Raw genomic sequence first — 230,686 nt, forward strand, 5'->3', positions numbered from 1 at the left:
TCCAAGCCCAGCGCCTTCGATTTTTTTCTAAGCCACTCGACCTCGACCTGCAGCTTGCCAATTTGTTGATATAGATGGTCTTCCCGAGCTTCCAGCTTTTTCGGGTCGGGTTGGCTACTGCCGCGTTCGAAGGCTTCCACCAGTCGCTCCTGGGCGATTTTCTTCCAGGTGTTGATCTGAGAGGCATGTACGCCGCACTGCGAAGATAATTGAGCGACTGTCTTGTCGCCTCGGATAGCCTCCATTGCGACCTTGGCCTTGAACTCACTACTGAACCGTTTTCTCGCCACGTTACTACTCCTGCTTGGTCGTGGCATTCTACCTATGCCCGTGGTCTAAATCATGGGGTCCACTATACTATTCGCTTCAAGAATCAACTAGACTGCCGATAGCACCAATACAATAAAAACTCGCCAGTGGAGCTCGGCTTATGAAAATCACGGTTGTCATGAAAACAGCGTTGGGCTTTGGCCTGATGCTGCTGCTCATCATTGGCATCTCCCTGACAGCACTGACCAACCAGGCATCCATTGCCAGCCTGTTTCGCATCACCACCGATGAAGTGGTGCCCCAGGTTGAGAATGCCTTCGAACTGGTGATCAGCATTCAAAACGCCAACAAAGCCGTTTCGCAGCATGCGGCTGTCGAATCCGAGGAGGCGCTGGCTCGGTATGAAACTGACTTTGATTCAGCATTGGTGGAAGTCGATCGCCTTTATCAGCAACTGAACGAACGACTGAACAATGCACCCGAATTGCAGGCACAGCTGGCGGCGGCTTATGACAACGTCAATGAAGCCATGGCACTGGCGACAGAGCACCTGAGTACGCGGCGCACGGTCCTCGATAGCCGGGCCGGCTTTTTATCAGAGTTTCAAACTCAGAATTCACGTTGGCTTACCTTCACCAATGACATGAAAATTGTCGACCGGGTGCTGGAGAATCTGGCCATGGAAACGGATTCAGTCTCCCGACAGGTCGGGGCTGATGCAACCTATGTACTGGATCGTATAGCTCTGATCCGTTCAGGGGTGGGCGGTATCACCGGGCTGTCAACGGCCGAGCAGGTTGACAATGTGCAGGCCGGTCTGCAACGGGAAATTGAACGTGCGGATACCCGAATGGAACGACTGGAAAGCAACAATGAAATTCTGTTCCGCTACCTCTCGACCTATATGGGCCTGCTCAGGACGGCGGTAACGGGTGAAACCGGCACCTTGCCACTGTATCGCTCCTCCCTGGCCGCCAACGAACTCAGTACCCTGCAGCTCGGCCAATTGGCCGACAGCATCAACCGCAGTGTTGATGCCTTGACCGCTCTGTCAGTCGATTTGTCCAACCGGCGGGTGGCGCTGGCCAACGAAGTGACGTCTGCCAACCACCAGGCTGCATTGACCGTTTGGGCGGTGCTGGGCGCGTCCATCCTGGTGGCCTTGTTGGTTATGACATCCTTGATCCGCAGCATTCGGACCCCCCTCAAACGCATCACGCAGGTGCTACACGCCGTCGCCACGGGTGACCTGACCCAGAAAATGACAATCACCTCTCAGGATGAGTTCGGACAGATTTCAGCCGGCATTAATGAACTGGTGGAGCAAACTCAGGCGGTCATTCGCGACATTACCCACGCTTCGGGGGAAGTTGATTCGGTGACTCAACAAGTCACAGAAACCACCCGCTCCAGTTCGACCAAACTGCTGCGCCAAAAAGATCAGTCAGCCTCCATCGCAACCGCAGTCACTGAGATGACCGCAGCGGCCAGCCATATTTCAGACAATGCCAACGACACCTTGCTTAAAGTGGAAGCGGTTAATGAATCCGCTTCTGAAGGTCAGGCGAATATGAACGCCAGCCGCGAGGTGATCAGTAACTTGCTGGAAGAAATACACTCGACCAGCGACGTTGTATCGGAACTGCAACAGGAGTCGAGCAACATCGGCAAGATTCTTGAGGTCATTCAGAACATTGCCGAGCAAACCAATCTACTGGCGTTGAATGCTGCGATTGAGGCAGCACGCGCCGGCGAACAAGGGCGGGGCTTCGCGGTTGTCGCCGATGAAGTGCGCAGCCTGGCCAGTAAGACCCAGCAATCAACGGAAGAAATCTACCAGATGATCGACCGATTGCAGCAGCGAGCCAACCAGGCTGTAACCCGAATGGGTACGAACCGGGAAAAGGCGGAATCTCTGGTCACCCAGGCAGACAATACCGACAAGTCGATTCAGACCATTCTCGACAGCCTGGGCAGCATCACCGACATGAGCCGGATGATTGCGGAGGGAACATCGGAGCAACAAAAAGCGGCAGAGTCGGTCTCGGAGACCATTCAGGAAATTGCCGAATTGTCCGACGCGATCTACTCCAACGCGCGGCGCAACGTATCAAACTTCGAACAGTTGAATACGTTAGTACAGCAACAGAAAACATCAGTGAGCCGCTTCAAATACGACTGAGGTAAGGTTGTAGCTTGTGGCGGGAATCTGTGTTGACTACCGGGTATACCCGGCAGTCAACACTCGCTACAGGATCAATTTTTTTGACCCATTATTAAGCCAAATAAATACTACTTTTCTACAAAAGCCCGCTCAATAACATACTCGCCAATGTGTCCGGCACGGGTCTCGTTGAAGCCCATCTCGTCCAGAATGGCGGTGGTGTCTTTCAGCATGGCCGGGCTGCCGCAGAGCATGAAGCGGTCGTCTTCTTTGTTCGGTGCTGGCAGGCCCAGATCAGAAAACAGCTTGCCGCTTGTCATCAGATCGGTCAGCCGACCCTGGTTGCGGAAGGGTTCGCGGGTGACCGTTGGGTAGTAGAGCAATTTTTCCTGAATCACGTCACCGAAATATTCGTGCTCGCGCAATTCCGATTCGATCATGTCGCGATAAGCCAGTTCAGACACATGACGCACGCCGTGGGTCAGAATAACCCGGTCGAACTGTTCGTATATTTCAGGGTCTTTGATGATGCTCAGGAACGGAGCCAGGCCGGTACCGGTCGACAACAGCCACAAGTTTTTGCCGGGCAGCAGGTGGTCTGCAACCAAAGTTCCGGTTGGCTTGCGCCCCACATAAATCTGGTCGCCGGGTTTGATGTTCTGCAGTTGAGAGGTCAGCGGGCCGTCGGGCACCTTAATGCTGAAAAACTCGAGTTCTTCTTCATAGTTGGCGCTGGCAATTGAATAGGCGCGCAGCAACGGTCGACCCGTCTCCTGCTCCAGGCCAATCATGGTGAAATAGCCATTTTTAAAGCGAAAGGCCGGGTCACGACTGGTCTTGAAACTGAATAGAGTGTCATTCCAGTGCTGGACGCTGGTAACGGTCTCTATATTCAAATTAGACATATCAACCTCATAAAAAAGAATAATAAGTTATATAAGATAACTATACCGACACTCTCTTTATCGGCAAAATGACTATTATCAATATATATAATCGGTTTTACAAATATGAAATTCACGCTTCGGCAATTGCAGGTCTTTCTGGCAACCGCCCACTTTGAAAACATCAGCCGGGCTGCCAACAGCTTGAACATGTCCCAATCGGCGGCTTCCGGGTCTCTGAAAGAACTCGAGACCCTCTATTCGGTCCGCTTGTTCGAGCGCGCCGGTAAGCGCCTGAAGTTGAATGAACTGGGCCGCCAGCTTTGGCCACGGGCCGAAGCGCTGCTTGCTCAAGCGGTGGAAATGGACGAAGCGCTTAACCATCATCAGGATCTGGGCTTGCTCAAGGTCGGAGCAACGCTGACGATTGGCAACTACCTCGCGGTGGGCCTGATGGCACAGTTCAAAGCGCGCCAGGCTTCTGCACGGGTACAACTCAAGGTTGCCAACACTCAGGCCATTGTTGATCAGGTGCTGAACTTTGAACTTGATCTGGGCATGATCGAGGGCGAAATCAACCACCCGGACCTGGATATACAACGCTGGCGCAGCGATACCCTTGTAGCTTTTTGCGCGCCCGATCACCCGCTCGCCAGGTTGAAAACTCTGGACGATGAGCACCTGAAAACAGCCCAATGGATAGTTCGCGAATCCGGGTCAGGTACTCGTCAAACCCTGGAGCGCGGCATGCATGGGCTCTGGTCGAATCTGAATATCGAACTGGAGCTGGAGCACACCGAAGCGATCAAGCGAGCAGTTGAAGCCGGGCTGGGCATCAGCTGTCTGTCACAGGTGTCTCTGCAAGAAGCCTTCAGACGCGGCACACTGGTGCCATTGTCCATTCCAGACCGGGATTTCAGCCGTGACTTTTACCTGGTATTGCATCGGCAAAAGTATCGCAGTCCCGGTATTCAGGCCTGGCTTGAACTGTGTCAGGCAGAGGGCTGAGTAATTTACGGTTATAGACGCTCAAGGCACATGGCCGTGCCTTCTCCGCCGCCAATACACAGCGCTGCGATGCCCTTCTTGCGATCCAGACGGATCATGTTGTGCAGCAGCGTCACCAGAATGCGGGCGCCAGAGCAGCCCAGCGGGTGGCCCAACGCACAAGCGCCACCCGTCACGTTAGTGATCTCGGGACTCAGCCCGACTTCCTGCATGCCCAGCATGGTCACCATGGCAAAGGCTTCGTTGATTTCGGCCACTTCAATGTCATCGGCCGTCCAGCCCGCCTGTTCCAGCGCTTTGTTCATGGCACCAATGGGCGCGCAGGTAAAGGTGCTGGGTGCCTGAGCGTGGCTGGCGTAGCTGCGGATAACAGCCAGTGGCTTCAGCCCCAGTGCTTCGGCCTTGCTGCGGCTCATCAGTGTCAGCGCAGCGGCGCCGTCACTGATTGAGCTTGAGTTGGCGGCTGTAATGGTGCCGTCTTTGGCAAAGGCAGGACGCAGTTGCGGAATTTTGTCCGGTCGAGCCTGCCCCGGTTGCTCGTCGTGCTCTACCAGGGTGTCACCCTTGCGCGAACTGACGGTAACCGGCGCAATTTCCGCTTTGAAATAGCCTTGTTCAATGGCTGTTTGGGCTCTGCTCAGGCTGCGCAACGCAAACTCATCCATCGCCTCACGGCTGATCTTGAATTCATCGGCGGTGGTCTGGGCATGAACGCCCATGGCATTGCTGTCGTAGGCGTCTTCCAGGCCATCCAGGAACATGTGGTCGTACACCTTCTGATGGCCCATGCGATAGCCTGAGCGTGCCTTGTCCATCAAATAAGGCGCATTGGTCATCGATTCCATGCCCCCGGCAATGGCGATGTCGATCTGGCCGGTGCGAATCTGGTCGGCCGCCATCATCACCGTTTTCATGCCCGAGCCACAGACTTTGTTCACCGTCGTTGCCGGTACTGACTCCGGCAGACCCCCACCGAGCGCGGCCTGACGCGCCGGTGCCTGGCCCAGACCAGCGGGCAGCACACAGCCCATTAGCACTTCCTGAACCTGATCCGGTGTAATGCCGGTTTCACTGAGGTTGGCGGCGATCACAGACGCCCCCAACTGAGTCGCTGTAAGACCGCTCAGCGCACCCTGGAAGCCACCTATTGGGGTGCGTTTGGCGGCGACGATGACGATATCGGTAGTCATGATGAGCATTCTCCTGTGACAATTATGTTCATTATTTCAGTGCGGAGTTTGAATAAGCTGTATCGACATGAGTTCGTACCAGCCACTGGGTGACCCTATCCGGGGTCGGCGTAAACCCATCCATGGGGCCTAGACCGCAGCATCCTTGCTGCGGACTCCCCCGGATAGGCCCACCCAGCGACCGGTACTCGACTCGCAGCTAACTATGAAACTTGAGTCTATTCCCGGGCGAGGACAGTGGATGGGTCAGATCCGCATCCCCCCATCCACTTCCAGAATGCGACCCGAATAGTAATCGTTCGTTAGAATAAATGTGACCGCCCGGGCGATATTGTCCGGTTGCCCCACCCGCTTCAGGGGTACAGCCTGCTTGACACGTTCCAGTGCTTCCGGCTTCATGCTGCCTGTCATTTCAGTCTCAATAAAGCCCGGTGCAATGCCCGCTACCCGTATGCCGTAGCGCGCCAGTTCCTTTGCCCAGGTGACGGTCATCGCCGAAACACCGGCCTTGGCCGCACTGTAATTGGTTTGCCCCATGTTGCCAGCCTGGGAAATCGAGCTGATGTTGATGATGACGCCTTCGGTTTGTTCAGCCACCATCCAGGAAGCCGCTTCCCGTCCACATAAGAAGACACCGGTAAGGTTGACGTCGATCACTGACTGCCACTGAGCCAGGCTCATCGTCTGAACTTCGCCATCCTTCACTTTAACCAGCAAGCCATCGCGCAAAATGCCGGCGTTATTCACCAGGCCATCCAATTGCGACTCGTCCTGTTTCAATTGCGCGAACAGCGACTGTACCGAGGCTTCATCCGCGACATTGCAGGTGTAACCGCGGGCAGAATAGCCCTGGGCTCTCAACTCGGCAGCGGCCTGCTCAACCAACGGCTGGTCTATGTCAATCAGCGCTACCCGGGCGCCCGCCTGCACCAGCGAAGTCGCCATTTCCAGGCCAAGACCGCGGCCACCACCGGTGATGGCCAGGTGTTTACCAGCCAGAGTTTGAGGTGTCGTCATCATTACATCCTGTGAGTTGTTATTGGAAAATCATGCTAATTTTTAGTTTCGGAGTTTGCGGAAGGCTTTGTCGCCAATAATTCGCACCGGCTACCAGGTAGACCCATCGGGGGTCGGCGTGAACCCATCCATGGGGCCTGGACCGCAGCATCCTTGCTGCGGACCACCCCCGATGGGTCTACCTGGTAGCCAGTGCTAAACCAGCTCCAGCGAACTCCAAAATTTAAACGTCTAAACGTTATCAGGTGCTAGGAGTCTGTCGGACTTAGGGTGATCGAAGCGAGGGAGTGGGACAGCAGCCGATTCATCCTAAGTCCGACAGCCTCCCAGGGCTGCGTCGACCGAAATCAGTGGCGCCCCCGCGACTGGCCGGTAGAAGCGGTCGATCAGGCTCATCGGCACAGAAATAATGCCTGGATACAGCCAGGCTGGCGATTTGTCTTTGTCCACCAACAAGGCGCGTACCCCTTCAAGAAATTCACGCTCTGCAACGGCGTGGGCACCGACCATCAGGTCTTCGTTCAACGCCTCAACCCGGCTGGCACGGCGCAAGCGACGAAAATGGTGCCAGGTCAGCGCCACACTGAGCGAAGAGCCCGACTGCCACTGTTGTTTGGCCTGCCGAAAAGGTTCAAATGTCGACACGTCTATATGGGCCATCCAGTCGCTCAGGTTCGGGGCGGGTAAGGCATCCAACGCCGAATACCAGTCGTCACGACGCTCGGCTACCTCGTCACTGAGCGCAGGAATGACCCAGTCAGATGGGGCACCACCGGCGGCCAACCAGTCTTTCAGTTGCCTGGCTCCATTCTCGTCCAGGCAAGCGTCGGCGTAGCCCAGGGCCAGTACATCCTTCGCGGTTAAATGAATACCCGAACACCCTATCAGCGTGCCCGCACGCCAGTCAGGCTGTTGCAGAAAGTGGGCTGCACCGACATCGGGGAACAGGCCAATCTGCAATTCCGGCATGGCAAAACGGGCATCGGCATCGATCAGTTTCAAATCGCCACCGGCAAAGAGACCCCAACCGCCCCCCATCACCACACCGCGACCCCACATCACAATAGGCTTGGGGCTGTGCTCGATCTTGGCGTCCAACTGATACTCCGCCGAGAAATATCGAATGGCTTCAGCCCGTTGAACGTCTGCCGGTTGATCGACGGCCGCCTGATACAGCGCTTTGACGTCACCACCGGCACAAAATGCCCTGGCTTGGGTGCTCTGTAACCAGATGCTGCTAACCGATTCGTCGGCAAAGGCATCGGTCAAAGCTGTATCCAGGGCCTCAATCAACCCCAGATCCAGCGCATTCAGCGCCTTCGGCCGGTGCAGGCAGATGACCCGCAGCGCTCCAAGTTGTTCAGTTTGCAGCGGTACATTGAGCGTCTCGTTCATGGGGCTACCTTAGCAATGGGCGCGTTGAAACCGCCATCCTGCATTGGTACGAAGCGCTTCTCAAGCGTCATTGCAGTCTTCTCCATGCAAAGGCGTCCGAACGGACCGATTACACGTAATCTGTTACCCCTTGGCATTGATCGCACCCTCAGGGGTTGGAAAATCAGAGTTGGCTGGTCAATACTGTGACCTGTCTATAGCACTGTGACTGGCACGCTGATGCCACAGCGATCACCCAAAATTGACCCAAGAGACATTGAAAAAGGAATCACCCATGAAATACCTCACCTGGTTGGGGCTTGCGATTGCAAGCCTGCTTGGAACGGCTCAGGCCTGTGAACTGGATAGAAACGTGCGTCTGGCTGGAATGAGCTGGATGTCGAACCTGATGATGGTCGAGATTGAAAAAGCCATTCTGGAAGACGGCTACGACTGCGAGGTTGTGGTTGAATTTGGCGACACGGTTCCAATGATCGCCGCTGTCGTGCGCGGCGACGTCGATCTATACAATGAACTGTGGATTGATTCTGCCCCACAAAACTGGATCAGTGCCAATGAAGCAGGTGAGGTTGTATCCCTGGGTGACATTTACTCCGGCGGTGTCGAAAGCTGGTGGATCCCCCGTTACGTCGCTGAACAAAACCCCGGCCTGACTTCTGTTTATGACCTGCCAGACTACAAAGATTTGTTCGAAGACCGCGAAGAGCCCGGCATGGGCCGAATCTATAACTGCCCTGAAGGCTGGGTGTGCGGTGCAATCAACAACAACCTGTTGCAAGCTTTTGGCCTGGAAGACGATTACATCATGTTTTCACCCGGCAGCGGCGCTGCTCTGGACGCTGCCATCGCCTCTTCATACGCCCGTGAGCAGCCATTCGTGACCTACTACTGGTCACCCACTGCTGTGCTTGGCAAATACGACATGGTTGAACTGGAAATGCCGGCGTATGACCCCGAAGGCCACCAATGCAACATGGACCCCGAATGCGAATCTCCGGTAGCCAGCGCTTTTCCAAAAGCCAGCATTCAAAAGACCATTCCAACCGCTCTGCAACAAAATGCGCCTGAAATGGCTGCGTTTTTTGCTGAAATCAACATCCCGACAGACGAGGTCAATACGTTGCTGGCCTGGGCCGATGAGCAAGACGCTGAACCCGACCAGGTGGCAGAGTATTTCCTCGCGAACTACGAATCACTCTGGACACAATGGGTATCGGCAGAGGTAGCCGACAAGGTCAAAGCAGCTCGCCAGTAGCACCGTTTTGAGAGGCCGATCAACGTCGGCCTCTCAGGTCATTCCTGCCCGCAGTAACCAAAGGACGCGTTTGTGGCTTTCCCCGAGATTCTTAATGCACGAGCCCTGCGCCAGGGCATTGATGGTTTCGTCAATCAACTGGTGATTGACTATGCCGATACCCTGGAACGGCTCAGCCAGCCCTTGTTGAATTTCCTGGTATTTGTCGAGCAACTCTTGCGCAACTCTCCGTGGTATCTGGTGATCGCGTTTTTGGCCATTATCGCCTGGTTTGGGAGCAAACGCTGGACTCTGATGGTCGGTGTGGTGCTGCTGATGCTGTTCATCGGCGTCATCGGCCAGTGGGACCGGGGCATGCAAACGCTGGCGCTGATGATTGTCTCACTGGTCATGTGTCTGATCGTCGGCATCCCGGTTGGAGTGCTGATGTCACTGTCAGAACGGTTTCGCAAAGTAGCCTTGCCGGTTCTCGATGTCATGCAAACCATGCCAAGTTTCGTTTACCTGATTCCCGTCGTCATGTTATTTGGCCTTGGCAAGGTACCTGCCCTGATTGCGACCATCGTTTACGCAGTGCCACCGCTGATTCGACTGACGGATCTGGGGATTCGTCTGGTTGATCATTCAGTTATGGAGGCAGCTACCGCCTTTGGCGCTACACGGCGTCAGAAGTTGATGGGCGTTCAATTGCCTCTGGCAATGCCCAATATCATGGCGGGCATTAACCAGACAACCATGATGGCGTTATCGATGGTGGTGGTCGCTTCAATGATTGGGGCCCGGGGCTTGGGTCAGGAAGTCCTTGCGGGGATTAACCGGCTGGAAGTCGGTCGTGGGTTGCTGGCCGGCTTGGCCATTGTTGCACTGGCCATTCTGTTCGACCGTGTGACTCAGGCGTATGGCCAACGCCTGCAATACCCGAAACAGGGAGACAAATAATGGCCAAAATCGAAATATCGGGTATCTATAAAATATTTGGCCCCAACCCCAAGCGTCATCTTCAAGCTGTGACAAAGGGGTTGTCAAAAGACAGTTTGTTGGCCGATACCGGCCATACCCTGGGCTTGCAAGACGTGAATCTCTCGATTGAGGAAGGAGAGCTGTTTGTCATCATGGGGTTATCCGGGTCGGGCAAGTCGACGCTGATCCGGCACATCAACCGATTGATTGACCCAACCTCCGGCAGCATTCGGATAGACGGCGAAAACGTATTGAACTTGCGCCAGAACGAACTCATTCAGTTACGTCGACATAAAATGTCGATGGTGTTTCAACGCTTTGCCCTCTTCCCGCACAAAACCGTTCTCGATAACGTCGCTTATGGCCTGACCGTTCAGGGCATAGATAAAAAAAACGCCCGGGTCATTGCCGCCGACTGGCTAGAGCAAGTCGGGCTGCAGGGCTTTGGCGATCAACACCCGCATGAATTATCAGGTGGGATGCAGCAGCGAGTGGGTCTTGCCCGGGCGCTGGCAACCAACCCCGATATTCTGCTTATGGATGAAGCCTTCTCGGCACTGGACCCACTGATCAGAAAGGAAATGCAGGATCTGCTGATGAAGCTTCAGCAGCAATTGCACAAGACCATTGTTTTTATCACCCACGATCTGGACGAAGCACTGAGGCTGGGGAATCGCATCGCCATTCTCAAAGATGGCGCACTGGTGCAACAGGGTGACCCCCAGGATATCCTGCTTGCTCCGCAAGACGACTACGTCGCCGACTTCGTAAAAGACGTCAATCGCGGCAAGGTCTTGAACGCACATCACGTTTTAGCCAAACCGGTATCAACGCTAACCACCCAGACCTCTGTCACCAAGGCCAGGGAGTGGATCATGCGTCATGGCTTTGATTATGCCACCGTTCTGGAAGGCCCTTACCTGAAAGGCATCGTGACTCTCAACGCTTTGCAATCTGCAACAGAAGACACAATTCGGGAACGGGTATCGCCCGTGAGCAGCGTGTTGGAGTCGGCGGATCTGGAAAGCCTGATGCCCCGAATGATTCGTGACACAGCGCCCATAGCAGTCACCACCGACAACGGGGAATTTGTCGGATGGGTGTCGCGCACCAAAGTGATTCGTCTGATCAGCCCGGCTCAACCGATCGGCCAGCAAGACCCGGTAGGCGAGCTGACCGAATGAGAGAGGTTACTCGTCCAACCATTTGTACATGACAAAAGAGTCAATGTAGCCATGCTCCGGGTGTTTGAAAGCCCGGGGCAACACGCCCACCTTTCGAAACCCCAGTTTCTCCCACAGGGTAACGGCCACCCGGTTGGTTGAGACCACTGAATTGAATTGCATGGCCTTGTAGCCCAGTTCAAGCGCCCGCTGCTGGGAGTGCTCACACATCATTCTGGCCAGGCCCTGGCCACGCGCTGACAGGCTGACCATATAGCCGCAATTGCATACATGAGCGCCCGGCCCGGTAGCGTTCGCTTTGAGATAATAGATCGCCTTGATCTTGCCTTCCTGTTCGACCACCCAGGATTCATGAGGCAACTCAAGCCAATCGCGCAAGCCTTGCTCCAATGTCATGCCCGGGTCCAGTGAATAGGTTTCACGGCGCTGTAGAATCTTCGAGAACACCGGCCAAAATGCCCTGAAATCGGCTTCATGCATGGGTCTGAGTACGCTCAAGGCCAGGCCTCCTAGTGTCTAAAACGACAATTAACTGGATTGGGAATCAAGCTGTGTCCGCCACAGGCTCGCATACACACCATCTGCCGCTAAGAGCTTCGCATGGGTACCACGTTCCACGACCTGGCCACCCTGCATCACTACGATCACATCGGCGTCGATGACGGTCGACAGGCGATGAGCAATGACGATGCTGGTGCGGTTGCGCGATACCTCATTCATGGCGGTCAGAATTGCCTGCTCGGCGTGGGAATCAAGCGCCGATGTGGCTTCGTCAAACACAAGAATCGGCGGGTCCTTCAACAATACACGGGCGATGGCGATGCGTTGTTTTTCGCCACCGGAGACTTTCAGCCCCCGTTCTCCAACCTGGGTATGTTCACGTTCCGGCAGACTGTTGATGAAATCCTCCAGATGGGCCATGCGAATGGCCCGCCAGACGGCCTCATCCGACGCATCCGGCTTACCATAACGCACGTTGTTGAGCAGCGAATCGTTGAACAGCACGGTATCCTGAGGCACCACGCCGATGGCCTGACGCAAACTGTGTTGTGTGACGGTTCGAATTGACTGGCCATCAATACGAATATCACCGGCCAGCGGGTCGTAAAAGCGAAACAGCAGACGCCCGACAGTAGACTTGCCTGCACCGCTGCTTCCCACCAACGCCACTTTCTGGCCAGCCTCAATCTGCAGACTGAAATCATGCAAAATGGTACGCCCGGCATGGTAACCAAAAGCGAGCTGGTCAAACTCAATACGGCCTTCCGGTACGGTCAACTCAGGGGCATCGGCCAGGTCAACGATGGCCGCTGGTCGCCTTAGCAAACCAAACAGCTTTTCAATATCAGTCAGGGCACGGCGTATTTCACGATACACAAATCCCAGGAAATTCAGGGGAATGAACAATTGAATCACATACGCATTCACCATCACCAGATCACCCAGAGTGATGGCTCCACTGACGACATCCCGGGCGGCCAACCACATCATCAGGGTCAATGAAGCAGACACAATCAATGCCTGACCGGTATTGAGCATCAGGAGCGACATCCGGTTTTTCAGGCGGGCGCCTTCCCATTGCTCCAGATTACGATCGTAGTGTTCCGCTTCCCAGGCTTCATTGCCAAAGTATTTGACCGTTTCATAGTTCAACAAGGAGTCGATAGCGCGAGTGTTAGTCTGGCTGTCGAGGGTATTGGCCTCACGCACAAAACGGTTCCGCCACTCCGTGATTACCACGGTGAACAACACGAAGATCACAACGGCAAACAGCGTAATCAGCGCAAACCAGACATTGAAATTGATGATCAGAATGGCAGCGACCATCGACAGTTCCAACACCGTCGGTACGATATTGAACACCAGAAAGCGCAGCAGGAAATGAATGCTGCTGGTGCCGCGCTCAATATCGCGGCTCAAACCGCCGGTTTGTCGGCTCAGATGGTAGTCGAGCTCCAACTGATGCAAATGCTCGAATACTTCCAGAGACGCCAGGCGCATGGCGCGCTCGGTCACCCGTGAAAAAATCGCATCACGAAACTCACCAAACGCCACCGACGTGAACCGAAAGAAACCGTAGGCAAGCAAGAAAGATAAAGGAACGGCAACGACTTGCGCCTGTTGCGAGTCCAACCCATCAACAATGTGCTTCAAGGCCCATGGCATGGCGACGGCCACCCCTTTGGCGGCCACCAAAAACACCAGAGCGATGCCAACGCGCCCCCGATAGGCCCACAAATAGGGCCAGAGTGAACGGGCGATGAACCCCAGGTCGAGATCAGATACAGATTTGGCCGGCGTTTCCGGGGACGCCTTGTGGGCTTTACTGCGCGCCATTGCTAGCGCTCCCTGTGGTTACCGACGCGTGCAGAGAGTACCAGCCCAACTGGTACAGCAGTTGGGTCCAATCACGGTTAAGACCGGCACGAATGCACAGCCGGTTCCCAGAGACGGGATGAGACAGGGTCACCTCCATTGCGCGCAAGGCCAGTGATTTAATGGCCAGATGCTGTTGCGCCCAATGGTTATGATGCCGGTCGCCGTAGCGTGTATCACCCAGTATGGGGTGACGCACGGATTTCAGGTGGCGCCGTATTTGATGCTTGCGACCGGTTTGCGGTCGACATTCCAGCAGACTTACTCTGGCTTTTGGGTAACGGCTAACCGCCTGCCCCACTTCTGCGACCGCCAGTCGCTGAAACTGCGTCTGTGCCGGTTGTGCCGCTTTGTTTTGCTGCGTTTTACGGTCAGAGATGGCATCCGGCTCTTCGAGCAAAGCCCGATCACAGCCAAAGGCATCCGCCGTAAACCCACGAGCCAGTGCCCAGTAGGTTTTTTTGACTGAGCGACGGGCAAATTGCTCTGCCAGATGACGGGCTACCGCGGTTGATTTGCCTATCAGTACCACGCCCGAGGTGGGCCGGTCGAGCCGGTGAACCGTGTGAACCGGCCCTCCGTCCAGATACGTTTTCGCCCGCCCGGCCAGGGTATCGGTGACAGAGCGGTCGATCCAACTTGGGTGCATCAGCAACCCGGCGGGTTTATCGATGGCCAGCAACCAGTCATCTTCATAAAGAACGCACAGCGGATCAGCCATCTACATCATCGTCTTCAACCAGTTCGGTGGTCACCGTCTCACCGCAGACACGGCACTGGCCCTCAATGAACAAGCGCCCGTTCAGGGTAAACTCAACCGGATCCGACATGCCCAAATCCACTTGCTGGCAACGGTTACACCAGGTGTTTTCGAGGAAGGCATTCTGCTCTTCAGCATCCCGGTCGTGAAAATTACGGAGCTGACGTTCATCACTCATCGATCAAACAGCCTTTCTTTACAACAAAGACGCCAGTATAGGGGATGCCTTGCCCGGTGTCCTGTGCCTCAGGCACTGTGACCGCTATACTGCGCGCATTTACTGATAACGGAAACGAACCCGATGCATTTACCGGTTTATATTGCCTTTGAAGTGACTGACGAAGACCAGGGTTACCCCTTTTCGGTTGCCTGGAGCCTGAACAACGGCCAGTACAAAAGCGTCCTGCTCAAGCCTGAAGACGACTGGCTTATCGACTGGGATAGCGGTCAGAATGCCGCCGGTGCCCCGCCCCTTCAGGATCTGCTGGATCGTGGCGAAACCGTACTGGATGTCCTGAAAGAATGGGCTGAAGACCTGAACGATGGCGAAGTTTATTGCGAAGACCCGGCACTGGCCGAATATTGCCTGGATATGATGTATGACGCCTACAACAAGGAAGTCGCCGCTGAGATTGTTCCGGTCAATGAACTGTTCACCGACATCGATCCGATGGACCTGGATGATCAGCGCCGCTGGATCATGGAGACTGAAGGTTTGATGGCGATCCAGGCTGAGGACTCAGTGCGCACCTTCATTCATCTGTATGCCCAGATCCACGGCGTTGAGCCAGATCCAGAGCCCGAAGACGACGATGTACAGGATGCCACCGACACGTCGCCACACCCGGACAATGACCATGAACAACACTGACAACTGAATTCAGAGGCCGAGTTCAGACTTCACAAAAGGAATGGTCAGCCGGCGTTGCTGGGCCAGGGAACTGTGGTCCAGTTGCTCAAAGGCATCAACCAGGGCGGTCATGGAGCGTGCAGCCCGGTTAATCAGAAAAGCGGCGACATCCGGCTCCATGGTCAGACCTCGCCGCCTGGCCTTCCAGATCAGCCAGTCGGTCTTCTGTTCGTCGGTCAGTGGCTGAATATGAAAAGTCAGACCCCAGCTTAATCGGGAGGCCAGGTCGGGCAAGCTTATTACCGGACTCAAGGGGCTCGTTTTACTGGTGACCAGCAACACACGACCGCTGTCGCGCATCCGATTGAACAAATGAAACAACGCCTCTTCCCAGTCGGGCAGACCGGCGATGCTGTCGATGTCGTCCAGGGCCAGCACGGCCAGCTGGTCCAGCCCCTCAAGCGCTTCGGGACCGTATTGCACACAGTCGGCCAGGGGCAGGTAAAGGCTTTCAAGCCCCTGTGATTGAAGGTCATGAACACAAGCTTGAAGCAGATGGGTAAGGCCCGACCCGCTCGCGCCCCACAGATAAATCAGGGTTTCATCCAACCGCGCCAGCGCATGGCGTAAAGCACCCAGTGTCTGAGCGTTATCACCGGGCAAGTAGTCTTCAAAAACGGCGTCTTCGCGAAAGGTCACGCCCAAAGGCAGTTGTTGAATCGCCACTTAGGATCTCCAGGCTAGCGGCAAGACGCTGAGTCTCGCTGGCTCAATGACTTCAGTCAGGGTGGGCTGACGCAATACCGAACGTCTCATTGCCAGCGATACACCAGCTCATTGTCGAGCTGGGTTTCCAGTGTGAGCTCCTCCACTGGCAGAATGCGACGATCCAGTGCCAGAACGTCACGCAACTGATTGCGATCGCCGCTGATTTCAAGATCAAATTGCACGGCATCTGCCTCCACCTGTCGTAAGGTAATCCGGCTGACTACGTTTAACGACTCCAGATATCGCTCAACTGCAGCCAGGGTCGATAATTCGCGTACATTGGTTACTCTTAGCGCCAGTTGACCGGCCATTGTCGGATCTCTCAGCACCGCATACTGGTCGGCAACCCGATTCGACAATTCATCGGCCAGAGTCTGCATCAGTTCCGTTTCAGTCTCTGCAACCACCTGTAATCGCTCCCGGCTGTCGCGCATCAGAAACACCACATCCGCCTGGTAACCACCGCTTTGTCGTGCTAATCGGCCGACTGCTATCGCATCGCTTGGGTAACGGTCGGATGCAACTTCGATATCGCCGGTGAACAGGCCATACACATCGGTAAAAGAGACATTCAAAGTGTCGGTCAGATCCATAATGGGCAGCAATACCGGCAACCCACGCTGCTCGAGCCGGTTGTTCAGTGCCAGGGCCAGGTCGTGGTTGTCACCGTCAGTCAGAATTCGGTCGCGTCCCTGCAGGCGGTCAGCCAGCCAAAGCAACACCTCTGGCCGGCGCGTGCCCCAGACCGGCAAACGCTGGTTCACCAACCACTGTTCGATGGATTGCTGGTCGAACTGCATCACCATACGTTTGGTCGGAACCGACTCTCCAAGCACATTGGTCAATAAGGTGTCGCTCGCCTGAAACCGAAAGGTCGACAGGTAATCCGACGCATTGCGCAGCAAGGGTTCTGTTCGCCCCTGGCTCGCAATGTCCGCCTCACCGGTTGCCCGAATCAATACCCTTATCAGTGCCTCACGTACCGCCTCAGTCTGATCCTGATTGGATGCATTCTGGGCAAGAATGGCCGAATCGGCATAGACATCCACCGTTCTGGCTGCCCAGGCAGGCAACGCCAGTAACAACAGACAGGCAAGTGAGACAGTTCGAAAAAGCATAAGTCCGGCTTCTATTAGGTGATGATGGTCTATTGTGACAGAGCCCGCGGTGAAAATCAGGTCGTGTCATCGATATTGTTACGCAAAGCAACGGTCATTTCCTGACCGAACAGACAAGCTGATTCCCGATACAGCTCCTGCTACAATCCGCGCGCCCAAGAGGGCTGTGGCCAGAATCGTGTCAATTGCGATAAGACGGTAATGGCCAGACCCTTCTTTATATTCGAATTGCCGCTATGGAGCCAGAGATGTCAGACGCGCCCAAACCCCTGAGTTACAAAGATGCCGGTGTTGATATCAACGCTGGCAATGAATTGGTGGAACGCATCAAAGACACGGTCAAACGCACCCGGCGCCCCGAAGTCATGGGTGGCCTGGGCGGGTTTGGTGCCCTGTGTCGCATTCCCAGTCACTATAAAAAACCCGTGCTGGTATCCGGCACTGACGGTGTTGGCACCAAATTGAAGCTGGCCATGGAGCTGGGACGCCATGACACAATCGGCATCGATCTGGTCGCCATGTGCGTGAATGACCTGATCGTCTGTGGCGCCGAACCCCTGTTTTTCCTCGACTACTACGCCACCGGAAAGTTATCGGTCGATATTGCCTCCCGGGTCGTTCAGGGCATTGGCGAAGGATGCCAGCAGGCGAACTGCTCACTGGTCGGTGGCGAAACCGCTGAAATGCCCGGGATGTACCAGGGTGAAGACTACGATCTGGCTGGTTTTTGCACGGGCGTGGTCGAAGAAGACAAGATTATCGATGGCACCCGGGTGCGTGTTGGCGACAGTGTGATCGGTCTGCCCTCCTCCGGCCCTCATTCCAATGGTTACTCCCTGATTCGCAAAGTCATCGAAGTATCCGGAGCCGATCTGCAACAACCCATGGGCGACACCACTCTGGCTGATGCCTTGATGGCTCCCACTCGTATTTACGTAAAAGCCGTGCTGCGCTTGCTGGCCAACCAGACTGTTCACGCCATTTCCCACATTACCGGCGGCGGTTTCTATGAAAACCTGCCAAGAGTCGTGCCCGCTTCACTGGCCATTCGCCTGAATGCTCACAGCTGGACCCAGCCACCGGTCTTTGACTGGCTGAAAACAGCCGGCAACATCGATTCCCATGAGATGTACCGCACGTTCAACTGTGGTATTGGTCTGGTCCTCGTTGTACCGGCCGGTGAGCAGGAAGATATTCTCAGTCAGTTGAAAGCCAGCGGTGAAAGCCCGGTAGTCATGGGTCAGGTTGAGCAGCGCACCGGAGACGCTGTTATTATCGACGGAGTCTAGTCGTGATTCGCATCGTTGTTCTGATCAGTGGTGGCGGTTCCAACCTGCAATCGCTGCTCGACCAGTGTCAGGCCGGAATTCTGGATGCCCAAATCGGGGCGGTTATCTCAAACCGCCCCGATGCCTTTGGCCTGTCAAGAGCGCGTCAGGCCGGTGTAAAGGCCCTGACCCTGGATCACACCGATTTTACAGAGCGCGCGGCATTCGACCGCGCCCTGGCGGAACTGGTCGACGCCCAGCAGCCCGACCTGATCGTACTGGCGGGTTTCATGCGCATTCTCACCGACGATTTTGTGAAGCAGTTTGCCGGTAAGATGATAAACATCCACCCCTCCCTGCTACCGCTTTACCCGGGCTTGAACACTCATCAGCGAGCCCTGGATGCCGGCGATTCGAAGGCCGGTGCAACGGTTCATTTTGTCACCGCTGAACTCGATGGCGGCCCGGCCATTGCCCGTGTTGAGGTCGATATTACCGACCAGGACAATGCCGAGTCACTGGCCCGAAAAGTACTGACCCAGGAACACAAACTGTACCCGGCGGTCGTAGACTGGTTTGTAAAGGGGCGCCTGAGCCTGAACAACAACCAGGCACTTCTGGACGACAGCCCTCTTCCCAAAGGCGGGTGTGTGCTGGATACTGCTGCGCTATGAATCGATTGATCACCAGCCTGCTCATGTGCACCTTATCCCTGACGACCTTCGCCGAGGGGATGCAGCCGTTCACAGCCGAAATGGAAGCCATTCGTCATGGCGCCATAGACATCAAAGCCCGGGGCACCCTGCAATTGCGGGAAACAGCACCCGATCAATGGCACTACCGACTCAGCACTGACGGACGCACGCTATCCCTGCGTGAAGAAAGCTGGCTAACCGTTGTGGACGATCAGATTCGGCCAATGCGGTACGAATTTGAAAGCAAGGTACTCTGGATCAAAACCACCAAGTCACTGCGTTTCGACCACGACAGCAGGCGCGTGACCGGACGCGTTGAAAAAGATCGCATCGACGAGCGATTCTCTGCCCCCATTTACGATGCCATTGGTTACCAACTGGCGTTGCAGCAGGCTCTGGCCCGCGGCGAGGAATCCATTACGTTGAATGTTCTGCGTCACAAGCGACCGGATGACATGTCATTCCGGGTCATTGGCGAAGAAATGCTGCAATTGCCCCAGGGCTCCATCTATACCTGGATCATCGAGCAAACCGAACCGGTCAGCAGAGACGAGCGCAAGCTTATCTGGATCGCCCCCGGGCTGGGTTACACGCCGATGCGCTTCGGGCGTTATGAAGACGGTGATCTGAAAGAAGAAATACGCGTGCTGTCCCTGGAGTTGGATGGTCAACGGGTTGATTTCAGCCAGTAATCAGGCAATGCTGGCTGTACTGGGCCTACGTTGCATTTAGCGCCCGGCACCGTCACAACTCACAGGTCGGCACAGGGAGCTTACTATTCATGAAAGTCGCCGTATTCAGCAGTAAACCGTACGACATCCGTTTCTTTACCCAGGCCACGCAGTCTCAACATCAATTCACCTTTTTCGAACCCCACCTGAACGCTCAAACGGCGGCACTCAGCCAGGGCCACGATGCGGTCTGCTGCTTCGTCAACGACACCGTAGACCGACCTACACTGGAACAACTGCACAAACATGGAATCTCGCTGATTGCACTGCGTTGCGCCGGATTCAACAACGTAGACCTGGCGGCCGCTGCGGAGCTGGGAATTACCATCGCCAGAGTGCCAGAGTACTCTCCTTTTGCAGTAGCAGAGCACGCCGTAGCCCTGATTCTGGGTCTTAACCGGAATTCTCATCGAGCCTACAACCGGGTTCGCGAAAACGACTATAGCCTGCACGGCTTACTCGGCTTCGACGTGCATGGCAAAACAGTCGGCGTGATTGGTACCGGAAAAATCGGTCAGGCCTTCATTCGCATCATGCGTGGCTTTGGCTGTCGGGTTATTTGTTACGACCCCTACCCCGCGGATGCAGCCGTCGCCGCTGGCGCTGAATATGTTGAGCTGGATGAGCTCTGGGCACACAGTGATATCATTTCCCTGCATTGCCCGCTGGTTGCCTCCACCCGACATATCATCAACAAAGACACCCTGGCCAAAATGAAACACGGCGTTATGCTTATCAATACCAGCCGGGGTGCACTGATCAACACCAGCGATGTCATCACCTCACTGAAAACCGGCGCAGTGGGTTATCTGGGGCTGGATGTCTACGAGGAAGAAGCCGATCTCTTTTTCGAGGACAACTCCGACGACATCCTGCGCGACGATGTCTTTGCGCGCCTGCTCACCTTTAGAAATGTCCTGATTACCGGCCACCAGGCCTTCTTTACCCGGGAAGCCCTGGAAGCAATTACAGCGGTCACACTGGCTAACTTGAGTGCTTTTGAGCGCTCCGACTACGAAGCCCTTCATCAGGTGCTCCCACCCACCTAGGGAGCCTCTGAACAACTCCCCAGGGCTCTGCGCGAGCTAAAACGTTCTGGCACAAGTGGGCGGCACTCCGACGTACTTCGCAGCGCAATGGCCGTAGCCCTTGTCAAGAAGTACAACGCCGGGCCAGGACGTTTTAGCCGCGCCCGCGGGTGGTGCGGCATTCCGACTTTCCGAGGAACGCTGCCACGGCGTTGGACTCATTTGAAAGGTCTAGACATTCCTGCATGAGTCCGTCGGGATGCCGCACCACTGCGGCAACGTCCCTCGGATAAGCCAGAGCCCCGGGGGAGTTATTCAGAGGCTCCCTAGCCAAACGCTATTTGTGCCCTCTCCTGATTTACAGGCATAAAAAAACCCGCCAACCGGCGGGTTTTTTCTAACCAGTCAGACTCAAGCCAGTTTGGCTTTAGCCTGTTCAGTCAGTGCGGCGAAGGCAACCTTATCGTTAACCGCCAGATCCGCCAGGATCTTACGGTCGATTTCGATGGTTGCTTTCTTCAACCCATTGATGAACTTGCTGTACGACAGACCGTTCACCCGAGCTTCGGCATTGATACGAGCGATCCACAATGCGCGGAACTGACGCTTACGCTGACGACGGTCACGGTAAGCATACTGACCTGCTTTGATGACCGCTTGCTTGGCAACCCGGAACACTCGTGAGCGAGCACCGTAATAGCCTTTAGCCTGGTCCAATACCTTTTTGTGACGACGACGAGCCACTACACCACGTTTAACACGTGCCATATTTCTTTCCTCCTAATCCTGTATTTCAACCTGCTGCTTTTCAACCAATTGCTATTCAACCAGCTGTAACAGCAAGGTCAGACCTTAAACGTAGGGCAGCATGCGCTTGATCAGCGCTACGTCGGACTCAGCAATAAGCTGGGTGCCGCGCAGATGACGCTTACGCTTGGTGCTCTTCTTGGTCAGGATGTGGCTGCGGAAAGACTGCTTGTGCTTAAAGCCGTTTGCCGTCTTCTTGAAGCGCTTTGCAGCGCCAGAATTGCTCTTGATCTTAGGCATTTTCAATCTCCCGATCTACTTCCTATAACCGTGTCGCATCCCTTGTGATGTCTGGTAAACCCGACATCGGGAGCTAACGGTTGCCATGTCGCCCGGTGATGAACCTCACCCCGAGCCCCTTCTTAAGGTTTTAAAATGACTCCTGCCTTTTTAAAACACGATAGGCAAAAAATGTGATTTTTGTCTATCTCACAAAATCTAAGACTTAACAGTCTATGACTTTGCCGAAACATCCATATTTCGGTGGTTGGCAGCTGAAACAGACTACAGCCTTTTTCAAAATACCATAAAAACGACGGCACTAGGCCGTCGCAGCGCGCAGGATACCAGACCCTGCCGGAATAACCAGCGACAGAGCTGATTATTCCTCAAAACGTCTTATTTCTTCTTGATCGGAGCCATCACCATGGTCAGCTGACGGCCTTCCATTTTAGGTCGCTGCTCAACAGTCGCCAGATACTCGAGATCCGTCGCGACACGGGCCAGCAGTTCCATGCCCAGCTCCTGGTGAGCCATTTCACGGCCCCGGAAGCGCAAGGTCACCTTGGTTTTGTCACCGTGCTCAAGAAAACGAGTCAGATTACGCAGCTTGACATTATAGTCACCGATGTCGGTGTTCGGCCGGAATTTGACTTCCTTGACTTGCACCTGAACCTGGTTTTTCTTGGCAACCGCCTTGGCTTTCTTCTCTTCGTAGAGTTTTTTGCCCAGGTCCATGATCTTACAGACCACAGGATCACCGTTCGAAATTTGCACCAGTTCCAAGCCTTCCTGCTCTGCTTTCTGCAGGGCTTCTTGCAAGGGAACCACTCCAATTTGCTCACCGCCGGAACCGATCAGACGAACTTCGTCCGCCTTAATCTGGTCATTCACGACATGACGGTTAGCCGCCGCTTTTGCACCTTTCGCGTTGCGTTTTATAGTTCACTCTCCATTTCTACCAGACGGCCTTTTCGGGCGCTATCCGCGCTGAGTATCTCGATGAAAGCGTCAATAGACATGACACCAAGATCTTTGCCCTCTCGGGTGCGGACCGCTACGGCCTCGTTTTCGACTTCCTTATCACCAATGACCAGTAAATAAGGAACTCGCTGAATTGTATGCTCGCGGATTTTAAAGCCGATCTTCTCATTTCTCAAGTCGGCATTGGCTCTAAACCCTTCTGAAATCAAGCGATTTTGCACTTTTTGCACGAAATCGGCCTGCGCATCGGTGATGTTGCACACCATGGCCTGAACCGGTGCCAGCCAGGGTGGCATCGCCCCGGCATGCTGCTCGATCAGAATACCAATGAATCGCTCGAAGCTGCCGAGCGTTGCCCGGTGCAACATGACCGGCGTCTGTCGGTCACCATGCTCGTCCACATACTGGGCTTCAAGACGCCCCGGCATCGAGAAATCTACCTGTATGGTACCACACTGCCACATCCGACCGAGACTGTCTTTCAGGGTGAACTCGACTTTCGGTCCATAAAAGGCGCCCTCACCGGGCAACAGCGACCAGGGTTTGCCGTACGCATCCAGCGCAGAGGCCAGTGCCTGTTCGGCTCGATCCCAGTCTTCATCATTGCCGACCCGTTTTTCAGGGCGGGTCGATAGTTTGAGAATGACCTCGTCGAACCCAAAGTCGTAATAGACCTCGTTGAGCATTTCAATGAACTGTGCCACTTCAGACTGAATCTGGGATTCAGCGCAGAAGATGTGACCATCGTCCTGGGTAAACCCGCGCACCCGCATAATGCCATGCAAGGCCCCCGATGCCTCGTTCCGGTGGCAACTGCCGAACTCGGCCAGTCGCAGTGGCAAATCACGGTAGCTCTTCAACCCCTGGTTAAAGACCTGAATGTGGCAGGGGCAGTTCATTGGCTTGACGGCGTTGTCCCGAGCTTCACTGTGAGTGGTGAACATGTCGTCCCCGAACTTGTCCCAGTGACCGGACTTCTCCCACAGCGATCGATCGACGATCTGCGGCGTACGAATTTCCTGGTACCCGTGCTCACGTTGTTTCTGGCGCATGTACTGCTCAATGACCTGATACAGCGTCCAGCCATTGGCGTGCCAGAACACCATGCCAGGGGCTTCTTCCTGCAAATGAAACAGATCGAGCTTTTTGCCAATCTTGCGATGATCTCGCTTGGCGGCTTCTTCGAGAAAATGCAGATGCGCTTTGAGTTGTTTTTTATCAGCCCAGGCGGTGCCGTAAATGCGTTGCAACTGGGCGTTTTTGCTATCACCGCGCCAATAGGCGCCGGACACGCGCATCAGTTTGAAATGGTGGCAGAATTTCATGTTCGGCACGTGCGGACCCCGGCACATGTCAACGTATTCTTCATGGTGGTACAAACCCGGGTGGTCATTCCGGGCAACGTTCTGCTCCAGAATCTCCAGTTTGTAGGGCTCCTTACGCGCCGTGAACGCATCCACCGCTTCCTGCCAGGTTACCTTGTGCCGCACCACCGGATAATTGGTTTTGGCCAGTTCCAGCATGCGTTTTTCCAGTGCGACCAGATCTTCCTCTGTCAGCCGGTGCTCCATTTCAATGTCATAGTAAAAGCCATTTTCAATGGTAGGGCCAATCGCCATCCGGGCATCCGGCCACAGTTGCTTGACAGCATGACCCAGCAAATGAGCACAGGAGTGACGAATGATTTCCAGACCGTCTTCGTCTTTAGGCGTAATGATTTCGACAGCGGCGTCTTTGCTGACCACATCAACCAGGTCCACGCGGGTACCATCGATGCGACCGGCAACGGCATTTTTAGCCAGGCCAGGGCCAATGTCTTCGGCAATTTGAAGAATACTGACAGGGTGTTCAAACGAACGCTCGGAACCGTCCGGAAGGGTAATAACGGGCATTGCGGTGCTCCTTCAGTGGTGACCCCTACCATGGGCCACGTGTTGGATGTCTACCTCACCCTCGGGGTGAGCAGGACACATACGATTAGTCAGGCTGTTAGCAGACATCACACCCGAACCTACCCCTACCAAGGGACCGTATTCGAGCGGGCGGCACGCGCCGCCAGCCAACCAACAGAACGTGGCATTCTATCGGAAAGCGAACGCCGGTCATACCTCTGACACGCCCGGAACCAAGGCTATTCACTGATTCTGACCAGGGCGTTTACCGAACATTGACCGGCCAGTGCACATTTGCTTCACGATTCATGCGTAAAATTCGGGTCAATTACTCTATAGGGACTGTCAGGATGTGGAAGAAAGCCGTGGTCGTCGTGGCCCTGTTAGCGATCGGTTTTACCGGCTATCGCTGGATGAACGCCCCTGTTGAATCGGCGGCCAGCGAGCAGCGCCGTGGCAATGCAGCCATGTCGATGCGCGCAGGCATCACCGGTTCACGCTGGGGGCGCGACGGTGTCGACAGTTCGGCCATTCAAGTCGAGGCGCTAGAGGTATCCAGAACGTTAAACACACCCCAGATTCCGCTATTGGGGACCGTTCAGGCGAAACGACTGGAGATCATTACAGCACCCCAGGCAGGACGTATCACCGAAATACTGATTCGCTCCGGTGATTCGGTCACCGCAGGTGAGCCTCTGCTGCGCATGGAAGCCCGGGCGGTGGACTGGGCACTTCGTCAGCAGCAAGCCACCATTGACCAGCAACAGGCAAGCATTCGCATCGCGGACCGTCAGCATGAGCGTAACCAGGAAGCACTGGCCATTGCCCAACGGGATCTTGCCCGGGAACAGTCACTTCTGGAGCAGGGCTTTTCCAATGATACCAACGTTGCAGCCGCCCGCCAGACCTGGCGCAGCGCCCAACTGACGGTGGCCAACTACGACGATGAAGCCGCACAGCGGCAATCCCAACTGGAGCAGGCATTCATTGAACTGGAACAGGTACAAGACCAACAACTGGACCTGTCGCCCACGGCGCCATTCAGTGCCGACGTCGCATCGATAGACACCGCTGCTCAGGTACAAGTCGAGGCCGGTGAAACCCTGATCAGCCTGATCGACCGCGACTCGCTTTACGTCCGTACCCAAGTGCCCTTGCGCGTTTACCGGAACATTGCCGGAACCGAGATCGACGCAACCGCCTGGCTGAATAACACGCCTTACCCGCTGACACTGGACAATCTGGCGGCGACGTCCAACACCGGGTCGGTCAACCTCACTTTGAACCTGCCCCGCGACATTCCGGTATTGATCAACGAAACGCTGGAAGTCAGTCTGAAGCTGCCTCCAATAGAGAGCTTCGCCATACCGCAAAATGCCGTCTACTACGGCGACCAGATTTATCAGATTACTGAGGGTAGCCTTCAGGTGCTGCCGATTCGCATTCTTGGCTATCAACAACGTGACGGTGAACAGTGGGCGTTGATCGACAGCAACGAATTGGCCTCAGAAGCCACCATCCTGACGACCCGTTTGTCACAGCCGACCAATGGCACGCCCGTCACCATTGTTGAGCCCGGCACACCCTCGATACTCAGCCGCGGGGACTCCGGACAATGAACGGTTTCTACGCAAAACTTCTGGACCATCGCCTGGCTGCAAACCTGCTGATGATGGTTGTTATTGGAGCGGGTATCTGGGGGTTACAACAGGTCCGTTCGCAACTGTTTCCCGATACCGAACTGCCCTTGGTGCGCGCCAGCATTGCCTGGCCGAATGCGGATGCCGAGGCGGTTCGAACCGGGATCGTTGAACCGCTCGACCGTGCCATTCAGGATTCACGGCATTTTGATTTCGTGCGCTCGACAGCGCGCGAGGGCGGGATGAGTTTGTTTGCCCGTGTCTCCGACAGTTACAGTGCCAGTGAAGGCCTGACCGCACTGGAAGAAGCCATTGACGGCCTCGACTTGCCCGACGGTGCTGAAGTCGATGATGTTGAAGCCATCGAGATTACCGAGCCGGTTGCCAGTGTTCTGATTTATGGTGACGTGCAACGCAGTGAACTGACCGCTCTGGGCTATGAAGCTCGCCAGTCGTTGCTGAACCGGGGCATGGCAGTGGTAGATCTCGATGGCGTACCTGGCCGGGAGCGGCTGATCACCATTGATCTGGCCGCGCTCAACTCACTGGGCATTACGCTGGATACCCTGGCAAGCCGGCTAAGTACTCAGTTTGCTGTCGCTACCGCAGGGTCGGTGACCGTTGGCGACAACACCACAGCGCTGGTAACGGATGCCCCCGACTGGACCGTTTCGGCCTTGCAAGACGCCATTGTGGCCCAGAGTCCTGATGGTGGCGTGGTCAGGCTGTCACAAGTTGCCACCGTGGCCGAGCGTTTCGATACGGCCAATATTCTGCGCTATCAGGGGTTGCCCGCCATCAAGCTCGACATCGAGCGGGCTGCCGGAGAAGACACTCTGGAAAATGCCGACATTCTGGACCAGTGGATGGCCGACTTTGCCCTGGAGCTGCCTTACGGTGTCGGCTTTCACGCCTATAACGAAATCTGGCGTGTGGTGGAAGCCCAGTTGAACCTGGTACTGACCAATGGCATTGGCGGCATGCTTCTGGTCATACTGGTGTTGTTCATTTTTCTACGCACCCGCCTGGCGATCTGGGTGGCGGCCGGGATTCCCATTTCCTTCATGGGCACTCTGGCGTTCATGGGGTACACCGACACCACCATCAACACCATCAGTCTGTTTGGTTTCATCATCGCCATCGGCATCATCGTCGACGACGCCATTGTCGTGGCTGAAGATACGGCCGCCCTGGAATCCGAAGGGCTCGCCCCCCGAGAAGCGGCCAAGACAGCGGCATTAAGGATGATGCCCGCGGTTGTGGCATCCAGCCTGACCACCATCGCGGCTTTCCTGCCACTGATGCTGATTGGCGGCAGCTTTGGCAACTTCCTGATCGACATTCCCATTGTCGTCACAGCGGCCATTGTGGCGTCACTGATTGAGTGCTTCATCATTCTGCCGGGGCACCTGGGTCACCACAAACGCATGCGTCCGCCCAGCCGCTGGCGAGCGGGGTTTGACAAGCGCTTCGGGCAATTCCGCGATGGACCGTTTCGCTCCCTGGTGGCTCTGTCGATCCAAAATGGCGCTGTCTTTATTGCGGCACTGGTGATGATCAGCCTGATCGCACTGGGCGCTGTGACCAGTGGCAAAATTGCGTTTGAAGCCTCACCCTCGCTGGATCAGCCAACGATGAGTGTGTCACTGGACCTGCTCAATGGTACCAGCCTCACCCAGGCGGAGCAGGCTCTGGATGATCTGGAAGCCGTCGTACAGTCGATCAACGAAGACGTCGGTGGCGGCCTGATTGACACCCTGGTTCATGAATACAATCAACTGGATGAGCCCACCCGTGCAGAACTGAACATTTCACTCACCAGCGATACCGACCGGGCTTTGTCCAACGCCGAAATACTGCAACGCGTTCAGCAAAACTACGAATTGCCCAATGTAGTACGCAGCTTTTCGACCGGCCGGTCATTCCGCGGCCCCGGTGGCGGCGGAGACCTGTCGATTCGTCTTGAAGGCAACAATATTGACCAGCTCAAGGAAGCCTCGCTACTGCTGCAAGCACAATTGCAAACACTGTCAGATCTGAGCGATGTGACGGACGACTTGCCGTTCGACGCCCAACAGTATCAACTGACCCGTACACGCGCCGCAGAAGCCGCCGCGATCGAAATCAGCGATGTGGCTCGACAGGTGTCCTCTCAATTGTCAGGATTAAACCTCTACAACGTTGAAACCGGGTTTGAACAAATTCCGGTCCGGTTGCAACTGGAAGACCGGCAACGTGAAAGCGAGAGCTGGTTGCAATCACTCCCGATTCAATTGAGTGATGGAACCACCTTGCCTCTGGGTAGCCTGGTCGACTTTTCCTATCAAAAGGGGCTTGATCGAATCAGTGCGCGCAACGGCGTTTTATCGGTCACCGTTTCCGGCAGCTACAGTGGCGACCAGCTATCCGATCTCTATGCGGTACTGGAATCAGACATTTTACCGATCGTCACCTCACAATTCCCGGTCGACTATGCGATTGAAGGCCAAGCCGAGGAACTGGACGCCTTTTTCAGCGACACCCTGGTGTCGGTACTGATTTCCATCCTTCTGATCTACTTTATTCTGGCCTGGGTGTTTGAATCCTGGTTATGGCCTTTCGCTGTGCTGATCACAGTGCCCTTCGGTCTCATCGGGGCGGTGGCCGGTCACTGGATCATGGACATGCCTTTATCAACGATTTCCATATTCGGGCTGATCGGCCTCTCCGGTATCGTCATCAACGATTCGATCATTCTGGTGGCTGTTTTTCGCCGTTTGCACGCCCAGGGGCAATCCTTGTACGAGGCAACGCTGGCAGCAGCGACGTCGCGTTTGCGCCCGGTCATACTCACATCCATCACCACCATGGCCGGCCTGTCACCGCTGCTGTTTGAGACCAGTATTGATGCCGCCCTGCTCAAACCCATCGCCGTAGGCCTGGTATTTGGACTGGGGTTTGGCACCCTGTTGATTCTGCTCATGGTGCCGGTATTGCTCTACAAAATCGGCCAACTGACCGACTGGGCAAGTCGCCGCATTGACCCGACAGGAGCCCGCTCCGCTGAGGTGTGACCGAAGCCTTAGCAGGCTGTTGAAATTCGTAGAATTTCCGCGGCCTGCTACTGGAACATGTGGTCCGGCAATTCGGACGTTCCGGCAAAATCAATGACTGTTAAGTCATTGATTTTGTGAGAGAAGCAAAAATCGCAATTTTGGGATCTCATGTTTTGAAAAAGGCAGGAAGCCTTTTTCAACAACCTGTTAGCGGTCCAGCTCAGCCTGCGCTAACTGACCGGTCTGCACCTGCCACTGTGACCAGTAGGCGCCCTGGCCAGTCAGCAGGCTGCTGTGGGTGCCCTGCTCAACAATACGCCCATGTTCGAGCACCACGATCTGGTCGGCATGCACAATGGTCGACAGCCGGTGCGCAATCATAATGACCGTTCGGTCCTCAGCGATGTGGGCCAGAGATCGTTGAATGGCGGCTTCAGTTTCGTTGTCGACAGCGCTGGTGGCTTCATCCAGCACCAGCACTGCCGGATCTTTCAACAAGGCCCGGGCCAGGGACAACCGCTGACGCTGACCACCGGATAACTTAACGCCGCGCTCACCCACCTGGGTCTTGAACCCTTCAGGCAACCGGTCAATGAACTCCAGCGCTTCAGCCGTTCTCGCAGCGGCTTGAATCTCGTCAACGCTGGCGTCTGGCCGAGCGTAGGCAATGTTCTCGGCAATGGTACCATCGAACAAAAATACATCCTGACTGACCAGGCCAATATGCGTACGCAAATCGCGCAAAGACAAACGGTCGATGGCAATGCCATCCAGTTCGATCTGTCCCTGCTGCGGCTCGTAAAACCGCAGCAGGAGTTTCATCAGCGTCGATTTACCGGACCCAGTCGCCCCTACCAGCGCCAGCGTTTTACCCGCCGGCACCTCAATGCTGACATCATGCACGCCAGCGCCGCTCTGGCCGTACTCAAACGATACTTGTTTGAATTGAACCCGACCCGCAACCGGCCCTGAAAACAATTGATCACCGTCGTCCGGCACGGTAACCGGGGTGTGAATCAGGACCAGAATGCGTCGGGTACTGGCCATGGCGCGTTCAAACAGGTCAATGGTTTGTGCCAGCTCGGTCAGTGGCCACAACAAGCGCTGGGTCAGAAATACCAGTACGCCGTAGGCACCTACGCCGAGCACGCCATTCAACACCTGAAATCCACCGACGACAAAGGTAAACAAAAAGCCGGTCAAAATGGCCATCCGGATAACCGGAATAAAGGCCGAACTGATCGCGATCGCTCGGCGGTTCGCCTCGGCATAAGCATCGCTGTCGGCCCGGATCTGTCGCGCTTCCCGCTCTTCGGCAGTAAAGGATTTGATCGTTGCCATTCCGCCTATGTTGTTGCTCAAACGGGTAGCCAGAACGCCCACCCGCTCACGCACATCGGCATACAGTGGCATGGCTCTTTTCTGAAAATAGAACGCCCCCCAGATAATCAGCGGAATGGGCGTAAATGCCAGAAAGGCAATCAACGGTGACAAGACGAAAAAAACGGCGCCGACCGCGACCACGGTCACCAGCACCTGAATGATGTCGTTGGCGCCCCCATCCAGAAACCGCTCCAACTGGTTTACGTCGTCGTTCAGTATTGAGATCAACTGACCGCTGCTGCGCGATTCAAAAAAGCTCATGTCCTGTTTTTGAATATGTTCGTAGGCATCCTGGCGAATATCAGCCTGCAGGTGTTGCGCCAGATTACGCCACAGAATCATATACAAGTACTCAAACAGAGACTCCCCCGCCCAGATGACAAAGGTCAGCACCGCCAATGCGATGATTTGCGACTGCGGCGTCTCCAGCCCGAGCTGGGCAACAAAACTCGCCTCCTGATTGACCACCACATCAATGGCAATGCCGATCAGAATTTCCGGGGCAATATCGAACAGTTTATTCAATGCAGAACACACCGTTGCCGCTATGATGCGACGGCGATAGCCTCGAGCGTATTTCAACAATCGAAGCAGTGATTGAAAGCTGGTTGCAGGGGCAATAAATGACATGTCTTTCCTTATAGTCAAGCACTCGCCTGCTGAATGCGGGCAATGGAATCTTTCTCTTCAATGGGCCAGTGCAGCCAGGCGGCTATGAGACCCAACACAATACCGGCAATCCAGATACCGTCGTAACTCTGATAGTTCTTGTACAACCACCCACCCAGCCAGACACCGCTGAAGCTGCCAACCTGGTGGCTGAAGAAAACAACACCATACAGAAACGTCATGTAACGAGTGCCGAACAGAACAGCAACGAGACCCGAAGTCGGTGGGACGGTCGCGAGCCACAAAAAGCCCATGATGGCACTGAACACCAGAATGGTCACCAGCGACACGGGAACCAGCAAAAACGCAGCGATGGCAACCACGCGCCCCAGATAAATAGCCGCTAAAATGGTTCGCTTCGGACGCAGGCTGCTCTGCACGCCAGCAATGTAAGCACCAAAAACGTTGCATAAACCAATCAGACTGATACTCCAAGCACCCACTTTGGCTTCGAAGCCGAGATCGACAACATAACCCGGCATGTGCACGGTAATAAAAGCAACATGAAAACCGCAGACAAAAAAACCCAGCACCAAGAGGGTGTATGAGCGCACTTTCAATGCCCGCTTCAAAATGGTCCAGAGGGACGCATCGATTTTTGGACTTGAGGTGTCATTGGCACCCCCGTATGGAGCCAGCGGCAAGGCAAGCACGGCCATAATAAAAGCCGAGGCACTGAGCCATTGCAAGGCGCGAAACCAACCGGCCAGATCGACAAGTTCCTGCATCAGCGGTACGACCAGAAACTGGCCAAAACTACCAGCCGCCGTACCAACGCCCAGCGCCCAACCGCGACGGTCTTCGGGTACGGCCCGGGCAAGCGCTGGTAACACGATGCCAAATGCGGTGCCTGCTACGCCAGCGCCAACCAATAACCCGGCCGTGGACACCATGGCCAGTTCAGTCGTCGAGTAGGACATTCCCCACATGCCGGCGGCGTAACACACCACGCCTGCCAGCAGCACCTTGAGATTGCCAAAGCGGTCCGCCAGACCGCCGGCAAAGATAGCCATTACACCCCAGGCGAGGTTTTGCACCGCCAGTGCCAGTGACAACACATCCCGACCCCAGCCCCGGGCTTCTGAAATGGGCTGCATAAACAGACCAAACCCGGCCCGATACCCGAACGACAACATCAACAGCAAACACGCGCTGATCAACACCGGCAATACCGGCATCAAACGACCCTTCATGACACGCCTCCGACAGGCATCAAACCGGTAGATCAAAGTAAAACAAGCTCGAAACAATACTCCGACCGGTAAAGGAGAACAACGTTCAGAACGCTTTGTTCCAACCTGCTACAACGCCCTATCAGGCTTGCTCCGGCCAGCAACCACGGACCTTCAATCGCCCGATGCGGGCTGGGCATCGTATTGATGAGGGGTTTCTTAATCGTTATAGTCAAAAACCCGTAATCGCCTGCACCTTCAGGGGTGACCGGAATCGATATCTCCCCCCGAACCGGAGTGAAGCATGACCGACCGCCGCCGCATGATTCTTATCTGTTTGTGCTTCATCGCCTTCATTTCACTGGGTTTGCCAGACGGTCTGCTCGGCGTAGCCTGGCCTGGCATCCGTGCCGACTTTAATCAGCCCCTGGACGCTGTAGGCTGGCTGCTGGTGGCAACCACCACCGGTTACATGATCAGCAGCTTTTTCAGCGGTGCAGTCAGCCGGTTTTTCGGCATCGGTCTACTGCTGGCCTTCAGTTGCATTGCAACCGGCGTCGCCTTGCTCGGGTTCACTCTGGTTCCAGTTTGGTTGGGTTTCGTGGTTCTGGGTACTCTGGTCGGTTTGGGCGCCGGAGCCATTGACGCAGGCCTGAACACCTATGTCGCTGAACACTACAGTGAACGATTGATGCAGTGGCTGCATGCCAGTTTTGGCATTGGTATTACGCTCGGCCCGCTCATTATGACATTGATGCTGAATCTGACCGGACAATGGTCGCCCGGTTATTGGCTGGTAGGTTGCGCCCAAGTCTTTCTGGGGTTGTGCTTTTTCGTTTCCGCCCGGTTATGGGAGGCACCGGTGTCGGCGAATGCCGAGCCCACCCTGACAGACGATGCCGGCAAAGTCGCCCAAACCCACCCCGGCCCGCCAACCAACGCTCAACCGGGCAAGGCACCAGCCAGCTTTGTGTCCTCTCTGACAACCCCGGCGGTCTGGTTGAGCATGGGGCTATTCTTTGCCTATACCGGCCTGGAACTGACACTGGGTTTGTGGGGGTATTCGTTATTAACCGAATCGCGCGAGGTGGAGGCTTCCGCGGCCGGCCTGTGGATCGCCATTTATTGGGGCATGTTTACTCTGGGCCGCATGGTCGCCGGGGTATTTGCCAATCGCATGGGCAATCACCGCCTGGTTACTGGCAGCCTGATACTGGCGCTGGCCGGTACCGTATTGTTGGCCTGGAACCCGATTGCCTGGGTCGGGCTGATCGCCATAGGCCTGGTCGGTTTCGCCTTCGCGCCGATCTTTCCCGGGCTGGTGTCTGGCACCCGACTGCGAGTGGGTGAGGCACACCTGGCGAACACTATGGGCATGCAGATTGCCGCTGCGGGTATCGGTGCCGCCTGTTTGCCTGCCCTGGCCGGTGTTCTGGCCGAACAGACGTCACTGGAAATTGTACCGGGTTTTCTGATTGTGTTTATTGCTGTGCTCGGCGTGCTATACGGAGCTTCCCGGCGCCTCGGGAATCGCCAGATCGGCATCGACCCGGTTGATCACTGACGTCTTGTTGCCCGAGAGCTTGATCACCGGCGTCTGCAGCATGAGCGTGTTGGGAACGGTCATCAGATCGCCCTTATCGTGCCGGATCATGACATGAAATGAAGAGATCTCTTCAATGACTCCGGTCAGATCATAATCCGCATTGAGAATCCGCACCCGATCACCGATCCGGTAAGGAAATTGGAAAAAGATGATCATGCTCGCCGTCAGATTGCTGAGAATCGACCATTGCGCAAACAGCGCGATACCAATGACTGCGAACAACGACGACAGAAACACCGTCAATTCGCCGTATTCAATGCCAAAGGTCAGCCCCAGGGCAATCAGGTAACTGACGGCGTGAACGCTTCGCAACAACTTTCTCACCAGCGCCTTACGCTGGACCGGAACATCTTTTGAATTGACCCAGCGACGAATAAAGTAATTAAGAGCCTTATGAGTGATAAAAAAGGCCACTAAAAGCGCCAGAAATACTATGTATTGCCAGGACACGTGCGCAGACTCCTGCCCATATTTGAGTGTTTACGCCCTTCAGACTCGATATCGGGTGCCCCGGGCGCGTGAATTGCTTACACTTTACCGTAAATCACCCAAACATCGAGAGTTCCGATTTTGAGTCAGCAACCACAGCGCAGCGGATTCTTCAGCAATCTGCTGTTCAACATCATTGTCCCAGTCGTTATCCTCAGCAAATTCAGCGGACCTGATCGACTGGGGCCGGCCTGGAGCATTGTTGTTGCTCTGGCCTTCCCCATTGGCTATGGCCTCTGGGAAATGCGCCAGACAGGTAAGTTGAACGCAATGTCGGTTATCGGTGTGATCAGTGTCTTTCTGACCGGCGGCATCAGTCTGCTGCAACTGGACCCGAAGTACATCGCCATTAAAGAGGCGGCTATCCCCGGCCTGCTGGGCCTGGCCGTACTCATTAGCCAGAAAACCCGCTGGCCACTGGTGCGCACCCTGATATTCAATGCCCAGTTGATCGCCATCGACCGGGTCAACCAGGCACTGGATCAGCGCGGTACGCACCGCCAACTGGAGCAAAGCCTGTCGCTGGTGTCCTATATCGTCGCGGCGTCGTTCTTCCTGTCGTCCGTTCTTAACTATGTACTGGCCCGGGTCATTCTGGTGAGCCCGCCCGGAACCACTGCGTTCAGCGAAGAGCTGGGCAAGATGACCGCTCTGAGTTATCCGGTGATCGCACTGCCAAGCACCATCGTGCTGATGTCCGCCATCTTTTTTCTGCTATACCGGCTAAAGAAACTCACCGGACTGGACCTCGAATCCCTGATGGTGGATCAAAACGCAAGCAAAGACGGCAGCAAAGAAGCTCCGGAGACCAAATAACCAATAGCCCAGACGTAAAAAAGGCGGGGAAACCCCGCCTTGAACGTATCGATTGTGTGAGTGGCCCTACCGGATCCACGGTCAATCAGCAGAAGAACCTCCTGACTCACTATCCCCAGACTCACTATAGGTCGGTGGACAAACCCCCCGATACAGATCTATCAGTGCAAGGTCGCGCTGCCGACAACGCCGGCACGACCGTATTCCTGTGTCGCTTCCTGGACGGCACGGAATCGCTCAATTTCGAGGTCAGCCGGGCCACCATTCTGCAAGTGAAAATCGTACAGAGTGCTGATCAACGTTGATAACACGTCGTTGTTGTTCAACAACCCTTCTTCAATGCCTGAGGCCGACAGGATATCGGCAATAGGCTCCAGGTTAGCTTGCAATTCGCCCTCTTCATCACGACTTATTTCCAGGGCGCCGAAATCAAACGATTCAGAAACGATCAGCTCGAACTGTCTTACATCATTCATAGCCTTACCTCGCTCTTAAGAGCCTCGATCGGAAGCAGCGTGCAGAACCACCCGAGGCTCTCAGGGTGGCTGCGTGGATAGACCGATTGCGAACACAATCCCCTACACCATACAAGAAAGCGGCCCAGTCGCCAAATCACGGGCCTTTGGGCCGGAGCCCCATACGGTTAAACCGTCGTCACCCACTCGTGTGAGGCCAGATTCACAGTCTGTTCAGCTCGGCACCTCTACACTGGTCTTTCACTCGAAGGAGCTTTGTTATGATCCCGATCACAGCGTATCGACCTGGCTGGTTACTGGCAGGCTTGGTTTTATCAATGAGTGTTAACGCCTGGCACCCTGACACTGCCAGCCTGAACCCGCCATTGGCTGAATCGACGATCAAAACCCGACCGATTGTGACAGCCCATCGCATGCCCGATTCGCTTACCGGGCAGGTATTCCAGTGGCAATACAGCCTGCTTGAAAACGGATCGAGGGTGCAGCCAGACCATTCAGACGCCTACCAGCTCAGGTTTGGCAGCGAAGGTCGTATCAGCCTCAGAGCAGACTGCAATCACTATGCCGCCTCCGCCAGGCTGACCGACACCGTCTTTGCCATCGGTCCCATGATCGGTACGCGCGCGCTGTGCCCGAAAGGCAGCCTTGAGCGCCCTTTCATCAACTTTATCGAATCAGCCTCGCAATGGTCACTGGACGGGTCGCAGTTGACACTTCGTTTGCCACACGATGAAGGAACCATGATCCTGGCCGCCGCAGAAGATCATGAATAAAGTCGCAATGCCCACCTGACCCAGGGGGGGGCATGCGCAACGTTTCGGGACCGGTCGCGTAGCGAATGTGCACAACTCACTGCAGTCACGGAACGCTACGACCAAGCCACTGGCCAACGGTTTAAGAAGCTCAAACAAAAAAGGGCCCGAATGGGCCCTGTTATAAAAGCGGTTTAACACTGCGTTATTGGCGAACCAGATCCACCAGAACGGTCCCCAGGTTACCGGGGTTCAGGCCGTCTGTTCCCAGACTGAATGAGCCATAATAGCGCTCACCGGCAACGGACCCGGGCAAGTTAAAGCCAAGATCGACGGTGAATGGCTCTCCGCCTGGCACCGATACCGGTACGTCGACGTTGAGGTTACCCACATCGCCGGTCACCACAGCCGTGTGCAGTGTGAGCGCCTGGGGCTCGGCGTGTCCGGCCTCCCAGTTTTGAACCACGACCCACAGAGTACCGGCTGGCGGATTGGCGATGTTGACGTACTCCAGTGCCGACCCGGTTGCGGCGTAATCAATCAGACTGGCAAAGCCCGGGTCATCACCCGATCCGACGAACACATCCAGATCACCCGATTCCGAGTCAGAAACGTCCACGACAAAGCGTGTCGCATTCTCCGGAACCTCGACGGTAAAGAAAAAGGTGCCGTCGACACCGGGGTCAAAACCATCGAAAGGGTTATCGTTGCTCGGGTCAGAAACCAGAGCCGATTCCGTTATGGTCGAAGCCGCCAACCCGGTTATGCGCACTTCAGCCGCACTGATGTCTACGGCCTTAAGGCCATCGAGACTGACAACATCACTGGCCAGTGGCGCCGTAATGGTGATGGCCCCGGGCAAATTGCTCAGCGCCGGTTGAACCGCGACCGGGAAATGCACATCGGGCACACGCCGGGTCAGGGATTTGAGCTGCAATTGCGCAAACTGCCATTCACCCACCGGTGCGCCCGATGCATCCGCCTCAATGGTTAACACCTGGCTCTCACCCGGCGCCAGACGGAATCGCTGCGGCGCAACCGTCAGCCCAGTCTGGGGCTCTGCTCGCCAATGCGTCGACTGGTTCGAGACATTGGTCACGGTGCGCGTCCACTGACAGTTGACGACACACCGAGCCTGGCCAAGCCCCGTCAAGTTCAGGACCGCTGGCTCCCCCCCGACGAACGGATCGGCTGCCAGAAAGGCATCCTGCTGCTCGTCCAGAACCAATGCAGCCTGGGCCGCCCGGGGCAAATCAATTCGCCCACCGCCCATATCAAACGGATCAGCCTGGCGCGAGCCGTCTTCCTTGCGATGCTCTTTAACCGCCGTTGTCATCATCGCGGATTGAATTTGCATGGGTGACCAGTCAGGGTGCAAAGCCGTCAGCAAAGCACCGGCGCCGGCGATGTGCGGGCTCGACATTGAGGTCCCCTGAATCACAGTAAAGTCCTGATCGGCATCGCTATACCCCTCATGAAAGGCCGCAAAAATGGCCCGGCCCGGAGCGGTAATGTTGGGTTTAACCACACTGGGCACCGATGGGTTTACACCGCGTGAACTGAAGTAAGCCAGCACATCGGCGGTTGCCTCGTCATGAACCAATTCAGTACCCGTCAGGCGACCCTGATGACCGTGACCCGAGGCCAACCAGTCTCGCAATCTGGAGGCATCGGTGTAGGTAATGTGAGTGGCGGGCAACACATGTGCATCTGTTTCCAGATAGCCCGACCCATCCGGCGTGGTCGGTTCCCGGGTAAGTATCATGCCACCGCCACCGTTGGCGGCAACGTGCTCACCTTTAGCAGCCCGGCCAATATCACCTGCCTCGCAGAGCACAATCTCGCCGTTGAACCGCGCACTGAATTCGCCGGGCAGACACAACGGATTGGCAAAGTCTGACGCGTCTACAATCGGAGCCGGTCCATACCCGGAGGAAACGCTCTGCCCGATAATCTCTCCCGGCGGTGGCGCGAGCCCTCCGGACAGATCAACCAGCGAATTTTTATAAAACAGAGGATGAGCGCTGGCGGCGACTGATGTCACCCAGGGCGCATCCGCCGGGTTGCCCAGAGTGGCGAAGTCCGGACCTGAATTGCCAGCGGAGGTGGCGACAAAGATACCCGCATCCATCGCGGCCAGAAAAGCCAGTGAATCCGGATCGCCCCAGGGGTCGGATGCACCTCCGCCAATGGAATAGTTGATCACATCTACACCGTCGGCAATGGCCTGGTTGATGGCAAACAGGATGGCGCTCAGATAACACCCGGCTTCGGAGCACACGCTGTAAGCGATCACATTGGCCCGCGGTGCTACCCCGGCGATGTGTTTGCTCAGTTTGAAGCCTGCAGGCGTCGTGACAGTTGCGTTGTACACGAGGTTGCCGGCAGCCGTACCGGCGGTATGAGACCCGTGACCGTCTGTATCACGAGGGCTGCCCTCGTTGATCAGTTCATGCCCCCAGGCGCCAATCAACTTGTCGTTGCATGGAAAGCCGGGATCGTAAACATCGGAACCAGCATCACAAACCCCCAGATAAGTGTCATGGGGATTACGATGCCGGTAGCCGTCACTGTCTACCGCCGCAAAAGAATCACTGACCGGGTTAATCCCGGTATCAATAATACCCACAACAACGCCTTCACCCCGGGTTCCGGCCTGACCTGCCACACCTCTCCAGACTTCGGGGGCGCCGATCCAGGCGAAGCCACCTTCCCACAGGCAACCGGCGAGACCCAGAGTTGCGAGCACAGAAGCGGCCAGGCCATGACGTCGGTTCAGTCGCCCGGTCGCCAGCGCCCATACCAATGTGACCAGGGCCAGACTCAGGGCAGCGGCCAGAGACCACCACAGCCAGACCGTTGAATGCGTGTCGCTGGCAACTGGCAAGGCATAGCCGGAAGCGTCACTGGGCGATCGCGTCAACTGTCGCAACTCGTCTTTGTGGATACTGCGAATACCCGGTAAACCCGCCAACTGGCTAGCCTCGGTATTGGTCAGTTCAACCACCACCGCATTGACAGCCAGGTGAAACTGGTCGACAACGTCTACGGAACGGCCCAGGCGAGCAGAGATTTGCTGCAGTAACTTAGCCTGTTGGGACTCAAGATACTGCCCATATGCCCGGACCTCCGGGGTTCGAACATCCAGCGACGCTCTGCCCTCGGGGCTGGTCGACTGATAGCCGGCTATATCACCCCGGTAGCGAGCCACAGCGGCCGCATCGCCAGTAATGATGTATCGGTCAAAGGGCGTGGCCGCACGGCTGAACGGCTGGATACCGGGCGCCGCGGCCTGCTCTGAAGGACGAGCCTTCTCAAGCACATTTCGCTCACCGGTTAGGGTGCGTTCGGATACTTCAGATTCAGCCAGGGCAGTCGTCGCGACCAGAGACAGGCAAAGGCCTGCGATCAATGACGGCAGCGAAGCCCCAGACCATCTGCGGCGAAACCGCACGGTTAATTGAGACGGGGTCATGTCATTTCCTTGTTTGTCGAAGTTGAGAAACACGGAGCCCCTCCGGGTTCACCGCGTATCACAGGCCTGGAGACAACATGACCTAACAAGTGCCTGAACCACACCCCCGAAAGAGCAAGTCAGAGACTGCTTAGTGGGCCACCTTCCGACAAAACGCCTGCATCCTTGCCCGATTCACGCAACGATCCGTCACTGGATCGAAGACAGGCCGTAAAACGGAAGCTTCAGGCACGCTAGCAGCTTGCAGGGCGTTGAGGGAATATTAGTGGCGGAACTGAGACCGATTTAGCACTTTAAATCGGTCAACACTTTGTAAAGAGGAGATTACAGAAGGTCTAAAAGGTATTGATGACGCCTGCGAAACACAGGCGCCATCGCTCGTCATTCAAAACCGGCAGGACGTTCGCATGGGTTCAATGACATCGCTGAAGCCTGTCATGTCAAACTCAGCGGTGATGGCAGAGTAGTTATAGGGTGTGGTTCGAAACACCAGAGTTGCATTACCGGCCTTTACTTCAGCCTCGAGTTGATTGACGAGGTCGACTTTGGAAAATCCTGATTCAACACCGGAAAAAATGGTCCGCTCCCGAAAACGATCGGTCTGCCAGGTACCAGTGACCGACCCACCCTGGCCTATCCGGGTGGTAACCTCCGGCGAGGTACTGGGCAGAAACTCACCCCAGTTGAGGACCAGTTGATAATCACCCGGCCGGGTCGAATCGCAGGTAAGTTCCATCTCGATCGGGTTTCGACGACGGTTAAGCCCACGGTCCGATCGCAGAAAGACAGCGTGTTCGGTCTGACCGGTAATGGGGTCAGAAGTCGACTCATAGTCAAATTTCCCAATGTCTCTCGACACACTTTCTGCACTGGGCAGCGCCTGCTCCGCATCGTCGTAACATTGATAGCGCTGTGTCTGTTCCGCCACTGAGCGACACGCCTGAATGGCTTCTGTAATGGATTCAGCCTGGCTGACAGGAGCGGTCATCATGCCACCCGCAACCAGGCCAACAATGAGGGCAGATTTGCACGGATACGATACACCAACGGTCATGTCTGCGTGGTACTCCTGTTCATACGCATGATAGAACGGTTCATAAAACCGGACTTGGGCGGCCGTGCTCAGACCTGGCAACCACCGCCGCAACCCAAAGCCGGTCAACATGATTGCTTGCCATCATGCCCGACCGCTGTTGAAAGCGAAACCGTGCCTTAACCCGGCATCACATTAAACGCCTGCAAACCGCGCTGACGCTGACGCCCCTGACGATGCGACTCATTGAGACACGACTCGACAAATCCAAGGTGTGCCTGCGAGGCTCGCTGGGCCGACTCGGCATCCCCCTCAAGAATAGCCTCGAGTAGGCATTTGTGCTGTGCCAACAGTCGGTCAGCGGTGTCGCCCTGCCCGGCAATCTGAAACACACTCTCGGCAATCGAGGTCGCCAAAACCCGAAACAGCGCCTTCATACTATGCAGCAGCACGGTGTTATGGCTGGCTTCAGCGATGGCCAAATGAAAATCAGCATCGGCCCGGGCCTGCTCTTCAGCGTTGCCCGCCGCATGGCTTCGCTCCAACTCAATCACACAGGCCTGCAATCGTTGTCGGTCTGAGTGGGTCAGGCGCAGGGCAGCGTACCAGGCCGCCATACCTTCCAGTGCGTTCCGGTACTCAAGAATGTCGTACTGATAGTCCTTATCGTTACTGAGCAGGGCCAATAACGGATCACTGAATCCGTCGCCCAGGTGCTGACACACCCGATGCCCACCACCCTGACGAGTTTCCAGCCAGCCACGGGCTGCCAGTGTGGTCAGCGCCTGGCGCAAGGTCGGGCGGGATACGCCCAAACGAACCGCCAGTTCACGCTCAGGTGGTAACTGACTCCCTACCGGATACTGCCCCTCGGTAATGGCTTTCTCGACGACACGGGCGACCTGGTCCGACATTCGCTCTGCTTTCATGGCACACCTCCAGATACAACACCCGCCAGGGCAACAAGACCGATTGACAGCCATCGCGACTGCGCCTATTCTCAACGAAAACAATTGGTAAATTGGTATTACCAATTTATCTGGCATCGTACTCCATACCGGACCAGCGATGCAACCGTGCACGCTCATTTCAGTCGAGGTTCCCATGTCACAGCCTGTCATTCTCTACCCAAACAAGCCGGAAAAGGTGTACTTGTTTGGCACCTGCCTGGTCGACTTGTTCTACCCGGAAGCCGGGCTCGCCGGTGTCGACCTGCTGGAGCGGGAAGGCATTGAGGTTATTTACCCTCAGGATCAAACCTGCTGCGGGCAGCCCGCCTACACCTCGGGGCGCAGTGATGAAGCACGGGCGGTGGCAAAAACTCAACTGGATCTGTTTCCCGAAGACTGGCCGGTCGTCGTGCCCTCTGGCTCCTGTGCCGGCATGATGCGACATCAGTACCCCAAGTTGTTTGAGGGCACCGAAGACGCCGATCGCGCGCTCAAACTCGCCAGGCGGGTCTGGGATCTGGCGGACTTTCTGGTCAATGTGTGTCAGATCCAACTGACCGATACCGGAGAACCGACGACCATTGCCTTGCATACCTCCTGTTCATCGCGCCGCGAGATGGGCGTCGCAGACAGCGGTCCGGCCCTGCTTCGCCAATTGAACAATGTCACCCTGGTGGAGCCTGCAAAGGTCGCCGAATGTTGCGGTTTCGGGGGTTCCTTCGCTGTCCGGCACGCCGATATCTCAGGCGCCATGGCGACTGACAAAGTCGCCGCTTTGACACAAACCGGTTGCGACCGTTTTCTCAGCACCGACTGCGGATGCCTGATGAATCTTGCCGGCGTTGCCAAAAAACAAAAAATGGCCCTGCCCGGAGAGCACCTGCTGAGCTTTCTCTGGCACCGCTCCCAGCCAAACCGGGAGGCCTGATCGATGCCTCAGACCTTACAACAGAGCCACAACAGCGCCATCAACTTTCAACCCCAGGTAAAGTCTGCCCTGGCCAATACTCAGCTGCGCGGTAACTTCGACCGCGCCATGACCGGGCTAATGCACAAACGCACGATGGCCTTTGCCGACTGGGACCTGGAGGCTCTGCGCGACCTGGGCCAGGCCATTCGACAACAGTCGCTGCGACAACTTCCCGACTTGCTTGAGCAGTTGGAACGCCAGTGCCAGGCAAATGGCATCCAGGTGCATTGGGCACGCGATGGCGACGAAGCCTGTCAGGTGGTCACCGAGATCTGCCAGCAGCGCCAGGCTAAAACGGTGATCAAGGGTAAGTCGATGGTCACTGAAGAGATGGAGTTGAACGCTCATCTGGAACAACGCGGCTATACCGTGCTCGAATCGGATCTCGGTGAATACATTGTGCAAATGGCCAAAGAAACGCCGTCGCACATTATTATGCCGGCAATCCACAAGAACACCGCTGAAATTGCCGAACTGATGCACACCATGACCGGTGTCGAACAACGCGAAGACGCCCATTACCTGACCGACCAGGCCCGACAGCAACTGCGTGAAAAATTCATGCAAGCCGATGTAGGCATTTCAGGTGTGAATTTCGCCGTCGCTGACAGCGGTACCCTTTGCCTGGTCGAGAACGAGGGGAATGGTCGTCTGACCACCACCACACCGCCCTGTCACATCGCCGTAACCGGCATCGAGAAAGTTGTTCCCAGCCTGACCGATGTGGCTCCGTTGCTGAGCTTGCTCACCCGATCAGCCACCGGTCAGTCCATCACCACCTACGTCAACATGATCAGCCGCCCGCGCCAGCCAGATGAAAAAGACGGACCGGAAGCGGTGCATCTGGTCCTGGTCGACAATGGCCGCTCCGACATCTATCAGGATGAAGAACTGGCCGAGACCCTGCAGTGCATTCGCTGCGGCGCTTGCATGAACCATTGCCCGGTCTATACCCGCATTGGAGGCCATGCCTACGGTACAACCTACCCGGGCCCCATCGGTCAGGTATTGATGCCGCAACTGCTGGGGCTTGAGCAAACGCCGGACTTCGCCAGCGCCTCCTCCCTGTGCGGCTCTTGCGGTGAGGTGTGCCCGGTGCGGATTCCGCTACCCAGCCTGCTGCTGCGCCTGCGCCGCGAAGCCGTCGACGGAGACCGGACGCGAGCCTCCACGGTTCCCGGTCATGGTAGCAAGCGCTCAAACCTGGAATCGCTAATCTGGGCTGTCTGGCGACTGGTGCATCGCCGCCCCGGGCTGTATCGACTGACTACCCGACTGGCCAGCCAACTAAGGGCACTCAGCCCCAAACGACTCGGCGGCTGGACCCGCTATCGCAGCGCCCCGAAACTGGCAAAAACGACCCTGCACAGCGCCATGAATAACCGCTCAAAGAGGCAACAACCATGACTTCCTCTGCCCGTCAGACCATTTTAAGCCGCCTGCGTGAGCGCACGTCTCAACCGGCCAGTCAGCCGCCCGACTTCCGTGTCATGAACACGCGCCGCTGGTCGCTTGAAGACGGCATTGAGCGCTTCATCGCTCAACAAGCCTCGGTTCACGGCGACGTGCAACGAGTGCATGAGCCCGACCTGGCAACAGCGGTGTTATCGCGGTTACATCAGGCAGGCGCTCACCGGGTCCTGATTGCTCCCAGCCAAGGGCTGCGTGATGCCCTGGTAACCCGTGCACAAAACATCGACTTTCAGGGTTACGACCAGAAAGTGGAAGCTTGGCAAAGCGAGCTGTTTCACCAAACCGATGCCGCCATAACGAGCTGCCATGCAGGGCTCGCCGACACCGGATCCCTGGTAGTGATCCCCAGCCCCGAAGAGCCCAGGCTAATGACCCTGGCACCGCCGCTGCATATCGCCATTTTGCCGGTCAGCCGACTGTTCAGCAGCTGGTACCAACTGATCACAGAGGAGGACTGGACAGGCCCCATGCCAACCAATACCCTGCTGATCTCCGGGCCGTCCAAGACGGCGGACATCGAGCAAACACTGGTCTATGGGGCTCACGGCCCCAAAGCGTTAACGGTTTTCCTGGTCGATGGGATCTGACAAACGGCTAATCATGAAGGAGCATCGGCCGATACATTTCTAAATTGCTTTTGGCCAGACTGCTCAGGAACCCGATGTCTATGCGCAACAATCAACCAGTCACTGATCGTGAATATGTCCTGGCGGACGACCAACAACTGATCTCATCAACGGACCGAAAAGGCCGTATACAACATTGCAATCAGGCTTTCATTGATGCCAGCGGCTTTTCCCGCGAAGAACTGATCGGACAACCGCATAACCTGATCCGCCACCCAGATATGCCACCTGCTGCCTTCGACAACATGTGGACTTACCTTAAAACGGGCAGCCCCTGGATGGGTCTGGTCAAAAACCGCCGCAAAGACGGTGGGTTTTACTGGGTCAATGCGTATGTAACTCCCATCACCAAAGGTGGCGAAGTTGTCGGGTATGAGTCAGTGAGGGTCAAAGCCGAACGCGAAGACATCGACCGGGCCACGCGCATATATCAACGCATCAATGCAGGCAAATCCGGGATTGCACCACTGCGCCGACTGCGAGATGCAGCCTCAGCCCTGGGGCCCGCAACCATACTCGTCGCGATGTTGATGACTCTGGGGGCTTACAGTGGCCAATGGCTGGCCGCGCTGGCCGGTGCGAGCGCCGTTGTTGTAGCGACTTTCTACGGTCACCGGGTCCGGAAACAGTCTCTGGCAACCATTGCCGGGAAACTGGAAGGACGATTCAACGACACCCTGATCGCCAGCACCTATTCCGATGCCTCACTGACCCTGGCTCGGGTAGAGCTTGCTGCCAGCGTAACCAGTGCTCACCTGAACACGGTGCTGACCCGCATTGATGATGCTGCTCGCCAGGTGTTTCAGCAGTCGCAGAAGGCCCATGATCTGGCGGGCCAGTCCGAACACGCAATTGATGAGTTGCAAAGCGAAACAACCCAGATCGCGGCAGCCATTAACGAAATGACGGCCACCATCCACGAAGTTTCGGGCAATGTTCAGGTAACAGCCAATGAAGCCGATACCGCTCACGATTTGGCAGAGAAAGGCACCCGTACCGTTCAGCAAACGCGCGATGAAATCCAGCAACTGGCTGAGGCTGTGCAATCGATTGGCGCTACAGTCAGTGAAGTGGTCGCCCAGACCGATTCGATCTCCAAGGCGGCAGAACTGATTCAGAGCGTCACCGATCAAACTAACTTGCTGGCGCTGAACGCCGCGATTGAAGCGGCCCGGGCCGGAGAACACGGTCGGGGTTTTGCTGTCGTGGCGGATGAAGTGCGCTCGCTGGCCGTGCGCACGACGGAAACGACTCAGCAGATTCAGAACATAATCGACAACCTGAAATCAAAAACCGGCGAAGCCGAAGCTGCAGCCGAAGCGGGTAGAACCATTGCTGAACAAGGTGTCGCCAGAGTCGAAGAAGCTGACCAGGCCCTGCATGAGATCGCCAGTGCAGTCAGCCGTATTACCGAAATGACGCACCAAATGGCTACTTCCATAGAGGAACAAAGCCAGGTTTCCGAAGAAATCAACCAGCAACTGACCCGCATCAGCGGCCTGGCGGATCACAGCCTCGACCAGGCCCACAGCTCGGTTTCTGGCGCCCAGGCCATGAATGACTTGTCTAACGAGTTGCATGAGCTGGTTGAATTGTTTCGTCCGTGAACGTCAGTCGAAGACCCCGTTGTAGCTGACACCCCACACCAGAAACACCCGATTCAGCGCGCCCGTATCCCGCACCAGCGGACTGCGGGCAGCGTCGCCCTGGTACTGACTGACAGACGCAAGCCAAATAGTCGACCAGCGCTGCGTATGCTGATAGGACGCAATCAGGCTGAGACTCAGATCCTTCAACCCTGCCGCCGGCTGATAAGCACTTACACCGGTATCGGGTGTTGCCTGTACCCCGAAAAAAGTGCCCATGTGCGCCTCCGTTCCCCACTGACTGCCCAGTGCGCCAATCAGCGTTAATTGCGGTGTGACCGAACTGACCCAACCGACCGATGGCGCAAAGACACCGGTTTCGTGTCCGCCTGGAAACGTGGTGACCAGGTCAGCCGACAGGGTGAACACACCGGGCAATGGCACCCCAATAACCTGCCAGGGCACCCCTGAACCGATAGAGAGACCCACCTCTGCAGACGCCGGAATATCTGGCTGTTGTCGATAGGAGCCGGGTAACTCACGGCTTTCCCGACCGCCTGAATACCGCACCAGTGGTCCCAGGGTAAGAGCCCGCGAAGGCACCAGATCAGCAGCCAGACCGGGACCCCGGGTAGCTAACCGGTAGCCTTCATACTCGATTGAAAAACTGGGCGCTGGCAGAGCTCTCCAGCCCTGACCAAGCGACTGCTCGCTGGCGGTCACTCCAAGTCCCAGACTGAATTTATTGTCAGCCAGACCCTTGCCGGTGACGCCTGTACACACCAAAACACACAACACCTTTGCGACCAAGCGCATTAAAAACCGCTTCCTTTTCACACCATTGAGAGGTCCGGACTGACCTCACCAGGTGAAAGACGCTGCGTCCTACCTGGCTATCGTCCGGTCAGATACTTCAGGTTCAATAACCTACCCCACCCGCCTTGACGGGCCGGTTTACTACCAATACGCAATTACGCGGGTTTTGTACCAGTATGTCTAAGATATCCTGACCGGTGATCAAATCGGCTATTGGGTTTCGTGCGCACTGGCCGATAACGTATCATGCTAATGGTTCCCGGACACTCGGGCACAATGACGGTTCTGAGAGGTTTTTATGAGCAGTAAGGCAAAACACGCCCAAAAGTTACTCCTGTTTACACTGACGGGCCGTCAGACCTTTGCCATAGGCACCCTGAAAGTGCGGGAAATCATTCCGACCGCCAAGCTTACCAAAATGCCTCAGGACCACCCTTCCGTATTGGGGGTCACAACCATTCGAGGTAAAACCATCCCGGTGATCGACATGGCCTACGCCGTTGGCTACCAGCCTCTGTCTGCCGAAGAAATTGCCTCTGCATCCATCATCATTACCGATTGTCAGCGTCGTGAAGTTGGTTTTCTGGTACGAAAAATTGAACGCATTGTCGACACCAACTGGCGAGACATTAAAACGCCCCCGTCCATGTTGGGTAAAAATGCCTTTTTAACAGGCCTGTTGATGGACGAAAAACAGACCATTCAGTTACTCGATGTCGAACTGCTGCTGTCAATCGTCTACCCGGCTCCGGCCGACAAAAAATTTACCGTACTGACCGACGTTCAGCGTGAAAAGCTCAAACCGCTGAACATTTTACTGGTAGACGACTCTCACGTGGCAAGGCGACAATTGTCCGATGCCCTCGATAACCTGAACATCAGCTACCAGGTCACCAATAATGGCATGGAAGCGCTGGAAATACTCAAAACTGAAGCAGGCAAAGGCCACCCGATTGACCTGCTGGTCAGCGACATCGAAATGCCCGGCCTCGACGGCTACGAACTCGCGTTCAACATTCGCGACAACGCTGACCTCGCCGGTGCCTACATTATTTTGCATACCTCCCTGAACAGCGAAATGAGCGTCAGCTATGCCACTCAGGTTGGCGCCAACGAGGCTCTGACAAAATTCGATGCCGAAGAGCTGGTGATGGCCATGCTCAGAGGCGCTGAATCGGTTCAAACCGCCTAATTCTCACACCGACAGTTGGCAAGAGCAGACATTTCCACCATACTGTATATATAAACAGTATATTGAGAGGTCGCTATGTCGGTACAAGTGCTCGGTCGCTGCGAAACAGGCCCGCAATTGAACCTGCCACTGTTTGTGGAAGGCCAGTCAGTCGACGACGAAGAAGGACTGGATCACGATATTCCCGGTATTGACCTGGCCAGCCTGTGCATTCGCAACCCGCAGACCAGCATACTGGTAGCCGTGCACAGCATGGCCATGGCTGAAGCAGGCATTATTGCTGGCGACACCCTGATCGTCGACCGCAGCGCCCAGGCGAGCCAGGGCGACATCATCCTGGCAGGTTACAACGGTGAGCTTATGGTGCGGGAGCTGCAACTGACCCCAAGCCCAAGATTACTGCCGCGCCACCCAGACTTTGACACCCTCGTGGTTCCCGAAAACGAGACCCTGAGCCTAATTGGTAAGGTCAGCCACATTATTCGGTCGTTATAACCCGGCGACCCGGCAACAACAATTGTAAGCAGGTGCGATATCGACTAATATTTCCTCAGCGACAGATACTGCCTGTTAGCCACTTATCTGAACTGTTGAACCCTGTACAACTGATTAATAGCCAACATTCCTGTTCGATAGATATCTGATGAGCCCGATACTGCACTGCCAATGAATGACAGCGAATGCCTTCACAAGAGGGTTCGCTGTTAAAAGATGTTTGTGATCCCGCACATCTAAAAAACTATTGCGTCACATGGCAGTATCTTTAAACGCCCTAATGCAGTATTGATCCAATTTGGCATTGATAACGGATATAGTCGGCCAGTGGTTATATGTAAACCCGGATACCATACGCAAAGCCCACGTAAGTTGAATAAGCATATACTGATGCAGTAAAAAATCAGGATCCGCCAATCCGTTTTGCCTATGCAAGGCGATCGAACCGGGTCCCGAAAGGTGTTAAAGGCGCCACTGCAGATGCATAAGTCAGTGCATTTGGGCCCCGGGATACGAAATTAACCAGCAGGCCTGTTAACGCGAAATGAGCTGTAAATCAGAAGAAGACCCACTGGGGCTGCCCAACTGGAAGCCCCAATAAACTATGACTCTTGATAATAACCGTGAACACTGGAAGCTTATGACACAAACACACTCTGCTGTTCGCATCGACGCCTTAAACATTGATGCTGAAATCCAGAAATACGAATCTGAACTGCAAAACCTGATTCGTTTAAAAGAAAGCGCATTAAAAAAAGAAGCTGGCTTTAACGCCTACATGGAATACCTGGCGACGCTGGAGCGCGAATATGGCATTACCGAAGAGGATTTATTTTCGCGGCGCAGCGTAAAAATTGGCGACTGGATTACCAAAACGCTGGTTCGTCAGAAACAATCGGCTTTGCTAAAACGACTGGCTGGTTTTTTTGAAGAATACGCCAGAAAACAGCCGAAAAAAGTTGTTGGCAAGGGCCGTCCGCAGCCAGCAAAGGCGCTGGAACCCGGTGTTTACCGCCACCCGATGAGCCTTGAAACCGTCGAAAAGAAAACCCGGGCACCCAAACAGCTAAACGCCTGGATACTCGAGCACGGTCTGGAAAAAGTTCAAAGCTGGCGCGTGAGTGAATAAATCGCCAGCCTGGCCCACCTGCCCCGGGGTCGCCTTCCTGACAAACAGGATGATCCGGGGCAAATGCTCATTCTCAGTGGATTTGAGCTAACCTCTTGATATCGATCAAAAAAATTCTAGTCTGTTATTGATAGCCTACCCCTTTTGGCAGTTGCAGGGAGCGCTAACAGGCCACCAACACTGCACACTCAAGAGGCACTGGAATGACGTCGACAGACAGCGATATTGTTTTCCAAAGTTATGGACGCGTTTGCAACAAAGACAGTTTCTTCGTCGATTTTTACGACCACTTCATGAGCAGTTCTGACGCTATTCGTGCGCAATTTGTCGACACCGACATGAAACAACAGCGCCATTTGCTCAGAAACGGCATCATGCAACTGGTGCTGCATTCTCGCGGCATGCCAGACACCAAACTCAAAGCCCTGGGCAAAAGTCATGACCGCTCTGGCTATAACATTAAGCCGGAATGGTATGGCCTCTGGCTGAACGCTCTGATGCGCACACTGAAGAAACACGACCCCCAGTTTTCAGACGAACTGGAAGCCAGTTGGCGCAACGCCATTGAACCCGGCGTCCGCCTGATCAGTGACGCTTACTAATCTGAAGGTACACGGCTCCCATACCCGGTAACTGGTTGAATCCGTTATCTTTTTACCAAAAAAGGCTTGCACTGAACCCCGGTACAGGTATCATACGCCTCGTTCTTCAGGACTATAGCTCAGTTGGTTAGAGCGCACCCCTGATAAGGGTGAGGTCGGCAGTTCAAATCTGCGCCTACAGTTTTGACTATGTGTTCTATAGGACTGTAGCTCAGTTGGTTAGAGCGCTACCTTGACATGGTAGAGGTCCCCAGTTCGAATCTGGGTAGTCCTACCAAATTACAAAACAAAAGAAGCTGCCTTTAGGTGGCTTTTTTTGTTTTGGGACCGGGGCAACCCCGGTCCGAACGGTAAGTTCGACCCGAAAGGCGAGCCCATCCGGGCAGTCCTACCAGATTACATAACGAAAGAAGCCGCCATTGAGCGGCTTCTTTCGTTATGTCAGACGGGAAACCGGCTGCGAACAGTAACGTCGACCTAAAGGGTTCAGTCCCCTCGCGCCCGGCGCACACTGACGGACTCGCCGCCAATTCCCCAGTTATCGGTCTCCACCTCATCAATCACAACCACTGTCGTCGCCGGATTTTTACCCAGCACATCCCGCAGCAGTTCAGTAGCGCCCTGAATGAGTGCCGCTTTCTGCTCAGCCGTCGCACCTTCGCGGGTAATCTTGATGTTTACATAGGGCATTGCGCTTCCTCGGTCAGTCGGTCAGGTATAGCCATTGCTCAATCTGCGTATTGACCGCTGCCTCATGAGACAGGGGTGCCATGTGCCCGCCAGGGGTCTTAACCACTCTCACCCCGGGCAACCAGTGCTGCAGTTGCTGAATCAGGGCACGGGCGCTGGCACGGGTTTGCTCGCCGTGAAGCAATGTCAGCCGACCGGCCAACGGCGACAGGGCGTCAGCAGTGAAGGTTGGGTGCATCAGCGCCTGAAAATCGAGATCAACTTTCTTCACCTGGTGAGTAAAAAGCTGCTGAAGTCGCTCTGGCATCACATCAAATGCGCCAGGGCCGTTCCAATATTCGATGAACCGACGCGCCTGTGACGTTGGATCCGAGGCTGTGGAGGTGTCGTCAAACACATGCAACACCGACTCAAGATCCTGCAAGCCAGCATCACCGGCGTCCAGGATGGAGAAGCACACTGGCTCAAACAGCACCAGCCGCTCTATTCGTTCCGGGTACTTTTGAGCAAAGGCCAGAGCGACTGCAGCACCATAGGAGTGACCAACCAAGCGCAGGGGTCCCCGAATCTGCTCTTGCTCAAGCACTGATTCCAACAAGGCCACTTCCTGCCAAAGCGTAAATGACGACGCACTGTCCAGTGCCGGTAACGGCGTCTCTCCGTAACCGGTCAAGTCCATGGCCAGGCAATGTGCCTGCCCTCGCAGGCGGCGAATCAGATCACGCCACTGCCCTGATGAACTCAGCGAACTGTGTAACATCACCACGGTGGGGCCCTGCCCCACACTCAGAAAACCTGGCACCATGTGAACCCTTGCCCTAGTCAGACTGATTTCAAATGCTCTTTGGCATCCATCATTTCATCGCGCAACGCCGCTGCCTTCTCAAACGCCATGTCCTTGGCAGCACGGTGCATGTCGTCTTCCAGTCGCACGATGACTTTCGACAGTTCAGCCGCCGTCATGGTGGTGTAATCGCGTGCTTCGGCGTCAATGCGCTCCACTTTTTTGCGGTTACGCGCAATCTTGCCTTTGCGACCCGGCGCCACAGCCCCTTCCAGAATATCCTGCACGTCTTTTACCAGCGCCTGAGGGGTAATGCCTTCGGCCAGGTTGTGGGCAATTTGCTTTTCGCGACGACGATCGGTCTCATCAATGGCGCGCTCCATCGAACCGGTCATTCTGTCAGCATACAGAATGGCCTTACCGTTCAGGTTACGGGCAGCCCGGCCAATGGTTTGTATCAGGGAACGCTCACTGCGCAAAAAGCCTTCTTTATCGGCATCCAGAATGGCGACCAGTGAGACTTCAGGCATATCGAGGCCTTCACGCAAAAGGTTAATACCAACCAGAACATCGAACTCGCCCAGTCGCAAATCCCGAATAATTTCCACACGCTCAACGGTGTCGATATCCGAATGCAGATACCTGACCTTAACGCCGTTCTCATTCAGGTAATCGGTCAGGTCTTCAGCCATGCGTTTGGTCAGTGTGGTCACAAGGACTCGTTCGCCCACCGCTACTCGAAGGTGGATTTCATGCAACAAATCATCAACCTGAGTTGTCGCCGGGCGAATCTCGATAACCGGGTCAACCAGTCCGGTGGGTCGAACCAGTTGCTCCACGACCTGCTGAGTATGCGCTTCTTCATACTTGCCAGGGGTCGCTGATACAAAAATGCCCTGGGGTGCCAGTCGTTCCCACTCTTCAAACCGCATCGGCCGGTTATCCAGCGCGGAAGGCAAACGGAAACCATACTCGACCAGCGTCTCCTTGCGCGAACGGTCACCTTTGTACATGGCCCCCAACTGAGGCAACGTCGCGTGAGACTCGTCGATAAACATCAGCGCATCGTCGGGCAGGTACTCATAAAGGGTCGGCGGCGGATCGCCCGGATTTCGACCCGACAAATACCGTGAGTAGTTTTCAATACCGTTGCAGTAACCCAGCTCACGCATCATTTCCAGATCATACTTGGTGCGTTGCTCCAAGCGCTGGGCTTCGACCAGACGGTGGTTCTCTTCAAGCACGCCGAGCCGTTCTTTCAATTCAACATCAATTTTATCGACCGCCGCCAATATGGTTTCGCGGGGTGTCACATAGTGCGTTTTCGGGTACACCGTAAAACGGGTCAGTTTTTGCAAAACTTCACCGGTCAGTGGGTCAAATAAGCTCAGATTTTCCACTTCGTCATCGAACAATTCGATGCGCAATGCCTCCAGCTCCGATTCAGCCGGGAACACATCAATGATATCACCCCTTACCCGGTAGGTGCCGCGACCAAACTCCACGTCATTCCGGCTGTATTGCAATTCGGCCAGTCGGCGCAAAACCTGTCGCTGGTCGACCGCGTCACCGCGTTTCAGGTGCAGAATCATTTTCAGATAGGATTCGGGCGAACCGAGGCCATAGATCGCGGATACGGTGGCGACAATGAGGACATCCCGACGTTCCAGCAAGGCCTTGGTGGCAGAGAGCCGCATCTGTTCAATGTGCTCGTTCACCGACGCGTCTTTATCGATAAAGGTATCGGACGACGGCACATAAGCTTCAGGCTGATAATAGTCGTAATAGGAGACAAAATACTCGACGGCGTTGTCCGGAAAGAACTCCCGAAATTCAGAATACAACTGGGCCGCCAGCGTCTTATTGTGCGCCAGTACAATGGTTGGTCGCTGCACCGACTCAATAACCTTGGCCATGGTATACGTCTTACCAGAACCGGTTACCCCTAGCAGCGTTTGAGCAGTCAGGCCGGCATTCAAACCGGTTACCAACTGATCAATGGCTTTGGGCTGATCCCCCGCTGGTTGATACCTGGAATGAACTTTAAACGGTTTCATGGGCTTCACTGGGCTGGGAGTGCGTAGGGTTATTGTACTGCAGCAGGCCGGGCAAAACCGGCCTGCTCGGAGTCTGAACTGACTACAATACGGCGACTATGGCGTCACAAACGGCATCGATATTTGCCTTGGACATGCCCGCTACGTTGATACGGCCACTGCCGACCATGTAAATGCCGTACTGTTCGCGCAGCCGGGTTACCTGCTCGCCGGTGAGCCCCGAGAACGAAAACATGCCATTCTGGCGCTGAATGAAGCTGAAGTCCCGTTTGGCCCCTTTTGCAGTTAGCGTCGACACCAGAGCGTCACGAAGTTCGTGAATGTGATCGCGCATGTCAGCCACTTCCTGAATCCATTGCGCACGCAAGGTGTCGTCCTTGAGAATGGCAGCAACTACCTTGGCACCGTGTGCCGGCGGATTCGAATAATTGCCACGAATGATGGATTTCACCTGGCTGAAAGCGCTGTCGGCGGTCTCACTGGATTGGGCAACCAGCGTCATGGCTCCAACTCGCTCATTGTACAGGCCGAAGTTCTTCGAAAAGGAGTTGGCCACTATCAATTCTGGTATCTGATCGACGAAGGCGCGCAAACCGGCGGCATCTTCGTCCATTCCCTGGCCAAAGCCCTGATAGGCAAAGTCAAACAAGACAACAAACCCTTTGCGCTTGGCCTGCTCTGCCAGTTGTTGCCATTGCTCAGTGGTCGGATCAATCCCGGTTGGGTTGTGGCAGCAGCCATGATAAAGCACGGCGTCACCGGCAGAAACCTGCTCCAGGTCAGCGAGCATGCCCTCGAAATCAAGACCCTGTGCTGCGGCATCGTAATACCGGTACTGGCTGATGCCGAGACCGGCGCTTTCAAAAATGTTGCCGTGGTTGGCCCAGGTCGGATTGGACACATGTATGTGTTTAACGCCCAGCTGACGCTTCATGAATTCAGCAGCGGTTCGCAACGCACCGGTACCGCCTGGCGACTGAGCGGTGCGGGCGCGCTTTTTGCTGATGACCGGGCTATCGGCTCCAAACAACAGTGCCTGAACCTGTCGACCGTACTCGACGTCGCCTGATATGGCCAGGTAGCTCTTGGTCGTCTCTGATTGAACCAGTTCCGCTTCCGCTTTTTTAACGGTATTCAGAATCGGGGTCTGTCCTGCGTCATTCATGAACACCCCGACGCCCAGATTAACCTTGTGGGATCGGTCATCGGCGGCAAACGCATCGTTTAAACCGAGAATGGGGTCGGCCGGGGCTGCTTGAACTCGTTCGAACATGACGGTCAGGATCCTTTTGTTGGTTGGGTCGTGAGAGTTTGGCTCAGCTCTAGCAGGTTGTTGAAAAAGGCTTCCTGCCTTTTTCAAAACACGAGCACCAAAAATTGTGATTTTTGCTTCTCTCTCAAAATCAATGACTTAACAGTCATCAATTTTGCCGGAACGTCCATGTTCCGGTAGCAGGCCGCCGAAATTCTGCGAATTTCAACAACCTGCCAGGAGGCTGTCGGATTATAACGCGGTGCCCTGACCCCAGCCACGAAAAACCGGAGCTCTGTCTACAGTAACGAAAACACCTGCGTCTCTTTAGTAATTGGGCAGTCGAACCGCATTTCAACCGCTTTCAGTTTAAGGTTCTCATGACTTTCGTTATTTTTGCCATAACGGGGGTCACCCATAACGGGATGACCAATGCTGTCGAGGTGACGGCGAATCTGATGTTTGTTCCGCGTTTTTGGCCAGACATCCAGTACAGACCGGTTCGGATGGGCTTCGTAACGCTGTTTTCGGAACTGAGTCAGCGCTGGCTTACCATCCAGTGGGGATTCAACCTCCCCCGCTTCAGGTGCATCGCCAACCACTTCAACGCGAAATTGCTGACGCAGAGCATCGGGAGTATTGAAACACTCTGTCAGCAGGGCAGCGGCTTTGCGGCTGTGAGCGACAATGACCAGCCCCGAGGCAGCGCTGTCCAGTCGCTGCACCACAAAGACTTCCCGGCGTGGTTTGAAATAAAGCTCAACCAGACGAACCAGCGATGCGTGATCCCCCCAGTCCGTACCTTCTATCAGCAAGCCAGGCCCTTTGTCCCAGACGCTGTAATGGGTCAGATCGCGGACCAGCCTGGGCAACGGCGGGCGCAACGACAGCAGGTCTTCATCGTAAAACACCTCCAGCCGATCTCCGATCTTCAGATCGGTCATCGCCCGGCGCAACCGCTGCCGGTGGTCTTTGGCATCCACGTGCCAGACCGCGCCCTTGTTCATCATGTCTTTAAGGCGAGACTTCGACAGCTCAATGTTATCGACCAGAAAATCGATGGCGATCAGCGAATCGGTCGCCTCCACCTCGAGTACTACATCAATGCGCATAACAGGTTCCCGTTTCAGGCCGGACCGGCCTGAGTAATAGCTTGTGTTTCAACGTTCACACCCAACTGAGTGCCAGACACCGGGTCGCAGCGCGAACCCGGATTCCGGAACGTGAACTCAGGATCAAAAGCTGGGTAACTGCAGATCATCCAGCGCGTCTTCAGCGCGGCGGCGGGCTTCCTCTTCAGCGCGACGACGCTCCGCATCGGCCGCGTTACTTAAGCGATCTCGCTGGTTTTGCAAATCCTGCTCAAGTGCCGCCAACCGATCCATCACCTGCTGCTGAAAGGCGTCGGCCTGCTCCCTAACGGCATCGCCCTGCGCCTCTATTTCATCAAAGCGTGCTTGAATCGGTGCTGTCAGAGTGTCGACCTCAGCATCCAGTCTTGCTCTGGTAGCATCCAGCCAGCGGTTGTACTCTGCCTGTAACGCTGCTGAGAGCGCAGAGCGGATCTGGTTGTCCAGATCAGACGTCAGTTGCAGCTCGGGGGCACTGATGTTCCCGGTCACTCTGATACCGATATCGAATGCCGCAATTCCCTCAAGCGCATTACCGAGCGTTGTCGCAATCTGACCCTCTCCCCGGGCTTCAAATACCGAACCACTGAAATTCAATTCGATCAGCCCATCGACCTGGTCTCCGGTAACTGTTACCTCGCCTCCCAGGTCCACCGAGCCCGGCGCCCAATCGACGTCAACGCCACCCAGCTCCAGTGAGCGGGAAGAAAAAGCCAGATCACGCCCAATCAGATTAAAACGATCGACGGTTGTCGACTCTCGACGATCCAGCACGGCGTCAATGCGCATGGCCTCATCGCCAGCCTCTCCCCGCATCAGTTGCAATCGCGACGGTTCGCCGGTCAGCCGTTGCTGGCCTGTGATCTGGCTCAGGGTCAGTGACCAGGGCCAATCGTCTGCCACAAAGCTGATCAACCCCTGGCGCAACAGGAAGTTAGGGGTTGGGTTGGGTGTGTCGAAGCGGACATAACGGCCATCCAGCCGGGCTGGTCCTGCATCCTCTTGCTCGCCACCCGCCGGCGCCAGTCGACGCAGCCAGGGCGCCGCCTGGGTATAGTATTTACGGGCCTGGTCATAGCGGTCGAAAATGGCATCACCGAGCAATAGCCGACCAGCCTGAACCGCAGAGGCCTGGTTCAGGGGGTAAGCTTCGCGCAAGGCAGCCCAGTCTTTAGCGGGTGCAGCCAGTGCGGTGTCCAATGCGTCCCGGCTGTCGCCAACGGCCGAGTTGGCCGCCTGTCGAGCCGCGGCTACCGCCAGTTGGTCCTGTACGGCCTGGCGCTGCAATGAATCCAGATCTGTTCGAGCTGCGCGTATCGCGTCCAGAGAATTCAGAGACCGGCCACGCAGCGCTTCGATACGCGCATCGTATTGTTCAATCGAGGCATCATCGGGCAAATTGTTCAGGGCGTTGCCAACCTCGGAACGGGCGCTCTCAAACGTTGTTCTCGCCTGGTCAGTCGCCTGGCGGGTCTGAGTCAGGGCCTGATCGACCGCGTCAGCCGGTTCGGGCAATGCAGCGCGAACAGACTCTGCCCTGGTGGCGGCCGCTTCACGGGCTCTGTCCGCCACGCCGGATTCACTGGCGTCAACCGGGACAATACGACCCGGCTCACTGCGTTCGGTACCGCTGCTAAGGCCGGAGACGGTCAGATCGTCAATACTGATCTTGCCCAGAAACAATTTGGGCAGATCCATAGCAAGCCGGGCCGTATCGAGTTCAAACAGGTTTCGTTCCGGGCGCTCCTTGTCGGTTACCTGGACGCCGCGAACATCGAAACCCAGCGGGCTGAGTGTCAGATCCACTGAGGCCACATTCACTTCTGCCCCGTGAACCCGGGTACCACCAGCCTCCAGGCCCGCTTTAACCCAGTTATCCAGAAACAGGAGGCCAATGACAAGGATCAATGTCAGTACCACCGCGAAAGCGATCAGGCCGCTCCATCGAAATAGCTTCATCTGTGGCGCTCCTTAGCTCACTCGTTCGTACAGGGAATAGACTTTGCTGGCTTTAACGACTTGGACCAGTTTCAGACGATTGGCCCAGGGCATGAGCCGGGCACGATACTGAACAACGCCATAGCGCATGATCAGCACCACCGGCACAAATAGCAGTAATGAGACCCCAAAGCTTGCCAGCGTAATGGTGTGATTGAATTTAATGATCTGCCAGACATCACTCTGATACAAAGCCGTCCAGGTACTGGTCAGACTGGCCTGAGTCAGCCAGGCGTAACCCCAGGCATCAAAGACCGGATCCAGCAAGTAGGCAAAACCAGTGAAGACGGCCCAAAAGACGAGAAAGGTACCAAAATGCACCCGCATAATGCAGGCCAGAAGAATGATCAGTAAATTGTGGACCGACCACAGTGGCGTGAGCCCAATGATCAGGGCCAGACCCACGGCAAAAGACAGTTGCCAGGGGCCTGCGTCCGAATTCAGTGCTTTAAAAAATTTCAGAAATTGTGTCAGCATGGTGTCCCTCACGCATGAAAGTCTGGGTGCCAGTGTATAGCCGGGAGGGTGTTGAATACAGCTGTCCGGCTCTATCGGGTTCTGAAATTAACCGGCTTGGTCCGCCGGATGATCCAGGCGATGCTTAAGCTTAAGCAACTTGTCGATCAGTCGGCTTGCAGCCACCATACCAAAACTGGCCGTCACCATCACTGAGGCTCCAAAGCCCGTAGCGCAGTCCAGACGTCGGCTGCCGTCGTCGCCCGGCTTGGTGGCACATACGTCGCCGTTCGCCTGAGGGTAAAGCAACTGCTGAGTCGAATAGACACAGTCTACGCCAAATTTTCGTTTTGGATTGCGACTGAATCCATATTCCCGACGCAACAACTGACGGGTGCGGGCCGCCAGGGGGTCTTGTTCCGTGCGCGACAAATCAGTTGCCTGTATCTGCAACGGGTCAGTCTGACCTCCGGCGCCTCCCGTAGTAACCAGTGGGATTTTCTGGCGCTGGCAGTAGTTGATCAGAGCCGCTTTGACACGCACGCTGTCGATGGCGTCGAGCACGGCATCGGGCCTGGGCGTCAGGTGGGAGACGAGGTTATCCGGTGTCAGAAAGTCATGACGGGTCGCCACCTCGCAATCGGGGTTAATGTCACGCAGACGCTGAGCCAGCACATCCACTTTCATTTGGCCCAGAGTGCTGGCCATGGCATGAGACTGACGGTTGGTATTGGACACACAGACGTCATCCAGATCAATCAGCGTGATGCGTCCAATCGCCGTGCGCACCAGCGCCTCTGCCGCCCAACTGCCCACCCCACCGACACCGACGACAATCACATGCTGTTGCCCGAGCCACTGCGTCTGGTCAATGCCATATAACCGCTCAGTGCCTCCAAATCGTTCCGACGCCATAACGTTCTTCACCCTCACTGCTAATAATAGGAGCGGCTCTATATTGCCCGGTCCGCCGCCCCACCATGGGTACAGGCGCGGAGTATAACAAGACTGTCGGCCAGCCGCGCGCCTGCACCGGCCGACTTGCCAGCCGCTGGAACATCGGGCAGCATTCCGGCCTCAGAGCAGCGTATTTTTGAACGCCCATCCAGACAATCACCAGGATCCCCGTCCCGACATGCCGTTTACCTTCGACACCATTGACCGAAGCGATACCCACGCCATCAAACACGAGCTGTATCGCAACTCGCCGGTTTTACCGATGTGGGTGGCCGATATGGATCTGGCCTCCCCTCCTTGCGTTCAGGAGGCCCTGGCCAGCCGAGCCGCCCACCCGGTTTACGGGTACAGCCACCCATGGCCGAGCCTGAACAACGCCGTCGTTAGCTGGTGCCAACAGCAGTACCAGTGGGCCATCGACCCCAGCTGGGTCGTCTGGTTGCCCGGTGTGGTGCCCAGTTTCAATCTGGTCATCGACGCTTTTGCCCGCGGTGGCCGGGTCCTGGTGCAGGAACCTAACTACCCGCCGCTGCGCAAGGCCGCTGAATTGCGCGGTGCTACTGCGGTAAAACTGCCGGTAACGACAGCCCCCCGTGCCGGCTGGGACTGGTCGGTGCTGGAGCGTGAACTGGCCCATCCGGACTGCCACCTGATGATCCTGTGCAATCCGATGAATCCACAGGGTTTGGTGCTGAGCACCACCGAACTGGAACGTTTGGCCGCTGTATGCCGGGAGCACCGCGTTTTGCTCTGTTCGGACGAGATTCATTGTGACCTGATCCTGGAACCGGGGTTGAGCCACCGCCCCGCCAGCTCACTGCCGGACATCGCAGAGCACAGCGTGACCCTGATGGCTGCAAGCAAGACCTTTAATGTGGCGGGACTTGGCTGTTCGTTTGCTGTAATACCCAATGGTGACCTGCGTCAGCAGCTTCAAAGGTCAGGTCAGGACCTGATGCCCCACCCAAATTTCATGGGCATGCTGGCGACTGAAGCAGCCTTCAGCGAAGGTTACGACTGGCATGTGGCGCTGCTTGCTCATTTGAAGAACAACCGGGACCGGGTTGCATCGGTTATCAGTGAGTTGTCGGGATTGCACTATACACCCGCCCCGGCCACCTTTCTCGCCTGGATCGAAAGTGACCTGGCACCTGCAGAGGCAATGAACCATTTTACCAAAGCCGGTATTATGCCCAGTGATGGCAAAGACTTTGGTGATCCGCGCAGTGTGCGGCTCAATTTCGGAACCGGTCGGGAAACCCTCGATCAGGCGTTGCATCAGTTGCAGACTTACTGGCGCCAAAACAGGCCCAGCTCGTCCTGATGAACCCGGGCCAGCAACGGAGCAGGACTGACCGTCGCCTCAACCCCCGGGTAACGCTGCCAGCGACCCCGACTGCCGCGAAAATAAAGCCGCCAGCTCGCCTCCCGCCAATGCAACAAGGCCATGGGCAGCAATACGGTTTCACGAGTCAGAGGGTGCGGTTGTCGCTCCTGAATCAACAAGGCCTGCTTCTGAAAGCGCCCCTGAAACCGGCCAGCGGCGTTAGCATCGGCCAGAAACCCATCCAGAGCAACCTGGGCCTGTCGGTGAACAAATTCAGGCAGTGCATCACTGACGACTAACGAGGATTCCACATAATGTCCTTTCAACACGACGATTTGCTGGCACTGGCGAGAACCGAAATGCCTTTCGGTAAATATAGCGGAAAACCACTGATTCGCTTGCCTGAAGAGTACCTGCTCTGGTTTCAGAACAAAGGATTCCCTGCGGGAAAATTAGGCGAGTTGATGGCCCTGGCATTGCTGATCCGTTCGGAAGGACTTGAATCGCTCATTGAACCGCTGATGCCAGGCAAACACCCATGACCGAATCCCTGACCTGGTCGGGCGGTACCATTCCGGTGACGCGATCAAAACGCAAGACCGTTGCGTTGCATGTACGCGACGGTGCGCCCGAACTGCGTGCGCCCTGGCACCTTAACGAGACCGATCTAAAACGTTTTTTAAAGGACCGTGAGACCTGGCTAACCAAGGCGCTGGACAGTCAGGCTGAAAAACAATCCCAAAAGCCTGACTTCAGCCAGCAAGAACACTGCCCACTGATGGACGAACACTTAACACTGACGTTGCAATTGAGCGCACGGTCGCATTGGCACCGTGTTCAGAACCGCTTGATACTGGGCGCTCCGGTACTGGACAAACCCCACGTTCATCACGTTCTGGCAGACTTCTATAAAACTCAGGCGCAGTACACGTTGTTCAACAAAACCCGGGACCGGGTAAAAACCGAAGGCTGGGAGCATCGCCTGACCGATGTGCGCCTGCGACGCACCAAAACCAAGTGGGGGCACTGCACTGCTACAGGCCGAATACAATACAACTGGCTGATCATGCTGGCACCCGAACGCATTGTCGATTATCTGGTTGCCCATGAAACGGCCCATTTACTGCACCCACACCATCGGTCACCCTTCTGGGCTGAAGTTGAACGACTTCACCCCAGCTGGCAAGCCGACCGGCTCTGGCTGCATGAGCATGGTCACCGACTCTGGCTGTGACTGCGCGATCATAGCCTCTGGCAAATAGCCATCGTCGGCTGCTACAACCGATAGCGACGAATCAGCTCACTCAGTTGCTGCGCCATTTCATCGATGCGTTGAATGCCAGCGACCAGTTGCTGGGTCTCTGACGCATTCGCTTCCGACAAATCGCTGATGCGAACTACGTTGGTGTTCATGTCTTCGGCAACCTTGCTTTGTTCTTCTGAGGTCGTGGCAATCAATTCATTCATCGATGAAATGGCCGAGACCGAATCCAGAATATGCTGCAAGCCTTCGCCGATGGTGACAATGGTTTCACCATTGCTGCGCACCACCTCGACGCTGTCGCGAGCGGCACTGGCTGCCGCCTCGCTGCGCGATTGCAGCGACCGGATGACACTCTCGATCTCCTGGGTGGACTGCGACGTCTTAACCGAGAGGTTGCGAACTTCATCAGCAACAACGGCGAAACCCCGCCCCTGATCCCCCGCTCGCGCTGCCTCAATGGCAGCATTCAACGCCAACAAATTCGTCTGTTCCGCTATGTCATTGATGGTTTTGACGACTGTGCTGATCGCATCCGACTGATCCTTCAGCTCCAGAATATTGTCTGACAAGGTGCTCATTTGCCCCTGCATCGCCTTGGCCGACCCGATGGCCTGTTCAATGTCCTGGCGCGAATGGCCGGCGTGTTGGTTGGCATCCTGGGCGCGATGCGACGTTTCTTCTGCGTTCTGCGCCACTTCGCGAATCGTCGCTGACATTTCGGTCATGGCCGTGGCAACCTGCTGGGTTTCATCCGACTGCGCCTGAGACCGTTCTGCATAATTGCGACTGGCGGCATTGAACTCACCCGACATATTGTGCAACTCGGTGACCAACTGCGCGACTTCACCAAGAGTGTCGGTCAGGCTTTGGGCGAGATGATTGAAATGCTGGGCAAGCTCACCGAATTCGTCTTTACCGTCGGCCTGAGCCCGAACACTGAGATCGCCGTTCGCCACAGCCGAAAACGAGGTCAACAGGTTAGCCATGCCCCGACGCAATACCCCACCGAGAGACCAGGCTACCCCCAGGAACACCAGCAGAGAAACCGCTGCTACCGCCGCTATGACATTAAGGACGGTGGCCTGCACCGATTGAATCTGGCCATCGACGCTGTTGATAATATGCTCGATCACCGCATCGGCATTGGGCTTGAACGAATCCCAGGCTTCTATGGCCCCGGTCAGTTCCGGCGTGATATCCGCACCGGCCGGGTGCGCCACGACCAAGGTCCGTAACCGCTCCAACCGATTGACGATTTCGTTGATCGGCCCGACAACCCGGGGATCTTCCTGAAAAGGCCCCTGTGTCGTCGCCGCAGCCAGTCGTTGAGCCGTATCCCGCGCCTGGGCTTCGTAGCGACTAACCGCTGACTGGTCGCCGCTGTAAACCGCCACCTGCAGCTCTTTGGCAGCCACACGCATGTCGTTATATACCTGTATGGCGGGAATCAGACTGGCGGAATAATAGTTGGCAAGACCGGCCACCACCCGAGACCCGATAAAGCCCGCCAACGCTACAACACAGAGTAGGATGAACAGACCTGAGAGCGAGAACCGGATGCGGGATTGAATCGTCATGAGCGACTTCCTGTTTTACAAATAAGGGGGCTGATGCACACCATTGGCCATCATCCCATGGTAATCGGCTAGTGGTTGAAGGACTTTAATCAGGGTAGAAGCTCAGGTCGCGCAGTTCAATGAATTGACTGACCAGAGGTCCGCTTGAAACAACGGATGCGCAGACAGGTCGTTGAGTGCAGACGCCGGGAGTGGGCTATATGCGTGACGGGGCTGCTGGCAAGACCAGACGAAAACGGGCACCCCCCAGGTGGCCGTCTTCGATGCGCAAGTTAACGCCATAACTGCCCAGAATATCAGTCACCATACTCAAACCGATACCCTGACCCGGCTGAAGGGTATCCAGTCGCTGGCCACGATTGAGCACGGCATTGCGACGCTCCAGGGAGATCCCCGGACCGTCATCGTCAATGTCGACCACCCAACACTCGGGAAACTCGGGCAGGCGGGTTACCGACACTGTGATGACTGATCGGGCGTACTTGAAGCCGTTTTCCAACAGGTTACCGAACACCTCCAGAACGTCATTAACGTCCATTGCCAGGGTCCATTCCTGGTCCGGCTCAGGCAAATCCAACACCTTATCTTCATGGTGAAACGCTTTGCCCAGGGCACGGCCCAGGCGATCCAGGCTCTGATTCAGCGAACTGCGCTGGCCCAAAACCGGGCCTTGCCGGGTCTCGGCGACTGCCCGTTGCAGCTGGTAGCGAACGATCTGATCCATGCGATGAACCTGTTCATGCAACTCTTTGCCGTCGGCAGGCTCCAGCGTCCGAATGACGGCCAGGGGGGTCTTAAGGCTGTGCGCCAGGTCGGCCATCGCCGTGCGGTAACGCTCGCGCTGACTTTGCTCAGCATCCAGCAAGCGGTTCAGATTGTCTGTCAGCGGTTGCAGTTCTTTCGGGTATCGCCCCTGCAAGCGCCCCTGCTCGCCCGTATGGATCCTCTGGAGGTTCTGCGCCAACTGATGCAAGGGCCTTAAACCCCAGCGCGCAACCAGCCAAAGCGCCAGCAGCAAAGCCAGCGTGACCGCGGCCAGCCCACCCCACAATTGCTGCCGAAAGGTCTGAATAATCTGATTCAACGGCGCTGCCGTCTCCAGCACCCAGAATTCATAGCGCTGTTCGCGACCGTCTGCTGCCTCCCAGAGCACCGCATAACGCTCGTATATATAGTCGCCGCGAAACCCGAAGTCCTCCTGGCCAATACCGATGTTAGCTTGCGCCGTGATCCAGTCCGCCTGATCAAACCACTGGCTCGACAAGCTCTGCCAGACTAACTGGCGCCGTTCATCCAACACCAGTGCCACCAGACCGGACTCCGGGGAGTTGTAGCGCTCTTCGGCGAGGTAAGCCGGAAGCCAGAGCCCCTCGGTCTGAAATTCAGACTCGGCCAGCAAAGTGAGGATGCGCAGAAACAGGCGTTCGGACTGGCCAGACACCTGACTGCGCTCAAACGCCCGATCCAGCGCAATGCCAGTTACACCCAAAAACAGCAACAGAACAAGGCTCGCCGACACCAGCAAACGGCGGCGCAGTGAAAAAGCAGGACGATATTTAGTGGAACCCGAAGAGAACACTGTCATCAGTCGATTATTCAGCCACCGCATCTGCGTTGAATCTATAGCCCATGCCGCGTTGGGTGGTAATGGGGTTGCGCTCGTTGTCGGGATCCAGTTTTTTGCGCAAGCGACGAATGAACACCTCGATGACGTTGCTGTCCCGATCAAAATCCTGCTCATACAGGTGGTTGGTCAGTTCGGTTTTGGAGACCACTTTCTGGCGATGCATCATCAGGTATTCGAGCGTGTTGTATTCGTAGCTGGTCAGTTCAACATCCCGCCCGTCAACACGCACCCGACGAGAGGCGGTGTCCAACTCGTAAGGGCCTACGGTCAATGTGGCGGTCGCCATGCCCACACTGCGCCGAAGCAATGCCTTGACCCGAGCAAGCAATTCGGCAAACACAAAGGGTTTGGCCAGGTAGTCATCAGCACCGGCTTCCAGTCCTGCCACCTTATCCTGCCAGTGACCACGCGCGGTCAAAATCAAAACCGGATACTGCTTATCAGCGGCCCGGAGTTGTCGAATCAGCTCAATGCCATCCAGCCCGGGCAGACCGAGGTCGATAATGGCAACATCGTAGTCGTGTTCCAATGCCTGAAACAGGCCGTCATTGCCATCGGCCGAGGTGTCGACCGCAAACCCTTCTTTTTTGAATCCGCCGTGCAGATGCTCGCGCAGACCGGCTTCATCTTCAACGATTAAGAGTTTCATTCACTTCCTCCAGCACAACCGGATTGGTCGGCATGCCCGATGTGCGATTCAAATCAACGGTTCTGACCCGGCCCCCGTCGAGCAGCAAGCGCAGCCGATAAGCCCAATCGTTACCGGCACTGACCCGGTCTACTTTGACCACGCGGCCGTCAAACAGGCATTCAGCGGCTTGAACCACCTGTCGCTCAGTCGTCAGTGGCAGGGCGGCGCCGGTACAGGGGTGAGCATTACTCTCAGCACGGACTGAACCCGAAACAATCAGCATCATTAGAATTCCGGTGCCGATTCCCAGGCGCCTGAGGCGCGCCGCAGCATAGCTTGACATGAAAGTGCCTCTTCAATTAACGGGGCGTCACCTCCACAGCAAGCTCAACATAGCGTCCGGGGTGACGGTCCATAAAGGTCATGAATTCGCGCCCATTGTAACGGTAGCGAACCTCATAGCCTACCAGATCACTGCGCCGGTGACGGTATTCAACTTCACACTCGCGCTCGGTTCGATACTGGACAGTGGTCTCTCCGCGCCCGCCCAGCTCATGCCCAATCGCACCGCCGATGATACCCCCGGCGATGGCCCCGAATACCTGGGATTCCCGCGAATTGCCACTGTGTGAGCCTACGGTGGCACCAACTGCACCGCCGATTATTGTCGCCGCCGGGTTACCACTGCGGTGACTGCGACTGACTTCAACATCGCGCGTCCGGCAAATTTCATAGCGGTGATCGCTATTACCCCTGCTCTGCTCCCGGTAGTAGTAGGTTTCATAGACCGGCTCAACCTGAACCACACGGCCTTCAGCGAAGAACTGCTGTCGATCACCGCGATACCGGTCACCATCGTGATCAGCCACTGCCATTGCTGACACTGCCAGGCCAATCACCAGGGCCAGACCCATTGATTTATTCATACTGTGGCTCCTTTATGCGTTGCCAACGTTGCTACCATGACCTCAGCTTACCGCCTCTGGCTGAACCATGCCTGAATTCATTGTTCCAATGTTGCCGTCACTGAATAACAGAGCTCAAATAAGGCGCCACCTTATTGACTGTAAGGCTCCCTTACACTCACGCCAGACGCTGTAAGGGCTGGCGCTGAGTGTCCACAAAATCTGTGGATATCTTTGTGAACAACCCTAATTGAACCGCCCCTAGCCGCCGTGACTCAGGGCCCTCGTCAGTTTGATCGTTTTTTGATCAATCAAATTATTCCTTTATTTTTCAATAAGTTAGAGAGTTATCTTAACGAGTTACACGCAAAATTAGTGTGTTGTATCAGAATTCGAAGAGTACCGGAGCACTTTTTCACGATTGGGGATATATTGCCTAAACCCTTTTTGAAAAGTCATCAAGATGCACTGACTTCTTATGTTGTGTCTTTTTGTAAATAGTCATCCAAATGTCGTTTAACTGTGCAGGGTTCTACTCGATTGCCCGCCCATTCGAGGCTAATTGACAGACAAAAAAAAGCCGACCCCGGGGGTCGGCTGATGTCAATCCTGGTGATTACTCGCTGGCTTCCCGCCATTGGGCAACTTCTTCAATGCCAAAGGCTTCAATCCACTCATCCAGTGTCTTCGGATTCCGGCGCTTTTTCTCAATTCGCTCCCCGGTATTGGGGTGCACGTACACGCCAATGTCCAGCTTGGGACCTGTCGACTTGGCTGACTTGGCTGCTTTGCGCGAGCCCTTTGAACCACTTTGCTTGGCGAAGTAGCTTTGCAGCTCGTCATAGAAGGCAGGTTTGTCAGCTTTCTTGCCATGTGCCTTGAGCCAATCGACGATGGCTTTGGCGCGGGCATCAAACAGGTCGTATTCAGAAATGCCGTACTCATCAAAGAGGTTGCGCACTTGCTCGTGGTAAAGGTCATAACCCTCCTGGCGCTTGGCCTGGGTTTCCTTCAACTGACGCAGCTCTTCAATTTTCTCTTCGTGTTCTTTGATCTTCAGATCCAGATCCTGGTCAAACATGCCGTACTCCTGTTCACTCGCCTGACTGACGAGGTTTCATATGGGGGAAGAGAATAACGTCCTTGATCGACGGAGAGTCGGTGAAATACATCACCAAGCGGTCGATGCCGATGCCCTCGCCTGCCGTTGGCGGCAGACCATACTCCAGGGCGTTAATGTAGTCTTCGTCGTAAAACATAGCCTCTAGGTCACCGGCGTCTTTCTCGGCCACCTGAGCTTTAAAGCGCTCGGCCTGATCAATCGGGTCATTAAGCTCCGAGAAGCCATTAGCTATCTCGCGTCCCCCGATAAAGAACTCAAACCGGTCGGTCACATCGGGGTTGTCATCGTTACGACGCGCCAGCGGTGAGATTTCCGCCGGGTAAGCGGTGATGAATACGGGATTACGCAGTTTTTCTTCGACCGTTTCTTCAAAAATCTCAGTCTGAATGCGCCCCAGGCCCCAGTTGTCTTTCACCTGAATGCCCAAACCGGCGGCCACAGCGGCAGCGGCTGCGCGGGAATCAATATCAGCCCCCGAAAGAGACGGATTGTGGTTCAAAATGGCGTCGAACATGGTTACCCGCTCAAACGGCTGGCCCAAATCGAAGGTTTCGCCCTGATAGACCAGTTCTGTCGTGCCGAGCACATCCTGCGCCAGGGTGCGCAACATGTCTTCGGTCAGGTCCATCAACTGGTGATAGTCGGCATAAGCCTGGTACCACTCCAGCATGGTAAATTCCGGATTGTGGCGGGTTGAAACGCCTTCATTGCGGAAGTTACGGTTGATTTCGAACACTTTTTCGAACCCGCCCACGACCAGGCGCTTCAGGTAGAGTTCCGGCGCGACACGCAGGTACATGTCGATGTCCATGGCGTTATGGTGAGTGGTGAATGGCCGCGCGGTTGCACCGCCGGGAATCACCTGCAACATGGGCGTTTCCACTTCCATAAAGTCCCGATCAGACAGGTAGCGGCGAATGCCATTGATGATGCCGGCGCGAATCTGAAAAGTCCGGCGGGTTTCATCGCTGGTGATCAGGTCGACGTAGCGCTGACGGTACTTCATTTCCTGATCGGACAAGCCGTGAAATTTGTCGGGCAAGGGCCGCAATGACTTGGTCAGCAACACCAGGTCATCAACGCTGGTGACTTCGACATACAGTTCGCCCTTGCCTGATTTGGACAGGGTGCCACGCACACCGACGATGTCACCAATATCCAGCAACTGCCAGTCGGTACTTTCTTTTTGCAGGGCTTTACCCAAATAAAACTGAATACGACCGCTGACGTCCCGCAAACCGACAAAGGGGCCGCCACGGCGCATCACCCGACCGGCAACACTGACGTCGACTTTCAGGTCGACAATGGCTTCCTTTTCGAGTTCGCCATACTGTGCCTGGAGTTCACCGGCCATCTGGTTGCGTTTGAAATCGTTCGGAAAGGCCTGTGGCCGGCTCTCAGCCAGGGTCGCAAGCTTTTGCTTGCGCTCGGTGATGATGTGGTTTTCATCCGGCTCGATGTGCTTGTCGGTCATATGCGGTTAATCCAGTGTTACTCCGCCCATGACAAGGGCGGCAGGTGAATAGTGGTCCGGTGAGGGGCTGAGTTGAACCAGCCATTGCCCTCCGGATTAGAGGCCTTTTTTCAGCGACGCTTCAATAAAAAGGTCGAGCCCGCCGTCCAGAACGGCCTGCGTATTGTGAGTCTCGATGCCGGTTCGAAGGTCTTTAATGCGGGAGTCATCCAGCACGTAGGAGCGAATCTGGCTGCCCCAGCCTATATCGGACTTGGAGTCTTCCACCGCCTGTGCGGCTTCGTTCCGCTTTTTCATTTCGAACTCGTACAATTTGGCCTTCAACATTTTCATGGCCTGGTCTTTGTTCTTGTGCTGGGAACGGTCATTCTGACACTGGGTGACAATACCGGTTGGGTTGTGGGTAATCCGCACTGCCGACTCTGTCCGGTTGACGTGCTGACCACCGGCGCCCGAGGCGCGATAAACGTCGATTCGCAGATCCGCCGGGTTGATGTCAATCTCGATATCGTCGTCGACTTCGGGTGACACAAATACCGAGGTAAATGAGGTATGACGCCGGTTCCCGGAATCAAACGGCGATTTACGCACCAGACGGTGAACGCCAGTCTCGGTCCGCAGCCAGCCAAACGCGTATTCACCCTCAAATCGAACGGTCGCGGATTTAATACCGGCTACATCCCCGGCTGAGGCTTCCATCAATTCGGTTTTAAAGCCTTTTTCCTCACCCCAGCGCAGATACATGCGCAGCAGCATTTCGGCCCAGTCCTGTGCTTCGGTGCCACCGGAACCAGCCTGAATGTCCACATACGCATTGGTCGGGTCCATTTCGCCGCTGAACATTCGGCGAAATTCGAGTTTGACCAGCTGGGCTTCCAGGCTATCAAGATCAGCGATGACTTCGTTGACGGTGTCTTCGTCTTCTTCGGCGGCAGCCATCTCGAGCAGGTCACTGGCATCAACCACACCGTCGATCAGGTTGGTCAGCGTATTGACCACGGTTTCCAGGGCGCTTCGCTCCTGGCCCAGTGCCTGAGCGCGTTGCGGGTCGTTCCAGACGTTAGGCTCGGCCAGCTCGCGCTCGACTTCAGCCAGTTGTTCTATCTTCTGATCGAAGTCAAAGATACCCCCTAAGCACGTCGGTGCGCGCTTTGAGGTCTTTTATCTGTTCTTTAATCGGATTAATTTCCACGTACCGCTCCTGTTCCTGTTCTGATAGTACAAACCCATGAAATTTAGCGGGGCGCGCATTTTAACGAAATTGATTTGTCGGGGGTAGTGATATCCGAATAACCTTTTAAAAAACAATGTGTAAGCGTCTATCGGGAGTTACTGTGGCTTTGTTTAGGCCGTTAGGTATGCCTTGATGCCAGGAGTGCGCGCCGGCCGCAGGGTTGGCCTGTGAGGGGTCGGCGTAAACCCGTCCACGGGGCCTAGACCGCAGGATATGAATCCCTTCCATAGGATTCACCCTTCGGGCTCGCTTCGCTCATGCTAAAACGCTCCCGACGTTTTAGTCCATGCTGCGAACTACCCCTCACAGGCCAACCCTGCAACCGGCACTCAGAATTTTGCAAAACTGAATATTAAAATAACCAACAGAGTATTCATTGCTTAGCTAAATAATGACTTTTTAACCTAAATCGTCTCAAGCGGTTTAATGGCATCAAATATAAGCTGCACGGTTTCCCGACCCCTGAACCGATTACAGGATAACTGATAAATACCGGTCAATGCCCTGTGGTGAGTCGGCCAAATGTCGATATCGATATTAAAGGCAATGGCTTCGATACTCTGCCCTTCCCGATCGGATACAGTCAGTTTCAAATGCCGTTCACCGACGATCTTTTGCTGCTCAATCCAGAATTCGCCCTGAAAAACCGGCGCCGGGAAGCCCTGACCGAAAGGTCCGGCCTGCTCCAGGGCCAGAGCTGTGCCCAGATCCCGCTCTTTTGCAGTGAGCTCGCCGTCGGTCATAACCACCGGTTGCAGCGCCTCGGGTTCGCAGAGTGTCTGTACGGCTTGCTCGAACCAGTGTTGTAGCCGGTCTTCATTGCCCTCGGCCAGGGTTAAACCGGCTGCCATGGCGTGGCCGCCAAAGGTGATCAGCAGATCGGGGTCCTGTTTGGCGATCCAGTCGAGGGCGTCACGCAGATGGAAGCCGGGAATGGATCGGGCGGAGCCTTTCAGACGTCCGTTGTCGGAACCGGCCAGGGCGATGACCGGACGGTGAGTCTGTTCCTTAATGCGTGAGGCCAGAATGCCGATCACGCCTTCGTGCCAGTCGGCCTGGTACAGGACATGGCCGAAACGGGGTGGCAGGTCGCTAATCTGGTCAAGCGTCTTTTGTGCCTCTACCACCATGGAGCGCTCTATAGCACGCCGCTCCCGGTTCAGGTCTTCCAGTTGCGCGGCCAGTTGGCGCGCTTCGCCCGGGTTGTCAGTCAGCAGGCAACGCACGCCAATGGCCATGTCATCAAGGCGGCCGGCGGCGTTTAGGCGTGGCCCGATAACGAAACCAAAATCGGACGCCTGGGCCAGTTGCCATTCACGCCCGGCGACCTCGAACAGAGCCTGAATGCCGGGCCGGGACTGGCCGGCACGAATTCGACCCAGGCCCTGGTTGACCAGGCGGCGGTTGTTGGCGTCGAGCGGTACGACATCGGCGACGGTGGCCAGTGCGACCAGATCCAGCCATTGTGCGAGATTGGGAGGCTTGACGGATTGTTGCTCGAACCAGCCACCGTCTCGCAATCTCGCCCGCAGTGCGATCATCAGATAAAAAGCGACGGTACAGCCACAGGCCGCTTTGCTGGCGAAGTCACACCCGGGTTGATTGGGGTTCACAATGGCCTCGGCCGGAGGCAGGTCTGCGCCTGGCAAATGGTGATCGGTGATCAGAACGGCGACCCCGGCAGCCTGGGCCGCGGCAACGCCGTCGAGACTGGCGATGCCGTTGTCGACGGTGATGATCAGGTCGGGTGACAGGGTGAGCGCCTGGTCGACAATGGCGGCTGACAAGCCATAGCCGTATTCGAAACGATTGGGCAGCAGGTAGTCGACGCTGGCACCGAGGCTTTGCAGCACTTGCACGACCAATGCTGTGCTGGTCGCACCATCGACATCGTAGTCGCCGATCACCAGAATGCGCTGGTGCTGTTCCAGCGCCTTGCACACCACGTCAACCGCCGTATCGATACCTTTCATCGACTGCCAGGGCAACAGGTTCTGCAATGATGAATCCAGTTCTTCAGGCGAACGCACACCGCGCGCCCGATATATCCGGTCAAGCAGTGGCAGTGTGGCTAAAGAAGCCCCGTCAGGCACGGGGCGGGACTGGAGGATGGGAAACTGAGCGGCCACGCCGCTCAAACACCCTCGCCAAAGACGGCGTTGGCGACATAGGCCTGGACGCGCCCCAGTTCATTTGGCAAAACGTCGTAGCGCTCTGGCTGGTCGAACAGATCGGTCAGGTGATGCGGCAACTCTGGGGACGTAAGCCCAGCCTGTTTGACGGCATCGGCGAATTTCACCGGGTGGGCGGTGCCCAGGGTGATCATCGGGTCGGTGGCGCTGCGACGAGTTTCCCGGGCGGCCTTTACGCCGATGGCCGTGTGCGGGTCGAGCAGATAACCGGTTTCTTCGAACACCTGCTTGATGGTGCTGATGGTCACCGAGTCGTCGACCCCATAGCTGTCGAATACCTCACGGGCCCTGGCCAGGCGAGCTTCGTCCAGGGTAACCGTTTCGGTGTTCATCCGGCTCATCAGGTCAGCCAGTACCACTCCGTCCCGGTCGTAGAGGTCGAACAGCAGGCGTTCAAAATTACTCGACACCACGATGTCCATCGACGGCGACAGGGTGTGCGCCAGCGGGTGCTTTTCGTAGACGTTGTTGCTCATCACCCGGTGCAGAATGTCATTCTGGTTGGTGGCGACGATCAACTGGCTGATGGGCAGGCCCATTTTACGCGCCAGGTAACCGGCGAAAATGTCACCGAAATTGCCGGTAGGTACCGAGAACGCCATGGACCGGTCTGGCCCACCCAGGTTCAGTGACGCATAAAAATAGTAAACGATCTGCGCCATGATGCGCGCCCAGTTGATCGAGTTCACCGCCACCAGGCGACGCTCGCCTCGCAGAAATGACTGGTCGCCAAAGCTGGCTTTGACCATGCTCTGGCAATCGTCAAAATTGCCTTCAACGGCCAGGTTATAGATGTTATCACCGGTGATGGTGGTCATCTGACGGCGCTGGACATCGGAGACCCGGTTGTGCGGGTGCAGGATAAAAATATCGATGTTGCTACACCGCTTGCAGCCTTCAATGGCCGCAGAGCCGGTATCACCCGAGGTCGCACCCATGATGACGACTTTTTCACCGCGTTTTTCCAGCACGTGGTCGAGCATGCGGCCAAGCAATTGCAGCGCAAAATCCTTGAACGCCAGGGTCGGCCCCTGAAACAATTCCAGCACGTATTCGTTGTGATCAATCTGAGTCAGCGGCGCAATAGCCTTGTGACCGAAGACGCTGTAGGTGTCTTTCAGCATGGCTGCCAGTTCATCGTCGGCGATGGCGCCGTCGACGAAGGGCTTTATAATGTGAAAGGCCAGTTCATGATAGGGCAACCCGCGCCACTGGCGGATCTCCTCCAGCGAATACTCGGGCAAGGTTTCCGGCACATAAAGGCCTCCGTCTGAAGCCAGACCGGTTAACAAAACATCTTCAAAACCCAGGGTTGGGGCCTGGCCCCGCGTGCTGATGTATTTCACGAATCACGTCTCGTCAGAAAAGGGTTCAGCCGGGCACCAGCCCGGCAGTGTTGCAACTCAAGTTTCACAGTTCGCAACCAACTTAGTGTCAGGTGCCGGGTATACCTATCCGGGGTAGTCTGCAGCAAGGATGCTGCAGTCTAGGCCCCATGGATGGGTTTACGCCGGCCCCGGATAGGTATACCCGGTGCCTGACACGGACTCATGGCTCTAGTGGACGACCGAACTCCAAAACTTGGGCAGTAAAACCTATTTAGCCATCCAGTTGTTCAACACGAATGCGCACGATTGGCTTGGTGACCGACTCCAGTGCCTGCATGGCACTGATCGCATCGTCCATCCGGTGTTCACGCACCGGATGGGTCAGTAGAATAAGCGGCACGACATCCGACTCATCTTCCGGCTCTTTCTGGATGATGGCTTCGATGTTGATGCCCTTCTCGCTCATGATGCGCGCGATGTTGGCCATTTGGCCAATCTCATCCTTCACGGTAATCCGCAAATAGTAGGCGGTGACGATTTCACTGACCGGCAACACCGGCATGTTTTCGGTTTCCGAACTGTAACCGAGGTGCGGGACGTTACCGGCGTTATCAATTTCGCGGGCGATGTCGACGATATCAGCAATCACCGACGAGGCGGTCGCTTCGGAGCCCGCCCCCGGGCCATAATACATGGTCGGGCCGACCGCATCGCCTTCCACCAGAACCGCGTTCAATACACCGTTTACATTCGCCAGCAGCCGCTTGGACGGCACCAGTGTCGGATGCACCCGTAATTCAACGCCTTCATTGGTTTTACGGGTAAAACCCAGGTGCTTGATGCGATACCCCAGCTCTTCAGCGTACTTGACGTCCTCCCGGGTGATCTTACTGATACCTTCGGTGTATACCTTGTCGAATTGCAGCGGTATACCAAAGGCGATAGACGCCAGAATAGTCAATTTGTGCGCTGCATCAATGCCTTCGACATCGAAGGTCGGGTCGGCTTCGGCATAGCCCAGTGCCTGGGCTTCTTTCAGTACATCTTCAAAGAGGCGGCCCTTTTCCTGCATTTCGGTCAGGATATAATTGCCGGTGCCGTTGATGATGCCGGCCAACCATTTGATGTCGTTGGCAACCAGGCCTTCGCGGATGCCCTTGATGATCGGAATGCCACCGGCAACGGCCGCCTCATAGGTAACAACTACACCCTGAGCTTCAGCGGCCTTGAAAATCTCGTTGCCATGAATGGCGATCATTGATTTGTTGGCGGTCACGACGTGTTTGCCATGCTTGATGGCTTCGAGCACCAGCTCTTTGGCCACATCGTTACCGCCGATCAGTTCGACCAGGATGTGAATATCCGGGTCACGGGCGACGTCGAAGATGTCGCGCGATACCTTGACGCTGCCCAGATGACAGGCCGGGTTATCCCGACGAGCGCCAACGTGGGTAATTCGCACGGGCTTTCCGGCACGGCGCGCAATGTCGTCCAAATTGCGCTGCATGACGTTGAAAGTACCACTGCCTACGGTGCCAAGACCGCATAAACCCACATTGACTGATTTCAAAACTGACCTCATTAACTGACTGGAATCCAACATCGGCCGGGCATATGCCAGCCGGACGGTAGGGAGCTCAGAACATACTGAGCGCGCCGCTGGGTGTCAACGCGAAACCCGCACCAAAGGCGGACTTTGCCCCCTGCAACCGTGATATTTTCGCAACAAGCTGTTTCACGCGCCCCGGCGCTCAATAAGGCGCCATAAAAAAAGGCAGCCGAAGCTGCCTTTTTACCATCATCACAGGGCACTGAATGCCCGGCGCATTAGCGCTTGTGATCGATTTTTTCCTTGATGCGTGCAGATTTACCAGAACGCTCACGCAAGTAGTACAGCTTGGCCTGACGCACGTCACCACGACGCTTGACTTCCACGCTATCCACAACCGGAGAGTAGGACTGGAAAGTCCGCTCAACACCGACGCCGCTGGAGATTTTACGAACCGTGAAAGCCGAGTTCAGGCCGCGGTTACGCTTGCCAATCACTACGCCTTCAAAGGCCTGCAAACGCTCACGCTCGCCTTCTTTAACTTTAACCTGCACAACCACGGTATCACCCGGGCCAAATGCAGGGATTTCTTTACTCATCTGTTCAGCTTCAAGTTGCTGAATAATCAAATTTTTATTGCTCATCAAATCGCTCCTGATCCATTGCGCGAGTTCTGCTCATTGAGATACTCGTCCAAAAGCGCCTGCTGTTCTGCGGTCATTTCCCGGTCAGCCAACAGGTCTGATCTACGTTGCCAAGTGCGCCCCAGTGACTGCTTTAGCCGCCACCGACGAATGTTATCGTGGTGACCACTGAGCAGTACCTCCGGCACACTCATTCCATCCAGTACTTCAGGTCGTGTGTAATGTGGACAGTCCAGCAATCCATCGGTGAATGAATCTTCAACCGCTGATGCCTCATGCCCCAGCACGCCGGGAACCTGACGACCAATGGCATCAATAAACGCCATGGCGGCCAACTCACCACCGCTGAGCACAAAGTCACCCAACGACCATTCTTCATCCACTTCGGTCTCGATCACACGTTCGTCGATGCCTTCATATCGGCCGCAAACGAATATCATGTGCCGATACCGCGTCAAGCTTTGAACACCAGCCTGATCCAGTCGTCGGCCCTGAGGCGACAAAAAGATCACTCTGGCCTGGTTGCCGCTGGCGGCTTTCGCCGCATGAATCGCATCCCGCAAAGGCTGCACCTTCATCAACATACCAGGCCCGCCCCCGAAGGGTCGGTCGTCTACGGTACGGTGCCTGTCGTGGGTATAATCGCGCGGATTCCAGAACCCGACTTCAATCAACCCTTGTTTGGCCGCCCGCCCGATCACGCCCTGATCCAGAAAGGATTCGAACATGTCCGGAAACAGACTCACCACACCGAACCATTGCTTGTGCTCAGGTGTCCCGGCTTCTACAGCCGTGTCACCCGTCGACGGTATTGTCAAAACTCCGGATCCCAATCAACTCGTATCTGACCCGCTTCAAGGTCCACGTCTTTGATATATACATCCGGTACGTACGGAATCAGGCGTTGCTGACGGTCGATACTGTCGGCACTGCCGCTGACCACCAACACATCGTTGCTGGCCCCCGCACTCATCATATGATCCACCTTACCCAGTACGACACCCTGCTCATTCACAACGCGCAAGCCTTCCAGTTGATACCAGTAGAACTCGTCGTCAGGTAGCGTCGGCAGTTGATCACTTGTTACCCCGATATCGGCGCCGCAGAACTGCTTGGCCTGGTCACGGTCATCACACCCTTCAAAGTGTGCCACCATGCCCTTGCCGTGACTGCGCCCCTTATCGACGGTAATCGGTGTCCAGCGACCGTTCATATTGAGCAACCAATGACCGTAATCCAGTATCCGGTCCATCGGTTCGGTATAAGAGTAGATTTTCACCCAGCCCTGAATACCGTAAACCGAAGAAACCCGGCCCAGTACGATCATGTCTTCCGGTTTTTCCGGCGTCATACATCAACCCTTGACTGGACGGATCAGCCTTGGGCTTTCCGGTACTCTTTAAGCAGCTGGGCGACACGGTCAGAAGTCTGCGCACCCTTGCTGGCCCAGTATTCGACGCGATCCAGAGAAACGCGCAAGCGCTCTTCCTGACCACGGGCGACAGGGTTAAAGAAACCAACACGCTCGATGAAACGCCCGTCACGGGCATTACGGCTGTCGGCTACGGAAATATGATAAAACGGGCGCTTCTTAGAACCGCCACGTGAGAGTCTAATGACTACCATCGCGTCCTCCTGTCTGGGCAAGCTTTGAAATCACCTGCCGTTTTGGATCTTCAGAGGGGTTACCCCTGATCATGAACCGGGTTCGACTCAGCCGAAATCCCTGCTCACTAACCCAAAGTTATACCGAAAACCGGGCCCACCCCGGTTTTCAAGGCCGCGAAAGTATACGTATTGAGCGCTGTAAATCAAGTCGCATGGGGTATGTCGGGCGCGAATGCTTAAGTTTCGGAGTTCGGGTTGGCTGGGTGGCCTGGGCCCGCACCGGGTACCGGGGTAGCCCTTGTGGGGTCGGCGTGAACCCGTCCATGGGGCCTAGACCGCAACATCCTTGTTGCGGACTTCCCCACAAGGGCTACCCCGGCACCCGCTGCTCGGTTCTCCGGCGAACTCCGAAACCTAAGCTAATATAACTCCCCTATCAGCCGAAGGGGCCGCGTCCGCCGCCGCCCGGGAAACCACCCGGTGGGAGACCACCGCCGCCGGGCATGCCGCCCATGCCACGCATCATTTTCGCCATGCCGCCTTTCTTGCCGACTTTTTTCATCATCTTGGACATCTGTTTGTGCTGTTTCAGCAGCCGGTTGATGTCCTGAATCTGGGTGCCGGAGCCCATGGCGATACGGCGCTTGCGTGAGCCGTTGATCTTATCCGGGAAGTGCCGTTCAGACGGGGTCATCGAATCGATTATGGCACCCATTTGTTTGAAGTTTTTCTCGGCTCCCTGCATCTGGCTTGCAGCCTGACCCATCTGCCCCATACCCGGCAGCTTGTCGACCATGCCCATCAGGCCGCCCATGCTGTCCATCTGACGCAGTTGGTCGCGAAAGTCAGCCAGGTCAAAGCCCTTGCCTTTCTTTAGCTTGGCCGCCAGTTGCTCGGCCTTGCCCTTGTCGACCTTGCGCTCGACCTCTTCAATCAGCGACAGCACATCGCCCATATCCAGAATGCGCGAGGCCACCCGGTCCGGGTGAAAGGCTTCCAGGGCATCGGTCTTCTCGCCCATGCCCATGAACTTGATCGGTTTTCCGGTAATGTGCCTTACCGAAAGCGCCGCACCGCCACGGGCGTCGCCATCAGCCTTGGATAGCACGACACCGGTCAGCGGCAAAGCTTCATTGAAGGCCTTGGCGGTATTGGCGGCATCCTGACCGGTCATGGCATCGACCACAAACAGCGTTTCAATCGGGTTGATGGCCTTATGCAGTGCCTGAATCTCGGCCATCATGGCTTCATCGACCGCCAGTCGGCCTGCGGTATCGACCAGAACCACATCTACATACTGTTTGCGCGCCGCTGCAATGGCCGCTTCGGCGATGGCGACCGGTTTTTGCGAGACATCACTCGGGAAAAATACGGCACCGACTTCACTGGCCAGCGTTTCCAGCTGCTTGATCGCCGCGGGGCGGTAGACGTCGGCGGAAACGACCATGACTTTTTTCTTATCGCGCTCAATCAGGTAACGCGCCAGCTTGGCAACCGTGGTGGTTTTACCGGCACCCTGCAGGCCAGCCATCAGGATGACCGCCGGCGGCTGGGTGCTCAGATCCAGTGGCTCGCCCTGCTCGCCCATGACCTGAACCAGCTCGGACTGGACGATTTTGAGAAACTGCTGGCCCGGATTCAGCGCATTACTGACTTCCTGACCGACAGCACGATCACGCACCCGATCAATGAATGCCTTGACGACTGGCAGGGCAACGTCGGCTTCCAGCAAGGCCATGCGCACTTCGCGCAACGTGGCCTTGATGTTGTCCTCCGTCAGCTTGGACTGACCGGAGATCTGTTTCAGCGTCTGGGACAGACGTTCGGACAGGCTTTTAAACATCATGACTTCCGTGCAAGTGAGAATCGGGGCAGTATAACAGTGCGACGCTCTGGTCTCTATGATGGCATTGCAACCACCCGGAGTTCACGGCCTGGTTGGGAATCGCTATCATTTATGCGACACTCAGCCACCCAACTCCGGTTGAACCCGACATTACCCAACTCAAGGAACCCGAATGCTGATCTGGCTTGCCGTCTTTGGATACATTGTCAGTGGCGCCATCGCCTTGCGCGGCCTGTACCGGGTTGAGCTACCAGCTCGTGCCTGGGTTTTCTGGCCGGCTGCACTGGCGGTTTTGGCCCATGTGTCGACGCTTGCTTCAGAAGTGATTGTTCTGGGGGCCCTGCAAATCAGCCTGACCAATGCGGCCTCGGTCATTACTTTCTTTATTGTGACGGTGCTGTTGATCAGTGGCTGGTCCAAACCCCTGCACAGCTTTTTTGCCTTTGTTTTACCTGCTGCCGCCCTGATTATGGTGGTGGTCGCACTGACACCCCAGGAGTATGCACCGCGGCTCTACCAGCCCGGCGTCGTCTTGCACGTCTTTTTATCAATGCTGGCCTACAGCGTGATCACCATTGCAACGCTGATCGCCCTGCTGCTGGGCGTCCAGAACCGGCAATTGCATGAGCACCACTTGAGTGGCCGACTCAACCGTTTCCTCCCGCCTTTGCAGACCATGGAACGCCTGCTGTTTGAATGGCTGATGATCGGTTTCATTTTGCTAACTGCCGCCATGATCTCTGGCGGACTGTTTGTCGATAATTTGCTGACGCAGGATCTCGTGCACAAAACGGTGCTGACCTTTGTTGCCTGGTTATTCTTTGCGGTGTTGCTGTTTGGTCACTTTTACCTCGGCTGGCGCGGTGCGCTGGCCAGCAGACTAACAGTGTTTGGTTTCATCTTTCTGATGCTTGCATTCTTTGGTTCCAAATTCGTACTGGAATACCTGCTTCACCGTTATGGATAAGGCAGAATGTGCGCTAATTCCGGTTATTCCTTGACACTGAACCCCTCCCACCGCTAAAAAGCACACTCAATTGGTTATTTAGGCTCTCCCACCTTGAACGATCTGCCCATAGGCCTGCTGTTTCTTTTGCTAGGCCTGCTGCTGCTATTCTCTGCTTTTTTTTCCAGTTCAGAGACCAGTATGCTGTCTCTAAACCGCTATCGCCTCAAACACCTTGCCAATGAAGGCCATCGCGGCGCTTCTCAGGCACGTCGTCTTCTCGATACGCCCGACCGGCTGATCAGCGCGATTCTCATTGGCAACAATCTGGTCAATATTGCGGCCGCCTCGCTGGCGACCCTCATTGCCATGCGGCTGATGCCCGGCCACCCGGACCTGGCGCTCGGCGTCTCTACGGTGACGCTGACACTGGTTGTGCTGATTTTTTCAGAAGTAACGCCAAAAACACTGGCACAGCGTCACCCGGAGAAGATTGCGTTTCCCGCCTCCTATGTCTTGCGCCCTCTGATTGTGGTACTCAAACCCGCTATCTGGCTGATCAACCTCATCGTTAAATCCCTTTTCTGGCTGATGCGCGTTGGACACTCACACACCGGCCAGGAAGCGTTGTCGGCAGAAGAACTGAAAACCATTGTGAACGAGTCCGGTGACAGTCTGCCAGCGCAACGCCAGAATATGCTACTGGGCATTCTGGAGCTGGAAAACGTCAGCGTAAACGACATCATGGTGCCCCGGAACGAAGTCTCCGGCATCGATATGGAAAACGACATTGACACCATTGCCGACCAGATACGCCGCACAGAATACACCCGGTTTCCGCTCTACAAGGGTGATCTGGACAAGGTGATCGGTATTATGCACATTCGCGATGCCGCCGAATTCCTGTACGCCGATGAGCCGAGCAAGGTCATGCTGACGAAAGCCGCCAAAGACCCCTATTTCGTGCCGGAGAACACCCCACTGCATACTCAGTTGCTGAATTTTCAGGCGCAGCAACTGCGCATGGGGCTCGTGGTTGACGAATACGGCGATATTCAGGGCCTGGTTACACTGGAAGACCTGCTGGAAGAGATCGTCGGCGAGTTCACCACGGATTTTGCCAACAGCAGCAAGGAGATCCACCCCCAGCGGGATGGCTCCTATGTCATTGACGGTACGGCCAACATCCGTGAGATCAACCGGGCTTTGGGCTGGGAGTTGCCAATTGATGGTCCCAAAACCCTCAATGGCCTGATTCTGGAGCACATTGAAGACATTCCCGATGCCAACCTCAGCATCAAGATCGACCGCTACCTGATTGAGATTCTCCAGATCCGGGACAACGCCGTCATCGCCGCCCGCACCCGCGAACTGCCAGCCAAACGGAAATGATGCTGTATCCGGCTGGCGCTGGTTGTATTTAACCAACTAACCGCTCCCTTTCCCGTCCCACGGGTGAGGGTTCTACTCTGGCTACACCGCACTCAAGTCGAAACCACGGCACTAACGGCTGCGCCGCCCCCTCTCTCTAACTCTCTCCCCCGGTGGTGGAGAGAGAACTGTTGTATCCGGCGGCGCGAGCGACTTGCACAGCTGGATTCGACAATTCAACACGCCTAATTTAAAACCAGCTATCCTTTTCCTGCGTATCAGTTGTTCAGTTATTAACCACTAGGGAGAGTGCCATGCGTGTTTTGCATTGGTTACTGATCTTCGGTCTTGGCCTGGCCACCAGCGTGATGGCCGAACAGACCCCACCCGAGCAATTCCAGCCGCTGATCACCCAGCAGCTGGGTGCCTTGCAGAACGGCGATGCCGATACCGCCTACGGCTTTGCCGATGCGGGCATCAAGCGCCAGTTTGGTTCTCCCAATCGCTTTTACCAGATGGTACAACAAGGCTACCGACCCCTGATCGATTTCACGGTCATGCGCTTTGAAGAAGCCCGTGATGGTGGCGATGCGTGGATACAGCCGATTTGGCTGCGCGACAGAGAAGGTGACGAGTACATGGTCTACTACGCCATGCGTTTGAACAGTGAGGATGAATGGCGCATTGCCGGCGTGCAAATGACGCCTTATCAGAGCGATGCGTTTTAGCGACAAGCGCTGACCCTGCCCTCTGATTTCAGGTAAACTGCGCGTCCTTAACGCAGAGGGCGCAGTGCATCCATGGCTTTGAACATTCGCATTATTCTGATCCAGACCTGGCATCCCGGCAATATAGGGGCTGTTGCCCGCGCCATGAAGAACATGGGGTTGGCCGATCTGGTTCTGGTTAACCCGGTCGATTTTCCGTGCGACGAGGCCTACAACCGGGCCGGTCAGGCGACCGATGTGCTGGATCGCGCCCGAATAGTCCCGTCTCTCGCTGAAGCGATAAGCGATTGCGTGCTGGTGGTTGGCACCAGCGCCCGCGACCGCAGCATCCGACTGCCCGCCTACTCTGCGGAGCAATGCGCTGAGAAAGCCGTCACCTTGCAGCAACAAGCCCCCGTAGCCATTGTATTTGGACGCGAACGTATGGGTTTGCATAACGATGATATTCAGCAATGCCACGCCCAACTGAATATTGATGCCAACCCGGATTACCCGGTGCTCAATCTAAGCCAGGCAGTTCAGTTGGTATGCTACGAAGTGTTCAAGGCAAGCCAGCGACACGACAATCTGCCACCGGTCGAAGATGAGTATCCACTCAACGATGACCTTAACCGGTTTTACGATCATCTTGCGCACACTCTGGATGACATTGGCTTTACCAATAACAAAGCCCCTGGCCAGGCACTCGACCACCTCAAAGCTCTGTATCGGCGAGCGCGACCTACCGCTAAAGAGTTACGGCTATTGCGTGGAGTACTAAGCAAGGCTCAGGAAGCGGCGGAGAGAGGCTGAACACGCCCTACTACGGGGGATGATCGGTGCGTGTTTTCAATCATTGATATACGGGCCGGTTCTGCGGCCCGTATATTGGACAATCAGTCGCCCTTGATGACACCACGACGAATCTGATCTTCTTCTATTGATTCGAACAACGCTTTGAAATTGCCCTCGCCAAAGCCTTCGTTGCCTTTGCGCTGAATAATCTCAAAAAACACCGGCCCGATCACGGTATTGGTGAATATCTGCAATAGAATGCCGGAATCTTCCGGGGCACCGTCAATAAGAATACGCAGATCCCGTAATTGGTCGACGGGCTCCTGATGGCCTTTCACCCGCTCATCAATTTTGTCGTAGTAGGTATCCGGGGTCGACATGAACTTCATGCCGCGCTCGCGCATGGTACTGACGGTTTTATAGATGTCCGATGTTGCCAGCGCGATGTGCTGAATACCTTCACCCTTGTATTCTCGCAGGTATTCTTCAATCTGAGACTTGTCATCGCTCGATTCATTGATCGGGATGCGAATCTTGCCGCAAGGAGACGTCATGGCCTTCGAAACCAGGCCGGTCAACTTACCTTCAATGTCGAAATACCGAATTTCACGAAAGTTACCGATGCGTTCGTAAAAGCTGGCCCAAACGCCCATATTGCCGCGTTGAACGTTGTGTGTCAGATGATCGACAAATTCCAGGCCAACGCTGTTCTCGGCTACCGTCTTTTCCCAGCCCGGATAAAACTCGAAATCAATGTCGTAAATCGAAGAGCCGTCATAGCGATCGACAAAATAAAGAGTGCTCTCGCCAATACCAAATACGCCCGGAATATTAAGTTCCATCGGGCCAATTTTGCCGGTGAAAGGTTTGGCCCCGGCGGCAACTGCGTGGTCCATTGCCTGGGCGGCATTCTTGACCCGCCAGGCCATGCCATTCACGCTGGCGCCATGTTGGTGGGCAAAATTCTCAGCGTGAGAGTTGGGTTCCGCATTCACCACAAAATTAATATCGCCCTGACGATAGAGCCAGACATTCTTGTTCTTGTGCTTGGCCACTTCGGCAAAGCCCAGGCCAAGAAACAGGTCTTTCAGATTCTGAATGCCCTGAGCATCAGGTGCGGTGTACTCGACGAATTCAAAACCATCGGTGGCCAGCGGATTGGCGGTGCCTTGTACCTGCATATCGGTCATGGTGCGTATCTCCAGTTAACACAATGTCTATTTTTATTGTCAGCGTTACTCCGCCCGGGTGACGGACAGTGCACGCTGTTTTAGTCTGGAGAAACTGTGAACCGGCACGGGTCAGAACACCAGTGAGTGCTATCAGGTTGGCTGCCAGGCTGTGTCAGCCTATTCCGTAAAGCCTGGAGGACATTGTTTACAGAAACCAATAACTCTTTTTGTATCAGTAACTTACAGGACTCCCATAACACAATAGAGCCCTGGAACTGGACGCTTTCCGATACAGAGCGGCAACCGGCTAGCCGGTTGCCGCTCTGTGAAAGAGCTTATCGCTTGGCGTGTTTGCCGATGCCGTATTCTCGAAGCTTGTTGGCAATGGCTGTGTGCGACACACCGAGCTTTTTGCCCAGTTGCCGACTGCTTGGGTAGGCCGGGTAAAGTCGCCTCAACAGGTCGGACTCGAAACGTTTCATCGCCTCATCAAGGGACCCGTCAAAATTCTCTTCCGCGTAACCCCAGCCGCTGGTGAAGCTCGGCAATTGCAGGTGCTCCGGCTCGAGTATGTCTCCCTCGGCCAGCGAGACCGCGCGCAACAGGGCGTTCTCCATCTGACGGACATTGCCCGGCCAGGGATACTGTTGCAACGCATTCTGACAGGCTCTCGACAGCTTGATCCGCCGCCGCTGGGGCTCTGCGAAACGGGCGATAAAGCGCTCAGCCATAGGCAGTACATCGGATTTGCGATCCCGCAGGGGCGGTATGTGCAGCGTCAGCACATTGAGTCGATAGTAGAGATCTTCGCGAAACTCTCCTTTATGGCCCATGTTCAGCAAATCTTTCTGAGTGGAACAGATGATGCGCACATCGGCCCGGTACTCTTTCTCATCACCCACTCGCCGATAGGTCCCGTCCTGGAGCAAACGAAGAAATTTGCTTTGCAATACCTTCGACATATCGCCAATTTCATCAAGAAAGACAGTGCCCCCTTCAGACAGCTCTAAAATGCCCTTTTTAGCCTGGGTCGCGCCTTCAAATGCGCCTGCGGCATAACCAAACAGCTCGCTTTCAGCGACGTTGTCCGGCAAGGCGGCGCAATTGAGCACCAGAAAGGGTTTGTCTTTGCGCAAGCTGTGCTGATGGCAGGATTTGGCCAGCAGCTCCTTACCGGTACCGGTCTCACCGGTAATCAGCAAGGGCGCATCCAGACCGGACATGCGTTTGGCCTGTCTGATCACGCGCTTCATTGACTGGCTTTCGGCGATCAGCATTTCAAACTCACCGGTTTGCTGGTGATAGGCCGTCATCTGGCGGCCTAACCGTTCAGGAGATTTGAACGTGATAACGCCACCGGCAAAGAGGGTTTCACCACTGTCAGGACCTTCACCGGGCAACCAGATCGGGTAAATATCGGCCAGAAAGGTACGCCCTTTTAGCTGCATGTGGGTCGATTCTGTGGTTGGCTTTTTACCGCCCAGCCACTTATTGACATTAAATCCCTTTACCCAGTTTTTGAGCAACTTGCTGACCACATCGGCATCCGGCAGTTGCAGGATATCCAGCGCTGCCTCGTTGGCAATCACCACATAGCCTTTGCTGTCGATTGAAATCACCGGTTCCGGCAAGGTTTTTAGCAGGGTTCGTAACTCCTGCTGTTCCCGCTCGGTTGGCATGTAAGGAATCATCGAGACGTCATGAATGCCGGGAATCAGACGGATCTCAGGCATCAGATGCTGAAACTCGTCGAATTCAACGGTGGGAAAGTTGAGATATATCTCGCCGGTGGGGTCAATCTCGATACCGCGCAAATCGATCTGGTGGTTCACCAGAATATCCAGCACCTCGGCACAAATACCAAGACGTTCTTCGCATTCAATTTTCAGCCGCATGCTGCTCTCCGTTATCTACCGTCTGTACGGTGATCTTGCCGGAGGCCTAAATTGCCGCAGAAGCCATTACTTGTCAACTGTTCTTTACAGGTGAGCGCTGACCCACCGGGGGCACTAAAGCGCCCCCCCCCTGTCACAGCGTTACTAACCCGTTAGCAGTGAATCGGTTTTCGCCGCACAAATGAAGTCGTTCCGGTGCAGTCCGCCAATTTTGTGAGTCCACCAGGTAACGGTGGTTTTACCCCATTCGGTGACGATCTCGGGGTGATGCCCCTCTCGCTCTGCCAGCTCCCCTACCTGGTTGGTAAAATCCAGTGCATCGCGAAACGTCTTGAACTTGAAGCTGCGTTGCAATTGCAGCGTGCTTTCCCGGGTGACGGGTTGCCAGTCGGGGATGGCTTTGATCAGGTCCGCCAGTTCATCGTCTGAAACCCGGGGCGCACCAGCCCGGCAGGCTTCACAGTGTTCTGCTGCAAGCGTCATGCTGTCTCCTTCTTAAAATATGAGTCACTCATCTGTTGAAATGAACGCAATCCGAACGGTGTCTGCTGGTTGCGCCACTGCATTGCTTGCCTGATATAGCGACACCAAAGCGGTCACCCCCCGCCTGGAGTAAACAGCGTGGGTGAAATTGCACCCGGCCTACGGTGGCACAACCGGAGACCGACGCTCAACGCAGGCGCTTTGATGGCCTGAACTCCAGAGTGTGAGTTCTTAAGTTGCCTGCTGAAACCACGGTTACACTGCCTGCTTTTGCTCAAAGCGCGGGGCAAACAAACCCAGACGCTTCGCTTCCTGAACGGCGCCCATGATATCGAGCCGGGCAATGTCATAAAGCTGATCCACCGACTCCAGGCAATAGTAAACCGGCTGCATAATGTCGATGCGATAGGGTGTCCGCAATACCGAAACCAGATCAAAAGGAAGGCGTTCAGGCACGTCACTGCTGAAGGCATAGTCGGTCTCACCCGGAGACGAGAGAATACCTCCCCCATAAATGGCACGCTCTTGCGCCGTCTGCAACAACCCGAATTCCACCGTAAACCAATACATTCTGGCCAGGAAGACCCGGTCTTCTTTTGAGGCGTTCAGCCCCAGTTCGCCATACAACTGGGTAAAGTCGGCAAAGGCCTGATGAGTCAGCATGGGGCAGTGGCCAAATATTTCGTGAAAAATGTCCGGCTCCTGAAGGTAATTCAGTTCCTGTTCGGAACGAATAAACGTCGCCACCGGAAATTGCCGGCTGGCAAGCAACCGAAAAAACTCGGAAAAGTCGATCAACGCTGGAACCGGGGCTGTCTTCCAACCGGTAGCACTGGACAGCACGGCGTCAATTTCCGCCAACTGCGGTACCCGGTCCTCAGGCAGGTTCAGATGTTCCAGACCATCCAGATAAGCCTTACAGGCCTTGCCCGGAATCGCCTTATACTGACGTTGGACCAATGTTTCCCAGATACGATGCTCATCCGGTTGCCAGGCCACATGCCCCTGAGCATCGGGCTGGTGAGCCACATAGCGACTTGCCTTTGCCATTGCATTCACCCTTGTCTTTTTTGTGTTCGGGATCGGAAATAACGTTGGCCTACTGTGCCATTCGTTATCTCGACGACAATGTTTGAGGCGTCTTTTGTACCTCCGAACCGAGGGAGTCAACAATGGGAAGCGCAATGTCCGAGGCCTGGAAATGTGTCAACACAGGTGGACGAACAGCCCGCAAAGCCAGCGCTGGCAAGGGGCTGTTCGTGCGGGAGGGCTGCCCGATAGGTGTCTGTCAGGCCGCCTGAATCATCGGCGGAGACGTGAATTGGACATCCCGCCATAGCTGGGCGACAAGATCGTTTACGGATCGGGCCGGATACAGCTGCAACCAGTCGACGATGGCTTCTGCCACGTTCGGGTAGTTCACCAACTGCCGTTCTCCGGTTGCCAGGAAATAGGCTATGGCCGAGGCGCTCAGCTCCGGCATCACCTGCCCGAGACCCAGCTGCTCCAGCGCCGCGGCGTTGGAAGACTGCTCCATCTGTCCGTGCAGGGGTTTAACGAGAATTCGCTTGCCCAGCGCCAGGGCCTCACTGGTCAGTTCAAAACCCGCGTTACAGACGACTGAACCACTTTGATGCAACGACACTTTAAAGCCATCCCGACTGAATCCGCGAACCGTTACATTGCCGTATTGTCCTGGCTCGATATCACTGCAATGCATGACAAAGCGGTTCCGCTTCAAGGGCGCCAGCAGATCGATGATGTGGCCGCTGTTTTCGAAAGGAAGGTAAATCAGCACTGAATCCAGCTCACCGGGTTCAGGCTGGCTCACCGGTTCGATGATGGGTGGCAAAATGTCTTTGCCAAAATGGTGCCAGTGAACACCCAGTCCCAGCGTCACCGGTGCGAACCAGCGCATGATGGCCTCGGAAACGACGGAGTGACCCGCCTTGGGGATGTCATGAGCAAAGGCGTATTGATGTCCGATACCCACGCAGGGAACGCCACGCCGGCGCGCCGCCCAGGCAACCACCGGTTCAAAATCAGTCAGCACCAGGTCGTACTGCTCAGGCGCCAGTGTTCGAATGTCTCGCCACAGCTCACTCATCGACGCATCGTTCATGGTGCGGCGCATGTCTACTTTGCCGTTATGCACCTGAAAGGTCAGACCCCGAAAACAGTGAAAGTCGCCGAAACGCTCCATATCAAACATCTTTTGCCGGTCGCGACCCGAGAATACCCAGTCGACGTCAATGCCTTTTGCTGACAGTGCGTCAGCCATCACCCGCGCCCGGGTAATGTGTCCGTTGCCGGTACCCTGAACACCGTATAAAACCTTCATCACAGCCACCCCTGCGTTGTGAATAATCCAAGCATGCCGTAGCCGACCAGACTTCCAAGACCGGCCCCTACCAGGGTGTCCGTCGGAAAATGCACACCCAGGAAAATGCGGGACCCAGCGACACCGATCGACCAAATCAGCAGAAACGGCAAGAGCACTGGCAATTGGCTGGCCACCAGAAAAGTAAACAGAAACGCACCGGACGTATGACCGGAGGGAAAACTGAACGTATCAGAAGGGATTATGAAGCTGGTGAACTCGGCCAGCGCCTGTTGCGGACGATTTCGCCGGCAGGTGTTTTTCAACACCCAGTAGACAGCCCGTTCGACAGCAAACGCCCAGAATGCCAGCGTCGCCAGAGCCAGCCCTGATGACGGTTGAACCAGCGCATGGCAGGTGAAGAACAGCAGGTACATCCAGCCGTCTGCGGTTCTGGATACGGCCCGGCTCAGCGCAGTCAGCTGTTCGCGTCGGGGACGAGCCATACACCAGTTAAACGTCCGGATATCGAGGTGTTGAATTGTCTGCAACCATTTCATAATAAACCTCCATCGTTCAGAGCCTTATTATTCAGGTTCAGATGTCAGCGATCTGACAGTTGCGTGAACCTTCAATGACATCGGGCCGACACCGGGGTCATTGAAGGTTGCCGGGCATAAGATCCACCATGCGCCTGGCCAGGTGGTTGAAAATTAGGCCGGTGGTAGATCGGATGCTTTGAAGGTCGAGGTTTCAAACGCCTCTTGCAATTGCTCAACCCGGTGTCGCAAGGCATGCCGACTATAAGCCCTGGGCGGTACAGCTCCCCAGACTGGGTTTGGCCAGGCAGGGTCATCCTGCTTGCGCATCACATGATGGATGTGCAATTGCGGCACGACATTGCCTAGTGCCGCTATATTCATTTTATCGCCGCCGTAGGTCGCCATCAGCCGTTCGGCGACAAATGAACTTTCCCAGATCAACTGTTCCTGATCGTCGACGTCCAATTGATACATTTCACTGATACCCTCTCGTTGAGGCACCAGAATCAGCCAGGGGTAGTTGGCATCTTTCATCAGCAGAATGCGGCTGACCATCAGCGAGCCCACTTCCACACAATCGTTTTGCAGTCGATAATCCAGTTCAAACATGATGTCCTCCTCCGACCGCGCATTCTACCTTATGCGATGCGGTAGCGGCTAACCTTGGAACCTGTTCTCCCATCCCTATAATAACCTCACGTTTTATGGAAGCCGACTATGCCAACATCAACATGGCACACCCGCTGGGCTGGTCATACCGAAGCTCAGTCCAACCCGTTCATGCAGACCTCCTTCTTATCCACTCTTGAGCAAACCGGCATTTGCGGTGAAGGTTCCGGCTGGCAACCCGAGCATCTGAGGCTTGAAGCGGGCAATCAGGCACTGTGGATGCCCCTGTACGCCAAAACACATTCCTGGGGCGAGTATGTATTTGACTGGTCCTGGGCGCATGCGTACGAACAACACGGCCTGACCTACTACCCGAAGCTGGTTTCGGCAATACCGTACACGCCCTCGGTAGGGCCCCGCACGTCAGAACCGCTGACCGCCGCGCAAGCGCAAACATTGGCAGGAGCCATTGAAGCCAGGGTGCTGGAACGAGGTTACAGCGGGGCCCATCTGCTGTTTCCCGACACCGGTACAGCCCAGTTGTGGCGTCAAACCGGATGGGCCGAACGCTGCGACGTGCAATTTCACTGGAAAAACCGGAATTACCGGGATTTCGACGATTTTCTGGACCGTTTCAGCTCTCGTAAACGCAAGAACACACGGAAGGAACGGCGATCAATCACTGAGCAGGGTCTGAACCTTCACTGTTACGAAGGCACCGGCATCAGCCTCGAGACGTTGCATCAGTTCTATGTTTTTTACCACGCCACTTATTTGAAACGAGGTCGTCAGGGCTACTTGAACCGGGCGTTCTTTGAACAACTGCTGGCGCGGCAGCCGGAAACACTGGTGTTGTTTATGGCCTATGACGGGGAAGAAGCCGTCGCCGGGGCGCTCTGTTTTCGCGATAACACCACCCTTTATGGTCGCTACTGGGGGTGCCTGGCTGAATACAACAACCTGCACTTTGAAACTTGCTACTACCAGGGCATCGATTATTGCATCCGGCACGGCCTGCAACGCTTTGACCCCGGCACCCAGGGCGAGCACAAAGTCGCACGCGGTTTCGAGCCCACCCTCACTCACTCTTTCCACTGGCTGGCTCACCCGGAGTTCAGAGACGCCGTACAACGCTTTTGTGACGAAGAGGCCACGATGGTGGCACACTACCGCCAACAAATGATCGAAGCCCTGCCTTTTAAATCCACTGCGGATGGAGAATCACCATGAAGTATCTGCACACCATGATTCGCGTTACCGACCTCGACGCCTCCCTGCACTTTTATTGCAATTTGCTCGGCCTAAAGGAAATTCGGCGCAAAGACGTGCCTACCGGTAAATTCACTCTGGTCTTTCTGGCTACAGAGCCCGGCGAACCGGAAGTTGAACTGACCTACAACTGGGAGTCGGATGAAGCGCTCGGGGGCGGCCGGAACTTTGGCCACCTGGCCTACCGGGTAGACGACATTTACGCCCTGTGCCAGCACCTGCAAGACAACGGCGTGGCGATTCTGCGCCCGCCCCGCGACGGCCACATGGCCTTTGTGCGCAGCCCGGACAATATCTCGGTAGAGTTATTGCAAAAAGGCGACGCCCTACCCAGCCAGGAACCCTGGGCATCAATGCCCAACCAGGGTGAGTGGTAGCTTGACGGCTACTCCTTGCAACTCTAGTTTCGGACTTCAAATCGGCTTTATACATTGAACCCGCGATGGATGGCCGGTGCCTGACACGGACTCCTGGCACCAAGGCAAAACTGAACTCCGAAACTTGAGCAGGTAACTATACCTTCACCACTACACCTTCAGGCCTATTGTCCCTACAATACGCGGCCAACATTCATTGTAATCCAGAGATCTCCGATGCGCGCAAGCAAGTACCTGATCGCCACCGTCAAGGAAACCCCGGCCGATGCCGTCGTTGTCAGTCATAAGCTGATGCTGCGGGCTGGCATGATTCGCAAGTTGGCTTCGGGCCTCTACACCTGGCTGCCGACTGGCTTGCGAGTTTTGCGCAAAGTCGAACGCATCGTACGTGAGGAAATGGACCGGTCAGGGGCTCAGGAGGTGCTGATGCCCTCTATCCAGCCAGCCGAACTGTGGCAGGAAAGCGGCCGCTTCGATGCCATGGACGGTCTGATGTTGCGCATGAAAGACCGCCACGAGCGGGACTTCGTCTTCGGGCCGACTCACGAAGAGGTCATCACGGACATAGCACGCAATGAGCTGACCAGCTACAAACAGTTGCCCGTGAATTTCTATCAGATCCAGACCAAGTTTCGCGATGAATTCCGGCCTCGCTTTGGCGTAATGCGAGCCCGCGAGTTCATCATGAAAGACGCTTACTCCTTTCACATCGAGCCGGAGTCGCTGCAGGCCGAATACGACAACATGTACGCCACGTATTGCCGGATTTTTGATCGCCTGGGTCTCGACTACCGCCCGGTCCTAGCCGACTCGGGCGCCATGGGCGGCGCGGCCTCGCATGAGTTTCAGGTGCTGGCTGATTCCGGCGAAGACTACATCGCTTTTTCAGACAGCAGTGACTTTGCCGCCAACATTGAAAAGGCCGAAGCTCTGATGCCCGCTGCCCCCAGAGCCGAAGCGACAGAAGCCTTGCGCAAGGTCGACACGCCCGACACCAAAACCATTGATCAGTTAGTGACGCAATTCAATCTGCCCATCGAAAAGACGATCAAGACACTGATCGTCGAGGCCGAAGAAGACATCGAAGGTGGCCTGATTGCCCTGCTGATTCGCGGGGATCATGAGCTGAACGAGATCAAGGCCGAGAACCTACCGGGTGTCAAATCCCCCCTGACCATGGGCACTGAAGAAGCCATCCGGGCGGCTGTCGGTGCTGGCCCGGGTTCCCTTGGCCCGGTCGGACTGCGCGTGCCGATGATCGTCGACCGTTGTGTCAGCGTCATGGCAGACTTTGGTGCTGGCGCCAATGAAGACGACAAGCACTGGTTTGGCATCAACTGGGAGCGCGATGTTGCACTGCCAACTGTCGCCGACTTGCGCAGCGTTGTCGAAGGCGACCCAAGCCCTGATGGCAAAGGCACCCTGCTGATCAAAAAAGGCATCGAAGTCGGGCACATTTTTCAGCTGGGAAACAAGTACGCCAAAGCCTTGAATGCGACAGTTCTGGACCAGAACGGTAAAGGCCAGATCATGAACATGGGCTGCTATGGCATCGGTGTCAGCCGCATCGTCGCAGCAGCCATTGAACAGAATCATGATGAAAACGGCATTATCTGGCCAAACGCTCTGGCACCGTTCCACGTGGGCATTGTGCCGCTCAATGCACACAAAAGCCCTGAAGTCATGGAAGTGGCCGAGCAACTCTATGCCGACTTGCAAGCTGCGGGGGTTGAGGTGTTACTGGATGACCGTGACAAGAAGACCAGCCCGGGCGTTAAGTTCGCCGACATGGAACTGATGGGCATTCCCCACCGCCTGGTTGTCAGTGACCGAGGCCTGGCCGAGGGTGAACTTGAATACAAAGCCCGGGGTGCTGACGAAAAAGTAGTCCTCAAAAAAGACGACGCCATCGCTCACATTCTGGCTAGCCTGGGTCGCTGAATTTTACAGGCGCACGACCGCCGACTAAGCTAAGGACACGGTGTCGCCAAACGCGACACTGGAACTCAGAAGCGCAACCGCCCAGCGGTTGCCCTTCCCGTTTGCCTGGAAGGAGTAGTCCATTATGAAACAGGAGTCCCTGACCGTTGCTGATTGCATGACCCCGGCCCGGGTCGCCATTCCAGCAACCGCGACCGTCACTGAGGCGGTTCAGATATTGTTGAAACACAAAATGCTTGGCGGTGCCGTGGTGGATGATCAGCACCACCTGGTCGGCTACTTGTCTGAACAGGATTGCCTGAAACACCTGATCACAGACAGCTACTTTCGGGAGAACACCACCCTGGTTTCAGACATCATGCGCCGCGATGTACTGACCATGTCGGGCGAAATGAGCATCATCGATCTGGCCCAAATCATGACCCAGGACAAACCCAAGAAATACCCGGTTACCGACCACCGCAGACTCATTGGTGAAATCACCCGAACGGATGTGCTCGCTGCTCTGCTGAGGCTCAGGGTCTGGAACAAACAAACCGCCTGACGGTGAACCCACACCACTGATTTACACCCTGGCGTCAGCCGAACTCGAATTTGGTGGGTTTTTCGTTAGAATACCCCCGTCGTTGTCGCCAAGTGTCCCAGTTCATGATTCCACGCCTGAAAGACGTATCACCAGTCCAGAGCCATTACCTTGCCTTTATCGATGCCTTGCGCAAAACAGGGTTCGAAGGCGAGCTTAACCCGGACTATGCCAATCGCACGGTGCTGGCGACCGACAACTCGATCTACCAGGTGCTGCCGCAGGCGGTTATATACCCGCGTCATCGTGGTGATTTGCAACGGCTGACCCGGCTGATCAGCCAGGATGACTGGCAATCGATCGTCATCAGCCCCCGCGGCGGCGGTACCGGCACCAACGGCCAATCTCTGACCGATGGCATTGTGGTGGACGTATCCCGCCACATGAATCGTATTGTTGAGATCAATGCCGAGGAAGGCTGGGTACGCGTCGAGGGTGGCGCGGTCAAAGACCAGCTCAACGCGGCGTTGCTGCCTCACGGTCTGTTTTTTGCGCCGGAACTGTCAACCAGCAACCGGGCTACCATCGGCGGTATGATCAATACCGATGCCAGTGGTCAGGGTTCAGTCATGTACGGCAAAACCCGCGATCATGTCCTTAATCTCAGCACCGTTTTGCTCGATGGATCCCTGCTGGAGACCGGCCCTGTCGATGCAGCCGGCCTGGACGATGCCAAGTCACAACCCGGGTTGATTGGCGAGATATTCCGGACCGTTGATGATATCCATCTGCGTCGGGCCCAGGATATTGACGCTCATTTCCCCAAGCTGAATCGCTGCCTGACCGGATATGACCTCGCTCACATTCGCGATGAACAGGGCCGGTTCAACCTGAACAATATCCTGTGCGGTTCTGAAGGTACGCTCGGTTTCATCGTCGAAGCGCGACTGAATGTTCTGCCAATTCCAAAAGTATCGGCCCTGGTTAACGTACGTTACGACAGCTTTGAAACGTCGCTGCGTGATGCCCAGACCCTGATGCAAGCCAGGCCCGCTTCCATTGAGACCGTCGACAGCCGCGTGCTGGAGCTGGCCAAGGGCGACATCATCTGGAATACCGTGGCCGAGTACTTTCCTTCGGCTGCGGGTGAAGTCGTTAGCGGCATCAACCTCGTAGAGTTCACCGCTGACGACAACGCCACCCTGGAAGCCGGTGTAAAACGCCTGACCGATTCGCTGGACGCACTGCAAGGGCAACCAGGCAAGTGCACCGGTTACTCGGTTGCCTGGGGCAACACCGCGGTCAATCAGATCTGGGGCATGCGCAAGAAATCCGTTGGTCTGCTGGGCAATGCACAGGGCGAAGTACGGCCGGTCCCCTTCGTTGAAGACACGGCGGTACCACCGGAAAATCTTGCCGACTTCATCATGGCGTTTCGCAAAGTACTGGACGACGAAGGCCTGACCTACGGCATGTTCGGCCACGTTGATGCCGGTGTTTTGCATGTGCGACCGGCACTGGACATGAAAGACCCGGAGCAGATCAAAACGGTAAGGCGAGTGACCGATGCGGTAGTCGAACTGGTCAAACAGTATGGCGGACTGCTTTGGGGCGAGCACGGTAAGGGCGTGCGGTCCGAGTTTTCGCCAGCATTTTTTGGCGATCTCTACCCGGAGTTGCAAGCCATCAAACGCGCATTCGACCCGAATAACCAGCTGAATCCGGGCAAGATCGCCACAACACAACCCGAACTTAAATTGCTGGCTATCGATGCAGTCACCACACGCGGCGACAAAGACCGGACCATACCGGTGGAGAGCTGGTCTTATCAGTCCGAAGCCATGTACTGCAATGGCAATGGCGCCTGCTATAACTACGACCCAAACGATGCCATGTGCCCTTCCTGGAAAGGAACCCGGGAGCGCAAACACTCACCCAAAGGCCGGGCATCACTGATTCGCGAATGGGCACGACTGCTTGGTGAACAGGGTCACAGCACCCGGTCACTGGCAACCGCAGAGCATCGCCGGATACCGCTGGTGCACTGGCTTCCTCGCGCCTGGAACACCTGGCGCCGGGAGCGCGGGGACTATGACTTCAGCCACGAAGTCTACGATTCGATGGCCGGTTGTCTTGCTTGTAAATCCTGCACCGGACAATGTCCGATCAAGGTCGACGTACCTGAGTTTCGGGCCAAATTCCTGCATTTATACTACGGGCGTTATCTACGTCCGCTGAAAGACTACTTCATTGGCACCCTTGAATTCGTCATTCCATGGCTGGCCAAACGTCCTTTCAAATGGGTCTACAATGGTCTGATGGCCGCCAAACCGGTGCAGTGGTTTCTGGAACACGTTGCGGGCATGGTCGACAGCCCGAAAATTCATCGCCATCAACTGGGCAGCCTGATGCATCAATTGGGCATCGACTGGGCTGATGCAGAGATCCTTCAGGGCTTGCCCGCCCGCGAGCGCGAGCGATCCGTAGTGATTGTTCAGGATGCGTTCTCCAGCTTTTTTGATACCGATACCGTCGCCGATATTCTGCGCTGCCTGCAGCAACTCGGATTTAAGGTCTGGGTAATGCCCTACCGGGCCAATGGCAAGCCACTGCATGTTCACGGTTTTCTTAAAACCTTTACCTGGGTCGCCAGGCGCCGCCAGAAAGACTTCGCTGCTCTGGCAAAAAGTGGGGTACCTTTGGTAGGTATCGACCCCTCAATGACACTCGCCTATCGCTCAGAATACGTGAAGTATCTGGACGGTGCCGTTACACCCGTCCTGCTATTGCAGGAATTTTTAGGCCAACGGCTCACACACATCGAATTGCAACAGGGCCGGTATGAACCAGGCGCCGTGAAACTACTGGGGCACTGCACCGAAAAAACCAACGCAGCTGCCAGTATGAAAGACTGGCAAGCCATCTTCACCGCCCTGGGCCTGACACTGGAACACGAAGCCGTAGGCTGCTGTGGTATGGCCGGCACCTATGGCCATGAGACGCGCAATAAAGGCACTTCTGCGACAATCTATGACCTCTCATGGCGACCCCTGCTCGACACCGGGTCTGAAGATGACCAGTGGGTTGCTACGGGTTACTCCTGCCGCAGCCAGGCCCAGCGTCAGCAAGGCATCAGTCTGAAGCACCCACTGCAGTATCTGGCTGGTCGGTTTACCGGATGATGGCTCCCGGTCTCCTACCGGGAACCGGGTAATCACGACCAACCGCCCGGCGCGCATGCCTGCATTGCCGAATAATCAATGGCAATCATGGATCGATTGCCTAAAATGCCATGACGTGAAATTCGCGACCGACGCGCTCTGCTGACACGTCAACCACCGACCTAAACCGGAACTGAACCAAAGGACACCACATGACATCCTGGAGCCCAGAATCCTGGCGCCAAAAGACCATTCGACAGTTGCCCAACTACCCGGATCAGGGTGCCCTGAACGCCGTTGAATCCGAACTTGCCCACCAGCCCCCGCTGGTATTTGCCGGTGAAGCCCGGGCACTCAAGAAGCAGCTGGCTAGTGTTGCCAACGGTGATGCCTTTCTGCTTCAAGGCGGGGATTGCGCCGAAAGCTTCAAAGAATTCAATTCCAACCAGATTCGCGACACCTTCAAAGTATTGCTGCAAATGGCGGTTGTGCTGACATTTGGTGGTCAAAGTCCGGTAGTGAAGATCGGCCGCATGGCTGGTCAGTTCGCCAAGCCACGCTCAGCCGATGATGAAACCATCGGCGGCGTCACACTACCCTCCTACCGGGGTGACATCATCAATGGCATCGGGTTCGATGAAAACAGCCGCATACCCGACCCGACAAGAATGCTGAAAGCCTACCATCAGTCGTCATCCACGCTGAATCTGTTGCGCGCATTCGCTCAGGGCGGGTTGGCCGACCTGCATCAGGTGCACCAGTGGAACCTGAGCTTTGTCGACAAAAGTCCCCAGGGTGAGCGCTACCAGCACCTGGCTGATATGATTGATGACACCCTGGCGTTCATGAGCGCTTGCGGCATTTCTCCGGAAAACACCCCACAGATTCGTGAGACTCAGTTTTTCACCTCACATGAAGCCTTATTGCTGCCCTACGAACAAGCGCTAACACGCCAGGACAGTCTCACCGGCGACTGGTATGACTGCTCTGCACACATGCTGTGGATCGGCGATCGCACCCGCCAACTCGACAGTGCCCACGTCGAATTCTGCCGTGGCATTCACAACCCGCTCGGATTAAAAGCCGGTCCCAGTACCGATCCGGAAGACCTTATCCGGCTGATCGATATTCTCAATCCGAACAATGAGCCCGGCCGGCTCAACCTGATCGTACGTATGGGTGCCGACAAGATTGCCGATCACTTTCCGGCTTTGTTGCAACGGGTGAAAGCGGAAGGTCGCAATGTGGTCTGGAGCAGCGACCCCATGCATGGCAACACCATAAAAACCGGCAACGGCTACAAAACACGCGCTGTTGATTCAATTCTGTCAGAGGTGAAAGATTTCTTTCAGATTCACCGGGCCGAAGGGACACACGCCGGTGGCGTTCACTTTGAAATGACCGGTCGCAACGTGACCGAATGCATCGGCGGTGCTTTTGAGATCACCGAGCATGATTTGGCGGAACGCTACCACAGCCATTGTGATCCCAGGTTGAATGCAGACCAGGCACTGGAACTGTCGTTTCTGATTGCTGATGCGGTGAAGCAGGCGAGAAGAGGCTGATCAGCAAAGACCAACCCTCACCCTTACCGGGGAACCAGTCTCTCACCGGGGTGATCCGGTAGTGTGACTAAAAAAAGCGGGCCAGGCCCGCTTTTTTAGTCACACCACCCGAATATGCCAGGGCTCGTAACGCACGCCATATTCATTGTCCGTGGTATAGCGAATCTTGACGAAACCCAGATCCTGAAGTCTCTTGAATTCATCGGTCTGAGCGAAGTCGGCGGTGAAGTTGCTCAGCCCACCGTTTATCCGGCCCACATCGAAGTCACCAATTGCGTGAAAAGAATGCCCCGGGGGCGCCAGCGAGCGTGAGGCTCGCGACAGGTTACCTTCAGACTGAACGGCTTTGGCCATAAACAAGTGGTATTGTTTAACCACGCCACGTACACCACTGGTCAGCAATAGAGTGTCGCCGACTTTTTCACGCACTTTGTCGTAAAAAGCTTCCGAATCGCCGCGCAAGAGATAATGGCCGCTGCCGGGAATCTTGGAGATGTCATTGTCGGCATAACTGTGGGTCAGGTCACTGATCACTCGCTCGCCGAAAAACCCCAGGCGTGACACATCATCGTAGAAAAGCTTTTCCAGATAATCCAACTCAGCGGTAGGGAAGTCACCGATGCGAGGCTGATAACGGGCATAGCGCAACATGTCGTCAAACGACAAAACGTTGAAATGACCGTGACCGACATAAGACTGAACCCGGTTGAGGCGCTCAAGCGCTGAAACCAGCGTCGTATATTCCGTCTCAGTCATATGAACATCGTCAGAAAAATCGTATTCAAAATGCTCGACTTTCTGGCGCACACGCTCTGCTTCGTCTTCAACTTCGGCAATGTAAACCGGAGCACCGACGGTTGCTGCCGTCTCGTCCAATATCGGCGTTTCCGATTGCGACGGTGTCATCTCAGCGAAGTCGGAGGACAGGGCGTCCACCAATGTTGAATCAGGGGTAACAGAGGCCAGCGTGTCAGATGCAGCGGGTACCTTTAGACCGCCAGCCTCATTGGGTGTCTCAAAACGTGGACCCATGGTTTGCATGGCTCTGGCGGGCTGGGCATAGCTCAACCCTTCCCGGTCAGGTGCTGCTGCGAAAGGTGTAGCGTTATATGACACCGCTTCATCAACCAAAGGAGCCCCTCGCAGGGCCTGCTCTACTGCAGCTTTTGCCTGCTCGGCCTCGGTTGGACCCCAAACCTTGGACGAACGCCGTATCATGTCAACGGAGGCGTAGCCTGTTCCAACTAACACTGCCGAAGCCGACAACGTCTGGTACAGGAATTGTCTTCGATTCACGCATGTACTCCAGAAAAATGATGTATCAGGCACACTAACCATGCTTGATGGCGGCCGACGATCTCTAATCTTTAGTATGAGACCCCGGTCACACCGCAGTATCTGATGCCTTTACTTTATTTGCAACGCACTGCTACCTATTGAAGTAATAAATTTAATACGGGGTTTAAAACACACCCTGAAGTGTCAAATATTTGTCTAAATCGGTGTCAATCGGCCTCCAGGGCCTGATGTTTTGCTTTGATAAAGTGACTGTGATGGAGGTATAAGAGGTCGGACAGTCGCCGGATCATATGGTCTTCATGCTTGTCGATCACCCCGTCAGCCAGCGCGGTGCGCCACAGATCGACCACCAGCGTCATTTTTTCATCGACGTTCAGTTGCTCATTCAGTAATTTGGTAAACTGGAAGAGGTCATGGCTGTCAGAATGGGTTTGCTGAGCCCGGGAAACCAGTTCCTGAACAACTTCACGAGGCTCTCCGGTGCGCTCGACCAAACGCTCGGTTATCGCTGCCTGTTCGCGGGCATCCAGATCGTGATCAGACATCATGATCTCTACCATTAACACTGTAATGGCCTCATCAACCGTAAGTTCGGCTATGGGCTCTTCAGGGGCATCAAACCAGGCCATGATTTTGGATAACATAGTGACCTCTTCCTCTTTTTTCACGTGTATGACAATACCCCACCAGGTACCGTCCCTGTTTTTAACTGGAGTCTAGCAAGCACATGAACCTGACCACACCAGCTTTACTGTTTCCGGCCATTTCCCTGCTGTTATTGGCCTACACAAACCGCTTTCTGGTAATCGCTCAACTGATCCGTTCACTCTACAAACAGAATGCAGAACATCCGGATCGTGATTTACGTGAACAAATCCTGCACCTGAAAGTTCGGATCGTCGCCATCCGGCGCATGCAGGTTTTGGGCATTATCGCCTTTATCTTCTGCGTACTGTCGATGTTGATGCTGTTCCTTCAGATGCCCAGCCCGGGCACTGTGCTATTTGCAGCCTCTTTGGTGTTGCTGGTTGCGTCTCTGGGTTTCAGCCTCTACGAAGTGCAAATCAGCGGCCAGGCGCTGCAATTGCAGCTCAAGGGTCTGCAGGATCCCTCCGCTACGACGCAGCCGGGTCCACCAGTAAATTCTCCATAATCGCCAAATACAGGTCCGTCAGGGTATCCAGATCGGCAATGGATACGCATTCATCGACTTTGTGGATGGTCGCATTAACCGGGCCTAGCTCAACGACCTGCGCACCGGTTGGCGCAATGAAACGTCCGTCTGAGGTACCACCGGCGGTTGACAGCTCGGTGGCAAACCCCTGTACTTGCTCAACGGCTGCTGTCGCGGCCTGGACCAGTGCTCCGCGATCAGTAAGAAATGGCTGCCCCTTCACTTCAAAACGCAAATCATAATCGAACGCTTGTTGGTCGAGCAGTGCGCGGGTGCGTTGCTGCAATTGCTCAACCGTCACTTCCGTACTGAATCGAAAACTGAACATAATCTCGGCGTCACCGGGAATGACATTGGTAGCACCGGTACCCGAGTTAATATTGGAAATCTGAAAGCTGGTAGCCGGGAAGTAATCATTACCCTGATCCCAGACTTCAGTACTCAGTGCGGCGATGGCCGGAGCCGCCAGGTGCACCGGGTTTTTGGCCAGATGCGGGTACGCCACATGACCCTGAACGCCCTTGATCGTCAAATACCCCAGCATGGAACCGCGTCGGCCGTTCTTGATGGTATCGCCCACTACAGCAGTACTGGACGGCTCGCCAACCACGGCCCAATCGATGTGATCTCCACGCTCAGTCAGGGTATCCACGACCCGGACGGTACCGTTATAGGCATCGCCCTCTTCATCCGAGGTAATCAGAAAAGCGAGTCTTCCCTGATGCTTCGGGTGCCGGTCCGCAAAACGCTCGGCAGCTACCACCATGGCCGCCAAACTGCCTTTCATATCAGCTGCGCCACGGCCATAGAGCATGCCATCCTCTTCGGTTGGCTCAAACGGGGGGAAGGTCCACTTCGATGCCTCTCCGGTGGGCACTACATCGGTATGGCCAGCAAACACCAACAACGGCTGCCCCTCACCATGCACCGACCAGAGGTTGTCAACATCCTCGAAACGCATCGACTCATTGCTGAAGCCAACCGCAGCCAGGCGCTCGGCCATCAGGGCCTGGCAGCCCTGATCTTCGGGAGTTACAGAGGCGCGTGAAATGAGTTCTTTAGCCAGAGTCAGCGTTGCAGAGGACATGGACGACCTTTTTACGAATAGAATGATGGCGCGTATGATACGGGTAAATGACGCGGGCGTTAACCAGGAGCACCTCCTTTCGCTATGACCCTACCGCCTTCCAGACGAACACAGTGGTATCATTGGCTTAAGGCACGAACGCCCGAGCCCGGAACAGCACTGAAACGCTTTACCACAGGCGGCTTTGTATTTTGTGCTGGTCTGATGGTAATTCTCTTGGCAGACGCCCTGCTTACACCTAGCTTGCAGCAGGAAATAACAACGCTGCTGGGGCTGTTGCTCGTGGCTCTGGGTTCCTTTGTTGCGCTGATGGGGTATCTGGCCATCAGCCTGTTACGAATACTGCTGTTTATATTGGAGCCTTCGCATGACCGAAGCGACCGACATTGAAATATACATTGCCAGCACATCCGCCGAGGCGCTGAAAACCTGGCTCGCAGACCACCTAGACGATATACAACCGGCCGGGCGACAACCTGGAATGCCGAAGAATGCCGTCGCGATGACCGGCTACTGGCACCGCCAGTCATTTTCCATTCTGGTGCTTGAACGGGTGGCCGATCGTTTCACCAGCCTATGGTTGAACAGCAGTGACTTACCCTGGTCCGATGATGCGGCCTGCGCCAGGGCGGCGAGTGAACACTTTAACCAGGAAACGCGCATTGCCGCCGGCGGCTGGACAGAATCCGACGATCCGGATGCCTGGGTACAGATCATGCCGGGTGGCGCAGAAGCGGCTATTAGCTGGAAAACCGGATAGGTTTGGAAAGCAGGCACAAAAAAAGCGGGTTGAACCCGCCTTTTTTGTCGAAACACCCGGGCCTAACGCTGGCGAACTACTGTGACATCTTCCGCCTGCAACCCTTTGGTGCTCTCAACCACACCGAATTTTACCCGCTGCCCCTCTTGCAGGGACCGGTGGCCACGTCCGCGAATGGATCGGAAGTGTACAAACACATCTTCCTGATTATCCCGGGTGATAAACCCAAACCCCTTACTCACGTTAAACCACTTGACGATACCTTCTTCGCGATTATCTTTCTCTGCCTGCCCCAGTAATGGTTGTGCCATGTACTGCGCCAGTGTAGCCAGTACAGATACGACAATCAGCACCGCAACAAAGGCAATCCATTCCGAGCCACTGACACGGGTATTGGTCAGTTCAGCCAGAGTCACTTCGGCTCCAACACCCGACAAAATCAGGGCAGCTGCCAAAATAACGGGAGCCGGAAGGGCTACCAGAAGCGCCACGCCGACGCGTATCAAAAACATTCTTGCATTCATAATTACCACTCAACTGTTCGAATTGTTGTCATTATTACGTTCAATCCCTGGATACGCTGTTATCATAAGCAGACGGTTAGTCTGAGAAACTCGCTCATACTCCCGTGTAGAGATAGAGGCCGTTCCTTCATATTTAGGTGCTCTGTGCGCAATTTGTTCCTATAAGCAAACATCACCAAATCAATGGCAATGGCTACTCAAGCAGGTCTCACTGCTAACCGCCGTGACTGAGCTTCCTGCTCCATACTCACGTTTAAAAACGCGTGATCTGTCACCTCAAAGCCCGTCATAATGCCAAAAACTACGCCAAAAACCAGCCCTGGACACTGAATATGAACCAGCAAGAGCGCCTGACAGACCTGGAAATACGCCTGACTCATCAGGACGATACCATCGATCAGTTAAATCACGTCATTGCGGATCAGCAACAACGGCTGGCCCGACTCGAACTCGCCCTACAGCGACTGGCGGCAGAGCAGCAGGATTTTAAAGAAGGTTTATCGCCCGACATTGTCGATCAGCCACCACCGCACTACTGAGCACCTGATAGCGGAGCACTCTGCGTTTTAGCCTGGGTTGAGGTAAACTAACCCCATATTTACGGTAAACAGGTGCCCCTATATGCGATCGTTGCTCGATATGATCAGCCGCTGCGTTCAAAGCGTCTTGTTTTTATGGGTCAGAACCGACAACAAACCAGCCAGGGTTGACCTGAACGTCCTCACCAAGAGCACCCCAGTGGTTTACGTACTGGAGCAACAATCCACCGCTGATGCCATGGTGCTGGATCACCAGTGTCGCAAGCTGGGGCTGCCCGATCTGTCCCGGCGCCTGACTTTACCCGGGTTGGAGGGCAACCGACCGCTCATCAGTATCCATGCACGCCGTTCCGTGTTGCGACGCCATCGCAGGGGCGTGGCTCCGCTGATTCAGCCCATGCTGAATTATCTGACGGAAAACCCTGAGGAAGATATTCTGCTGGTCCCGGTTGCACTTTTCTGGGGCCGCGGCGCCAGCAAGAGCAATAACCTGCTCAAAGTTCTGTTGAGCTCGAACTGGAATCTGGCTGGACGCCTTAGAAAGCTGTTCACGGTGTTAATCAACGGTCGCAATACCTATTTCGAGATCAATGAACCGGTATCACTGCGCCAACTGGTCAATGACGAGCCAAATACCGACGTTGCCAGCCGAAAGGTTGCCCGGGTTTTACGCGTTCATTTCCGGCGGGTACGCACCGCTGTAATCGGGCCAGACCTGTCACACAAACGAGTTTTGGTCAGTCACCTGTTGCATACGGCTCCGGTTCGAAAAGCCATTGAGCAACATGCGTCGGCCAAAGGCATCAGCCGGGAAAAAGCGGAACGCCTTGCCCATAAACACGCCAACACCATCGCTGCCGATGTGTCATACAATGTCATTCGGTTTCTCGATGTTATTCTGACCTGGCTGTGGAACAAAATATTCAACGGGGTTCTGGTCAACGGCCTGGATCCGGTGAAAAAGCTGGCTGAAGATCATGAGATTGTTTACGTGCCCTGTCACCGTAGCCATCTCGACTACCTGCTGCTGAGCTATACCCTGTATTATCAGGGGCTCAACGTCCCCCATATCGCTGCTGGCGAAAACCTCAACATGCCGGTGGTTGGCGCCCTGTTGCGCAGAGGCGGGGCGTTTTTCATCCGCCGGAAGTTTGGCGGCGATAAACTCTATACGGCGGTATTCAACGAATACATGCATTCCGTGTTTTCCCGTGGCTACCCGGTTGAGTATTTTGTCGAAGGTGGCCGTTCGCGCACGGGCCGGATGCGCTCCCCTGCCACGGGTACGCTGGCGATGACGGTGCGCAGCCATTTGCGGGATCACCGCCGGCCAATCGTTTTTATTCCGATTTACATCGGCTATGAAAAGGTTTTCGAGTCACGTTCCTATCTGGGTGAACTGCAAGGCCAGGAAAAGAAAAAAGAGAATCTGTTTGATCTGGTCAAATCTGTCCGTCGGCTAAAAAACTATGGACAGGTGTATCTCAACGTGGGGGAACCACTGCATCTGAACACTCTGCTTGCAACTCTTCAGCCTGGCTGGGATCAGCACGCCTACGGACCAGACGACCGGCCAAGCTGGATGGTCCCTTTTGTTGATGAACTGTCCCGCAGCGTGGTAACCCGCATTAACTCTGCGGCCGCATTGAACCCGATCAACCTCGTTGCGCTGACCTTACTGGCAACACCACGCCAGGCAATGGACGGGGAATTGCTGCAACAGCAATTGACCCTGCTGACTGAGCTGCAGCAACACCTGCCCTATGACACCCACATTACCTGGCCTGAGGGCGATGCCAAACAGTGGATCGACTACACAGAGCAAATGGGTATGTTACGGCGGATTCCGCAAAAGCTTGGCGATCTGTTTGGCCTCGACAGTCAAAACGCCGTGCTAATGTCTTACTACCGCAATAACGTGCAACACCTCTATGCCATTCCGGCTCTGGTAGCGGCTCTGCTGGGACAAGGCCAGGGCATCAGCCTGGATAAGCTCAGGGAACGCGTTGGGCTGATCTACCCCTACCTGCAAAGTGAACTTTTCCTTGCACCCAGTGTCGAAGAAGCACAGAAACAGGTGTCAGTCTGGATTGAATTCTTCCACCAGGCCGGCCTCATTCACCGGGAGGAAGATCGATGGTTCGCGTCCCTGATGGGAACGGCCAGCCGACTCAAACTCGAACTGCTGGCGGCCATTATGGTCCCTACTCTCGAGCGGTACTTACTGACACTGGCTGTGCTGATTCGCGCTGGCACTGGCCAGGCGACCAGCACTGAGGTGGAAAATCAGTCGCAACAAATGGCGCAACGACTGTCGGTACTGAACGGCCTCAATGCTCCGGAATTCTTTGACAAAGCTTTGTTTAAGAATTTCCTGCAGACGCTGAAGGCCCGGCAAGCTATAACCGTCAACGATCAGCATTGCCTTGAATTTGACGACCGTATTCTGAATATTGTGCTGGCATCAGACAGCGTCGTACCAGCCCAGGTACTGTATTCGATTATGCAAGTGACTGGCCTGCGTGAGAGCGAACCCGAACAACCGCAAGTGGACGAAGGGCCGACCCTGACTCCTTAACTCAAAAGCTGGCGCTCAAATAATGAAAATACAGCCAGTGGCCACGAGGAAAGTTCTCACGAAATCCTCGACTGGTAAGCCGTTGGTTTTCGTATGTTGAAAAAGGCAGCAAGCCATTTTTCTTACAACTTGCTGGTGTTATGAGCCTGAAATTCGCAGGGTAATTGGCTGGTCGTCAACCATAGCTCCAGTGCCATCCGGACTGTCGGGTAATCGTCACGAATTTCAGACTCATGACACTAGTCGTTGCTGATGGACTTTAACGGATAAATATCGAATCGGCTGCTTTTACCAGCCAATACAAGCCCTGGTTTCTGGCCATCCAGCGGGGGGGCAATACGCGGTCGCTTCACCACCACTCTGCGCTGCGCACAGGTCAGTGCTGGCGCCAGTAAAGCATCTGCGTCTTCGTCAGCCCCAACCAGAGCGTGAAACAACGCCATGTCTTTTTTTACCGCTGCTTTACTGCGGCGCTCCGGATACATTGGATCGAGATAGACTACGTCAGGAGACAAGGCGTGAGCCATATTCAGCAAGGTGCCATCGTGCATACTCATGCGATCAAACACCGGGTCACCACTGCTGCGGGCTCGCTCGAGCCCGTCAGTCAACAGCAAGCGCACAACGGGGTGTCGCTCCATCATGATCACGGTCGCCCCCAGGCTCGCCAGAACAAAAGCATCACGACCAAGCCCTGCTGTGGCGTCCAGCACCACCAGGTCTTTGCGCTGATGCAACCCCACTGCTTTGGCAATGGCCTGTGATCGCCCTCCCCCGAACTGCTGACGATGCCTTGCAGCGCCACCGATGAAATCAACACAGACAGGGTGCTGTTTGACCATGTCACCACTGGCCAACCCCAACGCCCCCCCGGTAATGGTTAAAAAAAGGCCGTCTGGGCGTTCAGAGACTTCCTGGGCATAAAGAGCAAGCCGGGCCTGAGTCTGTGATGCAATCAGATGCCCCGGCTGCGCCGAATCAAGGTAGAAGTCAATTCGATGGTTTATCGCATCCATAGTGGAATGTCCGTCGCCTCCGGGTTCGGATCACAGCGAAAAATAAACGAAGAACAAGAGCCCTCCGAGCGCGAACCGGTAGAGTACGAAGGGCAAAAAGCCAATGCGTTCGATCCACTTCAGAAACAGCGTAATGCACGCGTAAGCACTAATAAACGATACCAGAGTACCGCCTATCAGTTGATTCCAGTATACCAGGTCCGGTTGCTGGACAAGGCTGACCGTTTTCAGTACGCCTGCTGCAAAAATCAAGGGTATGGACAGCAAAAAACTGAACCGTGCGGCATCCTTTTTACCGTAACCCAACGCCATGGCTGCTGTCATGGTGATACCACTGCGCGACGTGCCTGGAATCAGTGCGATCGCCTGCGCCAAACCGATCAACAGCGTGTGTTTCCAATTCAGTTCTTTCAAGGTACGCGTTTCGGCTACGCCCGCATCCGACCACCAAAGAGCGGCCCCAAACACACTCGTGGTAATGGCAATGACCAGAATACTGCGCAAATGGGTTTCTATCTGATCCTGAAACAGATAGCCAAACACGACAGCGGGGATTGTTGCCAGAATGATCCACCAGGCCAGGGTCCGCTCAATGGCATCGTGCGGACGGCGCGCCAGATGCAGGCTCCAATGCACTAACATACGCCCTACGTCGGCGCGAAAGTACCAGAGCACTGCCAACAACGATCCGACATGCACAGCAACGTCGAATGCCAGGCCCTGATCAGGCCAACCCAACAGCTGCGAAGGCAAAATCAAATGAGCGGAGCTCGATATCGGCAAAAACTCGGTGATTCCCTGAATCAAAGCCAGAACAATGATTTGCAGCTCAGATAGCATCTATGCTTCCTTTACAGTAAAAAACCTCGTCCCCGGACAATGAAGACAAGCGACGATGTGAGAGCAACAGTCACCCTCCAACTTTTGGCTTATTATCCCATGTTACTTTGTCACGCAAATACACCGGCAGTGCCTGCTCAGGTGCCACCTTGACGCTCGCATCGCGGTGCAACAAAGCCAGCGCCAACTCGGCCCCCCAAATCGCTTTGGGTAACGTCAACTTGGGCGGCTGCAATGCCAAGGCTGCTGTCCAGGCATCGCTGAACCCATAATCAGTCTGCCAGCCACTTCCGGCAAAATAAGCACCCACACTGGCGTCACTGGTGGGCGGTACCGGTAATTGGTTCGGCGTTAACAGTGATTCATCACCCTGAAAAACAGGAAAACCCTGGTCGATCTGGAATCGCGCAACGTACAACTCGCGCATGCGTGCGTCCAGGGCTACCCATACTTGGCGGGCATCGGGGTTGGCATGACCAGCTTCCATAGCCAGTGTTTGCAGTGTACTGACCGGAATCACCCCGCAATCGGCGCCTAAAGCAATACCCTGAGCAATACCCGCAGCAATACGAATGCCCGTGAACGAGCCAGGTCCACGCCCGTAAACAACCGCATCCAGACTGGTTCGTGCCCAGCCCGACTCAGCAACCAACTGATCCAGCAATGGCAAGATTTGACGAGCGTGCTGCCTTGGCAAACTCTGATGGCATTGTAAGACACGGTCCCCGTCTTTTAACGCCAGTGAGCAGTAATCACCTGTGGTGTCGATGGCCAGTAATCGCGTCATAGGATCAAACCCTGAAAAGCCGGCAGTTTAGCACAGCGCTGACCCTGTTCAGAACACAAAAAAGCCACCGTACGGTGGCTTTTCAGGGCAATGCTTCAAATCAGACCGACAGCTCTACTCAGCTTGTCGCTGCAGCTTTCGCTTTTGGCGGACGACCCGGACCCGGCCGACGACCGCGCTTTTTAGGGCCTGGCTTTTGCTTCGTGGCTTCTTTTTTGGTCAACGACTTAACTTTTGCCTTTATTTTGCGTGCCGCTGCCTTGCTTTTGGCTTCCTCTTTCGCGCGGAAGACCTTCAGCTTCTTGGCATCTTTGCGAACACGCGCCTGACGCCACTTGGACTCAAATTTGGCGATTTCTTTCGCCAGATCTTCTTCCTGCTTGGTGGCCAGACCCATTTCAAACTCAGCGGCCTTCAATTCAACCTTGGCTTTCAGCTCTTCAGCCTGAGCTTCGATCTCAGCAACTTTATGGTCAAACTTGGCCACCTTAACCGCTTGCTTGAATTTTGCTACGGTCTCTTTAGCGGCTTTTTCCTGGGCTACAGCGGTATCCAGCGCACGCTTTGACGCCGCTGACTTGACCGTCGCAACTTTGGTTTTAGCGGTGGCTTTCTTAGCGGCTATGGTATCCAGTTTGGCTTGTGCTTTAACCAGATCGCCTTCAGCCTTATCCAGCTTTTTAGCGGCAGACACTACACCGGTATTAATGGCCGATGTTACGGCAGTTGCCGCCGCCCGAGGACGACCCGCCGCTTTTTTAGCTGCTGCTTTTTTTGCAGGTGCCTTTTTCGCGGTCGCTTTTTTAGCGGTGGTTTTCTTAGCAGGTGTTTTGCGGGTTACTGCTTTCTTGGCAGTGCGTTTTGCACCGGGCTTAGGGCCACGCTTGGCAGCAGTTTTCTTTTTGGCAACAGCCATGGGTATCTCCTTCTCAATTATTACGTCGATACGCGGAATGAACACTCATTCCAATAGAGTAATGCAATGTCACTAATTTAGTCAGATGGCTTTAAAGATGCAAACTATAATTTAACAAAAAGTGATATTAGCATCATCATTCGCTGTATAAATTTCCAAAAACTGAGCAATTCCTTTTTTAATAAGTCATAAAGCCAGTTTTTAGTAATTTTATTGAGTTGCAAATCCAGCCGCAAATGAAAACCCTGAGAGTGAATTAATCCTCTATTGCACACTCCCGTTCTGACAATAGCGCTGAATATTCACCAGGGTTAATCCAAACAGAGAAAAGACAACAATAAAGTCCTAACTGGTTTATAACCAGGTGACGTTACCTCCCTATTCTTATTGGTTTCTGATAATAAAATTTTCCGCCGGAATCGGGCAACCAGCTCCCTGACTATTCTTATCATAATGGCCCCATGGAAACCGGAGCAGATAGACTGCTTGGTTCTACCTCCATTTTCGCATAGCCTACTAGCCTATTTAGGCTATACAACCCCACCCTGCCTCCTTATAGCCCATTGAGTTACAAAGATACACAAAGCCTCTAACGAGATATTTCAGGGCCTTTACTGTAAGCATTCACTCACACAAAGTTATCGACATCTTGTACACACCCTCTCCCCAGGGTTATGCATTGCTGGCTGGCGAGCACCGGCGTAGCTTGACTGGCCGTTGATCCGAATCAGGAGGCTATCAATGACTGGTTACCATGCCGCGACCGGGGCGCCGGCCCCATCCCTCGTTTTCTTACGCAGGCATCAGGTTGCGGATATGATTGTCAGCCTTGCGTTCAACGAATGTGCCCAGCGACGCATGCCGGAGATGAAAGGGTTACTCATGGATGCGCTGCATGAGTTGCCGCCGGAGTGTTTTATCGCTGATGACTGGTCTGACATTCTAGTTCAGGTAATTCAGGGTCTATTGTCGGAGGAACCGACGCTGAATGCCCTATTGATGCCGACGGCCCTTAAGGCTGCCATTTTTCAGCTCAATCAGCGTTTGTGCAAGGTGCACCCGGGTCACTGACCTGCAAACGGCACCAGCCCATTCAGTCTCCAGATTTGACCCTGCGGATCCCATACCAGGTTTGCCGACCCGGGTATGGGCGACTCCTGACTGGCCTTGATTTGGTTTAATCGGTCATCGCCATCAAAAACAGGGGCCCACACCCATTCTTTGAGGTCATCCACTTGCCAACTAAAACTGATCCGGGCCTGTGTATCACCCCCGGTTTGTGGATCAAGGGTGATCTCCCCCAAACGAAGCAGTACAGCATCTCCATACCGGATTGTCGGCTGCAACTGTCCCGTAACCGGCAAGTACTGAACCCCTGCCGTATTTCGGGTTACCCAGCCCTGAGACGTCAGTTCCCGCTGCTCGGCGACGACCGCTTCGCGCTCCAACATACCTTCATCAACCAGTACATCCAACTGACGTCGAAATGCTTGTGATTCCGTATCCAGTATCACATAAGGCAGTTCAGGTACCCGGACAGTCAACGCCTGGCTATTCAGCACCGGCGGAATCAGTTCGGACGCCAGCAGTCGCAACTGTTGACTGGCGTGGCCCACCGTACCATAGCTGTACCCCACAACAGGCAGCAGGCCCAGTGCCAGAATAGAGGTAACGACTAATAGCCTTCTCAATCCAGTCATCCATCCGCCTCATTTTGATCCGAACTGTGGTCAGTCATTTGACTAACGCACGAATTATGTCGGTTCGTTGTTAAAAACCTTAAGTTTAGAACGCATTGATTCAACATACAGTCAGCGACATTTGAAGCAGACACTATACTTTAAGAACTGTTGATAGCAGCAGTATGGTGACTACTCCTATGGGGACTCAACCCCACATTCATGCGGACATCTTCCCCGGTGTCCGTTTTTTTTGGTTTCGAAATACCCGCCACGTTTTCTTGCTGCCGAATAACTGCCTGTCCCTTTCCCTGACTAGTTTGCTAAACTCTCCGTTTTTTAAGGACAGCTCTCCCATGCATCCTAGCTGGCAACTTCTTGAACGTCACCAGGCTCACTTTTCCGCGCTCAAAATGCTCTGGCTGGACGCGCCCGAAAGCCATGGTCTGATTAAATCGACTGACCAGGCCATCTGCCTTGATCGCAGTGCTTTCAATACACCCGGGCTCACCACCCTGTCGCCCGATGAACCCTGGCCGGACCAGACAGAGGGTATTATTCTGTTCTACCCGAAAGCCAAAGAACGTCTGGCCTGGTGGCTGCACCAGATCGCCAGTTTTGTGCAACGGAATCCAAACTGTCGACTGTGGGTGGTCGGCGAAAACAAGGGCGGAATCAAAAGCCTTCCCAAGCGGGTGCTTGACTGGGCAAGCACAGAAAAATGGGACAGCGCTCGCCATTGCGTCCTGCATCAGCTGCATCCAGCGCCAGATCACACCCTACCCCAAGCCCCGACCTGGACTGAGTTCGAGTATCAGGGTCGATTACTGCAAGCAGGTCCCGGTGTCTTTAGCCAAAATCGTCTCGACAAGGGAACGGCCTTACTTCTGGGAGTGCTACCGGCCCTGAAAGGCCACTGCCTCGACTTTGGCTGTGGCAGTGGCGTTATCGCCCAGACTCTCCTCAGTCAGTCGGATACTGTCACGGTTACAGCGCTGGATATCGATTGGCTGGCCGTACGTTCCTGCGAAAAAAACCTCGCCAGGGTTGCTACCGAAGATCGCTATCGGGTGATTTGGTCAGATGGCCTGGCCCAACTGGACCGTACCCGGTTCAACGCCATCATCACCAACCCACCCTTTCACACCGGCATACGCACTCATTACGAAGCCAGCGAACAGTTGTTCAGGGCCAGTGCTGACTGGCTGGTGTCCGGTGGAACACTGTGGTGGGTTGCGAACGAATTTCTGGACTACCAGTCTTGCTTGCCAGCGACCGTGGGTATGGTCGAAGAAATGGCCCACGGGCGCGGGTTCAAGGTGTACCGGGCAAAGCGCAAGTAGCCTTGCTATCCCGGTTCAGTGTTTAAACACTTCGCCTACGAACAAGTAGCCTTTGCTGCGCACCGTCTTGATACGACGGGGATGATCGGGATCATCCCCGACTTTCGGGCGAATACGTGATACCCGAACGTCAACAGATCGATCCTGACCGTCGTATTCGATACCCCGCAACCGATTGAAGATTTCTTCACGCGTTAAAATCTGGCCAGCGTGGCTGGACAACAACCACAACAAATCGAACTCCGCGCTGGTCAGGTCGATGGTTGAGCTGCCTAGCCAGGCTTCGCGCATGGTGTTGTCGATGATCAGGTCACCAAACTGAAGGCGTTCGGTCCTGGCTGGAATATCCACGGCCTTGGCACGATCAGAGCGCCGCATCAGCGCCTGGCAACGGGCCAGAATCAGTCGATGGGAGGTTGATTTTAACAGGTAGTCATCGGCACCCAGATCAAGCCCGAGCACCTGATCAAGTTCATCGGCGGTCTCATTCAGCAGTATGATACCGCCTTTGAATTCCTTGCGGCTAAGCTTGCACACGGTAAGGCCGCTATCACCATGCAAATCAACTTCTATCAGGACCACGCCGGGCTGTTCATCCCGTATACGGCGCAAGGCAACAGACGAATCGGATTCCACATCAACCTCGTATTCGTTACTCGCAAGGTAATCCCGTAGCTTGCGCGCATAGTCGAGATTGTCGTCAACAATTAACAAACGCTGTTTTTGCATGATTTTGGCCCGGTATCCTACAGCGCTGACTCCGTCAGGCTGATATTAAGTGCCAGCCTCGTCCGGTGCCATCAACTGCCTCCGGCGAGGACTCGGCATGTCACACCCCCTACTTTAGACTCTATTTTCAGTTTTGCAGCAAATTAAATGCACAGAGCGCGGTAAATTGGCTGTCGTCAGCGAGTTCCGAAGATTTTGTCACCGGCATCACCCAGCCCGGGGATAATGTAGCCCTGAGCATCCAGTCGGTCATCCACTGAAGCGACATACAGGTCGATATCGGGGTGTAACTTCAGTACGGTGTCGATGCCTTCGGGCGCGGCAACCAAAAACAGCCCCATGATGCGCTTGCAGCCCTTGGCTTTCAGCAGTTCAATAGTCGCGATCAAAGTGCCACCGGTCGCCAGCATCGGATCAACGATCAGAGCCGTCCGATCTTCGACATCTTCGATGACTTTGTCGAAATAAGGCACCGGTTCCAGTGTTTCTTCATCCCGGTAAAGGCCAACCACACTGACTTTGGCGTTTGGAATCAACTGCATGACGCCATCGAGCATTCCGAGCCCGGCACGCAGAATAGGCACCACAGTGATTTTCTTGCCTTTTATCCGCTGAACCTTTAAAGGTGCCCCGGTCCAGCTTTCAATTTCCACCGTCTCGGTCTCAAGTTCGCGCCCGGCTTCGTATGTCAGCAGGTTGCCAACCTCACCGGCCAGTTCACGAAAATGTTTGGTACTGATACCCGCCTCGCGCATTAACCCCAGTTTATGCTGGATCAGAGGGTGGGTGATTTCATGTATTGCCATATGGGAATCCTCAGTCGACAGACGCCGAAAACGGTTAAACCAAGCTACCAAAGCTGTATTGACAGTATGGCAGATCCAACCGAACCGGCACCTTTCCTTATTTACTCAATATCGGCCATAAAATCGAGCTCTGCCTGTTGGCGAATCACCTTGCGATGATTGGCCCAGAGTGTCCGTATTTTATCCTGGTTACACTTTTGCCGGTCCACCAACACCCGGGTGTTCAACTGCCCGACCCGATTCCCCTGGCCGAGCGGCACCTTGGAGAACACAAACTGATTGGAAATCATGTCCATAAAAGGGCCGGACTTACTGGTCGGCATGATGAACAATAATTGCAGCCCGAGCGACTCGGTCAGGTAACGGATCACCTCTTTGGAGCGCGTTTCATCCATTTTTGAGAAGGCCTCATCCACCAATACCATGCGCAGGTGCGAATCACCCTCATTAAAGCGAAAAGCCGATGTAATGGCCGCCGAACGAATGATATAGGCCGGGGTTTCCAACTGGCCGCCCGAACCGGTGCCGTACTGGCTTAACGCAATCGGCTGTTTGCCTTCGGGCTGTTTATAGATTTCGTAATTGCGATAATTGCGGTAATCAGACAGTCGCTCCAGTTCACGTAACGCTCGCTGCTCGTCGTCATCGAGCAACATCTCCATTAACTGGTCACGAACCTGGGCTGAACGCGCGCTCAGTTCGGTATCGAACAGGGTCTGCCCTTCGCCAAGAGAGGGGCTCTTAATCACTTCATCGAAGAAATGCCAGTACTCGCGGTATTCCGGCACCCAGTCCCAGTCGAACCAATACCGTTCGCGATCGGCGCCGAACCGGTGATGCTCAAGCTCGGCGTTCAAATCTTCCAGCACTCGTTTACCATCGTTAATCGACTGGTAAATGGCATGGCACAGGTTGGTCACAAAGGCATTGTTGAAGCTGTCTTTCAGGGCGCCCAGATTGTCGACCTTCTCGACCAGGATGTTATTTTTCAGACGGTTATGTACCTGGTCGACCTGGCGACGCAAAGACACAATGCCCTTGAAGAACTCAGCACTGTGCAGTTCGCTATAATTCAAATCGAGCGCAATGGCATCTTGCGGCTGGCAGTCCTGATTGTGATCCTTGAGCAATTGTTCCAGTTCATGGGCACGGGCATTAAGCTCACTTTCCAGTGACTTGCGCAGGTTTTCCTGAGTATCCGCATCGGCGGTTTCGGCGGCTGCATCGGCCTCTTCCAGTCTGGCGTCGACGTCAAATTCCGGCCACACACTGACCAGATCGCGAAGGTAGTTTTCCTTGCGTTCGCTATGCAGTTCAGTGGTCTCCTGCTGATCACTCAGAGCCTTGCACTGACGCGACAGAGTCTCTATGCGCTCGCCCAGGCTACCCTTACGCTCAATCAGCTCGCGAATGCGCGCATCCAATGCCTTCAGTTGTTCACTGACCTCGCGATATTCGTCTTCAAGCCCCTGGGCGTCACTCAGATCCAGCGAAGCCAGCGCCTGCTCGGCCATGCGCAATGCCCGCTGGGCTTCCAGCATGTCGCGCATCAGATCGGCATGGCTCAAATGCGCCAACTGATTCACCGCCTGATACAGCGCACTGACTTCTTCTACCTGCGACTGCCAGTCGTTGGCCTGTTGTGCCAGCGTCATCAGTTCATCTTTCTTGGCGGCCATGGCGCGTTCGCGTGCACCCTGACCAAAGACCAGATCGGAGACAGGCATATCGCAACGGTACATGGCATAGGCACCGCTACCGAGCCCCTGATGAGTCACGCCACGACGCGTCTTTTTCAATGCGTCGGCGTCTTCACACTGTTCAACAAGACCATAACTTGCGGTTAAATAGGCACGGGCGACCGAGTGGTCAAAATCCATCAAATGCACGATTGAGTTGGCTGGCAGGGTCACCCTGTCGGCATCCTGGCGGGCCTTGCTGCCTTGAATGACCCGGGCCCTATTGTCTTTGGGCAGGTTGCGTACAATTTGGATGGCCTCTGCCTCAAAGTTGGCTTCAACCAGAATTGCAAAGCGAGCACCACCGATATAGCCCTCCAGTGCCGACTGCCATTTTGGGTCGTGAATATCAACATGGTCACACAGTACCCGGGGGTCGGCTTCAGGCAACTCTCGACGAATCGCCTCCAGCGCGGTGCGCACATGGTAGGGGTAATTCAGTTGCTGACCTTCCAGGCTGTCAATATCCTGTTGCTTGCGAGAGATTGCCTGGCGAATCTGAGTCAATTTCTGTTCGCGCCTGTCCTGCACACGTTGCAGTTGGTCACGCAAACTGACCCCGGTACTTGACCAGCCATCACTGAACCAGGCTTCACGCCATTGGTTCATCAGGCTTTGCTGGGCGATCACATCATCAAGATGCTGTTCCAATGGTGACAGATCAATCCAGTCCCGATTCATCAGGCTGCGAAAATCGACCGGGCTGTCCGACTGCTGCATCACCGATTTGCTCAGTTGCCCGAGTTGTTTACCCGCCAGATCCGGAAGTTCAGTCGCCAGGCTGGTTTTTAACAGGCTTTGTTGTATCCGGGCACTGGCTTTGAGACTGCGTTGCAGTGCATCGTCCTGTTGCAGCAGCGGCGTGGCCAGTTGAGTCAGGGTTTTTTGGCACTGCTCGGCCTGGGTTTCAAATTTATCCTTGTCCTGCAAGGCACCCACGCCCCGGCGCTGTGCTTCCAGCGACACCAATTGCTCATGCGACTGGTCCCGGCGCTGTTCGGCAACGTCGAGGTCAGCTTGAACGGTATCGCGCTGCTGCAGCAGGTTCTGCTGCTCCTGCTTGGCGGTCAGGTAGCGTTTTTGATCGTTGACGAAGCGGGATTTGGCGGCAATGTAATCGGCCAGGTTGTAGTCGAGCCACTGGTCAATATAGCGATCGCTGTGCGCCCTTGATGTCGTCAGTCGATCAATGGTGTTTTTCAGCCGGTTGGCTTCGGCTTCCATTCCGCTGATGGTTTTCATCAGGTCCGATACGGTACGAATGGCTTCACCCAGGTCTTTCTGTTCAAGAATCTCCTGAGCCACGAACGCATTGATGCCTTTGACCGGTTTGTAGGCCATAAATCGTGAAAAGGCACGCGCCGCGTTCATCGCTTCACGCTCACTGACGGCATCGTTACGGCCACGAATGGCGGCGTAAAAACGACGCAAGTATTGCTTTTTGGTATCGTACTTTTCGATTGAAACCGTCTGCGCTTTTAGTCGGCCAACCAATGCGTCGAGTTTGACAACGCTGCGACCCGTATCGCCTTCGATCACAAAGTCAGACTGGCTGAGTTGTTCGCCAGGAGCGATCAGGTAACTGATGTCTCCCATTCTTGCGACCGGCTGAGTGCCCGCTTTATCGAGATAGGCACTGGCGCCAATCACAGCGGTGAAGGGTTCGGCGGGCTCGCCTTCGGTCGGGTGAAAGACCGCAGCCAGGTAGCCGACAGCCCCGTCCGGCCGCGCGTAGGAACCGTCATCGCAGCCCAGCACATAGGATGCCAGTGTACGCACCTGCTTACCGCGTCCACGTTGTGTGGCTTCATCCTGCCCCGGGTTAAAATGAAACAACGTATCGTGAGCGGCGGTCATGATCGTTTGCAGGGCGTCGGCCGCCGTGGTTTTACCGGAGCCATTGCCACCACTGAGCAGGTTGATTGGCCCGAAATCGAATTCCAGCAGCGGTATGTTGCCCCAGTTCACGTAGATGAATTTTTTCAGAAACATAATGAGTCCTGTACAAAAACAGAGTCAGTCCTGTGCAAACACAGAGGCCGTGGGGTCAGTGACGGTAATGTGATCGGTGTGTTGCTCATCGGCGTCGGAGCCCGTTGTTTCCGGGGTGTCGGACTGGGCGCCAACAGCAGCTTCGTTACCGGGCAGCTCAGTCCCTTCCAGCAAAGCGCTGAGGACATCATCAGAGACATAACTCATGATCATCGGTCGAATGCGCACCCAGAAATCACCACTGTCGAGGGCATCGTCCTGGCTGAGCTGAATCAGCCGCAACTGACGCAGGCGTTTGAACAGGTGCTTTCGTTCAGTCACGTTGTCGGGCAAAGAGCGTTTCAGCAGATTGCGCAGTGAAATGGTGATGTTCTCCAATGAAGCGAGCACACAACCATTGTCATCCACCTGCCCTTCACGCAATGCCCGGTCGTAGAGGCTGCGCAACACCAACACCAGGGCGACTTCCTGCTGGTTAAGACGCACGCGAAACCCCTGGTTAAAGGGCCCTTCACCGCTGTCGTCCAGCCCGGGCACTTCAGCACCCGGCGGAAACAGCCGGACAAAGTTAAAGCGGCGGTCGTGCTGAATCTGAATTCCGATCAGCTCCAGATAATCCTGAACCTGTGCTTCCAGTCTTAAGTAGCGATCGTACAACTGCTGTTCTATCTGGCTTTCATCGCGGCAAATCACACCGTAATCGAGCAGGCGAATCAGCAGTTCACTGTATTCCTGACGGCTGAAACCGACGGTTTCTAACCGATGATCGAGATCATCAAACATGGTCTGACTCCTGGTCGGGGACATCAGCCGAACGCTGGGGTTCGAGCCGGATGCTGAAATTATCCTGAGATTCAAAGTACTCTGACGCTACCGAGTCACCAGCCCACTCAACGATAAACCGGTAGTCGGAAGACAGCGAACTGGCCGCACCGACCTCAATGGCATGCGCCAGAGCCAGCAAGTCATCGGCGGTTTCGACCGGAAGATCAGCCGTGCTTACCGTCTCGCCCCGGCTTAGCTGGTTGATCAGGTATTGGCGTACCCGGTTATCATTGATCAGAAAGGCCTGGTCCAGAACCTGTTGCACATAGAGCTCTTTGCGCGCTTCAGTGTCGAAGTCGTCCTGGTTGTCCTCTGTTACGTCCATGGCGAAATGGCGCCGGGTTCGGGCGGCGTGCATGCGCACACTCACCGGATCAATGAAACCAACCCGGGTCACCGACATGGCAGCTCCGGCTCGCGCCAAACCGGCATCCTGATCGGTAGCGTCCAGTTGACTCAGACGCTGACACACCTTGACGACATCATTGTGCTGCTGGCTGGCCAGGTAGCTGATTTGGCGAATGATGATGTCGGCTCGCTTGGTGAAGCCCTGTAAGGCACGTCGCAGCGCCGGAACCATAATATCGCTGGCCGCCTTGAGCCGACTTTCAATATTGTCGAGTACCGACCACAGCAAGCTCTGCCCTTCCTGAATCTGATCAGGCAGTAATTCACGCAAGCGGCGCTCAGCGCGGGCTTTGAACGTGCGATCCCGGGCGCGAATCTGGCGAATGCAGTTGGCGATGTCGTCACGGTATTTCTCGACGTTATCGGCACTGAGACGTATGGACAGGTCGGGTTGAAAGCGTTTTTCCATGAAATCGAAGAAATCCTGGCTGACCCGCTGCACCATGACCTGACTTTCCATCTCCCGCACCAAAGCCCGCTTTCGCTCATCTAGTTCGGCGATAATATCGGTGAAATCGCTAATGATTCGCTCTGAGTACTCCCAGGCATCAAGCACGTCATAGACTTCGCCGCGTTCAAGAAAGGCTTGAAGGGCATTGCGCACATTGCGCGTATTGCGGTGTCGGGTTCGAATTTGATCCAGGTCACCGGCTACGAAGGGTTCGGTAAACTGGCGACCCCTGCGGCTAAAGTTAAAGGTGCTTTGCAAGGTGGCTTCATCTACTTGCTTTTCCAGCCAGCCATGCTCAACCAGTGTATTCAGTGACCAGACAGCCTGATCCCGGCTGGTTCGAAACCGCCCTTCCCGGTCGCTGTCTTCCGTCGCCATCTCAGGTGCCCGTACCAAAGCGCCTTGAAAGGTGTCGACAACGTCGTCCCGAGACAAGGCATGGCCATAATCGGCGCTTGAGCTGCTGTAGAGCCGCCGGTATAGCTCAGTCAGACATTCAACCAGCTGAGCCCGGTATTTACCGGTCATCGGTCGGAAAAACTGGTTGCGCTCATTCTCGAAAAACATAAGGAAATCAATGCGTTGAAGGTGGCCTCACCGGGGCAGTGAGGATACCTTAAATCATCCGGTTTCGACAGTCACAAACCCACCCGGACACAGGCAATGTCGGCCACCGGTTGAACCCCCGTTCTGTGGCACTATTATTATCCTGCGGTTTCGAATGAGATACAGCCTCGAGTTCGTGCCAGCGGCGGGGTCGGGCGGAGTGCCGCCCACTCAACCCTTCCATGGGGCCTAGGCGTCTCCTCCATGGGATTCACCCTTTTGGGCTCGCTTCGCTCATGCTAAAGCGCTCCCGGCGTTTTAGTCCATGCTGCAGTCTAGGTCGGATCCCCATACCCCGCTGCCAGCACTCGACACCAGGTTGCTTCTTATTATCACGGAAGCCAAAGAATCCAGTATTCATATCAGTGGCGTATTTATCGCGACCGATTAAGCTACCACCCGGAAACAAACTAAAGGACAACCGAACATGAGCACCCTGAATCTACCCACGACCGGAAACCCGGCCCCGGAGTTCAACACTGTTAACCAGAACGACGAGCCGGTAGCGCTCAGTGATTACCGCGGCAAAAAGGTGGTTTTGTATTTTTACCCCAAGGCGATGACGCCCGGCTGTACTACCCAGGCCTGCGGTCTGCGCGACAGCAAGGCAGAGCTGGAAAAACGCAACGCGGTCGCCCTGGGCATCAGCCCGGATGCGCCGAAGCGCCTGGTAAAGTTCATCGAAAAGGAATCCCTGAACTTCGATCTGCTCAGCGACGAAGACCACAGCATTGCCGACAAATACGGCGTCTGGGGTCTGAAAAAGTTCATGGGCCGGGAGTTCGATGGCATTCACAGAATCACTTTTATCATCGATGAAGAGGGCAAAATGGCCCATGTGATGGAGAAAGTGAAAACCAAAAGCCATCACGATGACGTATTGGCTGTACTCGATAGCCTGTAAGAACCGACCAGCCCCTGCGATCATCCAAGGCCGGCAGACTGTCGTATACTGACGGTCTGCCCTTGAAAGAGCTAAACCATGACTGACACCCTGCCCCAACTGTACCAAACACTGATCAATGACCTTGGCGAAGATGCATCCCGCGACGGTTTGCTCGACACGCCAGAACGGGCGGCCAAGGCCGTCCGGTTTCTGACCGGAGGCTACACTCTGGATCTCGAAACCGTGACCAATGGCGCCGTATTCAGCGCAGACACGGATGAAATGGTATTGGTGCAGGACATAGAATTCTATTCATTGTGCGAACACCATATGCTGCCTTTTTTTGGCAAAGCGCATATTGCCTACATACCTCAGGGCAAAGTGTTGGGGCTGAGCAAATTTGCACGCATTACTGACATGTTTGCCCGGCGCCTGCAAATTCAGGAGCAACTGACCAAGCAGATCGCCAACGCCGTGCTGGACGTCACCGGTGCGGCCGGAGTTGGCGTCGTTCTGGAGGCGCAACACCTGTGCATGATGATGCGGGGCGTTGAAAAGCAGCAATCTAAAACCACGACGTCGGTTATGTTGGGCAGCTTTCGCACGTCACAAAACACACGCAATGAATTCCTCACCTTACTGGGACGTCGATAATGATTCACGAAAACACCGAAGCCTGTATTCGCATCAAAGATCTTCGACTGCGTACCTATGTCGGCATTAAAGAAGAAGAAATCAAAAACAAACAGGACATCTTGCTGAACATAACCATTCGGTTCGATGCCAGCGATGCCATTCATTCCACAGAGATCGAAGACACCCTTAATTACCGGGTGATCACCAAACAGATCATTGCCTTTGTAGAAGACAACCAGTTCCTGCTACTTGAACGCATGACCCACGAAGTGCTGGCGCTGATTATGGAACACAGGGAAGTCCGTTTTGCCGAAGTTGAAATCGACAAGCCGCACGCATTGCGTTTTGCAGAATCGGTTTCAATTTCCCTTTCCGCTACCCGACAGGCGCAATAGATCGATTTGCATTCGATTTGCAAGACCCTGTGATCAATGGTTTGATAGCGCGTTTTTTGGGGGTATCCACCTCCGGACTCCCATTGATCAGAGGCCCGACAGGCATGGCGCATTACCTTATCATCAATACCGGTGGCACCATCGGGATGGCGGAAACCCCCTCGGGCCTGGCGCCCAAGGCGGGTTTGCTTAACGCCACCCTGAGCAGTGATGCTCGCCTGGCAACCTGGCAAGAGCACACCCTGAGCTGGCAGGAATGGCAACCGCTGATTGATTCTTCGGATATTCGCCCCGGCCACTGGTATGAGTTGCGCGATCAGATACTTGAAACACAGTGCGATGGTGTGCTGATCATTCACGGCACCGACACCCTCGCCTACAGCGCAGCGGCGCTGAGCTTCCTGCTTGCCGGCACCGGTAAAACCGTGGTTATTACCGGTGCCATGCGCCCTTTGATTCAGAGCAACAGCGACGGTTTTGCCAACCTGACGCTGGCACTTGACATCCTGAACCGTCAACAACCCGAGGTTTTTGTAGCCTTCAACGGACGCTGCCTGCCCGCCAGCCGGGTCAGTAAAGTCGACACCGCGGCCGACAGCGCCTTTATGACGCCCAACTGGTCCGACAGTCTGTGGTCACAATCACCCGGCACCAGCAAGACGGTTATCAATCGTCCCTGGCGGCCATCAGCCCTGGGTGTTCAAACACTGTTTCCGGGTATGCCGATGGATGGCCTGATGAGCATGGTCGACAGGAATTACCGCGCGCTGGTGCTGAACACCTATGGCAGTGGCAACGTAATGACCGATTCAGCACTGGAGCGCATTCTGGAAAAAGCCAGCGACCAGTCCATACCCGTGTTCGTGCGCAGTCAGTGCCTGTTCGGAGAGGTGCATCTGGGCCAGTATGCAGCCAGTGGCCTGCTCAGTAAGGTCGGCGCTGTCGCCTGCGGCAGCATGCCGCTTGAAGCCGTGTTGGCAAAATTGCAGATCCTTTGCTCACAGTACAACGTCGCCAGCGATGTGGTCGACGGCTTTACCCAACCCTGGGCTCGGGAATGGCAGTCGCTGTAACCTGATCGAGAGCCAGCGGGTGTCCGCCCTCGGCGGCGAGTTGTAAATAGTGATCGGCACGGTCCGGGTCGGCTGCAAAACCGGGTAAAGTACCCTCGCGGTAGCACTGGTGCATTTGCCAGGCCGCTTTGGGTCGCCGGGCACTGGCGATACGACTCAGATAGCGCGCTCCGTCGGCCCGATGGCCGATATCCGAACCACGGTGCAGCAAGAGAAAGCCATAGAGCTCCTGCGCATCGGTCAGCCCCTGGTCCGCATAATATCGGAAGCCGCGCATCAGCCGGCCGTGAACCCACCGATGCCGGGTCAACCAGCCCTGATGAAAAATCCGTTTCAGGCACCAGAAACCAATGTGATCACGTCGTTTGCTCATCTTTTTTGTCTCTATCCTGTTTGTCTACCTGAGGCCGTTGAATAATACCGTTGTCAGGGTCCAGCAGTAATGGCAATGATGATACCTACTGAATGGGGTCGTGCGCAGCGGGTTCAATTGACCGACGGCTGCGATATACTGCGTGCCCTCATTTTTCTGCGGAGCTTCTATGTCTCTTGGCACCTGGACACCTGCCGATTCTGCACCACAGCCACCGGCGCGCGACACCCTGATTCAAGCCGCATCGCTTGGACAAGCCGAAGCTGAGCTGTTCCCAACACAACCTCCGGACACCCTCGGTGAGTTGCAAAGCTGGATGAAGCAACCTCGATCACACTGGGAATCGATTCTGGTCCCCCTGGAAACCGAAACCCTGACCGCTCTCGTCCGTTTTTTTACACTGGCTGAGCAACACTGGGCGGGCTGGGACAGTGGCGACAAAAACCCGGCCATCTGGATCTGCAAAACACTCAAACCCAGAGGTGCTTTTCCCGATGCCGAGCTTACCCGCTGGGTCAAGGCTCACACCGACAACCGCTTCCTGCCTTACGGTAACCCGCTGGCATGAGACCGGCATTGCCCGTTGACGCCATTCGCGACGCGGCAGTGTCGCATTGGCAGGCGGGTGGCTGTCTGGTGCAGTCGCCACCCGGCTCGGGCAAAACAACCCGATTACCTCTCTGGTTACTGGAAGAAACCCATCAGGAAATACTGTTACTGCTGCCCAGGCGTTTGCCCGTCAAGCTGGCGGCGCAACAGCTGGCACGCCAACTGGGCGAAGCGGTCGGCCAGACAGTCGGTATCAGCCTGCGAGATAACACCCAACGCAGCGCCAATACACGACTGACGGTGACAACCTACGGCGCCTTTTTGCGTCGGCTGACCCGGGATCCTGAGCTGACCGGTGTCTGCACCGTTATTCTGGATGAATTTCATGAACGCCAGCTCGACCAGGACACCTGCCTGACCCTGCTGCACAGCTGCAAGTCCGTGTTCCGGCCCGACCTGAAACTGCTGATCATGTCTGCCACTCTGGCCATGGATACGCTGCACCAGCGGCTTGGTCTACCCAAAGTTGAATCAGACGGGCAACTGCACCCGTTAACAACACACTACCGACCAATGCGCCACAGCGACTGGCAAACGGCGCTGCTCGGCGTTGTCGAAGAAGCCCGCTACCAGTGCGATGACCATGTTCTCGTCTTCCTTCCCGGCCTGCGCGACATCGAGACGATCAATCAACGCTTACCGACAGGAACAGTCACCTTCATTGTCCACAGCCAGGTCAACAATGATGACCTGCTCGACCAGTTACGCACCAGCCCTGCTGGCGTGATACTCAGCACAAATCTGGCCGAAAGCAGTGTTACGTTGCCCCGCGTCCGTTGTGTGGTTGATCTGGGCCGAGAGCGCTATGCCCGGGTCGACCCACACACAGACCTGACCGAACTGGTTACCCGCCGTATCAGCAAATCCAGTGCTGATCAGCGAGCCGGACGCGCCGCCCGTGAAGGCCCCGGCCTGTGCTTCCGGCTCTGGTCCGAGACCGAGCACAATGCTCTGGCGCCTGATCAACCCGCTGAAATCACCCAGGCCGATCTAAAACCTCTGGTGTTGAACCTTGCCGACTGGGGATTGGACCCGGGAGAGGCCTTTTGGCTAACACCGCCCAACCCTGGTCGCTGGCGCGTCGCACTGGATCAACTTCAAGCCTGGCAGGCTGTCGATGCCAGCGGCACGCAATTGACCGATCACGGTCGCATACTGATGAGTATTGGCCTCACCCCGGCGCTGGCGCACCTGGTCAGCCTGGCAAAAAATCCGGCCATTATCAGCGACGCACTCTGGTTTGCCGCCCTGATGAGCCTGGAACAACCGCTGCCAGAGCCTGTGCGCGAGACCTTTTTAGCACGGGTTGCCCAAGGGGATGCGCGCCTGAAACAGGAGGCACGGCGTCTGGCCCGGTCTCTTGGAATGAACCTCGCCAAACAGGCAGAGCCTTTGCCCGATGAATTACTGATCAGGGCAATACCGCAACGTCTGGTTCGAGTAGACCCGGATGCCTACGCCCGGTTGGCGTCGGGTCGGCAAGTGCGTTGCAGCAACGAGTCACCAAAGCCCGGCTGGTATCTGTTACTGCACGGACAAGACCAGGGTGATAGCGTGTTAGCGCATGCACTGTGGCCACTGGATGAGGCGGCCGTACGGTCGGCGTTGCCGGAAACGGAATCCGTTCGCTACCGCCCGGAACTCGATCGTTTCGAAGCAGAGCGCCGTCTTGGTGCCTTCGTGCTGTCCACCCGGCCAACCCGGCCGAACGTCAGTCAGCGCTTGACCGCCTGGCAAAATAGCCTGGCCCGGACACCGGTCGAGCACTGGCCTGACAAGGCATCGCTCAAACCCTGGCTGGATCGCTACCTGCTGGTGCGTCAGCACCTGTCCGATGACTGGCCAGACCTACCGACTCCTGAAGCGCTGGTGTCATGGGCCGAACCCTATCTGGCGGCATTGACGAAGTTATCGGGCCTGGACACACGCGAGGTCCTCAACGCCTGGCTCGGCTACGACCGGGTTCAACAGTTAAGGCACCTGTGCCCGTCTCATTGGACAGCCCCCTCCGGTCGAAACATTCCACTGACTTACACGGCTGGAGCTAACCGGGCTAGTGCTGACCTGAAACTGCAGGAAGCGTTTGGGCTGACTGAATCACCCTCGCTGATTAACGGCAAACTGACCCTGACCCTCAATCTGCAGGCGCCCAATGGACGTACCCTGGCCAGTGTCATCGATTTGCCACACTTCTGGTCTAGCGTTTACCCTGAGATCCGCAAGGAAATGCGCGGCCGTTACAACAAACACCCCTGGCCAACCGACCCGATGGACGCGCCGGCAACACAGGCCACCAACCGCCAACTGGCCAAACAACGCTCACAATAACGAGGTTCCAACCACTCTATGGATTCATATTCGCGCATCAGGGAACTTCGTAACCTGCCCGCCAGAGGCCTGCAACGCTGGATCAATGCCACCCGCTACAGTTGGCAGGGGTTGCGCAGTGCGGTTAGACACGAGGAAGCCTTCCGCCAGGAAACCATCGCCCTGGTGATCGGCCTACCCGCCGCTCTGTGGATTGGATCTACCGTTTGGCAGGCGGCCATGCTGGTCGCGGCACTGCTACTGATCATGGTGGTTGAGATGATCAACAGTGCGCTGGAGGCCCTGGTTGACCGGGTCAGTACGGATTTTCACGAATTATCCGGGCGCACCAAGGATATGGGCTCCGCTGCGGTATTACTGACGATAGGCATTGCCGTCACTGTGTGGGGGGCTGCTATCTGGCAGAAATGGCTGGCTGGCTAAGTCAACCGACCCCTACTCTTGTCAGGGGCACCAGGGCCAGGATTTTCAAAAATCGCTAAATGCCTGGTATGGCCATATTTGAGCCGGCCGATCCTCCACACGCTCAATCAATCCGTAGTCGCCTTCAATACGGGCCATTATGGTCATGGCCAGTTCAAATTCAGCTTGCTCTCCGATGTCTTCGCCGGTAATCGCGAAACACAGTTTTCGGTTGGAGCGCATAAAACCTCTTACCGTAATCGATTCGGTGTTGAAACGCTGAACAAAACTCTTGATCGGTTCGCACTGGGCATCAGGTGCCTGATTGAGGGTCAGGTTCCAGACACGCTCCCAACAGCGGGCGGCGAGTCGAATTCTCGGTGGCAATGGTGGCAGCTCGGTCGAGCTGTACCGGGGTGCGTGCAGTCTGCTGACATTGGCATCAATTCTGGATTTTGCTTCGGTCATGTTCGCCCTGTCTGGTCAGTCGAATGGTACTGTAAAGCGACCGGCTGCCTCTTTATCCGATGAGAGCAACTGGCCTGCCTGGTACACCTCGTCTTTCCGTGACTTGCAACGCTGAATGCAGTGATCTTACCGGTCGTCTTCTCCCTGACTAAAAAGTAACCTATACACTTTCACAGCAAAGTCAATTCCCCTGCACCCAAACTGTGCTTCACAACGCAGTTAAAACGCGGGTTCTGCCGGTGGTCGTCAAAATATCGTCACCTTTCATGCCAATAACATTATTCGCAATAAAGCTGATGCATCAGACCGATAACCTGTTCCGCCTCATCACTGGCGATTCGGTAATACACCGTCTGCGCCTGTTTACGCACCTTAACGAGATGATCGCGGCGCAAGCGCGCCAGATGCTGCGACAGGGCCGACTGACTAAGGTCGATGCGCATATTCAGCTCAGAGACGGACTTTTCGCCGTCGAGGAGGTTGCACAGGATCAGCAATCGGCACTCGTTACTCAACGCTTTCAGCAGCAGTGACGCTTCGTGAACACTCCGCTCCATGTCATCGACAACCCGTTGCGTCCCGGTGGCCATTGAGTTGCACTCCTTAGTTATGTGAACGCAAATGATAAACGACTACCGACTGCTTTCTCTACCGGTAACTGTTCTTTTTTAAACGATGCCGGCGTCAAACGCGTCTGCCGCCACCTGATTCTTGGCAAGCATCTGCCATTGCATTACTCTGCCGACCACTACGATTGACAGGCAAGCCCATGACCGACACCCAAATACCGCGACCTGCAGGGCTGACACGCCTGATCGGCAGTCTTGTTTACGACTGGCTGGTACTGCTAGGGGTACTGATGTTGCTCGGCTTTATCGCCGTAGCGTTCAATAAGTTTCTGACCGGTGCCGATGCCATCGAGCCGGGTAATCCGCTCTTTGTACTCTGGAATCTGGTTATCATCTACTTCTATTTTGCCGGCTTCTGGGTCACCAAGACCCAAACGGTGGGTATGCGCGCCTGGCGCATCTATGTGGCATCGACCAACGACCGCCCACTGGGCTGGATGCACGCCACCTTGCGCATGCTCGCAGCCATACCAGCCTGGGGGCTGGCTGGTATGGGGGTATTTTGGCGCTATACGAACCGCGACCGCCTCGGGTGGCAAGACCAGGCAAGCTGGACCCAGATTTACTATCGTCCCAAGCGATGACCGATCAGCGTTCGTTTGCGCTGACACCCCGGTCAACAAGAAATACACCCTAACATCGCCCATACGCTGCCAAGTCACGGCGCCTTTGGCTATCATGGAAGCACGAACCGGATATACATCCCGGTCAAATTCGTTTGTTCACCGCTTAGATTGGAGCCATCATGCAATTTACCGTTTCATCCGCCGCCCTCGGGGCTGCCAACACCGATGCCCTGGTTATTTTCCATTTTGAAGATGCGGACAGCACTGCGCTGACTGCACTGACCGAAACACATCCCAAGTTGATTCAGTCTCTGCGCGACGGCAAGGTTCTGTCTGCCAAGACCGGTCAGGTCACACCGCTGCTGGGTCACAATGACCTGCCAGCCGGGCAGGTTTTCGTCATTGGTGCCGGCAAACAAGGTGAATTCCGCGAAAATCAGTTCATCAAAGTTATAAAAGCAGCCATCACCACGTTAAAAGGCACTCAGGCAAAAACGGCCAGCATTGCTCTGGACGATATTCAGGTCGCAGGCCGCAGCCTGCCCTGGACAGCCCAGAAAGCGACGGAAGTCATTCTCACCGGCCTTTACCAGTATGACACCACCAAATCCAAAAAAGCCGATGCCAGCAGTCTGACCGCGCTGACGTTTCTCAGCGCAGACGACGCGCTCGATGCACCGGTTCGGACCGGCAAGGCCCTCGCCCATGGCGTCAATGTCGCACGCGAGCTGGGCAATTTACCCGCAAACATCTGTAACCCCCAGTATCTGGCCGAACAAGCCCAGAATTTGGCAGATGCTTACGATGAAATCAGTGTCGAAATTCTCAGTCAAAAAGAAATGGAAGCGCTCGGCATGGGATCGTTTCTTGCCGTGACCCAGGGCAGCGCCAACCCGCCCTACGTACTGGTGATGAAATACCAGGGCGCCAGTGCCAGCGAAAAACCCCATGTGTTGGTTGGTAAAGGCCTCACCTTCGACACCGGTGGCATCTCGATCAAACCCGCCCAGGGCATGGAAGACATGAAGTTCGACATGCTTGGCGCGGCGTCGGTGTTCGGCACCATGAACACCATTGCCGAACTCAAACCCGAACTGAACGTTATTGGTGTTGTGGCTGCCGCTGAGAACATGTGCTCAGGCACAGCAACACGCCCCGGCGATGTCGTCAGCAGCATGTCGGGCAAAACCATTGAAATCATCAATACCGATGCCGAAGGTCGCCTGGTGCTCTGCGATGCCCTGACCTATGTCGAACGGTTCGATCCAGCCAGCGTTGTTGATATCGCGACGTTGACCGGAGCGATCGTTATCGGCCTGGGTCACCACCCACTGGCGGTCTATGCCAATGATGACACCCTGCAACAGGACCTGGTCAGCGCTGGCACAGCAGCCTGGGATCGCGGCTGGCCGATGCCGCTGTGGGACGACTATCGGGACGAGCTCGACAGCCCCTACGCCGACCTGCGCAACATCGGCCAGGGTCGCGCCGGCGGCTCTATTACAGCGGCGGTCTTTTTGTCCCAGTTCACCGAAAAATACAAGTGGGCCCACCTGGACATTGCCGGCGCCGGCTGGACCTCCGCTAAAGAAGGCGCCACCGGCCGCCCTGTAGGCCTGCTAACCCACTATTTGCTCAGCCAGTTGAGCCATTATTGACCTAAGGGTTACTCAAGAGGTGGCCCTGGCCCGCGTCGTCACCAGTGATGCCTCTGCGGGGTCGGCGTGAATCCGTCCATGGAGTCTAGACCGCAGCATCCCTGCTGCGGACTTCCCCGCAGAGGCATCACCGGCACCCGTCGCTCAGATTGTGCACAAGCCTAGACTCTGGACACCAACTCAAGGTTCGGAGTTCGCGAGACATACAGCGCCCGGTGGTAGAGATGTTCCTGCGGGGGTATCTGAGTCATGGATGCCGAAGTTAAGCCTAGGTGGCGGTCCGACGTCTCGGGGTATTCACGGCGCCCCCGCAGGAGCATCTCTGCCACCGGTCGCGGACTCAAGGTGACTGAGCCAACCCGAAACTTGAATTGACGCGAAGCAAACCAACGCCTGCCTCTCTCTTCCTGCTGCCCGCCGCTTTAGGTACCATGGCGTTTTAGCCGTAATGAACCCGACTCATGACTCAGGTAGACTTCCACATTGTTCCGGTATTGCAGGCTGCTGACCGCTACGCCTACGCTGTGCGCCTGGTCAACAAGGCACGCAGTCACAATCACCGGGTATTGTTGGCGGTGGACGATGAAGCCATGGCGCGTGTCGTCAGCGAAGCGCTGTGGTCGAGCCCGCCGGAAAGTTTTCTCGCTCATAGCCTGCTGGCAGGTAATGACGATGACGTACAAATCGGCTGGCATGCGGAACCCGGCCAGCATCATGATGTCCTGGTGAACCTGGCGACAGAGATACCTGAATATTTCTCCCGCTTCGAACGCGTTTTTGAAGTCGTCAGCCAGGACCCGGCTGTATTGAATGCCACCCGGACGCACTATAAATTTTACCAGGACCGGGGTTATCCGCTGAAGCGGCATGATCTTAGGGACCGGGTATAGATGGACCAGAAAGATCCCCAACAGAGTCTGCTGAAAGACCTGGAAGACATCCGCCAGAGTCTTGACCGGATTGTGCGCCCGGAATCACAGATTCCGCTGCTCGACGAGATTGTCGACAAACGCAGCCCGACCCACGTCAACCCGGACAACCCCTTTTTGTCGAGCCAGTCGCTGTCGGAACTGATCCGCATCCGCAATGAAGCTGAAGCCCGTGCGGCAGAGGAACTGGCATCCCTGGCGCCGCTCAGACCAATCACCGAGATTGTTCACAGTGAACAGCAACGGCAAGCCGTGGTGGAGCCCCCCAAACCGCCGCCGGCACCAGACCCGGAGCAAGTATTGGCGCAATTGGAAACCGTCTTCGATCACTGGATCGATGATACCGTGGCTAACTATCTGACGTTATTTGAACGCGACTTGCGAAACCGCTTGCAGCAGGACTTCCGGACACTGGTCAGTCAATGGTATGAAGACAATGACCTGCCCGTGCCCACCTCGTTCAAACGCGAAGACCCGGCAGATCCGTCCACACCAGACGATTAGTCTCGACTCCCTGTCCATGTATAATGGCAACTATCAAACTTCGGGGCTGGAGCCAGTATGGCACGCCCCGTTTATTTCACTGTCAGCCAAGCGAGTTAAGAGCCCTCATGGAGAAGACGTACCAGCCGCAAGCGATTGAAGGCAAGCATTACCAGCGTTGGGAAACCAACGAATGGTTTAAACCCTCGGGTCAGGGCGATTCCTACTGCATCATGATTCCGCCGCCTAACGTCACCGGGTCGCTGCACATGGGTCACGCCTTTCAGCAAACCATCATGGATGCGCTGACCCGCTACCATCGCATGAAAGGCTTCAATACGCTCTGGCAAACCGGCAGCGACCATGCCGGCATTGCCACCCAGATGGTGGTTGAACGGGAACTGGCGAGGGAAGGCAAAACGCGCCACGACCTGGGCCGCGAAACCTTTATCGACCGGGTCTGGCAGTGGAAAGAACAGTCTGGCGGCACCATCAGCTCGCAGATGCGTCGCCTCGGTGACTCCGTCGACTGGACGCGTGAACGGTTCACCATGGACGAAGGTCTCTCCAACGCCGTCCGTGAAGTTTTCGTGCGCTTGTACGACGACAAACTCATTTACCGTGGCAAACGGCTGGTCAACTGGGACCCGGTATTTCACACCGCCATTTCCGATCTGGAAGTTGAAAACAAGGAAGAACAGGGGTCACTCTGGCACTTCCGCTATCCCCTGGCCGATGGGGCTACCACAGCCGAGGGTCTGCCCTACATTGTCGTCGCCACCACACGCCCGGAGACCATTCTCGGCGATACCGCAGTCGCGGTTAACCCGGACGATGAACGCTACCACTCGCTGATCGGCAAAACAGTCGACTTGCCGCTGCTGGGTCGGCGCATTCCGATTGTTGCCGACGATTATGTCGACTCCGAATTCGGCAGTGGCTGCGTTAAAATCACACCCGCGCATGATTTCAATGACTACGAAGTCGGCAAACGCCACGGAGCAACGCTGGTCAATGTCCTCGACCAGGATGCCTGCATACTGCACGCGGCCGAGGCTTACACCTACGACGGCAAACCCATCGAGGAGTTCGACGGCGCACTGCCCCAGGGGTATGGCGGACTCGACCGGTTTGACGCCCGCAAGAAAATCATCGCCGACTTTGAGGCACTTGGTCTGCTCGATTCAATTAAGGATCACAGCCTGATGGTACCTCGCGGAGATCGCTCTGATGCCGTCATCGAACCCTGGCTGACCGACCAATGGTACGTCAGTGCCAAACCCCTGGCCGAGCCAGCCATAAAAGCCGTGGAAAACGGGGACATCGAGTTTGTACCCAAACAATGGGAAAACACCTATTTTTCCTGGATGCGGGACATTCAGGACTGGTGCATTTCGCGCCAGCTCTGGTGGGGACACCAGATTCCGGCCTGGTACGATAGCAACGGCGAGGTCTATGTGGGTCGAGATGAGGCCGAGGTGCGCAGCAAATACAACCTCGACGACAGCCTCGCGCTGACTCAGGACGAAGATGTCCTGGACACCTGGTTCAGCTCCGCTCTGTGGACATTTTCGACGCTGGGCTGGCCGGAACGCGAAGACCTGGTGAAAACCTTTCACCCGACCGATGTGCTGGTCACCGGTTTCGACATCATCTTTTTCTGGGTCGCCCGCATGATGATGATGACCCTGCACTTTATTAAAAATGACGATGGTACGCCTCAGGTCCCCTTTAAAAAGGTGTATGTCACCGGGCTGATTCGGGACGAAAACGGGCAGAAGATGTCCAAGTCCAAAGGCAACGTCATTGACCCCATCGACCTGATTGACGGCATTACTGTTGACGATCTGGTCGCCAAACGCACCAGCGGTCTGATGCAACCCAAGCTGGCTGCTAAAATCGAAAAGATGACGCGCAAGAGTTTCCCGGATGGCATGGCCTCATCCGGTACCGACGCCCTTCGTTTCACTCTGGCGTCGCTGGCCAGCCAGGGCCGGGACATCAATTTTGACGTCAAACGACTCGAAGGCTATCGAAATTTTTGCAACAAGATCTGGAACGCTGCGCGCTACGTGCTGATGAACACCGAAGGCCAGGATTGCGGTCAGAACGGTGGCGAGGTCGAACTGACCCTGGCAGACCGCTGGATCATCTCCCGCCTGCAAGGGCTTGAGCAGGATGTCGAGCGTCACTACGCCAACTACCGGTTCGACCTGATGAGCCAGGCGCTCTACGAGTTCATCTGGAACGAATACTGCGACTGGTATCTGGAACTGTCCAAGCCGGTACTGTGGGATGACAATGCCTCAGCCGAGATTCAGCGAGGCACCCGTCGCACCCTGGTTCGCGTACTGGAAGCCCTGCTGCGCCTGGCACACCCAATCATGCCGTTCATAACCGAGGAGATCTGGCTGTCGATCCGGGAGCTGGCGGCGCGAGAAGGCGACACCTTGATGCTGCAACCGTTCCCGCAGGCCGAATCGACCAAAATTGATCCGGCCGCCGAGGCGGATATCGAATGGCTCAAGGGCGTCATTGTCGGGGTTCGCAACATTCGCGGCGAAATGAACATCGCACCGGGCAAAGCACTGCCAGTGCTGTTCCAGAAAGGCAGTACCGAAGACCGGCGCCGCCTCAACGACAATGAGAATTTCCTGAAAACCCTGGCAAAGCTGGAGCAGATTACCTGGCTGCAAGAGGGTGATGAAGCGCCAGTCTCAGCCACGCAACTGGTCGGTCATTTAAAAGTTCTGGTGCCCATGGCCGGGCTGATTGATGTCGCGGCCGAGCAAGCTCGAGTGACCAAAGCGCTGGATAAGACCCGCAAGGAACTGGCCAAGGTCGAAGGCAAATTGAACAACGATAACTTCGTATCGAAAGCGCCCGATGAGGTGATCGCCAAAGAGCGTGAGAAAGCTCAGGGCTATGCTCACAGCGCCAGGGAACTGGAAGAGCAACTGGAGCAACTGGCGGCGCTGAAATAGCGCCTGGCTCAGTAACGCCGCTTGCGACCGGCAGGTTGTTTGGGGCGTTGCGGTGCCGGTTTTTCTGGCCGTGTGGGGGCTGATTTCTTTTTACTGGAAGGATCTGCCCTGTAGTCTTTGTTAACCGGAACCTTGGTTTTGGGTTTGTGACGTCGAATCATGGCGTAGTGAATCCAGCGAACAAACAGCAGAAAAACCAGGGCCCCGATCGCTATACCTCCCAACCAGAGCCACTGAATGTTTTCTGCCGATTCATTCATAAACAAAGCCATGCCCTGCACCCGATCACCCTGGTTAACACCACTCGACCAGACTGGCAAGGTGACTGGCATTGCCAGCATCAGTGCGGCAGCCGTTTTTACGGGGTTGAAATCAATCATTATTTCGCCTGTTTCAACAGGGTTTTAATTCGATGATGCATGGTATCTCTCAGATCCGCATCGGCATTGTGGGTCACACCCAAGTCTTTCAGAATGCCGTTATCCAGGCCGTAAATCCAGCCGTGCAGTGACACTTCCTGACCACGCTCCCAGGCGTTTTGCACGATGGTGGTTTCGGCCAGATTCAGCACCTGTGCCATCACGTTGACTTCGCATAACCGATTCAGCTTAGTGGTTTCATCAGGCAACGCATCGAAATAACGGCGGTATATTTTAAGCACGTCCTGAATGTGGCGCAGCCAGTTGTCGATCAATCCCAGTCTCTGATTACTCAATGCAGCGGCAACGCCACCGCACCCGTAGTGTCCTGTCACAATGATGTGCTTTACTTTCAGTACGTCAACAGCAAACTGAATAACCGACAAGCAGTTCAAGTCAGTATGAACCACCAGGTTAGCCACGTTGCGGTGCACAAATACTTCACCGGGCATTAGCCCCATGATCTCATTGGCTGGCACCCGGCTGTCAGCACACCCGATCCACAACAGTTCAGGCTTTTGCTGACGCGCCAGTTGCTTGAAAAAATCCGGCTGTTCAGCGGTTATTTGCTCTGCCCATTGTCGGTTACTTTCCAGCAAATGATCCAAATTCAAACCGTCACTCCCACATTTTTAGACGTTGTCAGTGCGCAACCCACTTGGTGTACGCTGGCTATCTTCACATTAATAAACCACAAGCCAAACAAGTAACGAGAGGATAGTCGCTTTAGCCGCAGCTGCGTAGCACTGTTGCCCGAATTAAACCAGCCAGTACCCAATGAGAAAAAATCGTGCCGCTTTTCCCAGCGTCAACCAGAAAGCCGAAGCGGCTAACGGCATGCGCAACCACCCCGCCGCGACCGGCAGTAAATCACCCACAACCGGCAACCAGGCCATGCCCAGCAATGGCGTACCCCAGCGTTGCAAGTATCGCTCCGTTGCCCGGGCGGGTTGCCACTTCGAAGCGACCACCCCTGTCTGGCGCGCCCAGCGGGCGAGCATCAGCATCAACCAGGCACCCAGCACATTACCCAAAGTAGCAACTAACCAATAAGCGAAAAAAAGATGACCGGATTGGCGCACCAGACCGATGAACAACAGCTCAGTACCCATTGGCCAAAGGGTTGCGGCGACAAAAGCAACCGCGAACAGAACTAAAAAAGACACCGTATTCAGCCGGGCCGGTCGATATCAAAGGTATCGCGAGTGGTGCTATAAGTGTTACCCGCCATTCGGCCAACAGCATCAAGCTTCTCGGTTCGAATTCGGCCCTGGTCATACAGTTCGTCCGCAACGTGAACCTGGATAATATCGCCCAGAACCAAACGCCCGGCCATGGGTTCGTCACCAAAACGCTGAAGGTCACGCAGGCGGCATTCAAAATGAATCTGTGCCTGGGCAATGCGGGGGGGCAGTACAGCAAGCGATGGCGTGGTCGACAACCCGGCAAAACCGACTTCGCTGTCACCACGAGCCAGCGGCGCAGAGGTTTTGTTCATCGCTTCAACAACGCGATGACTGACAATATTCAAGGTGAACTCCGGGCATTCCTGGAGATTCAGCACCGTGTCTTTCTCGCTGCCATCGGGTTTGCGCAACGGTGCAAACGCCACAATGGGCGGATTAACACTGACCAGCGTAAAAAAAGAAAAGGGAGCAAGATTCAGCACGCCCTGGTGGTTGCGAGTGCACACCCAGGCGATTGGTCTGGGCTGTATTGAGCCAACCATCAACTTATAAATGGCGGTTGCGTCGAGATCGGCAATGGCCAGTTCCATAGGGTCAATCCTTCAATGAAAGAACGTCAGCCCGAGCTGTCAGCCGGGCAATCGAAGTAAACACCACGCGGATCATATCGCCGGGTTTTGCGAACAGATGGACAAGTAGGCTTTAATCACTGAGTCCATGCCGCGCTCAATGCATTCCACGGTCAAAACGTGCCCTATCGACACTTCCAGAATGCCGGGAATGGTCAAAAAATCCGGCAGATTGGTCAGATCCAGGTCATGTCCGGCATTAACGCCCAGGCCAAGACTGCGCGCCAGGTCCGCCGCTTCGCGATAATTGGCCAGCACGGCCTTGGCTGACGCTGTTTCATAGGCACTGGCATAGCCTTCGGTATAGAGTTCAATGCGCTGTGCACTGGAGTTTGCTGCCCGTTGCACCTGATCTGTGTCCGGGTCGAGAAACACCGAGCTGCGCACGCCTGCCGCGTGTATGCGCGCCAGAACGGTGTCGAGAAATGCCGCGTGCTGGCTGAAGTCCCAACCGTGATCTGACGTCAGTTGACCGGGCTCGTCCGGCACCAGCGTACACTGATCGGGTTTGACGGTTTCCACCAATGCCAGAAAGTCTTCGGTCGGGTAGCCTTCAATATTTAATTCGACACCCGGATGTGAACGCAAGGCTGCTTTCAAATCGTACGCATCCTGCGCCGTCGCATGACGAGCGTCCGGGCGCGGGTGAATGGTAATACCCTGTACACCGAGCGCGATGAATTTTTCAGCGAAATCGACGACATTTGGAAAGTCGCGACCCCGGGAATTACGCAGCAAGGCTATTTTATTAAGGTTAACACTCAGTTGTGTCATTGAGGTTCCTGCATACTCTGGCGACCGATTCGAGCAAGTGTATCAAACTTTACCGCTATCAAACTGCCAGCAAAGCCCACTTTCTGTGGTTTCATGGGTAAAAGCAGACAAGGTTCGATCGAGAAAGACGGCACTGGCAAAGAGCGCGAACAGCGCATCGTTTTCAACCAGATGTTCCTGTACCAAAAATTCAGCCGGCGATGGTTTACAGGCTTCGCAATAGCGCCGCCAGAGCGCATCAAACTGCTCACAGATCGGAACGGGGAGATCAAACCACAGTGAGCCGTGTTTGAGCATCCAAACCCGGTGCACCCGTGGCTGCAAAAACAGCTGAGTCAGTGTTACCTGACGCGGCTTCATGCTTCCGCCGGCACCAGTATCCGGTAGTCACCGCTCAGTACCGCAACTGTATCGCCACTGGCATCCCGGGAAGACACCTCAACCAGTGCGCGCCAGTGCCCGCTGAGTCGCCGGTCCGGTGGCGCCGTAAACCGGGCCTGAACGTCGAGATCAGACAAGGCTGCCTTCGGGTAGCGTACCTGACCGTCTTTGATGGCGACCTGCTCAGGCAAACCCTGCAAACCCGCCCAACGCGCGGTGTGATACCAGCCGGCAATCACCAGCGCCGCATACTGGCTGCCGGCAAACAGCGTGCCTTTATCGTTGCGGTTACCCAACAAGGGGATGTGAAATCGGGTCACGGTGTCGTCGCTGCTGACCCATTCGATCCCCAATTTGGCCAGCGGCTCTATTTGGTCCAGTCGGATCATTTGCCAACCTCCGACCCGGCACCATCGAGCCAGCCGGGAAAAGCTTCCAGCGAGGTCAACGTTGCTGCCAATTGCCCGGCCCACTTTGGATCCGTTGGCAACAGGTCTGGTACATGCAGTACATTGCAGCCCGCTGCCAGGCCAGCCAGTACGCCATTAGCACTGTCTTCCACTACTAACGATCTGGCGGGAGCAACCTCCAGCCGGGTGCAGCCGGCCAGATACGGCTCCGGATGGGGCTTACCTCTGGTTACCTGATCACCCCCAAGCAACGACTCAAAGTACCCCCGCAAACCAGCACGTTCGAGTTTGGCCTCGGCCAGTGCAAGGCGCGTACTGGTGACCACCATTTGGCGTCGACCGGAACGAGCCACATGCTCCAGTGATTCGACCACGCCGGGCTTCAGCACCAGTTCCGTCTTTGCCCGTTCGGTGTAGCGATCTCCAGTCTGGTCGATCCAGTACTCGGCGCTGTCTGCGGAATCGACATAGCTCAGGAACCATTGAATCAACCCGGCCCGGTTCAAACCGATGGTTTCGAGATAACGCCGCTCAGCGTCCGGTACCGGCCCACCATTGGCCATGACTTCCGTAAAAACCGCTTGCACCAGCCGTTCTGAATCCAGCAAGACGCCGTCCATATCCCAGAGTACTGCGTCCAATTCAGGTAATGCCATCAGGTGTCTCCCAGACAGGCGGCCAGATCACTGGCCAGTCGCAGCATCATATCAGCATAAAGCCCGGCTCCGGGTTCAGACAACTGGCCCAGCGGGTCGATTGTCCCGAGTGTTGCCTTGTCCAGATCGTTAACCAGTGGCAGCAGCCAACGCTCGCTGTACTGAGGTTCGCGAAACAGGCAGACACGATCATACGGCGCGGCCAGATCACGCAAACGTGCAATGGTTCTCGGGCCGGGCGGAATGTCCGGATTCAATACCAGCGCGCCCAGGCCGTTCAGACTCTGATCCTGCTCAAAGTACTGAAAACCATCGTGGAAGAGGATATAAGGCGTTTCCCGACTGGTCTCAAGGTGCCTGTCTATTTGCTCGCCCAAGCCCGCCAGGCGCGTCCGGGTCTGGTCGGCATTGCGTTGATAACGGCTGCGGTTGTCTGGATCGTGCTCGACCAGCCGGGCCTCTACAAAATCGACAAAGACCCGTGCATTGTCGAGTGACAACCAGACGTGAGGGTCCAGATCACCGTGATCATGATCGTGTTCATCGCCGATCTCAGACTCAGAAAACAGCGTATCTCGCATCGGCAGCAGCGTCATACCACCGTCAAAATCATGCAGATCAAATGCCTGGGCATCGTCTCGCAGTCGTGGTAACAGTCTTGCCAGGGCGGTCTCTAGCTCGGGTCCAATCCAGAACAACAGGTCGGTTTCAACCACCGCTTTCAGTTGTCGGGGAGTCATCGCACTGGAATGGGGGGACTGACGGGTTTCGTACACCAGCTCGGGCTCTGCTACCCCCGCCATAACCTGGGCGACCAGGCTGTGTAATGGGGCAATCGACACCAGCACCCTGGGCGGCCCGGTTTCTGCCCCCACCGGACTCATGATTACCATCAGCACGGCCAATGGCCGGGCCCAACAGGCCAACTTTCTATACAACAACATACTCGACTCTTGTAATAGCGGATCTGGGAGAATGATCAATAGTTGGTATGATACACTGTAACTTCAAGTCTGTGTTGGTCCAGGCAGCACGACTACTTACTACCCGACGATCAGGAGCATGCCACCCGTGTCACGCACACACCCTCTCATTGAAGCCCGGCAACTGGGCGTTCGACTCGGTGGTGAAACCATTATTCGCAACGTCAATCTCAGTGTTTACGGCGGCCAGATTGTGACCCTGATCGGCCCCAACGGTGCCGGTAAGTCAACGCTGATCAAAACACTGTTAGGCGTGCACCGGATCAGTGAGGGTCAGTTAACCCTGGCCCCGTCACTGACCATCGGCTACATGCCGCAACGCATCAGCATCGACGACTCCCTGCCCTTGTCCGTTTACCGGTTGATGACTCTGACCCACCGGGCCAGTCGTACTGCCGTGACCGAGGCGCTGCAACTGACGGATGTTCCGCACCTGATTGATCGGCCGGTCCAGCAACTCAGTGGCGGTGAATTCCAACGGGTCATGCTGGCGCGAGCGCTGCTGAAACAGCCTGACCTGCTGGTTCTCGATGAACCGGTCCAGGGCGTTGATTTCAATGGCGAAGTCGACTTGTATCGGCTGATTCAACGCATTCGCGACGAGCGTGGCTGCGCCATACTGATGGTGTCACACGATCTGCACCTGGTCATGGCGGCAACCGATGAAGTTGTCTGCCTGAACGGCCACGTCTGCTGCACCGGCGCGCCTGAAACCATTACCCAACAGCCAGAGTTCACCCAGTTGTTCGGGCACAAACACGCGGATGCACTGGCCTTTTACAGCCACCACCACGACCACAATCACAGTCTCGCGGAACAGGGAGGGCATGTTCATGATTGAGATGCTTTGGCCCGCCCTGCTCGCAGGTACTGGAATCGCCTTGCTTGCAGGCCCGCTGGGCAGCTTTATGGTGTGGCGTCGTATGGCTTATTTTGGCGACACCATGGCACATTCCGGTTTGCTGGGCGTCACCCTGGCGGTGGTGTTGAATTTGAACCTGACCGTTGGCATCGCCCTGGTAACCACAGCTCTGGCTCTGCTGCTGTTTGGTTTGCAACGCCAGCGACGACTGCCATCAGATACCTTACTGGGCATTCTGTCACATGGCTCTCTGGCCATTGGCATGCTGGTTCTGGCTTTTTCAGAATCCGTCCGAATCGATTTGAGTGGCTTGCTGTTCGGGGATTTGTTGGCAGTAAACCGCGGCGATGTTCTCTGGGTAGCAGCCATTCTGGTCGTAGCGCTGCCGGTAATGCTGTTGATCTGGAGGCCTCTGCTGGCCATCACTGTGCATGAGGATCTGGCCCGGGCCGAGGGCATCGCCACCGAGCGAATTCGAATCGTCTATCTGATATTAATCGCGCTGGTGATAGCTGTCGCCATGAAAATCGTGGGCATCCTGCTGATTACCGCTCTGATGATCATTCCTGCTGCAGCGGCTCGATGGTTATCAAAAACCCCAGAGCAAATGGCCGTGGGCGCGTCACTGCTGGGGGTTCTGTGTGTCTGGGCCGGACTGGCAGGTTCCTGGTTCACCAACGCGCCGAGCGGCCCGGCTATTGTAGTTACCGCAGTTATCGCTTTTGCTGTTCTGCTGACGATCAGTCAATTCTGGCAACGGACGCGAGGCTAAATACCCATGCTGGCCAAAGATTCCAGAATGTTTCTGGCCATGGCCGCACTGCGCGGATGGTCGACGCTCAGATCTTCGATCAGTATCTCCATCGATTCACGCAGGCTGGGTTCTTCGGGATCCGGTTCGTCTGTGTTGTGAATGTGATACTCAACCCTGGCCAGCAGCTCCTGTTGCTGCGGGCTTATGTCACCTTCATCCATAGTCGCTCGTAATCGCTCAAGCAAGGCGCGCAAATGGTCTTTTGGCATGGTGGAACCCTTGTGTCGATGAATAATGTAAAACAAACATGGCCGGTCTGTCAGTTAGCAGTAACCTTGACACCAAACCATACCCTAACTATAGCAGAGCCAGTACACTCTGCGTTTGTAAACCGCACTTTCAGTGCTTGACATTACCCGGGCTGGAAGCTCAAAACTGACGTCAAAGCGACCAATAGGAGGGATGGATAATGCTGATCAAAGACGCTGCAGTAGCATCCGGCTTACCGGCCAAAACAATCCGATACTATGAAAGTCTGGGTTTGATCGAGTCCCGGCGGGCCGCAAACGGCTATCGCCAATACGGCAACCGGGACGTCGAGCGCATGCAGTTTCTGGCGCGCTCAAGAACACTGGGTTTCTCCCTGGAAGAATGCCGGTCTCTGCTTGATCTCTATGACGACCCGTCCCGGGCCAGTGCGTCTGTCAATGCACTGGCCAGCAGACACCTGGATGAACTCGACGATAAAATTCGTGAATTGACGGCCATGAAGCACACGCTGATTGGTCTGGTATCACGGTGTCCGGGTAACCAGTCTTCCGACTGCGCCATTCTGGAGTCTCTGGCCCACGGGCAAACGGAACAATAAACTGTTCACCATGCTTTGATTTGTGATCGGTTAGCGATAATCTAGGCCGTGTCTTGAAGCCTGAAGGAATTCTGAACATGCTGGATTGGATCGTTAATTTCTGGGTCGAAAACTCACCCTTTATACTCAACGTCGGTTACAACCTGCTGCTGGTCATCGCGGTCTTCATCGTTGCCAGTATCGTTTCCAACACTGTCAAGAAGTCGATCCGCAACAGCGGAAAACGCATCAAACGCATGGACCCGACTCTGCTTCCCCTGTTTGCCGGCATTGCCGGTTACTCAGTCTATATTGTCGCGGTAGTCATTGTGCTTGATATCTTTGGCGTCAATACCAATTCCATTGTCGCGCTGCTGGGTGCCGCTGGCCTGGCCATTGGCCTGGCGTTGAAAGACACCTTGAGCAACATCGCTTCCGGCATCATGATGCTGATTCTGCGGCCGTTCCGCGTGGGCGACTACATCACGTTCAGTGGAACCGGTGGCACCGTGGAAGAGATTAGCCTGTTCACAACCATCCTGAAAACACCGGATGGCCAGTACATCTCAGCACCCAACTCCAACGTTTGGAGCGCCACCATACAAAACTCGACCCGAAACGGGACACGCCGTATGGACGTTGTCGTTGGTGTTGCCTACGACGACGACCTCGATGCCGGTTTCCGGGCCCTGCAGACCATCGTGGAAGAAGAGTCCCGCTTTCTAAAAGACCCGGCGCCCCAGGTCATGGTTCAGTCACTGGGAGACAGTTCCGTGAATCTGCAAATTCGCGCCTGGGCTACGGTCGATGACTACTGGACGATCTGGTGGGAAATGCAGAAAAAAGTGAAAGTGGCGGTAGAAGCGGCAGGGCTTAGCATTCCGTTTCCACAGCGCGATGTTCATCACTACAACGTGGACAACATGCCGGTACAGGCAGAAGGTATTCCCAAACCGTAACTGGTGTTAAAAAGCCGGGCTTAGCCCGGTTTTTTTATTACCAGAAACGTAACCGGCGCAGTATCAGAAATTCAATAACAGCTACAACGCCCAAGCCTATGCAGGTATACCAGAATGCCATGCCGTCATCGACGCCCGGCATCCCGCCCACATTGATACCGAACAAACCCGTCAGGAACCCCAGCGGCAGAAAAATACCCGCAATGACCGATAACCAATAGGTGTTTCGATTCATACGCTCGGCCAATACCTGCTGCTGTTCGTCCCGCACCAGCTGAATTTGCTGCAACAGCATTTCAATGGTTTCCAGCATGCGCAGCGTCACATCGCGCTGGTTGGCCAGCAACATCAGATCCCGCTCTGACAACCATTCACCCGCCTCGCCTGACAGCCGGTCGAGGGCACCCATCTGTGGCCTGATAAACCGGTTAAGTCGTAGCAGGCGCTTGTGAAAATGCGTCAGGTCAGACAAATACTGCTGTGGATTCACACTGCTGTCGCGGCTTTCCAATGCTTCCAGCTCACGCTCTGAGGCCTCCAGCAACTCTCCGATACGATCATTCAGCGCCTCAATGAGCGTAACCAGCAACGCACTGACAGACGCAGGCCCCTGCCCTTGCTCAAGCCGTTCACGCACACTGGCAATGGCTTTGAATGGCCGTTTGCGCAGCGTAATCAAGCCATCTTTGTACCAGAGCATACGCAGACTCAACATATCGTCTGGCGCAGCGCCCGGTGTCAGGTTGACACCTCGTAAAATCAACAGAAAACCGTCACCTGAGGGCTCAAACCGGGGGCGGGTATCTTCAGCCAGCAGGGCCTGGCGCAGCCCGCGGCCGATCCCAAGATCCGCTAACCAGACAGGCAATCCGGCGGCGTCTCGCTGACAATGGACCCAGCGCTGACTGACATCGTCAGGCGCGTCGGTCTGCGACTCCGGAGGCTGCCGGTCAAACCGCCAATGATCGATTACAAAGGAGTGATCGGCACAGTTGTCATTGTCCATCATGGTGAGTCCCGCAAAACCCGTGCAATCGATGCCGGGGAGATGTCAGTTGCCAAAAATCGTGCCGGTGAACCGTATTCAATGCGTTGCCAGCTCAGTCTTCAGTGCGGTCAGTGCAGTGCATCACCTTGGGCGTCTGCATCCAGTTCAGGCTCATCAAGAAACAGGACATCGAGTGCCGTTGCGTGCTCAAGTACATTCAGCGTGCTTTGGGTCACAGCGCTGAGAAAGGCATTGAAATACGCCGGTGACAACTCGGCTGCGATCAGGATACCACTGATCACCAGTCGGGGAATTTCGTCATCGTGAAGGTTCAGCGTCACCTTTACCAGCGGGTGCTCAAAGTTCACCAGGTTAAGGCTGCCGTGCAGGGGCAATACCGCCGACGGCCGTATGGGCAATTCGGTTGAAATGATGATCATGCCTTCATCCAGAAAGACCCGACTTTCCAGAACACCCAATTGCTCTTCCAGGTCCGTCAGGTGAATGCCATCACAGTTCGGACACAGGTAGTGCCGGACAGACAGGTCTTTTAACCAATTCTCAAGATGATCTCGTGTGAAATCGGACATGCAAGGTCGCCTATCAGGGGTCATTCAAAAACGGATGGGCATTGTACGGCCATTTTGGTCTGGTCTCCACCAGGTTCACAGCAATGGCAAAGGGCCTTGTTGCTTGACTGCCCGAATCGCAAAGCTGCTGTCGATGGTGTTAACTGCCGGGGCTTTTTGTAAGCGCCGAACCCAGCGTTCGTAGCCTGGCAGATCGGAAGTGACGACCTGTAACAGGTAGTCGAAAGACCCCGATACAGTGTGGCAATCAATGACTTCAGGCATGTCCCGCAGCGTATCCTCAAACGCTTCGACCAGACTGTCCTGGTGCTGATTAAGCCGCACGTGAACGAAGATGGTAATGCCCAGGTTCAGACGCTGCCGATCAAGATGCGCGCGGTAACCGCTGATGTAACCCTCGTCTTCAAGACGACGCAAGCGCCGTGCGCAGGGTGATGCCGACAACCCAACTCGCTCGGCCAACTCGGCTGTGGTCAGGCGAGCATTACGCTGCACCGAATCCAGTAGCCTGCGATCAATTCGATCAAGCACTTTCACCTCCCGTTGACTTAAATCATCAGTATTTACAGGTATTTTAGCACAATGAACCAACATGACCGACCGAGACCCCGAAACTCACCCTAATCTGCTCCCTGGTTTGCGGCACACTGTGTGCCCATCGCCAGCCGACCCGCCTTTCCACGCCCATCGGAGCAATGACCATGAGCTACCCACTTACGCGCAACGCAACGGCCCCCAGGCGCCTGACCGACGTCCTGCCGCAACTGACCACGCCCAATGTGCGACTGACCGGCTACGCGGCAGCCCTGGCAACGGTGTTAATTTGGTCATGCTATTTTTTATCGCTTCGCTTTGGCGCCCTGTCACCGCTCGGCACCTTTGAGCTGACACTGTTTCGCTTTGCCGTACCGGGGCTGATTCTACTGCCCTGTTTCATTCATCGTCGACGCCAGATTCTGGCAGTTCACCCCCTGTGGCTGTCTGGCATCCTGGTCGGTGCCGGGCTGCCGTTTTTCCTGTTAAGTGCCCACGCCATGGGCCTGGCACCTGTGGTACAGGGCAGCACCCTGATTCCAGGCACCGCCCCTCTGTTCGTGACGGCACTGGCTGTTATGATTTTCAGACAACCACTGACCAGGTCGCGCCTGGCCGGCCTTGCCAGTGTGGTCGCCGGCATTCTGTGCATGCTGGCCGCGACCGGCATGGACATCGGTGGTGCTGTGTTCCAGGGGCAACTGATGTTTTTGCTGTGCAGTTTGTGTTGGGCATTGTTTACACTCAGCGTTCGCCAGAGTGGACTCGCCCCCCTGGAGACAGCGGCTGTGCTAACCGTACCCAGCGGGGTTTTATTGATACTTTACGGGCTAGCCAGCGGAAACGGCATTGATCTTGGCACGGTACCGGCCCGGGAATGGTTGCTGCAATTAGTGGTACAGGGCGTAGCCGTAGGGTTGGGAGCTGGTTTTCTGTATGGCTACGCGATTCGTGCGCTGGGTGCTGAGGTAACCTCGGCCATCGGGTCACTGACGCCAGTCTGCGCTACCCTTTTGGCGATGGTCTTTTTGCACGAAAGCGTCGAACTGATCACGCTGTTGGGGTTATCCTTGGTGACCTTGGGTGTGATTGCCGCCAGCGGACTGATCCGTTCTTGCAAACAGCCTGACCGAACCGCTCATGATATCCCTAATAAACCGGAGTGACAGAATGTTCGAACGTCTCGATGCCCCCAAACAAGATCCGATTCTGGGGTTAACCCTGGCCATTCAGGCCGATCAGCGCAGCGACAAAATTGACCTGGGCATCGGGGTTTACCGCAACGCCGATGGCGCAACACCGATTATGGCTGCCGTCAGGCAGGCTCAGCGTGAACAAGCTGAGAATCAGACCACCAAAAGCTATATAGGCCTGGCCGGGAACGAGACGTTCAACACCGCCCTGATTGACCTGCTGCTGGGTGGCACAGCGGCCCATAGCCGCGCCGCCGGGATTCAAACCCCGGGTGCCAGCGGCGCGCTGCGCATGTTGGCCGAACTGATCAAAAGCGCCCGCCCTGACGCGACGGTTTGGATCAGCAACCCCAGTTACGTCAATCACCAGCCCGTCATGGAAGCGGCTGGTCTGAAAGTCGCCAAGTACCCCTACTTTGATGTGGACACCAAACAAGTCGATGAAGAAGCCATGCTCGAAAAAGTTGCGACGCTGGGCGAGCAGGATGTTCTGTTGCTGCACGGCTGTTGCCATAATCCGACCGGGGCTGATATGTCCATGCACGCCTGGCAACGCATTGCAGACCTGGCTGAACAACGGGGTTTCCTGCCCTTTGTCGACATCGCCTACCAGGGGTTTGGTGAGGGCTTGATGGAAGATGCCGCTGGTTTGCGCTACCTTGCCGACCGCCTGCCAGAGCTGATCATCGCAACGTCCTGTTCAAAAAACTTCGGCCTCTACCGGGAGCGCACGGGTGCAGCTATTGTCGTCGGTCACACGCTCGAAGAAAGCGTTAAAGCCAAAGGTCGCATTCTGGAAATAGCGCGGGGCAGCTATACCATGCCACCGGATCATGGGGCAGCGCTGGTCGCAGCGATTCTCGGCCGCGACGATTTAAAAACCCTTTGGCTGGACGAACTGACGGCCATGAACAAACGCATCAATCACCTGCGGGCCGAACTGGTTCGCCAGTTCCGGGACAGCAGTGGCAGCGACCGTTTCGATTATTTTGGCCAGCATAAAGGGATGTTTTCGGTGACCGGATTACATGCAGAACACATTGACGCGTTGCGCGTCGATCACGGCATTTATATGGTGGGCGGCGGCCGCATGAACGTCGCCGGACTTGCTGAGCGGGATATACCCCGCCTTGTGGACTGTTTTCTCACCGTCGGTGCCTGATTTGAATCCCCTCTGTGCGGTGTACATCCACGCCGCACACGGGCATAGTCTGCAGGCAGTCTCCTCCTGGCAATAGCGGTACAGACCCAAAGGAAGCGACGCACCCGACCCGCAGCATTCAGATATGGCGCTTATGACCTCCACTCCGTTTTTAACACTCCTGAAACGCTGGTTTCTGCCGGCCATACTGGTCGCCTGTATTCCCTTGTTCTTCTATAGCGCAGGCATGGGGTTGGACTCTGAACTGGAGCGCAGCCTGCTCAACTTTGGCCACATCGTTTATTTTGCACTGGCGATCTTTGCATTGCGCAACAATCTGGACATGCGCACCTGGCCCCACTGGCTCGCCATCAGCATTGCCGTATTTCTGGTCAGCATTATTGTCGAGTACATTCAACACAACACCGGCCGAACCCGAAGCTGGGAGGACGTGGAACGCAACCTGATCGGTGCCTGGTTGACGATGTTTTGGCTGAACCCGCCCAACGCACAGATCTGGACCGGTCGACTCATCGCCACCGGACTCTTCGTCAGCCAACTGGTCATGGTCAGCCAGGTTAGTCTGACCGAATACCGGTTACAAAATACCCTGCCGATCCTGTCCGATTTTGAAAACGACCATGAAATCAACTGGTGGCAAGGCGATGTGTCTCAAACCGACGAGCGCGCCTGGCATGGCAACCAAAGCATGGTCGTGCGCCTGACTACCCAGACTTACTCGGGCGCCCGGATGACCCGGCTACCCAATGACTGGACTGGCTACACCAGCATTAACGTCGCGATTTATAACCCGAGCCTGTTACCAATGCCACTGACGTTGCGCATCAACGATAAAACGCATGAGCAATCCCTGCTGTATCAGGATCGTTTCAACAGTACCTTTATTATTGAATACGGCTGGAACCTGATTGAGTTCGCGCTAGAGGAGGTTAAAAATGCCCCTGCAGGCCGGGAGATGGATATGGCCAACATCAGCCACCTGGAACTCTTCGCCTTCGAGCTTGACCGCCCGCGCGAAATAACCCTCGATTATCTCCGGTTGAAGTGAGTTCGTTCATCATAGATGTGCTTTAGCATCTAAGACCCCTCGCTCGATATCAGGGCTCGCCGGTCCTGCCAGAATGCCTGGCACACCTGAATAAAATCCCGGGTGACCGGGCTCAATTCCCGATCCAACCGGTAAAACACCCCGACCTGACGCTCGATACTGGCGAAATCAAATTCCAGCAGTGGCCTGAAGTGCTGAATCTGGGGTAGCTGACGCGTTACTTCGGTACTGATGTAACCCACCGCCAGACCCTGATCGATCAGATTCAGGCGCACATTCAAACTGCTGATTTGCCAGATCATTTGAAAGCGATCGCGCAGTTTCTCCTGATAGGGACGCTGGTCCGGTTCGTCGAGTGACGACACCACCAGCGGAATGCGCTGCAGGTCGGCCAGCGTCAGTGATCCGCTGTGAATTGGCTTGCTGGGGTTAATCATCAGCAGGCGTTTTTCCCGGTACAGCGGTACGCGCTCAAAACGATCCATCCGGGTCTGAAACGGCCCCAATCCGAGTTCAACTTCCCCGCTGATCACCGACTGCACAATGGTCCGCGACGGCTGTTCAATAATACGCAGGCGAGCTTCGGGCCAGCGCCGGTTGAACACCGAGATCAGTTCAGCCCCGGCAAACCGGTTGTTGGTGCTATCGATGGCGACGGCCAGACGTTGATCCAGCCCGCGGGACAGTCGGTTCAGATCGCTGAACACCTGTTGCTCCTGCTGGCGCTGGTCGTCGGCATACCGGTAAAGCCGACGCCCTGCGGGGGTCAGCCGAACCGGTCGGTCACGTATCAGTAGGGGCACACCCAGCTTGGTCTCCAGCTGCTTTACCGACTGACTGACCGCTGACTGAGAGAGGTGCAAGTCAACTGCGGCCGATCGAAACCCACCGGTCCGCGCGACACTCAAAAAGATACGCAGTTCACTATTTTCGAAACGCACTATAAGCTCTACTTATCATAACTTAATAAAGTTTAATTAGATTAACCAAAAGTGGGCGCGTTTAATAGCGCCCTCACAGCGTATTGAAGGTGATTCCATGACTACCGACATCAATTCAGGGCTCGAAGGCGTTATCGTCGGCGCAACGCGCCTGTCCAATGTTGAAGGCGAAATCGGCCGTCTGACTTACCGGGGTGAGGCCATTGAAGAACTGGTCAAACAGCCGTTCGCAGGCGTCGCCTACTGGCTGATGACCGGTGAACACCCAAGCTCAGACCAGGTTCGTGCCCTGGATCTCTGGCTGGCAGCAGAGTCTGAACTCACCGCCACCGAGTTGCGGCTGCTTGAGCAGTTACCGCGCACCCTGCATCCGATGGCGGTGCTGCAAAGTGTGGCACCGGTTGCCAACCTGACGCCCAACCAGTCAGCCCCCGACTTCGTCACCGAGCAATGGCAGGATGGCCTGGTACTGGCAGCCCGCTTGAACGGCGTCGTCCGCGTCTGGCATAACCTCTGCACTCTGGGTCAGGTCCGGGTGTTGCCCGCCGGCCTCGGGTTTCTGGAAACCTTGCTGCATGGCATTCAGGGCCAGGCGCCTTCATCAGAGGCACTGGGCGCCATCAATGCCACCCAGATACTGCAACTGGACCACAGCTTTAACGCGGGCACCTTTGCCGGTCGTGTCATCGCCAGTACTCAGGGCAGTCTGCAAGCCAGCGTTGCCGGCAGCCTGGGTGCCCTCTCCGGAGCATTGCACGGCGGGGCCGATGAAGCCGCCGTGATCATGGCGCAAACCATAGGCTCGCCGGATCAGGCTGATGCCTGGGTGCGCGATGCGTTGGCGAACAAGGCCAAAATCATGGGTATGGGGCACCGGGAATACAAAGCACTGGACCCACGCGCAGCCATTCTCAAGCCCATGGCACGTCAGTTCTGCGAAGGGACTGAATGGGAAAACCTGATGGAAACGCTGGTGGCAGTAGAAGACACCTGCCAGTCAGTATTCAGTGAAAAGGGCAAGGAAATACACGCCAACCTGGAGTTTTACAAAGGCGCGGTCTACCTCGCGCTGGGCATCCCGGAGCAGTATTTCACGTCGTTCTTTGCCTGCAGCCGGGTCTTCGGTTGGGTCTCGCATTACCACGAGTTCCAGACCGACGCCCGACTGATTCGTCCGCGCGCGCTTTACATCGGCGCCTGATCGGTTGCCGGCTTCGGCCGGCCAAACCGGATCAAACGGGTAGTGATGGCGGTTCCGAACAGGGTGATCGCCATCCCCAGCCATACCGTCAGACTGATCGTCTCGCCAAGAAACACATACCCCCACCCCAGCGCACTGACCGGGACCAGAAAGGTTACCGTCGAAGTCGCCGTTGCGCCCGCACTTGAGAGCAACTGAAAATACACCAGAAAAGCGACCGCAGTGCTGAACAGCGCCAGCGCCAACGTATTCATCCAGGCCTGAGTCGACGGCATGGTTTCGGGCCAGAGCAGCATACCCGGTATCAGCAGGATCAGTGCAGACAAGGCGGTGCTGCCTCCGGCGACCACCTGAACCGGCAAATGAGACAAACGCTGCTTGGTAAAGTTGCCGGCAACGCCATAGCTCAGGGTGGCCAATAACGCCGCCAGTATTGACCAGCCATCGCCACCGACCGAAAAATCCAAACGGTTTCCCGACAGAACATAAACACCGACAAACGCGACCGCCAGACCCAGATACTGTTGCCGGGTCACGGCCGTGGCGAAAAACATCATGCCAATCAGGGCGGTAAACAAAGGCGTTGTAGCGTTAATCAGTGACGTGAAGCCCGCCTCCAGGCTGAGCGTCGCATAGGCCAGGAGAGAGAATGGCAACACATGATTCGTGACAGACAGAACCGCCAGAGGTGCCTTGTACTGCCAGAACAAATCGAGATGACGACGGACCATCAGCAGAGGCGACAACAACAGGGCTGCGACGCCCATTCGAACAAAAATAAGACTCACCGCACCAAACTCCGGCGCGGCGACCCGCATGAAAATAAATGACACACCCCACAGGGTCGACAACGCCAGCAGGCGCAGCACATCTAACGGCAACATCCGGTGAATTCCTGATTAAACTGAAGGCAACCCCGAGTCAGGGTCTGAAGTAAGCGTGACACCCTCGGCTGTTAACTCATAAAAGAAACAATCGCGGCGGTTGGTGTGGCACGCTGGCCCCTGCTGGTCGACCAGCAACAATAATGTATCGCCGTCACAGTCAAGCTTCATGCTAACCAGACGCTGGCGGTGACCGGAACTTTCGCCCTTGCGCCAATAGGTCTGGCGTGATCGCGACCAATAGCATACCTGCCCTTGCGCCAGTGTTTCTTCTATCGCGGCCCGGTTCATCCAGGCCATCATCAGCACTTCTCCGGTATCGTGCTGCTGGGCAATAGCCGGAACGAGTCCGTCCTCATTGGTTTTGAGTTGACTGAGCACGTCGTCGAGGTTCAACTGGGTACCCTGGGGAGCCTGCTCCCATTTCTTCAACATGGTCCTGCCTTTTTGGTCAGCGATGTAAGAGCAATCAGGTTGGCGCAGGTAGACACTCAATTCCCTGCGGTCACAGCCTAAAAAACCGCGCTCCAGTTTACCTGAATCCGGGAAGGATACACGCCGTATTCGTCCACAACCCGGGGCTCTGCGTTGCGCACATCAGGCCGCTTGGCCAGAGCATGCAGAAACGTCACATCAAGGGTGCTGTTATTGCCCAGGCTGCGACTGAGTGCCCCGGTCATCAGCACGCCATGATCGCTGAGATTAATGGCCTGACCCAGTGAGGCTTGCCACAGAGGCGACAGCGGTTTCGACGCTTGCAGGCTGATGTAATGACGACCCCAGGGCGACACCAAACCCGTTTGATGCCAGCCAGACGCCGCGATCTCAGCATAGTCGCCATCGGCGCCGGTACTGTTAAAGTGATATTCCGCGACGACATAAACGTCGTCCAGAATCTGCTGATCCACGCCGAGGGTCGCGCGAAAACCGGTGCCACCATCAGTGGTTTCCTGTGTGGCCAATACAGCCATTTCCTGCCACACCCCCCAGTCGCCGAGCGCCGTTTGGGCTCCCAGGCCAAGCACATGGTGGGTCTGATTAACGGTCAGTGCGGTCGCTTCCCAGGTAAAGCGACTGACCTGCGTATACCCACGAGCGAACAACACCGAATCGTCACCGAACACCCAACCCAGATCCAACTCGGTCACCGCCCCCATCGGTAACAACCATCGCAACGCATCCACCCCTGCCCGGTAGGCAGGCTCTTGCGCTTGCAAACCCGAAGGCAATATCACATCAACCGGCGAATAAACCCGGGCGAGTCCAAAACTGATCGGCTGACGTCCCAGAGTTATATCGCCCCGGCTGGGGTAGGCACGTACAAAGGCCCGATCCAGATTCTGGCTGACGCGCACCGGATCGTTATCGACGACAGTGGTATCAAGGTCACGCCAGCGGAAGTCAGCCAGATCAGTCTGCAATGCCTGCTGCAATGCCCCGTCTCCGTCGGCTTGCGCCAGCCGAACTTGCCCGGCCAGGCCGTAATGCACCCCCATTTCCAGCGAAGTCGTGGGGTACCAGGCCAGATTCAACCGCCCGCTGAACGTCTGATCCAAGGCCCAGGCCGGCGGTTGCATTGCGTCGTCCAGCCCACTGACTTGTGGGTAGGCCACCACCTCAGCACCGGCCGACAGATCCCACCAGACATCCCATTCTGCCTCTGCGAACCCCGCCAAACCCAATAACAAAACAGCGGCCAGCGCTGCTGAGACGCTGGGTCTGCCATGCGTCTCGCTGCGCACGCTATGATTCGCCACGTTCAGATTCAGAATCAATGCACCCGTCCTTCAGCCGGATCAATCGGCTGGCTCGCTCCATGATCATCGGATCATGGGTGGAGAAGACAAACGTCATGCCCTCATTGCGGTTAAGATCGTGCATCATGTCGAGCAAATCTGATCCGGTTTGCGAATCCAGGTTAGCCGTCGGTTCATCGGCCAGAATAATGTTGGGTCGACTGACCATGGCACGCGCAACGGCGACCCGCTGCTGCTGGCCACCTGATAACTGATTCGGGAAACGGCCTTCCCGGCCTGCCAGGCCTACCCGGTTAAGCATCGCATAGACCCGTTTGCGTCGCTCTGTCTCTGCGACCCCTTGCAACAGCATGATGTATTCGCAATTCTCGGCAGCCGTTAATACCGGAATCAGGTTGTAAGCCTGAAAAATAAATCCGATGTGGTCACGCCGAAAATCCGACAGTTCGCGCCCGGACATTTGCGTAATGTCCTTGTTCGCCAAGTGCACTTGCCCGAGGGTCGGGTTGTCCAACCCCCCCATCAATTGCAATAGCGTTGATTTGCCAGAACCGGAAGGCCCGACAATGGCAGTGAACTCACCCGACTCGATGCTAAGGCTCACCCGGTCAAGGGCTTTAACCAGAGTATCGCCTTCACCATAATGTTTGCTGACGTCCAGGGTTTCTATAACCGGCGACATCGTTGCTCTCCCTGTTATCGGCTTGTCGATATTCAATGACTCTCATCAACCCGATAATTGATAAACTTGAATCAACACCGCTACAGGCTTTTGTGAAGCGCCTTGGCGGGTACAATGCGCGCAGCATGAATGGCCGGGTAGATACAGGCCACCAGCGTCATGGCCAAGACCCACAGTGGCAACACACTGTATTGCATGATGCGATGTTGCGGTCGAATGATTTCTGCCAGCGCTACCCCGGATATTTCCATCGATCCGTAGTCGATCCCGACCGATGCAGACCAGGAAATCAGCAAGACACCCAACACCAGTCCGATACCAATGGCGCCCACTGCCAGAATAAAGCCTTCAGTCATGATCAGTCGAAACAACTGACGCCGGCGCGTTCCAATAGCCAGCAAAACGCCAAACTCATAGGTCCGCTCATAAATGGACATAAACAGTCCATTGATCACGCCCAGGCCTGCCAAAATGAACAGCACGACTCCGGCGATCAGAGTACTGCTATTGGTTAGCTGCAACATGGTCGACAGTTGCGGCATCAACTCGGTCCAACCCTGGGCAACCTGGCGTTCGTTGCTAAGGCGTTGCCACAAGCCAAGACCCGTGTTCGTGGCCAGGGAGGCGGTGCTCAGATTAAAAGCAATTTCATGGACGGCGTTGTCGAGGCCCATCATCGCCTGGGCCTCTGGCAGACGAATGAACACCAGGTTCTCATCCATGGCGCGGGCGTTCAGATGAAAAATCCCGCTGACCCGGAACAACTGCTGTTCAGCCGCCTCAGTCACCTGGTTGTTTACCGAGACCACGATGCGATCCCCCAGTTGTGCTTCCAGCAATTCGGCCAGACGATCCCCCATCAATATCTGGGTGACGGGCCCTGCAGCGGACAGGTAGTCACCGGCGATCATCGCATCGGCAATTTTCGATACGCTGGCTTCGGCCACCGGGTCGATGCCAACCACTTGCACCGCCCGGTTGCTGGCCGCACTGGAGACCATGCCAAAGGCCAGCGCTCGGGCCGCGAAGCCCGCGACCTCGGGCTCCCGAGCCAGTTGATCAAGCACCGTGTCCGGATCGTCTATCACCCGGCTTTCGTCCTGCCGGGCGAGAAAGTCCCGATGGTGAATCTGGGCATCGCCCGAGTAAAGTCGCGTCGCCGAACGCACCATGGTATCGGTCATGCCCTGAATCAGCGCGTCGGTAAACATCAGTGCAGTCAGACTTAGACTGATAATCATGGCGGTCAGCAGGGTGCGTCTGCGATTTCTCGCCAGGTTGCGCAATGCCAGTCGTTGGGTTAACCCCATATTACAGTGTCCTCATGGCGTCGACTGGCACTATTCGGGCGGCACGAATACCGGGCATCAGCGCAATCAGCAGAGCAGAAACCAGGATCACCAGCATCGGAAAGCCAAAAACATAGGCTGACATCTGACCCCGGTAATGAGAAAACACAATGCCAGAAATTTCCATAGGTTCAGCCAGCGCTATGCCCTGCACGGTAAACCAAAGGTTAATGGGTAACGCCAGTAACAGGCCGACCAAACACGCAATGATCGCCAGCATCAGGGTTTCCAGCACGATCAGGGAAAACAGTCGAGCCGGTGAGGTGCCAATCGCCTTTAACACACCAAATTCACCGGTGCGCTCCAGTACTGACATCAGTACCGTATTAAGCACACCGATGCACACCAGAAAGACAATGACATAAAGGGTGATCATGCCGCCCTCCTTGTCGGCAGTCATGGTCTCATGAAATTCCTTCGCCACGGTTTGCCAGGGGCTGACACTCAGTGCCGGGTCAGGCAGAACCGCTGCAATGCGCGACGCAAGCCGCTGTGCGACCCGGTAATCAGCACCCAGTATGACCAGCCGATGCACTTCGCCCGGTAGCACAAAAAAGGCTTGGGCAGCCGCCAGCGGCATCACCACCCAACGCTCTTCGGCATCGCCCGGCTGCCCCAGTATGCCTTGCACCCGGTAAAGGTCATTGGCCAGGGAGCCATCGGCCCCCTGAGAAACCAGAATCAGTTCGTCTCCCACGCCAAGCGACAATTGCCGCGCAACCTGAGCGCCTATCAACACTCTGACGTAGCCTTGCGCATCCGGTTCGCTGCCAAGGTAATGCCCGGCACTGACTTTGTCGGCCAGATACGATAGCGCCGCTTCCGGTTCGGGATCCACCCCTCTTACGTTCACTGGAAAACTGCGGGTCTCACCATAACCCAGCGCACTGCTTTCGATACGCGGTGCCATGGCCTCAACACCCGGTATGTCGGCTAAGGTATGCAGCAGGGTGTCGGTTAATCCGAAGGCCTTATAGAGGGTTGGCGTCTCGACGTAGCCTTCAACGGTAACCTGAACATGGCCGGTGGTGTCCCGGGTGTAGAAGTCGAGCACCTGGTCATAGCTGCCTTCAGTGACCGACAATTGTACCGACACGAGCAGATAACCGCCTGCCATACTGAGCACCGTCAGCACGGTTCGCCGCCGGTTACGCAAGATGTTCCGCAGAGCAAGCTTCAGCATCATCATGATGATGCCTCAGAACGGACGGCGCAGGTTATTCAGGGTAAAAAAGTCCTCGGTGAGGTCAACGCCAAAATCGAGTTCTTGATAAGTGACGGTGGTTTGGTGCCCGGTTTTGTTCATGGGTGTCAGCGTCATCGTCGCAGGTAAAGTAACGTCACCGTAATCGGTTATATCGCTGAATTCCATGATCCGCATCAAGGAACCGTCTTCATCATAGTAGCGCTGGCGAATCGGCAACAAATTGTCTTTGCCAATGATGATTTCCAGTGCACCCCAGACGGTCACCGTCTGTTCACGAGGGGTCAGGTCCAGTTGGTATTCGGTGTCCGTCTCGCTCAGGCGCACCTGATACTCTTCTACCAGAGACACATCACGCATCAGGTCGTCATTGGTGAAATCGGAACCCATCCAACTGCCCATCATCATCGACGGTGGCACTTTAACGACTTTGCGAATCTTCGGCAGGTAATTCCACATGTCATTATCGCGTTGCAAGGTGCTTACGCCCCGCTCCCGCTGCGGCTCCAATACTCGCACCAGCGCATAATCAAGCCCCAGCGACCAGGATTCCAACGACAAGGAGCGTTCAAATTCCGGGGTGACAATGCTCATGGTCATAACAGCCCGCGCAGAATCCTGCTGGTACAGGGTGTCTATGCGTTCAAGCAGCTCCAGAGCCCTGGGGTCGGTATCGGGTACTTCAGCCCAGCAACCGGCGGCAAGTAGCAACAACAACCAACGCGCATGGATCATACCGCTGTCGATCAGTGTCTTCAGATCCATTGTTCGCCTTCCTTATTTTCACACCCATGGGTCAGGCGGTATTGATTGGGCTCGCGCCGTTATCACCACTGCCTTCTTCATAAAACAGATTATTCCAGCGCATTAGCAACACCGTCATCTGTTGTGCCTGACGCGCCAGCGACTGCAATTCTTCTTCGCTGTTCGGCGCTCCGCGAAACAACTCAAGTTTGCGCATGTCACGACTGATGACATGGTTCGGCTGCTGCAAGCGGTAGACTTCGAGTTTCCAGCGGGTATTGGCGACGACCATTCGATAGAACAGAATTTTGGTGTGACGCCTTACCCGGGTGTAATCGCTCAATTCGCCAAAACCGGTTCCGTCAATGGCCACCAGCTTCACTTCACCGCCGCTGGGGTCGGCGACCAGGGTTGCCGTGCGATCAACATTGCAGATCATCGCCAGGGCCCCGAAAACATGCCCGGGGGTGATCACGCTCAAGGGCTCGCCGCTGGTGTTGTTGTCATCCGGGAACACCAGTAACTGGCCACGCAACAAAAAATAGAAGCTGGGGTCATGATCACCGTGGTGGATAACAACCTCGCCAGGATCAGCAGCCATCACGCGGGCATAGGTTGCCAAAAACTCGGCCTGTTTGGGATCGACTTCACGCAACTCCCGGAAAAAAGAAATGCCACCCAGCAAATCATCGAGTGATACTGCTGAAATGTCTTTGAGTGCCAGGATCTTCATTGTAGTTAACGTACCTTATTTGTGATCAATCATTCACCGCCTGAGCGGTAATTCGATACTGACTTCCATGCTAGACGCTCCAGACTCAACTGTGAATCCAATCTGCAAGCAATAGCCAGCTTTTGATGAAAAGGCACTATATCGTCACAGTTTTGACGACTCACCGTCCACAAGCGTTGCCCGCAGTGCCTCTGAACACGTCATTTACACCCCACAACTGCTGAGTGACTTCAAAACCTCCCCCAGTCTGGGCATTATGCGCACTGGTTTGTAACCCGTCGGACTCCTTTTGCAATGAAGCCTACCCGCCCTGCTTTACACCCACTGCTGCCACTCGTACTGGTATCTCTGGTATCCGGCACCCTTTTACCCCTGGCTCTGGCTCCCTTTGGTTTCTGGCCCGCTGCCTGGCTCAGTCTGATCGGCTATTTCTGGGTCACAGAGCGTGCCGGGACCGGCAAGCAGGCGTTCTGGCTGGGTTGGTGCTATGGGGCTGGCCTCTATGGGCTGGGTATTTCCTGGGTGTATGGCAGCATGCGAACCGTAGCCACTCCAATTCCACTATCGGTGCTGATGACCGCTGCTTTTTGTCTGGCGATTGCATTGCTGCCCGGGCTTCAGGCCTGGCTGTATCATCGGTATTTTAAACGGGCGCGCGGCAGCCGGTGGCTGGCGGCACCCTTGCTGTGGCTTGTGTTCGAATGGGTCAGAAGCTGGTTGTTTACCGGCATGCCCTGGTTGTATGCCGGATACGCCCTAACCGACACGCCGGCGGGTCAGTTGGCGGCCGTTGTGAGCGTTTACGGCCTCAGTACCGTAATCGCGTTTTCCGCCGCCGGGCTGGCCATGGGATTACCCGGCCAAGCCAACCAGGCGCAGCGCCGGACACCGGCACTCAGTGCCGGAGCTATCCTGCTGGCAATGGGTTCAGGCTGGTTGCTGCCAGCCGACCGCTGGAGTGACATTTCAGACAGTGCTTCTGTGGTTGCTATTCAAAGTAACGTCTCGCAAGCGCAAAAATGGCAAAGCAGCCAGGTTCGGCCCACCCTTGAGTTTTACAGTGAGCAAGCCCGGCGCCATGACACCGCAGACCTGATGATTTGGCCGGAAGCCGCGCTGACGGTCAGACCCGAGCGTATTCCAGCCTATCTTGAAGACCTGGATCGCGTGGGGAATGAGCGTCAGCAAGGCATCATCACTGGTATTGTAACCCGGGAGGACGATCGCTACTTCAACGCTCTGCTGGGTTTTGGGACTGCAGATGGTGAATACCGCAAACAGCACCTGGTTCCCTTTGGCGAGTACCTGCCGTTCGAACAGCAACTGCGCGGGCTGATCAATTTTTTCAATATCCCGATGTCGACCCTGACGCCCGCACCGGAACCGCAGTCACCCATGCCCTGGATGTATCGCGGTGAAGAGCGCCATCTGGCACCTGTCATTTGTTATGAAGCCGCTTACCCGGGGCTGACCATGGCCCTGGCCCGGGATTCAGATCTGATGATCATGGTCAGCAACGATGCCTGGTTCGGTGATTCTCTGGCCCCACATCAGCATTTACAGATCACCCGAATGCGGGCGATTGAAAACAGCCGGGCCATTGTGCGCTCGACGCAAAATGGCATCAGTGCCCTGATCGATGCGAACGGTGAGGTGCAGGCGCGCAGTCAGCAATTTGAAGTGGCCGCCGTATCCGGTAGCGTCAACCTTAGACAGGGCATGACGCCCTATCAGCGCTGGGGTGGACCCTACTGGGCGCTCCTACCTCTGCTGGGGTTGATTGCGCTGGGCTGGGCAAGCAGACGCCATCGTGGCTGATCAGCTTCGACCAGCAGCACCCTTGCCCGGTGTTCCCTTAACCGGGTGACGTCGAATACGAAAGAAACCATCCGAAGGTACCTGCAAGGCAGCCATCAGATCTGGCATCGCCTCTTCCAGCACGGTGTCCAGACCCCAGGGCGGGTTCAACACCATCAGTCCGCTGGCGGTCATGCCGTGTTCTCTGGAATCCGGAGCAATGCCCAGTTCAAACACCTGCATTTCCGCCAGCCCGGTCAATTGCCGCTCCAGCTTGCGCACACGCTCGCGCTGCACGACCGGAAACCAGACGGCGATGACGGCTGTCGACATCCGCTGCATCGCACGTTTGACGGCGGTGGCAACGTCATCGTATTCCGCCTTGACTTCATAGGAGGGGTCAATCAATACGAAGGCGCGACGCTCCGGTACTGGCAATTCGGATACCAGTCGTTCCAGCCCATTCTGGCGAGCCACTTTGACCGGTCTTTGCCGACTGAACAGGGCTTCCAGGGCTTCGTGATCCTTGCCGTGCAATTCAGTCAGTACCATCTTGTCTGCGGGTCGCAAGCACTGTCGGGCGATCCAGGGCGAACCCGGGTATAGATTTCCCGTCGCTGCCTCATTCGCCTGGGTAACCAGGCTCAGATACCGCTTAATCAGAGGGTGATGGCCGGGCTTTGCCTGCAGTCGAACAATGCCTTCGGTGGCCTCACCCGTCTTTTGCGCCTGAGGTGCTGTCAGCGAATACATGCCGGCTCCGGCATGGGTGTCAATGTACCTCAGGGGTGTTTCCTTACGCGTCAGGTAATCGAGGCACTGAATCAGCACCAGGTGCTTGAGCACATCGGCATGGTTGCCTGCATGAAAGGCGTGTCGGTAACTGAGCATGGTGTACGGCTTCGTCAAAACGGGTCGCGCAGTATAGGGGACAGGCAGCCAGGCTGTCATTTCGTGTTTAACGCACGAACGCCAGAACTGGCATCCGGACGAGTGCTGAAATACCGGCATATCGAGTAGCCAACTCATTGAAACAAGCATTAAAGAGCCGATCGTTTGTCACGCTGACGCTACACCCGGGCAGCGGCCCAGTTTTACAAATACCCGTCCCGAGCCCCTATTTACCCGGCTTTCCTTTTGATTTTACAGGCGTACAGGGTAGAATCGCCGGGATTTTTTATCTTAGCCCCTTGCAATCGGGTAAGGTTGCGGGGCATCAAAACGATAAGAAGTGACCGGCTACACCGTTACACTTCGGGCGTCCTCACTGACGCAACGATCAACAATAAAAAATCAAACATTGATCGAGTTGCCAATTCTCGAGCGTAATCACGACCAGCCAGACGAACCAGGTGCGACCAGGGTTAACGAATTTTTATGCCTGTTCATCTGTTATTGCATAATGGCTATCACTGACCGGAACCTTATCCCTCGGGCCGGCCATGTGTAATCGGAATTGGACAGCGCGATCACTTGATGCGACCAGTTGCCGCAGAGCGACGGTTGAAGACTGAATGTGGGAGGGTTAATGGGATCCATCATCGAAGTACAGGGTGTATCAAAAGCCTTCGGCGGCCTGCACGTCATTAATGACTGCTCCATCGCCGTGGAAGAAGGCTCGATCACTGGCCTGATTGGCCCCAACGGGGCCGGAAAATCTACCTTGTTCAACCTGATCGCGGGCGCGTTCCCGGTCGACAAGGGCACCATCACGCTGGCAGGTGAAAACATCACGAACCTGCCGTCCAACGTTTTGTTCGAAAAGGGCCTGCTGCGCACCTTTCAGATCGCTCAGGAATTCACGCACATGTCGGCGCTGGAAAACCTGATGATGGTGCCGCCCAACCAACCGGGTGAGAACATTTTCAACACCTGGTTCCAACCAGGAAAAGTCCGGGATTTTGAAACCGGGGTCCGCCAAAAAGCCATGGAGGTTATTGATTTCATCGGCCTCGACCATGTTAAAAACGAGCTTGCCGGTAACCTCTCCGGTGGCCAGAAGAAACTGCTTGAGCTCGGCCGAACCATGATGGTAGATGCCAAGGTGGTGCTGCTTGATGAAATTGCGGCGGGCGTTAACCGTACCCTGCTGCAAGATCTGATCGGTAACATTCAACGTCTGAACCGGGAATTGGGTTACACCTTTCTAGTCATCGAACACGACATGGATATGATTGCCGAGCTGTGCGACCCCGTTATTGTGCTGGCCCAGGGCAGCGTCATGGTCGAGGGCACCATCGAAGAAATTCGCAACAACCCGCAAGTCATTGAAGCCTATTTTGGCAGCGATCCGAACGAGGCTGGAGCGTAATATGGCACTGATTGAATGCAAAAACGTTCACGCCGGTTACGGCGGCATGAATATTTTAAATGGCGTAAACATGGCCATCGAATCGAGTGAGATCGGTGTCATTGTCGGCCCCAATGGCGCGGGCAAATCGACCACGCTGAAAGCCATATTCGGTTTGTTAACTGTCAGCGAAGGCAGCATAGAACTGCGTGGCGACGATATTTCCAATCTGGCACCGGACAAACTGGTGCACAAGGGTATGGGTTTTGTTCCCCAGGAGCACAACGTCTTTGTCAGCATGACGGTAGAAGAAAACCTGGAGATGGGCGCCTTTATTCGTCGTGACGATTTCAGCTACATGCTCGAACGCGTCTACAGCTTTTTCCCCGACCTTAAAGACAAGCGCAGACAACCGGCCGGTGAATTGTCGGGCGGTCAGCGCCAGATGGTGGCCATGGGTCGTGCCTTGATGGTTGAACCCAGTCTGTTATTGCTCGATGAACCAACGGCCGGCCTTTCTCCGCTGTATATGAACGAGATTTTCGAGCGGGTAATCGCCATTAATGAAAGCGGTGTTGGTGTGCTGATGGTTGAACAGAATGCCAAGCAGGCACTGCGCATTGCGCACAAGGGGTTCGTACTGGCGGCGGGCAAGAACCGCTTTACCGATACAGGCCAGAACCTGCTGAACGATCCGGAAGTAGCCAAAAGCTTCCTGGGTGGCTGACGGTTAATAGGAGTCCGTTGTGAACGAATTTATCTTCTTTTTTAACAGTGTCATTATTTCAGGCGCAGTGATCGGGTCTATTTATGCCATTGGCGCCATTGGGGTAACACTGGTGTTCGGTATCCTGCGCTTTGCTCACTTTGCACACGCCGACATGATGACTCTGGGTGCCTTTCTGGTGCTGATTCTCACGGCTTTATTCCCGGCCGTGGGGCCTGCAATCGGCTTGCCGACTGCCTTTGTGATGATGCCGGTGGCCATGGTCGCTACCGCCTTTATTGCCGTGGGTATCGACAAGATGTTCTATAAAAAGCTGCGGGAAAACAACGTCAAACCCGTCGTTATGGTGATGGCATCCGTCGGTGTTACGCTGATGCTGCAGGGGCTGATTCGCTTCTTCGCCGGAACCGGCACCCAGAGCTTGTACATCGATGATCGAAAAGCCATTTTTCGCATCGACCTGCCGTTTGAATCGGCTTCGCGCAACCTGGTGATTACCGAACCCCAGATACTGCTGTTCGTGTTTCTGGCATTCGCGGTCGTTTCCCTGCATCTGTTTCTCAACAAATCACGGCTCGGTAAAGCCATGCGGGCCATGTCAGATAACCCCGATCTGGCCAAGGTATCCGGCATTAACACCAACACCGTTGTTGGCGTGACCTGGATCATCGCCGGTGCGCTGGCCTGTGCAGCAGGCACCCTGCTGTCGCTCGATGTTACCTTGAAACCCGACCTTAGCTTTATGATCCTGCTGCCCATCTTCGCCGCTGCCATTGTTGGCGGTGTCGGACACCCCTACGGGGCGCTGGCCGGTGGGTTCGTTGTGGGTATGACTGAAACACTGGCGGTGTTCAACTGGACCTTTGTGTTGCGTCCGCTTGAAAAAGCGATACCGGCTTTGGATCTGCCGAACACACTGGCCTTTGTACCAACTGAGTACAAAATCACCATTCCGTTTTTCATCCTGTTGGCGATTCTCATCTGGCGTCCTACCGGCCTGTTTAAAGGGAAGATCATCTGATGCAACTGCCCAAGAAAGACATCATCCTGTTCAGCCTGCTGGCTGCTTTGATTTTGATCGTATTCGCTTCCCAGGGCTCTGCCTACAGCGTGCGGGTATTGGCAGAGGCCAGTTGCTACGCCATTCTCGCCCTTGGCCTCTCCATTCAGTGGGGTTATGCGGGGCTGTTCAATGCTGGCATCATGGGCTTCGTCGCCCTGGGTGGGTTCATCACCATGCTGTTCAGCTTCCCGACCAACGACGACTTCTGGAACACGGACCTGCCCGGTCAGTTGGGCGGTGTGGGTCTGAAAGCCATACTTTCAGTTGCCATCGTCTATGGCCTGACACAACTCAAACGCCTCGGCGTCAGCAAGAAGATTCGTTTGCCGGTCATCATTATAGCGTCAGCCATCCTGTACCTGTGGGTGGTTACGTCACTGGGACCGGTTGCCGAGGCCATAGAATCCGAAGCGGGTTTCATCGGCGGTCTCGGATTGCCGGTCTGGGTTGGTTGGCTGGTGGGTGGTGCCATCGCAGGTGGCATTGCCTATTTTATCGGTCATATTTGCCTGGGCTTGCGCAGCGACTATCTGGCCATCGCAACGCTGGGTATCGCTGAAATCATCAAGGCGTTCCTGAAAAATGCCGACTGGCTGACCCGGGGCACCCTAACAGTCTCGCCACTGCCCTGGCCGGTTCCCCAGGCTGGTGAGATTGGGTTTGTGGCCGCCCGGGCGAGCTACCTGTCGCTAACAGCTGTATTGATTGCGGTGATCTATTTCCTACTGTATCGCGCTTACAATGCCCCCTGGGGACGCACGATGCGTGCGATTCGTGACAACGAAAACTCCTCGGCCGCTATGGGCAAAGACATCAATCGACGTCGCCTTGAAGTCTTTATTCTGGGCTCGGTTCTGATGGGCATAGGCGGCGCGGCCCTGGTCACCTTTAACGGTATTTTTGACCCCAGTGGTTTCCTGCCGCTGAACCATACCTTTCTGGTCTGGGTGATGGTCATTCTGGGGGGAGCTGGTAACAACAAGGGCACTATTTTCGGGGCCGTATTTATCTACATCATCTGGACCATGTCGGAACCGGCGGCACTGTTCATGATCGATGTTGCACGGACTCTGGGTGATGCCTGGTTCGGCTGGCAAGCACCCGGTGACCTCGACAGTCGTGCGCTGCAGGCACGGGTGTTTGTCATCGGCCTGATCATCAGTCTGGTGCTGCGCTATGCGCCCAAAGGACTGTTCCCGGAAAAAGTAGCTCATCATGCCTGAGCATTAAATACCGGATCGTAGAAGGGAGCATTTCGCTCCCTTTTTTTATGCTCTGATATTCAGCACTGAAAGCGGTTGGCTGGTCAGTTCAGATAGAATGTTTTAACGTTAAGCCAACCATCTTCCCGGGTTCACCATGACTTTATCAAACTGGCCAAAAACCACAGGCGACGTTTCCTTCTGGTATCGGGATATCGGCGGTTTCCCGCCAGCCAGACCTGCACTCGATGGCGATACCACGGCCGATGTTTGCATCATTGGCGCTGGTTACACAGGTTTATGGACAGCGTATTATCTCAAAAAAGCCGCTCCGGAGTTGAGCATTGTCATACTCGAAGCCGAATTCGCCGGTTTTGGTGCCTCGGGACGCAACGGTGGCTGGTTAACCGGCGGCTTTGCCTGGGATCATGAACGCTATTTAAGCAGCGGTAATGAACAAAGTGTCCGGGCCATGGTGGATGCGATGGGAAATACCGTCGATGAAATTCTGGCTGTTGCTTCGGCCGAAGGCATCGACGCCGATATTCACCGCACCAGCGAACTGCTGATCGCGACCAACCCCGCGCAGCAACAACGGATGAAGGCTGAAATAAATCACCGCCGGCACTGGGGCGAAGCTGACCGGATTCGATCATTGACGGCTGATGAACTGGCAGCCCGGCTCTCCATACCCGGAGCAATGGGCGCCATGGAAATCGGCAATGTCGCTCGCATTCAGCCAGCCAAACTGGTTCAGGGTCTGGCCAGGGCCGTTGAACAGTTGGGCGTACGAATCGCAGAACAAACCCGGGTTCACGCTCTGTTACCCGGCACAGCGAAAACCGATAAGGGAACCGTAACGGCACCGATCATTCTCAGGGCGACTGAAGGCTTTACCGCAACGCTGCCCGGTTCCAAACGCGACTGGTTGCCACTCAATTCAGCTCAGATCGTGACCGAACCCCTGCCCTCGGAAATCTGGGAGCAAATTGGCTGGAACGGCCGGGAAATTGTCGGTGATTTTGCCAATGCTTACTGTTATTGCCAGCGCACCCGCGAGGGCCGAATTGCTGTGGGTGGTCGTGGCCTCCCCTACCGGCTGGGCAACAGAATTGACCACAGGGGGACGCCCGACGCAGACACCATTCGCCACCTGATTCGCATCCTTAACAAACACTTTCCAGTCGCGCGTAATGCCCGCATCGATCATGCCTGGTGCGGTGTTCTGGCCGTTCCCCGCGACTGGTGCGCCACTGTCGGTCTCGACCCGAAAACCGGCATTGGCTGGGCCGGTGGCTATGTGGGCGTGGGAGTGTCTACATCCAACCTGGCCGGACGGACACTGTGCGACTTAACACTGGGGCGGGACACCGCCCTCACTCAGTTGCCCTGGGTAGGACGCCGCGTCCGGCGCTGGGAACCGGAACCTTTGCGCTGGCTTGGCGTCAGAGGCATGTATTCGCTGTTCAATGCGGCCGACCGGCGCGAAGCCAGGGGTGGAGCCGCGCCGTCAAGACTGGCACGACTGGGCCATTGGCTGACCGGGCATTAAGCCATCGACGGACGGCGTTGACGACCGGGATAAACCAGCCGCTCAATACTCAGAGCATCATCCAGTTCAGCCTGCTCCATCAACCCTTCGGCCATCACCAGATCCCTAACGCTGTGCCCTGTCGCCAGGGCCAGGCTCGCCAGTCGGGTGGCATTGTCGTAGCCGATGTAGGGGTTAAGCGCAGTGATGACACCTATCGATGCATTCACCTGGGCCAGACAATGCTCGCGGTTGGCGGTTATGCCTTCGATGCACAGGGTGCGCAGCATATCCATGGCACGGCGCAGCAGACGCATGGAATCAAACAGTTTATAGGCGATCAGCGGTTCCATGGCGTTCAACTGCAACTGCCCGCTTTCGGCGGCCATTGTAATGGCCAAATCGTTGCCAATCACCTGATAGGCAACCTGATTCACCGCTTCCGGAATGACCGGATTGACTTTGCCCGGCATGATGGATGAACCCGGCTGGCGCGCAGGCAAGTTGATTTCACCCAGTCCGGCCCGCGGCCCACTCGACAACAGCCGCAAGTCGTTACACATTTTCGACAGCTTGATGGCCAGGCGCTTGGTCATGCCGGAAAACAACACGAAGGCCCCCATGTCTGAGGTTGCTTCGATCAGGTCATTCGCCAGACGCATGGGGTGCCCGCAGAGCCGCGACAAATGGTTCACGGCCAGGTCGGCATAGTCCGGGTGGGCATTCAGCCCCGTACCAATGGCAGTGCCCCCTAAATTAACTTCCCTCAGCAAATCAAACAAACCCGCTATCCGGTCGATATCCTCGCCCAGCGTCGTCGCAAAAGCGCCAAACTCCTGACCCAGGGTCATGGGCACGGCATCCTGCAATTGAGTACGCCCCATCTTGAGCACATCAGCGAATTCGTCACGTTTGTCGGCCAACGCATCGCGCAATAACGCCAGGCTGTCGACTAATTCCGCATGCGACAATTGCAAGCCGACCCGGATTGCCGTCGGGTAAGCATCATTGGTCGACTGGGATGCATTAACATCGTTGTTTGGGTGCAGGTATTGGTATGCACCCTTTGCATGACCCAACCACTCCAGGCCCAGATTGGCGATGACTTCGTTCGCATTCATATTGGTCGATGTCCCTGCTCCGCCCTGAATCATGTCGACCACAAACTGGTCGTGATGCTGCCCGGCTACCAACAAATCGCAAGCAGCGTTGATGGCCTGGAACCGGCGTACATCCAGCAAGCCAAGGTCGGCGTTGGCAGCTGCAGCCGCCTTTTTAACCATGGCCAGCCCAATGATGAGTTTGGGGAATTGAGAGAGCGTCACCCCCGATAATTCAAAGTTCTCAGCGGCTCGAAGCGTTTGAATGCCGTAGTAGGCTTCGGCAGAAACCGTACGTTGACCCAGCAGGTCACGCTCAAGGCGTACAGGCTGATCAGTAGACTGGGCGGTGCAATTGGGTAGGTCGTTCTGCGTCGGCAGCATAATGGTTTTCTCTACTCTCCTGTTCATAGCCGGCAAGCCAAAACGGCACCGATGTATCTAGTGTGCAGGGTCGCCCGGGTCCCCGGCCAATGCCGTTTTCAGCTATAGTATGCGTATCATGCATAATGGAAGGTCGCTATGGACTTCGAGACACGCTGGCTGGAAGATTTTATCGCCCTCGCCGATACCCTGAGCTTTTCGCGGGCGGCCGAACGTCGCTTTATTACCCAGCCGGCCTTCAGTCGGCGCATCAAAGCCCTGGAAACCACCCTGGCCGTGCCGCTGGTAGACCGCTCAACGACCCCCGTTAAGTTGACCGATGAGGGCCAGTTGTTCTTGCTGACAGCACGAACGGTGATGTCCCAGTTACGCGAGACGGTCAGTCGACTGCGCGGGTTGGATGCCAACCAGAAAGCGACACTGAGGGTGGCTGCAGCCCACTCACTGGCGTTCTCCTTCTTCCCGGACTGGATGACCGAACACCGGGCTGTGATGAACAACCTGACCATGCGACTGGTCGCCATGAATGTCGAAGAAGCACTGCATGCATTGCGTGAGGGCCAGTGTGACTTGCTGCAAATTTACTACGATTCTTACGCCACCCTGCAGCTGGATGCGAGTACTTTCCCTTCTATTACGCTGGGGCATACGCGCCTGGTGCCGGTGTCAGTACCGCTGCCAGACTCCGACCAGCCACGCTATTCGCTCGACAGCGACGAGCAGCACGAGATTCCGTTGCTGGCTTACACGCCGGGGGCGTTTCTGGGGCGGACATTGCGACTCATGCTGAAACAGGATCCGATCAGGTTGCGGCTAAAAACCGTTTACGATACCGCCATGGCCGAAGGGCTAAAGGGGATGGCGCTAACGGGTGCAGGCATCGCCTGGGTGCCCGAACTGTGCATTCGCCGTGAACTACGCGAGAAAGAGCTGGTGATCTGTGGTGCCGATCGCTGGCACGCCCCTTTGGAAATCCGGCTGTACCGATGTTCACTGGTTCGCAACACAGCGGTTAATCGTCTCTGGCAGCGATTGTCCGCGCAACCGTTGTCGGCTTAAAGACTCCCGGCGGGATCCTTTATCTGAGCTGCACCCATAAAAAAACCGGCCTGGAAGGCCGGTTTTTTGTGACTGAACGGGACGTCCAGTTATTCAGCTATTGGACAACGCCTTACTGGATTTCGCCCACTTCAACGAATGCGCCGTTGCGCACCGTCATTTCAACAATCACACCCGGAACGTCACCGCTGGCATCAAATTCATGCTGACCGGTAGCACCTTCGTAGTTGATGTCCTGACCGGCCGCCAGCAAACGCTTGGCTTTGGCCCATTCGCCGGGAAGGATCACTTCGCCCGGCGCTGTCGCCACACGACGTACATGGTCACTCAGGCCTTCACGGCTGTCTTCACCCATCGATTCAATGGCCAGTGCAATGATGAAAGCTGCGTCATAGGACTGACCGGCAAAGGTCGCATTCGGATCCAGTTCAACAGCTGCAGCCAGTTCGGCAAAAATGGTTGAACCTGGCAGATCTGGCGTACCGGGCTTGGTAGCGATCATGCCTTCGAGCACATCACCGCCGACCGCGCGTACCAGGCCATCACCGACCATGCCATCGCCGCCAACATAAGCGACGAAGTTGCCGCTTTCATGTGCCTGACGCAGGATCGTCTGACCGGAACCGTCGGCATAAGCCAATACCACCAGGTTTTGTGACCCAGTGGAAGCCAGAGAGGCAATCTCAGCGCGGTAGTCGGCTTTGCCGTCTTCATGCGCTTCATTGGCCATGACCATGCCGCCTTCGCTTTCGTATGCCGCCGCGAACGCATCGGCCAGGCCTTTACCGTAATCGTTATTCACGTAAGTCACGGCTGCGTCTTCGATGCCCTTGGACAACAGCAAACGGGCCAGAACTTCACCCTGATAAGCGTCTGAAGGTGGGGTACGGAATACCTGATCGTTGTCGTTCATTTCAGTAATCGCGGGCGACGTAGAGGCCGGTGAAATCATCACCACGCTGGCCGGAATACCGACGTTGTTGGCAGCAGCGATGGTTGCGCCTGAACACAGGGCACCCACGATGGCCGTTACGTTTTCAGAATTAATCAACCGGTCAGCACCGTTGGTAGCTGCCGATGAATCAACACAGGTGGTGTCGGCGCTGGGCATCACCAGGATGTCGCCATCCAGAATACCGCCCTGACCGTTCACATGTCTGACCGCCAGACGCGCCGCGTCATAAATGGGCGGAGTCAAACTTTCAATCGGGCCAGTGAAGCCGCCCAAAAAACCGATTTTGACTTCTTCAGCCTGTACTGCACCAACCAGTGCGGCAGCTGTTGCTACGCCCAAGAGTGTTTTTTTAATCATAATGTTCTCTCTCGCTGTTATTATGTTTCCCGAAGGGACCACTTCATGTTGAGGATTTTTTGTCAGAAACACAAGCCTTCAAACGGCGCATAAGCCCGCATTGTCGGCTTTGTTCACTTTCTGTTCAGACATTACCTGCATTCAGGTGATCGCGTGAGCTGCGCGCAGTACCCGTCTTTTTCTTGTTGTTAGACAATGTTGTGGTACTGAGCACCCGCAGCTTCTCCTATTTTTCAAGCCGCGGCACCCTCAGTCAGGAAAAAAGCCACCTTCTGAATTGTAAAGCCATGATTCCAGGTCAGTCGCTGTCCAGAGGGAAAAAGCCATTGGTCAGAAAAAAAGCAACCCAGAACCGAACGTTTTCATCATTCATGATGAACGTATGACCAGCCCTCGCCAGGCGAAAACCATCGGCTTCGCTCAACCGGGCACTGGCCACCGACACTTTGCCATCGTGGTCTCCCTGAAACAAAACATTGAACCAGGGATCACTGGAACGCGTGCCGGTAATCACCCCGACCGGGACGTCGATGGGGTCAAGCTGATTCACCAGAGACGTTTCGTCCGTCGCCAATTCCAGTGCAGCGGGCCCCATAATCCACTGGAACCAGGCCTGGTCGCCCAACGCATCAATCACTTCACTGCCATGATTGGGCGGGCTCAGCATTACCACGCGACCCTGCCCCGGCAGATCCGCTCGTTGCAACCAGTACCTGGCCAGAATACCGCCAAGTGAATGGGTGACCAGATGCACCGTGTCGTAACCCTGCCGGTTCACCCGCTCCACAGCATTCGCCACATAGGCAGACAATTCCGACACCGTTTCCTGGCGACTCGGATACTCCTGATTGCAGGTGGCATAACCGGCCTGCTGCAGCGCATCAGCCAGGCGCGCCATGGATCGGTCGGTACGGCCAAGGCCGTGCACCAATACCACAACCTGATCACTATCACCCTCCACTGTGCACAGTTCTTCCTGTTCCGGCACCAGCAAGCCAGCGTCGATGCGCACTTGGGCCAGACTTACTCGCCAGTCCAGATGTGGACCCGTGCTGCGCCCCGTCGAGCCAACTTTCGCAATCAGCTCCCCTTGCTCGACACGATCACCAACGCTGACGTTCAGACTCGACAGATGCAAAAAGCTTGAGGTCAACCCCATGCCATGATTTACCAGCAGCGTGCCACCGCTAAAATACAAATCCGGTTCCGCCAGGGTTATCACGCCGGATGCCGGGGCATAAACCGGTGTGCCGGTTGGCACAGCTACATCGATACCCCAATGTGGCGCGGAGGGCGTCCCATTCAGGATTCGCTGACTGCCGTACACGCCAGAAATTCGGCCATAGGTGGGCCAGACAAAGGGTTCGAGCCACCCTTCACTGTCAACCTGACGAGCCCTGGCTGAATTAACGCGTTCTGCTTCGGCCACAATGCGGGCAATCTGGTCCTCGGGCGGGTTGACCCGGGACGGATCAAGCCCGTCGACTCGTTGAATGCGATAATCCCGCCCTTCTATTTCCAGTTGAAACTGTTGCTCCGCCCGACCCGCAGAGCGCACGGTCAGCGGGTAATCACCACTCATCATGCGTTCAAAACCCAGAATATAGCGGCCCTCGGCATCAACCGGAACTGACTGTCCGGCAAACCGGACGTGACTGCCTGGCTCGGCACGGCCAACGAAATAGCCACCGCCCTGCAGCACGCCATATCCCTCGGGCATGGCCCAGGCAGGCTGGGACAGCAGGGTCAGGAATAACCAGCACAGACCCGCAGCAACACAACGCAAAATCCCCCGTTGATCCTGTGTCGTGGATGCCGGGACCTGCTGCAGGTCATTACCCATGGTAGCTGTCATCTTATATACTCAATTTATGGTTCACGACATGCCAACGTCCGGCACGGCGACGGTGCGCCGCATCAGCGTCAGCCTGATTAGGCCTGCAGTGACCTATCTTACACACAAATGGCTCCCTATTGGGCCAGCCAACCAACCGGTTAAGGATTCAACTCCATGGCTGCAGTTCCGGTGCTTGTGATCAACTCCGGCAGTTCATCGTTAAAATTTTCGCTGTTCGACATGACCGACGGCCATGAACGGCTGTCGGGTTTCGTCGATCGACTGAATACTCTCAATGCTGAGCTGACCTGGCACCTTGATGGAAAAAAACACACCAGGCCACTTCCCGGTCATGGTCACTCGGGTGCGTTACAGGCAGTTAATGACATTGTTATCCAACTTGCGCTGAACGAGCCGCTGACGGGCATCGGTCACCGGGTCGTGCACGGCGGTGAGACCTTTACCGATTCTGTCGCAATTACCGACGTCACCTTGCGAGGTATTGAGGCCTGTTCCAATCTGGCGCCGTTGCATAATCCGGCCAATGTATTGGGCATTCAAGTCATGCAGGCGTTGTACCCTTCGGTGCCGCAAGTCGCCGTTTTTGATACCGCTTTTCACCAGTCACTTGACCCGGAAGCTTTTCTCTATGCTGTGCCCATGGCGCTCTACCGCGAACACGGCGTTCGCCGCTATGGCTTCCACGGTACCAGTCACCAATACGTGGCGCAGCAAGCCGTCCGCCAACTGGGTCTGGACCCGGAGTCACACGCGATTATTTCAGCCCATCTGGGTAATGGCTGCAGCGCAACCGCGATTTCCGACGGTTTTTCGATCGACACCACCATGGGAATGACCCCCCTGGAGGGGCTGGTAATGGGCACGCGCAGCGGCGACATCGATCCCGGCCTGCACGAATATCTGAGTGAACAACTGGGCTGGAGCATCGCCGATGTGACCCTGATGCTGAACCGGGACAGTGGCTTGCGCGGACTGTCGGAACTGTCGAACGACATGCGTACGCTGACCGAAGCGGCAGATAGAGGTCATCGCCAGGCGCAGCAGGCGATCGACGTTTTCTGTTTCAGACTGGCCCGGCAAATAGGTGGACTGGCGGCCTCTCTTGGACGTTTGGACGCACTGGTCTTTACCGGGGGCATCGGCGAAAACGCCGCCAACATTCGGGCAAACGTTCTGCAACGGCTGAGTATTTTTGGTTTTAAACTCGACGATGAGCTGAACCAGGCGCAGGGTGATGAGTTTGGTCGCATTTCTGCGGGTCAGGGCCCCATTGCTGCCGTCATTCCCACCCGTGAAGAATGGATGATCGCGCAGGATACTCTGCGGCTGGTCTGTGACAATTCGAATCAATGACTACCAGGGAACGCTTGTGCAACACACCTTTTTTATGACAGCCATCGGTGCCGGAACCGGCCTCACCTCTGTGTGTCTGGGCCTGGTGCGGGCATTGGATCAACTGGGTATCCGCGTCGCATTTTGCAAACCCATCGCCCAGCGATACGGAACCGACCCGGGACCCGAACGATCCACCCACCTGATCAACGCCACTCTGGGTTTGCACCCGGCTGCGCCCATAAGCCTGGCAGCGGCCCAGCAAGCCTTGTCGCAAAACAAAACCGACGACCTGATGGAAGACGTGATTCAACGGTTTCAGCAGTCGGCAGGCGAAGCGGATGTGGTGATCGTCGAAGGGCTGGTACCTCTGGCTGATGAAAACTACATCGGCAAGCTGAACGTCAATATGGCCCGCGCGCTGGATGCCGATGTCATTCTGGTCGCCGCCAGAAATGCGGACAGTTCAGCCCAGTTGAACGAACGAATTCAGGTCAGTGCCAGTCTGTTTGGAGGCATCGACAACGCCCGGGTAATTGGCTGCATTCTGAACAAAATAGGCGCCCCCGAACTCGACTATCAACAAATATCGCCCAGCGAAGACGGCGAACAACTTGCCGCCAGCCCGACCGATGAACGCACAATCGTCGCGTCACTTCCGGTGTTTTCCAACCCATCATTCCGGTTTCTCGGGGGCATTCACTGGAACCCGCTGTTGGTGGCACCGCGCACACGGGATGTGGCAGATCACCTGCAGGCAACGCTGCTGAACCGGGGAGAGCTCGAGACTCGTCGTGTCCAGACCATCACGGTCTGTGCTCGTACCATGCGCAATATGCTGCACACGTTAAAAGCCGGCACTCTGGTGGTTACCCCCGGAGATCGCGAAGACATCGTACTCGCCAGTTGCATGGCCGCCCTCAACGGGGTGCCCCTGGCTGGCCTGGTACTGACCGGTGGTTTGAAACTGGATGCTGCTTTGCTCGATTTATGCCAGGCCGCGTTCGCCACCGGCCTGCCAATGATGGAAGTAAGCTCGAATACATTTGTCAGCGCGCAACGACTGAATGCCATGAACACCGAGGTTCCGGTGGACGATGTTGAGCGCATGAACGCCGTCATGAACGCCGTCGCCGCTGACCTGGATGGTGACTGGCTGGCACAGCGAGCTCGCGTTGGCCTTGAGCCGCGACTATCGCCACCGGCCTTTCGCCATCTGCTGGTGGGTCGCGCACGGCAGGTCAAAAAACGCATTGTTCTGCCTGAGGGCGACGAGCCAAGAACCGTGCAGGCCGCAATCGCCTGCCAGCAACGCGGCATCGCCGACTGCGTGTTATTGGGTAATCGCGACACCATTGAGCGTGTCGCCGCCAGCCATAACCTGACGCTGCCACCTGACCTTGAAATCATTGATCCGGACCAGGCTCGCCCGCGTTACATTCAAGCCATGGTTGCACTGCGCCAGCACAAAGGGCTGACCACGCCGATGGCCGAGGCGCAACTTGAGGATACCGTGGTGCTGGCCACCATGATGCTGGCCGAAGGCGATGTTGACGGCCTTGTGTCCGGTGCGGTACACACCACCGCCAATACCATTCGCCCGGCCCTGCAACTGATCAAAACCAAGGCGGATGCCAGTCTGGTCTCCTCAGTCTTTTTTATGCTGCTGCCCGACCAGGCCGTGGTGTATGGCGACTGCGCCGTTAACCCCGACCCCAACGCCGAACAACTGGCGGACATTGCGATCCAGAGTGGTGACTCGGCCCTGGCATTCGGCATTGAACCGCGCATCGCGATGATCAGCTACTCCACGGGTGAATCGGGGTCAGGCGATGATGTCGAAAAGGTACGCGCAGCGACGAAACTGGCTCAGTCAAAGCGGCCGGATCTGCTGATTGACGGGCCCTTGCAATACGATGCCGCCTCGACCCCATCGGTGGCCGCCAGCAAAGCCCCCTCCAGTAAAGTCGCAGGCAAGGCCACGGTCTTTATTTTCCCGGACCTCAATACCGGCAACACCACCTACAAAGCCGTGCAACGCAGTGCCAACGTCGTCAGCATTGGGCCCATGTTGCAGGGGTTGAGCAAACCGGTTAACGATTTGTCGCGCGGCGCGACCGTCGACGACATCATCTACACCATTGCACTGACCGCTGTTCAGGCCAGTCAGGCTTTATGAGTCAATCAAGGGATTTCAAGAAATGGGTCTCATGGCCGCTAAAACAACTATAACTTATCCATAACGCCATTCATCAGGAATGGCCGATAATCCTGCGGGAGAGCACCAATGACGTCATGGAACATTCGTACCCGCCTAATGGTCGGGGTGGCATTGAGCGTGATGGTGCTGGTTGCCATCAATGGCATTTACAACTACCAACAGGCCCGGTCAACGCTGGTAGAGTCGGTATCCGACACCGTTCAACGCAGTGGCACCAACACTCGCCGTTTTGTCAGCACCTGGCTCAGCAGCAAGGCGCAAGTCGTTGAGTCGGCCGCTCAGGCTATTGCCAACGCACCGGAACCCGTTCCGGTGCTGACACAAGGCAGCAATGCGGGCAGTTTTCTTTACATGTATCTGGGCACCCGAGCCGGTGACATGATCATGTTCCCGGCCGAAACCCTGCCAGATGATTTCGACCCCAGAACTCGCCCCTGGTTCATTCAGGCCCAGCAAGAACAACAGCGTATCGTCACTGCGCCATACATCGACGCCTCCTCCGGCGATCTGGTGATGAGCTTCGCACAACCGGTCGGAGCAAATGTACTCGCCGCCGATGTGGCGCTGACTGACATCGTGCAGGAAGTGCTCGGGGTTGAACTTGGCGCATCGGGTTACGCTGCGCTGGTCGACGGCAGCAACAATTTTCTGGTTCACCCCGATGAGAATCGTCTGGGTGAAAATCTCACCGGACTGATTGGCAGCGCCCATCTGACCACCACCGCCGCCGAGGTGCAAGTCACCGGTGAAAGCTGGCTTAGCGCCGCCTACCCGATCGATGGCAGTGACTGGCGTGTGGTCTTGATGGTCAGAAGCAGCGAGGCTTTTTCCGACCTCGGGGCTCTGGCGTTCAGTAATACGCTGGTGTCCGCCCTGACCATTCTGATCGTGACCATCGTATCGGGCTTCCTCATTTCATACTTGTTGCGTCCGCTTTCTGAACTCGATTCAGCCATGTCCGATATCGCCCAGGGTGAAGCCGACCTGACTCGCAGACTGACGGTCGTGCGCGACGACGAGATCGGCTCATTGAGTCGGTCGTTCAATCAATTTGTCGAGTCCGTGCACCAGTTGGTGTCTGAAAGCCTTAATTATTCCCATGACCTTGAAACGCTGTCGGACTCCTCGCGCAATAATGCCAAAGCAAACAACGATGCCATTCAGCTGCAACAGGGCGAAATCAGCCAGGTCGCCGCTGCCATTAATGAAATGTCGTCGACCTCAGCGGAAGTGGCTCAGAATGCGGGCGACACGGCCGACGCAGCGCAGAAAGCTTCTACTGAGGGTCAAAACGGGATGGCAAATGCCGCTGAAAACCGCAAACGCATGGGTAAACTGACCGGTCAAATTGACACGGCTACCGGCGTCATCGGCAAACTGGATGAACAGGCGCTGGAGATCAACACCATTTTATCGACCATTCAAAACATCGCCGAGCAAACCAACCTGCTGGCATTGAATGCCGCCATTGAAGCGGCAAGAGCCGGTGATCAGGGCCGTGGTTTTGCCGTAGTCGCCGATGAAGTGAGGGCCTTGTCACAGCGCACACACCAGGCGACCGGCGAAATTCAAACCATGATTGAAACGCTGCAAGAGCAAACCCAACAAGCGGTATCAATCATGAACAACAGCAAGAGCCTAACCGATGAAACCGCCGCCAGCGCCCAGCAAGTTACCACCAGCCTGAGCGTTATTGCCGAATCGATTGACGACATTTCCACCCGGGCACAGAGTATTGCCGAAGCGTCGCGCGAGCAGAATATCGCCACAGAAGAGATCAGTCGCATTGCGACGGCCATTCAGGACGCGTCCAATCAACTGGCGGACAACGTTGATCAGGCAACGGTACAGTCAGATGATTTGCACGGCGTTAGCAGCAAAATTCGCCAGAACCTGTCCCGCTTCAAAGTGTAGACCCAGCAGCAACCAGGCGGACACCATGTCACAACCGTGTCCGCCGAACGGGCACGGAGCGCCCGGATAGGGTACATTCAGGCGTACAGAGCCCTTACTGACGGAGCCCGCATGAAAGCCGTATTTCTCGATGCTGCCACCTTCCCCGATGAACAGACGTTAACGCCACCTGCAGCGGTGACCGACTGGCAAACCTTCGGCAAGACCCAACCCGATCAGCGCCTGGCGCGCTTGCATCGTGCCGATATCGCCATCGTCAACAAGGTGGTGCTCGATGCCCCGTTACTGTCCCAGCTACCCAACCTTAAATGCATAGGTGTAACCGCAACCGGCATCAACAACGTCGATTTGGAGTTCTGCCGGACCCGCGGCATAGCCGTGTTCAATGCTACCGGTTACGCCGTCGATGCCGTTGGCGAACACTGCATCATGGTCATGCTGGCACTGGCTCGCAACCTGAAGGCCTACCTTCAGGATGCCGATGACAAAGGCTGGAGCCGAAGCCCATTTTTCTGCAACCGGGTGGCGCCCATTGACACCCTGAGCGGCAAACGTCTGGTGATTGTCGGTAAAGGCGACCTCGGCTCAGCAGTGGCGAGCAGGGCTCAGGCCATGGGACTCTCAGTTGTGTATGCAGAGCGGCCAGGAGCCACATCGGTCAGACCGGGTTATACCGATTTTGAGACCGCGCTGTCAGTCGCCGATGTGCTCAGTCTGCATTGCCCCCTGACCGATCAGACCGAAGGCATGATCAACCGCCACACTCTGACGCTGATGCAATCGCATGCGCTGCTGATCAACAGCGGCCGGGGCGATCTGATCGTCGAAGAAGACCTGCTGGACGCTCTGACCCAAGGTCAGATCGGTGCCGCGGCACTGGATGTTGCCAGCAGCGAACCCCCGCCTGAAGACCACGTCATCTGGCAATTGGCGGCACTGCCGAACGTTATTGTAACCCCACACGTTGCCTGGTCCTCTGCAGGCGCAATGGCAACACTGTTGCGCCAACTGGAGGATAAACTGACTCGCTGGGCCCGGCAGGAGCCCGATGCTCTGGCGGCATCACTGAGCCACTCTGCGGATTAACCAGGTATGGCGAGGGCGCCGCTAATCACAGCCCTGTGAGCCAGCTCACAGGACGTGTAAAAAAACCATCGTTGACCCACTTTCACGGGACTCATTTCTACCGGGATTAAGCGATACGGGGGGTTATGGCGTATAATATCCGGTATTCAAGCTGCACCAGCCTCTCTGTGAAATGGATTCCCGGACATGAGTGTCATTGACCTGATCAAAGAAAAGAAAGAACGCCTGAGCCAGAATCAGGCGGAGTTTAGGGAGCTTATCGCGCCACAATGGCGCGAATACTGGAACGAACTGTGGCAAAGCGCGCGTAATCACGAATGGGTGAACTGGGTTTTGGACCAGGATCGCAAGCCGGTCGACGCCTCAAAGGATGCATTGACCGAGTGCGACAATCCCCGAGCAGAAGCCATGCGCCAGACCTTATTGGGGCAGTTGGGTGATACCGTCTATGAAGGCCCATGGCTGAGCCTCGAACAGGACAGAATCAACGCCTTTGCCAATGTGACCGAAGACCAGCAATGGATACACATCGATCCGGTGCGGGCGGAACAGGAGTCTCCGTTCAGGGCGACCATCGCCCATGGCTTCCTGACTTTATCGATGATCCCAAAGCTCACCAACTCGGTTGACCCGACCAACCCGCCTTACCCCGGTGCAAAAATGGTGGTCAACCTGGGCTTGAATAAGGTGCGCTTCCCCTACCCGCTGAAAGCAGGCAGTCGGGTGCGTGCAACCAAGAAAATCGTCGCAGTTGAAGTGGTACGCCGTGGTCTGGAAGTGACCGAAGAAGTAACGGTCAATATTGAACACACCCGCCGGCCAGCTTGCGTGGCCGAAACCGTGGTTAGGCTGGTCTATTAGCCAACCCAGCTTCCCCGGCGAGTGCTGAGGCTTGCGCTGACTGGCACTAACTGGCCCCAGGGCTCCACTGGCCCAGGCTTATCCGGTCCCGCTGCCCCAAGTCCTGCAAGGTCTCTACCTGGTGGTAGCCCAGGCGCTCGAAGCAAGCCCTGACAGCCTCTCCCTGGGTCCAGCCGTGTTCCAAAAACAGCCAGCCGCCCGGCACCAGCACCCGGCTTCCCTGTTCGATCAGGGTATGAATATCCGCCAGACCACCTTTGTCGGCAACCAGGGCGGTTCTGGGTTCGAAACGGACATCACCCTGCTGTAGATGCTCGTCATCAGCGGCAATGTAGGGCGGGTTAGACACCAGCAAGTCGAGCGACGCATCTGCCAGGGCATCACACCAGTGGCTCTGGCTAACCGCTATCGGCAACCCCAGTAGCCGGGCGTTTTCCCGGGCCAGTTTTACGGCATCGGGCTGAACATCAAACGCGCTGATATCCCAACCCGGTCGCTCGCTGGCCAGCGCCAGTGCAATGGCGCCGGTACCGGTCCCCAAGTCCGCCACCCGCAATGCAGAGTTATCAAAACGCTCCAGAACGGCTTCCACCAGCGTTTCGGTATCGGGCCTGGGAATCAGGGTACTGGCGTTTACTTTCAAGGGAAGTGACCAGAATTCGCGCGTGCCGATAATATGCGCAACCGGCTCACCCGCCAGGCGACGACGAACCTGGTCTTCAAACTGGTGCTGCTGGTTTTTATCCAGGGTTCGATCAGGCCAGGTGAACAGCCATGTTCGGCTTTTGCCCAGCACAAGGGCGAGCAACAGGTCGGCATCAAGCGCCTCCAGCCCCTGCTGCTGAGCCCACCGCAAAGCCTCGCACACCCGCTTCAAACCCGCCTCTGGCATGGAATTGTTTTCCTTCATCTTGGTACCGGTCAGGACTGTGACATGTCAGCCAGCAACTGCGCCTGATGTTCCTGTACCAATGGGTCCACCACCTGATCCAGAGCGCCTTGCATCACTTCATCCAGCTTGTAGAGCGTTAAATTGATGCGGTGGTCGGTGATGCGGCCTTGTGGAAAATTGTAGGTACGGATGCGCTCGGAACGGTCGCCACTGCCGACCAGACTGCGCCGGGTATCGGCCTGTTCCTTTGCGGCTGCACTGGATTGAGCATCCATGATCTTGGCAGCCAGTAACGACATGGCCCGGGCTTTGTTCTTGTGCTGGGAGCGCTCATCCTGGCATTCCACCACAATGCCGGTGGGCAGATGCGTCAGACGCACGGCGGAATCGGTTCGGTTGACGTGCTGGCCACCAGCACCCGAAGCGCGATAGGTATCGACCCGCAGATCGCCCTTGTCGATCTCAACATCGGCCAGTTCATCGGCTTCCGGCATGACCGCAACGGTGCAGGCCGAGGTATGAATGCGGCCCTGGCTTTCGGTGTCGGGTACACGCTGAACCCGGTGAGCACCGGATTCGAATTTCAGATGCGAATACACCTGTTCGCCACTGATGCGGCTGATGACCTCCTTGAAACCACCGTGCTCCCCTTCACTGGCTGACAACACCTCCAAACGCCAGCCCATGCGTTCGGCGTAACGACCATACATACGGTGCAAGTCCCCGGCGAACAGGGCTGCTTCATCGCCGCCGGTGCCGGCTCGTACTTCCAAGAAAACGTTGCGACCATCGTTGGGGTCTTTGGGCAGCAGCAACACCTGCAGCTCATCGGTCAACTGCTCCAGACGATCTTCACTCAGCTTAACTTCTTCCCGGCCCATATCGCGCATCTCCGGGTCGGTGTCGTCCATCAACTGGCGTGCATCGTCTCTATCACGCTCAACCCCTTCATAGCGGGCAAAACAGCCGACCACATCCTCCAGTTCGGCATACTCCTGAGAGTACTGTCGAAACCGGGTTTGATCCGTGATCACCTCGGGCTGGGATAACAGACGGGCTAATTCGTCATAGCGTTCAGTCAATTCCGACAATTTCTGGCGAATGGAGTCTTTCATAAACGCGTGGATGCCTTATAAATCAAAGAGACGGGAAGCCCACTCGCTGGCTTCCTTGTCACCATCACCGTGGGCTTTGCGCAAGGCCACCGTGGGTGCATGGAGTAACTTGTTGGTTAGGCCCCGGGCCAGTTGCTCGACGACGAGTTGAGCGTCTGCACCCTGTTCCAGAGCCCGCCGGGCTTTTTCCAGTTCGACGTCCTTCAGCTGTTCGGCCTGTCGGCGAAGCGCGCGAATGGTGTCAGCTGCCTGACGTTCTTTCAACGACTGACTGAACGCATCAGTCGAGCGAGCAATAATGTCCATCGCCTCGCGAGCCGCTTCCTGTCGACTGCGTACATTGGCTTCAATAACTGTTTTAAGATCATCAACGGTATACAAATACACATCGGACAGATCCCCGACTTCGCTTTCGATATCCCTGGGAACGGCTATATCGACCATGAAAACCGGCTTGTGGCGACGTTTCTTCAGGGCACGTTCAACCATACCCTTGCCAATGATCGGTAACTGACTGGCGGTTGAGGAAATCACGATGTCAGCGCCAGGCAGCTCATCGGGAATGTCCGACAGCAAAACCGCACGGGCACCAAACTCCGAGGCCAGGCTCTGAGCCCGGGCGAGTGTTCGGTTGGCAACGACGATGTCGGTAACACCCTTGTCACGCAGATGCCGGGCCACCAGATCAATGGTTTCACCAGCCCCGATCAGCAGCGCCCGGCAGCGATCGAGCCGGTCAAAAATACGCGTACTCAACCGCACAGCCGCATACGCCACACTGACCGCGTTCTCACCAATGGCGGTATGTGTACGCACTTCCTTGGCCACCCGAAAACTGTGCTGAAACAGGTGGTGTAACTGCTGACCAACCGAATCGTATTCCTGAGCGACAGCAAAGGCAGATTTTAACTGGCCCAGAATCTGCGGCTCGCCCAGCACCATCGAATCCAGCCCGGCGGCGACGCGCCCGAGGTGAGATACCGCATCGGCGTCGGCATGAATATAAAGTGCGGCGCGCAATTCATCGGGGGAAATACGATGCGTCTGGGCGAGCCACTGAACCAGTGCTTCGATTCCGACAGTCGGCTCCGTCAGCGAACAATAGATTTCACTGCGGTTGCACGTCGAGAGAATCACCGTCTCTTCAATGCCCGGAATCGACAACACCGACGACAGGGAGTCGGGCATGGTTTCGGGAGCGAAACTGACTTTCTCCCGAACGTCTACTGACGCCGTGTTGTGATTGATACCTAGGGCCAGCAATGACATGTTTGGACGGGGCCTGCTCACTTCGTTGATCAAACGCGTAGTCTACCGATTTTCCGGTCCCGAGGCGACTGTGATAATCCCCGCCACGACTGCCCGGGCAGGCCTGACGGCCGCCATCTTTACACGGATTTACGCTTCGCTCGCTGTACCCGACAGCCACCCTCAGGTCACTCTAGCCGGGCACAGAACGCAGTATGAGGGCACTTGGGTCACAAACAACGCAGCGCCCGCTATACTCATGATTGCCCACGGCTATTGCGCGAGGCCCAATTCATTGAAGGCGCCGGGCGATACTGAGCTGAACCATTACCCTGTGCGTACACCCTGATACCGATGTTAACTGCACCGAGGCTAAATCAGCCCGTGCACCGAAGAGAAACACCCTGGCACGATAGCCCCGGAGTAACCTGTTTTTAGTTCAGGTCGCAACGCTCATCATCAAACTGCGAAGCCAAGACATGACATCAACCGCACCTTTTAGACACAATCTGCTGGCCACCCTGATGCTTAGCCTGGCCCTCAGCGGCTGCAGCACAACCGCCTCTCAGGTCGACTCGTCGGATAATGCCGAGCCTCAAGCCAGCTCACCCGGTTCTGAATCAGCCTCTTCAGAGAACCGCATTGCTGCAACCCCGCTGACCGGCGAATCGTTCTATACCCTGTTACTGGCAGAAATTGCCACCAATAGAGGTGACTTTGCCTCGGCCGCTCAACTGTACAGCCGTCTGGACCGACAGTACGACGATCTCGAAGTAGCGCAACGGGCCACCGCACTGAATCAGGTGATCGGCAATTACGATGCTATGGGAGAGCATGCTGGCCACTGGCTTCGTCTGGAACCCAACAGCGCCGAAGGCTGGCAGGCATTGACCATCGCCAGTCTCGCCAATGCCGATCAGGTCACCGCTGGCCGGGCACTGAATCAATGGTTGACGCTCGACCCGAATGCCGAAGTTGACGGCGCGTTGGCGGGTATTAATGCCCTGACCGGTGACGAGCAAGCCCGGCTGTTGCCGGTGTTGGCCGAGGCCGAAGCCAGTCATCCAAACAACACCAGCATTGGGTTTGCCAACGCCCAATTGCTGTCAACGCTCGGCCAGTATGAGCAAGCACTGGATACTCTTACAGCCAATCGGGCCCAGCAAGACAGCCCCGATAAAGGCTTGCTGGAATTCCGGCTTCTGCTAGAACTGAATAACATCGAACAGGCTCGCACGGCGATCAGCGACCTCGCCGACCGTTACCCCAACAACAGCCAGGTCGCGACGACCTATGCCGGCTTTGCTTACGCCGATTCGGATACCAATAAAACAGCGACACTTGAATCGCTGTTCAATCGATTCCCGAATGAACCGGTGATTGCCCGGGCTTTCGCCCGGGAATCTTTCGACAATGAAGATTACGACACGGCCGAAGTGCTGTTTGAACGCCTGATCCCCACTGAATACAGCGATGAGGCACACTACTTTCTGGGCAGAATCAGCCGCATCAATCGCGTACCCGAAGAAGCCGCCCAGCGCTTCCTGAGCGTCCAGGCGCCGCCTTATATCGTCTCAGCCCTGGCGGAACTCAGCGAGGTGTGGCAAACGCGGCCCGCGGAAGTTCAGCAAGCCCTGCACCAGGCGCGGCAGACTTACCCGGCTCAAAGCCCCGTACTGTGGCGTATTGAAGCCGACCTATTCCGCCGACTGGGAGAGCCAGACCAGGCTATGGCGATTTATGGTCAGGCCCTGTCGGCTCACCCGGGCGATACCAGCTTGCTTTACGATCAGGCCTTGCTAGCCGCCAACCAGGGGCAATACGAGTTGCTCGAAGCCAACCTGACTGACGTTCTGGAGCGTGAGCCGGACAACGCGTCGGCTCTGAATGCACTGGGTTACACCTGGGCAGATCGCAACGTGAATCTCGCTCAGGCCCAACGTTACATTGACCGGGCACTTGAACAACAACCGGACGATCCAGCCATTCAGGACTCCAAAGGCTGGGTCGAGTATCGCCTTGGCAATCTGATCGAAGCCGAGCGCTGGCTGCGCCGATCCCTGGAGTCTATGGAATCGGATGAAGTGGCTGCACACCTTGCCGCTGCGCTGTGGGCGCAAGGCAAGCAGGAAGAGGCCCAGCGCTGGCTTGACCAGGCATTTGACTGGAACAGCGATAGCCCGACCGCACGGGCCATCATTGAAACTCTGGGTATCGATCGATGAAGTCGCTACTGGTTGTTGGCCTGGTGACCCTGTTGCTGGCCGGTTGTGCCCGCTTCGGCACTCAACCGGGGGCCGGTGACCTGACTGAGAACTGGGCACTGTCCGGAAAAATGGCCGTTCGAAACGCCACAGAAGCCAGCAGCTTCAACGTTAACTGGGAACAACGCGCACAGGATTTTGACATTGAACTGAGCGGCCCACTGGGTCAGGGAGCCGTGCAAATACGCGGCGCACCGGGGTCAGTCACCCTGACTCAGGGCGATGACCAGGTGACCCGCAGCACCTTGCGGGAACTCGCCTACGAAATTACTGATTTGGATTTGCCGCTCGACTACCTGCAATACTGGGTACGTGCCCGACCCTACCCCGGCATCAGCGCCACCATTGACCGGGATACCAACAACCGCCAGGTGCAACGAATCACCCAGTCAGGCTGGCAGGTTGATTACCCTTTGTACTTCGATGAAACCGGCGAATCCCTGCCCCGACGCATCGACTTCGCTCGCAACGGCAGCAGCGGCCGGCTGGTCATTCGCAACTGGATTAGCGAGTTGTAGGAACCGGCGCCCTATACGGCCAGTGACGGTTGCCGGATAGGCTTATCTAGGGTGGTGGTCCGCAGCAGAGACTAAAACGCCAGGAGCATTTTAGCATGAGCGAAGCGAGCCGGAAGGGTAAATCCCCTGGAAGGAAATCATCTCCTGCGGTCCAGGGATGGGTTCACGTCGACCCTGGCCAAGCCTAACCGGTGACCGGCACCGGTTAACAGCGAAAGCCTCGTGGAGGCCTCTGAATCTGGGGTCACTTCCGCACAATGCCAAAACATTGATAAACGCCGGTCAATCCCCGAGGTCGTTCGAGTCTGGCGCGGTCTCATCCATCGCTGACGTTAAAGCTGGCAGCCCCCGCTTCATGTGTACCGCATTCGCATACTGGCGCAGCATGTAGGGCTTCAATGAATCCCGGGTTGCAGCAATTCGCCCAGCCAACTTCACCGCATCGGCATTTGTCGGCTCTGCATGATCGCCCTGCAGTGTGGCGTGCGCCCATTCATTGGACTCGTACAACCGGTAGTGCTGGTGCACCTGAGCGTCGATCGCGGCCGCAACATCCGTGTCTTTTTCGTAATCACCGCTGAGCACCTCGCCAAACGCCAGGTGCACCCGCCCTTTCCAGCCGGTCATACCGCGGGCAATGGACTGTACGTCTTCATGAGCTTTTTTCTTGTAGCCGCCCTTATGCTCCTGTGCATAGAGCTCCCGAGCCTTGGAGAGATCGAGCGGATCCACTTCGTAGCTAATGGTCACGGGCACAATGTTCAATTCACGAATGTAGCTGGCGTAATCCCGGTCTTTGGGCCTGCTCAGGCTGAACATGCCAATGACGGCCGGGTTGGTCTTGTCGTACCCATCCTTGGCGCGGCCTTCGCGCTGAGCAATCCAGACGTTGGTTTGATCGGCGGTAATGCAATGATGAATGTAACGCGACAATATCTGAGCTTCTTTCAGTTTGGCTTTCATGCCCTTGACTGACCGGCGCACGATGAAGCTCTTGTTCAGCCGCATCAGATCACTGACAAAGGGCTTGCTCAGCAGGTTATCGCCAATGGCGATGCGCACGGTCTGAAACCCGGCATGATAAAGTGTCCAGTTGACCATGGCCGGGTCCATCACAATGTCCCGGTGGTTGGAGACAAACAGATACCCCTTATCCGGGTCCAGTGCTTCCAGCCCGGAGACAGACAGATCCGCCACGCTTTTATCGAGGATGCGTTTCAGGTAACCCCGCAAGCGGGGTTGAAAGTCATCTATACGACGAATGCCTCGAAACTGCCAGGCCAGGCCCAGACGGATCAGAGGATGCAATAGCCAGGGAGCCTTGCGGTTCATCCCCGGTGCAACCCAGGCACCTATGGCCGCGTGCATTTCCGGGTCGGCCAGCACCCGCTTCAATACGAGTGGAACTTCGTCGTCATTAAAGGGGCGAATATCATCAAATTCTGCAGTCATACAGCCCTACGAGACCAATAAAAGGCAGCCACTTTACTCCAACCAGCGCTGAAAATCAGGTCAGCACCCGATAATGCTCAGGCTTCACCGGGTACCTGCAAACCAATGCCTTTGAGAATAACGTGCGTCAGGGTGCGTTCAGCTTTCTCGAAGTCAGCCTCGTTCAGTCCATCGCTGTCGAGCGCCCACTCAATTTGGGTGGCAAAGTCAGCGTAATGCTGGGTACTGCCCCATATCATGAACATCAGATGCAACGGATCGATCGGATCCATTTTCCCAGCGTCTATCCAGGCTTTGATTACGTCGGTACGACCCAATGCCCAGTGGTGCATTTCCTGAGCCAGATACTTTTTCAAATGCGGGGCACCCTGTATCACCTCAATGGCAAAAATTTTCGATGCCAGCGGATGACTGCGGGAATAGCGGATTTTCGAACATATATAGGCATAAATAGTAGCAGCGGGGTCTTCATCGGCGGTGGTGGTGTTAAACGCCTGGTTCCACATTCCCAGAATGTCCGACAACACCGCGCCATACAGACCGATTTTGCTCTGAAAATAATACAGAATGTTGGATTTGGGCAGTCCAGCCCGCTCGGCAATCGCGTTCAACGAGGTTCCTTTAAAGCCATGCTGTGCGAATTCAACTTCAGCTGCCTTAAGAATAATGGCCTCGTTTTGTTGCCGGATTCGCCCTGCCTTTTCCTTGGTCTGGAACTCTTCTTTCAAGCGTTTCTGGGCCTGATCGACCATGATGACTTCCCGCACTGAGGTGATGGAGAGGGCGAAGCCAGTGGCTATCAGGCAGCAATCACTGCCTTGCCTAACTCACTGATTCCGCATACGTTTCGAGCTTAAGCGGCTTCCCGGTTCAATGCAACTGACGGGAATGGCTCGCTACTGGTGATACAGCCGCTCACCGGCGACCCAGGTAGCTCGGGTCAACCGTTCATCACCCAGAATCAGGGTTGCAAACAACGCTTCATCGAGCGATTCCACCTGCGCCAATCGCGCACTGAGGTTGGTGTTGCGGGTCGTATCGAGCACGACCAGATCAGCCATCTTGCCGGTATCCAGAGTGCCAATCTGCGAATCCAGGTGCAGTGCCCGGGCGTTGCCCGAGGTTACCTGGTGCCAGAGTTGATTCGCGGTCAATTTGTAGCCCTGCAACTGCCCTACTTTATAGGCTTCCGCCGCTGAGACCAGTTGCGACAACGAGGTCCCGCCACCGACGTCACTGGCGAGTCCCAGCGCCACGCCCTCCCGTTCAGCCCGGGCAAAATCAAACAGGCCGCTGCCAAGAAAGGTATTGGAGGTCGGGCAAACGGCTATGCGCGACTGGTGTTCCCGCAATGCTGACCATTCACGGTCAGTCAGGTGGATTCCATGCGCCAATACAGCCCGGTCATGCAGCAGGCCATAGTGTTGATAGACGTCCACGTAATCTCTGGAATTTGGAAACAGCGACTGTACCCAGTTCACTTCATCCTGGTTTTCCGAGACGTGTGTTTGCATATACAACCCATCGGCTTCGCGGTGCAACGCGCCGGCACGTTCCAGTTGAGCTTCGGTCGAGGTTGGCGCAAAACGCGGCGTAATGGCGTAATGCAGGCGGTCGGTTCCGTGCCAGCGATGAATCAGCCGGGCACTGGCGTCAAATCCGCTATCGGCTGTATCGCTGAGGTAATCCGGGCAATTCCGGTCCATCAGGACTTTACCGGCGATCAGGGCCATCTGGCGCTTGTGGGCCGCGTCAAACAGAGCATCGGTGCCTGCTTCATGAACGGTGCCAAACACCATGGCCGTGGTCGTGCCGTGCGCAAGAAGGGCGTCGAGAAAGACATTGCTCTGCTGGCGCGCAATCGCCGGGTCTTCAAAACGGCGTTCGGCCGGAAAGGTGTAGCGATTCAGCCAGTCGAGCAATTGTTCGCCCCAGCTAGCAATAACCGGCATCTGAGCGGCATGAACATGGGTGTCGATCAGGCCGGGCAATATCCAGGCGTCGCCGTAGTCTTCTGCCCTGGCAAACGCCTGCCGGGCGTAAGGTAACTCAGCGACGGGCCCGTGCCAGGCAATACGCCCATCCACCAAAACCAGAGCCGCCTTTGAACAATGGCGCACCTGGTCGGCTTCTGGAAAATCGATGGTCTGACCGAACAGAACGGTTGCCCGAGCAGCCACTTCCTGGCTCAGTGGAGTCGACGCTTTAAATACTGTAGGGGTCTTCTTTGCAGGGCGGGTCATGGGCAAGTCACGGGTGATTAATACGCATGAACTTTACCAAACCTGACCATAAGGTCAATATCAAGGCAGCCATAAGGTAAAAACAGCGCCACCGTGATCGTCGTGATTGGTCAGTCGAATATAGCCTTCGGCGTCTCCCTGACGGTGCAGTTGAGCGATCTGCTGGCAAAAATACAGCCCAAGTCCGGTACTGCCATTTTGAAAGCTGAGCTCGCCCTGTGTGGGGGTTTCACTCATAAAGTTCATCATTTTCGCCGGGTAGCCCTCACCATTGTCAGTGAGCGTGATACACAGGCCACCATCCGCCATGAATGCCCGGAAATCCAGCTTGTCGCGGGTGTATCGAATGCTGTTGGTCAGTATATTGGCCAGCACACCCTCGATCAGCACCGGATCGATTACCCAGGCAATGTCCGGATCCTCGAGTTCAACGCTCAGCTGAATGCCCAGAGACGCCAGGGTTTGCTGGTAACGGGAGGTGGCATCGCGAATCACATCTTCGATCAGCACTTCATCGAAATCCGGTCTGAAGGTGTCGTTATTCATCCGGTAAAGGCCCAGCATGTGCACCAGGTCGTTGTTGATCCGACCAGCTTCCAGCCGGAGCCGGTTCAACTTCATACTGCTGTCGGGCTCTCGTTCCTCAATGGTGTCAATTACCTCACGCAACTCGTGGTCAATCAGGCTTAGGGCGTTTTTCACATCATGAACCGTCGCGGCCATGATGGTGTGCATATCAACTGGATTGCTCATGGTTTCACCTTAGCGTGCAGCGCGATAACCTTGTCGCGGATATTGGTGTAGCGCTCATACTGATAGTGGTCGGCGGGCAAATAATCCAGCCGGTTAACAATATCGAGGCATCGATCAAGCTGATTGAATGACAGGCGGGACTGCCCCATCAACAGTAAGCTCGACTGGACATAATTCAGGATAATACCCGGATGGCGTGGCGAATAAGATAAGGCGTCTTCAAACAGCAGCGTAGCCGCCTGGTAGTCTTTTTGCTTGTAGAGGTCGATGCCTTCGGTATTCACTTTATGGGCATGACGCCGCGCTTCCTGAGTAATGGGTTCGGCTTGCAACTGGTTCAGCCGTTTCACAAAAGCGCCGGAATCCTTGTGGTACTGGCGCAATTCCTCGACCAGCGCGTCCGCTTCTTTGGACAGGCCCTGTTCATAAAGAATGTCGACAATATCAAGTGCACTGTCTTCTCCCAATTCGCCCATCTGTTCACGGGCTGCCTGGGCGATCGACTCCAGGAAGGCACGGTCAGTTGACTCAGCGTCGGCTGAATCCGCAAGGTAGGCCCGATACGCCTTACTGAACAACTCGGTATCCGGTTCGTCCGGGTATTGTTTGATCAGCTTTTTCAACAGCGACTGGGCGTCCCGCTGCAATCGTCGTTTAAGGGCATCGTCGTCGAGACTTTGCAATTGGGTACGGGTCGATCTGAGCACATCTTTATAGCCCCGGGACGACTCGTGCATGGTGCCATCCGCCAGACTGACAATCTCCTTGTAGGCACGCGTCGCCGCAACGTGATCACCGTTATCGCTGGCCAGCCCGGCAAAGACACGTTGGCGGGCGATATTCCGCGGCGAACGCACCAGAGCCTGAGACAGGGTTTCCTGTGCTTTTTCGGGTTGCCTGATCTGCATTTGCACGTCAGCCAGCAGGTCGTAGGCCTCAACCATATTGGGCTGCAACATGATCAGCGTTTTCAGCCCCCTCTCCGCTGCTTCCAGCTTGCCTTCTTTCACGTCAATCCGGTGCCGCTCAAGCCGTGCCCAGGGCAAGTCCCGCTTGTCGAGCAGAGCCTGCAGGAAATGCGCAGCTTCAGTGAACTGGTTTTGGTGATACAGGGCCTCGACGTATTTACGCTGCGCCCAACCCCGATACCGCGCCTTGGTCTCCATCACCTCGCGCGCAGCCCTTGCCAGGGCCGGGTAGTCTTTCTTGTCCAGCGCCTGATTAATCGGGCCCAGCGCAGACTGACGATCCAGCCAGCGATCCAGTCGATTCTGCAGCGTATCCATGGCAAAGGGTTTGGCCAGATAGTCATCGGGCTGAAATTCGAGTGCGCCCATCACAAAGTCACGTGACGTTTCGGCGGTAATCATCACAAACACCGTCTGATACGACAGCCAACCCCTGGTGCGCCATTCTTCCAGCAACTGAGAGCCGTTTTTGCTTTTGCCCAGGTTGTAGTCACAGAGAATGACATCAAACGTCTGATCGCGAACCAGCTTTGTCGCCTCGGCGCCATGAGCCGCCTCGGAGACATGACTGACCCCCAGGGAGTTCAGCATGCCCTTGACTGATTTGCGCACATTGGAAAAGTCATCAATCAGCAAAAACTTTTTGTTCAACGACTGGTTCAGTTCCAAATCACTATTTCCTGTCTGGATCGGTTTCAAGGGGGCAAATTATGCGCAGCAGGCACTGGGTATACCTAACTGGCCCGGACTGCACTATCGGTCCAGTGGCCAGCACTCCGCCCTACCCGGCTACCTATGCCTGACGCCCGTCAATCAGCCGCAACGTTTCGCTGACTAAGACCGCGGCACCGAGCCAAGGCCTTTTTTGGGGAGCCTCATTAACCTTTGACCCCTGTTCAAAAAATCTGCTCTCAACAGGGTAGCCCCAAATTCGTTTTTTTGCCCGGGTCAGACTGCCAGAGTGATGACGTTTGAGGCTATACTGTCTTCGAATTCGGTCACATAACCGCTGAGACCGGGTTAACGAACATCGTTGGCACCAACGGCGGTGTAAAACCAACAGAGTCAGAGCGGAACCGCTGCATTATGACTGTTGCTGCATTGTCCGAGTACCGGGTTTACACCCGACGGTTAACCCCTTCACTGGCTTGCCTGGGCTTCTATCTTCTGCCTGCGCTGCTCCTGTCCACTGCGGTCGCGGAAACCCCGCCCGTGGCTGAACCTGCCAATCAGTCTTCCGGGAACATCGGCGCGCTGGCCGAGGCCGTGGCCCCGCTGTCTGCCGATAGCGCTGATGCAGATACAGCCCTAACCCAGTTTATTGCCATGGTGGAAACGCGGGACTGGGCCAACGCCCGGGTCATGGCCAATGCGTTACTGGATCGCTTCGAGGGCACCCCCCGCTTTGATCTGTATTACGCACAAGTGCTGATTCAGGAAGGCCGGGCACAGGAGGCTATCTTCACACTGGAACGAATACTGGTGTATGCACCCGAACGGCACCGGGTCCGTCTTGATCTGGCGCGAGCGTATTTCATCAACAATAACCTTGAGCGCAGTCGCACTGAATTCAAACAGGTGTTGGCGACCAACCCGCCCGCGAATGTCCGTGATAATATCAACGAGTTTCTGAGCCGGATAGAGGCAGCCCAGCGGGCCCAGATCCAGCAATTTCAGATGTTTGCCGGGTTGGATGTCGGATATGACACCAATATTAACGGCGGCGCTACGCTGAACGAGCCGCTGGCCCCCAACCTTTTGGGTCTGACGGACTTGTCTGATGCATCCAAAGCCATCGACAGCGGATTCGGCCGTTTTCGGCTGGGCAGTACCTGGGTTCGGCCTACCCACCTAAGAGCGGCTAACCTCTATAGCCTGCAAGGCCTGACCACCCTGAGCCCTGGCAACAGTGGCTACAATCAACTGGGTCTGAACGGCCAGTGGCGGTACCAGAGCAACACCGACAGATCACGCCAGACTCTGGCCGTCAACGCCGGGCAATTGTGGCTCGACAATCAGCCCTGGCAATTCAGCCTCAACCTCAGCGCCGAGGCCAGTTTTCCGGCTTGGGACGCCATTTGGCTGGGGCCTATTGCCTCAAGCAGCCTCTCGTTCGCCCAGCAGGATGGCCGCAGCAACAGCGTTCGGGACGCCCTCGGCCTGGTCGCCACGGTGCAGGATGCGCCCCGCCGTCATCGATTTGTCAGCCAGTACATTCAATTCAACCGAGCGGGCACTGACAATGGCTTTAACGAATGGCGCGGGCTGGCACAGCAGTACCAGCTCGACTGGCGTTGGCCAAACCGGCTGACGACCAGCCTTGCCCTGGAACACCAATGGCACCGGTATCAGGCCGACGACCGGCTCTTTGTCGAGCAAGGCACCACCGACAACAAGCGCCGCTCGGATCAACGTCTGGCCTTCGACGCCAGCCTGACCTGGGTCCCGGAACCCTGGCTGACCAGCCGCAGCGGTCTGCGCTACAGCTGGCTCGACAGCAACATCAATGCCTACAGCCGGGATCAGTGGGTGATCAGCCAGTCCCTGACCCTGACCTTCTAGGAGCCAAGACCATGCTTACCTTCGCAACCTGTCATCGCAACGGCCCTGCTCGATCCACCCGGTGGCTTCTGAGTGTGGTTCTATTAATGCCTTTAACAGCGCTAGCCTCGGTCGGGAAGGTGGTCATCGCCCAGGGTGACGTCTATGCCGTTGACGCTAACAATGCGCAACGCACTCTTTCGCGGCGATCGGATGTCAACGAAGGCGATACTCTGGTCACCGGAGCCAACGGCAGTCTGCAAATCCGGTTTAACGACAACGCCGTGCTGGCCCTGAGCCCCGAATCCCGCCTGAGAATCAGCGAATACCATGAACGTGACGCTGGCAATAGCGACGAACAGGTGCTTATGGACTTGCTGGCAGGGGGGTTTCGCACCATAACCGGCCGTATTGGCAGTACCGACCGCGACGCCTATCAGGTGCGCACCCCCAACGCCAGCATCGGTATTCGCGGCACGCATTATGAAGCGCTGCTGACTGACTCCAGCTTGCTGGTGGGCCTGTATGATGGTGGCATTGTCGTCAGCAATGAAAACGGCCGTTTGAACCTTGGCCTTGGTGGCAATTTTCTGTTCGCAGAAGTAGGCTCCGGCACAGCGCCAAAGGGGTTGCTTGAGCCTCCGGCACTCCTGAATCAATCCCGCGTTCCAGGTACGGGTCAAGCCCCACTGTCACAACCACAAGACGAGCCGGAATCCCAGATCGAGGAAGAGGATGACGGCGGCTTACCGTTGGAATCGGCTTTCGCAGGCAATGAGCCGCCGCCTACCATTCCTCAATTAACCGCAGAACAGCAGGCCAGACTGGAAGCGCTGTTGACTGAATTGGATGACGAGCTGAACGACCTGGGTGAGGCCGCAGCCAGCCAGCCAATAGCGCCCGATGCTCGACTGACGGCAGAACAACAGGCAGCCCTGGCTACCAAGCCCGGCAAAGGCTTTATCGTACTCACCGACAGCGACGACGATGCGGTCCACTTCGTGTACCGGGTTGAGGGCGAGAACGGCCCGGTATTTGTCAACTACGATGACGAAACCCTGTCCGAACTCGACAACGGCTATGTATCACCGGACCGGGTTTACAAAGGCCCAACGCTGACAGCTCCCGACAGCCTGGTAACGCTGGAGCGCGATGACCAGACGGTTGAATGGGGCATCTGGAACGCCAGCGCCACGGATCCGGCAACCTTACTTGAAAGCAGCAATTCGCTGGCTGACGCCAGCCTGGATACAACACCGTTCTTCTATGTGTTTGCCGAGCCTGCGGATTTGACATCACTTGTTGGGACCCGATACCTGAGCCTTTGCTCAAATATGGACTGCATCAGCGTTTCCGCTTCCAACGGTGAGACACTGTCGAGCGCCGATGGTTATATGGATGTTGATCTGGACAATCTGACTGCCACAGCAGGCATGAACCTCTACATGTCAGACAGCTCATGGTGGAGCCTGTATTTTAGCGGCAATGTTAAAGACTCGTTGCTCAGCACTAACGATCTGTTCATCGACTATGATCAACAGTCACGGGACGAAAGCAGCTATAATCTGGGTGATGAGTCACAATCATTCAGCGATATTTCCGGGGAGTTTCAGGGTCTGTTCATCCATGGTGAAAATCAGGGCCTTGAATTTATCGGTGGATTCGGGGTGTCCAGCAATGCAGCAAATGAATCCATATCAGGGGTGTTTCTTATGTCCGGATCTGAGGCTAATTGAGCCTATCCCCGCCCTTAGCTCAACTACCTGACCCATCAGTCAGCAAAGTAATGCGCGCAACTACCCCTGCGCGCGCCTTCACTCACTTTTTCCTGCATGGCATGGAATAGCCTCGGGGTTTCCAGTATTGTCGGGGCCATAAACAGAAAACGCGGCCTGGTGATGCCATATAAACAACATCGTCATACGCTACACTGACATGGGGTCACTACCTACGACATTGAGCGCTATGAGAGGTTTCACCCGGTGACACGCTGTTAGCGAGGAGCTAACAGCTCGCAGCTAACAACTTCAAACTCAAAAAACCAACTACACGGAACCCGACAGTTATGACAGATCGCCCCTCTTCCCTCGACAAAGCGGACCTGATCGAATGCGGTTACGGACGCATGTTCGGGCCGGGCAATGCCCAGCTGCCGGTCGATAACATGCTGATGATGGACCGCATTGCCCTGATCACCGATGAAGGTGGCCAGTATGGCAAAGGCGAAATCATTGCCGAACTCGACATCAACCCCGACCTCTGGTTCTTCCAGTGCCACTTCCCCGGCGACCCGGTCATGCCTGGCTGCCTGGGCCTGGATGCCATGTGGCAACTCGTTGGCTTTTTCCTCGGTTGGCGTGGTAATGCGGGCAGAGGCCGTGCACTGGGCGTCGGCGAACTGACGTTCAAAGGCCAGATCATGCCGGATGCCAAGAAAGTCGTGTACAAGCTGAACATCAAGCGCGTGATGGAATCCCGCCTGGTGATGGGCATTGCCGATGGCGTGGTTGAATGCGACGGCAAACCCATCTACTTTGCCAAAGACCTGAAAGTTGGTCTGTTCAAACCTGAACAAATGGGAGCCTGATCGTGAAAAGAGTCGTAGTAACTGGCCTGGGCATCGTTTCCTGCCTGGGCAACGATGCCGAATCCGTCACCGATAGCCTGCGTGAAGGTCGTTCCGGCATTCGTTTTAACCAGACATATGCCGATATGGGCATGCGCAGCCACGTCAGCGGCACGCCAGACATCAATCTGGCCGATCACATTGATCGCAAAGCCATCCGCTTTATGGGTAAGGCAGCCGGTTATGCCTATATCTCCATGGATCAGGCGATTAAAGATTCGGGCCTGACCCCGGAACAGGTTTCAAACATCCGCACCGGCCTGATCGCCGGTTCCGGCGGTGCCGATTCCGAAAGCCAAACCGAAGCGGCTGATATTCTGCGCGAAAAAGGCCTGAAACGGGTTGGCCCCTACCGCGTGACCCAGACCATGGGCTCCACCGTGTCTGCTTGCCTGGCCACCCCGTTTCAGATCAAAGGCGTGAACTACTCCATCACCTCTGCCTGCTCCACCAGTGCCCACTGCATTGGCAACGCGGCAGAGCTGATTCAACTGGGCAAGCAAGACATCGTCTTTGCCGGTGGCGGTGAAGCCGAGCACTGGACCATGAGCTGCCTGTTCGACGCCATGGGTGCCCTCTCGACCCAGTACAACGATGAACCGGAACGCGCCAGCCGCGCCTACGATGCCAACCGCGATGGCTTTGTCATCGCCGGCGGCGGCGGCATGCTGGTGTTGGAAGAGTTGGAGCATGCCAAAGCCCGGGGCGCTAAAATCTATGCCGAAGTCGTCGGCTATGGCGCCACCAGCGATGGCTATAACATGGTCGCACCCAGCGGTGAAGGGGCAGTCCGCTGCATGCAGATGGCAATGAGCACGGTCGATGGCGACATCGACTACATCAACGCCCACGGCACCTCGACGCCTGCTGGCGATGTAACCGAACTGAAAGCCGTGCGCACTGTCTTCGGCGACGCCATGCCACCGGTGGCATCCACCAAGTCACTGTCGGGTCACAGCCTCGGCGCCGCTGGCGTGCAGGAAGCGATCTACTCGCTGCTGATGATGCAAAACAACTTCATCGCCGCCAGCAAAAACGTCGAAAACCTGGACCCTGAAGCCGGCGACGCCAACGTCATCACTGAACGCAAAGACAACGTCACCCTGAACCGGGTTATGTCGAACAGCTTCGGTTTCGGTGGCACCAACGCGACTCTTGTGATGCAGCGTTATCAGAGCTAAGCCACCCGCAAAGCGGGTTAACCTGACCGCTCCACCAGGCTAGCCTGTCTGTATGCGTTAATGGCAGAAACGACCTGATAAAAAAAGGTCTGCCCCTCAACAGGGCAGACCTTTTTTATTGGACCGGGATACGGCGACAAGTCCAATCAGGAATTAGGTTAAATTCCCTTTCTTATACAACTCTTCAAAGCAAAAATTCGTCGCTTCAACAAAGCCTTCAACTGAACCGCAATCAAATCGCGTACCTTTAAATCGATACGCCATAACCACACCATCCTGCGCCTGTGTCATCAGGGCATCGGTCAACTGAATCTCGTCATTCTTGCCCGGTGGCGTGTCACGCAGTATGTCGAAAATATCCGGAGTCAGAATATAGCGCCCAATAACGGCCAGGTTACTCGGGGCATCTTCTTTCTTCGGTTTTTCGACCATACTCTTAACGCGGTACAAGCCGTCCTTCATCTCTTCGCCTTCGATGACACCGTACTTGTGGATTTCGTCTTCCGGCACTTCCATCACCGCTACGATAGAACAGCGAAACTGCTTGAATACCTTGACCATTTGCGCCATGACATTATCGCCATCAGCTTCAGGTATACAGAGGTCATCGGCCAGCACCACCCCGAACGGCTCTGTACCAATCAGTGTCTCGCCCGCTAAAATGGCATGGCCGAGGCCCTTCATTTCTTTCTGGCGGGTGAAGGAAAATACGCCTTCGTGCATAACATGACGAATGGAGGTCAGATACTTTTCCTTGTCGGAACCGCTGATCTGATGTTCCAGCTCATAGGAAATGTCGAAATGGTCGGCGATGGCGCGTTTGCCCCGACCGGTAACGAAACCAATTTCATACAAACCGGATTCAATGGATTCCTCCACCCCGTACTGCACCAGGGGTTTGTTGACGATGGGCAGCATTTCTTTCGGGAGGGCTTTGGTGGCCGGTAGAAACCGGGTGCCATAGCCACCCACGGGAAATAAACATTTGCGGATCATGTTACGTCCTCTTCCAGTGTGTTCATCACGACTGAGCGTGCCTGTTCGTTCAGGAAATTGCCGGCGATGGTAGCCGGCGCTTCCCGGGGCGACACCCGGCTCGACTCAGCGAGTCTGTGTTCAGTCTTGCAATTCCCTGACCAGTAACATTTCTGGCGCGACCTTTGCGATGCAAATTGACAAGGTCTGCCGCACTCTAGCCCGGATTGGGCGGGGGCGGGGCCCGGGTCGGCCAACAGCAGAGGCCAGCCCTTAAATCGACCATTATTCTGCACCAAAATGGCCGACAGCACCAACTCGGTGCATGCTGAGCCAGCCCGTGCCAAACTCTCGTCGAATTGTGACGCATAAGTATAACCCGGAACAAGAGGACGTATTATGACAAGCCAGGACGGTTCACTCGACCGGTTAAAAATCTCAGCCCATACCCGGCTGGCCCGGCTGTATGGTGCCCATCGCGCAGAGGCTGTTACCGACAAGTTAATGGGCCTGGTTCAGCGCTACCAACCGGTCATTTACCACCACACGCGAGATCCGGGGCTCAATGAGACCGACACCCTGCTGATTACTTACGGCGATGCCATTCGTCAGCGCGAAGAACCCGGGTTGATGCAGTTGGAGCGGTTTCTGGAAGATTTTTACCCGGATCTGATCACCAACATACATCTCTTGCCATTTTACCCCTACAGCTCTGATGACGGTTTCTCAGTCATAGACTTCAAGCAGGTCCGCCCCAGTGTCGGACACTGGGATCACATTGATGCTCTCGCCCGCCGATTTGGCATCATGTTTGATTTGGTGCTGAACCATTGCTCTCGTGAGAACCTCTGGTTCATTGAATACATCCAGAATCAGGAGCCCGGCTGCAACTACTTCCATGAAATGGACCCGCAAACCGATGTCTCCGACGTGGTTCGACCGCGCTCCAGTCCACTGCTGGCCCCGATTCACACTCACCGGGGTACGCGCCATGTCTGGGCGACGTTCAGCGAAGACCAAATTGATCTGAACTACAGCAACCCCGACGTCTTGCTGGCCATGATGGACATCTTTTTATTCTATCTGTCCAAAGGCGCCCGACTGGTTCGGCTCGATGCGGTCGCGTTTTTGTGGAAAGAACTGGGCACGTCCTGCATACATCTGCCGCAGACTCACGAAGTGGTCAAACTGATGCGAGATCTGGTTGAGGCCGTTGCACCCTGGGTAGAACTGGTCACTGAAACCAATGTGCCCCATCAGGAAAACCTGTCCTATTTTGGACAGGGTGACGAGGCGGCTATGGTGTATCAGTTCGCCCTGCCCCCTCTGATTCTCTATACACTGAACCGCGGCAATGCGGACTTACTGACAAACTGGGCTCTCACACTCGCGCCGCCTCCCGAAGGCGGCACCTATCTGAATTTCACCGCCAGTCACGACGGCGTCGGGTTGCGCGCCCTTGAGGGCATACTCCCTCCCTACGAGATCCAGAGCCTGCTCGATTGCATGCATCAGTTCGGCGGCTACGTCAGCATGAAAGCCAACCCACGCGGCCCCGACAGCCCCTATGAAATTAACATCAGCTATTTCGATGCGCTCAAAGGAACCCGGACCGGGCCGGATCAGTGGCAAATCGAACGTTTTCTGTGCTCCCAGACACTGATGATGACACTGCAGGGCGTGCCTGCCTTTTACCTGCAATCTCTAATAGCCACGCCCAACGACATTGCTGGCGTGGAACGAACCGGCCGGCTGCGGTCGATTAATCGTAAGGTTTGGGACTGGGGACCACTGACCGAGGCCATGAACGATGCCCGCCACCCCTCTCGCCTGGTCAGTCAGGAGCTGGCACACCGGCTTGGGTTGCGTAAAAACAGCAAAGCCTTTCACCCCGCCAGCCGGCAACGGGTGCAGGACCTGGGGTCGAGTCTGTTCGTGGTGATACGCGACAGCGAACACGAGCGGGTATACGGGGTGTTCAATGTTACCTCGGTGACCCAGACACTGGCGCTGATGCGGTTGCTGCCTAAAAATGAAGACCATCAATACCGGGATTTGATCAGCGAAGAATCCTACAAGGAAGAAGAAGACCTGATCCTGCAACCGTATCAATGTGTCTGGCTCACAACTGACAAGCCATAAAAAATCCTCGCGCGGCTAAGGGAGGGTATCGCCGGCGAGGATCGGGTAACAAAAACGGGGGGATTACATCAGAATAAAGACCACACACAGGGCCGTCAGAATGCCCAGCACCAGGTTGAACATGCGCAACCGGAACGGGCTTTCCAGCCAACGTCGCAACTGGGATCCGAGCACCGCCCAGACGCAACTGCACGGGTAGGTCATCAGGGCAAACATAAAAGCCACCGTCAGCGCACTCGGCCAGTAGGCATCTCCAGGCAGACTGAAAGCCGCTATACCGGTAATGGCCATGGCCCAGGCCTTGGGATTAATGACCTGAAATAAAGCAGCTTGCCACCACCGCATAGGCCGAGCCTCGCCATCGACACGGGCCATTCCCCCTGCCGTCGCGATGTTCCAGGCCAGCCACAACAGGTAAACCGATCCGGTTATTTTAAGCGCCCAATGCAATTGCGGAACCGCCAGTAACAGGGCACCGATTCCACTGGCGACCATCAGGTTTAATGTCAGAAAGCCGATGCAAATACCGGTGATGTGCGGCATTGTCCGACGCAACCCGAAGTTCATGCCCGAGGCAGTCACCATCAATACATTAGGGCCGGGTGTAATGGTCGTACTGAAGGTATATAGCACGATCGGAAGTAAAAACCCGAAGGTTAAAGCGTCCACTTATTCAGACCTCTCATACTGCAACAGCAGCCCCGTTAATCAGTCAACCAATTCAACATTGATTCGTTTGTTTTGCTTGCCTTTGCTCTTAATACTGGGGATACGGACGTCGCCAATTTCCGCAATATCGCGCACATGAGTGCCACCGCATGGCTGATAGTCCAACCCCTCTACCCTCACCATACGAATAGCCCCGTGCCCCCGGGGAGGTTGCACGCTCATGGTTCTCACCAGCTCTGGCTGCTCATCAAGAATCGATTCCGGCAACCACTGTGTTGTAACAGCGGCGCCCTGTGCAATGGTGGCATTCAAGCGCGCTTCCAGATCAGCTTTATCCAGTGGTGCCGACAAATCAAATTCAGCCCGGCTCAGTTCGCTACCAACATTGCCACCGGTCACCGGGTCTTTGATCAGATGACACAGCAGATGCAGGCAACTGTGCATGCGCATATGCCGATGGCGGCGCGCCCAGTTGAGTGTCAGCCTTACTGCATCACCTTCGCTCAGGCTCAAACCCTCAATCTCGGCTTCCGCCAGATGATGCTCAATGGTTGCTCGGTCCTGACTGTAACGGGTATCCACAATCGCAATGCGCCGCTCACCGACCACCAACTCACCGATGTCTCCCGGCTGACCGCCTCCGTGCGGGTAAAAGATCGTGTCGGCCAACACCAGGCGGTGATCGTCAAAACGAACCACCCGGGTGTCCAGTTCGGTTTGATAGGCATCCTGATAAAAGCGATAAGGGCTCATAGACCTTCCTTTGTATCGATACAATCTTAATCATCATGCAACTAAGCTAACTTTGCAGATTCTATGTGACAAATACCGGATAAATCGGCATTGAAGTTCGACAAAAGCGAACAATTGCAGTGTAATACGACGACAATTCACTGCAAGCAGTTCTTTGTCACCATGACAATCCTAACACTGACCGGTCAGACCGGCCCAAAATACAAAGCCCTGGCCAACCGCATTGAACGAGCGGTTCAGGATGGTGAGCTGAAAGCCGGCGACCGCCTGCCCACGCACCGCCAACTGGCTGAGCAACTGGGCGTAACAGTGGGCACGGTGACTCGTGCCTACGCCGAGGCCGAACGCCGCCGGTTGATTGAAGCCCGAGTTGGCAGTGGCACCTTTATTCGCGGCCTGAACCCGGGAACTGGCGGTTTCAAAGTCACCGACTCGACCGTCGACACCGGCATTGATCTGGGTTTCAGCATCGCGCTGGAGCTGGATCAATCTGAACAATTAACGCGCACGCTGGCCCGATTGCAGCACTCCGATGTGCTGCCTCATCTGTTGCGCTACCAATCTGAATTCGGCCTTGAACACCACCGTGAAGCAGGACGACGCTGGCTGTTGAACACAGGCCTGGGTGATTTCGGCCGGGATGACTTGCTGGTCACCCTGGGCGGACAGCACGGGTTTTACGTGGCCTTGAATGCGCTGCTGCAACCGGGCGATGGCCTGGCTTGTGAGGGGCTGACCTACCCGGGTCTCGTTGCCGCCGCAACGCAACAGAACCTGCGATTGATGCCACTGGCCATAGACGATCAGGGGTTGACCCCGGAGGCGCTTGAAGGCCAGTGTTTGAGGCATCCACCAAGGGTGGTGTATCTGATGACCCGCATGCACAACCCGACGGGTGGTTCGATGTCGCAACAGCGCATTGATGAGCTGGCGCTGATTTGCCGTCAGTTCAAAATCACCGTTATTGAAGACGACGTTCAGGGCTGCCTCGGCAACCCGGCCCGTCCTTCGTTCAGCCTGCGTCATCCGGACATCACGGTCACCATTGCCAGTCTGTCCAAGGCCTTGTGCGGTGGCTTGCACGTGGGCTTTATGCGCGGCCCGGCCGAATGGGTCAATGCCATTGGCGCGGCTTTCCGCGCGACCTGCTGGATGGCTATTCCGCTCACCACTGAAGTCGCCTGCGACTGGTTAAACAGTGGCTATGCCGATCAGTTACTGACGCGCCAGCAAGCCGAGATCGAATGGCGCCAGAAAGCGGTATGTGAGCGGTTGAATCGGGCCGGGTTTACACCCCGGTGCGGCGGATTCAACGTTTGGCTGGATTTACCGGCACCCTGGCGCGCCGTCAACCTGGTCGCACGAGCCGCCGAACATCGCATACAACTGAAGCCGGCCGAGGTCTTTGCGGCGGGTCAGTTTGCCGCCCCCCAGGCGGTGCGCATCTGCATCGGCGGCCGGTTACAGCGCGACACGCTGCTCAACGCCGTCAACACCCTGATAGAGCTGATTCAGACCCCGGGCAATGCCCAGGATTCACTGACCAACATTTGAGACGACTATGATATCCGCAACGCGCAGCGGCGCATTTTACGCACTGACCGCCTACATCCTCTGGTCGGTGGCGCCGATTTATTTCAAGATCATGGGCAATGTTAGCGCGGCGGAACTGTTGTCGCACCGCATCATCTGGTCATTTCTGCTGACGCTGGGTCTGATTTTCCTGTTTCGCAAACGCGCTGCTTTGATGACCGCCCTGCGGTCTTCCCGAACCCGCTGGAACCTGCTCGCATCTACTCTATTGATCGGTTTTAACTGGGGATTGTTCATCTGGGCCGTGCAGAGCAATTACATGCTCAGTGCCAGTCTCGGCTACTACATCAACCCGCTGATGAACATTTTACTGGGCATGATTTTTTTCAGAGACCGGCTCGACCGGGTACGCACCATTGCTGCCCTGCTCTGCGTGGCGGCTGTTGCCTTCGAATTGATCCAGTTCGGCCGCTTACCCTGGGTGGCCCTGCTACTGGCCACCAGCTTTGCACTGTATGGCCTGGTTCGTAAAAAAGTAGGCGTCGACAGCTTCACCGGCATGGCTCTGGAGACCGGCTTGTTGCTGCCCATTGCAGCGGGCTATTTATTGTTTGCCACCAGCCCAACCACCAACCTGATCGAGAACACCTGGTCAATGAACCTGCTGCTGTTTGCCGCAGGACCGGTCACCATGGTGCCGCTGATGTGCTTTGCGGCGGCAGCCAATCGCATCAGCCTGACCGCGCTCGGGTTTTTTCAGTACATTGCCCCCAGCGGTATGTTTTTGCTGGCTGTCTTTGTGTATGGCGAAACCTTGAGCCCCGGCAAGCTGGTGACCTTTGGCCTGATCTGGGCGGCACTGCTGTTGTTAACGCTCGACTCACTGCGAACCCTGGGCCGTAACCAGTCTGCCAGGCGGGCGCTCAAAGCATCCAACGCTGCCACCAGTCCCAAATAAACAACACCGACAGGGCGACAAAAATCACCCCGGCACCGCGGTCGATCCAGTGGCGCCGGTTCAGAAACCGACGTTGCAACACCGGTTGGGACAACACCCAACCGACCAGACCAAACCACAAACTGGTGACTGCGAATACATACCCAACCAGAGCAGACTGCATCCACCCATTCAGGCCCTCGACCAGTTGCAAAAGAATGGCCGAAAAAAACAACAACGCCTTGGGGTTCAAGACGTTGGTCAAAAAGCCCTGCCAGAAATCGCCCCGATCACTGAGCGGAACCTCAGGGTCAAGTGGCTGACCCGGAACAGCCGGTTTCGCGTTCAAACCACCCCATCCCAGGTATAACAGGTAGCCGATGCCCAGCCAGGGCAACGTCATTGCCAACCAAGGGCTCGATTGCACCAGCGCCGATACGCCCAACACAGCAACCAGCGTATGCAAGGTAACCCCCAGGCCAATGCCCAGTGCATTCAGTGTACTGGCGCGCTTACCCCGGGTCAGTGCCGATTTGACCACCAGCGCAAAATCCGGCCCCGGGCTGATTACAGCGGCGGTATAGACCAATACAAAAGGCCACCAGGTGGGCATAACAGTCTCCAAATTACGCAATAAACAATGTTCGAAGACTATCAGAAGTTGGAACAGACTGGCGAGCCTGAGCAGCGATTCGCCAAATTCGCCGGGTTCCCCCTATACTGCCGGGAGACTCTATCCGGGACCCGGACCATGCACACACGCCCGATTCAAGATCGCATTGACTGGTTGCTCGATCTGAGCCGCATACATTCGAAACGTTTCTGCGACCCCGAGAATCATCTGGCGCGACAGCGCTACCAGGCAGAACACAGCACCGAAATCGTGGCATTGAAATGCATGGACGGTCGCATCCATTTGCCTTATGCCACCCAGACACCCATGGGTATCATTCGGCCGTTCCGAAATCTGGGCGGCATTTTCGACCTGGGCTGGCCTTATCTGGGAGATCTGCTGGCCGACCTGGTGGGAGAAACGGTCAGTCAAGGACGACGAGTCCTGGTGATCATTACCTACCATTTTTCCAAGGGTGATTCAGCACGCGGTTGCGCCGGGTTTGATTGCGATCAGGCGGCCGCACTGGCGCACGCGCAACAAATCAAACAGCAAGTCGAAACCATCTTCGGGGCCGGTCACCAGACGGTCTACCCCTTAGTCTGCGGCTTTGAAACCGATGAAGACGCCCTGACCCTGCACCATGAGAACGGGGTTTATCTTGATCTTTCGACGCTGGTGAATCAGGCTCGCGAGCAAGTGAAGTCCGACATCGAGTCGGTATTCTCAGATATGCCAGACCAAATACGCCACGACCTCATGCCGCTGGTCGAAGGCAACCTGCGCCATATCGTTGAGATACGGAAAAGCCGCCGTGAGCTGGCCGTTGAGCACCGGGAATGGATACTCTGCGTGGGTCGCGGTTTTGATTTCCTGCACGTGCCTAACATCGCCCTGATCATTGGGCCCTACAGTCCGGATCTGTCTCACCCAATTCAAAAAGCCGCTGCCATTATCCAGAGCAATATGGATAAAGGCCGAGTTCCCGACGACGGTTTCCTGTTGCTCTGTTCAGCCCCTTATCAGGAACCTGGCCCGGACCGCGCGCGAGCAGAGATGAAAGCCCGATTCATGGCCGCGTTTACTGCCCGGGTTATCGACGAATGCCAACCCCTGCTGGCCAAAAAGATGATCCGCCAAACCGCCATTTTAAACTGGCCGACACGTCGACTCGAGATATTTGACTAAGAGTCGACAGAGATGGATTCCTGGCAGCGATTTTATTATTCGGCATCCTGCGCCAGGATCCGGCCGAATTCCGATGCCGGCATCGGGTAGCCGAGAACATAGCCCTGGCCAAAATCACATTCCAACCGGGCCAGCGCATGAAGTTGCGCCTGCGTTTCCAGCCCTTCAGCAACCGATTGAATGCCCAGACTGGAGGCCAGTTGAACGATACTGGTCACGATATTCATAGCGCTTGAATGCTGATCAATACCACTGATGAATGAACGGTCAATTTTGAGTTGGTCGACCGGAAAACGGTGCAAATAAGACAAGGATGAATAGCCGGTACCGAAATCGTCCAGTGACAATTGGACACCGAGCCGCTTCAGTTGATGCATGATCGCAATGATGCTGTCCGAATGATGCAACAACACCGTTTCAGTGAACTCCAGCAATAGACCACTGGCGGGCAGGCCCGATGCTTCCAGAGCGGTTTTTACAGATTTCAGTACATTTCCGCGGTAAAACTGGTCGGCGGCCAGATTCACAGACACCCGACAACTCAAACCCTGCTGATGCCAGGCCGCAGATTGTGCGCAGGCCGTTTGCAACACCCAATGCCCAACCTCAACCATCAAGCCATGCTCTTCGAGCAAATACATAAACTCACCGGGTGCCAACACACCCCGCTGTGGATGGTTCCAGCGCAGCAACGCCTCGGCCCCGGTCAGGCGATTGTCCGACAACCGGTACAACGGCTGATAAAACAACTCGAACTCGTCATTGCGGATGGCATGCTGTAATTGCGACAACAATACCAGGTGCTCGTGTGCCGCCTGGTTCAGTTCGTGAGTAAAATAGCAGTACTGACCACGCCCGCTTTTTTTAGCCGAATACATCGCCGTATCAGCCGTGCGCAGTAAATCGTTGGCACTGTCGCCATCTTCGGGAAACAAACTGATGCCGATACTGGCACCCAGTTTGAGCGTTTGATTTCTAACATAAAACAACGCTTCAAGTTCGTGCATAACCTTGGCAGCCACTGTCGAGGCCGTCGTATCAAACCCGATATCCGGCAGGCAAATGACAAACTCATCGCCGCCCAGTCGCGCAATGGTGTCGCTGCTACGAACACACCGGTTCAACCGCCCGGCCACCTCTTTGAGCAGCACATCTCCGGTTTGATGCCCGAGCGAGTCGTTAACGTGTTTGAACCGGTCAAGGTCAATCATCAACACGGCTGTACGCGATTGCCGCCGTCGAGCCGACTCAATGGCCCCGTCAATACGATCCAGCAACAGTGCCCGGTTGGGTAACCCGGTCAGTTCATCATGATGCGCCATATACTGAATACGAGCTTCGGCCCGGGCCCGGTCCATTGCGATACCGGCCAGATGCACCGCCGTGGCGATCAGTGCCCGCTGTTCGTCGCTCGGCCCCTGCACCTCCCGGTAATAAATCGCAAACGACCCCACCACCTGATTAGACTGAGTGGTGATGGGCGAAGACCAGCAGGCTCTCAGTCCAAAGCCCATCGCCAGGTCACGGTAGTCGTCCCACAACGGATCGGTTGCGATATCCGTCACTTCAACGCTCTGGTTCAAATACATGGCGGTGCCGCAGGAACCCACTTTCGGACCAATGTCTACGCCAAGCAGTGCGTTGTTGTAGTCTTCAGGAAGACTGGGTGCAATGCACTGCCCAATGGATAAACCGCTGTCATCGAGCAGTAAAATAGACGCCAACCCAACGTGCCCCTGAGCTTCGACCCAATGCGCCAGTTGGCGCAGTATAGCGTTCAGCGGTGCATGGGCAGCGATCAGTTCGAGGACATCGTATTGTCCGTTTCGCATGGCTTCAACACGCTTGCGCTGGCTGATTTCCTCTTTAAGGTCCCGGGTCAGGCGGTAGAGGTTCTGGGTAATGTGTTCATTGTATTCCAGGGCCCGAGCCAGTTCCTGGGTCCGTTGTTGCACGGTCGACTCCAGCGTCAGCGCCGTCTGAAACAGGCCGAAATCAGACCCCTGTTGCGCCATGCTCCGCTCGGCACGGTCCATCAGTGCATCGATGATTTTGCCAAGTCGGCGAATCTCGGCAACAGAAGCTGACTCTTCAGGTTTTGATGCTGCAGTTTCAGGAGCGCCGGCAGAATGGATTCTCATGATCCCTCATCCTCCGGGTAACCGATCGCAAGGCCAGTAAACGTCTGATTAACATGTATGCCACCAAACTGTTCGCCGTATGAATTGAAGCCCAGCGTGTGACAGGCCCGGGTCAGCGAAGCTGCCTTGACTGTGTCCTCAGACTGCTCCATTTCAAGCTTGCGCAGCACACAATCAAACGCCAGCAACACCTGCGGTGTGCCCAGTGTCTGACGCACTGCATCCAGCGACTGTCGCAGGTTTTCGATCAAATCGACTCCCCGGGCAACCCGGAACACCAAGCCGGCCTCAATGGCACAATAAAACGTCAGGCTGCCATCCGGGTTAGCCTGGCGAATCGACCGTACATACTCCTTACCCTCGATCATCACCACGACGGGCGAATCGGCGAACCGCATCAGGTTCAAATCGTTAACGTCAACGCCGGTCAGGCGAGCGTATTCGGCAGCAGCGGGTAAACCATTGATTTCAGTGACCAGACGCCGTTCAGGATCAGCCGCTGTGATCACCAGCCGCTGATCGGTCGCCACAAAGTGCTGGGTTTTGACCGGTGCGATCGAACAACGGGTCGACATCATCAGTAGCAGAGCGCTGTTGGTGTGAAACTGGCCATGGTAAAACACCCAGGTCTCATCGAATATCAGGTCATCACCGGTTGATCCACCGACAATGGGAATGCCGGGCAGGCTGTTGAACAGGGTCCGGGTGACCGCGTCTTCGCGTTGCGAAACACCATCGATCAACAGCATGGCAAAGGTGTTAGGCAAATCACCCTGACTGCATTCATGGCGTTGCGCCAGATTCTGGGCAAAGTTCTGTAACCTGCTGACTTCCGCTGACTTCAGGCTATCCAAGCGTTCGACCGTGACCGCAAAGTGTTCGGCTGGAAAGCTGGCACCGCTGATGCTGTGGTCACAATAACCCGCCGGGCCGATTTCACCCGCGGTCGTACAGCCAACTACCGGTGTTTCGCCAAAACACTCAGACAATGCAGACGCCAGCCTATTCAGGTCGTAGCGACTCGAACAGTAAACAATAACCAGGCCAATGTCTGGCTGACTAACCTGCGAAAAGAGATCCCGGACCGCCGCCTCGGGGTCGGAAAGAGTGGACTGGCCAAGCTTCACACAACGCGTCAATGGAAACCCTCCGATCACTGGCAGAACGCCAGACGTCACAGCTGAGGATACGTTCAGAAGGCCTTGGCAGGGGTACTTGTTGTCGTACCCGCATCGCAGACTCTGAAGTGTTGTTTTAATCAAATGGTGGAGATTGCAGCATGCCTGGTGGCTAGTGAGACCCCACCGTCAACAAGATCCGCCCTGACTCCAAATCACATCCCACAACCAGAGCCTAGTTCAGAAGCTGCCAGTCGGCCAGATTGCGTCACAGGTCGCGCATCCACAAAGTCACGGCGTGCTGCTGATAACCGCTGCCGGTACAGCTCAGTAGACTGCCTGTATGGTCTGGTTTAACCCGACTCTCATTTTTCCGCTGGAGATGTACATGAAGATCGACGCGTTTTTTGACAACCTGTGGCAGGACTACATCAATATGACCCCTCAGGCCGAGGCCATTGCCAATGCTCTCATCGCTCGCGGTGAAGTGGTCCGCAATGACCACGTTGCCTTTCGAACCTTTAACATCGGCCCTATCCAGCTGAAACACCTCGAACCCTTTATTCTTGAAATGGGCTATAGCCGGTATGAGCCCTACCATTTTCCATCAAAAAAACTGGATGCCTACGGCTATATCCCACCAAGCCCTGACCTGCCCCGCATCTTTCTCAGTGAACTGCGCGTTGAAGAATTAACGGACACCGCCCAGGGCATCGTTCGCCGCCTGGTCGATCAAATCAACCCCGATGACGTCACCGATGCATCCATTTTCTGGCGCGGGCCTCTGTGGCAAACACCCTCCTATGAAGACTATGAACAGCTGGCCAGTGAAACCGAGTATGCCGCCTGGTTAAGCGTGATTGGCCTGCGTTGCAACCACTTCACCATCAATGTAAACGCGCTCAATGGCGTCAATGACATTGAACAGATGAATCAGATGATTGAAGAACTGGGTTTCAGCATCAACGAAGCCGGCGGTCGGGTTAAAGGTTCACCCGCAGTGCTGCTGGAGCAGGGTTCAACCAAAGCCAGTGTGCAGCCTTTTACGTTCGCTGATGGCAAGCAGCACGAGGTGACCACCTGCTACTATGAATTTGCCAAACGCTATCACGACGACGAAGGTAACCTGTACCAGGGGTTTGTTGCCGCCAGTGCCGACAAGATTTTTGAGTCAACCGATATGCGCAAAGACTGAAAAGCAAGCCAGACTGGCTTTGATAACCCTGCCGGTGGACTGAACATAACCGTCACGCCATGGGTAAAGCCAGTCTCTTTCAGGCGCAGGGAGTTGGTGCTAGACTGTTTGAATTGATGTAAATGCACAGCAGATACTCAAACAGGTCAGGTACAAGGATGAAAGGTTCAACGCTGCTTACACTCACTCTGGTCACTCTGGCCATCACGGCCCTGTATGTGGTGCTTGGGCAGCCTGAGGTGACACCCGGTTACTTGATGAAGAATCCGGTCGGTGCCGAATCGGGCGTTCATCAGTCACTGACCTGGATCGACCAGATTCAACAAACCCTTGCTTCCTGGCTATAAGCCCCTGCGACTCTTTAAAAAAGGTTGTGTTAACTGTGGCTCTGTCTAACGCCTCGTCTTGCCCGTCTAAATACCGTTACCACCCATGAACCGTTCGAATCCGCTCGTCTGGCTGGATATACCGGTGCTTGACCTTGACCGTGCCATTGGGTTTTATCAACCGGTGCTCGACTGGGTTCTGGTTGATCAGCGTCCCCAGGCCGATATGGCGGTTTTTCGCCACAGCAAAGGTGAGGTTGCGGTCGCACTGATTCTGCAAACGTCAACTCCCGGCGGGCTTGGCCCATTGCCCTACCTCAATTGCCACGGGCGACTGGAACAGGCACTGGCACGGGTTGAGCCTTACGGCGGCAGCATAGAACAACCCCTTCATCCCCTAACGCCCTTTGGTTTCCGTGCGGTTATTCGTGACAGCGAAGGTAACCGGGTAGCGCTGCACAGCATGGCGGTGAACTGACGATGTGCCTGTGCGTTATTGACTATCGCCCCGGACACGACTGGCCTCTGTTGTTGACGGCCAACCGCGATGAATTTCTGGACCGGCCGACTGAGGCCATGCACTGGTGGCAAACCACAGAGCACAGCACCGCCCCGGTATTGGCCGGCCGGGATCTCAAAGCCGGGGGGACCTGGCTGGCCGTCGACCCCGCAGGTCGCATGGCACTGCTCACCAACATCCGGCCGGGCCACCTGGGCCGGACAGGCCAGCGCAGCCGCGGTGAACTGCCACTGACATTTTTGCAAGCTCCTCACAGCATCCGTGCCTTTCACCAGTCCCTGCTGCCCGATATCGACCATTACGCGGGCTTCAATCTGGTTCTGTTCGATCAATCCGGTTTATTCTGGTTCAGTTCCGATCATCCTCAGGGGCAATGGCTGGAATCGGGCATTCACGGGCTCAGCAACGATGCCATCAACACGCCCTGGCCCAAAGTTGAACTGGCCCGCAAACAGATGACCGAACACCATGACAAGCTCGGGGTGATGCCGTGGCAACCTTCCGACCTGGCCAGTTTACCCATACTGTCGGATTCAACGCCCCAACCGGATGATCAACTGCCCGATACCGGTGTGCCGAAAGAGTGGGAACGAACCCTGTCGGCCCAGACGATCACCTCGGAGCGCTATGGCAGCCGATGTCGCACCTGGATCGCTGTCCACAGCAGCGGGCACATTCAGGTCAGCGAAGCACAATTGAAACCGAACGGCACAATGGACGAGCCCCGTGTGTTTTCCTGGCAGATCCAGCAGCCCTGATCTTTCTACAGTCTGCGATGCTCATGTGTAGGCATGTTCAGGCGCACTGAATCCACCCTTGCCAGGTCTGTCTCCACAGTGAACCCCTGTTCGCCCTCACCCACATCGCTGACGACTCCCCAGGGATCAACCATCAGGCTGTGCCCCCAGGTTTGGCGTTTTTCATCGTGCTGCCCCCCCTGATTGGCCGCTACCAGGTAACTGGCATTTTCAATGGCCCGGGCGCGACACAGCACTTCCCAGTGTGCCTGGCCGGTTGAGCGGGTGAACGCAGAAGGCACGACAAAGGTATCGACCCCGCGATTGCGTTGAATACGATACAGTTCCGGAAAACGCAGATCGTAGCAGACGCTAAGCCCCCAGTGCCCCCAAGGGGTTTCCAGGGTCACCACATCCTGCCCTGGCTGATAATGATCGGACTCGCGGTATCTGCCCTGGGCGTCGCTGACAGCGGCATCAAAGAGATGAATTTTATCGTACTGCGCCCGAACGTCGCCCTGATCGTCAAGAACGTGCATCCGGGCTCTGGGCTTCGCTTCGTTCGGTGCAAACACCGGTATCGTCCCGGCGACGATCCAGAGCCCGTAACGGCGGGCCGCATCACGCAGGCGCTGACCGACAGGGCCGGTAAACTCCGTTTCGCTGGCGGCAAGCGCTTTCGCGACACCGCCACCGAACACCGCGAACATTTCCGGTAACTGCACGGCATCAGCACCCGCTTCAGCCGCGGCGGCCAGATGTCGGTCCACGTTAACGAGATTTTCCTGCAGATCACGCGTGCTGATCATCTGGGCCAGATACCATCTCATAAAAACGCCTCCTGTTAGGGTTTACACCGGCAGATTGGTGATACTCAGGGTGAACCCGGACTACCTGGATTGGTGGGTACAACATTACGCAACCGATCACCAACGCTGGGGCTCAGGGCACTCCCACTGTTGATATCAAACACACGATAGAAGCGAAGCTCAGGCTCCTCCAGCGACCCGGTCACATGCATGCGTGCTGAACTCAGGCGCTCCAGCTCATTGTTAAACACCCGTTCTGTGACGTAAATCGCCGCTGCCGCCTGGGGCGTTACGCCGGCTAACAAGGCGACCAGTGGGAACGTGCTCGACAACGGCACCGTCATCACCATATCAACATCCAACACGTCGCGAACCAGGTCGGCATCGCCACTGAAGCGGAACTTGGTTGACGGTCCGTCGATCAGCAACCGGTCCCCGACCCGGGCAAAACCCCGATCAAACAGCAATTCACCCTCGATGACATCGTAACTGATGCCATCTCGAATCAGGTCGGAGAAATCCAGCGCGAGACGGCGCAGAACCCGAGTGAAGTTAAGCAGGCCCACCAGTTTCACGCCTTCGTATTCATCCAGTTCGAGAATCGCCCCGTTGGTCAGACGCAGCTCGATGCGACCCCGAAGTCGCTTATAATCAAAATAAGCAGGCGTACCCGGCCATTCAAAGTCCAAATCAAACTGCCCTGTGCGGCTTTCGAGCACTGGGGCGTAGTCCCAGCTTTGCAAAACGCTCAAAATATTGCCGGTCCGAATCTGGCCCTTGAAAGCGGTCCGATGTTCGTTATCGAGATACCGCCAGGTGAGTTCGCCCTCCAGACGCGCTTCAGGCATTTCGACCCTTAGATTCTGCAAAACTGCGCTGTCGCCTACTCGCCGAATTTCAGCGCGCCAACTGCCCATATCCCGACCATCAATCGACAATCGGGCAATTTGCAGGTTCGCATCTGGCAGGTCATCCGGTCGAAACATAGCCATAGGATCCGGTTCGGCCGTGGCATCGGCACCCCCTGATGACGAAGCAGAGTCGCTTTGAGGCGTTCGATCGATGTTCACAAAATCAAAGTCAGCGAAGTGCGGGTCTCCGTTGAATGGGATTAACACCCGCCCACTGAGCTCCCGGGCTTCCAGTGTAGCCAGCCAACCCTCGTCACTGCTGAGTATCTGTACACGTGGCTGGGTCCAGTTCAGCCCCTGTCCGCGCCACAGCGCACCCCGCAAGTTGACTTCACGCACCTGCTGCAGACCCGTCTCTGACCCGATCTCGGCCAGGGGGGAATCTGCGTCGCGGTATAGATCCGCGACAGACTGCAAGGCGGCACGCCATTGGTCGATATCCGCATCGGGCAATAGAGCATCAACATAAATACCGGGTTGTGAACGCCGCTCAAGGGGGGTGTTTAGGGCCAGTGTTCCGGCTTCCAGTCGGCTATCTGGAGAGACGTCGAAAGCCCACTGCAACACCTCATTGTAATGGCCTGATATGGCCAAGCCCTGGTTTTCTGAAAACACCAGATTCAGTGCCAGGGGTCGCGATGTTTCAGCCGTTTTACCCACTATTGCCGGAAATGCCAGCGGCAGGTTGACCAGGTCTGACTGAACTGAAATACGGGTCTCGCCGGGCAAGAAATCCAGCCGGGCATCTGCAGCAACCTGGTATGGCTGACTCGCCAACCAGGGATCACCCAACCAGCGCCCCCAGGCATCCAGAGGGGTTTCACCCGACACCGAAAGGCTAACCCGGCTATTGTCGCCAATCAGGTCGGAGGTCAACCGCGCCTGGAGCCCGGTCCCAAACAGCTGGCCATCAAGTCGGTCCGAATAGAGCCCTCGCTCGCGGTTATATCCAATGCTACCGCTCAGCTCCGACAGGCTCAGATCCAGTTCGGCCAGGTCAAGCTTGCCGTTACTCACCTGACTGATCAGCGCCACATCGATGGACTCGCCGCTCAACGGTACACGGAGATTCAAACTGGCTTCGGTTGCACCCGCCAATGTCCAGTCACTGACCACATCGGCCGCCAGATAGTCGAGGGGACCGTCTTGTTTGAACAAGGCCAGCGCCTGGTCTGCATCGGCGGCAACATCAAGATCAATGAGCAGCTCCCGTTCGGAGAAAGGCAGATGCAACTGGCCTCTGCGCAAGCCAACACCAGCAAGATCGCCGCTCTGTGCATCAACGTACAAGTCGTCGAGTGATACCCGAACCTGCCCAGAACCGCCGGTGATCGCGGGCCAGTCATCATTGAAGCTGACCTCGGCCTGACTGAAATCAGTCACCAGGGCGAGCCCGCTGTCGGTCATGCGGCCGCCACGAAAACCGGATGCAAAAGAAAAATCCAGATCCGAGAACCGACCGGACTGGAGATTGTCAACGATCCAGGGTTTAACTGCATCGGGCAAACGACTATCCGGCGTCAGCCGCTTGGCCCAACTGGCACCGGTGGATTCCGTCGCCACCGCCAACCGTAAACCAATTTCTCGCTGGTCGGCGGCAATGTCGCTGCTATTCACCAGGTCAACGCGCCAATGACCGGTTAGGGGTTGAGACGGGACACCCAGAGACAATTGCGTTGCGTCAGGCGCAATGGTGGCTCGATGCTGCCCTTCCAGTTGCACGCCCGCACCGGCCGACCAGCGAACATCCAGAACCCCGTCAATGCGCTCAAACACAAAAGGCTGGTCATAAATGGCCGGCAACTCAAAGTTAACGCCCCTGTTATCGAAACTCACCTGAGCTGTGTTGCCTTCCGCCCGCACAGTTCCGCTGATGCCACTGACACCCGGAATACCCGAATAGGGTTGCATCCGGACATTGTTGACGGCCGCCGTCAGGCGCAGCGAGTTGGCCTGGCCGAGCCGATACGACAGTTTGCCCTGATCAATACGCCCTTCGGGAAATGCCTGACGCCAATAGCCACTGTTGTCGTTCACTGCTAAAAAGGCACTGATGGGCGCCATCGGCAGTTGGTCCCACTGCACCTGCCATCGGGACTGACGCTGACTCGCACGAACGACAAATTCGTTCTGAATCTCGGGCGTTATGGCCGGGGATCGCTCCAACTCATGGGTAAAATGGTGCAGCCACAGGTCAACACCTTCCGCGCTTCGTTCGGCAAATAGCTCCATGTCCAGATCGCGCACCGCCATGTCGCTGCGGCTGCCGCTGAATCGGGTGACCGGGCTCTGCAACCGGGCTTGAACCGACTGCCACTGATCACGCGTCAGACTGATCCAGTATTCGCCTGCCAGGGACACCTGGCGCACATCAGGAAATTGCTTCTGCAACCAGGGCGCCATATCAAAGGCTCCATGGCGGGCATAGAGGTCAACTTCGTATTGATTGTTCTGACGGCTGCTTTCCAGTTGCAACTCGATTGGAACTGACAGGCCATCGTAATTGACGCTGGCCTGGGCTCGCATCCAGTTATCATCCCCGAGGCCGGTCAGTTGTGCCGATTCCATCGCAACGGTCATACCCGGTAACAGCAGCGGTTCGATGTGCAGGGCCATGTCGGTAAAGCGCACTTCCCGTTGCTGGCGTATCAGCGCGATTACTCGGGCCAGCGACATATCCGGCGCGCCAGCGCGACCGGAGCCCCCGACACCGGCAAACGTCCAGCCCTGCTCTGTTTGCGCCAGATTGGCTTCAAAACCAGTCAGTTCAAAACGCTTGAACACCGGCGACAGCGTTACCAGTGACTGTATCAGAGCCGGCTCCAGCAACATGCGATCGACACTGAGTGTCGAACTGATCTGAACGTCTTCGGCAATCAGAATGGGGTTAAACTGACGCCATTCACCGGTAAGACCACCAATGGAAACCGACGTATTGAGCCGATCGCTGAGCATCAGTGCCAACTCAGCGTTGTAGCGTTCAATAAGCGGGAAGAACTGTCGGCCAAGCGCCAAATAGGCGGCCACCAGTAAGATCCAGAACGCGGCAATCTTCAGCAGCACGGTACCCAGTGCTTTTACCATACGAATACGGGCCATGAATCAGCGCTTCAGCGTTTGGGCAGCTATGCCACTGTGGGTGTCCAAGCCTGAGGGAACCATCAGGCGGGGCTCCGACTTACTGCAAAATGACATCAAATTGTTCCTGGCTGTACATGGGTTCAACCTGAAACCGTATCGGTTTACCGATAAAATCCTCAAGATCGGCCAAATTGGACGACTCTTCATCCAACAGTCGATCAACCACTTCCTGAGACGCCAACACCAGGTACTGGTCGTTGTTGTAAGCGCGTTCTTCGCGAAGAATTTCACGAAACACTTCGTAGCAGACTGTTTGGGGTGTTTTCACCCGGCCACGCCCGTGGCACACCGAACAGGTCTCCGTCATCATGTGCTCAAGACTTTCCCGGGTGCGTTTGCGAGTCATTTCAACCAGCCCGAGGTCAGACACGCCGGTCAGCTTACTTTTCGCATGATCCTTTTCCAGATACTTTTCAAGCATGCGCAGTACCTGGCGCTGATGTTCGGAATCGTCCATGTCGATAAAGTCGATGATGATGATACCGCCCAGGTTACGCAGGCGAAGTTGCCGAACGATGGTGGTAACCGCCTCCAGGTTGGTCTTGAAGATCGTCTCTTCCAGGTTGCGGTGCCCTACAAAGGCACCGGTGTTGACGTCTACGGTCGTCATCGCTTCGGTCTGATCAATGATCAGATACCCGCCTGATTTCAACTCGACTTTGCGTCCAAGTGCGCGCCGAATCTCGTCTTCGACCGCAAACAAATCAAAAATCGGTCGTTCGCCGGGGTAATACTCAAACACCGGTTCCACTTCGGGAGTGTATTTGCGCACGAAGTCGATGACTTTGGTGTAGGTTTCTTTCGAGTCGATGCGGATTTTTTCAACATCCGCCCTCACCAGATCACGTGCAACCCGCAGATACAGCGGCAAATCTTCGTAAATGGTCGCAGGCCCCGGTGTCTCCACAATACGCTCGCCCAGCACGCGGAACACGCGTTTCAGATAATTCAGATCAGACTGAATTTCCGCCTCGCCAATGCCCTCCGCTGCCGTACGCAGGATGTAGCCGCCTTTTTCAATACCTTCATCCGCTTTGACTTTCACCACCAAAGCACGCAGACGTTCGCGCTCCTCTTCACCATCGATTCGCTGAGAGACGCCAATGTGATTGGAGTCCGGCATGTAAACCAGATAACGGGAAGGTATGGACAGATGGGTGGTCAGACGGGCCCCTTTGGTGCCTATGGGGTCTTTGATGACCTGCACCGTGATCGATTCGCCTTCACGAACCAGTGCCTGAATGGATTTCTGGGCCTCGCCATCGCGTTTGGGCTGATCAAAATCCGACGCATGTATAAAAGCGGCCCGATCGAGGCCTATGTCGACAAAGGCGGCTTGCATGCCCGGCAAGACACGAACAACTTTGCCACGGTATATGTTGCCAACAATACCGCGTGTTTGCTCCCGCTCGATGAATATCTCCTGGACAGCGCCGTTCTCAACAACGGCAACCCGGGTCTCCATCGGCGTAACGTTTACCAATATTTCTGAATTCATAGCTGAGCCTGTTCGTACCCTTCGATTCAAGCGCTGGCGCAATAATCGTGCCCCAGGCTCACAATGTCTGGTTGCAATATCGCTGCAATCGCCCTTTCAGACCGACACCAGAGCGCCATCCCAGACGACCACACCACGCCGGGTCAGAAGCTGGGCCGTTTCGCGCAGTGGTAGACCTACAATAGCAGAATAGCTGCCCTCAATGCGTTTGATAAACACAGAGGCAAGGCCTTGCACCGCATACCCCCCTGCCTTGTCACAGGGCTCCTGTGTATCCCAGTATGCCCGGGCCTGTTCCGGCATCAACTCGGCAAAAACGACTCTGGAAGTAACCACCTCGACATCCACCTGATCGTGACTGGCCAGAGCGATCGATGTCATGACATCATGAGCCCGGCCGGACAGCCGCTCCATCATATCCAGAAAATCCTCACGGTCGCGCGGTTTACCCAATATGTCACGGTCTACCACTACCGCCGTGTCAGAACCGAGCACCAGCGCACCGGACTCACCACGACCGGCAACAACGGCCAATCCGGCTGCGGCTTTCTCACGCGCCAGGCGACCGACGTAGTCGGCGGCACTTTCCAGTGATTGCATGCTCTCATCGATTTCGATGGGCAAAATGGAAAACTCAACCCCCAGGCCATTGAGTAACTCACGTCGGCGAGGTGACTGTGAAGCCAGGTACAGGGACATGTCGACTCCTTCCAAAAAACGAAACCAAAAAACGAACACGGCTTTCGACACCGGAACGCAGCACAGCACGAGTGCCGTTTGCTTACTGCACCCGAAACCGCAATTGCAATGCCCGCAAAATGACATAGACCCAGGGCCACAGCAACGCACTCACCAGCGACGGCAACAAATGCATTTCGCCCGTTATGCCCGACCCCAGAAAATCGCGACACCATTGCACCAGCAACTGACTGACAGCAATGATCAAAAACACCACCAGAGCCTGCTGCAAGATCGGATACATGCGCAACCGCTGGTGCAACAGCAACACCAGATACGCCAGCCCGCTGTAGGACAAGGCAAACACACCAAGATAGGTGCCCAGCACAACGTCCTGCAACAGGCCGATGCAAAAGCCAACGGTAATGCCAACACGATCGGGAAGTACCAGGGCCCAAAAAATCAAAAACAGCCCGACCCAATCTGGCCTGGCCAGAGCGATCATCTGTGGCAATGGCACCGCTGCTAGCAGAAAGGCGATGAAAAAACTGAGGGCAATCACCCACAGACCTTTGGCGGGTTTGGCTTTCATTCCGACTCCCGCTTGAAGATGAGCAGTAAATTACGACTGCGTGACAATTCAGCCAGGGGTCTGGCCCGTATGGTCGCAAAAGGTTCGCCGGTATCGTATTCGATGGCTTGAACTTCAGCGACCGGATACCCCTCGGGGAAACGCCCGGCAAGGCCCGACGTTATTAGCAAGTCACCGATCTGAACATCGGCCGTACTGGGGACAAATTCCATTTCCAGCACGTTCAGGTCTCCCGTTCCCACAACAATGCTGCGCATGCCGTTGCGATTAATTTGCACCGGTACGGCGTGGTTGGCATCGGCCACCATCAACACACGTGACGTCAGTGAATTGACCTGAATCACCTGGCCAAATAACCCCGTTGCGTCCAACACAGCCTGGCCGACATAGACTCCATCCTGAGCGCCGCGATTAATGATGACCTGATGGGTAAAAGGGTCAGGGTCGACACTGAGCATCTCGGCGGTCAGGTAGTCTGCTTCGAACCGGGGGGTCGCGTCCAACAGGCGACGCAAGCGCTCATTTTCGGCCTCAAGCACCGCCAGCCGTTGCGCTTGCTGGCGAAGCACCAGCACCTGATTGTTCAGCGACCGGTTGTCTTCGATCAATTCGTCACGTTCGGCGAATGTCCGACTCGACCACTCGACCATATCGGTGGGCAGGCTGATTAGGGATTGTACGGGAGATACCAGATAAGACAGGGTTTGTCGCAGATAGTCGACCTGGGTGTAGCGGGCATCCAGGGCCATCAGCGCGACAGAGACCACCACAGCTACCAAAAGACGATAGCCGTGTTGTGGACCGGCAGAAAACAGCGCTTTGATGACAGACTCTCCTATGAAATGCGGGTCGCACCTACCCAGAGGTAAGGCGAGCCTGCAGTCAAGCCGGGTTTAGACCGGCTCAGGCCGCAGGTGACCATTATTCACTGAAAAAGTCGAATACACGTTCATCCATCATTTCCAGTGCACGGCCACCACCGCGGGCCACGCAGGTCAACGGATCATCAGCAACCAATACCGGCAAGCCTGTTTCTTCGCTCAGCAGCTTGTCGATATCACGCAACAAGGCACCACCACCGGTCAGTACCAGGCCACGCTCAGCGATATCGGAGGCCAGTTCAGGAGGGGTTTGCTCAAGCGCACTTTTTACCGCCTGAACAATCGCCGACAGGCTTTCCTGCAGGGCTTCGAGCACTTCATTTGAGTTCAGGGTGAAACTGCGGGGTATGCCTTCGGCCAGGTTACGACCGCGAACGTCTATTTCCCGAATTTCGGTGCCCGGATAGGCACAACCGATCTCGATTTTAATGCGCTCGGCCGTCGCTTCACCGATCAGTGAGCCGTAGTTGCGACGAATATAGGCCACTATGGCTTCATCGAAGCGGTCACCGCCGACCCGAACCGACTCGGCATAAACCACACCATTCAATGAAATAACCGCGATTTCCGTGGTACCACCACCGATGTCAACCACCATGGAACCGCGCGCTTCCTCGACCGGCAAACCAGCGCCGATGGCTGCCGCCATGGGCTCTTCCACCAGAAACACTTCACGGGCACCGGCACCAAAGGCCGATTCGCGAATGGCTTTGCGTTCTACCTGGGTGGACTTGCAGGGTACACAAATCAGGACGCGCGGGCTCGGTGCAAACCAGCTGTTCTCATGAACTTTGGCGATAAAATGCTGAAGCATCTTTTCGGTGACGTGAAAGTCAGCGATAACGCCGTCTTTCAGCGGGCGAATCGCCTGAATGCTGCCCGGTGTCCGGCCCAGCATGCGCTTGGCTTCTTCACCAACGGCTGCGACGGTTTTCGTGTTACCGGTCAGGCGCACAGCCACAACCGACGGTTCATTCAAGACGATATCTCGATCGCGCACATAAATCAGCGTATTTGCAGTACCCAGGTCAATCGACAAGTCGCTTGAAAAAAGTCCCCGAATCTTTTTAAACATTTTTTGATGATTCCAATTCTGATGGGTGTGGTACAAGAGGGTATGGGAAACCGGCTACGGGATTTCCTGATGACAACCCAATAAATCCACACTATTAAAGCCATGACACAGCCCGGCAATGTATCAATGGCAGGGATTTTGGGCAAGCTGTAAATATGATAACTTATGCCTCATCAATGATTTATTGGGTAGAGTTAAAGCGTTAATACACCCGAATGTGATCTGAACACCGGTGCAGATTCGTCCGTTTGAATCAACCCGGACATCATTTCAGGTTCGAGAGGCACGCGCCTGGCTCAGCCCGCTCAAAATGAGACAGATTTGTCGTCCACCCGCCCGATGCGTATTGAAGCAGCGTGTAAAGCTTGCTCAGCCGCCACTGGCCGAGTGTACGGGCCCCTAAAGTAGCCCCAGGAGATCCACAACCATGAGCCTAGACCGCTCCCAGGTGGAAAATGTTGCCCAGCTGGCCCGATTACAGGTCAGCGAAGACGCCATGTCAGAAACAGTAGCCAGCCTGTCGAGCATTCTCGATCTGGCTGACCAGTTGCAGAAGATCAATACCGATGGTGTCGAGCCATTGTCCAATCCGCTCGATGCAACAGCCCGGTTGCGTGCAGATGACGTCACCGAGAGCAATCAGCGTGATGCCTATCAGTCGATTGCACCCAGTGCGACCGACGGCCTGTACCTTGTCCCCAAAGTCATAGAGTGAGCCAGACCCGACATGCTAGATAAAACACTGACCCAACTGTCCGCCGGTCTGGCCCGGGGTGACTTCAGCAGCGTTGAATTGACCCAGGCTTATCTGGAGCGCATCCGGTCCCACAACGCCGACCTGAACGCCTACATTACCGTCACCGACGAGATTGCCCTGGCTCAGGCGGCCAGGGCCGACGAGCAACGCGCGGCTGGTAATGCGAATCCGCTGACCGGCCTGCCCATTGCCCACAAAGATATTTTTTGCACGGAAGGTGTGCGCACCAGCTGCGGCTCGCGCATGCTCGATAACTTCATTGCCCCTTATGAGTCCACCGTAACAGCCCGCCTGGGCAGTGCGGGTGCCGTCATGCTCGGCAAAACCAACCTCGACGAATTTGCGATGGGTTCCTCCACTGAATCCAGCTACTACGGGCCCACCCGCAACCCCTGGAACCGGGAAACGGTGCCAGGCGGCTCTTCAGGTGGGTCTGCTACCGCTGTAGCCGCACGGTTGGCCGCAGCAGCCACAGGAACCGATACCGGCGGCTCCATTCGCCAGCCAGCGGCGTTCACCGGTATTACTGGCCTGAAACCGACCTATGGTCGGGTATCCCGCTGGGGCATGATCGCTTATGGATCCTCCCTCGATTGTGGCGGCCCCATGACTCAAACCGCCGAAGATGCAGCGCTGATGCTCAACACCATCGCCGGTTTCGACCCCAAAGATTCCACCAGCATGGATCGCCCGGTCGACGACTATAAGGCGCGCCTGAACGAGCCGCTGGCAGGCTTGCGTATTGGCCTGCCCAAAGAGTATTTCGGCGATGGTCTGAATGAAGGCATTCGTGCCGCGGTCATGGCCGCTGTCAGCGAGCTGGAAAAACTCGGGGCCACCGTAAAAGAGATCTCCCTGCCGCGCACCGAGCTGTCGATACCGGCCTATTACATCATTGCCCCGGCCGAAGCCTCGACCAACCTGTCACGCTACGACGGCGTTCGCTATGGCTACCGGTGTCAGGACCCGGTGGATCTCGAAGATCTGTACAAACGCAGCCGCGCCGAAGGCTTTGGCGCGGAAGTACAGCGTCGCATTCTGGTCGGCACCTATGCATTGTCGGCTGGCTACTACGATGCCTATTACAAAAAGGCCCAGCAGCTGCGTCGCCTGATCCGGGATGACTTCCAGACCGGTTTCCGGGAAGTCGATGTGATACTCGCCCCCACCACGCCCTCACCGGCCTGGACACTGGGTGAGAAAAGCAATGACCCGGTTGCCATGTATCTGGAAGACATCTATACCCTGTCGACCAACCTGGCAGGTCTGCCTGCTCTGGCCCTGCCCTGTGGCCAGGTTTCGGGACTACCGGTCGGCCTGCAGTTGATCGGAAATTATTTCGAGGAAAGCCACCTGTTAAATATTGGCCACCAGTACCAACAGGCGACCAACTGGCACCAGCAGTCACCGGTACTCTGAGACCGGCGCACTGACACTCGACAGACAGACAACACTCCGTTAAACGCAAGTGAGCAGCGGGCCCCAGTGCCCGCCGCCAGCAGAGGACCCAAAACATGGAATGGGAAACCGTAATCGGGCTGGAAATACACGTTCAGCTGTCGACCCGGTCGAAAATATTTTCCGGCTCCAGCACCCAGTATGGTGCCGAGCCCAACACTCAGGCCAGCCTGGTGGACCTGGCCATGCCCGGCGCCTTACCGGTGTTCAACGAGAATGCACTGCGCAAGGCGGTGGCCTTTGGCCTGGCAATCGATGCCCACATCGGTAAACGCTCAGTGTTCGACCGCAAAAACTATTTTTACCCGGACTCACCCAAGGGCTACCAGATTACCCAGATGGATGAACCCATTGTTGGCCTGGGCGAAGTCGACATCGTGCTCGACGACGGTAGTACCCGTACCATTGGCGTCACCCGTGCTCACCTTGAAGAAGATGCCGGCAAGTCCCTGCATGAAGACTTCGAAGGCATGACCGGTATTGACCTCAACCGGGCCGGGACACCCCTGCTGGAAATCGTCTCCGAACCGGACCTGCGCTCGGCAAAAGAAGCCGTGGCTTACCTGAAGAAGATTCACAGCATCGTCACCTACATTGGCATTTCCGATGGCAACATGGCCGAAGGCAGCTTGCGCTGTGATGCCAACGTATCCATTCGGCCGAAAGGCCAGACTGAATTCGGCACCCGGACCGAGATCAAGAACATCAACTCGTTCAAGTTTGTCGAAAAAGCGATCAACGTTGAAGTTCAGCGCCACATCGACGTCATTGAAGACGGTGGCACCATCACTCAGGAAACCCGGCTTTACGACGCAGACAAGAACGAAACCCGCAGTATGCGCTCGAAAGAGTTTGCCAATGACTACCGTTACTTCCCGGAGCCAGACCTGTTACCGGTCGAAATCGACGACGCTTACATTCAGGATGTGCGCGACCACTTGCCCGAGTTGCCGGATGCAAAGATCGAACGGTTCAAAGCCGACTACAGCCTGTCTGACTACGACGCAACGGTACTGGCCGCCAGCCGTGCCATGGCCGACTATTTTGAAGCCGTGGTCGATGTGTCCAAAGACGCCAAACTGGCAGCCAACTGGTGCATGGGAGAACTGGCCGGCCAGTTGAACCGGTATGAGCAGGAGATTTCCGACAGCCCGGTATCCGCAGCCGACCTCGGCCTGCTGATCCAACGCATCCAGGACAACACCGTCTCCAACAAGATCGCCAAAACGGTTTTCGAAGCCATGTTTCGGGGTGAAGGCTCGGCCGACGAGATCATCGAGGCTCAGGGTTTGAAGCAAGTCAGCGATTCAGGGGCGATTGAAGCGATGATTGACGAGGTCATTGCCGCCAACCCCGGACAGGTGGCTGATTACCGCAGTGGTAAAGACAAACTGTTCGGATTTTTTGTCGGCCAGGTCATGAAAGCCTCCAAGGGCCAGGCCAACCCGGCTCAGGTCAACGACATACTGAAAAGCAAGCTGCAAGGCTAAGCTGTCAAAGCCTGATCACCCTGGCCAGGGTGATCAGGCGTACCTCGCCTCCTGCCCCCGGTTCGATTCATTTAAGCCCCCACCGCACTTAACACTTTGGCCATGTGGCCGATACGATAATTAGCCGGGTCACCCAAATTGTCACAGAACAATAACTGACCGATCGATCAAATACCGGCATAATCACAGGTCTCACTCAAACAACAGTGCCCGGCCCCAACTGGCCCGGCGGTTTTGGATCCAGACTATGAAGCTGTCCCTGATTGCCCGGGTTATCGCCGGTTTTACCACCTTACTGATTTTGTTCTCGATGATTACGCTCTATTCGCTGGTCGTCGAAAACCGCCTGGCCGGGCAATTGGAACTGACCTCCGGCCAACTGGGGCCCCTGCTGGATGATACCAACCGCCTGCGCAACACCCTTCAAGAGGCCAACCGCGCTGTCATACTGCACGCCAATGCTGACGGTGCCGAGCGCCGATCCATGTTGGAAAGCCAATTCACTAACGCGCGATCCGGCTACGACAGCCTGTTTCAAAGCCTGATACAACGGCTTGAAGCCTACCCGGACCTCAGCGGTCAACTCGCCGCCAGCCAGGCATTGGCAGATGACCTCTTCGTAACCGGTAACGATCACCTGGCACTGCAGAACCAGCGGGTTCAAACCCGCAGGAACGCGCTTGAGCAAGCCCAGCAATTTGATGACGAGTGGATCTTTTTCGCCGGCGATCTGAATGCCATTGGCTCCAGGGCTGCCGCTCAGGGGGATTCCGGCCTGCAATGGGAAATCGACTATATCATCGCTCAGGCAGAAGGCGCCCAGGCCTATTTACAACGGGCGCTGGCGATCAACTCCTCAGAAAGGATGGGTCAGATTGAATCCCAGCTGAACACCACTCTGGAACAACTGAATGCCAAGGCTGACGCGATCGAAACGAATTTCACTCAGTACGCCAGTGACACGAACGACTACATTGATCTGCTGCGTACCGCCATTGGTGGTGAAGCCGGGCTGTTTCAAAGCCATAAACGGTACGTTGAGCTGAATGATCGCAGCACTGCAGTGCTGGACACACTGAACAACACCATGGATGCCAACCTCGCTGCGCTGGATAACCTGGTCGGCGCAACCCGCAGCTTGTCAGCACAAGCGACCCGGGAAGGAAACGCCATGGCCAGCCGGGCGATAGCCATTACACTGGGCTTGCTGGTTATCGCTCTGATCATTTCGGTATTCATCGGGTTTTCCATTGTTCGCTCCATACGCAAACCCATGGCCGAGACACTGACGGTTCTCGACCAGTTAGCTCAGGGTGAGCTTGGCGAGCGCATCAGACACACCTCAACCGATGAAATAGGACAAATAGCCGGCAACGTCAATGCCCTGGCAGACCGGCTAAGCGATGTGATTCGCGACATCCGGACATCGTCAGAGCAGGTTGCCGAGCTGTCGGCCAGTACCTCGGAAGTCAGCGCAACCACTCGAACCAGCGTTGAACAACAGCAAGAGCAGACCCACTCCGTAGCTACCGCCATAACCGAAATGGAAAGCGCTATTCAGGAAGTCGCCGCCAATGCGGAACGCTCGCGGTCCGAAGTCTCTGAAGTGACTGAATCGGCCGAGCAGAACATGGCCAGCATGCAGCAGAACATCGATTCCGCCCGGCAATTAAACGACTCTCAGGCACACGCCAAAACCGTCATTGAGACCCTGCGAGATGAAAGCCAGCAGATTGGCACCATTCTCGATGTCATCCAGGCCATAGCCGAGCAAACCAACCTGCTGGCGCTGAATGCGGCCATTGAAGCAGCACGTGCTGGCGAGCAGGGCCGGGGTTTCGCCGTCGTCGCCGACGAAGTGAGGACTCTGGCGAACCGGTCACAGCAGTCTGCCAACGACATTCGCGTGATGATCGACCGGCTGCAGCAGCAATCCGAGCAAGCGGTCGCCATCGTGTCGAGCAACCAGTCGCTGGCGCAAGCCTCGGCCAGTCAGTCTCAGCAAACCGGCGATTCTCTGGCCGCCATGGTGAAACGACTGGCGGATATTAACGACATGAGCCAGTCGATCGCCACCGCGTCGGAA

212 protein-coding genes and 2 tRNA genes (1 of these 214 cut by a window edge) are annotated in these 230,686 nt (G+C 55.8%); 95 read left to right on the forward strand and 119 right to left on the reverse strand.

Annotated features, from left to right (window positions below; translation table 11 throughout):
- Positions 1–290, reverse strand: a 290-nt coding sequence (locus tag G565_RS0102495) for a transposase (RefSeq protein ID WP_028669746.1), incomplete at its 3' end; no start/stop codon positions are given.
- 140 nt (positions 291–430) lie between these two features.
- On the opposite strand from G565_RS0102495, the gene G565_RS0102500 reads away from it, so the two are divergent.
- Positions 431–2,452, forward strand: a complete 2,022-nt coding sequence (locus tag G565_RS0102500) for a methyl-accepting chemotaxis protein (protein ID WP_028669561.1) — start codon at positions 431–433, stop codon at positions 2,450–2,452.
- A 110-nt stretch (positions 2,453–2,562) separates the two neighbouring features.
- Here the strand turns inward: G565_RS0102500 and G565_RS0102505 are convergent, their stop codons facing one another.
- The gene (locus G565_RS0102505) at positions 2,563–3,339 is read right to left on the reverse strand and encodes a ferredoxin--NADP reductase (RefSeq protein WP_028669562.1); all 777 of its coding nucleotides are present in this window, start codon (positions 3,337–3,339) and stop codon (positions 2,563–2,565) included.
- 105 nt (positions 3,340–3,444) lie between these two features.
- Here G565_RS0102505 and G565_RS0102510 point away from each other — a divergent pair, with 105 nt between their 5' ends.
- A complete protein-coding gene (locus tag G565_RS0102510; RefSeq protein WP_028669563.1) occupies positions 3,445–4,326 on the forward strand; it encodes a LysR substrate-binding domain-containing protein in 882 nt (293 codons plus the stop codon).
- A gap of 11 nt (positions 4,327–4,337) precedes the next feature.
- Here the strand turns inward: G565_RS0102510 and G565_RS0102515 are convergent, their stop codons facing one another.
- From G565_RS0102515 to G565_RS0102525, 3 genes are all read right to left on the reverse strand, one after another.
- Positions 4,338–5,516, reverse strand: coding sequence for a thiolase family protein (locus G565_RS0102515; protein WP_028669564.1), 1,179 nt, complete (start codon positions 5,514–5,516; stop codon positions 4,338–4,340).
- Between the two features lie 246 nt (positions 5,517–5,762).
- Positions 5,763–6,536 carry an SDR family oxidoreductase gene (locus tag G565_RS0102520; RefSeq protein WP_028669565.1) on the reverse strand — a complete coding sequence of 258 codons (774 nt, stop codon included), beginning with the start codon at positions 6,534–6,536 and terminating at the stop codon, positions 5,763–5,765.
- 306 nt (positions 6,537–6,842) lie between these two features.
- Positions 6,843–7,928, reverse strand: coding sequence for an enoyl-CoA hydratase/isomerase family protein (locus tag G565_RS0102525; protein WP_028669566.1), 1,086 nt, complete (start codon positions 7,926–7,928; stop codon positions 6,843–6,845).
- A gap of 274 nt (positions 7,929–8,202) precedes the next feature.
- Between G565_RS0102525 and G565_RS0102535 the strand changes: the two genes are divergently transcribed.
- The 3 genes from G565_RS0102535 (at position 8,203) to G565_RS22625 (ending at position 11,327) form a co-directional block, all read left to right on the forward strand.
- A complete protein-coding gene (locus tag G565_RS0102535) occupies positions 8,203–9,183 on the forward strand; it encodes an ABC transporter substrate-binding protein (protein ID WP_028669567.1) in 981 nt (326 codons plus the stop codon).
- 72 nt (positions 9,184–9,255) lie between these two features.
- Entirely contained in the window at positions 9,256–10,122 is an 867-nt protein-coding gene (locus tag G565_RS0102540) for an ABC transporter permease (RefSeq protein ID WP_037337361.1), read from the forward strand.
- Positions 10,122–11,327, forward strand: coding sequence for a quaternary amine ABC transporter ATP-binding protein (locus G565_RS22625; RefSeq protein ID WP_037337363.1), 1,206 nt, complete (start codon positions 10,122–10,124; stop codon positions 11,325–11,327). Before G565_RS0102540 ends, G565_RS22625 begins: the two co-directional genes overlap by 1 nt.
- A gap of 6 nt (positions 11,328–11,333) precedes the next feature.
- Here the strand turns inward: G565_RS22625 and G565_RS0102550 are convergent, their stop codons facing one another.
- Genes G565_RS0102550 through G565_RS0102565 form a run of 4 tightly spaced genes read right to left on the reverse strand, consistent with a single transcriptional unit; the run spans position 11,334 to position 14,641 of the window.
- On the reverse strand, positions 11,334–11,825 hold the full coding sequence (locus G565_RS0102550) for a GNAT family N-acetyltransferase (protein WP_157599984.1): 492 nt from the start codon (positions 11,823–11,825) through the stop codon (positions 11,334–11,336).
- A 30-nt stretch (positions 11,826–11,855) separates the two neighbouring features.
- Positions 11,856–13,664 carry an ABCB family ABC transporter ATP-binding protein/permease gene (locus G565_RS22630; protein WP_084649183.1) on the reverse strand — a complete coding sequence of 603 codons (1,809 nt, stop codon included), beginning with the start codon at positions 13,662–13,664 and terminating at the stop codon, positions 11,856–11,858.
- Complete coding sequence (locus tag G565_RS22635; RefSeq protein ID WP_051207183.1) at positions 13,651–14,424, reverse strand: pseudouridine synthase; 774 nt, start codon at positions 14,422–14,424, stop codon at positions 13,651–13,653. The genes G565_RS22630 and G565_RS22635 overlap by 14 nt, the downstream gene beginning before the upstream one ends.
- Complete coding sequence (locus G565_RS0102565) at positions 14,417–14,641, reverse strand: hypothetical protein (RefSeq protein WP_028669570.1); 225 nt, start codon at positions 14,639–14,641, stop codon at positions 14,417–14,419. The genes G565_RS22635 and G565_RS0102565 overlap by 8 nt, the downstream gene beginning before the upstream one ends.
- Positions 14,642–14,764: 123 nt before the next feature.
- Between G565_RS0102565 and G565_RS0102570 the strand changes: the two genes are divergently transcribed.
- A complete protein-coding gene (locus tag G565_RS0102570) occupies positions 14,765–15,334 on the forward strand; it encodes a hypothetical protein (RefSeq protein WP_028669571.1) in 570 nt (189 codons plus the stop codon).
- Between the two features lie 9 nt (positions 15,335–15,343).
- Here G565_RS0102570 and hda read toward each other — a convergent pair whose 3' ends face one another.
- Together hda and G565_RS0102580 are read right to left on the reverse strand one after the other, a co-directional pair.
- The gene (hda, locus tag G565_RS0102575; RefSeq protein WP_157599985.1) at positions 15,344–16,039 is read right to left on the reverse strand and encodes a DnaA regulatory inactivator Hda; all 696 of its coding nucleotides are present in this window, start codon (positions 16,037–16,039) and stop codon (positions 15,344–15,346) included.
- Between the two features lie 86 nt (positions 16,040–16,125).
- Positions 16,126–17,199 carry a DUF2066 domain-containing protein gene (locus G565_RS0102580; protein WP_028669573.1) on the reverse strand — a complete coding sequence of 358 codons (1,074 nt, stop codon included), beginning with the start codon at positions 17,197–17,199 and terminating at the stop codon, positions 16,126–16,128.
- A 248-nt stretch (positions 17,200–17,447) separates the two neighbouring features.
- Here G565_RS0102580 and purM point away from each other — a divergent pair, with 248 nt between their 5' ends.
- From purM to G565_RS0102600, 4 genes are all read left to right on the forward strand, one after another.
- Complete coding sequence (purM, locus tag G565_RS0102585; RefSeq protein WP_028669574.1) at positions 17,448–18,488, forward strand: phosphoribosylformylglycinamidine cyclo-ligase; 1,041 nt, start codon at positions 17,448–17,450, stop codon at positions 18,486–18,488.
- 2 nt (positions 18,489–18,490) lie between these two features.
- Positions 18,491–19,141: a phosphoribosylglycinamide formyltransferase gene (gene purN / locus G565_RS0102590; RefSeq protein ID WP_028669575.1), complete on the forward strand. Its 651-nt coding sequence runs from the start codon at positions 18,491–18,493 to the stop codon at positions 19,139–19,141.
- The gene (locus tag G565_RS0102595; protein ID WP_028669576.1) at positions 19,138–19,854 is read left to right on the forward strand and encodes a DUF3108 domain-containing protein; all 717 of its coding nucleotides are present in this window, start codon (positions 19,138–19,140) and stop codon (positions 19,852–19,854) included. Before purN ends, G565_RS0102595 begins: the two co-directional genes overlap by 4 nt.
- 89 nt (positions 19,855–19,943) lie before the next feature.
- Complete coding sequence (locus G565_RS0102600) at positions 19,944–20,942, forward strand: 2-hydroxyacid dehydrogenase (RefSeq protein ID WP_028669577.1); 999 nt, start codon at positions 19,944–19,946, stop codon at positions 20,940–20,942.
- A gap of 390 nt (positions 20,943–21,332) precedes the next feature.
- Here G565_RS0102600 and rplT read toward each other — a convergent pair whose 3' ends face one another.
- The 4 genes from rplT to thrS all read right to left on the reverse strand — a co-directional run bounded on the left by rplT (position 21,333) and on the right by thrS (position 24,823).
- Complete coding sequence (gene rplT, locus G565_RS0102605; RefSeq protein WP_028669578.1) at positions 21,333–21,689, reverse strand: 50S ribosomal protein L20; 357 nt, start codon at positions 21,687–21,689, stop codon at positions 21,333–21,335.
- An 84-nt stretch (positions 21,690–21,773) separates the two neighbouring features.
- Complete coding sequence (gene rpmI, locus G565_RS0102610) at positions 21,774–21,968, reverse strand: 50S ribosomal protein L35 (RefSeq protein ID WP_028669579.1); 195 nt, start codon at positions 21,966–21,968, stop codon at positions 21,774–21,776.
- 378 nt (positions 21,969–22,346) lie between these two features.
- A complete protein-coding gene (infC, locus tag G565_RS0102615; RefSeq protein WP_028669580.1) occupies positions 22,347–22,841 on the reverse strand; it encodes a translation initiation factor IF-3 in 495 nt (164 codons plus the stop codon).
- A 44-nt stretch (positions 22,842–22,885) separates the two neighbouring features.
- Positions 22,886–24,823, reverse strand: a complete 1,938-nt coding sequence (gene thrS / locus G565_RS0102620) for a threonine--tRNA ligase (RefSeq protein WP_028669581.1) — start codon at positions 24,821–24,823, stop codon at positions 22,886–22,888.
- A gap of 350 nt (positions 24,824–25,173) precedes the next feature.
- Here thrS and G565_RS0102625 point away from each other — a divergent pair, with 350 nt between their 5' ends.
- Both G565_RS0102625 and G565_RS0102630 read left to right on the forward strand, forming a co-directional pair.
- The gene (locus G565_RS0102625; protein WP_028669582.1) at positions 25,174–26,442 is read left to right on the forward strand and encodes an efflux RND transporter periplasmic adaptor subunit; all 1,269 of its coding nucleotides are present in this window, start codon (positions 25,174–25,176) and stop codon (positions 26,440–26,442) included.
- Complete coding sequence (locus G565_RS0102630; protein ID WP_028669583.1) at positions 26,439–29,516, forward strand: efflux RND transporter permease subunit; 3,078 nt, start codon at positions 26,439–26,441, stop codon at positions 29,514–29,516. The genes G565_RS0102625 and G565_RS0102630 overlap by 4 nt, the downstream gene beginning before the upstream one ends.
- Before the next feature lie 189 nt (positions 29,517–29,705).
- On the opposite strand, the gene G565_RS0102635 is transcribed toward G565_RS0102630, so the two are convergent.
- Both G565_RS0102635 and G565_RS0102640 read right to left on the reverse strand, forming a co-directional pair.
- Positions 29,706–31,511 carry an ABC transporter ATP-binding protein gene (locus G565_RS0102635; RefSeq protein ID WP_028669584.1) on the reverse strand — a complete coding sequence of 602 codons (1,806 nt, stop codon included), beginning with the start codon at positions 31,509–31,511 and terminating at the stop codon, positions 29,706–29,708.
- A 14-nt stretch (positions 31,512–31,525) separates the two neighbouring features.
- Positions 31,526–32,743, reverse strand: a complete 1,218-nt coding sequence (locus G565_RS0102640; RefSeq protein ID WP_051207185.1) for an MFS transporter — start codon at positions 32,741–32,743, stop codon at positions 31,526–31,528.
- Positions 32,744–33,026: 283 nt separating this feature from the next.
- Here G565_RS0102640 and G565_RS22640 point away from each other — a divergent pair, with 283 nt between their 5' ends.
- Complete coding sequence (locus G565_RS22640) at positions 33,027–34,286, forward strand: MFS transporter (RefSeq protein WP_037337368.1); 1,260 nt, start codon at positions 33,027–33,029, stop codon at positions 34,284–34,286.
- Here the strand turns inward: G565_RS22640 and G565_RS22645 are convergent.
- Positions 34,224–34,778, reverse strand: a complete 555-nt coding sequence (locus G565_RS22645; protein ID WP_084649186.1) for a mechanosensitive ion channel family protein — start codon at positions 34,776–34,778, stop codon at positions 34,224–34,226. The genes G565_RS22640 and G565_RS22645 overlap by 63 nt on opposite strands.
- Positions 34,779–34,898: 120 nt before the next feature.
- Here G565_RS22645 and G565_RS0102655 point away from each other — a divergent pair, with 120 nt between their 5' ends.
- On the forward strand, positions 34,899–35,633 hold the full coding sequence (locus tag G565_RS0102655; RefSeq protein ID WP_245584108.1) for a VC0807 family protein: 735 nt from the start codon (positions 34,899–34,901) through the stop codon (positions 35,631–35,633).
- 161 nt (positions 35,634–35,794) lie between these two features.
- Here G565_RS0102655 and G565_RS0102660 read toward each other — a convergent pair whose 3' ends face one another.
- Positions 35,795–36,109 (reverse strand): hypothetical protein, encoded by a 315-nt coding sequence (locus G565_RS0102660; protein WP_028669587.1) that lies wholly within the window; start codon positions 36,107–36,109, stop codon positions 35,795–35,797.
- Between the two features lie 260 nt (positions 36,110–36,369).
- On the opposite strand from G565_RS0102660, the gene G565_RS0102665 reads away from it, so the two are divergent.
- Positions 36,370–36,882, forward strand: coding sequence for an META domain-containing protein (locus tag G565_RS0102665; RefSeq protein WP_028669588.1), 513 nt, complete (start codon positions 36,370–36,372; stop codon positions 36,880–36,882).
- Between the two features lie 184 nt (positions 36,883–37,066).
- On the opposite strand, the gene G565_RS22650 is transcribed toward G565_RS0102665, so the two are convergent.
- From G565_RS22650 to G565_RS0102680, 3 genes are all read right to left on the reverse strand, one after another.
- The gene (locus tag G565_RS22650; protein WP_157599986.1) at positions 37,067–40,336 is read right to left on the reverse strand and encodes a S8 family serine peptidase; all 3,270 of its coding nucleotides are present in this window, start codon (positions 40,334–40,336) and stop codon (positions 37,067–37,069) included.
- Positions 40,337–40,721: 385 nt separating this feature from the next.
- The gene (locus tag G565_RS0102675) at positions 40,722–41,501 is read right to left on the reverse strand and encodes a hypothetical protein (RefSeq protein WP_028669589.1); all 780 of its coding nucleotides are present in this window, start codon (positions 41,499–41,501) and stop codon (positions 40,722–40,724) included.
- A gap of 47 nt (positions 41,502–41,548) precedes the next feature.
- Positions 41,549–42,298 carry an FCD domain-containing protein gene (locus G565_RS0102680; RefSeq protein ID WP_037337371.1) on the reverse strand — a complete coding sequence of 250 codons (750 nt, stop codon included), beginning with the start codon at positions 42,296–42,298 and terminating at the stop codon, positions 41,549–41,551.
- 175 nt (positions 42,299–42,473) lie between these two features.
- Between G565_RS0102680 and G565_RS0102685 the strand changes: the two genes are divergently transcribed.
- The 4 genes from G565_RS0102685 (at position 42,474) to G565_RS0102700 (ending at position 46,995) form a co-directional block, all read left to right on the forward strand.
- Positions 42,474–43,247, forward strand: a complete 774-nt coding sequence (locus G565_RS0102685; RefSeq protein ID WP_084649202.1) for a (Fe-S)-binding protein — start codon at positions 42,474–42,476, stop codon at positions 43,245–43,247.
- Between the two features lie 3 nt (positions 43,248–43,250).
- Positions 43,251–44,696: a LutB/LldF family L-lactate oxidation iron-sulfur protein gene (locus G565_RS0102690; protein WP_028669592.1), complete on the forward strand. Its 1,446-nt coding sequence runs from the start codon at positions 43,251–43,253 to the stop codon at positions 44,694–44,696.
- Complete coding sequence (locus tag G565_RS0102695) at positions 44,693–45,349, forward strand: LutC/YkgG family protein (protein WP_028669593.1); 657 nt, start codon at positions 44,693–44,695, stop codon at positions 45,347–45,349. Before G565_RS0102690 ends, G565_RS0102695 begins: the two co-directional genes overlap by 4 nt.
- A gap of 80 nt (positions 45,350–45,429) precedes the next feature.
- On the forward strand, positions 45,430–46,995 hold the full coding sequence (locus tag G565_RS0102700; RefSeq protein WP_028669594.1) for a methyl-accepting chemotaxis protein: 1,566 nt from the start codon (positions 45,430–45,432) through the stop codon (positions 46,993–46,995).
- A 3-nt stretch (positions 46,996–46,998) separates the two neighbouring features.
- Here the strand turns inward: G565_RS0102700 and G565_RS25715 are convergent, their stop codons facing one another.
- Positions 46,999–47,790, reverse strand: a complete 792-nt coding sequence (locus tag G565_RS25715) for a MipA/OmpV family protein (protein ID WP_028669595.1) — start codon at positions 47,788–47,790, stop codon at positions 46,999–47,001.
- A gap of 298 nt (positions 47,791–48,088) precedes the next feature.
- Between G565_RS25715 and G565_RS0102710 the strand changes: the two genes are divergently transcribed.
- The 6 genes from G565_RS0102710 (at position 48,089) to G565_RS0102735 (ending at position 51,485) form a co-directional block, all read left to right on the forward strand.
- On the forward strand, positions 48,089–48,982 hold the full coding sequence (locus tag G565_RS0102710; RefSeq protein ID WP_028669596.1) for a chemotaxis protein: 894 nt from the start codon (positions 48,089–48,091) through the stop codon (positions 48,980–48,982).
- A 75-nt stretch (positions 48,983–49,057) separates the two neighbouring features.
- Positions 49,058–49,477 (forward strand): S24 family peptidase, encoded by a 420-nt coding sequence (locus G565_RS0102715; protein ID WP_028669597.1) that lies wholly within the window; start codon positions 49,058–49,060, stop codon positions 49,475–49,477.
- 640 nt (positions 49,478–50,117) lie between these two features.
- On the forward strand, positions 50,118–50,606 hold the full coding sequence (locus tag G565_RS22660; protein ID WP_037337377.1) for a hypothetical protein: 489 nt from the start codon (positions 50,118–50,120) through the stop codon (positions 50,604–50,606).
- 203 nt (positions 50,607–50,809) lie between these two features.
- Positions 50,810–51,208, forward strand: a complete 399-nt coding sequence (locus G565_RS0102725; RefSeq protein ID WP_028669598.1) for a globin — start codon at positions 50,810–50,812, stop codon at positions 51,206–51,208.
- Between the two features lie 108 nt (positions 51,209–51,316).
- Positions 51,317–51,394 (forward strand) — tRNA-Ile (locus G565_RS0102730).
- 14 nt (positions 51,395–51,408) lie between these two features.
- Positions 51,409–51,485 (forward strand) — tRNA-Val (locus tag G565_RS0102735).
- Between the two features lie 209 nt (positions 51,486–51,694).
- On the opposite strand, the gene G565_RS0102740 is transcribed toward G565_RS0102735, so the two are convergent.
- The 8 genes from G565_RS0102740 to tcdA form a co-directional block, all read right to left on the reverse strand.
- Positions 51,695–51,898, reverse strand: coding sequence for a 2-hydroxymuconate tautomerase family protein (locus G565_RS0102740; RefSeq protein WP_028669599.1), 204 nt, complete (start codon positions 51,896–51,898; stop codon positions 51,695–51,697).
- Between the two features lie 13 nt (positions 51,899–51,911).
- A complete protein-coding gene (locus G565_RS0102745; protein ID WP_037337380.1) occupies positions 51,912–52,703 on the reverse strand; it encodes an alpha/beta fold hydrolase in 792 nt (263 codons plus the stop codon).
- Positions 52,704–52,720: 17 nt separating this feature from the next.
- Complete coding sequence (uvrB, locus tag G565_RS0102750) at positions 52,721–54,739, reverse strand: excinuclease ABC subunit UvrB (protein WP_028669601.1); 2,019 nt, start codon at positions 54,737–54,739, stop codon at positions 52,721–52,723.
- Positions 54,740–54,821: 82 nt separating this feature from the next.
- Positions 54,822–56,012, reverse strand: coding sequence for an amino acid aminotransferase (locus G565_RS0102755; RefSeq protein ID WP_028669602.1), 1,191 nt, complete (start codon positions 56,010–56,012; stop codon positions 54,822–54,824).
- Positions 56,013–56,290: 278 nt separating this feature from the next.
- Entirely contained in the window at positions 56,291–57,103 is an 813-nt protein-coding gene (locus tag G565_RS0102760) for a pseudouridine synthase (RefSeq protein WP_084649189.1), read from the reverse strand.
- 123 nt (positions 57,104–57,226) lie between these two features.
- Entirely contained in the window at positions 57,227–59,080 is a 1,854-nt protein-coding gene (locus G565_RS0102765) for a TIGR03545 family protein (protein WP_028669604.1), read from the reverse strand.
- Between the two features lie 12 nt (positions 59,081–59,092).
- Positions 59,093–59,596 carry a TIGR03546 family protein gene (locus tag G565_RS0102770; protein WP_028669605.1) on the reverse strand — a complete coding sequence of 168 codons (504 nt, stop codon included), beginning with the start codon at positions 59,594–59,596 and terminating at the stop codon, positions 59,093–59,095.
- Between the two features lie 87 nt (positions 59,597–59,683).
- Positions 59,684–60,490: a tRNA cyclic N6-threonylcarbamoyladenosine(37) synthase TcdA gene (gene tcdA / locus G565_RS0102775; protein WP_037337384.1), complete on the reverse strand. Its 807-nt coding sequence runs from the start codon at positions 60,488–60,490 to the stop codon at positions 59,684–59,686.
- 220 nt (positions 60,491–60,710) lie between these two features.
- On the opposite strand from tcdA, the gene G565_RS0102780 reads away from it, so the two are divergent.
- A complete protein-coding gene (locus G565_RS0102780; RefSeq protein WP_028669607.1) occupies positions 60,711–61,856 on the forward strand; it encodes a MalY/PatB family protein in 1,146 nt (381 codons plus the stop codon).
- On the opposite strand, the gene G565_RS0102785 is transcribed toward G565_RS0102780, so the two are convergent.
- A complete protein-coding gene (locus G565_RS0102785) occupies positions 61,823–62,170 on the reverse strand; it encodes a DUF3024 domain-containing protein (protein ID WP_028669608.1) in 348 nt (115 codons plus the stop codon). The genes G565_RS0102780 and G565_RS0102785 overlap by 34 nt on opposite strands.
- Positions 62,171–62,173: 3 nt before the next feature.
- Between G565_RS0102785 and G565_RS0102790 the strand changes: the two genes are divergently transcribed.
- Together G565_RS0102790 and G565_RS25720 are read left to right on the forward strand one after the other, a co-directional pair.
- On the forward strand, positions 62,174–62,401 hold the full coding sequence (locus G565_RS0102790; RefSeq protein WP_028669609.1) for a DUF3820 family protein: 228 nt from the start codon (positions 62,174–62,176) through the stop codon (positions 62,399–62,401).
- Positions 62,398–63,093 carry a M48 family metallopeptidase gene (locus G565_RS25720; RefSeq protein ID WP_051207191.1) on the forward strand — a complete coding sequence of 232 codons (696 nt, stop codon included), beginning with the start codon at positions 62,398–62,400 and terminating at the stop codon, positions 63,091–63,093. The genes G565_RS0102790 and G565_RS25720 overlap by 4 nt, the downstream gene beginning before the upstream one ends.
- 41 nt (positions 63,094–63,134) lie before the next feature.
- Here G565_RS25720 and G565_RS0102800 read toward each other — a convergent pair whose 3' ends face one another.
- The 16 genes from G565_RS0102800 to ffh all read right to left on the reverse strand — a co-directional run bounded on the left by G565_RS0102800 (position 63,135) and on the right by ffh (position 80,858).
- Positions 63,135–64,700 carry a methyl-accepting chemotaxis protein gene (locus tag G565_RS0102800; RefSeq protein ID WP_028669610.1) on the reverse strand — a complete coding sequence of 522 codons (1,566 nt, stop codon included), beginning with the start codon at positions 64,698–64,700 and terminating at the stop codon, positions 63,135–63,137.
- 196 nt (positions 64,701–64,896) lie between these two features.
- A complete protein-coding gene (locus tag G565_RS0102805; protein WP_051207193.1) occupies positions 64,897–66,309 on the reverse strand; it encodes an ATP-binding protein in 1,413 nt (470 codons plus the stop codon).
- Positions 66,293–66,976, reverse strand: coding sequence for a response regulator transcription factor (locus G565_RS0102810; RefSeq protein ID WP_028669612.1), 684 nt, complete (start codon positions 66,974–66,976; stop codon positions 66,293–66,295). Before G565_RS0102810 ends, G565_RS0102805 begins: the two co-directional genes overlap by 17 nt.
- Entirely contained in the window at positions 66,957–67,301 is a 345-nt protein-coding gene (locus tag G565_RS0102815; RefSeq protein ID WP_157599987.1) for a PepSY domain-containing protein, read from the reverse strand. The genes G565_RS0102810 and G565_RS0102815 overlap by 20 nt, the downstream gene beginning before the upstream one ends.
- A 16-nt stretch (positions 67,302–67,317) precedes the next feature.
- Positions 67,318–67,884: a glycine zipper 2TM domain-containing protein gene (locus G565_RS25725; RefSeq protein ID WP_051207195.1), complete on the reverse strand. Its 567-nt coding sequence runs from the start codon at positions 67,882–67,884 to the stop codon at positions 67,318–67,320.
- A gap of 595 nt (positions 67,885–68,479) precedes the next feature.
- A complete protein-coding gene (locus tag G565_RS22675; protein WP_037337388.1) occupies positions 68,480–68,944 on the reverse strand; it encodes a DNA binding protein in 465 nt (154 codons plus the stop codon).
- A 13-nt stretch (positions 68,945–68,957) separates the two neighbouring features.
- Positions 68,958–70,460 carry a lysine--tRNA ligase gene (gene lysS, locus G565_RS0102830; protein ID WP_028669614.1) on the reverse strand — a complete coding sequence of 501 codons (1,503 nt, stop codon included), beginning with the start codon at positions 70,458–70,460 and terminating at the stop codon, positions 68,958–68,960.
- Between the two features lie 96 nt (positions 70,461–70,556).
- Positions 70,557–71,652 (reverse strand): peptide chain release factor 2 gene (gene prfB, locus G565_RS0102835; RefSeq protein WP_157599988.1). Its coding sequence is split into 2 segments (ribosomal slippage): positions 70,557–71,579 and positions 71,581–71,652, totalling 1,095 coding nucleotides; the frame shifts between segments, so codons are not numbered across the junction.
- A 446-nt stretch (positions 71,653–72,098) separates the two neighbouring features.
- Positions 72,099–73,823, reverse strand: coding sequence for a single-stranded-DNA-specific exonuclease RecJ (gene recJ / locus G565_RS0102840; protein ID WP_028669616.1), 1,725 nt, complete (start codon positions 73,821–73,823; stop codon positions 72,099–72,101).
- 5 nt (positions 73,824–73,828) lie between these two features.
- Positions 73,829–75,232, reverse strand: coding sequence for a threonine synthase (thrC, locus tag G565_RS0102845; RefSeq protein WP_028669617.1), 1,404 nt, complete (start codon positions 75,230–75,232; stop codon positions 73,829–73,831).
- 253 nt (positions 75,233–75,485) lie between these two features.
- Positions 75,486–76,784 (reverse strand): homoserine dehydrogenase, encoded by a 1,299-nt coding sequence (locus G565_RS0102850; RefSeq protein WP_028669618.1) that lies wholly within the window; start codon positions 76,782–76,784, stop codon positions 75,486–75,488.
- A 257-nt stretch (positions 76,785–77,041) separates the two neighbouring features.
- On the reverse strand, positions 77,042–77,407 hold the full coding sequence (rplS, locus tag G565_RS0102855) for a 50S ribosomal protein L19 (RefSeq protein ID WP_028669619.1): 366 nt from the start codon (positions 77,405–77,407) through the stop codon (positions 77,042–77,044).
- The gene (gene trmD / locus G565_RS0102860; protein ID WP_425413964.1) at positions 77,407–78,219 is read right to left on the reverse strand and encodes a tRNA (guanosine(37)-N1)-methyltransferase TrmD; all 813 of its coding nucleotides are present in this window, start codon (positions 78,217–78,219) and stop codon (positions 77,407–77,409) included. The genes rplS and trmD overlap by 1 nt, the downstream gene beginning before the upstream one ends.
- A 2-nt stretch (positions 78,220–78,221) precedes the next feature.
- Positions 78,222–78,758 carry a ribosome maturation factor RimM gene (gene rimM, locus G565_RS0102865; protein ID WP_028669621.1) on the reverse strand — a complete coding sequence of 179 codons (537 nt, stop codon included), beginning with the start codon at positions 78,756–78,758 and terminating at the stop codon, positions 78,222–78,224.
- Positions 78,759–78,781: 23 nt separating this feature from the next.
- Positions 78,782–79,033 (reverse strand): 30S ribosomal protein S16, encoded by a 252-nt coding sequence (rpsP, locus tag G565_RS0102870; protein ID WP_028669622.1) that lies wholly within the window; start codon positions 79,031–79,033, stop codon positions 78,782–78,784.
- Between the two features lie 418 nt (positions 79,034–79,451).
- Positions 79,452–80,858, reverse strand: coding sequence for a signal recognition particle protein (gene ffh / locus G565_RS0102875; protein WP_028669623.1), 1,407 nt, complete (start codon positions 80,856–80,858; stop codon positions 79,452–79,454).
- A 175-nt stretch (positions 80,859–81,033) separates the two neighbouring features.
- Here ffh and G565_RS0102880 point away from each other — a divergent pair, with 175 nt between their 5' ends.
- The 4 genes from G565_RS0102880 to G565_RS0102895 all read left to right on the forward strand — a co-directional run bounded on the left by G565_RS0102880 (position 81,034) and on the right by G565_RS0102895 (position 84,698).
- Positions 81,034–81,828 (forward strand): cytochrome C assembly family protein, encoded by a 795-nt coding sequence (locus G565_RS0102880; protein WP_037337396.1) that lies wholly within the window; start codon positions 81,034–81,036, stop codon positions 81,826–81,828.
- Positions 81,829–81,921: 93 nt separating this feature from the next.
- Positions 81,922–83,199: an HlyC/CorC family transporter gene (locus G565_RS0102885; RefSeq protein WP_028669625.1), complete on the forward strand. Its 1,278-nt coding sequence runs from the start codon at positions 81,922–81,924 to the stop codon at positions 83,197–83,199.
- A gap of 293 nt (positions 83,200–83,492) precedes the next feature.
- Positions 83,493–83,906, forward strand: a complete 414-nt coding sequence (locus G565_RS0102890; RefSeq protein WP_028669626.1) for a DUF4864 domain-containing protein — start codon at positions 83,493–83,495, stop codon at positions 83,904–83,906.
- Positions 83,907–83,978: 72 nt separating this feature from the next.
- On the forward strand, positions 83,979–84,698 hold the full coding sequence (locus tag G565_RS0102895; RefSeq protein ID WP_028669627.1) for an RNA methyltransferase: 720 nt from the start codon (positions 83,979–83,981) through the stop codon (positions 84,696–84,698).
- Between the two features lie 83 nt (positions 84,699–84,781).
- On the opposite strand, the gene hppD is transcribed toward G565_RS0102895, so the two are convergent.
- The 7 genes from hppD to G565_RS0102930 form a co-directional block, all read right to left on the reverse strand.
- Positions 84,782–85,870 (reverse strand): 4-hydroxyphenylpyruvate dioxygenase, encoded by a 1,089-nt coding sequence (hppD, locus tag G565_RS0102900; RefSeq protein WP_028669628.1) that lies wholly within the window; start codon positions 85,868–85,870, stop codon positions 84,782–84,784.
- A 317-nt stretch (positions 85,871–86,187) separates the two neighbouring features.
- Entirely contained in the window at positions 86,188–87,747 is a 1,560-nt protein-coding gene (gene tyrR / locus G565_RS0102905; RefSeq protein WP_028669629.1) for a transcriptional regulator TyrR, read from the reverse strand.
- Between the two features lie 144 nt (positions 87,748–87,891).
- Complete coding sequence (locus G565_RS0102910) at positions 87,892–88,230, reverse strand: 4a-hydroxytetrahydrobiopterin dehydratase (RefSeq protein WP_028669630.1); 339 nt, start codon at positions 88,228–88,230, stop codon at positions 87,892–87,894.
- A gap of 255 nt (positions 88,231–88,485) precedes the next feature.
- A complete protein-coding gene (gene phhA, locus G565_RS0102915; protein ID WP_028669631.1) occupies positions 88,486–89,280 on the reverse strand; it encodes a phenylalanine 4-monooxygenase in 795 nt (264 codons plus the stop codon).
- 238 nt (positions 89,281–89,518) lie between these two features.
- The gene (locus tag G565_RS0102920) at positions 89,519–90,571 is read right to left on the reverse strand and encodes an MJ1255/VC2487 family glycosyltransferase (protein WP_028669632.1); all 1,053 of its coding nucleotides are present in this window, start codon (positions 90,569–90,571) and stop codon (positions 89,519–89,521) included.
- On the reverse strand, positions 90,571–91,110 hold the full coding sequence (locus G565_RS0102925) for a phosphatase PAP2 family protein (RefSeq protein WP_028669633.1): 540 nt from the start codon (positions 91,108–91,110) through the stop codon (positions 90,571–90,573). Before G565_RS0102925 ends, G565_RS0102920 begins: the two co-directional genes overlap by 1 nt.
- A gap of 153 nt (positions 91,111–91,263) precedes the next feature.
- The gene (locus G565_RS0102930; RefSeq protein ID WP_028669634.1) at positions 91,264–91,701 is read right to left on the reverse strand and encodes an HIT domain-containing protein; all 438 of its coding nucleotides are present in this window, start codon (positions 91,699–91,701) and stop codon (positions 91,264–91,266) included.
- Positions 91,702–91,809: 108 nt separating this feature from the next.
- Here G565_RS0102930 and G565_RS22680 point away from each other — a divergent pair, with 108 nt between their 5' ends.
- From G565_RS22680 to G565_RS0102960, 6 genes are all read left to right on the forward strand, one after another.
- Positions 91,810–92,931, forward strand: coding sequence for a GNAT family N-acetyltransferase (locus tag G565_RS22680; protein WP_051207197.1), 1,122 nt, complete (start codon positions 91,810–91,812; stop codon positions 92,929–92,931).
- A complete protein-coding gene (locus tag G565_RS0102940; RefSeq protein WP_028669635.1) occupies positions 92,928–93,347 on the forward strand; it encodes a VOC family protein in 420 nt (139 codons plus the stop codon). Before G565_RS22680 ends, G565_RS0102940 begins: the two co-directional genes overlap by 4 nt.
- Before the next feature lie 216 nt (positions 93,348–93,563).
- Positions 93,564–95,288 (forward strand): proline--tRNA ligase, encoded by a 1,725-nt coding sequence (locus G565_RS0102945; RefSeq protein WP_028669636.1) that lies wholly within the window; start codon positions 93,564–93,566, stop codon positions 95,286–95,288.
- Positions 95,289–95,412: 124 nt separating this feature from the next.
- The gene (locus G565_RS0102950) at positions 95,413–95,832 is read left to right on the forward strand and encodes a CBS domain-containing protein (protein ID WP_037337401.1); all 420 of its coding nucleotides are present in this window, start codon (positions 95,413–95,415) and stop codon (positions 95,830–95,832) included.
- 104 nt (positions 95,833–95,936) lie between these two features.
- The gene (gene ydiJ / locus G565_RS0102955) at positions 95,937–98,993 is read left to right on the forward strand and encodes a D-2-hydroxyglutarate dehydrogenase YdiJ (RefSeq protein ID WP_028669638.1); all 3,057 of its coding nucleotides are present in this window, start codon (positions 95,937–95,939) and stop codon (positions 98,991–98,993) included.
- Positions 98,994–99,184: 191 nt separating this feature from the next.
- Positions 99,185–100,537, forward strand: coding sequence for a class II 3-deoxy-7-phosphoheptulonate synthase (locus G565_RS0102960; RefSeq protein ID WP_028669639.1), 1,353 nt, complete (start codon positions 99,185–99,187; stop codon positions 100,535–100,537).
- A gap of 99 nt (positions 100,538–100,636) precedes the next feature.
- On the opposite strand, the gene G565_RS25730 is transcribed toward G565_RS0102960, so the two are convergent.
- On the reverse strand, positions 100,637–101,833 hold the full coding sequence (locus tag G565_RS25730) for a M15 family metallopeptidase (protein WP_169579608.1): 1,197 nt from the start codon (positions 101,831–101,833) through the stop codon (positions 100,637–100,639).
- Positions 101,834–102,042: 209 nt separating this feature from the next.
- A complete protein-coding gene (locus tag G565_RS0102970; RefSeq protein WP_037337406.1) occupies positions 102,043–102,480 on the reverse strand; it encodes a tellurite resistance TerB family protein in 438 nt (145 codons plus the stop codon).
- Between the two features lie 83 nt (positions 102,481–102,563).
- Here G565_RS0102970 and G565_RS0102975 point away from each other — a divergent pair, with 83 nt between their 5' ends.
- Positions 102,564–102,989 carry a DUF2721 domain-containing protein gene (locus tag G565_RS0102975; RefSeq protein WP_028669642.1) on the forward strand — a complete coding sequence of 142 codons (426 nt, stop codon included), beginning with the start codon at positions 102,564–102,566 and terminating at the stop codon, positions 102,987–102,989.
- On the opposite strand, the gene dapE is transcribed toward G565_RS0102975, so the two are convergent.
- Positions 102,952–104,097: a succinyl-diaminopimelate desuccinylase gene (gene dapE / locus G565_RS0102980; RefSeq protein WP_028669643.1), complete on the reverse strand. Its 1,146-nt coding sequence runs from the start codon at positions 104,095–104,097 to the stop codon at positions 102,952–102,954. The genes G565_RS0102975 and dapE overlap by 38 nt on opposite strands.
- 84 nt (positions 104,098–104,181) lie before the next feature.
- Between dapE and G565_RS26700 the strand changes: the two genes are divergently transcribed.
- Both G565_RS26700 and G565_RS0102995 read left to right on the forward strand, forming a co-directional pair.
- Complete coding sequence (locus G565_RS26700; RefSeq protein WP_037337409.1) at positions 104,182–104,487, forward strand: hypothetical protein; 306 nt, start codon at positions 104,182–104,184, stop codon at positions 104,485–104,487.
- Complete coding sequence (locus G565_RS0102995; protein ID WP_028669644.1) at positions 104,465–104,857, forward strand: hypothetical protein; 393 nt, start codon at positions 104,465–104,467, stop codon at positions 104,855–104,857. Before G565_RS26700 ends, G565_RS0102995 begins: the two co-directional genes overlap by 23 nt.
- Before the next feature lie 62 nt (positions 104,858–104,919).
- Here the strand turns inward: G565_RS0102995 and G565_RS27570 are convergent, their stop codons facing one another.
- Positions 104,920–105,369 carry a cold-shock protein gene (locus tag G565_RS27570; RefSeq protein ID WP_051207203.1) on the reverse strand — a complete coding sequence of 150 codons (450 nt, stop codon included), beginning with the start codon at positions 105,367–105,369 and terminating at the stop codon, positions 104,920–104,922.
- Positions 105,370–105,713: 344 nt separating this feature from the next.
- Between G565_RS27570 and G565_RS0103005 the strand changes: the two genes are divergently transcribed.
- Both G565_RS0103005 and plsB read left to right on the forward strand, forming a co-directional pair.
- Positions 105,714–105,920, forward strand: coding sequence for a SlyX family protein (locus G565_RS0103005; RefSeq protein ID WP_028669646.1), 207 nt, complete (start codon positions 105,714–105,716; stop codon positions 105,918–105,920).
- Positions 105,921–106,002: 82 nt separating this feature from the next.
- Positions 106,003–108,498 carry a glycerol-3-phosphate 1-O-acyltransferase PlsB gene (plsB, locus tag G565_RS22690; RefSeq protein ID WP_037337411.1) on the forward strand — a complete coding sequence of 832 codons (2,496 nt, stop codon included), beginning with the start codon at positions 106,003–106,005 and terminating at the stop codon, positions 108,496–108,498.
- A 239-nt stretch (positions 108,499–108,737) separates the two neighbouring features.
- On the opposite strand, the gene G565_RS22695 is transcribed toward plsB, so the two are convergent.
- The 4 genes from G565_RS22695 to G565_RS27175 all read right to left on the reverse strand — a co-directional run bounded on the left by G565_RS22695 (position 108,738) and on the right by G565_RS27175 (position 112,057).
- The gene (locus G565_RS22695) at positions 108,738–109,514 is read right to left on the reverse strand and encodes a class I SAM-dependent methyltransferase (RefSeq protein WP_084649193.1); all 777 of its coding nucleotides are present in this window, start codon (positions 109,512–109,514) and stop codon (positions 108,738–108,740) included.
- A 30-nt stretch (positions 109,515–109,544) separates the two neighbouring features.
- On the reverse strand, positions 109,545–110,354 hold the full coding sequence (locus G565_RS0103020) for an undecaprenyl-diphosphate phosphatase (RefSeq protein WP_028669647.1): 810 nt from the start codon (positions 110,352–110,354) through the stop codon (positions 109,545–109,547).
- Positions 110,355–110,424: 70 nt separating this feature from the next.
- On the reverse strand, positions 110,425–111,141 hold the full coding sequence (tsaB, locus tag G565_RS0103025; RefSeq protein ID WP_028669648.1) for a tRNA (adenosine(37)-N6)-threonylcarbamoyltransferase complex dimerization subunit type 1 TsaB: 717 nt from the start codon (positions 111,139–111,141) through the stop codon (positions 110,425–110,427).
- Positions 111,142–111,259: 118 nt separating this feature from the next.
- The gene (locus tag G565_RS27175) at positions 111,260–112,057 is read right to left on the reverse strand and encodes a hypothetical protein (protein WP_051207207.1); all 798 of its coding nucleotides are present in this window, start codon (positions 112,055–112,057) and stop codon (positions 111,260–111,262) included.
- Positions 112,058–112,798: 741 nt separating this feature from the next.
- On the opposite strand from G565_RS27175, the gene G565_RS0103035 reads away from it, so the two are divergent.
- Positions 112,799–113,128: a hypothetical protein gene (locus G565_RS0103035; RefSeq protein WP_028669649.1), complete on the forward strand. Its 330-nt coding sequence runs from the start codon at positions 112,799–112,801 to the stop codon at positions 113,126–113,128.
- Here the strand turns inward: G565_RS0103035 and G565_RS0103040 are convergent.
- Entirely contained in the window at positions 113,122–113,757 is a 636-nt protein-coding gene (locus G565_RS0103040; RefSeq protein WP_028669650.1) for a hypothetical protein, read from the reverse strand. The genes G565_RS0103035 and G565_RS0103040 overlap by 7 nt on opposite strands.
- A 335-nt stretch (positions 113,758–114,092) precedes the next feature.
- Between G565_RS0103040 and G565_RS22705 the strand changes: the two genes are divergently transcribed.
- A complete protein-coding gene (locus G565_RS22705) occupies positions 114,093–115,079 on the forward strand; it encodes a class I SAM-dependent methyltransferase (protein WP_051207209.1) in 987 nt (328 codons plus the stop codon).
- 15 nt (positions 115,080–115,094) lie between these two features.
- On the opposite strand, the gene G565_RS0103050 is transcribed toward G565_RS22705, so the two are convergent.
- The 5 genes from G565_RS0103050 to G565_RS0103070 all read right to left on the reverse strand — a co-directional run bounded on the left by G565_RS0103050 (position 115,095) and on the right by G565_RS0103070 (position 122,596).
- On the reverse strand, positions 115,095–115,808 hold the full coding sequence (locus G565_RS0103050; protein ID WP_028669651.1) for a winged helix-turn-helix domain-containing protein: 714 nt from the start codon (positions 115,806–115,808) through the stop codon (positions 115,095–115,097).
- Between the two features lie 176 nt (positions 115,809–115,984).
- Complete coding sequence (upp, locus tag G565_RS0103055) at positions 115,985–116,614, reverse strand: uracil phosphoribosyltransferase (RefSeq protein ID WP_028669652.1); 630 nt, start codon at positions 116,612–116,614, stop codon at positions 115,985–115,987.
- Positions 116,615–116,715: 101 nt separating this feature from the next.
- Positions 116,716–120,345: an ATP-binding protein gene (locus G565_RS0103060; RefSeq protein WP_028669653.1), complete on the reverse strand. Its 3,630-nt coding sequence runs from the start codon at positions 120,343–120,345 to the stop codon at positions 116,716–116,718.
- A gap of 24 nt (positions 120,346–120,369) precedes the next feature.
- Positions 120,370–121,128, reverse strand: a complete 759-nt coding sequence (locus G565_RS22710; protein ID WP_051207211.1) for a DUF4194 domain-containing protein — start codon at positions 121,126–121,128, stop codon at positions 120,370–120,372.
- Positions 121,121–122,596, reverse strand: a complete 1,476-nt coding sequence (locus G565_RS0103070) for a Wadjet anti-phage system protein JetA family protein (protein ID WP_028669654.1) — start codon at positions 122,594–122,596, stop codon at positions 121,121–121,123. Before G565_RS0103070 ends, G565_RS22710 begins: the two co-directional genes overlap by 8 nt.
- A 466-nt stretch (positions 122,597–123,062) precedes the next feature.
- Between G565_RS0103070 and bcp the strand changes: the two genes are divergently transcribed.
- From bcp to G565_RS0103090, 4 genes are all read left to right on the forward strand, one after another.
- Positions 123,063–123,539: a thioredoxin-dependent thiol peroxidase gene (gene bcp, locus G565_RS0103075; RefSeq protein ID WP_037337415.1), complete on the forward strand. Its 477-nt coding sequence runs from the start codon at positions 123,063–123,065 to the stop codon at positions 123,537–123,539.
- 78 nt (positions 123,540–123,617) lie between these two features.
- On the forward strand, positions 123,618–124,175 hold the full coding sequence (gene folE, locus G565_RS0103080; RefSeq protein ID WP_028669656.1) for a GTP cyclohydrolase I FolE: 558 nt from the start codon (positions 123,618–123,620) through the stop codon (positions 124,173–124,175).
- The gene (gene folX / locus G565_RS0103085) at positions 124,175–124,552 is read left to right on the forward strand and encodes a dihydroneopterin triphosphate 2'-epimerase (RefSeq protein ID WP_037337419.1); all 378 of its coding nucleotides are present in this window, start codon (positions 124,175–124,177) and stop codon (positions 124,550–124,552) included. Before folE ends, folX begins: the two co-directional genes overlap by 1 nt.
- A gap of 104 nt (positions 124,553–124,656) precedes the next feature.
- Entirely contained in the window at positions 124,657–125,625 is a 969-nt protein-coding gene (locus tag G565_RS0103090) for an asparaginase (protein ID WP_028669658.1), read from the forward strand.
- On the opposite strand, the gene G565_RS22715 is transcribed toward G565_RS0103090, so the two are convergent.
- Positions 125,588–125,998, reverse strand: a complete 411-nt coding sequence (locus G565_RS22715) for an SEL1-like repeat protein (RefSeq protein WP_051207213.1) — start codon at positions 125,996–125,998, stop codon at positions 125,588–125,590. The two genes, G565_RS0103090 and G565_RS22715, sit on opposite strands and share 38 nt — an antisense overlap.
- A gap of 169 nt (positions 125,999–126,167) precedes the next feature.
- On the opposite strand from G565_RS22715, the gene G565_RS0103100 reads away from it, so the two are divergent.
- From G565_RS0103100 to G565_RS0103110, 3 genes are read left to right on the forward strand one after another with little or no spacing between them, the layout of a single operon-like run.
- Positions 126,168–126,566, forward strand: coding sequence for a hypothetical protein (locus G565_RS0103100; protein ID WP_028669659.1), 399 nt, complete (start codon positions 126,168–126,170; stop codon positions 126,564–126,566).
- Complete coding sequence (locus G565_RS0103105) at positions 126,563–128,935, forward strand: ATP-dependent helicase C-terminal domain-containing protein (RefSeq protein WP_028669660.1); 2,373 nt, start codon at positions 126,563–126,565, stop codon at positions 128,933–128,935. Before G565_RS0103100 ends, G565_RS0103105 begins: the two co-directional genes overlap by 4 nt.
- 18 nt (positions 128,936–128,953) lie before the next feature.
- Positions 128,954–129,358 carry a diacylglycerol kinase gene (locus G565_RS0103110; RefSeq protein WP_051207215.1) on the forward strand — a complete coding sequence of 135 codons (405 nt, stop codon included), beginning with the start codon at positions 128,954–128,956 and terminating at the stop codon, positions 129,356–129,358.
- 45 nt (positions 129,359–129,403) lie between these two features.
- On the opposite strand, the gene G565_RS0103115 is transcribed toward G565_RS0103110, so the two are convergent.
- Both G565_RS0103115 and G565_RS0103120 read right to left on the reverse strand, forming a co-directional pair.
- Positions 129,404–129,805, reverse strand: a complete 402-nt coding sequence (locus G565_RS0103115; RefSeq protein ID WP_028669662.1) for a hypothetical protein — start codon at positions 129,803–129,805, stop codon at positions 129,404–129,406.
- 278 nt (positions 129,806–130,083) lie between these two features.
- Positions 130,084–130,395 (reverse strand): ArsR/SmtB family transcription factor, encoded by a 312-nt coding sequence (locus G565_RS0103120; protein ID WP_028669663.1) that lies wholly within the window; start codon positions 130,393–130,395, stop codon positions 130,084–130,086.
- A gap of 179 nt (positions 130,396–130,574) precedes the next feature.
- Between G565_RS0103120 and G565_RS0103125 the strand changes: the two genes are divergently transcribed.
- The 5 genes from G565_RS0103125 (at position 130,575) to G565_RS0103145 (ending at position 137,054) form a co-directional block, all read left to right on the forward strand.
- Positions 130,575–131,018: an RDD family protein gene (locus tag G565_RS0103125; RefSeq protein ID WP_028669664.1), complete on the forward strand. Its 444-nt coding sequence runs from the start codon at positions 130,575–130,577 to the stop codon at positions 131,016–131,018.
- Between the two features lie 161 nt (positions 131,019–131,179).
- The gene (locus tag G565_RS0103130) at positions 131,180–132,658 is read left to right on the forward strand and encodes a leucyl aminopeptidase (protein WP_028669665.1); all 1,479 of its coding nucleotides are present in this window, start codon (positions 131,180–131,182) and stop codon (positions 132,656–132,658) included.
- Positions 132,659–133,119: 461 nt separating this feature from the next.
- Positions 133,120–133,548, forward strand: coding sequence for a DNA polymerase III subunit chi (locus G565_RS0103135; RefSeq protein ID WP_028669666.1), 429 nt, complete (start codon positions 133,120–133,122; stop codon positions 133,546–133,548).
- Entirely contained in the window at positions 133,549–134,091 is a 543-nt protein-coding gene (locus G565_RS0103140) for a hypothetical protein (RefSeq protein WP_028669667.1), read from the forward strand.
- Between the two features lie 107 nt (positions 134,092–134,198).
- Positions 134,199–137,054 carry a valine--tRNA ligase gene (locus G565_RS0103145; protein WP_028669668.1) on the forward strand — a complete coding sequence of 952 codons (2,856 nt, stop codon included), beginning with the start codon at positions 134,199–134,201 and terminating at the stop codon, positions 137,052–137,054.
- A gap of 8 nt (positions 137,055–137,062) precedes the next feature.
- On the opposite strand, the gene G565_RS0103150 is transcribed toward G565_RS0103145, so the two are convergent.
- The 9 genes from G565_RS0103150 to G565_RS0103190 form a co-directional block, all read right to left on the reverse strand.
- Positions 137,063–137,434 (reverse strand): hypothetical protein, encoded by a 372-nt coding sequence (locus G565_RS0103150; RefSeq protein WP_028669669.1) that lies wholly within the window; start codon positions 137,432–137,434, stop codon positions 137,063–137,065.
- Positions 137,434–138,087, reverse strand: a complete 654-nt coding sequence (gene can / locus G565_RS22720; protein WP_051207216.1) for a carbonate dehydratase — start codon at positions 138,085–138,087, stop codon at positions 137,434–137,436. Before can ends, G565_RS0103150 begins: the two co-directional genes overlap by 1 nt.
- A 144-nt stretch (positions 138,088–138,231) precedes the next feature.
- Positions 138,232–138,639 carry a YqaA family protein gene (locus G565_RS0103160; protein WP_051207218.1) on the reverse strand — a complete coding sequence of 136 codons (408 nt, stop codon included), beginning with the start codon at positions 138,637–138,639 and terminating at the stop codon, positions 138,232–138,234.
- A 5-nt stretch (positions 138,640–138,644) separates the two neighbouring features.
- Entirely contained in the window at positions 138,645–139,250 is a 606-nt protein-coding gene (locus tag G565_RS0103165) for a flavin reductase family protein (protein ID WP_028669671.1), read from the reverse strand.
- A 72-nt stretch (positions 139,251–139,322) separates the two neighbouring features.
- Positions 139,323–140,063: a pyridoxine 5'-phosphate synthase gene (locus G565_RS0103170; RefSeq protein WP_028669672.1), complete on the reverse strand. Its 741-nt coding sequence runs from the start codon at positions 140,061–140,063 to the stop codon at positions 139,323–139,325.
- 42 nt (positions 140,064–140,105) lie between these two features.
- A complete protein-coding gene (locus G565_RS0103175) occupies positions 140,106–140,423 on the reverse strand; it encodes a hypothetical protein (RefSeq protein WP_028669673.1) in 318 nt (105 codons plus the stop codon).
- A complete protein-coding gene (locus G565_RS0103180; protein ID WP_245584110.1) occupies positions 140,420–140,833 on the reverse strand; it encodes a YiiD C-terminal domain-containing protein in 414 nt (137 codons plus the stop codon). The genes G565_RS0103175 and G565_RS0103180 overlap by 4 nt, the downstream gene beginning before the upstream one ends.
- On the reverse strand, positions 140,830–141,510 hold the full coding sequence (locus tag G565_RS22725) for an HAD family hydrolase (protein WP_051207220.1): 681 nt from the start codon (positions 141,508–141,510) through the stop codon (positions 140,830–140,832). Before G565_RS22725 ends, G565_RS0103180 begins: the two co-directional genes overlap by 4 nt.
- Positions 141,510–142,454, reverse strand: a complete 945-nt coding sequence (locus G565_RS0103190) for a zinc ABC transporter substrate-binding protein (RefSeq protein WP_028669675.1) — start codon at positions 142,452–142,454, stop codon at positions 141,510–141,512. Before G565_RS0103190 ends, G565_RS22725 begins: the two co-directional genes overlap by 1 nt.
- Before the next feature lie 127 nt (positions 142,455–142,581).
- On the opposite strand from G565_RS0103190, the gene G565_RS0103195 reads away from it, so the two are divergent.
- Entirely contained in the window at positions 142,582–143,334 is a 753-nt protein-coding gene (locus G565_RS0103195; RefSeq protein WP_245584111.1) for an ATP-binding cassette domain-containing protein, read from the forward strand.
- On the forward strand, positions 143,327–144,127 hold the full coding sequence (locus tag G565_RS22730; RefSeq protein WP_037337509.1) for an iron chelate uptake ABC transporter family permease subunit: 801 nt from the start codon (positions 143,327–143,329) through the stop codon (positions 144,125–144,127). The genes G565_RS0103195 and G565_RS22730 overlap by 8 nt, the downstream gene beginning before the upstream one ends.
- Here G565_RS22730 and G565_RS0103205 read toward each other — a convergent pair.
- A complete protein-coding gene (locus tag G565_RS0103205; RefSeq protein WP_028669677.1) occupies positions 144,124–144,378 on the reverse strand; it encodes a DUF4404 family protein in 255 nt (84 codons plus the stop codon). The genes G565_RS22730 and G565_RS0103205 overlap by 4 nt on opposite strands.
- 200 nt (positions 144,379–144,578) lie before the next feature.
- Here G565_RS0103205 and G565_RS0103210 point away from each other — a divergent pair, with 200 nt between their 5' ends.
- Positions 144,579–144,977: a MerR family DNA-binding protein gene (locus tag G565_RS0103210; protein ID WP_028669678.1), complete on the forward strand. Its 399-nt coding sequence runs from the start codon at positions 144,579–144,581 to the stop codon at positions 144,975–144,977.
- 77 nt (positions 144,978–145,054) lie between these two features.
- Complete coding sequence (locus G565_RS22735) at positions 145,055–145,915, forward strand: mechanosensitive ion channel family protein (protein WP_051207222.1); 861 nt, start codon at positions 145,055–145,057, stop codon at positions 145,913–145,915.
- Positions 145,916–145,952: 37 nt separating this feature from the next.
- Here G565_RS22735 and G565_RS0103220 read toward each other — a convergent pair whose 3' ends face one another.
- The 3 genes from G565_RS0103220 to G565_RS0103230 form a co-directional block, all read right to left on the reverse strand.
- Complete coding sequence (locus tag G565_RS0103220) at positions 145,953–146,924, reverse strand: zinc transporter ZntB (RefSeq protein WP_028669679.1); 972 nt, start codon at positions 146,922–146,924, stop codon at positions 145,953–145,955.
- Between the two features lie 107 nt (positions 146,925–147,031).
- A complete protein-coding gene (locus tag G565_RS0103225) occupies positions 147,032–147,493 on the reverse strand; it encodes a YbjN domain-containing protein (protein ID WP_028669680.1) in 462 nt (153 codons plus the stop codon).
- 75 nt (positions 147,494–147,568) lie between these two features.
- Positions 147,569–148,024: an Lrp/AsnC family transcriptional regulator gene (locus G565_RS0103230; RefSeq protein WP_028669681.1), complete on the reverse strand. Its 456-nt coding sequence runs from the start codon at positions 148,022–148,024 to the stop codon at positions 147,569–147,571.
- Positions 148,025–148,194: 170 nt separating this feature from the next.
- Between G565_RS0103230 and G565_RS22740 the strand changes: the two genes are divergently transcribed.
- From G565_RS22740 to G565_RS0103245, 3 genes are all read left to right on the forward strand, one after another.
- On the forward strand, positions 148,195–149,193 hold the full coding sequence (locus G565_RS22740) for a DMT family transporter (RefSeq protein ID WP_051207224.1): 999 nt from the start codon (positions 148,195–148,197) through the stop codon (positions 149,191–149,193).
- 4 nt (positions 149,194–149,197) lie between these two features.
- Positions 149,198–150,382 (forward strand): amino acid aminotransferase, encoded by a 1,185-nt coding sequence (locus G565_RS0103240; protein WP_028669682.1) that lies wholly within the window; start codon positions 149,198–149,200, stop codon positions 150,380–150,382.
- A 133-nt stretch (positions 150,383–150,515) separates the two neighbouring features.
- Positions 150,516–151,430, forward strand: coding sequence for a VanZ family protein (locus tag G565_RS0103245; RefSeq protein WP_157599991.1), 915 nt, complete (start codon positions 150,516–150,518; stop codon positions 151,428–151,430).
- Between the two features lie 29 nt (positions 151,431–151,459).
- Here G565_RS0103245 and G565_RS25745 read toward each other — a convergent pair whose 3' ends face one another.
- Positions 151,460–152,371 carry a LysR family transcriptional regulator gene (locus tag G565_RS25745; RefSeq protein ID WP_051207226.1) on the reverse strand — a complete coding sequence of 304 codons (912 nt, stop codon included), beginning with the start codon at positions 152,369–152,371 and terminating at the stop codon, positions 151,460–151,462.
- A gap of 97 nt (positions 152,372–152,468) precedes the next feature.
- Between G565_RS25745 and G565_RS0103255 the strand changes: the two genes are divergently transcribed.
- The gene (locus G565_RS0103255) at positions 152,469–153,572 is read left to right on the forward strand and encodes a citrate/2-methylcitrate synthase (RefSeq protein ID WP_028669684.1); all 1,104 of its coding nucleotides are present in this window, start codon (positions 152,469–152,471) and stop codon (positions 153,570–153,572) included.
- Here G565_RS0103255 and G565_RS0103260 read toward each other — a convergent pair.
- The 8 genes from G565_RS0103260 to G565_RS0103295 all read right to left on the reverse strand — a co-directional run bounded on the left by G565_RS0103260 (position 153,557) and on the right by G565_RS0103295 (position 160,925).
- Complete coding sequence (locus G565_RS0103260; protein ID WP_028669685.1) at positions 153,557–154,456, reverse strand: DMT family transporter; 900 nt, start codon at positions 154,454–154,456, stop codon at positions 153,557–153,559. The two genes, G565_RS0103255 and G565_RS0103260, sit on opposite strands and share 16 nt — an antisense overlap.
- Positions 154,457–154,471: 15 nt before the next feature.
- Positions 154,472–154,891 (reverse strand): phosphoribosyl-AMP cyclohydrolase, encoded by a 420-nt coding sequence (hisI, locus tag G565_RS0103265; protein WP_028669686.1) that lies wholly within the window; start codon positions 154,889–154,891, stop codon positions 154,472–154,474.
- Between the two features lie 77 nt (positions 154,892–154,968).
- On the reverse strand, positions 154,969–156,231 hold the full coding sequence (locus tag G565_RS0103270; RefSeq protein ID WP_028669687.1) for a hypothetical protein: 1,263 nt from the start codon (positions 156,229–156,231) through the stop codon (positions 154,969–154,971).
- Positions 156,200–156,895, reverse strand: a complete 696-nt coding sequence (locus G565_RS0103275; protein WP_028669688.1) for an ABC transporter ATP-binding protein — start codon at positions 156,893–156,895, stop codon at positions 156,200–156,202. Before G565_RS0103275 ends, G565_RS0103270 begins: the two co-directional genes overlap by 32 nt.
- An 80-nt stretch (positions 156,896–156,975) precedes the next feature.
- Entirely contained in the window at positions 156,976–158,205 is a 1,230-nt protein-coding gene (locus G565_RS0103280) for an ABC transporter permease (protein WP_028669689.1), read from the reverse strand.
- Position 158,206: 1 nt separating this feature from the next.
- Complete coding sequence (locus tag G565_RS0103285; protein WP_028669690.1) at positions 158,207–159,433, reverse strand: ABC transporter permease; 1,227 nt, start codon at positions 159,431–159,433, stop codon at positions 158,207–158,209.
- Positions 159,434–159,442: 9 nt separating this feature from the next.
- On the reverse strand, positions 159,443–160,213 hold the full coding sequence (locus G565_RS0103290) for an outer membrane lipoprotein-sorting protein (protein WP_051207228.1): 771 nt from the start codon (positions 160,211–160,213) through the stop codon (positions 159,443–159,445).
- 31 nt (positions 160,214–160,244) lie between these two features.
- Positions 160,245–160,925, reverse strand: coding sequence for a cyclic nucleotide-binding domain-containing protein (locus tag G565_RS0103295; protein ID WP_028669692.1), 681 nt, complete (start codon positions 160,923–160,925; stop codon positions 160,245–160,247).
- Positions 160,926–161,219: 294 nt separating this feature from the next.
- On the opposite strand from G565_RS0103295, the gene lnt reads away from it, so the two are divergent.
- Complete coding sequence (gene lnt / locus G565_RS0103300) at positions 161,220–162,743, forward strand: apolipoprotein N-acyltransferase (protein ID WP_051207230.1); 1,524 nt, start codon at positions 161,220–161,222, stop codon at positions 162,741–162,743.
- Here the strand turns inward: lnt and G565_RS22750 are convergent, their stop codons facing one another.
- Complete coding sequence (locus G565_RS22750; RefSeq protein ID WP_084649203.1) at positions 162,744–163,613, reverse strand: 23S rRNA (adenine(2030)-N(6))-methyltransferase RlmJ; 870 nt, start codon at positions 163,611–163,613, stop codon at positions 162,744–162,746.
- Between the two features lie 637 nt (positions 163,614–164,250).
- On the opposite strand from G565_RS22750, the gene G565_RS0103310 reads away from it, so the two are divergent.
- The 5 genes from G565_RS0103310 to G565_RS0103330 all read left to right on the forward strand — a co-directional run bounded on the left by G565_RS0103310 (position 164,251) and on the right by G565_RS0103330 (position 169,556).
- A complete protein-coding gene (locus tag G565_RS0103310) occupies positions 164,251–165,033 on the forward strand; it encodes an ABC transporter ATP-binding protein (RefSeq protein WP_028669694.1) in 783 nt (260 codons plus the stop codon).
- A 1-nt stretch (position 165,034) separates the two neighbouring features.
- Positions 165,035–165,739 (forward strand): ABC transporter ATP-binding protein, encoded by a 705-nt coding sequence (locus tag G565_RS0103315; protein WP_028669695.1) that lies wholly within the window; start codon positions 165,035–165,037, stop codon positions 165,737–165,739.
- A 19-nt stretch (positions 165,740–165,758) separates the two neighbouring features.
- Positions 165,759–166,760, forward strand: a complete 1,002-nt coding sequence (locus G565_RS0103320) for a branched-chain amino acid ABC transporter permease (RefSeq protein WP_028669696.1) — start codon at positions 165,759–165,761, stop codon at positions 166,758–166,760.
- Complete coding sequence (locus G565_RS22755) at positions 166,760–168,025, forward strand: branched-chain amino acid ABC transporter permease (RefSeq protein ID WP_051207234.1); 1,266 nt, start codon at positions 166,760–166,762, stop codon at positions 168,023–168,025. The genes G565_RS0103320 and G565_RS22755 overlap by 1 nt, the downstream gene beginning before the upstream one ends.
- Before the next feature lie 136 nt (positions 168,026–168,161).
- Complete coding sequence (locus G565_RS0103330; RefSeq protein ID WP_028669697.1) at positions 168,162–169,556, forward strand: NAD(P)/FAD-dependent oxidoreductase; 1,395 nt, start codon at positions 168,162–168,164, stop codon at positions 169,554–169,556.
- Here the strand turns inward: G565_RS0103330 and G565_RS22760 are convergent.
- Complete coding sequence (locus tag G565_RS22760; RefSeq protein WP_051207235.1) at positions 169,553–171,019, reverse strand: aspartate ammonia-lyase; 1,467 nt, start codon at positions 171,017–171,019, stop codon at positions 169,553–169,555. The two genes, G565_RS0103330 and G565_RS22760, sit on opposite strands and share 4 nt — an antisense overlap.
- Before the next feature lie 138 nt (positions 171,020–171,157).
- Here G565_RS22760 and G565_RS0103340 point away from each other — a divergent pair, with 138 nt between their 5' ends.
- Complete coding sequence (locus tag G565_RS0103340) at positions 171,158–172,078, forward strand: LysR substrate-binding domain-containing protein (RefSeq protein ID WP_028669698.1); 921 nt, start codon at positions 171,158–171,160, stop codon at positions 172,076–172,078.
- Between the two features lie 112 nt (positions 172,079–172,190).
- Here the strand turns inward: G565_RS0103340 and G565_RS0103345 are convergent, their stop codons facing one another.
- Both G565_RS0103345 and G565_RS25750 read right to left on the reverse strand, forming a co-directional pair.
- Positions 172,191–173,390, reverse strand: coding sequence for an ABC transporter substrate-binding protein (locus G565_RS0103345; protein WP_028669699.1), 1,200 nt, complete (start codon positions 173,388–173,390; stop codon positions 172,191–172,193).
- A gap of 298 nt (positions 173,391–173,688) precedes the next feature.
- On the reverse strand, positions 173,689–175,245 hold the full coding sequence (locus tag G565_RS25750) for an alpha/beta fold hydrolase (protein WP_084649198.1): 1,557 nt from the start codon (positions 175,243–175,245) through the stop codon (positions 173,689–173,691).
- 156 nt (positions 175,246–175,401) lie between these two features.
- Here G565_RS25750 and G565_RS0103355 point away from each other — a divergent pair, with 156 nt between their 5' ends.
- The 5 genes from G565_RS0103355 (at position 175,402) to G565_RS0103375 (ending at position 182,662) form a co-directional block, all read left to right on the forward strand.
- Positions 175,402–176,601, forward strand: a complete 1,200-nt coding sequence (locus G565_RS0103355; protein ID WP_028669700.1) for an acetate/propionate family kinase — start codon at positions 175,402–175,404, stop codon at positions 176,599–176,601.
- Positions 176,602–176,635: 34 nt separating this feature from the next.
- A complete protein-coding gene (gene pta / locus G565_RS0103360; protein WP_037337538.1) occupies positions 176,636–178,759 on the forward strand; it encodes a phosphate acetyltransferase in 2,124 nt (707 codons plus the stop codon).
- A gap of 108 nt (positions 178,760–178,867) precedes the next feature.
- On the forward strand, positions 178,868–180,715 hold the full coding sequence (locus G565_RS0103365) for a methyl-accepting chemotaxis protein (RefSeq protein ID WP_028669702.1): 1,848 nt from the start codon (positions 178,868–178,870) through the stop codon (positions 180,713–180,715).
- A gap of 111 nt (positions 180,716–180,826) precedes the next feature.
- A complete protein-coding gene (locus tag G565_RS22770; protein ID WP_051207240.1) occupies positions 180,827–181,801 on the forward strand; it encodes a D-2-hydroxyacid dehydrogenase in 975 nt (324 codons plus the stop codon).
- Positions 181,802–181,987: 186 nt separating this feature from the next.
- On the forward strand, positions 181,988–182,662 hold the full coding sequence (locus G565_RS0103375; protein WP_028669703.1) for a MaoC family dehydratase: 675 nt from the start codon (positions 181,988–181,990) through the stop codon (positions 182,660–182,662).
- Positions 182,663–182,708: 46 nt separating this feature from the next.
- Here the strand turns inward: G565_RS0103375 and prmC are convergent, their stop codons facing one another.
- Genes prmC through hemA form a run of 3 tightly spaced genes read right to left on the reverse strand, consistent with a single transcriptional unit; the run spans position 182,709 to position 185,938 of the window.
- Positions 182,709–183,572 carry a peptide chain release factor N(5)-glutamine methyltransferase gene (prmC, locus tag G565_RS22775; protein WP_245584112.1) on the reverse strand — a complete coding sequence of 288 codons (864 nt, stop codon included), beginning with the start codon at positions 183,570–183,572 and terminating at the stop codon, positions 182,709–182,711.
- An 11-nt stretch (positions 183,573–183,583) separates the two neighbouring features.
- Positions 183,584–184,669 carry a peptide chain release factor 1 gene (gene prfA, locus G565_RS0103385; RefSeq protein WP_028669704.1) on the reverse strand — a complete coding sequence of 362 codons (1,086 nt, stop codon included), beginning with the start codon at positions 184,667–184,669 and terminating at the stop codon, positions 183,584–183,586.
- 15 nt (positions 184,670–184,684) lie between these two features.
- On the reverse strand, positions 184,685–185,938 hold the full coding sequence (gene hemA / locus G565_RS0103390; protein WP_028669705.1) for a glutamyl-tRNA reductase: 1,254 nt from the start codon (positions 185,936–185,938) through the stop codon (positions 184,685–184,687).
- Between the two features lie 458 nt (positions 185,939–186,396).
- Between hemA and G565_RS0103400 the strand changes: the two genes are divergently transcribed.
- Together G565_RS0103400 and lolB are read left to right on the forward strand one after the other, a co-directional pair.
- Positions 186,397–188,142, forward strand: a complete 1,746-nt coding sequence (locus tag G565_RS0103400) for a tetratricopeptide repeat protein (protein WP_028669707.1) — start codon at positions 186,397–186,399, stop codon at positions 188,140–188,142.
- Positions 188,139–188,699 carry a lipoprotein insertase outer membrane protein LolB gene (lolB, locus tag G565_RS0103405; RefSeq protein WP_028669708.1) on the forward strand — a complete coding sequence of 187 codons (561 nt, stop codon included), beginning with the start codon at positions 188,139–188,141 and terminating at the stop codon, positions 188,697–188,699. The genes G565_RS0103400 and lolB overlap by 4 nt, the downstream gene beginning before the upstream one ends.
- A 282-nt stretch (positions 188,700–188,981) precedes the next feature.
- Here the strand turns inward: lolB and G565_RS22780 are convergent, their stop codons facing one another.
- From G565_RS22780 to G565_RS0103430, 5 genes are all read right to left on the reverse strand, one after another.
- The gene (locus tag G565_RS22780; RefSeq protein ID WP_051207242.1) at positions 188,982–190,151 is read right to left on the reverse strand and encodes a 1-acyl-sn-glycerol-3-phosphate acyltransferase; all 1,170 of its coding nucleotides are present in this window, start codon (positions 190,149–190,151) and stop codon (positions 188,982–188,984) included.
- A gap of 77 nt (positions 190,152–190,228) precedes the next feature.
- Entirely contained in the window at positions 190,229–190,903 is a 675-nt protein-coding gene (locus tag G565_RS0103415; protein ID WP_051207244.1) for a TetR/AcrR family transcriptional regulator, read from the reverse strand.
- A 144-nt stretch (positions 190,904–191,047) separates the two neighbouring features.
- A complete protein-coding gene (gene guaD, locus G565_RS22785; RefSeq protein ID WP_084649199.1) occupies positions 191,048–192,394 on the reverse strand; it encodes a guanine deaminase in 1,347 nt (448 codons plus the stop codon).
- Between the two features lie 60 nt (positions 192,395–192,454).
- Positions 192,455–193,147, reverse strand: a complete 693-nt coding sequence (locus tag G565_RS0103425; RefSeq protein WP_028669710.1) for a sensor histidine kinase — start codon at positions 193,145–193,147, stop codon at positions 192,455–192,457.
- The gene (locus G565_RS0103430; protein WP_028669711.1) at positions 193,144–194,784 is read right to left on the reverse strand and encodes a tetratricopeptide repeat-containing response regulator; all 1,641 of its coding nucleotides are present in this window, start codon (positions 194,782–194,784) and stop codon (positions 193,144–193,146) included. Before G565_RS0103430 ends, G565_RS0103425 begins: the two co-directional genes overlap by 4 nt.
- A 417-nt stretch (positions 194,785–195,201) precedes the next feature.
- On the opposite strand from G565_RS0103430, the gene G565_RS0103435 reads away from it, so the two are divergent.
- The 4 genes from G565_RS0103435 (at position 195,202) to fabB (ending at position 200,463) form a co-directional block, all read left to right on the forward strand.
- A complete protein-coding gene (locus G565_RS0103435) occupies positions 195,202–196,677 on the forward strand; it encodes a tetratricopeptide repeat protein (RefSeq protein ID WP_028669712.1) in 1,476 nt (491 codons plus the stop codon).
- Between the two features lie 11 nt (positions 196,678–196,688).
- Entirely contained in the window at positions 196,689–198,392 is a 1,704-nt protein-coding gene (locus tag G565_RS0103440; protein ID WP_169579609.1) for a FecR family protein, read from the forward strand.
- 329 nt (positions 198,393–198,721) lie between these two features.
- Positions 198,722–199,243, forward strand: a complete 522-nt coding sequence (fabA, locus tag G565_RS0103445) for a bifunctional 3-hydroxydecanoyl-ACP dehydratase/trans-2-decenoyl-ACP isomerase (protein ID WP_028669714.1) — start codon at positions 198,722–198,724, stop codon at positions 199,241–199,243.
- A gap of 2 nt (positions 199,244–199,245) precedes the next feature.
- Positions 199,246–200,463: a beta-ketoacyl-ACP synthase I gene (gene fabB, locus G565_RS0103450; protein WP_028669715.1), complete on the forward strand. Its 1,218-nt coding sequence runs from the start codon at positions 199,246–199,248 to the stop codon at positions 200,461–200,463.
- Between the two features lie 153 nt (positions 200,464–200,616).
- Here the strand turns inward: fabB and galU are convergent, their stop codons facing one another.
- Entirely contained in the window at positions 200,617–201,459 is an 843-nt protein-coding gene (galU, locus tag G565_RS0103455; protein WP_028669716.1) for a UTP--glucose-1-phosphate uridylyltransferase GalU, read from the reverse strand.
- Positions 201,460–201,837: 378 nt separating this feature from the next.
- On the opposite strand from galU, the gene G565_RS0103460 reads away from it, so the two are divergent.
- The gene (locus G565_RS0103460; RefSeq protein WP_051207248.1) at positions 201,838–203,580 is read left to right on the forward strand and encodes a sugar phosphorylase; all 1,743 of its coding nucleotides are present in this window, start codon (positions 201,838–201,840) and stop codon (positions 203,578–203,580) included.
- Positions 203,581–203,643: 63 nt separating this feature from the next.
- Here the strand turns inward: G565_RS0103460 and G565_RS0103465 are convergent, their stop codons facing one another.
- Together G565_RS0103465 and G565_RS0103470 are read right to left on the reverse strand one after the other, a co-directional pair.
- Positions 203,644–204,249 (reverse strand): LysE family translocator, encoded by a 606-nt coding sequence (locus G565_RS0103465; protein WP_028669718.1) that lies wholly within the window; start codon positions 204,247–204,249, stop codon positions 203,644–203,646.
- 39 nt (positions 204,250–204,288) lie between these two features.
- A complete protein-coding gene (locus G565_RS0103470; RefSeq protein ID WP_028669719.1) occupies positions 204,289–205,002 on the reverse strand; it encodes an alanyl-tRNA editing protein in 714 nt (237 codons plus the stop codon).
- A 162-nt stretch (positions 205,003–205,164) separates the two neighbouring features.
- Between G565_RS0103470 and G565_RS22790 the strand changes: the two genes are divergently transcribed.
- Both G565_RS22790 and rarD read left to right on the forward strand, forming a co-directional pair.
- The gene (locus G565_RS22790) at positions 205,165–206,556 is read left to right on the forward strand and encodes an aminotransferase-like domain-containing protein (RefSeq protein WP_037337554.1); all 1,392 of its coding nucleotides are present in this window, start codon (positions 205,165–205,167) and stop codon (positions 206,554–206,556) included.
- Between the two features lie 7 nt (positions 206,557–206,563).
- Positions 206,564–207,493: an EamA family transporter RarD gene (gene rarD / locus G565_RS0103480; protein WP_028669720.1), complete on the forward strand. Its 930-nt coding sequence runs from the start codon at positions 206,564–206,566 to the stop codon at positions 207,491–207,493.
- On the opposite strand, the gene G565_RS22795 is transcribed toward rarD, so the two are convergent.
- Positions 207,459–208,085, reverse strand: coding sequence for a LysE family translocator (locus tag G565_RS22795; RefSeq protein ID WP_051207252.1), 627 nt, complete (start codon positions 208,083–208,085; stop codon positions 207,459–207,461). The two genes, rarD and G565_RS22795, sit on opposite strands and share 35 nt — an antisense overlap.
- 138 nt (positions 208,086–208,223) lie before the next feature.
- Here G565_RS22795 and G565_RS0103490 point away from each other — a divergent pair, with 138 nt between their 5' ends.
- Entirely contained in the window at positions 208,224–209,273 is a 1,050-nt protein-coding gene (locus G565_RS0103490; RefSeq protein ID WP_028669721.1) for a carboxysome shell carbonic anhydrase domain-containg protein, read from the forward strand.
- Positions 209,274–209,308: 35 nt separating this feature from the next.
- On the opposite strand, the gene G565_RS22800 is transcribed toward G565_RS0103490, so the two are convergent.
- A complete protein-coding gene (locus G565_RS22800) occupies positions 209,309–211,414 on the reverse strand; it encodes a putative bifunctional diguanylate cyclase/phosphodiesterase (RefSeq protein WP_051207255.1) in 2,106 nt (701 codons plus the stop codon).
- Complete coding sequence (locus G565_RS0103500) at positions 211,411–212,553, reverse strand: FIST N-terminal domain-containing protein (protein WP_028669722.1); 1,143 nt, start codon at positions 212,551–212,553, stop codon at positions 211,411–211,413. The genes G565_RS22800 and G565_RS0103500 overlap by 4 nt, the downstream gene beginning before the upstream one ends.
- A 367-nt stretch (positions 212,554–212,920) precedes the next feature.
- Here G565_RS0103500 and G565_RS0103505 point away from each other — a divergent pair, with 367 nt between their 5' ends.
- From G565_RS0103505 to G565_RS0103520, 4 genes are all read left to right on the forward strand, one after another.
- The gene (locus G565_RS0103505) at positions 212,921–213,727 is read left to right on the forward strand and encodes a DUF1338 domain-containing protein (protein WP_051207271.1); all 807 of its coding nucleotides are present in this window, start codon (positions 212,921–212,923) and stop codon (positions 213,725–213,727) included.
- A gap of 158 nt (positions 213,728–213,885) precedes the next feature.
- Positions 213,886–214,074 carry a hypothetical protein gene (locus G565_RS0103510; RefSeq protein WP_028669724.1) on the forward strand — a complete coding sequence of 63 codons (189 nt, stop codon included), beginning with the start codon at positions 213,886–213,888 and terminating at the stop codon, positions 214,072–214,074.
- Positions 214,075–214,159: 85 nt separating this feature from the next.
- Positions 214,160–214,531 (forward strand): VOC family protein, encoded by a 372-nt coding sequence (locus G565_RS0103515; RefSeq protein WP_028669725.1) that lies wholly within the window; start codon positions 214,160–214,162, stop codon positions 214,529–214,531.
- Between the two features lie 2 nt (positions 214,532–214,533).
- A complete protein-coding gene (locus tag G565_RS0103520; RefSeq protein ID WP_028669726.1) occupies positions 214,534–215,331 on the forward strand; it encodes an NRDE family protein in 798 nt (265 codons plus the stop codon).
- A 5-nt stretch (positions 215,332–215,336) separates the two neighbouring features.
- Here the strand turns inward: G565_RS0103520 and G565_RS0103525 are convergent, their stop codons facing one another.
- The 7 genes from G565_RS0103525 to G565_RS0103555 form a co-directional block, all read right to left on the reverse strand.
- On the reverse strand, positions 215,337–216,140 hold the full coding sequence (locus G565_RS0103525; RefSeq protein WP_028669727.1) for a carbon-nitrogen hydrolase family protein: 804 nt from the start codon (positions 216,138–216,140) through the stop codon (positions 215,337–215,339).
- A gap of 44 nt (positions 216,141–216,184) precedes the next feature.
- The gene (locus G565_RS0103530) at positions 216,185–220,129 is read right to left on the reverse strand and encodes a YhdP family phospholipid transporter (RefSeq protein ID WP_028669728.1); all 3,945 of its coding nucleotides are present in this window, start codon (positions 220,127–220,129) and stop codon (positions 216,185–216,187) included.
- Positions 220,130–220,208: 79 nt separating this feature from the next.
- Entirely contained in the window at positions 220,209–221,669 is a 1,461-nt protein-coding gene (rng, locus tag G565_RS0103535; protein ID WP_028669729.1) for a ribonuclease G, read from the reverse strand.
- 96 nt (positions 221,670–221,765) lie between these two features.
- A complete protein-coding gene (locus G565_RS0103540; protein ID WP_028669730.1) occupies positions 221,766–222,368 on the reverse strand; it encodes a Maf family protein in 603 nt (200 codons plus the stop codon).
- An 82-nt stretch (positions 222,369–222,450) separates the two neighbouring features.
- A complete protein-coding gene (gene mreD / locus G565_RS0103545; protein ID WP_028669731.1) occupies positions 222,451–222,939 on the reverse strand; it encodes a rod shape-determining protein MreD in 489 nt (162 codons plus the stop codon).
- Entirely contained in the window at positions 222,936–223,709 is a 774-nt protein-coding gene (mreC, locus tag G565_RS22805; protein WP_245584115.1) for a rod shape-determining protein MreC, read from the reverse strand. Before mreC ends, mreD begins: the two co-directional genes overlap by 4 nt.
- Positions 223,710–223,860: 151 nt before the next feature.
- A complete protein-coding gene (locus G565_RS0103555; protein WP_028669732.1) occupies positions 223,861–224,895 on the reverse strand; it encodes a rod shape-determining protein in 1,035 nt (344 codons plus the stop codon).
- 427 nt (positions 224,896–225,322) lie between these two features.
- Between G565_RS0103555 and gatC the strand changes: the two genes are divergently transcribed.
- From gatC to G565_RS25755, 4 genes are all read left to right on the forward strand, one after another.
- Positions 225,323–225,610, forward strand: a complete 288-nt coding sequence (gatC, locus tag G565_RS0103560) for an Asp-tRNA(Asn)/Glu-tRNA(Gln) amidotransferase subunit GatC (RefSeq protein WP_028669733.1) — start codon at positions 225,323–225,325, stop codon at positions 225,608–225,610.
- Positions 225,611–225,622: 12 nt separating this feature from the next.
- Positions 225,623–227,071 (forward strand): Asp-tRNA(Asn)/Glu-tRNA(Gln) amidotransferase subunit GatA, encoded by a 1,449-nt coding sequence (gene gatA, locus G565_RS0103565; protein ID WP_028669734.1) that lies wholly within the window; start codon positions 225,623–225,625, stop codon positions 227,069–227,071.
- A gap of 95 nt (positions 227,072–227,166) precedes the next feature.
- Positions 227,167–228,600 (forward strand): Asp-tRNA(Asn)/Glu-tRNA(Gln) amidotransferase subunit GatB, encoded by a 1,434-nt coding sequence (gene gatB / locus G565_RS0103570; RefSeq protein ID WP_028669735.1) that lies wholly within the window; start codon positions 227,167–227,169, stop codon positions 228,598–228,600.
- Positions 228,601–228,847: 247 nt separating this feature from the next.
- Positions 228,848–230,686: the 5' portion of a methyl-accepting chemotaxis protein gene (locus G565_RS25755; RefSeq protein ID WP_051207258.1), read on the forward strand. It continues 165 nt past the right edge of the window; 1,839 of the gene's 2,004 nt are visible here — the first part of the coding sequence; the start codon lies at positions 228,848–228,850; its stop codon lies off the right edge, out of view.

The organism is Saccharospirillum impatiens DSM 12546 (assembly GCF_000423605.1).
Taxonomy (GTDB): domain Bacteria; phylum Pseudomonadota; class Gammaproteobacteria; order Pseudomonadales; family Natronospirillaceae; genus Saccharospirillum; species Saccharospirillum impatiens.

Excerpts from the sequence above, each read along its gene's own strand:
- G565_RS0102535 (WP_028669567.1), top strand. The coding sequence starts at position 8,203 with ATGAAATACCTCACCTGGTTGGGGCTTGCGATTGCAAGCCTGCTTGGA.
- lolB (WP_028669708.1), top strand. The coding sequence starts at position 188,139 with ATGAAGTCGCTACTGGTTGTTGGCCTGGTGACCCTGTTGCTGGCCGGT.
- purM (WP_028669574.1), top strand. The coding sequence starts at position 17,448 with ATGTCAGACGCGCCCAAACCCCTGAGTTACAAAGATGCCGGTGTTGAT.
- G565_RS0103340 (WP_028669698.1), top strand. The coding sequence starts at position 171,158 with ATGGACTTCGAGACACGCTGGCTGGAAGATTTTATCGCCCTCGCCGAT.
- G565_RS0103315 (WP_028669695.1), top strand. The coding sequence starts at position 165,035 with ATGGCACTGATTGAATGCAAAAACGTTCACGCCGGTTACGGCGGCATG.
- G565_RS0102625 (WP_028669582.1), top strand. The coding sequence starts at position 25,174 with ATGTGGAAGAAAGCCGTGGTCGTCGTGGCCCTGTTAGCGATCGGTTTT.
- G565_RS0103135 (WP_028669666.1), top strand. The coding sequence starts at position 133,120 with ATGACTCAGGTAGACTTCCACATTGTTCCGGTATTGCAGGCTGCTGAC.
- G565_RS0102770 (WP_028669605.1), bottom strand. The coding sequence starts at position 59,596 with ATGCTGACACAATTTCTGAAATTTTTTAAAGCACTGAATTCGGACGCA.
- G565_RS0103020 (WP_028669647.1), bottom strand. The coding sequence starts at position 110,354 with ATGCTATCTGAGCTGCAAATCATTGTTCTGGCTTTGATTCAGGGAATC.
- G565_RS0103005 (WP_028669646.1), top strand. The coding sequence starts at position 105,714 with ATGAACCAGCAAGAGCGCCTGACAGACCTGGAAATACGCCTGACTCAT.
- G565_RS0103180 (WP_245584110.1), bottom strand. The coding sequence starts at position 140,833 with ATGATCCGACTGGACCAAATAGAGCCGCTGGCCAAATTGGGGATCGAA.
- G565_RS22710 (WP_051207211.1), bottom strand. The coding sequence starts at position 121,128 with ATGTTTGATGATCTCGATCATCGGTTAGAAACCGTCGGTTTCAGCCGT.
- G565_RS0102665 (WP_028669588.1), top strand. The coding sequence starts at position 36,370 with ATGATCCCGATCACAGCGTATCGACCTGGCTGGTTACTGGCAGGCTTG.
- G565_RS0103245 (WP_157599991.1), top strand. The coding sequence starts at position 150,516 with ATGACCTCCACTCCGTTTTTAACACTCCTGAAACGCTGGTTTCTGCCG.
- rpsP (WP_028669622.1), bottom strand. The coding sequence starts at position 79,033 with ATGGTAGTCATTAGACTCTCACGTGGCGGTTCTAAGAAGCGCCCGTTT.
- G565_RS0102960 (WP_028669639.1), top strand. The coding sequence starts at position 99,185 with ATGACATCCTGGAGCCCAGAATCCTGGCGCCAAAAGACCATTCGACAG.
- G565_RS0102800 (WP_028669610.1), bottom strand. The coding sequence starts at position 64,700 with ATGACGATTCAATCCCGCATCCGGTTCTCGCTCTCAGGTCTGTTCATC.
- mreD (WP_028669731.1), bottom strand. The coding sequence starts at position 222,939 with ATGAAAGCCAAACCCGCCAAAGGTCTGTGGGTGATTGCCCTCAGTTTT.
- G565_RS0102940 (WP_028669635.1), top strand. The coding sequence starts at position 92,928 with ATGAAGTATCTGCACACCATGATTCGCGTTACCGACCTCGACGCCTCC.
- G565_RS0102520 (WP_028669565.1), bottom strand. The coding sequence starts at position 6,536 with ATGATGACGACACCTCAAACTCTGGCTGGTAAACACCTGGCCATCACC.
- hisI (WP_028669686.1), bottom strand. The coding sequence starts at position 154,891 with ATGTTGAAGAAATGGGAGCAGGCTCCCCAGGGTACCCAGTTGAACCTC.
- G565_RS22695 (WP_084649193.1), bottom strand. The coding sequence starts at position 109,514 with ATGGATGCGATAAACCATCGAATTGACTTCTACCTTGATTCGGCGCAG.
- G565_RS0103115 (WP_028669662.1), bottom strand. The coding sequence starts at position 129,805 with ATGACCGAAGCAAAATCCAGAATTGATGCCAATGTCAGCAGACTGCAC.
- G565_RS0103225 (WP_028669680.1), bottom strand. The coding sequence starts at position 147,493 with ATGTCCGATTTCACACGAGATCATCTTGAGAATTGGTTAAAAGACCTG.
- G565_RS0102700 (WP_028669594.1), top strand. The coding sequence starts at position 45,430 with ATGCGCAACAATCAACCAGTCACTGATCGTGAATATGTCCTGGCGGAC.
- G565_RS0103050 (WP_028669651.1), bottom strand. The coding sequence starts at position 115,808 with ATGCAAAAACAGCGTTTGTTAATTGTTGACGACAATCTCGACTATGCG.
- G565_RS0103205 (WP_028669677.1), bottom strand. The coding sequence starts at position 144,378 with ATGCCAAAAGACCATTTGCGCGCCTTGCTTGAGCGATTACGAGCGACT.
- G565_RS25720 (WP_051207191.1), top strand. The coding sequence starts at position 62,398 with ATGACCGAATCCCTGACCTGGTCGGGCGGTACCATTCCGGTGACGCGA.
- G565_RS0103345 (WP_028669699.1), bottom strand. The coding sequence starts at position 173,390 with ATGATTAAAAAAACACTCTTGGGCGTAGCAACAGCTGCCGCACTGGTT.
- G565_RS0103555 (WP_028669732.1), bottom strand. The coding sequence starts at position 224,895 with ATGTTTAAAAAGATTCGGGGACTTTTTTCAAGCGACTTGTCGATTGAC.
- G565_RS0102810 (WP_028669612.1), bottom strand. The coding sequence starts at position 66,976 with ATGAAACTCTTAATCGTTGAAGATGAAGCCGGTCTGCGCGAGCATCTG.
- G565_RS0103470 (WP_028669719.1), bottom strand. The coding sequence starts at position 205,002 with ATGAGCCCTTATCGCTTTTATCAGGATGCCTATCAAACCGAACTGGAC.
- rplS (WP_028669619.1), bottom strand. The coding sequence starts at position 77,407 with ATGAGCAATAAAAATTTGATTATTCAGCAACTTGAAGCTGAACAGATG.
- pta (WP_037337538.1), top strand. The coding sequence starts at position 176,636 with ATGACAGCCATCGGTGCCGGAACCGGCCTCACCTCTGTGTGTCTGGGC.
- G565_RS22740 (WP_051207224.1), top strand. The coding sequence starts at position 148,195 with ATGAGCTACCCACTTACGCGCAACGCAACGGCCCCCAGGCGCCTGACC.
- prmC (WP_245584112.1), bottom strand. The coding sequence starts at position 183,572 with ATGAAGGAAAACAATTCCATGCCAGAGGCGGGTTTGAAGCGGGTGTGC.
- lysS (WP_028669614.1), bottom strand. The coding sequence starts at position 70,460 with ATGACCGACAAGCACATCGAGCCGGATGAAAACCACATCATCACCGAG.
- G565_RS22675 (WP_037337388.1), bottom strand. The coding sequence starts at position 68,944 with ATGTTTGACCAGGATCTGGATCTGAAGATCAAAGAACACGAAGAGAAA.
- G565_RS0103150 (WP_028669669.1), bottom strand. The coding sequence starts at position 137,434 with ATGATTGATTTCAACCCCGTAAAAACGGCTGCCGCACTGATGCTGGCA.
- G565_RS0102815 (WP_157599987.1), bottom strand. The coding sequence starts at position 67,301 with ATGTCAAGCTATGCTGCGGCGCGCCTCAGGCGCCTGGGAATCGGCACC.
- gatA (WP_028669734.1), top strand. The coding sequence starts at position 225,623 with ATGCTAGATAAAACACTGACCCAACTGTCCGCCGGTCTGGCCCGGGGT.
- G565_RS22730 (WP_037337509.1), top strand. The coding sequence starts at position 143,327 with ATGATTGAGATGCTTTGGCCCGCCCTGCTCGCAGGTACTGGAATCGCC.
- G565_RS0103120 (WP_028669663.1), bottom strand. The coding sequence starts at position 130,395 with ATGGCCACCGGGACGCAACGGGTTGTCGATGACATGGAGCGGAGTGTT.
- uvrB (WP_028669601.1), bottom strand. The coding sequence starts at position 54,739 with ATGAAACCGTTTAAAGTTCATTCCAGGTATCAACCAGCGGGGGATCAG.
- G565_RS0103175 (WP_028669673.1), bottom strand. The coding sequence starts at position 140,423 with ATGAAGCCGCGTCAGGTAACACTGACTCAGCTGTTTTTGCAGCCACGG.
- G565_RS22780 (WP_051207242.1), bottom strand. The coding sequence starts at position 190,151 with ATGACTGCAGAATTTGATGATATTCGCCCCTTTAATGACGACGAAGTT.
- folX (WP_037337419.1), top strand. The coding sequence starts at position 124,175 with ATGATTCACGAAAACACCGAAGCCTGTATTCGCATCAAAGATCTTCGA.
- G565_RS0103060 (WP_028669653.1), bottom strand. The coding sequence starts at position 120,345 with ATGTTTCTGAAAAAATTCATCTACGTGAACTGGGGCAACATACCGCTG.
- G565_RS0103105 (WP_028669660.1), top strand. The coding sequence starts at position 126,563 with ATGAGACCGGCATTGCCCGTTGACGCCATTCGCGACGCGGCAGTGTCG.
- bcp (WP_037337415.1), top strand. The coding sequence starts at position 123,063 with ATGAGCACCCTGAATCTACCCACGACCGGAAACCCGGCCCCGGAGTTC.
- G565_RS0103145 (WP_028669668.1), top strand. The coding sequence starts at position 134,199 with ATGGAGAAGACGTACCAGCCGCAAGCGATTGAAGGCAAGCATTACCAG.
- G565_RS0103140 (WP_028669667.1), top strand. The coding sequence starts at position 133,549 with ATGGACCAGAAAGATCCCCAACAGAGTCTGCTGAAAGACCTGGAAGAC.
- G565_RS22755 (WP_051207234.1), top strand. The coding sequence starts at position 166,760 with ATGCAACTGCCCAAGAAAGACATCATCCTGTTCAGCCTGCTGGCTGCT.
- G565_RS0102725 (WP_028669598.1), top strand. The coding sequence starts at position 50,810 with ATGACGTCGACAGACAGCGATATTGTTTTCCAAAGTTATGGACGCGTT.
- G565_RS0103425 (WP_028669710.1), bottom strand. The coding sequence starts at position 193,147 with ATGAGCAATCCAGTTGATATGCACACCATCATGGCCGCGACGGTTCAT.
- G565_RS0102910 (WP_028669630.1), bottom strand. The coding sequence starts at position 88,230 with ATGACGCTTGCAGCAGAACACTGTGAAGCCTGCCGGGCTGGTGCGCCC.
- G565_RS0103515 (WP_028669725.1), top strand. The coding sequence starts at position 214,160 with ATGAACCGTTCGAATCCGCTCGTCTGGCTGGATATACCGGTGCTTGAC.
- G565_RS0103035 (WP_028669649.1), top strand. The coding sequence starts at position 112,799 with ATGACTGGTTACCATGCCGCGACCGGGGCGCCGGCCCCATCCCTCGTT.
- G565_RS0102740 (WP_028669599.1), bottom strand. The coding sequence starts at position 51,898 with ATGCCCTATGTAAACATCAAGATTACCCGCGAAGGTGCGACGGCTGAG.
- rpmI (WP_028669579.1), bottom strand. The coding sequence starts at position 21,968 with ATGCCTAAGATCAAGAGCAATTCTGGCGCTGCAAAGCGCTTCAAGAAG.
- G565_RS22630 (WP_084649183.1), bottom strand. The coding sequence starts at position 13,664 with ATGGCGCGCAGTAAAGCCCACAAGGCGTCCCCGGAAACGCCGGCCAAA.
- G565_RS0102945 (WP_028669636.1), top strand. The coding sequence starts at position 93,564 with ATGCGCGCAAGCAAGTACCTGATCGCCACCGTCAAGGAAACCCCGGCC.
- G565_RS22760 (WP_051207235.1), bottom strand. The coding sequence starts at position 171,019 with ATGCTGCCGACGCAGAACGACCTACCCAATTGCACCGCCCAGTCTACT.
- gatB (WP_028669735.1), top strand. The coding sequence starts at position 227,167 with ATGGAATGGGAAACCGTAATCGGGCTGGAAATACACGTTCAGCTGTCG.
- G565_RS0103165 (WP_028669671.1), bottom strand. The coding sequence starts at position 139,250 with ATGGAACTGGCCATTGCCGATCTCGACGCAACCGCCATTTATAAGTTG.
- G565_RS0103520 (WP_028669726.1), top strand. The coding sequence starts at position 214,534 with ATGTGCCTGTGCGTTATTGACTATCGCCCCGGACACGACTGGCCTCTG.
- phhA (WP_028669631.1), bottom strand. The coding sequence starts at position 89,280 with ATGGCAAAGGCAAGTCGCTATGTGGCTCACCAGCCCGATGCTCAGGGG.
- G565_RS0103375 (WP_028669703.1), top strand. The coding sequence starts at position 181,988 with ATGAGTGTCATTGACCTGATCAAAGAAAAGAAAGAACGCCTGAGCCAG.
- G565_RS0103130 (WP_028669665.1), top strand. The coding sequence starts at position 131,180 with ATGCAATTTACCGTTTCATCCGCCGCCCTCGGGGCTGCCAACACCGAT.
- G565_RS22800 (WP_051207255.1), bottom strand. The coding sequence starts at position 211,414 with ATGAGAATCCATTCTGCCGGCGCTCCTGAAACTGCAGCATCAAAACCT.
- gatC (WP_028669733.1), top strand. The coding sequence starts at position 225,323 with ATGAGCCTAGACCGCTCCCAGGTGGAAAATGTTGCCCAGCTGGCCCGA.
- G565_RS22715 (WP_051207213.1), bottom strand. The coding sequence starts at position 125,998 with ATGAGCAAACGACGTGATCACATTGGTTTCTGGTGCCTGAAACGGATT.
- G565_RS0103530 (WP_028669728.1), bottom strand. The coding sequence starts at position 220,129 with ATGGCCCGTATTCGTATGGTAAAAGCACTGGGTACCGTGCTGCTGAAG.
- G565_RS0102805 (WP_051207193.1), bottom strand. The coding sequence starts at position 66,309 with ATGCGGTGGCTGAATAATCGACTGATGACAGTGTTCTCTTCGGGTTCC.
- G565_RS22735 (WP_051207222.1), top strand. The coding sequence starts at position 145,055 with ATGCTGGATTGGATCGTTAATTTCTGGGTCGAAAACTCACCCTTTATA.
- G565_RS0103210 (WP_028669678.1), top strand. The coding sequence starts at position 144,579 with ATGCTGATCAAAGACGCTGCAGTAGCATCCGGCTTACCGGCCAAAACA.
- G565_RS0102505 (WP_028669562.1), bottom strand. The coding sequence starts at position 3,339 with ATGTCTAATTTGAATATAGAGACCGTTACCAGCGTCCAGCACTGGAAT.
- G565_RS0103125 (WP_028669664.1), top strand. The coding sequence starts at position 130,575 with ATGACCGACACCCAAATACCGCGACCTGCAGGGCTGACACGCCTGATC.
- G565_RS0102920 (WP_028669632.1), bottom strand. The coding sequence starts at position 90,571 with ATGAAGGTTTTATACGGTGTTCAGGGTACCGGCAACGGACACATTACC.
- G565_RS0103285 (WP_028669690.1), bottom strand. The coding sequence starts at position 159,433 with ATGATGATGCTGAAGCTTGCTCTGCGGAACATCTTGCGTAACCGGCGG.
- hemA (WP_028669705.1), bottom strand. The coding sequence starts at position 185,938 with ATGTCATTGCTGGCCCTAGGTATCAATCACAACACGGCGTCAGTAGAC.
- G565_RS0102790 (WP_028669609.1), top strand. The coding sequence starts at position 62,174 with ATGTCCTTTCAACACGACGATTTGCTGGCACTGGCGAGAACCGAAATG.
- plsB (WP_037337411.1), top strand. The coding sequence starts at position 106,003 with ATGCGATCGTTGCTCGATATGATCAGCCGCTGCGTTCAAAGCGTCTTG.
- G565_RS0102600 (WP_028669577.1), top strand. The coding sequence starts at position 19,944 with ATGAAAGTCGCCGTATTCAGCAGTAAACCGTACGACATCCGTTTCTTT.
- G565_RS0102500 (WP_028669561.1), top strand. The coding sequence starts at position 431 with ATGAAAATCACGGTTGTCATGAAAACAGCGTTGGGCTTTGGCCTGATG.
- G565_RS0102930 (WP_028669634.1), bottom strand. The coding sequence starts at position 91,701 with ATGTTTGAACTGGATTATCGACTGCAAAACGATTGTGTGGAAGTGGGC.
- upp (WP_028669652.1), bottom strand. The coding sequence starts at position 116,614 with ATGGCAATACATGAAATCACCCACCCTCTGATCCAGCATAAACTGGGG.
- G565_RS0102695 (WP_028669593.1), top strand. The coding sequence starts at position 44,693 with ATGACTTCCTCTGCCCGTCAGACCATTTTAAGCCGCCTGCGTGAGCGC.
- tyrR (WP_028669629.1), bottom strand. The coding sequence starts at position 87,747 with ATGCGGCTGAAAATTGAATGCGAAGAACGTCTTGGTATTTGTGCCGAG.
- G565_RS0103290 (WP_051207228.1), bottom strand. The coding sequence starts at position 160,213 with ATGGATCTGAAGACACTGATCGACAGCGGTATGATCCATGCGCGTTGG.
- G565_RS0103280 (WP_028669689.1), bottom strand. The coding sequence starts at position 158,205 with ATGGGGTTAACCCAACGACTGGCATTGCGCAACCTGGCGAGAAATCGC.
- G565_RS22635 (WP_051207183.1), bottom strand. The coding sequence starts at position 14,424 with ATGGCTGATCCGCTGTGCGTTCTTTATGAAGATGACTGGTTGCTGGCC.
- ydiJ (WP_028669638.1), top strand. The coding sequence starts at position 95,937 with ATGATTCCACGCCTGAAAGACGTATCACCAGTCCAGAGCCATTACCTT.
- G565_RS0102630 (WP_028669583.1), top strand. The coding sequence starts at position 26,439 with ATGAACGGTTTCTACGCAAAACTTCTGGACCATCGCCTGGCTGCAAAC.
- galU (WP_028669716.1), bottom strand. The coding sequence starts at position 201,459 with ATGATCCGCAAATGTTTATTTCCCGTGGGTGGCTATGGCACCCGGTTT.
- tsaB (WP_028669648.1), bottom strand. The coding sequence starts at position 111,141 with ATGACGCGATTACTGGCCATCGACACCACAGGTGATTACTGCTCACTG.
- G565_RS22640 (WP_037337368.1), top strand. The coding sequence starts at position 33,027 with ATGACCGACCGCCGCCGCATGATTCTTATCTGTTTGTGCTTCATCGCC.
- G565_RS0102595 (WP_028669576.1), top strand. The coding sequence starts at position 19,138 with ATGAATCGATTGATCACCAGCCTGCTCATGTGCACCTTATCCCTGACG.
- G565_RS0102995 (WP_028669644.1), top strand. The coding sequence starts at position 104,465 with ATGACCGAAGCGACCGACATTGAAATATACATTGCCAGCACATCCGCC.
- G565_RS0103255 (WP_028669684.1), top strand. The coding sequence starts at position 152,469 with ATGACTACCGACATCAATTCAGGGCTCGAAGGCGTTATCGTCGGCGCA.
- G565_RS0103275 (WP_028669688.1), bottom strand. The coding sequence starts at position 156,895 with ATGTCGCCGGTTATAGAAACCCTGGACGTCAGCAAACATTATGGTGAA.
- G565_RS0102525 (WP_028669566.1), bottom strand. The coding sequence starts at position 7,928 with ATGAACGAGACGCTCAATGTACCGCTGCAAACTGAACAACTTGGAGCG.
- G565_RS0102975 (WP_028669642.1), top strand. The coding sequence starts at position 102,564 with ATGAACCTGACCACACCAGCTTTACTGTTTCCGGCCATTTCCCTGCTG.
- G565_RS0103240 (WP_028669682.1), top strand. The coding sequence starts at position 149,198 with ATGTTCGAACGTCTCGATGCCCCCAAACAAGATCCGATTCTGGGGTTA.
- G565_RS0102640 (WP_051207185.1), bottom strand. The coding sequence starts at position 32,743 with ATGAAGGGTCGTTTGATGCCGGTATTGCCGGTGTTGATCAGCGCGTGT.
- G565_RS22705 (WP_051207209.1), top strand. The coding sequence starts at position 114,093 with ATGCATCCTAGCTGGCAACTTCTTGAACGTCACCAGGCTCACTTTTCC.
- lnt (WP_051207230.1), top strand. The coding sequence starts at position 161,220 with ATGAAGCCTACCCGCCCTGCTTTACACCCACTGCTGCCACTCGTACTG.
- G565_RS0103110 (WP_051207215.1), top strand. The coding sequence starts at position 128,954 with ATGGATTCATATTCGCGCATCAGGGAACTTCGTAACCTGCCCGCCAGA.
- G565_RS0103220 (WP_028669679.1), bottom strand. The coding sequence starts at position 146,924 with ATGATGGACAATGACAACTGTGCCGATCACTCCTTTGTAATCGATCAT.
- tcdA (WP_037337384.1), bottom strand. The coding sequence starts at position 60,490 with ATGGCGTCGGAACGATTTGGAGGCACTGAGCGGTTATATGGCATTGAC.
- G565_RS0102745 (WP_037337380.1), bottom strand. The coding sequence starts at position 52,703 with ATGGTGCCAGGTTTTCTGAGTGTGGGGCAGGGCCCCACCGTGGTGATG.
- G565_RS0102880 (WP_037337396.1), top strand. The coding sequence starts at position 81,034 with ATGCTGATCTGGCTTGCCGTCTTTGGATACATTGTCAGTGGCGCCATC.
- G565_RS0103435 (WP_028669712.1), top strand. The coding sequence starts at position 195,202 with ATGACTGTTGCTGCATTGTCCGAGTACCGGGTTTACACCCGACGGTTA.
- G565_RS0102755 (WP_028669602.1), bottom strand. The coding sequence starts at position 56,012 with ATGTTCGAACGAGTTCAAGCAGCCCCGGCCGACCCCATTCTCGGTTTA.
- G565_RS0102685 (WP_084649202.1), top strand. The coding sequence starts at position 42,474 with ATGTCACAGCCTGTCATTCTCTACCCAAACAAGCCGGAAAAGGTGTAC.
- G565_RS0102890 (WP_028669626.1), top strand. The coding sequence starts at position 83,493 with ATGCGTGTTTTGCATTGGTTACTGATCTTCGGTCTTGGCCTGGCCACC.
- G565_RS0102570 (WP_028669571.1), top strand. The coding sequence starts at position 14,765 with ATGCATTTACCGGTTTATATTGCCTTTGAAGTGACTGACGAAGACCAG.
- G565_RS0103040 (WP_028669650.1), bottom strand. The coding sequence starts at position 113,757 with ATGACTGGATTGAGAAGGCTATTAGTCGTTACCTCTATTCTGGCACTG.
- G565_RS0103400 (WP_028669707.1), top strand. The coding sequence starts at position 186,397 with ATGACATCAACCGCACCTTTTAGACACAATCTGCTGGCCACCCTGATG.
- rng (WP_028669729.1), bottom strand. The coding sequence starts at position 221,669 with ATGAATTCAGAAATATTGGTAAACGTTACGCCGATGGAGACCCGGGTT.
- G565_RS0103355 (WP_028669700.1), top strand. The coding sequence starts at position 175,402 with ATGGCTGCAGTTCCGGTGCTTGTGATCAACTCCGGCAGTTCATCGTTA.
- G565_RS0102680 (WP_037337371.1), bottom strand. The coding sequence starts at position 42,298 with ATGAAAGCAGAGCGAATGTCGGACCAGGTCGCCCGTGTCGTCGAGAAA.
- G565_RS0102950 (WP_037337401.1), top strand. The coding sequence starts at position 95,413 with ATGAAACAGGAGTCCCTGACCGTTGCTGATTGCATGACCCCGGCCCGG.
- G565_RS25750 (WP_084649198.1), bottom strand. The coding sequence starts at position 175,245 with ATGACAGCTACCATGGGTAATGACCTGCAGCAGGTCCCGGCATCCACG.
- G565_RS0102690 (WP_028669592.1), top strand. The coding sequence starts at position 43,251 with ATGCCTCAGACCTTACAACAGAGCCACAACAGCGCCATCAACTTTCAA.
- G565_RS0103100 (WP_028669659.1), top strand. The coding sequence starts at position 126,168 with ATGTCTCTTGGCACCTGGACACCTGCCGATTCTGCACCACAGCCACCG.
- G565_RS22650 (WP_157599986.1), bottom strand. The coding sequence starts at position 40,336 with ATGACCCCGTCTCAATTAACCGTGCGGTTTCGCCGCAGATGGTCTGGG.
- G565_RS0102970 (WP_037337406.1), bottom strand. The coding sequence starts at position 102,480 with ATGTTATCCAAAATCATGGCCTGGTTTGATGCCCCTGAAGAGCCCATA.
- G565_RS0102675 (WP_028669589.1), bottom strand. The coding sequence starts at position 41,501 with ATGTTGACCGGCTTTGGGTTGCGGCGGTGGTTGCCAGGTCTGAGCACG.
- thrS (WP_028669581.1), bottom strand. The coding sequence starts at position 24,823 with ATGCCCGTTATTACCCTTCCGGACGGTTCCGAGCGTTCGTTTGAACAC.
- G565_RS0102895 (WP_028669627.1), top strand. The coding sequence starts at position 83,979 with ATGGCTTTGAACATTCGCATTATTCTGATCCAGACCTGGCATCCCGGC.
- G565_RS0103330 (WP_028669697.1), top strand. The coding sequence starts at position 168,162 with ATGACTTTATCAAACTGGCCAAAAACCACAGGCGACGTTTCCTTCTGG.
- dapE (WP_028669643.1), bottom strand. The coding sequence starts at position 104,097 with ATGTCCTCTGCAACGCTGACTCTGGCTAAAGAACTCATTTCACGCGCC.
- fabA (WP_028669714.1), top strand. The coding sequence starts at position 198,722 with ATGACAGATCGCCCCTCTTCCCTCGACAAAGCGGACCTGATCGAATGC.
- G565_RS0102715 (WP_028669597.1), top strand. The coding sequence starts at position 49,058 with ATGTCGGTACAAGTGCTCGGTCGCTGCGAAACAGGCCCGCAATTGAAC.
- rarD (WP_028669720.1), top strand. The coding sequence starts at position 206,564 with ATGATATCCGCAACGCGCAGCGGCGCATTTTACGCACTGACCGCCTAC.
- G565_RS0103090 (WP_028669658.1), top strand. The coding sequence starts at position 124,657 with ATGGCGCATTACCTTATCATCAATACCGGTGGCACCATCGGGATGGCG.
- G565_RS0102780 (WP_028669607.1), top strand. The coding sequence starts at position 60,711 with ATGCCGTTTACCTTCGACACCATTGACCGAAGCGATACCCACGCCATC.
- G565_RS0103440 (WP_169579609.1), top strand. The coding sequence starts at position 196,689 with ATGCTTACCTTCGCAACCTGTCATCGCAACGGCCCTGCTCGATCCACC.
- G565_RS0102760 (WP_084649189.1), bottom strand. The coding sequence starts at position 57,103 with ATGCGCATTGATGTAGTACTCGAGGTGGAGGCGACCGATTCGCTGATC.
- G565_RS22795 (WP_051207252.1), bottom strand. The coding sequence starts at position 208,085 with ATGCCCACCTGGTGGCCTTTTGTATTGGTCTATACCGCCGCTGTAATC.
- G565_RS22750 (WP_084649203.1), bottom strand. The coding sequence starts at position 163,613 with ATGCTCAGTTACCGACACGCCTTTCATGCAGGCAACCATGCCGATGTG.
- folE (WP_028669656.1), top strand. The coding sequence starts at position 123,618 with ATGACTGACACCCTGCCCCAACTGTACCAAACACTGATCAATGACCTT.
- G565_RS0103170 (WP_028669672.1), bottom strand. The coding sequence starts at position 140,063 with ATGACACAACTGAGTGTTAACCTTAATAAAATAGCCTTGCTGCGTAAT.
- G565_RS22725 (WP_051207220.1), bottom strand. The coding sequence starts at position 141,510 with ATGGCATTACCTGAATTGGACGCAGTACTCTGGGATATGGACGGCGTC.
- G565_RS25725 (WP_051207195.1), bottom strand. The coding sequence starts at position 67,884 with ATGAATAAATCAATGGGTCTGGCCCTGGTGATTGGCCTGGCAGTGTCA.
- G565_RS0102515 (WP_028669564.1), bottom strand. The coding sequence starts at position 5,516 with ATGACTACCGATATCGTCATCGTCGCCGCCAAACGCACCCCAATAGGT.
- G565_RS0102580 (WP_028669573.1), bottom strand. The coding sequence starts at position 17,199 with ATGCTTTTTCGAACTGTCTCACTTGCCTGTCTGTTGTTACTGGCGTTG.
- rimM (WP_028669621.1), bottom strand. The coding sequence starts at position 78,758 with ATGACGCCGGAAAAACCGGAAGACATGATCGTACTGGGCCGGGTTTCT.
- G565_RS0103310 (WP_028669694.1), top strand. The coding sequence starts at position 164,251 with ATGGGATCCATCATCGAAGTACAGGGTGTATCAAAAGCCTTCGGCGGC.
- G565_RS0102925 (WP_028669633.1), bottom strand. The coding sequence starts at position 91,110 with ATGAAATGGTTGCAGACAATTCAACACCTCGATATCCGGACGTTTAAC.
- G565_RS22660 (WP_037337377.1), top strand. The coding sequence starts at position 50,118 with ATGACACAAACACACTCTGCTGTTCGCATCGACGCCTTAAACATTGAT.
- G565_RS0103190 (WP_028669675.1), bottom strand. The coding sequence starts at position 142,454 with ATGTTGTTGTATAGAAAGTTGGCCTGTTGGGCCCGGCCATTGGCCGTG.
- G565_RS26700 (WP_037337409.1), top strand. The coding sequence starts at position 104,182 with ATGACCCTACCGCCTTCCAGACGAACACAGTGGTATCATTGGCTTAAG.
- ffh (WP_028669623.1), bottom strand. The coding sequence starts at position 80,858 with ATGTTTAAAAGCCTGTCCGAACGTCTGTCCCAGACGCTGAAACAGATC.
- G565_RS22790 (WP_037337554.1), top strand. The coding sequence starts at position 205,165 with ATGACAATCCTAACACTGACCGGTCAGACCGGCCCAAAATACAAAGCC.
- G565_RS22625 (WP_037337363.1), top strand. The coding sequence starts at position 10,122 with ATGGCCAAAATCGAAATATCGGGTATCTATAAAATATTTGGCCCCAAC.
- guaD (WP_084649199.1), bottom strand. The coding sequence starts at position 192,394 with ATGACCCGCCCTGCAAAGAAGACCCCTACAGTATTTAAAGCGTCGACT.
- G565_RS0103460 (WP_051207248.1), top strand. The coding sequence starts at position 201,838 with ATGACAAGCCAGGACGGTTCACTCGACCGGTTAAAAATCTCAGCCCAT.
- G565_RS0102660 (WP_028669587.1), bottom strand. The coding sequence starts at position 36,109 with ATGAATGATGTAAGACAGTTCGAGCTGATCGTTTCTGAATCGTTTGAT.
- G565_RS0103365 (WP_028669702.1), top strand. The coding sequence starts at position 178,868 with ATGACGTCATGGAACATTCGTACCCGCCTAATGGTCGGGGTGGCATTG.
- hppD (WP_028669628.1), bottom strand. The coding sequence starts at position 85,870 with ATGACCGATATGCAGGTACAAGGCACCGCCAATCCGCTGGCCACCGAT.
- G565_RS0102510 (WP_028669563.1), top strand. The coding sequence starts at position 3,445 with ATGAAATTCACGCTTCGGCAATTGCAGGTCTTTCTGGCAACCGCCCAC.
- G565_RS0103490 (WP_028669721.1), top strand. The coding sequence starts at position 208,224 with ATGCACACACGCCCGATTCAAGATCGCATTGACTGGTTGCTCGATCTG.
- G565_RS0102765 (WP_028669604.1), bottom strand. The coding sequence starts at position 59,080 with ATGAAGCTATTTCGATGGAGCGGCCTGATCGCTTTCGCGGTGGTACTG.
- G565_RS0103415 (WP_051207244.1), bottom strand. The coding sequence starts at position 190,903 with ATGGTCGATCAGGCCCAGAAACGCTTGAAAGAAGAGTTCCAGACCAAG.
- G565_RS0103070 (WP_028669654.1), bottom strand. The coding sequence starts at position 122,596 with ATGTTTTTCGAGAATGAGCGCAACCAGTTTTTCCGACCGATGACCGGT.
- G565_RS25715 (WP_028669595.1), bottom strand. The coding sequence starts at position 47,790 with ATGCGCTTGGTCGCAAAGGTGTTGTGTGTTTTGGTGTGTACAGGCGTC.
- prfA (WP_028669704.1), bottom strand. The coding sequence starts at position 184,669 with ATGAAAGACTCCATTCGCCAGAAATTGTCGGAATTGACTGAACGCTAT.
- G565_RS0103525 (WP_028669727.1), bottom strand. The coding sequence starts at position 216,140 with ATGAGATGGTATCTGGCCCAGATGATCAGCACGCGTGATCTGCAGGAA.
- G565_RS0103540 (WP_028669730.1), bottom strand. The coding sequence starts at position 222,368 with ATGTCCCTGTACCTGGCTTCACAGTCACCTCGCCGACGTGAGTTACTC.
- G565_RS0103260 (WP_028669685.1), bottom strand. The coding sequence starts at position 154,456 with ATGTTGCCGTTAGATGTGCTGCGCCTGCTGGCGTTGTCGACCCTGTGG.
- rplT (WP_028669578.1), bottom strand. The coding sequence starts at position 21,689 with ATGGCACGTGTTAAACGTGGTGTAGTGGCTCGTCGTCGTCACAAAAAG.
- G565_RS0102710 (WP_028669596.1), top strand. The coding sequence starts at position 48,089 with ATGAGCAGTAAGGCAAAACACGCCCAAAAGTTACTCCTGTTTACACTG.
- G565_RS0102635 (WP_028669584.1), bottom strand. The coding sequence starts at position 31,511 with ATGTCATTTATTGCCCCTGCAACCAGCTTTCAATCACTGCTTCGATTG.
- G565_RS22770 (WP_051207240.1), top strand. The coding sequence starts at position 180,827 with ATGAAAGCCGTATTTCTCGATGCTGCCACCTTCCCCGATGAACAGACG.
- G565_RS0102565 (WP_028669570.1), bottom strand. The coding sequence starts at position 14,641 with ATGAGTGATGAACGTCAGCTCCGTAATTTTCACGACCGGGATGCTGAA.
- G565_RS27570 (WP_051207203.1), bottom strand. The coding sequence starts at position 105,369 with ATGTTTTTGATACGCGTCGGCGTGGCGCTTCTGGTAGCCCTTCCGGCT.
- G565_RS0103510 (WP_028669724.1), top strand. The coding sequence starts at position 213,886 with ATGAAAGGTTCAACGCTGCTTACACTCACTCTGGTCACTCTGGCCATC.
- G565_RS0103295 (WP_028669692.1), bottom strand. The coding sequence starts at position 160,925 with ATGAAGATCCTGGCACTCAAAGACATTTCAGCAGTATCACTCGATGAT.
- G565_RS27175 (WP_051207207.1), bottom strand. The coding sequence starts at position 112,057 with ATGGCTGTTGCCAAAAAGAAAACTGCTGCCAAGCGTGGCCCTAAGCCC.
- G565_RS0103505 (WP_051207271.1), top strand. The coding sequence starts at position 212,921 with ATGAAGATCGACGCGTTTTTTGACAACCTGTGGCAGGACTACATCAAT.
- G565_RS22680 (WP_051207197.1), top strand. The coding sequence starts at position 91,810 with ATGCCAACATCAACATGGCACACCCGCTGGGCTGGTCATACCGAAGCT.